This window comes from Streptomyces sp. R-74717 (assembly GCF_047305335.1).
In the GTDB taxonomy this organism is placed as follows: Bacteria; Actinomycetota; Actinomycetes; order Streptomycetales; family Streptomycetaceae; genus Streptomyces; species Streptomyces atratus.
In genome coordinates this window covers 7730057-7957370 of sequence record NZ_CP102361.1, presented here as the reverse complement: position 1 = coordinate 7957370, position 227314 = coordinate 7730057, and the positions used below count along the sequence as shown (strand labels likewise).

Genomic DNA, 227314 nt, shown 5'->3' with positions numbered 1-227314 from the left:
GGTGCCGTATCCGGCGAGCGCGTGGCAGGCGAGGGAGTGGACGCTGACACCGAGACCGACGGTGAGCCGGGCGGCCGCGAGCTCTTCGAGGACCTGGAGGTAGACCTCGTAAGGCTGGTCACCACCGCCGTGGGCGGAATCGTAAGGCAGTCCGAGCAGTCCGGACTCGGAGAGCAGAGTGAAGACTTCGCGCGGGAACCGGCCGGCGTCCTCCTCCTCGGCCGCCCGCGGCGCGATCTCTCGCTGGGCAATGTCGCGGACGAGCGCGACGAGCTGCCTGGACTCCTCGGTGGGCAGACGGCGTTCCACCAATTGCGGGGCACGGTCGGTCATGACGGCGCTCTCCTCCCTGTCGGGCGTTGCGACGGTCGCGCGCGCGGGGTGTGGGCGGCGCCGCCGGGGGGGGCTTCCGGGCGCGGCCCGGAGAAGCACTGCTGCCCAGCCGATGCCGGCCTCCCGGATTTCGAGAGTCGCTGGCCAGCGGCTGTGGCGGCTTGAGTATGCCCGATCGGACGATATCCGTCACGGGGTGACCGAGCGACTCGGCGGCGAGCGGGCGGTCACCGGAATTGGTCCGAACCATTGACCCGACTGGTCTAGTCCATCTACGGTTCCATCGAACCGACTTTTCCGCGTTCATGCCAAGTCTACGCCGAAAGCCCCCCCACTACCGAGTTCCCTCCCCCACGAGGAGACAAGATGTTCGGACCGCACAATCCCCGCGCCCGCCTCCGGGCGCTCACCGCAGCCGCCTGTACCGTCGCCCTCGGCGCCGCCCTGCTGGGTGCCGCGGGCGCCGCATCGGCCGGCGTGGCCCCCACCGCCACGCAGGCCACGACCCCTGCAGCCGCCGACGCCACCCCCACAGCGGCCGACGGCAAGGTGGTCGGATACTTCACCAACTGGGGTGTCTACCAGCGCAATTACCACGTCAAGAACATCGAGACGTCGGGCTCGGCCGACAAACTCACGCACATCAACTACGCCTTCGGCAATGTGACCGGCGGCAAGTGCGCGATCGGCGACTCGTACGCCGACTACGACAAGGCGTACACGGCCGACCAGTCGGTCGACGGCGTGGCGGACACCTGGGACCAGGACCTGCGCGGCAACTTCAACCAGCTGCGCAAGCTGAAGAAGCTGCACCCGAACCTCAAGGTCATCTGGTCGTTCGGCGGCTGGACCTGGTCCGGCGGCTTCGGTGAGGCGGCGAAGAACCCGGCCGCGTTCGCCGAGTCCTGCTACAACCTGGTGGAGGACCCCCGCTGGGCCGATGTCTTCGACGGCATCGACATCGACTGGGAGTACCCCAACGCCTGCGGTCTGACCTGCGACACCAGCGGACGTGACGCCTACGGCAACCTGCTGGCCGCGCTGCGCTCCAAGTTCGGTGCGGACAGCCTGGTCACCTCGGCGATCTCCGCCGACGGCTCCGACGGCGGCAAGCTCGACGCCGTCGACTACGGCGGCGCGTCGAAGTACGTCGACTGGTACAACCCGATGACGTACGACTTCTTCGGCGCCTGGGACGCGAAGGGGCCGACCGCCCCGCACTCCCCGCTGACCTCCTACAGCGGCATCCCGAAGGAGGGCTTCAACAGCGAGGCCGCCATCAACAAGCTGAAGGCGCAAGGCGTCCCCGCGTCGAAGCTGTTGCTCGGCATCGGCTTCTACGGCCGCGGCTGGAGCGGCGTCACCCAGGACGCGCCCGGCGGCACCGCCACCGGAGCAGCCCGCGGTACGTACGAAGCGGGCATCGAGGACTACAAGGTCCTGAAGACGAGCTGCCCGGCCACCGGCACGATCGCCGGTACGGCGTACGCACACTGCGGCACCGACTGGTGGAGCTACGACACCCCGGCCACCATCGCCACGAAGATGGACTACAAGAACCAGCAGGGGCTGGGCGGCACCTTCTTCTGGGAGCTCAGCGGTGACACCACCAATGGCGAGCTGATCAAGGCGATCGACTAGTCACTGTGCAAGGCCCCATCAGGCGTCGAGCGCAGTTCGGCGACAGGACCCAGGAGCGGGGCGGCGGGCCGATCGGCCTTCCGCCCCGTTTCGTCCGTGCTGACACGATCCGCCAGGGGTCCAACAGGCCGTGGTTCACGCGGCGTTCCCGCTCCGGCCGAAGCCTGCGTGACTCACTCCGGCAGGATGGTGCCGCACCCGCTCCGACTATGTGTTCCCCGGACCGCGGTGTGGCCCCAAAAGGAGGATTCCGCTTGTCACGCCGGGTTCTGACGGTCTGTCCAAAGCGGCCCGACGGCTTTCGAACGATCGGGGGAAGGCGACCTGCCGCTCCTGACCCGCCGGGGCCGGCTTCTCACATGAAGCCGGCCTGGGTCACGAACATGGCGATCACCACGAACGGCCCCACGTGGTGAGGGCCTCGTCCACAGGCACTGTCACCCCTGCTCGATGTGCAGATGAATCGGACCCCGCAGGATCGGGCTGGGCCGGTACGGCGGCGGGTCGGTCACCAGCCTGGGCCGGTCGAGTCGGCGCACCAGTTCACTGAGTGCGATCTGGGCTTCCAGCCGGGCCAGCGGGCCGCCGAAACACAGGTGGATGCCGCTGCCGAACCCGAGGTGCTGGTTGTCCTGTCGATCGGGGTCGAAGCGGTCGGGATCGTCGAAGCGGTCCGGATCGCGACTGCCGGAGGCGAGCATGAGCATGATCTGGGAGCCCTTGGGGATGACGGTGTCAGCGATGGTGATGTCGCTGTACGCCGCCCGCCAGGGGACGATGTGGACGGGGGGCTCGTAGCGCAGCAGCTCCTCGACCAGTCGCACGATCAAGTCCGGTTCGTCGCGCAGCCGTTGGAGTACCTGCGGGTGGCGCAGAAGCGTCAGCATGCCGTTGGTGATGAGGTTGACGGTGGTCTCATGGCCGGCTATGAGCAGCAGGTGGGCGGTGCTGATGATTTCCTTGTCGGTCATCCGCCCATCGGGCCCGTCGTCGTTGGCCAGCCGTGACAGCAGGTCGTCGCCGGGCCGGCCGTGGCGTGGCTCCAGCAGCCCACCGAGATACTGGTGCAGGTCCTTGGTGGCCTGCACACCATGGTTCATTTTCTCCGGGGGGTCGGTCTCCGGGTTGTAGTCGAGCGAGTCGATGATGGCGTTGACCCACTGGTGGAACCGTGGTTCGTCCTCGCGTGGCACGCCGAGCAGGTGGCAGATCACGGTGACGGGGAACGGGTAGGCGAAGTCGTCGACGATGTCGACCAGCTGCGTGTTCGCGAAGTCGTCGATCAAGCTGCTGACGATCTCGGTCAGTTCGGGTTGCATGCCGGTCACCAGCCCCGGGGTGCACGGGGGGCCGAAGTGGCGCATCGCCAGGCGCCGCAGGCGGTCGTGCTCGGGCGGGTCGGTGGTGATGAACGAAGGCGTGTCGCGTCCTTCGGCTGCCGACGTCGGCCGCGACAGGTTGCGGACGTCTGAGCTCAGGTGCGGGTTGTGCAGTATGTCGGTGATCTCGCGGTAGGTGCTGATGACGTAGCTGCCGTCCTCCTGCAGGGCCACCGGGGTCTTGCGCAGCTCGGCGTACAGCGGGTACGGGTCGGCGCGGGCGGAGTAGTCGAGGATTCGGTGCAGGGTGCTGGTCTCGGTCATGTTGCTTGCCCTCCTACCGGTGGGTCCGCACTGCCGTGACGTGCCGCTCGCTCGGGTCATGGCCGGTGACCACTACCGTGGCGCCCTGACTGAGCAGGACGGGGCCGGGGAAGTCGACAGGCACCGGCTTCGCGTCAACAGGTTGGTCGGGTGTGGGGCAGGGGGGCGGGAAGGGCGCGGCCGTCTCGATCAGCTTTCGGTAGTGGTCCAGCCACTTCGCGTTGTTGAAGCTGACCGCCGCGGTGACGCGGCCCTGGTAACCGTATGCGGCGACGAAGCGGTGGTCGGGCACTGAGCCCTGGGTGACAACGACCTCGTCGGCGAAGGTCGGCACACCGACGGACTTGATGTTGACACCGAACTGGATGGACCAGAACGCCGGGATGGCCAGGTGCGGCCAGCGGTCCGCCTGAGCGTTGACCATGTTGTGTGCCGCGATGTCGGCCTGTTCCACGGCGTTGGCCCAGTGTTCCAGTGAGATGAAGCGGTACTCGTAGACCGGGTGCGGGCAGCGTGCCACGTCTCCGGCGACGAAGACGTCATCGGTGACCAGGCCGTTGAGGTCGAAGGCGCGACAGCCCGAGTCGCAGGCGATTCCCCATACGCCTGCCGCCAGTCCCGAGTCCTGCAGCCAATCGGTGTTGCGGATGCCGCCGAGCGCCACCACCGCCACGTCGGCGTCGACGGTGCTGCCGTCGGAGAAGTGAGCGCGGCACAACCGCCCCTGCGCGTCACCTTCCAGCTGGGTGACCTTGACACCGCAGCGCAGGTCGACGCCATGGGCACGCTGCATGTCAGCGGCAACGCCACCGATCATGGCGCCGAGTGCCCCGACCAGCGGGGCGGGTCCGAGCTCGGCGACGGTGACCGGAATATCACGCTCGCGGCAGATGGAGGCGATCTCGGAGCCCGTGAAGCCCGCGCCGATGATCAGTACGCGGGAGGGGCCGGCGGCGAGTGCTTGCTGCAGGCCATCGGCGTCCCCGCGCGTGCGGACGACGAAGACGCCGTTCAGGGAGGCTTCTGCCTCGACGGGCCAGGGCCGGGCGCGTACTCCTGTGGAGATCAGCACTCGGTCGAAGGCAACCTCGTTGCCGTCGGCGAGGTGCACATGATTGGTCGCCAGGTCAAGGCCGCTGGCGGGCACACCCAGAAGCCACTGCGCGTCGATGTCGCGACGCCGCGGCAACTTGGTGCCGTCGGTCGGCACCCACCCGGTCAGCACCTGCTTGGACAGAGGGGGCCTGTCATAGGGCTCTCCGAGCTCGTCGCCGATCATGGTCAACGACCCGGTGAATCCCTCACCGCGCAGAGCCTCCGCGGCCCGCAGTCCTGCCAGTGAGGCTCCGACGATCGCGATGCGGCCGTCGCGCTTGAACCCCTGAAGGGTGTGAGCGCTGCTCATGACGGCGACGCCTCCACTGGCGCGTCCCGCTCTTTCAACTGGTCGACGAGAATGGCCTGGAGCGGGCACGCTGCCGCAGCGCGTTCCACCTGTTCGCGCTGGGAGTCATCGGGGTTCGGGTGATACATCAACGCTTCCTCGCCGTGCATCCGGAACACTTCTGGGGCAAGGAACGCGCACTGCGCGTAACCCTGGCATCGGGAAAGATCTACGACAACCCTCATGCCGACCCTCCGTTTCAGGGGCTGCAGAGCTGCGGTCCCTGAGGTAGCGCCGCGTCGGCGCGCAAAACGCGAGGGTGGGTCTCCGAGAAAGAAAATCGGCTGTTGCCCGCCCCTTCGAATGCGAAGGTGCCAGCGGCGCTCATCAAAGGTCTCCGCAGGCAGAACTGGTCGTCTCGAACCTGGCGACCGGTTTCTGCGACACCGCCTGGAGAACCTGACTGTCGTCACCAGCGTATCCCTCGCGTATATCGCTCGCATGCCGGAAAAGGGGCGGGCATCAGGCGATGGCCGCATGGATGGCCATCGCCAGTGAGGGAGGAACGCCATGAGAGCCATCGTCGCGGGCCCTCATCCGCACGCTGCCTCTGATCCACGATGGTGGCGGGGTAACGTCCGGTTGCCCGGCGTCGGACATGGCTGAGCGGCCTTGACCGCGGGAACAGCCGGTAAGGACCGAAGCAGCCGCGGCCCGTAACCCGACCGTGTGACGTGCCCGCCTGAAACACGGCTGTATGGCGCGGCGATCCGACCGCCCACGGCACAGGGTGCTTTCGTCTGATGCGCAGGTCTGCGTCAGTTCCTGTGCGCCCGTCCTGGTGGGCAGGCCGAGGCCCCCTCCCTCATGTGCGTCGCCTGTTCCCGTAGGCGTTTATCGCGTGGGCGGGCGCACCCTTCGAAACCGCCTGAGGAGAGATCGTGGCAGGTAGCGCCGACGAAAACCGCGGGACCGTGTCCGCGCAACTCCTCAGGGGCCAGAAGGCGCTGGTGACCGGTGCCAACTCGGGTATCGGCCTGGCGACCGCCATCGCCCTGGGCCGGGCCGGAGCAGACGTTGTCGTGAACTACGTCGCCGGCGCGGACGAGGCGGAAAAGGTCGTGGCGCAGATCAAGGACTTCGGGGTCCGTGCCTACGCCCACGAGGCCGACGTGTCCGACGAGGCCCAGGTGGTCGCCATGGTCGCCCGGATGGTCGAGGCGTTCGGCACCATCGACATCATGGTGGCCAACGCGGGGCTCCAGCGGGACGCGGCCGCTACGGAGATGACGCTCGCCCAGTGGCAGAAGGTCATCGACGTCAACCTGACCGGTCAGTTCCTGTGCGCCCGGGAGGCCGCCAGGGAGTTCGTCCGGCGCGGCGTGGTGGAAGAGGTGTCCCGCGCAGCCGGGAAAATCATCTGCATGAGCTCGGTCCACCAGATCATCCCGTGGTCGGGACATGTGAACTACGCGTCTTCCAAAGGCGGTGTGGCCATGTTGATGCAAACCCTCGCCCAGGAGCTCGCCCCCCAGCGGATCAGAGTCAACGCGGTTGCACCCGGCGCGATCCGCACGCCGATCAACCGCGACGCCTGGTCGAGCCCCGAGGCCGAGGCCGATCTCCTGCGGCTGATCCCGTACCGCCGCGTGGGCGACCCGGACGACATCGCCAACGCCGTCGTCGCCCTCGCCTCCGACCTGCTCGACTACGTCGTCGGCACCACGCTCTACGTCGACGGGGGAATGACGCTCTTCCCCGGCTTCGCCACCGGCGGCTGACTGCCCATGCAAGACGATCTCACGGCCCGCCGGGTGGTGATCCTCGGCGAGAGCACCGGGCCGATCGCCGTCGCTCCCCGCAGCAGTCACCGGTCACGGTGACCCCGTTTCGCGTTCGCAGAGTTCGGCGGACGCGTCGACGCTCAGCCGCGGCATGCGGTCAGCGCCCCTGCTCATGGTCGAGCGCCTCATCGAGGGTGACGGCGGCCATGATCAGCGACAGGTGGGTGAACGCCTGTGGGAAGTTACCCAGTTGCTCCCCACTCGGACCGACTTCCTCGGAGAAGAGCCCGACGTGGTTGGCGTAGGTCTGCATCTTCTCGAAGGTGTAGCGGGCCTGGCGCAGCCGGCCCGCCCGGGCGAGCGCGTCCACGTAGAGGAAAGTGCACAAGCTAAAGGTGCCTTCCGAGCCGCGTAGCCCGTCCGGAGATGCCGCCGGGTCGTAGCGGTAGACAAGGCTGTCGGAAACAAGTCTGCGGTCCATCGCGTCGAGTGTGGACAGCCAGGAGGGGTCCCTGGGGGCGATGAACCCGACCCTCGGCATGAGCAGCAGCGAGGCGTCCAGAACATCGCCGTCGTAGTGCTGGATGAATGCGCGCTCCGTCTCGCTCCAGCCGCGTTGCATGACCTGCTCGAAGACGGCGTCTCTCGCCCTGCGCCATCCCTCCAGATCAGCGGGCCTGCGGAAGGACTCGGCCAGGCGAAGCCCGTGGTCGAAGGCGACCCAGGACATCACCCGGCTGTAGGTGAAGTCCTTTCGGCCGCCGCGGGTCTCCCAGATGCCCTCGTCCGGTCTGTTCCAGTTCTCGGCGAACCAGTCCAATGTTCCGGCCAGTGCCCGCCACCCCTGGTAGGTGGACTGCTGCGCGATCTCGCCCCCTTGCGCCAGCGCGTACACCGCCTCGCCGTAGATGTCGAGTTGAAGCTGGTCGGCAGCGCCGTTTCCGATGCGGACGGGGAAGGAACCGCGGTAGCCCTCGAAATGATCGAGGGTCTCTTCCGGCAGTTCGGGGTTGCCGTCGATCCGGTACATGGTCTGCAACGGTTCTCCGTCCCCGCCCTCGCGTTCGCGCAACCTGTCCACCAGCCAGTGCACGAAGGCTGTGGCTTCCTCGACGAAGCCGAGGTCCAGCATGGCCCGCACGGACAGCGCGCCGTCGCGCACCCAGGTGAACCGGTAGTCCCAATTGCGCTCTCCGCCGACCTGCTCGGGCAGGCCCGTCGTGGCCGCCGCGATCAGGGCGCCGGTGGGGGCGTAGGTAAGGAGCTTGAGGGTGATGACCGAGCGGTGCACAAGCTCGGGCCAACGGCCCCGGTAGCGGGACTGGCACAGCCACTGCTGCCAGAAGCGGACGACCTCCTGGAGCTGTTCTGTCAGCCCGTCGACGGTGGGGGAGGCAGGCGCCTCGGCGCCGGACGCGCAGACGGTGAAGACCGCGCCGTGGGACTCACCGGCCCTCAGCGTCACCTTGCCGCGCACGTCCTGGCCGTCCCGCTCCAGCGGGAAGGTGGTCCGCAGGTGCCCATCGATCCCCGGAGCCCGGAACAGGGCGCCTTGGCCGTCGAGTTCGAGCTGATGCTCGGCCCGGCCGTAGTCGAAGCGCGGCCGGCATTCGAGCGTGAAATCGACGGTGCCCCGCACGGCGCGTACACCGCGGATCAGGGTGTGGCGGTCCGTGGCGGTGCGGGTCCGGTCCGGAGGCATGAAGTCGACCACTTCGCCCACGCCGTCCGGCGACAGGAACCGCGTCACCAGGACGGCCGTGTCGGGGTAGTAGAGCTGTTTGCAGGCAGCGTCGGTTCCCTCGGGCGCCAGACGAAAGTACCCGCCGCGGTCGTGGTCGAGCAGGGCGGCGAAGATGCTGGGAGAGTCGAACCTTGGAGCGGCGAACCAGTCGACGACGCCCTGCGACGAGACGAGCGCTGCGGTCTGCAGGTCACCCACCAGACCGTGCTCGGCGATGGGGGGATAGCGGTCCATGGCTGCTCCGGAGTCTCGGAAAACACCCCACCACCCACCATCCCCCACCCCAGTCGTCCGCACCAAATGCAGTCTCACGCCATCACCGGTGTCATGTGACGTTCGAGGGAGTCCCGGGTCCCCAGCGGGCACTGAACTGGACACCGGTCCACAGGTGGTCCGTGGCTGCGGGCGACCCGGCGGCGGAATGCGCTGCTTCGGCCTCGGCCCGGTCGGCGACGGTGTGTGTCTGGAACGTCACGTCGTGCAGGCCGGTCCGTCAAGCGTCCGACGGAGCCGGTCGGCTGCAAGCCGGGGGTTCGGACAGTCGGGTACGACCAGCAGTTTCGATCTTCATGGCTCGAGCGCTGTGTATGTCGGGGCTCCGGGCAGCTCAGGTGCAGCAGTCGCATCCGGGGCGGCAGCCGCAAGGGCGGATTCCGCGATGGCAGTGGGCGTCGCGGGGGATGTGGTGGGCGCACGGCAGCCCTCGCTCTGCCAGGCGTCGCGTCCGTTCAACACCCCGATGGTCGGCACGTCGACACCGAGGACGAGCCCCTCGAGGAGCCGCACCCCGTCGGAATAGTGCTCGTACAGGACATCGCTCGGCCACTGCGACACCGGGTCCGCGAACGACTTGGGATCGATCCCTGCGATCCACCGTCGGCCGGTCCCCGCAATGATGAGGACCTCGTTGTCCGGGTCGGCACCGGCCTCCGCGAGTACTCGCCCCCAGGCGTTGAGCAGCGCGCGGGAGAAGACCGCCGGTCCACCGCCGGTGTGCATCCAGATCTCCGTGACTCCCGCATCCCTGCGAATGTTCGCTCGGCACAGGGTGTACAGCACTGCACCGCTGGTAGCTATGCCGGTGCGACGTCCGACCACTGTGCGGTCGTGAGTGTTCCGGGGGGGGTGGAACCGCCCGGAACACTCACGACGCCAGAGCGGCGCGGGCCTACCTGGCGAGTTCGGCCAGTTCGTCGAGCCGCGTCAGCTTCCGCGGGTTTCGCACCACGTAGATCCGGGTGACCCGCCCGTTCTCCACCACGAGGCTCACCGCAGCCGGCTCGCCGTCGAACTCGATCCGGCCCGCAGGCGCGCCGTTGAGCCATACGGTCGTCGTCTCGAGCGCGGCCACCACCTGGTTCGCGCGCGCGAGCAACGGCGCCACCAGTTCGACCCCGTGGATCGGAGCCAGAGCGGCGGCCACTACCCCGCCACCGTCGGCGATCATGACCACGTCCGGCGCCATGACGTCCAGCAGTTCCTGCAACTGCCCGGTACGCAACGCGAACAGGAACCTCTCGACCACGGCCTGCTGCTCCGACCGGCTCACCGGCACCCGTGGCCGCCGTGCCGCCACGTGCTCGCGTGACCGCCGCGCGATCTGCCGCACCGCGGCCGCGGACTTCCCGACGGCCTCGGCGATCTCGCCGTACGGCATCTCGAAGACCTCGCGGAGCACGAACACCGCCCGCTCGGTGGGCCCGAGCGTTTCGAGGACGGTCAGCATCGCGATCGAGACGCTCTCCGCGAGTTCGATGTCCTCGGCGACATCAGGACTGGTCAGCAGCGGCTCCGGCAGCCACTCGCCAACGTATTCCTCGCGGCTGCGCGAGAGCGTTCGCAGGCGGTTGAGCGCCTGCCGCGTGACGATTCGAACGAGGTAGGCCCGCGGGTCACGCACCTGCGAGTGGTCGACGTCGGCCCACCGCAGCCACGACTCCTGCAGCACGTCCTCCGCGTCGGCCGCCGACCCGAGCATCTCGTAGGCGACCGTGAACAGCAGGCTCCGATGGGCGACGAACGGGTCCTCGGTCATGCCGTCGACGCCACGCCGGACTTCGCGGGACGCGTGGCCAGCGGAATCTCGCAGGCATCGGAGAAGCCCTGCGACGTGACCCCGTTCGCGATGTTGTTCCTGGTCGCCATGTTGACGAAGGCGATGTACGCGGTGAGCTCGACCATCGCCGCCGGGCCGAGCCGGTCGAGCAGGCTCGCGTACAGCTCGTCGGTGACGGTCGGCGGTGTGTTCGTCATGGCCTCGGCGTACTCGAGGACGTCCCGCTCCAGCGGGGTGAACACCTCCGACTCCCGCCAGCGGGGCACCTGGCTCGCCTTGGCCAGGTCCAGGTCCTGGTTCTGCGCCTGGAAGTAGCCGACGTCGAGGCACCAGCTGCAACCGACCTGTGCCGCGACGGCCATGTGCGCGAACGACTTGAGGCCCGCGTCGGCCGCATCCCACTCGCTCAGCTTGGCCGAGAACTCCAAGTTGGACGTGGCGACCTCGGGGTTGTGCCACACCACCTCGACGGGCTCGGCCACGGCACCGAGCTGCTTGATCATGTTTTCGCTGAGCTCGGTGGGGAGCTCGGCCTTCGGGACGCGTAGCGCCATGGTGTTCTCCTTGTACGTGTGCCTGTTTGGCCGTTCGACATGAAGACACCGCCGGACCCGCGCATGTGACAACCACCGCCACCGCGCATGGATCGTCAGCGCAGGGGCCGCCGGCAGCTCCTTGGCCGCGAACGACTGCTCACGCCGGGCCGTGCTGCGGCCCTCACCGGTGCATCGGAGTCGGGGGCCGTACTCTTCGCCGCACTCGCCTGCGCTGGATTCATCTGCTCCGGTATGGGCAGCCACCTCGCACCGCCGGCTGCCCGGCTTGCGGGCAGCGGCGAGCGTGCGGGCATGGTGAGCCTCGGCATCAGCGCGAGCGGCCTGCTTCTGTTCGACGCCACCGCAGCGTCCACGGGACCACCGTGACCTTGACGAGCAACGTGTCCATCCACGAAGTGTCTCGCCGGCTCGGGCATCGCTCGATCAGGGTCACGGTGGACAAGCAGGGCCACCTCACCCAGGACGGCCAGGAACGCTGCCGTCAGGTGGTCGAGGCGGCCGTGGCTGCGCACATGCTCACAACAGGCCCAGTGACTTCAGAACCCGGCGCTGACTCGGTGCCGGGTGAGCGGGCCAGTAGATGTAGCAGACACCGCCCGTACCGCTTCTGACCTTGCCGTTCGCGTCGTAGCGCTTGGTGCGGAGCCAGATCGTCTCCCACTCCTGGCGCTTGTAGACCCGCCGCACGGCCTCGTTGCTCGGCGAGGCCGGGTCGTTCGCGATCACGTCGCCGTCCGCGGTGAACCCGATCACGGTCATCAGGTGGCCGGAGGTCCCGTACCCGGCGCCGGTCAGCTCCCCCTTGAGGAAGGACTGCGACGTTATGACCGGGATTCCCGCCCGGATCAGCTTCTCCAGGTCCGTCAGCGAGCCGAGCCGGGTCACTGCCGCGCTCATGTCGTCGTACGTCGCGGCGTACGCGGCGTTGAACGGCCAGTTGCCGCAGCCCTCGTACTGGTAGTCGTACGTGAACCGGGCGGCATGGCAGACCTGCGGGTCGGCCAGACCGGGCTTGACCCAGGCAAGCTCCTCGGCGGTGGGCCTGCGCCCCCAGTACTCGATGATCATCTGCGAGGAGGTGGGGCTGCACCAGGCCTCGCCGCCGTTGTCGTACTCCGGGTACTGGCCCGCGTGCACATTCTGCGAGTAGCGCGGCACCGGCAGCTCCCGGGCGAGGCCGGGGGCGCTGGCGGGCACGGTGAAGCGGTCCGGGACGTCGGAAGCCATCGCGCCGAGCCGCCGGACAGTGGGCGTGAGGCGGCTGCCCGGGGGGCGGTGAAGCGTGAGCCGCAGCCGGTAGGAGACCAGCCGCAGCCCGCTCGCCGCGTCATCCACCGAGAAGGTGTCCGTCCAGATGGAGCTCTTGCCGTCGGTCTGGTCGTCGACGGACGTCCTGCGGATGTCGGCGTCGCCCGCGGCCCAGCGGCCCATCACGTACCAGGGTGTCGAGGTGGCATCCGAGTAGCGGCCCTGCAGCTCGATCTGGATCCAGGTGCCCGCCGGGGTGTCGGCGTTCCACGAGGCGATCACCTCGGTCGCAGGGACGGCGGACCGGTGGACCGGCGAGGTCCAGGTCGCGTACTCCCAGTCGGCGGTCCGACCGGTGTGCGGATCGGTGTAGTCGGTGACCCCCACGGCGTGGCCGATCACCAGACCGGGCCGACGCCCCGCGACGGCGCGTGTCCCGGCGCCGCAACCGCTGCGCCAGTCGGTGTACGTGTGCCAGGAGTGGTTGTCCACGAGAGAAGCGGCCGGCGAGGGGGCGGGGAGCGGGGCGGGGAGCGGGGCGGGGAGCGGGGCGGCGGGCACGGCGGCGGTTGCGGAGCCGGCGGACGACACCGTGCCGGCGGCCGCTGCCGCGAGCGCGGCAGTCAGCATGGTTCTGCGCGAGGTCGGTCTGTTCATGGGCGAGACCCCCGGTCGTAAGCGGAATGGGGCTGCAAGTGCACGACAGTGGGCCAACTATTGCGGGTAGTGGCCGGATTCGGCCAGCGATTCGGCGTGCGCCAATAAACCAATATTGGTCTGGTCCACTGGCGTGACCTGCGATTGCTTCGGATCGGCTCGTAGGCTTGGGCGCATGAACGACCTCTCGCTCCTCGCCGCGCGGCTGCGCACCCTGGCGCCGTCCTGCGGACCGGTGCGGCTGATCGCCGTCGACGGCCATGCGGGATCGGGGAAGAGCACCTTCGCATCCCGCCTCGCGGCCCTGCTCGACGACGCCCCCGTACTGCATCTGGACGACCTGGCCACCCATGAGTCCTTCTTCTCCTGGGCGGACCGGCTGCGGGAGCAGGTGATCGGGCCTCTGTCGCGCGGTGAGTGCGCGCGCTATGCGCCGTACGACTGGACCGCGCGGACGCTCGCGGCGCCGCGCAGCCTGGAGCCCGCACCGGTCGTCCTGATCGAGGGGGTCGGGGCGGGCCGCCGGGCGCTGCGGCCCCATCTGGCGCGGCTGTTGTGGATGGATCTCGCTGCCACGGAGTCCTGGGAGCGGGGCCGCCGTCGGGACGGACCGGCTCTTTCGGCCTTCTGGGACGGGTGGACGGCGGCCGAGGCGGAACATTTCTCGGCCGATCCCTCGCGCTCCCACGCCGATGCTCTGGTACGGCAGTTGCCCATGGGGTACGAGTGGCTGGAGGGGCCTGACGCAGCAGCAGGAGTGAACCATTCCGTCACAGAACGTGATCAGATTGCGTCGCCGTACTGAGTGGTGAGAAATCGGCCTGGAAGTACCTCAACTCTGCTTGACCCGAGGGCGGTACAGGTCTTACGTTCTCAATGTGCGGCTTTTCGGAGCCCTCACAGACACGAAGCCCCCGGTTGTTCCCCCGTGATCGGGGGCTTCGTTCTGTGCTCGCACCCTCTTTCCCACGCCGGTTCGGCGGATTCCGCTCACCCTCGGTCACGGTCTCCCTTCCGCCTGCGGCGCTCTTAGTCGCACACTCCCTGCGCAGGTACGATGCCTCTCGGTGCGGTCAATTCCCGTCCCTGGCACAGTGATTCAGCGCGCCTCGGCGGGCAGGTCGTGCGGCGGGACATCCTGGGAGCACGGTTTGTGGGGGACCAGATGGACATCGGCACGCAGGGCGCACAGGCCCCGGCCGACCTCGCCTGGCTGCGCGGCGTGGACGCCTACACCATGGGCGCCTACCCGCAGGCCGAAGAGGAGTTCAGGGCTGCGGTACGGATCGATCCCGGTATGGCGGACGGCTGGCTCGGCCTCCATGCGCTGCGGGCCGACACCACGACGGCGCTGCTGCGCATGTACCGCCATCGCGAACGCTTCGGCGAACAGCGCACCCGCCATCGGCGCACGCTCAACTCCTGGTACTGGCTGGGCTGGTGGGTTCAACCGGTGCTGGAGAGTCCGCGCGATCTGCTCCTCGCGCACGCCTCGCACTGGCTGGACGGGCGCCATGTTCCCGAGCTGGACCGTGCGCTGGCCGGCCTGCCGCCGGTGGACGCGGACCCGCAGGTGCGCTTCCTGCACGCCTGCCGCTCCTATCTGGTCAAGGACTGGGAGCAGCTCGTACGCAACACCGAGCAGCTGGTCGACGATCCGATGCTCGGTATCGAGGCGGGGCTGTTCGGCGGGATGGCGCGAGTGCGGCTGGAAATGTACGGGCAGGCCGAGCCGCTGCTCTCCGCCGCGCTGATGCGCTGCCGCAGCGAACAGCCGCAGCGCAAGGAACTGCGCTACTGGCTGGCCCGCGCACACGAGGGCACCGGCCGCAGCGCGGCCGCCCTGCCGCTGTACCGGGCGGTGCACCGGATCGACCCGGCGTTCATGGACACCTCGGCGCGGCTCGCCGCGATTGCGGACTACGACGGCCTCGAAGGCACCGACGAGGCCGCCGGTCTCACCGCCGTGTCGCTGGCCGGGTTCGGCACGGACGCCGTGGCGGAGGCGCAGCCGGACGGGGATTCGCTGCTCGGCACCGATCTGGTGGACGGCCGGGAGCTGCGGCCGGGCGGCGAGACCCCGGGGATCGTGGGCATCGGGGTGCCGCCGCCCGACGGGGCACGGCGGAAGACCGCGGTGCCCGGCCAGCCGACAGCCGCCTTCCCGGCCGGGCCCAGCGATCCGGTGCTGCTTGCCGAGGCGCTGGCGGAGCTGGAGCGGATGGTCGGCCTGGAGCCCGTCAAACGCCAGGTCAAGGCGTTGTCCGCACAGCTGAACATGGCCCGGCTGCGGGCCGGCCAGGGGCTTCCCGTGCAGCCGCCGAAACGCCATTTCGTCTTCTCGGGCCCCTCCGGCACCGGCAAGACCACGGTGGCCCGCATCCTCGGCCGGGTCTTCTACGCCCTCGGTCTGCTCGGCGGTGACCATCTCGTCGAGGCCCAGCGGGCGGATCTGGTGGGCGAGTTCCTCGGCCAGACCGCCGTCAAGGCCAATGAGCTGATCGACTCGGCACTCGGCGGGGTGCTCTTCGTCGACGAGGCGTACAGCCTCTCCAACACCGGCTACAGCAAGGGTGACGCGTACGGCGACGAGGCCCTCCAGGTCCTCCTCAAGCGCGCGGAGGACAACCGGGACCATCTCGTCGTCATCCTCGCGGGCTATCCGGAAGGCATGGACCGGCTGCTGGCCACCAATCCGGGACTCTCCTCACGCTTCACCACCCGGGTGGACTTCCCGAGCTACCGACCACTGGAGCTCACCTCCATCGGTGAGGTGCTGGCCGCGGAGAACGGTGATGCGTGGGACGAGGAGTCCCTGGAGGAGCTGCGCTCCATCAGCGGTCATGTCGTCGACCAGGGCTGGATCGACGAGCTGGGCAACGGGCGGTTCCTGCGCACCCTGTACGAGAAGAGCTGCGCCTACCGCGATCTGCGGCTCTCCGGCTACGCGGCCGTGCCGAGCCGGGACGATCTGGCCACGCTGCGGCTGCCGGATCTGATGCAGGCGTACGGCGAGGTGCTGTCCGGCCGGGGGCCGGTGGGCCGGGGGCCGCAGGAGCCGCCGCCGTTGTGAGGGCGGGCTGCCGCAGTCGCCCGGTCGGTGACCGTTGTCCTCGGTGGCCGGACGGGCCGGAGATCAGCCCGTCCGGCGGTCTCGACCCTAATGGACCGACGCGGTGAGTTCGCCGGTGCCGGCGGCCGTCGTGTCCGTCATCCGGCGCGGCACCGCGACCCGGTGGGCCGGGTCGCGTACCTCACCGACCAGCATCTCCAGGACGTCCTCCATGGCGACCAGGCCGAGGACCCGGCCCGATGCGTCGGCGACCTGCGCCAGATGCGTCGCCGCGCGGCGCATCACGGTCAGAGCGTCGTCCAGGGGCAGCTCGGCCCTCACGGTCGCCATCGGGCGCCACACGTGCTGCGGGACGGCCCGCTCGCCGTCCTCCAGGTCCAGGACGTCCTTGACGTGCAGATAGCCCATGAACGGGCCGCCGCCCTCCGCGCACACGGGAAAGCGCGAGTAGCCGGTCCGTACGGTCAGCTCCTCGATCCGGTGCGGGGTGACGGAGGGGTCCACCGTCACCAGGGAGGCCCTGCTGAGCAGCACATCGGTGACGGGCCTGCTGCCCAGCTCCAGTGCGTCCTCCAGCCGCTCCTGCGCCTCCGGCTCCAGCAGTCCGGCCTGGCCGGAGTCCTCGACGAGCCGGTTGAGCTGCTCGCTGGTGAAGACGGCCTCCACCTCGTCCTTCGGTTCGACGCCGAAGAGCCGCAGCACCAGCCGGGCGCAGGCGCCCAGCGCGGAGGTGACCGGACGGCAGACGCGGGCGAAGCCGACGAGGCCGGGGCTGAGCCAGAGCGCGGTCTTCTCCGGCGCCGCCATCGCGAGGTTCTTCGGGACCATTTCGCCGATGACGAGATGGAGGAAGACCACGAAGACGAGCGCCAGCACATAGCCGAGCGGATGGATCAGGCCCTCGGGCAGGTGGACCGCCTGGAAGACCGGCTCCAGCAGATGGGCGACGGTCGGTTCGGCGACGGCGCCGAGGGTCAGCGAGCAGACGGTGATGCCGAACTGGGCGGCAGCCATCATCTGGGGCAGGTTCTCCAGGCCGTACAGCACTTGGCGGGCCCGGCCCGACCCTGCTGCCGCGAGGGGTTCGACCTGGCTGCGCCGTACGGAGACGAGGGCGAACTCGGCCCCGACGAAGAAGCCGTTCGCCAGCACGAGGAGCGTGGCGAACAGCAGCTGGACGAGGCTCATCGCACGGCCTCCAGGACGCCGTGGGCCACCGGTGCCTCGGTGACGGGGTCGGTCACCTCGGCCGTGCGTACGAAGCGGACCTTCTCGGCGCGGTAGTGGCCGACCTGGCGGACGGAGATCCGCCAGCCGGGCAGTTCGGCCCGGTCGCCGGGGGCAGGGATGCGGCCCAGCAGATCGGCGACGAGTCCGGCCACGGTCTCGTACGGTCCGTCGGGTACGTCGAGCCCTATCCGGCGCAGGGTCAGGACCCGGCAGCTGCCTTCGGCGTCCCAGGCCGGGCGGCCGTCCTCGGGAGCGGCAGGGGCCAGTTCGGGCCGGTCGGCGCCTTCGGCGTCGTGCTCGTCCCGGACCTCGCCGACGAGTTCCTCGATGATGTCCTCAAGGGTGACGACCCCGGCGGTGCCGCCGTACTCGTCGACGACCACGGCGATCGGCTGCTCGTTGCGCAGCCGCTGGAGCAGCTGTTCGACGGGCAGTGTCTCCGGCACCAGCAGCGGCGGTACGGCGATCCGGCCCGCCGGCGTGCGCAGCCGGTCCTGGGCGGGCACGGCGAGCGCGTCCTTGAGGTGGATCATGCCGACGACCTCGTCGATGCGCTCCCGGTAGACGGGGAAGCGGGAGAGGCCGGTGGCGCGGGTGAGGTTGAGGACGTCCTGCGCGGTCGCCGAGGACTGCAGGGCGCTGACCTTCACCCGTGGGGTCATGACGTGCTGTGCGGTGAGTCCTGCGAGCGACAGGGTCCGCACGAAGAGATCCGCGGTGTCCTGTTCGAGGGTGCCGGCCTCGGCCGAGTGCCGGGCCAGGGAGACCAGTTCCCCGGGTGTTCGGGCGGAGGCCAGCTCATCGGTGGGTTCGACACCCAGCAGTCGTACCAGCCGGTTGGCGACGGTGTTCAGCAGGCTGATCACGGGCCGGAACGCGGCGGAGAAACGGTGCTGGGGGCCGGCGACGAACCGGGCGACCTGGAGCGGCCGGGAGACCGCCCAGTTCTTGGGCACGAGTTCGCCGATCACCATCTGGACGGCGGAGGCCACCATCATCCCGATCACCACGCTGATGCCGGGTACGGCGCCGTCGGGCAGACCGGTCGCGGTGAGGGGGCCGTCCAGCAGCTGGGCGAGAGCCGGTTCGGCGAGCATGCCGACGACCAGCGAGGTGATGGTGATGCCGAGCTGGGTGCCGGAGAGCTGGAAGGAGAGTTCACGCAGGGCTTCGACGACGGTGCGGGCCCGCCGGTCGCCCTCGGCGGCGGCGCGCTCGGCGTCCGGCCGCTCCACCGTGACCAGGCCGAACTCGGCTGCCACGAAGAATCCGTTGGCGAGGATGAGAAGGAATGCCGCGCTCAGAAGCAGCAGGGGGGTGGTCATGCCGCCGCCTCCTGGGAAGGGGCGGCGCAGGTACTACCGGACGATCCGTCCATTGCTGGAAGGAGTCACTCCTTGGGTCGCAGGAAAGCCCCGCAGGCCTCATGGACCCTCTGGTGCGGGGCGGGGCGCACGGGGCGCCGCCGTCCTCCAGAGTAATCAAGAAGAGGCCGTACGGGGCAGGGGGCTCAGCCGTTGTCCGTGCCGGTGCCGTGGTTCTCGGCGAGGGCGCGGAGCGCACGGGCGTCGCGGATGGCCTGCTGCTTGGCGATTCCCGGCTGGATGCCGAGGGCCGGCATGCTCGTCCCGTCGCTCAGGTCGAGAAAGACCCAGGGGTCGCCGACGCGCAGGTTGACACGGAGAATCTCCGCCCAGGACAGTCGGCGCGTCCGGGTGAGATTGACCACCGTCACCCCGTCCTCGTTCGCGACGATCTTCGGGCGGCTGAGCAGCGCGAGCACGCCGAAGAACAGCAGCGCGGTGAAGATGAAGCTGGATCGCTCCCCCGCGCTCAGCTGCTCCAGGGTCAGGGCGATGACGGTGATGACGACGAACATCCCCGCCCCCACGGTCAGCAGGACCACCCGGGTTCGGGTCGGCCGGAACGTGACCGGGAGCGTGGGGAGTTCGGACCGGGGCGCGGGGGCGGACATGGTGTTCTTCTGTCTTCCGGGTGGTCGCCCGGCCGTCAGAGGCGGCAGGCGTGGATGGCGGTGGTGAGGATGGCGCGGGCGCCGAGGTCGTACAGATCGTCCATGATCCGCTGAGCCTCCCGGGCGGCGACCATGGAACGGACGGCGACCCAGCCCTCGTGGTGCAGCGGGGAGATGGTCGGCGACTCCAGGCCCGGGGTGAGGGCGACCGCGCGCTCCAGGTGCTCGACGCGGCAGTCGTAGTCCATCATCACGTAGCTGCGGGCGACCAGGACACCCTGGAGGCGGCGGAGGAACTGCTGCACCTTGGGGTCGTCGTCCGGTGCGCCGGTGCGGCGGATGACGACGGCCTCCGACTTCATGATCGGCTCGCCGATGACTTCGAGTCCGGCGTTGCGCAGGCTGGTGCCGGTCTCCACGACATCGGCGATGACCTGGGCGACACCGAGTTCGATGGCGGTCTCGACCGCGCCGTCGAGGTGGACGACGGAGGCGTTGACGCCGACATCGGCGAGGTGCTTGGCGACGATGCCCTCGTAGGAGGTGGCGATCGTCTTGCCGTCGAAGTCCTGCGGGCCCTGGGCCGTGCCCGGCTTGGTGGCGTAGCGGAAGGTGGAGCGGGCGAAGCCGAGCTGGAGGATCTCCTCGGAGTCGGCGCCGGAGTCCAGCAGCAGGTCGCGGCCGGTGATGCCGATGTCGAGGCGGCCGGAGCTGACGTAGATCGCGATGTCGCGCGGCCGCAGGTAGAAGAACTCGACCTCGTTCTCGGGGTCGACGAGGACGAGCTCCTTGGACTCCTTGCGCTGCTGGTAGCCGGCCTCATGGAGCATCGCCATCGCAGGCCCGGAGAGTGAACCCTTGTTGGGGACGGCGATGCGCAGCATGAGGCCAGGTTTCCTTTGCGAGGAGGGAGTCTTGTACGGATGTGTGGATGTACGGAGTGCTACGTGGTGCTCAGCTCGTGCTCAGAGGTGAGCGTAGACGTCGTCGAGGGAGATCCCGCGGGCGACCATCATCACCTGGACGTGGTACAGCAGCTGGGAGATCTCCTCGGCGGCGGCGTCCTTGCTCTCGTGCTCGGCGGCCATCCAGACTTCGGCGGCCTCCTCGACGACCTTCTTGCCGATGGCATGGACACCCTTGTCCACCAGCTCGGCGGTACGGGAGGTGGAGGGGTCGCCGTTGGCGGCCTTGAGCTGCAGCTCGGCGAAGAGCTCTTCGAAGGTTTTGTTCGCCATGATGGTCCTTAGAGTACGGGGTCCACACCCCCCACTCAGCGCCAGGGCTCGCTGACCGTGCGCAGCGTGGCGGCGGTGGCGACGGCCGCGGTGACCGCTTCGTGCCCCTTGTCCTCGTCGGAGCCTTCCAGTCCGGCCCGGTCGAGCGCCTGCTCCTCGGTGTCGCAGGTGAGTACGCCGAAGCCGACCGGGACTCCGGTGTCGACGGCGACCTGGGTCAGGCCGTTGGTGACGCCGTGGGACACGTACTCGAAGTGCGGCGTGCCGCCGCGGATGATCACGCCGAGGGCGACGATCGCGTCGTAACCGCGACCGGCGAGGACCTTGGCGACCACCGGGAGCTCGAAGCTGCCGGGCACCCGGAGCAGGGTCGGCTCGTCGATGCCCAGCTCGTGCAGGGCGCGCAGCGCGCCGTCGACGAGTCCGTCCATGACCTTCTCGTGCCACTGGGCGGCGACGACCGCCACACGCAGGTCACCGCAGTTGCGTACGGACAGTTCGGGTGCACCCTTGCCGCTCATGTCTCTCCTACCGCTCGTTTCCGTGATCGATCGTCACTGGTTGCCGCAGGTCGACGCCGTGGTGGCGTCGAGCCAGGGCAGGTCATGCCCCATGCGGTCGCGCTTGGTGCGCAGGTAGCGCAGATTGTGTTCGCCGGCCTGGACGGGCATCGGCTCGCGGCCGGTGACGGCCAGACCGTGCCGCAGGACCGCGGCCGTCTTGTCGGGGTTGTTGGTCATCAGCCTGAGGCTGTGGACGCCGAGGTCCTTGAGGATCTGGGCGCCCGCCGCGTAGTCCCGGGCGTCGGCGGGCAGGCCGAGCTCGAGGTTGGCGTCGAGGGTGTCGATGCCGCGCTCCTGGAGTTCGTAGGCGCGCAGCTTGGACAGCAGGCCGATGCCCCGGCCCTCGTGGCCGCGCAGATAGATGACGACGCCGCGGCCCTCCTCGGTGATCCGGCGCATGGAGGCATGCAGCTGGGGCCCGCAGTCGCAGCGCTGCGACTGGAAGATGTCGCCGGTCAGGCATTCGGAGTGGATCCGCGCCAGGACGTCGTCGCCGTCCCCGATGTCGCCGTGGACGAGCGCGACGTGCTCGACACCGTCGGTCGTGGAGCGGTAGCCGTACGCGGTGAACGCGCCGAAGCTCGTCGGCAGCCGTACCTCGGCCTCGCGGCGGACGGTCGGCTCCGAGGTGCGGCGGTAGGCGATCAGGTCCTCGATGGAGATGATCGTGAGGCCGTGCTTGCGGGCGAACGGGACCAGCTGGGGCAGCCGCAGCATCACGCCGTCCTCACCGGCGATCTCGACGATCGCTCCGGCGGGCCGCAGCCCGGCGAGCCGGGCGAGGTCGACAGCGGCCTCGGTGTGGCCGTTGCGGACCAGCACCCCGCCGGAGCGGGCGCGGAGCGGGAAGATGTGGCCGGGCCGTACGAAGTCGCCAGGGCCTGCCTCGCCGCCCGCCAGCATCCGGAGCGTGGTGGCCCGGTCCGCGGCACAGATGCCGGTGGTCACGCCGTGCGCCGCTGACGCGTCGACGGAGACGGTGAAGGCCGTGCGCATCGACTCGGTGTTGTGGTCGACCATCTGCGGCAGTTCGAGCCGTTCCAGCTCGTCGTTCTCCATGGGCGCGCAGATGAGACCGCGGCATTCACTCATCATGAACGCGACGATCTCGGGGGTGGCCATCTCGGCCGCGATGACGAGGTCGCCCTCGTTCTCCCGGTCCTCGTCGTCGACGACCACGACGGGCCGTCCGGCGGCGATGTCGCGGATCGCCTGCTCGACGGGGTCGAGGCTCAGGTCCTCGACGGCGCTTTCGTGTTCCCGGTGCAACCAGGTGGGCTGGGCAGTCATGCCGTGGCTCCTTCCAGAGCGGGTGTACGCGAACGCAGCCACCAGTCGCGCATGCCCCACAGCACGAGGGCGCCGTACACGACATAGATGAGACCGGAGAAGGCGAGACCGCTGTGGAAGTTCAGCGGTACCCCGACCAGGTCGACGAGGAGCCAGGCGAACCAGAACTCGACCATGCCGCGGGCCTGGGCGAGCATCGCGACGAGCGTGCCGGCGAATATGTACGCGTCCGCCCACGGGCTCCAGGAGAGCGAGGGAAACGCGGTGAACAGGCCGCCGACCGCGAGGGTGCCGAGTGCGGCGCCGCCCAGCAGGTAGCCGCGCTCGCGCCAGGTGGCGAACCGTACGGCGAGGGAGCCGTCCTGGGCCTGCCGCTTGCCCCGGGTCCACTGCTGCCAGCCCCAGACGGCCACGGCGATGACCACGAGCTGCTTGCCGACGCTGCCCGCCTGGTGCACGGAGACATTGGCGGCGACCAGGACGACTCCGGACAGGAGCTGGGCGGGCCAGGTCCAGATCGAGCGGAGCCAGCCCAGGGTCAGCGCGATCAGACCGACCGTGTTGCCGATCATGTCGGACCAGATGATGTGCTGTCCGAAGGCGGTGAACGCCTCCGAGTTCAGCCAGTTCAGCGCGGTCACTTCGCCGGCTCCTCGGGTTCCTGCGCGGTGTTGCCGAGCAGCCGCTCGACGTACTTCGCGATGACGTCCACCTCGAGGTTGACCGGGTCGCCGGGCTCCTTGATGCCGAGCGTGGTCAGGGCGAGGGTGGTGGGGATGAGGCTGATGGTGAAGTAGTCGGGTCCGGCGTCGACGACGGTCAGGCTCACGCCGTCGACGGTGATCGACCCCTTCTCCACCACGTACCGGGTCAGCTCCGCCGGGAGGGAGATCTTCACGATCTCCCAGTTCTCGGAGATCTTGCGCTCGACGATGCGGCCGGTGCCGTCGACATGGCCCTGGACGATGTGGCCGCCGAGCCTGCCGCCGACCGCCATGGGGCGCTCCAGGTTGACCCGGGAGCCGACCTCCAGGGCGCCGAGGCTGGACCGGTTCAGGGTCTCGGCCATCACATCGGCGGTGAACTCGTGCTCGCCGAAGTCGACGACGGTGAGGCAGACGCCGTTGACGGCGATGGAGTCGCCGTGCTTGGCGCCTTCGGTGACGACGGGACCCCGCAGGCGGAAGCGGGAGGCGTCGCCGAGCTTCTCGACAGCAGTGACTTCACCCAGTTCTTCGACAATTCCGGTGAACACTCAGTTTCCCTTCCGGGCAGGTCCGGGGACGGCGGTGATGCGCAGATCGGGGCCGATACGGACGGTCTCGGTCACATCGAGGCGCAACGCATCGGCGATGGTGGAGATTCCGGCGTCGGCGAGGGCCGCGGGGCCGGCGCCGAGGAGCACGGGGGCGAGATAGCCGACGACCTTGTCGACCGTTCCCGCCGCGACGAAGGCCCCGGCCAAGGTCGGGCCGCCTTCGAGGAGTACGGAGCGGATGCCCCGCCCGTACAGGGCTGCGAGCAGGGCGGGGACGTCCAGGCCGGGGCCGGTGGCGGCGCGCGGCAGCCGCAGGACGTTCTCTTCGGGGAGATGGCGGGTGTCGGCGTTGTCGGCGACGGCGATCAGGGTGGGCGCGGTGTCGTCGAGGACGCGGGCGCCGGGGCGCACGGCGGTGGCACCGGTGTCGACCACCACCCTCAAGGGCTGCACGGCGCCTTCGATGCCCCGTACACCGAGCTGCGGGTCGTCGGCACGGGCGGTGCCGGAGCCGACCACGACGGCGTCGGCCTCGGCACGCAGCCGGTGGACGTCGGCGCGGGACTCGGGAGAGGTGATCCAGCGGCTGGTGGCGTCGGCGGCCGCAATCCGGCCGTCGAGGGACGCCGCGTACTTCCACAGGATGTACGGGCGGCCCAGGCGCACCGAGGTCAGCCAGGCGGCGTTGCCCGCCTCGGCCTCGTCCGCGAGGAGCCCCTGCTCGGCCTTGACCCCGGCCGCGCGCAGGGTGTCCGCACCGCCGGTGGCCTGCGGGTTCGGGTCGCCGACGGCGTAGACGACGCGGGCGACACCGGCCTCGATGAGCGCCTGGGCGCAGGGGCCGGTGCGGCCGGTGTGGTTACAGGGTTCGAGAGTGACGTAGGCGGTGCCGCCCCGGGCCCTGTCGCCTGCGGCGCGCAGGGCGTGGATCTCGGCGTGCGGCCCACCGGCACGCTGGTGGAATCCTTCACCGGCCTGCCGGCCTGCGGCGTCGAGGATGACGCAGCCGACGACCGGGTTGGGGCTGGTGGAGCCGAGACCGCGCGCTGCGAGCGTGATCGCTCGGCGCATGGCGGTGATGTCGGCTGCGGTGTCCACCGGGTCCTCCTGCCTCTTCGGGCACGGACTCCGGGGCCTGTCGACAACGACAGATGAAGCGGGAACGCGACAAGGGGACGCCGAATGCCGAATACACGGATGGATCGGTTGCCCGAAGACCATCCGCCGACGGCGGCGTACCCGTGAAACGGCCCGCCGCGCACTGCCTCCCATCCGGACTTTAACCGTCGGTCCAGGAATCTCACCTGGTCAACCGGCCGCTGGATGCGGACGGGTCGCGGACTATAACCGCCGGTTCGGAATTGCACCGACCCCGGAGTGCGCTGCTGCTGGTACACGATCAGTGTGCCACGCCTGCTCATGGGCCATACGGGTGAGTACCTGTGGAGTGGCTCACAAAGCCCCCCGAAAAGACCCCCGAACGGGGTCCGCAACGGGACAGTCGAGCCTTGAAGGTCCAGACCTATTGACGCGATGATCTAGTCCTCTTCAATCTCTGCGTCACCTCCGAGGAGCGATCCCGCGGTGTGCGATTACGCGTTCGCCCACGTCGACGGCAACAACAAGATCTCCGTGGGCGCCGACGGCCCGGACAACGCCTCGACCGGCATGACCTGGCCGGGTGTCGCGGGCGCGGAGATGGACCCGGACCTCCCCTACAAGGGCCATTTCAACCTGCTCAACAAGTTCAAGAAGAAGTACCCGAACGTGAAGACCATGGTGTCGGTGGGCGGCTGGGCCGAGACCGGCGGCTGCTTCGACGACAGCGGCGAGCGGGTGGACTCCGGCGGCTTCTGCTCGATGGCGTCCAACGCCGACGGTTCGGTCAACCAGGCCGGCATCGACACCTTCGCCGACTCGACCCGTCGCCTTCATCCGGCTGTGCAACGCGGACAAGAAGGTCTTCCTCTCCACCGAGGACGAGCAGTCGGTGGCCGCGAAGGCGGACTACGTGGTCGACAAGGGCATCGGCGGCACGATGATCTGGGAGCTCGCGGGCGACTACGGCTGGAACGCCGCCAAGGGACAGTACGAGCCGGGCTCCACGCTCGGAGTCGGGGACCGGCTGGACGATCCTGCGGTCCACCCAGTTCCACGATCTGGTCCTGCATGTCCTGGCCGGAACGGCCCGGCTGCCGGTGATGCCGCTGCCGGCCGGTGTACGGATGCAGCCGGTCGATTCCGGTGAAGTCGCGGACCGGCTGGCCGAATTGGCCGCCTCCGGACCGGCGGGCCGGGTGCCCGACATGGGCGGACCCGAGATCAGGCCACTCACCGAGCTGGCCCATGCCTATCTCCGGGCGACCGGACGGAAGCGGCCCCTCCTGCCCGTACGGCCGGTGGGCAGGGCGTACGCCGGATACCGGCGCGGAGACCATCTGAGCGCCGAACGGGCCGTGGGGAAGGCGACGTTCGAGGAATTTCTCGCCGAGCGGTTCAGCCGGCCGGAGTGAACAGCTCGTCCTGAGCCGCCTCCCGGGCGGCGAGCAGCGCGCCGCGGAGCACCGCGGCGCCGCCGAGCCGGCCCTGACCTCGGTGCGAAGCGGGGACATCATGGCCAGCCGCTCCTCGACCCGTGCCGCGAGCGCGTCACCGCCCGCATGACCGACCTCGCCCGCGAGCAGCACACAGCCCGGGTCGAGGACGGAGGCGATGGCGGCGGCGCCGAGCGCGAGACGTTCGGCGAGGGTGCCCAGGAAAGCCTCGCTCTCCCCCTCCCCCGCAAGCGCGGCCCGTACGGCGGATGCGGCGCCCGGCTCCTTGTCCCCTTCGGCCGCGCCCGGGGGCACGTATATGCCGTGGGCGGCGGCCAGTTCGCAGACCGGGGCGGAGCCCACCAGCGAGTGGAACCCGCCGTCGCAGTTGACGGCCGACGGGGTGCCGATCGTCCCGGGCACCGGCAGGAAGCCGATCTCGCCCGCGCCTCCCGAGGCGCCGCGGCGGAGCTTCCCGTCCAGCATGACGGCGGCGCCGACGCCGTGGCCGAGCCAGAAGAGTACGAAGGTGTCACGGTCGCGGGCCGCGCCGATGCGCTGCTCGGCGACGGCGGCGAGATTGGTCTCGTTCTCGACCAGCACGGTGGCGGGCAGCCGCTGCTGCAGCACCCGCACCAGTCGTCGGTGCCAGGCGGGCAGCCCGGTGGTGTCGCGCAGTTCGCCGGTGACCGGGTCGATCAGACCGGGCGCACCGACGCCGACGCTGTGCAGCGGGGCGGCGCCCGCCTCCCTCGCGGTGCGTTCCAGCAGCGCGGCAGCCTGTTCGGCGGCGGCCTCGGTGTCGGTGTCGCTGCCGATGGGCAGGGTCGCCTCGGCGAGCGTGGCGCCGAGGAGATCGGCGACGACCACGGCGACGCTGCCGGTGCGTACGTCGAGCGCGGCGAGGTGGGCGCGGTCGGCGGCGATCCCGTACAGCCGGGCGTTGGGGCCGCGGCGCTCGGAGCCGGCCTCACCGACCACCCGGATCAGACCGGCCCCCTGCAGCCGTTCGACGAGGTCGGCGACGGTGGGGCGGGAGAGACCGGTCAGAGTCTTCAACTGCGTGGCCGTCAGCGGGCCGTCCTGCTGAAGCAGTCGCAGGGCGAGCCGGTCGTTGATGGCCCGGGCGGTGCTCGGTGATGCGGGCATGCCGGGATCCTTCCAGATCACTGCCGCACGGGATGAAAGAATGGACTATTTATCAGGCAGGGTTCCTGATAGTTTACGGCCCGCACCGTGGAGACGGGCGCCGGGGGCGCCGGTGACAGAGGATTCCCAGGGGAGGGCACGGCGTTATGACAACGGATTCCACAGAGGGGATCTTCGGCATGGAGCAGGTGAGGCGGGCCAGGTTCGCCGTCGCCGCGGTCTTCACCGTGCACGGCGCGGTGACCGGCAGCTTCGCCACCCGGGTGCCCTGGATCCAGGACCACACGGGGGTCAGCGCCGGACAGCTCGGCCTCGCCCTGGCCTTCCCGGCGATCGGCGCCTCCCTCGCCATGCCGCTGGCCGGTGCGATCAGTCATCGCTTCGGCGCCAGGACCGCACTGCGCGGACTGCTCGCCCTGTGGACGCTGGCGCTGATCCTGCCCGCGCTGGCACCCAACCTGCTGACGCTGTGCGCCGCGCTCTTCGTGTACGGGGCATCGGCCGGCATGTCGGATGTGGCGATGAACGCCCTCGGTGTCGAGGTGGAGAACCGCCTCGACAAGTCGATCATGTCCGGGCTGCATGGAATGTGGAGCGTGGGCGCCCTGGCCGGTTCGGCGGCGGGCACGGTGGCCGCGCATCTGGGCTCCGACGCCCGGCTGCACCACACGATCGCCGCTCTGGTACTCACGGCACTCGGGCTGATCGCCTGTCAGGGCGTACTGGATCTGCGCAGCGAGCCGGACGAGGAGCCGCCGCCGCGCTTCACGCTGCCGCCGAAGTCGGCGCTGATCATCGGTGCGGTGGGCTTCTGCGCGGTGTTCGCGGAGGGCGCCAGTCTGGACTGGTCGGCGGTCTACCTCCGGGACATCATGGACACCTCCGCCGGGCTCGCCGCGGCGTCCACGACGGCGTTCGCGCTGACGATGGCGGTCGCCCGGATCGTCGGTGACAAGGTCGTCGACCGCTTCGGGGCGGTCCGGACCGTACGGGTCGGCGGCGTCCTCGCGACGGTCGGCGGACTGCTCGTGGTCGCGTCACCGAACGCGGTACTGGCGATGTGCGGTTTCGGTCTCCTCGGCCTCGGTGTCGCCGTGGTCGTCCCGCTCGCCTTCGCGGCGGCCGGACGCAGTGGCCCGAACCCGAGTCAGGCCATCGCGGGCGTCGCCACCATCACGTACACCTCCGGGCTCATCGCCCCGTCCGCGATCGGCTCGCTGGCCGAGGCGACCTCGCTGGTCGTGTCGTTCGGCCTGGTGACGGTGCTGGCGTTCGGCCTGGTGCTGGGCGCCGGGGTGCTGCGGGCGGGCGACCGCAGGGCCGTGTCGTCCTCGGACTCCGCCGCTCCGAGCGCGGCGGCGGCCGAGCCGCGCCCCTAGCCGGCGGCTGTTGCGGGGCGCGGCGGACGGTTCAGCCGGCGATCGAGTCGAGCCGTTCCGCGGCGGGCCGCAGTGCCCGCAGGTCACCGCCGGGCGGAGTCTCCAATTACCCGACGGCTGCCTCGGCCTTCGCGTCAGCGGAGTCGGCGGCCGCGTGCACGATGTCACTGGCCGCGTACCGGTAGAACTCCAACTCCGGGTGGGGCCAGGGGGCGGCGCCGGTCGCGGCGGGCAGCAGATGGTCGACCGCCTTGAACAGGCTCTGCCCCTGCGGCCCTTCGTACACCCAGAGGTCCACGCCGACCTGCCTGCCGATGGCGGCGAGGAGGGCGCCCAGACGCCGATGTGGTCTTCCACTCATCGAACAACACTCCCACCAGTCATGTACGTGAACCATGTTCATGACCAAGACCGTGCGAGCGTAGGGTCGCCTGTTCGGAGTGACAATGCTTCGCGCACGATTCATGCATGGGATCCGTGGTGGAGTGCTTGCGCCCACAGCCCGGCCGCGAGCACCGCGCGATCCGGCATTACCATGGCGCTGATCATTTCTGCGGTTTGCGCCATGCCGGGCGAGGCACTGGACTCCGCACCTACACACAGGGAGCGACCATGGGCCTCGGCGTGCGCTGGACCTTGCACGGCGACGGGAAGACCCCCGCACCGGGGGCCGTGGTCCGGCCGGACGAACGGCTCTCCTGGCCCCGTACGTTCGGACTCGGCGCCCAGCACGTGGTCGCGATGTTCGGTGCGTCGTTCGTCGCCCCGGTACTCATGGGCCTGGACCCGAACCTGGCGATCATGATGTCGGGTGTCGCGACGGCCATCTTCCTGCTGGCCACGCGCGGCCAGGTGCCCAGCTACCTCGGCTGTTCGCTCTCCTTCGTCGGGGTCGCCGCGACGATCCGGGCGAGCGGCGGCAGCAGCGCGGTGGTCACCGGTGCGGTCTTCGTCGTCGGTGTGGTGCTCTTCCTCGCCGGCCTCGCGGTGCAGCGGTTCGGCGCGCGGATCATCCATGCGGCGATGCCGCCGGTGGTCACCGGCGCCGTCGTCATGCTGATCGGCTTCAACCTGGCTCCGGTGACCGCGTCGACGTACTGGCCGCAGGACCAGTGGACGGCACTGCTGGTGATGCTGTTCACCGGATTGGCCGTAGTGTGCCTGCGCGGATTCTTCTCGCGTATCGCGATCTTCCTGGGCCTGGTCTTCGGATACGCGCTGTCCTGGGTCCTCGACCGGATCTTCGGCAAGATCCACTCCCCGGCGGGCGGCGCCGAGGCCGTCGACCACTGGCGGCTCGATCTGTCGGGTGTCTCCAAGGCCGACTGGATCGGTCTCCCGTCCTTCCACGCGCCGAGCTTCGAGTGGTCGGCGATCCTGGTCGCCCTGCCGGTGGTCATCGCGCTGATCGCCGAGAACGCCGGCCATGTGAAGGCCGTCGGCGAGATGACCGGCGCCTCGCTGGACGACAAGCTGGGCACCGCGATCGCCGCCGACGGCGCCGCGTCGATGCTGTCGACCGCGGTGGGCGGCCCGCCGAACACCACGTACTCGGAGAACATCGGCGTCATGGCCGCGACCCGCGTCTACTCCACCGCCGCGTACTGGGCAGCCGCCTGCTTCGCTCTGCTCTTCGGCCTCTGCCCCAAGTTCGGTGCGGTCGTCGCCGCCATCCCCGGCGGTGTGCTCGGCGGCATCACCGTCATCCTGTACGGCATGATCGGCCTCCTCGGTGCCCAGATCTGGCTGCACGGCAAGGTCGATCTGCGCAATCCGCTGAACCTGGTCCCGGCCGCCGCGGGCATCATCATCGGCGTCGGCGGGGTCAGTCTGAAGATCACCGACAACTTCGAGCTGAGCGGCATCGCCCTGGGCACGATCGTGGTGATCACCGGCTACCACGTACTCCGTGCCTTCGCCCCGGCGCACCTCAAGACCCAGGAGCCCCTGCTGGACTCCGGGACGTCGGCGTACGACGAACCGGCACCGACGGACAAGGCGTAGTACCGAAGCGGGGGTTTCCGGCTGCCACGGCGGGGCACCGGACGCCCGACTGCTGGCGTCCGCTGTTCCAGTACCGGCGCCATCCCGGCGTACAACCGCTGCAGTTCGCCCTGGCCGGCATCAAGGCGCACATCGGCCACGATCTGCCGCTCGCCGTCGTGGACACCTGCCACACGCTCGGCTGCGCCCCGCCCGGCCTCGAAGAGGATTTCGACCGTGTGGGCGACCTCCTCGTGACGCTGGAGGAACGGATCCGCGAGGATCTGATGCCCGGCCCCGATCTGCTGGAACTCGCGGACCCGCTCACCCATCTGCTCGGCTCGTGGAATCTGGAACGGGCCCGTGAGGCGGCCTGGTCCGCGGCCCTGGTGCTGTGGCGATTGCGTGATGTCCCGCTGCTCGCCGAGGAGTTCAGAAAGCGGATGGATGCGGAGGCGGGGCTGGTGGGGCGCTGTCTGCTCACTCCCTGTCACTGACCGCGCCCGGCCTCGTACAGGCAGGTGCCGTACCGGTCAGAAGCAGTCGCCGTACCAGTGGACCGCGCCGGGCGCCGTGACCGTGGCCCGGACCGAGTCGGCGGTGGCGTGCAGCGGGCGCGCCATGCCCACGTGTTCGGCCACCGGCCGGGGGTCCGCCAGCAGGGCCGGCAGTGCCGCCCGGACCCCGGGGCCTTCGGGAATCCGGACCCGGGCCCGGCTCAGCCCCGCGGCCCGGCCACGTTCACCGACGGCGGCGAACAGCTCGCCCAGGCACTCGGGTGCGCCCGCGAACTCGCGTACCTCCACGCACTCCCCCTCGTGCTGGGCCACCATCCAGCCGACGAGCGCCCCCGACCCGGGATCCTGAGCCACGAGCGACCGGTCGGCAGGGCCGTACCAGGCGGGCACGCGCACCGCCCAGTCCTCCGGAGCCCGCAACGAGCTGAGCGGCCTGTTCGCGTTGTACGCATGGTGCAGGGCGGCCACCTCCACGGCGTCCTCCGCAGTGGCCTCGCGGACCCGGAACGTCCCGGGGGCAGCCGGGGGCGCGAGCGTCCCCTCGGTGTACGCACTGCCGAATTCCTGCCATCCCGAGCCCCGGTAGACCCCGGGCGTCCCGGTGAACAGCAGTGACCAGGCTCAGTGTTCGGCCATCATGGTGCGCTCCGCCTCCACCAGCAGCCGCCGTACCAGCCCCTGGCCCCGGGCCTCGGGACGGGTGGCGACGCCGCCGATGCCGCCGACCCGCTGCGGGGTGCCGTGCGCGTCGCGGATCAGCCTGGGTACGTAGACGACGACCGCGTCGATCCCGCCCCCCGGACCGTTCTGCGCGACGAACGTATGGCGGTGGCGGTCCGGGTCGAGGGCATGGAGGGCGGCGATCTGCGGGGCCTCGAAGCACCGCTGCCACAGAGCGGCCAGGGCCGGGCCGTCGGCCGCCGTCGCGGTCCTGATGACGGCGGTCACAGCGTCAGGTTCCCGTCCGTGCGCGCCGAGTCGCTGTTCACGGGCATCGCGCTGCGCTTCGTACCGTCCTCCACGCACGCGGTGTGCAGGGCCGAATCGAGTGCGTGCGGGGCGAGGTGGAGCCTGCCGCCGGTGAAGCGGCTGCCGGTCGCCGCGTAGTGGTTCGTGCCGTCGGCGATGCGCACATGGGCGGTGTCCGGTCCCGAGGCGGCGCTGCTGAGCGCGTTGATGTCCCATGTCACCTTCCCGGGGCCGGCTGCGCGGCCGAGAAGCACCCTGGCCCTGTTGCTGCCGGTGAGGCGGGTGCCGCCGGTGACGGTGATCCGCTGGTCGCGGACGGCGCTGAGTTCGATGCCGGTGTTGTCGTAACTACCGCCGTCGATCCGCAGATCCGCCGATCCGACCGAGAGCGGGGCCGCGTTCTCGGCGCCGGTGACGGTGCAGTCGGTGAAGTGGACGGGCCCCGCACCGCGCAGGATCGCGCCGTCGACGCCCCTGAAGGTGCAGCGTACGAAGTGGACGGGAGCGGTGACCGGATTCTGGACGAGGACGGCTCCCGCGGGCGGCTCGAAGGAGCAGTCGCTGATGGTGGTCGGCCGGGTGGAGCGGGCGGAGCGCTGGGCGACGGCGAAGGTCTTGGCGCTGCAGCCGCGCACCTGGGCTCCGTCGGCGTTGACGGTGAGGGTGCCGGCCTGGTCGAAGGTGGGGCGCGCGATCACCGTGATGTCCTCGAGGGTCAGATCGGTGATCTTGGTGTTGGCGGTGAACCAGGAGCAGACATGTCTGCGTACGGTGATCCGCTTCGCGGAAATCCCCCACTGTGCACCGGAGTTGGCTATGTCCATCAGTCCGGAATTGCCGTCGAAGAGGAGATCGTGCTCGTACTGCCCGTGTGTCGTGAAGGGGTTGCCGCCCGCGTCGTCGCCACGGTCGCGGTGAAGATCGCCCCGTTCGACCGGTACCGCACCGCCGATGTCGTACGGGCGGTGGCCGCCGCGGACCGCGCCGACGAGGTGGCGCTGTACACGGGCAACGACGACGACATCATCGGTGATCTGCTCACCCCGTACGAGACGGCGGGCGGCACACCGCGCTGGTTCGCGGGCGGCCTCCTCGGCCAGTGGGCCGTGTGGACGAGCTCCGCAGTGACGCTCCTCGACGACGTCCGCAAGGCGCGCGGCGGGGACCACGAGGCGATGGTGCGCTGTCTGGCGCGTCGCTCCGAGCTGACCGATGCCAACAGCGCGGTCTTCGATGTGCGCGGCGCGTTCCGCGGCTGCATCGCCGGGGTGCACGAAGTGCTCCACCGCCAGGGCCTGTTGGCGAACATCAGGTGTCTGGACCCGGCCGAGACGCTCTCCCCCGGGCAGGCGAAGGAGATCAGCCGGGTGGCCGCGGCCTACCCTTGGCTGACCGATGACGCCTTCGTTGCGGAGCACCTCGATGCCTGGCTCTCCTGATCCTGCCGACCGCCCCCGGGTGGTCGTCGCCGTACCGCCGGGCCTGCGGGCCCAGTTCTTCACCACCGAGGTGTGGCGGGAGCTGGAGCGCGCGGCGGAGCTGACGGTCCTGGACGACCACTCCGACCGGGCGGCGGTGGCCGCGGCGCTGCCCGGCGCCCGCGCGCTGATCACCTCGTGGCGGGCGCCCAAGGTGGACGCCGAACTCCTCGCATCGGCCGACCGGTTGGAACTGGTGGCGCACACGGGTTCGGCGGTCGCGCCCTATGTCACCGAGGAGGTGTTCCGGCGGGGCATCCTGGTCACCCAGGCGGGTGACGAGATGGCCCGCCCGGTCGCCGAGGTGGCTCTCGCGTTCACACTCTCGCTGCTCCACCGCATCCAGCGCTTCGACCACGCGCTGCGCGGCGGGCTGGAGTGGGCGGCGGCGAGCGAGGCCCCGCCCCGCCACGAGATCCATGGCAGCGACATCGGCGTGATCGGCGCCTCCCGCACCGGACGTGCCTACATCGCCCTGCTGCGGGCGATGGGGGCGCGGGTCAGCGTCGCCGACCCGTACCTCTCCGATGCGGACGCCGAGGCGCTCGGCGTGAAGTCCGTACCGCTTCGGACTCTGCTGTCGCGCAGCAGGATCGTGGCCGTGCACGCGCCGGTCACCGAGGAGACCCGCAGGATGATCGGCGCCGAACAGCTGGCGCTGATGCCGGACGGGGCGGGCCTGGTGAACACCGCCAGGTCGTGGCTGGTCGACGAGGACGCGCTCATCGCCGAGCTGGCATCGGGCCGGCTGGATGCGGCGATCGATGTCTTCGACGCCGAGCCGCTGCCCGCAGGCCACCCCTTCCGCTCCCTGCCGAATGTGCTGCTCACTCCGCACCAGGCAGCGGGCAGCGTCGAGTGCCGGCAGCGGCTCGGAATGAGCGCCGTCAACGAGGTGCTGCGGCTGCTCGCCGGACGCCCCCCGGTCCACGCGGTCACCGTCGACGCCCTCATCCGTCTGCGCTAGCGCTGTGCGGTGGATCAGGGACAAACGGCCCTACCCCTCCCCAACCCTCATACCTCTCAGGAGAGTTCACCGTCATGCGACTGATGCGCATCGGCGAGCCGGGCCATGAGCGCCCCGTTGCCGTCTGCCCCGAGGGCCGTCACCACGACCTGTCCGGCATCACCCACGACATCGACGGCGCGTTCCTCGCCGCGCTCGCCGACAATCCGCACCTGGCCCCCGCCGAGCCGGCGCTCCCGGAGATCGACATCACCGGTCAGCGGATCGGAGCCCCGGTGGCCCGTCCCTCCGCACTGCTCTGCATCGGCCAGAACTACGCGGCACACGCGGCGGAGTCGGGTCACGAGCCGCCCGCGCAGCCGATCCTCTTCTACAAGTCGCCGAACACCGTCGTCGGCCCGTACGACGACGTGCTGATCCCGCGCGGCTCGAAGAAGACCGACTGGGAGGTGGAGCTGGCCGTCGTCATCGGCCGCCGCGCCTCCTACCTGGACTCTCCCGCCGACGCCGCCGCACACATCGCGGGCTACGCCGTCAGCAACGACGTCTCCGAGCGCGCCTTCCAGCTGGAGCAGTCGGGCGGCCAGTGGTCCAAGGGCAAGAGCTGCGCCACGTTCAACCCGCTGGGGCCGGTGCTGGTGACGGCCGACGAGGTCGGTGACCCGCAGCAACTGCGGCTGCGCAGCTATGTGAACGGGGAGCCGCGGCAGGACTCCAGCACCGCGGACATGATCTTCAGCGTGGCGCATCTGGTGCACCATCTGTCGCAGTATCTGGTGCTGGAGCCCGGCGACATCATCAACACCGGTACCCCGCAGGGCGTGGCGCTGTCCGGCCGCTTCCCCTACCTGGGTCCGGACGATGTGATGGAGGTCGAGATCTCGGGCCTGGGCCGGCAGCGCAGCGTCTGCCGGCCCGCCTAGCTCCGACCGTTCTCAGTCCTCCGGAAGTTCGACCGGGGCGATGTCGTCGAAGACGTCGCCGGGGCCGGGGTTCGTCGCATCGGTCGCGCCGCCGAACTGGGTCATCACACCCCACACGGCGTTGAGCGCGGTCTGTACGGCGCCCTCGGCCCATCCGGCCGTCCAGGAGATGTCGTCGCCCGCGAGGAACAGGCCCCGCCGGTCGGCGGGCAGCCGGTCCTGCATGAAGTGGGTGAACAGCCGCCGCTGGTAGCGGTAGTGGCCCGGCAGATTGGCCTTGAACGCCCCCATGAACCACGGCTCGTTCTCCCAGGAGACGGTCACCGGGTTGCCGATGATGTGCTTCCTGATGTCGACGTCCGGATAGATCTCGCCGAGCGACTTGAGCATGACGTCCATACGCTCGTTCGGGGAGAGCGGCAGCCACTTCAGGCTGTCGTCGCACCAGGTGTACGAGAGACAGATGACGGCGGGCCGGTCGGGGCCGTCATCCAGCAGGTACGTCCCCCGGGTCATCCGGTCGGTGAGCGTCATCGACATGGTGTCCCGCCCGGTCGGCACCCCCCTGCCGTCGACGGCCTCGTCCAGCCAGAACGGCCGGTCGACGGGGACGAACAGCTTGGACGACTCCATGTAGTGGGTGCGCTCCATCGCCGTCCAGTGGTCGATCGGGAAGAGCGCGTCGTCGCAGTCGATCTTCGAGAGCAGCAGCCAGGACTGCCCGGTGAAGATCGCGGCGGGGTAGGTGCGTATGTCACCGGTGGCGTCGGTGACGGTGATCCGGTTTCCGGCGGTACGGTTCAGCCGGGTCACGGCGGGGCGCGGCTCGCCCTTGTGCAGCGAGGACAGTGACGTGCCGAGCGGCCAGTGGACGATCTTCTGCGGTTCGCGGTCCCAGAGCCGCAGCGGGAGCTGCTGGCTGCCGCCGACGATGCCCCGGTGGTGGTCGTCCGCCTCGGTGTAGACGACGCGCAGGATCTCCAGGATGGAGTTGGGGAAGTCGGTGTCCCAGCCGCCGGTTCCGAAGCCGACCTGGCCGAAGATCTCACGGTGCCGGAACGACTTGAAGGCGTCGGAGTCGCAGAGGAATCCGTAGAAGGTCTGGTTGTCGAGCTTCTGGACGAGCTTCGCCCAGATCTCCCGGATGCGGGGCACATCGCGTTCGCGCATCGCGCGGTTCATGTCGGAGAAGTCCGCGCCCTCGTCCAGACACCGGTTCCAGGCGTCCATCACATCGCGGTAGACCTGCGGCAGATCGGCGATGGTCCGCGCGTAGTGCGACTCGCCCTTGAGGTCGACGACGGTCGACGGGGTGGCCGGGGAGAGCGGGTTGGGGAACGGCTTCGTCTCCAGGCCGACCAGATCGATGTAGTGCTGGAGAGCGGTGGAGGACGGCGGGAAGCGCATCGCGCCCATCTCCGCGGTGAGCTCCGGATCGCAGCCGTCGAATCCGACAGTGCGCAGCCGGCCGCCGATCTCGTCCGCTTCGTAGACGACGGGCTTGAGCCCCATCTTCATCAGCTCGTACGCGGCGACGATGCCGGAGAGCCCGCCACCGATGACGGCGACCTCGCTGCCGTGCTCGGTCGCCGGTATCTGCCCGATCCCCGCGGGGTGCGCCAGGAAGTCGTCGTACGCATAGGGGAAGTCCGGCCCGAACATGGTGATCGGCGGCTGCGCGTCGGTGTGCTGGACGGCGTTGGGCACCGTGGACGTCATGGGGTACGGACTCCTTGCACGAAAAAGGTGGAACGAGGGGTGGCGGGCTCAGACGAGGGAGCCGTACAGACCGGGGCGGCGGTCGTTCAGATACGGGTTGGCGGCGCGCGACGCGCTCAGGAACTCGGGGTCGACCTCGCCGATGACCAGTTCCTCGCCGCGTCCGGCGCGGGTGCGGACGGTGCCGTCCGGACCGGCCAGGCAGCTCAGCCCGACGAACTCGAACTCGCCTTCCGGGCCGGTCCTGTTGACGTACGCCACGTACATCTGGCTCTCGAATGCGCGCACTGGTACGACGGACTCGGCGACGAACTGGAAGGGGTGCATCTGCGCGGTGGGCACCAGCAGCAGATCGGTGCCGGCGAGGGCGTGCGAGCGGACGTTCTCCGGGAACTCGACGTCGTAGCAGATCATGATCCCGATGCGTACGCCGTCCAGCTCGGCCTGGACGACAGGCTGCTCGCCCGGGGTGAACCACTCCTGCTCGAAGCAGCCGAACAGATGGGTCTTGCGGTAGTTCGCGAGCGCCGACCCGTCCGGCCCGATGAGCTGCGCAGCGTTGAAGATCTGCTCGCCCGCGCGTTCCGGGTAGCCGTAGAGGACCGCGAGCCCGTGCCGTGCGGCGATCTCGGCGACGGCCCGGGCACAAGGCCCGTCCGCCGGCTCGGCCAGCCGGGGCACGTCGGCCCCGATCGCGTACCCGGTCAGGAACAGCTCGGGACAGACGAGCAGCCGGACCCCGGCGTCCGCCGCCCGCCGTGCGGCTCCGTCGAGCACCTTGATGTTCTCGTCCACATGCCCGGGTCGTCCGGAGCTCTGGAGCAGGGCGGTACGCAACGGCGGCATGGCTGACCTCGGGCGGTGCGGGCGGGGCGGGGACGTATTGACGGTACGGTCCGCCACTCGAACCGGACAAGGCGCGACCGTTGCGCGTACACCGTCGATCCATTGCGCACCGACGGCCTGTGGCGGCGATTCATTGCGCCCGACGTCTTTGCAGGTCAAGCAGGTGACACAGGTCTCAGCCCGACGCCTCGTCGAAGACCCGCAGCCCGGGCATCACCAGCCCGCCCGGTAACTCTCCGGCCCGTCCGGCGATTGAGGACGGGGCGGCCGCCGGGCGCAGCCCGGCGCCCTACTCCGGCGACCCCGACGAGTACCGCCGCAGCAACGGCGACAGCACGAGCACGGACTTCGTCCGCTCCACATACGGCTCGCCCGCAATCCGCTCGAGCACCTGCTCGAAGTGGCGCATGTCCGCGGCGAAGACCTGCACGATCGCGTCGGCCTCCCCCGTCACCGTGGAGGCCGACGCGATCTCCGGGTACCGCGCAAGCCCCTGCTTGATCGCCTCCGGCGACGTATTGCGGCTGCAGTAGATCTCGATGAACCCCTCGGTCTCCCACCCCAGCGCCGCCGGGTCCACCCGCACCGTGAAGCCGGTGATCGCACCCTCGGCGCGCAGCCGGTCCACGCGGCGTTTCACGGCGGGCGCGGACAGGCCGATGAGCGCGCCGATGTCCGCGTAGGAGCGCCGGGCGTCTTCGGCGAGGGCGTGGACGATGCGTTCGTCGAGGTCGTTCAGGCGCACTTCGGGCGGTTCACTTCTCTGCGATGGCCGGCGTCGGGGGCGGCAGGTGCCGCCCCCGAAGTAGACCATGGCCCGCCCCGCCGGGCGCGCTCACCGCATCGGGTGACCGGTCAGAACGGGAACTGCGAACGGCCGTGCTGCACCGAGATCCACTTCTGGGTGGTGAAGGCCTCGACCATCGACTCGCCGTTCAGCCGGCCGAGGCCGGAGCTCTTCTCACCGCCGAACGGGACGATGGGCTCGTCGTGGACCGTGCCGTCGTTGATGTGGATCATGCCGGTGTGGATGCGCTGCCCGATCCGTACGCCGCGCTCGATGTTGCCGGTGTGCACAGCGCCGCTCAGACCGTACGGGGTGTCGTTGGCGATCCGTACCGCCTCGTCCTCACCGTCGAACGGTACGAGGAGCGCGACCGGCCCGAAGATCTCCTGGGACAGGACGGGGGAATCGGCGGCCAGACCGGTCAGCACGGACGGGCTCACCAGATTGCCCTCGGCGCTGCCGTGCAGCAGGGCCGTCGCGCCGGCCTCGACGGTCTGGTCGACGAGCGAGGAAATGGCCTCGGCCTGCGAGGAGTTGATCAGCGGGCCGATCTGGGTCTCCGGGTCGGCCGGGTCCCCCACCCGCAGCGAAGCGACCTTGGCGACGAACTTCTCGGTGAATACCTTCTCCACCGAGCGGTCGACCAGGATCCGGTTCGCGGCCATGCAGACCTGGCCCTGGTGCACGTACCGGCTGAAGACGGCCGCGTCCACGGCGTAGTCCAGATCGGCGTCGTCGAGGACGATGAGCGCACTGTTGCCGCCGAGTTCGAGCACGGCGCGCTTGAGGTTCGCCGCGCAGACCGTGGCGACGTGCCGTCCCACCTTGTCCGAACCGGTGAAGGAGATGACCTGCGGAATGGAGTGCTCCAGCAGTGCGTCACCGATCTCCGCGATGTCGGTGACCACGACGTTCAGGAGCCCGGCCGGCAGCCCCGCCTCCTCGAACACCTTCGCCACCAGCGTGCCGCCGCAGACCGGGGTGTTCTGGTGCGGCTTGAGCACCACGGCGTTGCCGAGCGCCAGGGCGGGGGCGACCGACTTCAGCGACAGCAGGAACGGGAAGTTGAAGGGGCTGATGACACCCACGACACCGACGGGCACCCGGTAGACGCGGTTCTCCTTGCCCTCGGTCGGCGAGGGCAGTATCTGCCCGGAGGGCCGCAGCGCGAGCTGGATCGACTCCCGCAGGAACTCCTTGGCGAGATGCAGCTCGAAGGCCGCCTTCAGCCGGGTGCCGCCCAGTTCCGCGACGATCGCGTCGCTGATCTCGGGCTCGCGCTCCTCGACGACGTGCAGCGCCCGCTCCAGCACCAGCCGGCGGGCGTACGGATTGGTGTCGCCCCACGCCCGCTGGGCGGCCTCGGCGGACCGGTACGCCTGGTCCACCTCGTCCGCCGTGGCGACCGTGATCGAGGCGAGCTTCTCCCCGTTGTACGGATTGAAGTCGATGATGTCCCAGGACCCCTTGCCCGCCCTCCACTCTCCGTCGATGTACTGATGGGCCAGGTCGGTGAAGAAGGACATGAGATCCCTTACCGCAGAAAGGCAAGCAGCTGATTGTGCTTCATATTACTTACATTTCAATGGGGTTGGCGCGGATCGCCATCGTATCCGAGGGCCGGAATCGGACATCCCTGACGCCATGTGAGGACACCCGAAAACACCGTTGCCCCTCACGGCACGAACGGTCGTGAGGGGCAACGGTGTTGCGGGACTCCGGAATCAACTCCAGCTGGCGTGCAGCGGCTTGCCCTCGGCGTAACCGGCGGCGCTCTGCACCCCGACGACCGCCTTCTCGGCGAACTCCTCCAGGGAGGCCGCGCCGGCGTAGGTGCAGGCGGAGCGGACGCCCGCGATGATCGAGTCGATCAGGTCCTCGACGCCGGGCCGGGCCGGGTCGAGGAACATCCGCGAGGTGGAGATGCCCTCCTCGAAGAGCGCCTTGCGGGCCCGGTCGTACGCCGACTCGTCCGACGTACGGTTCTTCACGGCGCGCGCGGACGCCATGCCGAAGGACTCCTTGTAGAAGCGGCCGTCGGCGGACTGCTGGAGGTCACCCGGCGACTCGTACGTACCGGCGAACCAGGAGCCGATCATCACGTTGGACGCGCCCGCGGCGAGCGCCATGGCCACATCGCGCGGGTGACGGACGCCGCCGTCCGCCCAGACGTGCTTGCCGTACTTCTTCGCCTCGGCGGCACACTCCAGGACGGCGGAGAACTGCGGCCGGCCCACACCGGTCATCATCCGGGTGGTGCACATGGCGCCGGGGCCGACACCGACCTTGATGATGTCCGCGCCGGCCTCGATGAGGTCGCGCACACCCTCGGCGGCGACGATGTTGCCGGCGACGATCGGCACCTGCGGGTCGAGCGCCCGGACGGCCCTGACCGCGCTGATCATGGACTCCTGGTGGCCGTGGGCGGTGTCCACGACGAGCGTGTCGACGCCCGCGTCGAGGAGCTGCTTGGCCTTGCCGGCCACATCGCCGTTGATCCCGACGGCGGCGGCGATCCGCAGCTTGCCGGCCGCGTCGGTGGCGGGGGTGTACAGAGTGGCGCGCAGTGCGGCCTTACGGGTGAGGATGCCGACGAGCCGTCCGTCCGCGTCGACGGCGGGGGCGAGCTTGCGGTGGGCGCCGTCGAGCTTGTTGAACGCGTCGCGCGGGTCGATGTCCGCGTCGAGCAGTACCAGATCCCTGGACATGACCTCGGAGAGCTGGGTGAAGCGGTCGACACCGGTCAGGTCGTGGTCGGTGACGACACCGAGGGGCCGCTGCTCCTCGTCGACGACGACGCCCGCGCCGTGCGCGCGTTTCGGCAGCAGGGACAGGGCGTCGGCGACCGTCTGGCCCGGGGCCAGCACGATCGGCGTGTCGAGCACGAGGTGGCGCGTTTTCACCCAGGAGACGACATCGGTGATGACATCGATCGGGATGTCCTGAGGGATGACGACGAGCCCGCCGCGGCGGGCGATCGTTTCGGCCATCCGGCGGCCCGCGATGGCCGTCATGTTCGCGACGACGAGCGGGATGGTGGTGCCGCTGCCGTCCGGCGAGGAGAGGTCGACACCCTGGCGGGATCCGACCGCCGAACGGCCCGGAACCATGAAGACGTCGTCGTACGTGAGGTCGTACGGGACCGAGGGGGAGTCTGTGTAGCGACCAGTGCCGGGCTCAAGAAAACGCATAACGCTCATTTTTTCATACGAAACGGAGCAGGTCGCTTCCAGGAAGACACAGCAAACAACCCCCGCGTTCGTACGTTCCTCCAAAGGAACGGAGCGGGAGTCCCGGGCAAGTGGAACCTGCCTTGCCCACGGACCCTACCCGTGCGGCATCCGAATCATTCGCGATCATCTTCCCTGGACCTGATGACAAGGGGTCAGGTAGCTTCAAACCCGCAGGTCCGTGGGTCACGACTACGCCCCGGAGGAACAGGCGGACGGTCACAACTTCCGTCACACGTACGACCGGAGAGGATCACGACCCACCCGTGGAGAGCGAACTGCCGGACATCTACTGCCCGTTCCCCCAGCGGACGAATCCGCACGTCGGGCACGCCCGGGTCCACCTCGACAGCTGGATCCGCAACACCGGTCTGGTACACCGTGATTCAGCCAGGGAGCGCTTCGAGCAAGCGGACTTCGGAGCGTTCGTCGGCATGGTGTATCCGACCGCCGACAGCAAGAATCTCGACCTCGTGGCCGACTGGTTCGTATGGCTGTTTCTCGTCGACGACCAGCTCGACGACGGTCATCTGGGCCGCAGCCCGGAGCGGGTGCGGGACGTGGTCGCGGTGATGCGGTCCGTGATCGAGGGCACCGGTACCGGCACCCTGCCGGCCGAGGACCTTCCCGCCGCCGTGGTCGCCCTGGTCGATCTGTGGGAACGGACGACGCCGACCGTGGCCGCGCACTGGCGCACCCGGTTCGGCTGGCACCTCACCACGTATCTCACGACGGCCACCACCTGGGAGGCCGGGAACCGGGCCGCAGGGGTGGTGCCGTCCGAGGAGACGTACATCGCCAAGCGTCGCCACACCGGCGCGATACATGTCTGCATGGACCTGATAGAGATCGTGGCCGGGATCGAGGCTCCCGAGTCGATCCACAACGATTCCCGGTTCATCGCCGCGCTGGAAGCGTCGTGCAATGTCGTGTGCTGGGCCAACGACGTGTACTCGTACGAGAAGGAGCAGGTGCTCGGCGAGATCCACAATCTCGTCCATCTGGTCCGGCACCACCGCGGTTACGGCAAGCAGCAGGCGCTCGAACACGTCTGCACGGAGATCGCCACGGAGACGGAGCGGTTCCTCACCGCCGAGGCCGAGCTGCTGGCCGCGTACCCGCAGCTGTCCTGGATGCTCGCACCGTACCTGGACGGGATGCGCAGCTGGATGCGCGGCAACCTGGACTGGTCACGGCAGACCCCCCGCTACAACCCGGCCGATGTGAGCCAGTACGAGGAGCCGGAAGAGTACCTGGAGGCAACGGTCCTGGGCATGGCCCAGGACTGAACCCACCGGACTCGTCGGTCGAGGCCCACTCAATCGCCGGGCGGCACAATCAGGCCCGCCCTGCGGCTGAGGACGCAGCGGCCACCGGGCGGCCCCGGCGGCGGTCGCCGCGACCACCGCCGCCCGCCCCGGCACCCGCTCAGGCCCCGTCCGGATCCGCCCGCTCCAGCGCCGGCCGCCGCGGCGCCGCCGACTCGGTCAGCAGATAGTCGGCCGCCGCCGTGTCCGTCACCAGGCTGGTGACGAGCCCGGACCGCAGCACCGCCCCGATCGCCGCGGCCTTCCGCTGGCCGCCCGCGATCGCCACCACCTCGGGGATCCGGCGCAGCCGGTCGGCCTCGACCGTGATGCATCGCTCGCCCAGGTCCCGGCCGACCCGCCGCCCCTCCGTGTCGAAGAGGTGCGCGGACATCTCGGCTGCGACGCCGAGCGACGCGTAGTGCGCCCGTTCCTCGTCCGTGAGCATGTCGTGGACGGTGGAGATGCCCGGCTCCCAGGAGCCGATGGACACCGCGGCGACCGTCACCTTGTCGAAGTACTCGAAGGCGCGCGCGATACCGGTCTGATGGCGCAGCGCGGCGGCCGTGGCCGGGTCGGGCAGCAGCATCGGCGCGTAGATCGGGTGGGCCTCACCACCGGCCACCTGGGCGGCCCGCCGGACCGCCTCGACCGAGCCGCGCTCGGCCGTCCCCGCGTCGTACACCCCGGTGAGCTGCACGACCGTGCACGGCGGCAGCCGGTCGAGCGCCGCCGCCATGTGGATGGTGGACCGGCCCCAGGCGAGGCCGAGCACATCGCCCTCGTTCACCAGTTCTCCGAGGAGATCCGCCGCGACCTCACCCAGGTTCTCCGGGTCCGGTGCGTCGTCCTGCTCCTCCGCGGGAGATTCGACGACGACCGCGTGACGCAGCCCGTAGCGGGCCCTGAGCGCGTCGGAGCGCTCGGCGTCCAGTTCGGCGGGGACGCGGATCTCGATCCGTACGAGGTCGCGCTCAAGAGCCGTCTCCAGGACCCGGGCCACCTTGAAGCGGCTGACGCCGAACTCCTCGGCGATCTGGATCTTCGACTTTCCTTCGAGGTAGAAGCGGCGGGCCATGGCCGCCGCCTGCACCAGCTCCGCGGGCCCCATCCGCAGGGCGGACCGTCCCGCCGACATTGCAGACACCGCGATCTCCTCACTGCTGTTCACACTCTCGATACGCCGTTCATCCTGTCAGATCCGGCGATCCTTGATCGGTCCCGTCGGACCGCGTTCATCTGCCCTTGGCCGGGCCGACCTGCAATCGGGGGCCGGAGCGGGTTCCGGCGCCGGTTCCGGCCTCAGTGGCGGCACGCCCAGGCCGCCGAGGCGGTGGCCGCTTCCGCCTTGGCGCGCAGGGCGCGCACCGCTTCGGCCGGGTCCTCGGCCCCGTACACCGCCGAACCCGCGACGAAAACATCCGCACCGGCCTCGGCACAGCGCTCGATGGTGGACTCGGAGACGCCGCCGTCGATCTGGAGCCACAGTTCGAGGCCGTGCTTGGAGATCAGCTCACGGGTGCGGCGGATCTTGGGCAGCATGATGTCCAGGAAAGCCTGGCCGCCGAAGCCCGGCTCCACCGTCATGATCAGCAGCATGTCGAGTTCGGGGAGCAGGTCCTCGTACGGCTCGATGGGCGTCGCGGGCTTGAGCGCCATGGAGGCGCGGGCGCCCTTGGCCCGGATCTCCCGCGCCAGCCGTACGGGGGCTGCCGCGGCCTCCACGTGGAAGGTGACGGAACCTGCGCCCGCCTCGACGTACTGCGGCGCCCAGCGGTCCGGGTCCTCGATCATCAGATGGCAGTCCAGCGGAGTGTCCGTGGCCCGGCCGAGCGATTCCACGATCGGCACGCCGAGGGTCAGATTGGGCACAAAGTGGTTGTCCATCACATCGACGTGGAGCCAGTCGGCACCTTCGACTGCCTTCGCCTCCTCGGCGAGACGGGCGAAGTCGGCGGACAGGATGCTGGGGTTGATCTGGGCCATGTGCCAAGCCTGCCATGTTCCGCGCCACTTCCCCGCCCTGGTGCGGGCCAAAGCCTCACGGGATCATTACAGTTCGCGGAATCCAGGCCTCCCGGCCGTGCGATACGGGCGTTTCAGCCCGCGTCGGGCCCTTCGGGGGCGGTACGGGGCCCGGAGGCGGTGAGCCTGCTTCCGGCATACGGCGGAGGGCGTCCCGCCGACGGGCCGGACACCGAATCCGGCGGGCGGCCGGTCCCGGCGGCGGCCAGTACCCGTGCCCGGTCGCACATGCCGTCGGACCCTGACCGCCTGCCGGCCTCGCGCGGCCCCCGGCCTGCCTCAGGCGGTCCGGCGCAGCAGTGCCAGATACATCGCGTCGGTGCCGTGCAGATGCGGCCACAGCTGGACGTCGGGACCGTCACCCAGCGCGGGCACTCCCGGCATCAGCGGGCGGGCATCGACCCACTCCGCATCGACCGGCGGGCCGCCACGCCCCTTGAGCACGTCCTCGACGACGACCCGGGTCTCCGCGAGATGCGGTGAGCAGGTCGCGTAACCGACGATGCCGCCGACCCGCACCGCCTTCAACGCCTCACGCAGCAGACCGCGTTGCAGCGGGGCGAAGCTCTCCAGGTCCTCCGGGCGGCGCCGCCAGCGCGCCTCCGGGCGGCGGCGCAGCGCGCCGAGGCCCGAACACGGGACGTCCATCAGGATCCGGTCGAAGGTGCCGGGCTGCCACGGCGGGCGGGTTCCGTCAGCGGTGATCACCTGGTACGGGCCGGGGTTGCCGGCCAGCGCGCGCGCTACGAGGCGGGCCCGGTGCGGCTGCTTCTCGGCGGCGAGCAGGGCGGCACCTCGTCCGGCGGCGAGTGCGCCGAGCAGGGCGGCCTTGCCGCCGGGCCCCGCACAGCCGTCGAGCCACCGGGTGTCACTGCCCTCCAGCGGTGCGTTGGCGAGGGCGGCGGCCACCAGTTGGCTGCCCTCGTCCTGGACCCCGGCCCGACCCTCCTGCACGGCGGTCAGCGCGCCTGGCTCGCCGCCCTCCGCCATCCGTACGGCATAGGGCGACCAGCGGCCGGGCAGGCCGTTCTCGTCACCGAGGGCGGTGAGCAGTTCGTCGGTGGTGGAGCGGCCGGGGCGGGCGACCAGGGTGACCTCGGGCCGTTCGTTGTCCGCTTCGAGGAGGTCCTCGATCCCGGCACGGCCGCCGCCCAGTGCGTCCCAGAGCGCGGACACGACCCAACGCGGATGCGAGTGCACGACCGCGAGGTGGTCCTCGGCGTCCTCGTCGTACGACGGGGCGACACGCGCCACCCAGCCGTCGAGGTCGTCCGCGGAGACCTTCCGGAGCACGGCGTTGACGAACTTGGCCCGCCCTTCGCCGAGCACCACACGGGCCAGCTCCACGCTGGCGGAGACCGCCGCGTGGGTGGGGATACGGGTACCGAGCAGCTGGTGCACGCCCATGTTGAGCACATCGAGGACCGGCGGGTCGACCTCGCGCAGCGGCCGGTCGATGCAGGCCGCGACGATCGCGTCGTACGTCCCCTGGCGACGCAGCGTCCCGTAGACCAGTTCGGTCGCCAGCGCCGCGTCCCTGTTGTCGAAGTCTCCCTTGGCACGGGCCTTCTTCAGCAGCGGAGGAAGGACGAGGTTGGCATACGCATCGCGTTCGTCGACGGCCCTGAGCGCTTCGAAGGCGAGGAACCGGACGGGGTCCTTCTTGGGGCGGCGATGCGGCTTGGCGGGACGGCGACGCTGCTGGTCGTTCACGTGAAAGGTGCTCCGCTGATGGTGAGAGGACGAACCCTCCCAGCGTACGTCGCCGCCCGGCCCGGGATTCCGCTAGATCCCCAGCAGCTCGCCGTGGACGATCCGCACCCCGCGGGCCCAGTCCGCGGCCCGCATCGGCTTCTTGCCCTGCGGCTGGACCCAGAGCAGCTCGACGGCGTGCGATCCGGTGCCCACGTACACATTGTTCTTGGCCGCCGACAGCTCGCCGGGCGCCAGATCGGCACGGTCCAGCACGGGCACCGCCTGGATCACCTTCAGCCGCTCCCCGCGGAACAGCGTCCACGCCCCGGGAGCGGGAGTGCAGCCGCGCACCACCCGGTCGACCCGCAGGGCAGGGGCGGACCACTGCACCTGGGCGTCCTCGACGGTGATCTTCGGTGCGAGGGTGACGCCCTCGGCGGGCTGCGATACGGCGTGCAGCGTGCCGTCCTCGATGCCGTCCATGGTCGCGACGAGCAGCCCCGCACCCGCGAACGCCAGCCGGGTGAGCAGGTCACCGCTGGTGTCGGTAGGCCGTACCTCTTCGGTGAGGACGCCGTACACCGGGCCGGAGTCGAGCCCCTCCTCGATCAGGAAGGTCGATGCACCGGTCACCTCGTCCCCGGCCATGATCGCGTGCTGTACGGGGGCCGCGCCGCGCCAGGCGGGCAGCAGCGAGAAGTGGAGGTTGACCCAGCCGCGGGCGGGCACGTCGAGCGTGGTCTTGGGCAGCAGCGCTCCGTAGGCGACGACCGGACAGCAATCAGGGCCGATCTCCCGCAGCCGCGCCAGGAAGTCCTCGTCACGCGGCCGGGCGGGCTTGAGCACCTCGATCCCGGCCTCCTCGGCGCGCTCGGCGACGGGGCTGGCGACCAGGCGGCGGCCTCGCCCGGCGGGGGCGTCGGGCCGGGTGACGACGGCGGCCACCTCGTGCCGGCCGGAGGAGATCAGGGCGTCCAGGGCGGGTACGGCTACCTCGGGGGTGCCTGCGAAGACGAGCTTCATGGGTGGCTGACTGCCTCTCGGGCCGAAACGTACGGTGACGAGCAACGCACAAGTCTATGGGCCGGGCGACCAGGGGGCGTACGCAGGACTGCGCGCCCCTTGGATATGCACACGCGCCCCTGCACCGTGACCAGATCCCCGGCTGACGCGTTGGTCAAGAGAGATTGACCGAAGCGAGCCGCCACGGTGCGGCCCGATCCCTTTCAATGCCGGTTCGAGAGGCTTCTTCATGGCCGACCACGCAACCCACGACGCCCAAGCGCGGGCCAGCCTGCATCTGTTGGTGCGGGACATCGAGCGGGTCCGGCGGCAGGTGGACGCGCTGCGCACGCTCACCGCCCAACTGGGCAACGTCTACCGTCCGCGCCGCTCCGGCCCGTCCACGGGCTTCGTCGTCTACGGCAGGGCCCCGGCCCCCACCGTCAGGCTGGCCCAGGAGCTGCGGGACAGTGTCGAGACCCTGGTCACCGCGGCAGTGGACTTCGACCGCTCGCTGGGCTTCTCCTGGGACGCGGTGGGCTCCGCGCTCGGGGTAACCAAGCAGGCGGTGCACCGCCGCTACGGCGCCCGCCGCAACGCCCAGCAGCCGGGAACGGCCGAGGCCACCGCGGAGACCGCGGTGCCGCGCCCCCTGCCCATCGCGCCCGGCTCCGCCGATGCGCCCGCGGTGCCCGCCGCACGCTCCATGCCCCCGCAGCCGTCGGTGGCCCGCCCGTCCCTGCGTGAGGACGTGCGCCCGGGCATCTTCCCCGGCCCACGCAACGGCTGACACCATCCCACCCCTGCCCCGCCGCGCCCGATGCACGGCGGGGCAGCCGCATCTCCTCGTCCGGCCTCACCCACCGAGCCGTCACCCGATGTCCGGCGGATCCACCCTGATCCGGACCTGCGCCCCGCCTCCCCGGGACATCCGCGCCGCCTGCGCCGCCTTCAGCGCGGCCGCGAGCGCCGCCCCGCTCCCCGGCGGCACCCTGAGCAGCGCCCGCTCCCAGGACTCCCCCGGCGGCGCGTCCCAGGGCCTGCGGGGCCTGCCCGGTTCGGCGCCCGGCACCGGGACCGGGCCGAGCACCTCGGCCTCCGGCGGCAGTTCGGCGGCCGCGAGAAACGAGGCGAGCGCCTCCGGCGAGCCTGTCACCGAGGCCATCCGGGACACCGGGGGGAAGCCGAGCTCGGCCCGTTCCGCCAGCTCACGGCGGGCGTGTCCGACCGGGTCCCAGCGCACCAGGGCCTGCACGGGCCGCAGCGTCGGCTCGGCGACGATCACCACCGTGCCGCCCTCCGGCTGCCCCCTCACCAGCGAGGCCGCGGCCGTCCAGCGGCGCAGCGCCTCCTCGCCGGCCCGCAGGTCGGGGCGCCCGACCATCGCCCAGCCGTCCAGCAGCAGCGCCGCCGCGTAGCCGCCCTCGGCGACGGGTTCGGCGCCGGGGGTGCTGACGACCAGTGCCGGCGCGTCCGGCACCGAGTCCAGGATGTGGTCGCGGCCCGACGTCCGTACCGGTACCGCGGGAAACGCCCGGCCGAGCTCCTCGGCGGTGCGGCGGGCGCCGACGATCTGGGCCCGCAGCCGGTTGGAGCCGCAGGCGACGCAGTGCCAGGAGGTCTCGGCCCGCCCGCACCAGGCGCAGTCGAGATCCCGCTGGTCCGGTGCCTGAAGCGGTCCGGCACAGTGCCGGCACCGGGCGGGTTCACGGCAGCGCTCGCAAGCCAGCCGCGGTGCGTATCCGCGGCGCGGCACCTGGACCAGGACGGGACCGCTGCGCAGCCCGTCCCGTACTGTCTGCCAGGCCAGGCTGGGCAGGCGGGCCGCCCTCGCGGCCCCGTCCCGCGCCAGCTCCCCGTCGCCGACCGTACGCACCAGGGGCGCCGCGATGCGCAGCTGCTCCCGGTCCGCGCGCAGCGGCAGCGCCCAGCCGCTCTCCACCAGCTGGGCGGCCTCCACGGTGCAGTTCGTACCACCGAGCAGGAATGCGCACCGGCCGTGCGCGGCCCGCAGTTCGAGCACCTCGCGGACGTGCGGGAAGGGGGCATTGTCGTCGCTGTGGCTGGAGTCCCCGTCGTCCCAGACGGCGACCAGGCCCAGATCGGCGACGGGTGCGAACATCGCGGCCCTCGTCCCGACGACCGCCCGCACCGAGCCGCGCCGAACGGCGAGCCACTCCCGGTACCGCTTCTCCGGTCCGGAGTCGGCGGTCAGCAGCGCATGGCGGCCCTCGCCGAGCAACTCGGTGAGCGCGGCGTCCACCCGCCCCGCGGTCCGGCCGTCCGGCACGACGACCAGCGCGCCGCGCCCGGAGGCGAGCGTCGCGGCCATGGCCCTGGCGATCTCCTGGGGCCAGTGCGGTCCGGGCAGCGCGGTCCATACGGCCCGGGGCGCGCCGCCCTCGGCCAGCGCCCGCAGGAACGCGGGCCCCTGGGCGTACCGCTCCCAGCTCCCCGCCGACGGCGCGGGCGGCGGTGGCAGGGGCTCGGGCGAGGGCTTGGACTCGGCCCGTCCGTTCCTGGGCGGCACGGCGAGCTGCAGCACATCGGCGAGGCTGCCCGCGTAACGGTCGGCGACAGCCCGCGAGAGGGCCAGCAGCTCCGGTCCCAGCACCGGTTCGGGCGATACGACATAGGCGAGCGCGGCCAGGGCTCCTGCGTAGTCCGATTCGGCGAGCCGCTCGACGAGGAACCCGTCGATCAGGCCGCCCCCTTCGCGCCGCCCGCCGCGGACATTGCGCCCCCCGGCCCCGAATCGCACCCGCACCCGCACTCCGGGCTGTGCGTCGGCGTCGAGCTCCTCGGGCACGGCGTAGTCGAAGTACTGGTCGAGATGGAGCACGCCCTTGTTGACCAGCACCCGGGCGACGGGCAGCTCCTTGGCGAGCGCGGCGCCGCGCCAGGTCCGCGGCTTGGCCCGCGGCACGTTGGCCTTCCGTACCGACTCCCGAATGAGCGCAAGCTGCTCCGGGGCCCCGCCCGCGGGGTCCTCGGATCGCTCGTTGTCGCTGCTCACAGCCAAATTCCTACCAGACACCACTGACACCGGCCCCGGCGAGAGCAAACGGGTGGCCGCACGCACCGGGGCCCGGACACCGCGTGCGGCGTCCGGGCCCCGGCGTACAGACTGCGGGCGGCAGGCTTACAGCCCGGCCGCCGTGCGCAGCGCGTCCACGCGGTCCGTGCGCTCCCAGGTGAAGTCGGGAAGCTCACGGCCGAAGTGGCCGTACGCCGCGGTCTGGGCGTAGATCGGACGGAGCAGGTCGAGGTCGCGGATGATCGCGGCCGGGCGGAGGTCGAAGACCTCGCCGATGGCGTGCTCGATCTTCTCGGTCTCGACCGCGGCGGTGCCGAACGTCTCGACGAACAGACCGACGGGCTCGGCCTTGCCGATCGCGTATGCGACCTGCACCTCGCAACGGGCGGCAAGGCCCGCGGCGACGACGTTCTTGGCGACCCAGCGCATGGCGTACGCGGCCGAGCGGTCGACCTTCGACGGGTCCTTGCCCGAGAAGGCGCCACCGCCGTGACGGGCCATGCCGCCGTACGTGTCGATGATGATCTTGCGACCGGTCAGGCCGGCGTCGCCCATCGGGCCGCCGATCTCGAAGCGCCCGGTCGGGTTGACCAGCAGCCGGTAGCCGTCGGTGTCCAGCTTGATGCCGTCCTCGATCAGCTGCGCGAGCACGTGCTCGACGACGAACTCGCGGATGTCGGGCGCGAGCAGCGAGTCGAGGTCGATGTCGCTGGCGTGCTGCGAGGAGACGACGACCGTGTCGAGACGGACGGCCTTGTCGCCGTCGTACTCGATGGTGACCTGGGTCTTGCCGTCCGGGCGCAGGTACGGGATGGTCCCGTTCTTGCGGACCTCGGAGAGCCGGCGCGAGAGCCGGTGCGCGAGGTAGATCGGGAGCGGCATGAGTTCGGGCGTCTCGTCGCAGGCGTACCCGAACATCAGGCCCTGGTCGCCGGCACCCTGCTTGTCGAGGTCGTCCCCTTCTTCACCTGCGGCGGAACCCTCGACCCGCTTCTCGTACGCGGTGTCGACGCCCTGCGCGATGTCGGGCGACTGCGCGCCGATGGACACCGAGACGCCGCAGGAGGCGCCGTCGAAGCCCTTCTTCGAGGAGTCGTAGCCGATCTCGAGAATCTTGTTGCGCACGAGCGTCGGAATGTCGGCGTAGGCCTTGGTCGTGACCTCACCCGCGACATGCACCAGACCGGTGGTGATCAAGGTCTCGACGGCGACACGGGACCGGGGGTCCTCACGGAGCAGGGCGTCGAGAATGGTGTCGCTGATCTGGTCAGCGATCTTGTCGGGGTGACCCTCGGTGACAGACTCCGAGGTGAAGAGACGGCGGGACACATCGCTCCCTGGGGTTGCAGCGGCTGCTGGCTGATCATTTGGCGGACGGCCGGGAGCTGCGCCCGGCACGGTCCTGGGTCAGTTTATCGGTCGCTGTCGCTCAGCGGACAACGTGTCTCGCCCTTTGGGAGTTCTGTGACCTGCGGCACGGCCCGTCACTGTACGAAAATCGCCTCCCGTAAAAGTCATTTGCGCCCATATTCCAGGGGTTTTGGCTTGCACGATGGCGTGAAACGAGAATTTCACCCGAGCCGCGACGACACGAGATCCCAGACCGTGTCGGCGAGTGCCTCCTTGGGACCGAACGGCACCGGGGTCTCGCCGCCGTCGGCTGCGAGGATCACCGCTTCGTTCTCCTCGGAGCCGAATGTCCTGCGCTCCCCCACCTCATTGACGACGAGGAGATCGCAGCCCTTGCGGCGGAGCTTCTCGCGGCCGTTGGCGAGGACATCGTCGGTCTCGGCGGCGAAACCGACGACGATCTGGTCCGGCCGGGCGCGTTCACCGGCGACCTCGGCGAGGATGTCGGGATTGCGGACGAGCTTGATGGGCGCGGGCTCCTGACCGTCCTTCTTCTTGATCTTCCCCGTCGCGTAGTCGGCGGGGCGGAAGTCGGCGACCGCCGCCGCCATCACGACCACATCGGCGTCCGCGGCGGCCTTCAGCACGGCCTCGCGCAGCTGTATGGCGGTACCTGCGTGCAGGACGTCGGCGCCGGCCGGGTCCGGCAGACCCGTGTTGGCCTCGATGAGCGTGACCCGGGCGCCGCGGGCGACCGCGGTGCGGGCCAGCGCGAAACCCTGCTTGCCGGAGGAACGGTTGCCGAGATAGCGCACCGGGTCGAGCGGCTCTCGCGTACCGCCTGCGCTGATCACGACGTGGCGGCCGGCCAGGTCGGCTTCGACGGGTCCGCGGGCCAGCACCCGGCGGCAGACCTCGAAGATCTCCCCGGGGTCGGGCAGTCGGCCCTTGCCGGTGTCGACGCCGGTGAGCCGGCCGACGGCGGGCTCGATGACGACGGCGCCGCGGCGGCGCAGCGTCGCGACGTTCTCCTGGGTGGCGGGGTGCTCCCACATCTCGGTGTGCATGGCGGGCGCGAAGACGACGGGACAGCGGGCGGTCAGGAGCGTGTTGGTGAGCAGGTCGTCGGCGAGACCGTGGGCGGCCTTGGCGAGCATGTCGGCGGTGGCCGGGGCGACGACGACCAGGTCGGCGCCCTGCCCGATCCTGACGTGCGGCACCTCGTGGACGTCGTTCCAGACCTCCGTCGACACCGGGTGGCCCGAGAGCGCCGACCAGGTGGCCGCCCCCACGAAGTGCAGCGCCGACTCGGTCGGGACGACCCTCACGTCATGACCGGATTCGGTCAACCGGCGCAGCAGCTCGCACGCCTTGTACGCGGCGATGCCTCCGCTGACCCCAAGAACGACCTTCGGCTTGTCCACTGTGTCTCCCCGCACTCGGATACGAACACCCCCATGCTGCCTCACCGCACCCGGTCCGACGCTGTCGCCCCGGACACACCACAGGCCCGGCAGCCGTGGCTGCCGGGCCTGTGATGAAGGTGCAATTCCTGCTTACTGCGCGGGGCCCTCGATGGCCTCGGAGGTGAGCAGGCCCGCGTTGATCTCGCGGAGCGCGATCGAGAGCGGCTTCTCGTGCACGTGGGTGTCGACGAGCGGACCGACGTACTCCAGGAGACCCTCGCCGAGCTGCGAGTAGTACGCGTTGATCTGGCGCGCGCGCTTGGCGGCGTAGATCACAAGGCTGTACTTCGAGTCGGTGGCCTCAAGGAGCTCATCAATCGGCGGGTTGATGATGCCCTCGGGCGTGGTGATGGAAGAGGACACTCTCTGCCTTCCGAAGGGGGTAAAGATCAAAGAAATCTTTGACAGTGCGGAGTTCCGTACTGCCGCGCGTGTCGGCTGCGTCAGTCGCTGTCGGCACGGTGGCCGGAAGCCTCCAGCATCAAGGCTAGCAGCTCACGTGCCACGTCCTCGACGGAGGTGTTGACCAGCGTCGTATCGAACTCGGACTCGGCAGCCAGTTCGATCCTGGCGGCGGCGAGCCGACGCTCGATCACCTCGGCGGATTCGGTCCCACGGCCGGTGAGCCGGCGTACCAGCTCCTCCCAGCTCGGCGGGGCCAGGAAGACTAGCTGGGCGTCCGGCATCGACTGCCGGACCAGCCGGGCGCCCTGGAGATCGATCTCCAGCAGCACCGGCTCGCCCGCCTCCAGGCGGTCGAGCACGGCACGGCGCGGCGTGCCGTACCGGTTGCCGGCGAACTCGGCCCACTCCAGCAGCTCGCCATTGGCGATCAGCTTGTCGAACTCGTCGTTGTCCACGAAAAAGTAGTGGACACCGTTGCGCTCGCCGGGGCGCGGCTTGCGGGTCGTCGCCGACACCGAGAGCCATACCTCGGGGTGGGCCTTGCGCATATGGGCGACGACCGTGCTCTTGCCGACCCCCGAGGGGCCGGAGAGCACGGTCAGCCGCGGACGTACGTCCGGGGGTACGGGGGACGTCCCCCGGGATGTTGCAGCCATGAAGCGATTATCCAGGTTCTCAGGGGTGCCTGAGAACGTCAGGCGGCGCTGCCGCCGAACTCGCGCTCCAGGGATGCGATCTGGTTGGAACCGAGACCCCGGACCCGGCGGCTCTCGGAGATGCCGAGCCGCTCCATGATCTGCTTGGCGCGGACCTTGCCCACGCCCGGCAGGGACTCCAGGAGGGCAGAGACCTTCATCTTGCCGATGACGTCGTTCTCCTGGCCCTGCTTGATGACCTCGTGGAGGGAGGCGCCGGAGTGCTTGAGTCGATTCTTGACCTCGGCCCGCTCCCGGCGAGCCGCGGCGGCCTTTTCGAGCGCGGCTGCGCGCTGTTCAGGGGTAAGGGGCGGAAGAGCCACGCCTACGTCACCTCGGATGTCGATCTGTCGGATACGGACCGGTGAGGAAGCTGGACGCTCCACACCAGGTGAGCGACGGACAACTTGTGTACGTCGGCTCTCGACGGAGACTAGCGGCCAAGACCGCTCGAGTCAGCGAGAACCAACGAAAAGTCCTGGTCAGCCTCAGCCGACCAGGACATTTCAGGCATAACAACCGAGTTTTTTGGTCAGGATTCAGTCAACACGCTGTTACGTGGCATGTTCACCTACCTGCGACGGCCGCCCGGACCTCGTCCGTGAGCCGTTCGGCGGCTGCGCGCAGCCCCGCCACGTCCGGTCCCTGACTCAGTACGCCGCGGCTCACACTGGGCACCACATTGCCCACCGCGTCGCCGAAGACACCGGGCAGATCCGCGGGCGTCGCACCCTGGGCGCCGATCCCGGGTGCGAGCAGGGGGCCGTTGATGGCGAGATTCACTCCCACGTCCCCGAGCGTGGCACCGACCACCGCGCCGACGGAGCCGAGCGGGGTGGCCCCCTCGTTCTCGGCGGCCATGTGGTCGAGCATCAGCTGGGCCAGCGAACGGCCGTCGGTGGCGGTGGCGCGCTGAACCTCCGCTCCCTCCGGGTTGGAGGTGAGGGCGAGCACGAAGACGCCCGCGCCGGAGAGGACAGCCGCGTCGAGCGCCGGGCGCAGCGAACCGAAGCCGAGGTACGGCGAGACGGTGACCGCGTCCGAGAACAGCGGCGAGTCCTTGTCCAGGTAGGTCGCCGCGTAGGCGCCCATGGTGGAGCCGATGTCGCCGCGCTTGGCGTCCATCAGGACGAGTGCACCGGCCGCCCGCGCCTCCTCGACGGCCTTCTCCAGGACCGCGATGCCGCGCGAGCCGAAGCGCTCGAAGAACGCGGACTGCGGCTTGAGAACGGCGACCCGGTCCGCCAGTGCCTCGACGACCGTACGCGTGAAGTGCTCCAGACCTGCGACGTCGTCGTTCAGGCCCCAGGCGGTGAGGAGCGAGGCGTGCGGGTCGATGCCGACGCAGAGCGGCCCGCGGGTGTCCATGGCGTGGCGCAGGCGTGTGCCGAACGGTTCCGGGATCATGCGGTGGCCTTCCTGGTTTCTGCGCCGACGGCTTCGGCGAGGGTGGCGTACGGGGAGGCGGCCAGGCGCGCGGCCAGGCCCTTGTGGATCGCCCGGGCGTAGAACGGGCCCTCGTAGATGAAGGCGCTGTAGCCCTGGACGAGCGTGGCGCCGGCGAGAATGCGCTGCCAGGCGTCCTCGGCGTCCTCGATGCCCCCGACACCGACCAGGGTGATCCGGTCGCCCACCCGCGCGTACAGGCGGCTCAGGACCTCCAGGGAGCGTGCCTTGAGAGGCGCACCGGACAGCCCGCCGGTCTCCTTGACCAGGGACGGCGAGGACTTCAGGCCGAGGCCGTCCCGGGCGATGGTGGTGTTGGTGGCGATGATGCCGTCCAGACCCAGCTCGACCGCGAGATCGGCGACCGCGTCGACGTCCTCGTCCGCGAGATCGGGGGCGATCTTTACGAGCAGGGGGACCCGCCGGTCGGTGACGGTCCGGTCGGCCGCCTCGCGCACGGCGCTGAGCAGGGGCCGGAGCGCCTCGGTGGCCTGGAGGTTGCGCAGGCCGGGGGTATTGGGCGAGGAGACGTTCACGACGAGGTAGTCGGCGTGGCGGGCGAGCCGCTCGGTCGACTTCACGTAGTCGCCGACCGCTTCGGCCTCCGGCACGACCTTGGTCTTGCCGATGTTGACGCCGACCGTGGTCCGGAAGACCGGGTTGCGGGTGGCCAGGCGCTCGGCCACGGCCGCGGAGCCCTCGTTGTTGAAGCCCATGCGGTTGATCAGCGCGCGGTCCGCCACGAGGCGGAAGAGCCGCTTCTTGGGGTTGCCGGGCTGCGGCTCGCCGGTGACCGTACCGATCTCGATGTGGTCGAAGCCGAGCATCGACATGCCGTCGATCGCGACGGCGTTCTTGTCGAAGCCGGCGGCGAGGCCGAAGGGGCCGTGCATCCGCAGGCCCAGGGCCTCGGTGCGCAGTTCCTTGTAACGGGGGGCGAGCGCGGCGGCGACGAAGGTGCGCAGCACGGGGATGCGGGCGGCGAGGCGGATCCACCGGAAGGCCAGGTGGTGCGCCTGCTCCGGGTCCATCCGCTTGAAGACCAGCTGGAAGAAGAATTTGTACATCGGGGTGTCCTCGGTGTCCTCACAGAGAGGGGGACACCGTTTCCGGTGTCCCCCTGCTGGGCCTGCTAGTCGCGCGCCGCGGTCAGATGTTCCGCGTGTTCCTGGAGGGAACGTACGCCGACGTCTCCGTGGTTGAGTGCGTCGATGCCCTGGACGGCGGCGGCAAGTGCCTGGACCGTCGTGAGGCACGGCACGGACCGGGCGACGGCCGCAGTACGGATCTCGTAGCCGTCGAGGCGGCCGCCCGTTCCGTACGGCGTGTTGACGATCAGGTCGACCTCGCCGTCGTGGATGAGCTGGACGATGGTCTTCTCGCCCTGCGGGCCGACGCCCTCGGACTGCTTGCGCACGATCGTGGCATGGATGCCGTTGCGCTTGAGCACCTCGGCGGTGCCGGAGGTGGCCAGCAGCTCGAAGCCGTGGGCGACCAGCTCGCGCGCCGGGAAGATCATCGAGCGCTTGTCGCGGTTGGCGACGGAGATGAACGCGCGGCCCTTGGTGGGCAGCGGGCCGTACGCGCCGGCCTGCGACTTGGCGTACGCCGTGCCGAATACCGAGTCGATGCCCATGACCTCGCCGGTGGAGCGCATCTCCGGGCCGAGGACGGTGTCGACGCCGCGGCCGTGGATGTCGCGGAACCGCGACCACGGCATGACGGCCTCCTTGACGGAGATCGGCGCGTCGAGCGGCAGGGTGCCGCCGTCGCCGTTCTTCGGCAGCAGACCCTCCTCGCGCAGCTCGGCGATGGTCGCGCCCAGCGAGATGCGGGCGGCGGCCTTGGCGAGCGGTACCGCGGTCGCCTTCGAGGTGAAGGGGACGGTGCGCGAGGCGCGCGGGTTGGCCTCCAGGACGTAGAGGATGTCGCCGGAGAGCGCGAACTGGATGTTGATCAGTCCGCGTACGCCGACGCCCTTGGCGATGCCCTCGGTGGAGGTGCGCAGCCGCTTGATGTCGTAGCCGCCGAGCGTGATCGGGGGCAGCGCGCAGGCGGAGTCACCGGAGTGGATGCCGGCCTCCTCGATGTGCTCCATGACGCCGCCGAGGTAGAGCTCGGTGCCGTCGTAGAGCGCGTCGACGTCGATCTCGATCGCGTCGTCGAGGAAGCGGTCGACCAGGACCGGCCGGGTGGGGCTGATCTCGGTGGACTCGGCGATGTACGAGGAGAGCCGCGTCTCGTCGTACACGATCTCCATGCCCCGGCCGCCGAGCACGTAACTGGGGCGTACGAGGACGGGGTAGCCGATCTCGTCGGCGATGGCCTTGGCCTCGTCGAACGTGGTGGCGGTGCCGTGCTTCGGGGCCGGGAGTCCGGCCTCGGCCAGGACGCGGCCGAAGGCGCCGCGGTCCTCGGCGGCGTGGATGGCCTCCGGGGACGTTCCGACGACCGGTACGCCGTTGTCCTTGAGTGCCTGCGACAGACCCAGCGGGGTCTGGCCGCCGAGCTGGACGATGACGCCGGCGACCGGGCCCGCGAGGGACTCGGCGTGCACGATCTCCAGCACGTCCTCGAGCGTCAGGGGCTCGAAGTACAGGCGGTCGGAGGTGTCGTAGTCGGTGGAGACGGTCTCCGGGTTGCAGTTGACCATCACGGTCTCGTAGCCCGCGTCGCTCAGGGCGAAGGAGGCGTGGACGCAGGAGTAGTCGAACTCGATGCCCTGGCCGATGCGGTTGGGGCCGGAGCCGAGGATGATCACCGCGGGCTTGGTGCGGGAAGCGACCTCGTTCTCCTCGTCGTAGGAGGAGTAGAAGTACGGCGTCTTCGCGGCGAACTCGGCGGCGCAGGTGTCGACCGTCTTGTAGACCGGGCGGATGCCCAGCGCGTGCCGCACCTCGCGCACGACGTCCTCGCGCAGGCAGCGGATGTCGGCGATCTGGGCATCGGAGAAGCCGTGACGCTTGGCCTCTGCCAGCAGCTCGGGGCCGAGTTCGTCCGCGGCGGCCAGCTCGTCGGCGATCTCCTTGATCAGGAAGAGCTGGTCGACGAACCAGGGGTCGATCTTCGTGGCGTCGAAAACCTCTTCCTGGGTGGCGCCGGCCCGGATCGCCTGCATGACGGTGTTGATCCGGCCGTCGGTCGGGCGGACCGCCTCGGCCAGCAGCTCGGCCTTGTCGCCGGTCTCGCCGGTGAAGGAGAACTGCGAGCCCTTCTTCTCCAGCGAGCGCAGTGCCTTCTGGAGCGCCTCGGTGAAGTTCCGGCCGATCGCCATGGCCTCGCCCACCGACTTCATGGTGGTGGTGAGGGTGGAGTCGGCGGAGGGGAACTTCTCGAAGGCGAACCGCGGGGCCTTGACCACGACGTAGTCGAGGGTCGGCTCGAAGGAGGCCGGGGTCTTCTCGGTGATGTCGTTGGGGATCTCGTCGAGCGTGTAGCCGACGGCCAGCTTGGCGGCGATCTTGGCGATCGGGAAGCCGGTGGCCTTGGAGGCGAGCGCCGAGGAGCGGGAGACGCGCGGGTTCATCTCGATCACGATGACGCGGCCGTCGGTCGGGTCGATGGCGAACTGGATGTTGCAGCCGCCGGTGTCGACGCCGACCTCGCGGATGATCGCGATGCCGATGTCGCGCAGCCGCTGGTACTCGCGGTCGGTGAGCGTCATCGCCGGGGCGACGGTGATCGAGTCACCCGTGTGGACGCCCATCGGGTCGAAGTTCTCGATGGAGCAGACGACCACGACGTTGTCGTGCTTGTCGCGCATCAGCTCCAGCTCGTACTCCTTCCAGCCGAGGATGGACTCCTCCAGGAGCACCTCGGTGGTCGGGGAGAGCGTGAGGCCCTGACCGGCGATCCGGCGCAGCTCCTCCTCGTCGTGGGCGAAGCCGGAGCCGGCGCCGCCCATCGTGAAGGAGGGGCGGACGACGACGGGGTAGCCTCCGAGCGTGTCGACACCCTGGATCACGTCGTCCATCGTGTGGCAGATGACCGAGCGGGCCGACTCGCCGTGGCCGATCTTTGCGTTGACCGCCTCGACGACGCCCTTGAAGAGATCGCGGTCCTCGCCCTTGTTGATGGCCTCGACGTTGGCGCCGATGAGCTCGACGCCGTACTTCTCCAGGACACCGTTCTCGTGCATGGAGATCGCGGTGTTGAGCGCGGTCTGTCCGCCCAGCGTCGGGAGCAGCGCGTCGGGGCGCTCCTTGGCGATGATCTTCTCGACGAACTCGGGGGTGATCGGCTCGACGTACGTGGCGTCGGCGATCTCCGGGTCGGTCATGATCGTCGCCGGGTTGGAGTTCACCAGGATGACGCGCAGGCCCTCGGCCTTGAGGACGCGGCAGGCCTGGGTGCCGGAGTAGTCGAACTCGGCGGCCTGACCGATGACGATCGGGCCGGAGCCGATGACCAGGACGGACTGGATATCGGAGCGCTTAGGCACGCTGGCCCTCCATCAGGGATACGAAGCGGTCGAAGAGGTACGCGGCGTCGTGCGGGCCCGCGGCTGCTTCGGGGTGGTACTGGACGCTGAAGGCCGGCTGGTCGAGGAGCTGCAGCCCCTCGACGACCTGGTCGTTCAGGCAGACGTGGGAGACCTCGGCGCGGCCGAACTTCGTGTCGGACACCTTGTCCAGCGGGGCGTCGACGGCGAAGCCGTGGTTGTGCGCGGTGACCTCGACCTTGCCGGTCGTGCGGTCCTGCACCGGCTGGTTGATGCCGCGGTGGCCGTACTTCAGCTTGTAGGTGCCGAAGCCGAGGGCGCGGCCCAGGATCTGGTTGCCGAAGCAGATACCGAAGAGCGGCGTCTTCCGCTCCAGGACGCCCTGCATGACGGAGACCGGGTGGTCGGCGGTGGCCGGGTCGCCGGGGCCGTTGGAGAAGAAGACTCCGTCGGGCTCGACCGCGTACACCTCGTCGAGGGTGGCGGTGGCGGGCAGGACGTGCACCTCGATGCCGCGCTCGGCCATCCGGTGCGGGGTCATGCCCTTGATGCCGAGGTCGATCGCGGCGACGGTGAACTTCTTGGTGCCGATGGCCGGGACGACGTACGTCTCCTTGGTCGCGACCTCGGTGGAGAGGTCGGCGCCCACCATCTCGGGGGCTTCCTTGACGCGGGCCAGCAGCGTGGCCTCGTCGGCGATGGCGTCACCGGAGAAGATGCCGACGCGCATGGCGCCGCGCTCGCGCAGGTGGCGGGTGAGGGCGCGGGTGTCGATGCCGCTGATGCCGACGACGCCCTGGTGCTCCAGCTCCTCGTCGAGCGAGCGCTGCGAGCGCCAGTTGGAGGGAACCCGGGCGGGGTCGCGGACGACGTATCCGGCGACCCAGATCCGCTTCGACTCGGGGTCCTCGTCGTTCACACCGGTGTTGCCGACGTGCGGGGCGGTCATCACGACGACCTGACGGTGGTACGAGGGGTCGGTCAGCGTCTCCTGGTAGCCGGTCATGCCGGTGGAGAACACCGCCTCGCCGAAGGTCTCCCCCACGGCCCCGTAGGCACGGCCGCGGAAGGCGCGGCCGTCCTCCAGGACGAGTACGGCGGGAGCTTTGGCGGCTCCCCGGGTGGAGATCGTCATCGTGCGGTGCCTTCCGTAGTGCTGGTGAGTTGTTCGATGGCCTCGACCCAGGCCGGGTGCTCGGCCGAGTGGTCGGAGCGGAAACCGGAGTCGATCAGCTTGTCGCCGTGCGCCCAGGTGATGATCAGCAGGCCGCCCTCGGGGAGGACCTTGCCCGCGATGCCCTTGTCGAGCCGGGCCTCACGCAGTGCGGCGGCCGGGACGAAGAAGTCGGCTGCTCCGGGTCGTACGACGTCGAGGCCCTGGTCGGTCAGGGTGAGCTCGACGCGGCTGCGGGTACCGAGGCCGTGGGCGACGATCCGGTCGAGCCACTGCCCGGCGGTCGTCGAGGCGTGGTACCTGCCGGTCAGCGTCAGCAGCTTCTCGCCGTCCGCGAACCCCTCCGGGGTGGAGCTGAGTTCCGGCAGATCGGACTGGAGACTCCCCCGCCACTTCCATCCCTGGCGCATCAGCCAGTAGACGAAGGCGATGAGGACGATCAGTCCGATGACCCAGCTGATGCGAGCGGACCAGTCGGTCACTTCGGCCGACTTCTGCTCGGCGGCGAGCTGGAGGTACAGGGGGGTGAGTGATGTCACGCGAGCTTCCCGTCGACGACCGTGGCACGGCCCCGCAGGAAGGTGTGGGTGACTCGGCCCGGCAGCTCGCGACCCTCGTAGGGAGTGTTGCGGCTGCGGGAGGCGAAGCCCGCGGGGTCCACCACACCACGGTATGCCGGATCGACCAGCGTGAGGTTGGCAGGCTCACCGGCCGAGACGGGCCGGCCGTGTCCGTCGAGACGGCCGATGGCGGCCGGACGGAACGACATCCGGTCGGCGACGCCCGCCCAGTCGATGAGGCCGGTGTCGACCATCGTCTGCTGGACGACGGAGAGCGCGGTCTCCAGGCCCACCATGCCCATGGCGGCGGCGGCCCACTCGCAGTCCTTGTCCTCGTGCGGGTGCGGGGCGTGGTCGGTGGCGACGCAGTCGATGGTGCCGTCGGCGAGCGCCTCGCGCAGGGCCATGACGTCGGCCTCGGTGCGCAACGGCGGGTTCACCTTGTAGACCGGGTTGTAGGACCGTACGAGCTCGTCGGTGAGGAGCAGGTGGTGCGGGGTGACCTCGGCGGTGACGTTCCAGCCCTTGGACTTGGCCCAGCGGACGATCTCGACGGAGCCGGCGGTCGACAGGTGGCAGATGTGCACCCGGGAGCCGACGTGGGCGGCGAGCAGTACGTCGCGAGCGATGATCGACTCCTCGGCGACGGCGGGCCAGCCGCCGAGACCGAGTTCCGCGGAGACGATGCCCTCGTTCATCTGGGCGCCCTCGGTGAGGCGGGGCTCCTGGGCGTGCTGGGCGACGACACCGTCGAAGGCCTTCACGTACTCCAGCGCACGGCGCATGATCACCGCGTCGTCGACGCACTTGCCGTCGTCGGAGAAGACTTTCACTCCGGCGGCCGAATCGTGCATGGCGCCGAGCTCGGCGAGCTTCTTGCCCTCCAGGCCGACAGTGACGGCGCCGATCGGCTGCACGTCGCAGTAGCCGGACTCCTTGCCGAGCCGCCAGACCTGCTCGACGACACCGGCGGTGTCGGCGACCGGGAAGGTGTTGGCCATGGCATGCACGGCGGTGAAGCCACCGACGGCCGCCGCCTTCGTCCCGGTGAGGACGGTCTCGGAGTCCTCGCGGCCGGGCTCGCGCAGATGGGTGTGGAGGTCGACCAGGCCGGGCAGCAGGATCTGGCCCTCGGCCTCGACGACGGTCGCGTCACCGGCCTCGATGCCGGTGCCGACCGCGGCGATGGTCTCGCCGTCGATCAGGACGTCCTGGGATTCGCCGCCGAGGACCTTCGCGCCGCGGATAAGGATCTTGCTCATGGTTACTTGTTCTCCTCGGTACGGGCGGGGGTGGCGGTCGACGGGTGAGCCGGGGCGGCCGGCTCGGAACCGCCCAGCAGCAGGTACAGGACGGCCATGCGGATCGAGACGCCGTTGGCGACCTGCTCGACGACCGTGCACCGGTCGGAGTCGGCGACCTCGGCGGTGATCTCCATGCCGCGGACCATCGGACCGGGGTGCATGACGATGGCGTCCTCGGGCATCTTCGCCATGCGGTCGCCGTCCAGGCCGTAGCGGCGGGAGTACTCGCGCTCGGTCGGGAAGTACGCGGCGTTCATCCGTTCGCGCTGCACACGCAACATCATCACCGCGTCGGACTTCGGCAGCACCTCGTCGAGGCTGTAGCTGACATCGCACGGCCACTGCTCGACGCCGACCGGGACGAGAGTCGGCGGGGCGACCAGCGTGACGTGCGCGCCGAGCGTGGTCAGCAGGTGGACGTTGGAGCGGGCCACCCGGCTGTGCAGGATGTCGCCGACGATGGTGACCCGGCGGCCTTCGAGGTCCCGGCCGATACCGGCGTCGGCCCCGACAAGGCGGCGGCGCAGGGTAAAGGCGTCCAGGAGGGCCTGGGTGGGGTGCTCGTGGGTGCCGTCACCGGCGTTGACGACGGCGCCGTCGATCCAGCCGGAGGTGGCGAGGCGGTACGGGGCACCGGAGGCACCGTGCCGGATGACGACGGCGTCGGCGCCCATCGCCTCCAGGGTCAGCGCGGTGTCCTTGAGCGACTCGCCCTTGGAGACGGACGAGCCCTTCGCGGAGAAGTTGATGACATCGGCGGAGAGGCGCTTGGCGGCGGCCTCGAAGGAGATGCGGGTACGCGTCGAGTCCTCGAAGAAGAGGTTGACGACGGTACGGCCGCGCAGGGTGGGGAGCTTCTTGATCGGCCGGTCCGCGACCCGTGCCATTTCCTCGGCGGTGTCGAGGATCAGGACGGCGTCGTCGCGGGTGAGGTCGGCGGCCGAGATGAGGTGACGCTTCATCTGGGTGTCTCCGGGTGGCTGGAGGTTTCAGGCATGCGGGCGTGCGGAAACTGCCGTACGGGTTCGAGGTACTCCGTACGGGTGAAGTGCAGCTACTGCTCGCCCGCCGGGGCGGTCTGCTGGACACCGAGCAGCACGGCGTCGCGGCCGTCCTCCTCGGCGAGCTGGACCTTGACCGTCTCCCGCAGCGACGTGGGGAGGTTCTTGCCGACGTAGTCGGCACGGATCGGGAGTTCGCGGTGACCGCGGTCGACGAGGACCGCGAGCTGCACCGCGCGGGGCCGGCCGATATCGCCCAGCGCGTCGAGCGCTGCGCGGATCGTGCGGCCCGAGAAGAGGACATCGTCGACGAGGACGACCAGGCGGCCCTCGATACCCTCGCCGGGGATCTCGGTGCGGGCCAGGGCGCGCGCAGGGCGCAGCCGCAGGTCGTCTCGGTACATCGTGATGTCGAGTGACCCGACCGGCATCTTCCGGCCGGTGATCTCTTGGAGTTTTTCGGCGAGCCGACCGGCGAGGAAGACGCCCCGCGTCGGGATACCGAGGAGCACCACGTCGTCGGCGCCCTTGGCGCGTTCGACGATCTCGTGGGCGATTCGGGTCAGTACTCGGGCGATGTCGGGAGCCTCGAGAACGGGGCGTGCCGCATTGCCGGTGGCTTCGTGCTGTGCGTCCATAAGAAACGGACCTCCTTCTCCGCCTCACTGGACGGACCTTAAAGGACGTCGAAATTGCGTCATCAACGTTACCAGTGCTTGCACAGCGCCCTGGTCACGCCCCCGGAAGGTGCCGGTCCGGACCATTCGGCTTGACGCATCCAAGTAACGCTGCGTAACCTCACAGTGAGTTACCAGCCACGCGGCGCAGCCGCAAAAATGTTCCAGCGTCCGGGGAGCCTTATGTCCAGCGAATACGCAAAACAGCTCGGGGCCAAACTCCGTGCCATCCGCACTCAGCAGGGCCTCTCCCTCCATGGCGTGGAGGAGAAGTCCCAGGGCCGCTGGAAGGCCGTCGTGGTCGGTTCGTACGAGCGCGGCGACCGTGCCGTGACCGTCCAGCGCCTTGCCGAACTCGCTGATTTCTACGGAGTCCCGGTGCAGGAGCTCCTGCCCGGCACGACGCCCGGCGGAGCCGCCGAGCCGCCGCCGAAGCTCGTTCTGGACCTGGAGCGCCTCGCCCACGTCCCGCCGGAGAAGGCCGGGCCGCTGCAGCGCTACGCGGCGACGATCCAGAGCCAGCGCGGCGACTACAACGGCAAGGTGCTCTCGATCCGCCAGGACGACCTGCGCACGCTGGCCGTGATCTACGACCAGTCGCCGTCCGTGCTCACGGAACAGCTGATCAGCTGGGGCGTGCTGGACGCGGACGCGCGTCGCGCCGTCGCCCACGAAGAGGGCTGACACCTCTCGCAGAAACGTACCGCCGTGTCGGCACGGATTCACCCTTTCGGGTGCCCGCGCCGACACGGCTTTTTGTTGCCGAAAACCGGCCTCCCACGCGCCGAAGGGCCCACGGTCAAAAGACCGCGGGCCCTTCGTTGGCTGAACGCCGCCGGAGGCTACTGCTCCCGGCGGAGGTTCGGCTTGAGGTCCTTGAACCGGGCCAGCAGCCCGTTCACGAAGGACGGGGAGTCATCGGTGGAGAACTCCTTGGCGAGCTGGACCGCCTCGTCGATCACCACTGCGTCCGGGGTCCCGTCCACCCAGATCAGCTCGTACGCACCGAGGCGCAGGATGTTCCGGTCGACGACCGGCATGCGGTCGATCTCCCAGTCCACGGCGTAGGTCACGATGAGGTCGTCGATCCGGTCCGCGTACTGCGCGTACCCCTCGACGAGCTCCATCGTGTACTCGGTGACCGGCGGCTGACGGTTGTCGGCCCGCGAGTGCCGCACCCAGTCCGCGAGGACCGTCTGCACGGACTCACCGCGCTGGTCGGCCTCGAAGAGGATCTGGAAGGCGCGCTTGCGGGCCTTGTTCCGGGCAGCCACGGTTAGCTGTTCACCCGGCCGAGGTAGTCGCCCGTGCGGGTGTCGACCTTGATCTTCTCACCCGTGGTGATGAAGAGCGGGACGCCGATCTCGTAGTCGGTCTCCAGCGTGGCGGGCTTGGTGCCACCGGTGGAGCGGTCGCCCTGGACGCCCGGGTCGGTGTGCTTGACGGTCAGCTCGACGGCGGCGGGCAGCTCGACGTAGAGCACCTCGCCCTCGTGCTGGGCGACGGAGGCGGTGAAGCCCTCGATCAGGAAGTTGGCAGCGTTGCCGACGGCCTTGCGGTCGACCATGAGCTGGTCATACGTGTCCATGTCCATGAAGACGAAGTACTCGCCGTCCATGTACGAGAACTGCATGTCGCGACGGTCGATGGTGGCCGTCTCGACCTTCACGCCGGCGTTGAACGTCTTGTCGACGACCTTGCCGGAGAGCACGTTCTTGAGCTTGGTGCGCACGAAGGCCGGGCCCTTGCCGGGCTTGACGTGCTGGAACTCGACGACGGACCAGAGCTGGCCTCCGTCGAGCTTGAGCACCAGGCCGTTCTTGAGGTCGTTCGTGGAAGCCACGGTTGCGGAATCTCCTGGACTGAAGCTGGTGGAACGACCGAGGATGCGCGCTAGAGCGCGAGCAGCTCCTTGGTCGTAATGGTGAGTAGCTCGGGTCCGCCGTCCGCCTCGGGGCGCACGACGAGCGTGTCATCGATCCGGACCCCGCCCCGGCCCGGGAGGTGGACCCCCGGTTCGACGGTGACCGGCACACAAGCGTCCAGTTTACCCATGGCTGCAGGTGCCAGCTGCGGGTCCTCGTCGATTTCGAGCCCCACCCCGTGCCCGGTCCATGGTGCGAGGCCCCCGCCGTGGCCCGCGGAGTCCAGGAGATAACGGGCCGCACGGTCCACATCGCGGTAGGCGGCCCCCGGCACGAGAGCCTCGCGCCCGGCCCGCTGAGCGGCGAAAACCAGGTCGTAGAGCTCGATCTGCCAGTCGGCGGGCGCGGTCCCGATGACGAACGTACGGCCGATCTCGCAACGGTAGCCGCGATAGTTCGCGCCCAGGCAGACGGAGAGGAAATCCCCCTCCTCCACCCGCCGGTCCGAGGGGCGGTGGCGGCCCTGGCCGGAGTTCGGCCCGGTGGCCACGGAAGTGGCGAAAGCGGGGCCGTCGGCGCCGTGGTCCACCAGGCGGCGCTCCAGCTCCAGGGCGAGATGCCGTTCTGTGCGGCCCACCAGGATGGATTCGAGGAGTTCGCCCAGGGCCTGGTCGGTGATCTCGGCGGCGATCCGCAGACAGGCGATCTCCTCCTCGTCCTTGACGACCCGCAGCTGCTCGACGGTGGCACCGAGATCGGCGAGCCGCAGTCGCGGGGCGACCGAGCTCATGGCCCGGTGGCGGGAGACCGTCAGATGGTGTTCCTCGACGGCCAGGGACTCCGCACCGAAGGAGGTGGCCAGACCGGCGGCCGCGACCACCGGATCGCCGTCGGTGGTCGGCATCAGTGACACCCGCAGCTGATCGTCGGTGCGCCCGTCGGCGGGATCGCCGGTCGGGGCGTGGGGGCAGAGCAGGACGTCCTCACCGGGGCCGAGCAGCAGCACGGCGCCCGGGGGCGCTCCGCCCGCGAGATAGCGGACGTTGGCGGGGCGGGAGACCAGAGCGGCCGCGGATCCGACGGCGGCGCACCGGTCGCGGAGCAGCTCGCGGCGGACGGCGTACACGTCTGACATGTCACGAGCCTACGAGCGGTGGCGCAGGCCTGCTCGGTCAGCGCATCCGACCGGGGGCCGCGGCCGGGCCCGTCCCCGGACCGGGAACACCGCCCGAGGGCGGTTCACCAGGCCGGGGGGCTGGTTATGGAGCGGGCGAGTATGTCGTCCAGGACACGGGCGGTGGTCTCCACGTCGTACGTCGAGTTGTCGATGATCGGTAGTCCGGAGCCGTACCACCCGGCCATCCGGCCGTGGATGCGGGCGACCTCCTCGTCCGAGAGGCGGCGGTTCCCGCTGCGGGCGGCGTTGCGCTCCAGCACGATCTCCAGGCCGGGCAGCAGAACGACGGGCAGCAGTCCGGGGCCGACATGGCGTTTCCAGCCGCCGAGGCCGACGACCGGCCGGTCCGGGAAGACGGCGTCGTCCAGGATGCAGGAGATCCCGTTGGCGAGGAAGTTGCGGGCGGCGAAGCCGCAGGTGCGACGGGCGAGACGGTACTGGGCCTCGGAGTGGTCGTTCCACCCGGCCTGGGGGTCGGCGAAGCCGGAGCAGACCCATTCGCGGACGTCGTCGAGGCTGACGTGCGCCGTGGGAACCCGGCGGCGGCCGGCCCAGAGCTTGGCCACGGTGGTCTTGCCTGCGCCCGCGGGGCCGATCAGGAGAACGGCGAGGGTCGCGTTGCCGGTGCCGGGCTCGGCGGGCGGCGCGGGCAGCGGGACGGGCCCGCCGGGCGGCAACTGGATGTGCCCGGTGGTCTCCCTGGAGGGAGGCGCGGGGGCGTGCTGCGGGGCGGGTCCGCTCCAGCCCTGGGGCGTGGGAGGGGTGGTGGGTGGCGGCCCCGGCGGTCCGGGGTGCTGGGCCTGGTGCGTCCAGCCGACAGGTCCGCTTCCGGGGCCTTGGGGCGGCGGCAGCGGGGCCCCCACTGCGTGCTGCATCCGGTGCCACTCCGTCTCGTACAGGCAACTGGCGCTGGTGGAACGGCAACCGTACCGTCCCCGGCCGCCACTGAGGGAACGGTCGGGGACGGTCCACAGTGCCCGGTCGGCCGGTCGGCCGTCCGGTGCACCGGTCCGTCAGTCGGTCGACTCGTCCGCGAGGGCGCGCAGAGCGAGGCGGTAGGAGCCGATGCCGAATCCGGCCACGGTCCCCGTGGCGACCGGCGCGACCACGGAATGGTGGCGGAATTCCTCCCGTGTGTACGGGTTCGAGATGTGCACCTCGATCAGCGGGGCGGTGCGCTGGGCCGCCGCATCCCGCATTCCGTACGAATAGTGGGTGAAGGCCCCCGGGTTGAGAACGACCGGAATTGAACCGTCCGCGGCCTCGTGGAGCCAGCGGATCAGCTCGCCCTCGTCGTTGGTCTCCCGGACGTCGACGTCGAAGCCGAGCTCCTTGCCGAGGGCCTGACAGGTCTCGACGAGTCCGGCGTACGACGTGGCGCCGTACACATCGGGCTCGCGGGAGCCGAGGCGCCCGAGGTTCGGCCCGTTGAGGACGAGGACCCGGCGCATCACGCCGACACCTCCCCGTAGGCGGCGAGCAGCACTGCCGGGTCGGGGCCCTCCAGCACGGTGGGTTTGCCGAGACCGTCGAGGACGATGAAGCGCAGCAGGTCGCCGCGGGACTTCTTGTCGACCTTCATGTTCTCCAGCAGCTTGGGCCACTGGTCGCCGCGGTAGGTGAGCGGCAGTCCGACGGACTCCAGGACGGCGCGGTGCCGGTCGGCGGTGGCGTCGTCGAGGCGTCCGGCCAGCCGGCCCAGCTCGGCGGCGAAGACCATGCCGACCGAGACGGCCGCGCCGTGCCGCCACTTGTAGCGCTCGTTCTTCTCGATGGCGTGGGCCAGGGTGTGACCGTAGTTGAGGATCTCGCGCAGTCCGGACTCCTTGAGGTCGCTGGAGACGACCTCGGCCTTGACCCGGATGGCGCGTTCGATCAGCTCCGCGGTGTGCGCTCCGGTGGGCGTACGGGCGCCTTCCGGGTCCGCCTCGATGAGGTCGAGGATCGCCGGGTCGGCGATGAAGCCGGCCTTGATGATCTCGGCCATGCCGCTGACGTAGTCGTGAACGGGCAGCGAGTCCAGGGAGGCAAGGTCGCAGAGGACCCCGGCGGGCGGGTGGAAGGCGCCGACAAGGTTCTTGCCCTCGGCGGTGTTGATGCCCGTCTTGCCGCCGACGGCCGCGTCGACCATACCGAGCACGGTCGTGGGTACGGCGATCCAGCGCACCCCGCGCAGCCAGCTCGCCGCGACGAACCCGGCCACATCGGTGGTGGCTCCGCCGCCGACGCCGACGATGACATCGGTGCGGGTGAAGCCGGTCTGCCCGAGCGCCTTCCAGCAGTACGCCGCGACCTCGACGGTCTTGGCCTCCTCGGCGTTCGGCAGCTGGATCGCGATGGCCTCGTAGCCCTGCTCGGCCAGGTCCTGACGGACCGCCTCACCGGTCTCGGCGAGCGCCTCGGGGTGCAGTACGGCAACCCGCTTGGCACGGTCGCCGATGAGCGTGGGCAGCTCGCCGAGGAGCTGCCGGCCGACCAGCACCTCGTACGGGTCGGTGCCCGCACTGCCGGCGATCTGGATGCGCGTGGGTCCCTGGTCCGTCATGTGTGTGTTCTCCCGGCCGGGCGCCGCGGGGTCGCCCGCGCGCTCCGGCAGTTCCAGTGCGTCGAGGACCGCCTGGGCGACCTCTTCGGGGGTGCGCCCGTCGGTGGCGACACTCGCCCGGGCCACCTCGGTGTACAGATGGCGGCGGGCGCCCATCAGCTCGCGCCACTGCCGGCGCGGGTTGACGGCGAGCAACGGGCGGGCGGTGTTCAGGCCGACCCGCTTGACGGCCTCCTCCACGTCCATCGAGAGATAGACGACGGGGTGGTCGGCGAGCAGCGCGCGGGTCGTCTCGTCGAGCACGGCGCCGCCGCCGAGGGAGAGGACACCCCTGTGCTCGGCGACGGCGGTGTGCACCGCCTGTCGCTCCAGCTCGCGGAAGTGTTCCTCGCCCTCGTCGAAGAAGATCTCCGAGATCGGCTTGCCGGCCGTGGCGACGACGTCCGCGTCGGTGTCCCGGTAGGTGGTGCCGAGCCGGTCGGCGAGCAGTTCACCGACCGTGGACTTGCCGACACCCATCGGGCCGACGAGGACGATCAGCGGGCCGCTCATCGGATCTGGAGGTGGTCGAGGTACGACTGAACGTTGCGGTGGGTCTCGGGGACGCTGTCGCCGCCGAACTTCTCGGCGACGGCGTCGGCGAGGACCAGGGCGACCATCGCCTCGGCGACGATGCCCGCGGCCGGCACGGCACAGACATCGGAGCGCTGGTGGTGGGCCTTGGCGGGTTCGCCGGTGACGACGTCGACGGTGGCGAGCGCGCGCGGCACCGTCGCGATGGGCTTCATCGCGGCGCGGACCCGCAGCAGCTCGCCGGTGGTCAGACCGCCCTCGGTACCGCCGGAGCGGCCGGAGGCGCGCTTGATGCCGTCCTCGGTGACCAGGATCTCGTCGTGCGCCTTGGAGCCGGGGACCCGGGCCAGGTCGAAGCCGTCGCCGACCTCGACCCCCTTGATGGCCTGAATGCCCATCAGGGCCGCGGCGAGCCGGGCGTCGAGACGGCGGTCCCAGTGCACGTGCGAGCCGAGGCCGACGGGCACGCCGTACGCCAGCACCTCGACCACACCGCCGAGGGTGTCGCCGTCCTTGTGGGCCTGGTCGATCTCGGCGACCATTTCCTTGCTCGCGTCGGCGTCCAGGCAGCGCACCGGGTCGGCGTCGAGCCTCTCGACGTCCGCGGGTGTGGGGTAGACGCCGTAGGGCGCCTTGGCTGCGGCCAGCTCGACGACGTGGCTGACGATCTCGATGCCCGCGGTCTCCTTGAGGTACGACCGCGCGACGGCACCGAGCGCGACGCGGGCCGCGGTCTCCCGGGCGCTGGCGCGCTCCAGGATCGGCCGTGCCTCGTCGAAGCCGTACTTCTGCATGCCGGCGAGGTCGGCGTGTCCGGGGCGGGGGCGGGTCAGCGGTGCGTTACGGGCCAGCGCGGCCAGTTCGTCGGGGTCGACCGGGTCGGCCGACATGACCTGCTCCCACTTGGGCCATTCGGTGTTGCCCACCATGACGGCGACCGGGGAGCCCATGGTCAGCCCGTGGCGCACCCCGCCGAGGAAGGTGACCTCGTCCTTCTCGAACTTCATGCGAGCGCCGCGGCCATAGCCGAGCCGCCGCCGGGCCAGTGCGTCCGCCACCATCTCCGTGGTGATCGGGACACCGGCGGGAAGACCCTCCAGCGTCGCCACCAGTGCGGGGCCGTGCGACTCCCCTGCGGTCAGCCAGCGCAACCTGCTCAACGGTGCTCCTCATGCTCGCGCCTGAAACTGCAACGGCGCGACCGGGTGCGCGGCCCTGGCCCGCCGCCTTCGATCCTCCCACGCCCGGGCACCCGAACCGGCCGCCGGTCCAGCAGACGGACGGATCGGGGCCCGTAAATGCGCGTGGTCAGCGTGCGGCCAGTGCCTCTTCGCCGGCCTGCCGCATCGCCGCGAGCGGGGCGGGCGAGTGGCCCGTCATCTGCTCGACCTGGAGGACGGCCTGGTGCACCAGAAGGTCGAGACCTCCGACGACTGCGCCGTCACGGGCCGCCCAGGCGGCGGCGAGTCCGGTCGGCCACGGCTCGTACAGCACGTCGAAGAGCGTGCCGGGCCGATCCGGTACGGCATCGGTCAGCGCATCCGTGGCACCTGCCGGAGTGGTGGCGACGACCAGCGGGGCGTGCAGCGCCTGCTCGGCCTCCGCCCAGTCGGAGATCCGGACGTCGACGCCGAGGCGTTCGCCCCAGCCGCGCATCTCCTCGCCCCGTTCCCGGCTACGGACGTATGCGGTGACCGGTCCCGTACAGATCTCGGACAGCGCGGCGAGCGCCGAGGAAGCGGTCGCTCCGGCGCCGAGTACGGCGGCGGAGTCGGTCTTCTCCACACCGCGTTCGCGCAGCGCGGCGATCATGCCGGGGATATCTGTGTTGTCGCCGGCCCTTCGGCCGTCATCCGTGAAGACGACCGTGTTGACCGCCTCCACCGAGGACGCGGTCTCGCTGATGGAGTCCAGCAGCGGGATGATCGCGCGCTTGAGCGGCATGGTCAGCGACAGGCCGGCCCACGAGGCGTCGAGCCCCTCGATGAAGCCGGGCAGCCCCGCCTCGTCCACTTCGAAACGGTCGTACGACCAGTGGGAGAGGCCGAGCTCCGCGTACGCGGCCCGGTGCAGCACCGGGGAGAGCGAGTGGGCGATGGGCGAGCCGAGGACGGCTGCCCGGCGGCGCCCGTCAGTCGAGGCCATGCTGTTTCCTGAACTTCTTGTTGAGCTTCTCGTGGTCGGCGGCCGTCTTGGTGAACTCGGTCTTCTTGCCGTCGAGCGAGATGAAGAACATCCACCCGTCATCAGTGGGATTGAGTGTTGCTCGCAGGGCTTCGTCACCCGGATTGCTGATCGGACCCGGCGGAAGACCCTCGTGGTAATAGGTGTTGTAAGGGTCCGGATTGCTCAGGATCTCACTCGACCCGATCTTGATCTTGCTCTGGTTCTTGAGGTAATTGAATGAGGAGTCGAATTGAAGCTTACGGTTCGTGACCGTGTTGTTCGGCTTCAAGCGGTTGTACGCGACTTCAGCCATCTTGCGGAAGTCGTCGTGCGTGAGGCCCTCCGCCTGGACCAGACTGGCGACAGTGAGAACCTGCCATGGGCCGTCCAGCTTGTACTTCTTGGCCGTTCCCTCGAGGTCGAGCTTGTCGTACTCCTCGTTGGCACGGGAGACCATCTTCTTCAGGATCGCCTCCGGCTTGGTTTCCTTGGTGACCGGATAGGCGGCCGGGTAAAGGAATCCTTCCAGCGGGTCCTTTATATCCTTGTTGCTGCTCGCCCAGTCGGGCAAACCGAGGTCGGACGCCTTGGACGTGGCAATCCCCTTGGTCGTTCCCTTTTTGAGGCCCAGTTTCTTGTCGACCATCCCGTAGATAGTGACATTGCGGTAACCCTCGGGAATCACCAAAAGATTCTGGCTCTTCGGGTCGATCATCATCTTCAGGGCCTCGGCCGCGGACATCTTCTCGTGGAGGAGATAGACGCCTGCCTGGATCGACTTGCCCTTGGGGTTCTCGTTCTGCGCGGCGACGAACGCGTCGACGCTCTTGATGACACCCTTCTGCTTCAGGATGTTGCCGATGTCGGAGCCGAAGGCGCCCTTTTCGATCTCGACCTCGACCTCGCCGGTGCCCGTTCCGGTGTAGTCGGGCGCCGCGCCGAACTTGTCCTGCCAGTACGAGTAACCGACGTAGGCCACTGTGCCGAGGCCGCCGACCAGGACCACCGCGACGACCAGACAGGCGACGCCGCTGCGGTTCTTCTTCTTGCCCTTGCCCCGGCGCTCGTTGCCACCGCGACCGCCGCGGCGTGACTCGCGCGGGTCGTCGTCGTGCTCGCCGTCGTTGTCGTCGCCCTCGTCGGCGCCCGTGAAGAAGGGGTGGGTCTCCTCCGGCTGGACCTCCGGGACCCAGTCGGGACTCTGCGTGGGGGCCTGCTCGGCAACGGCCTCGCGGCGGCCCGGGGGCTGCGGCGGCGGGTAGGCCTCCGGCGTGCTGTAGTAGTCAGGCGCCTCGCCGTAGCCGGCCTGCCGGCCGCCGTACGGGTCGGCCTGCTGGGCGTCGTAGGGCGCCGCGGCGGGCTGCTGCCCGGTGTCCCAACCACCGTTGTCGTACTGGGGCTGCTGGGGCTGAGGTTGCTGCTGCTGCGCATACGGGTCCTGCGGGGCTCCGTACGCGGGCTGCTGCTGGTAGTGCTGCTGCGCGTACGAGTCCTGCGGCTGCTGCTGCTGCTGCTGCGCGTACGGGTCCTGCGGCTGCTGCTGCGCGTACGGATCCTGGGGATAGGGCTGCTGCTGGCCGCCGTACTGGTTCTGGCCGTGGGCGGACTGCTGTCCTCCCCATCCTTGGTCCCCGTACAAGGGGTCCTCGGGATGCCACGGTTCGGAGCCGGGGCCCCGGCCATACTCAGTCATCGATCCCCTAGAGCCGCGAGACGACATTCCGTCTCTTTGCTGTGCGGTGTTTGTTCGAACACCGCCGCATCGCGCGGAACGTTACCGTATCGCGATCAGACAACCACTTCGACGCCTTCGCCGGGAGCTTTACCCGACGCCCGTTCGGACTCCAGAGCGTTCTGAAGGATCACCACAGCGGCAGCCTGATCGATGACGGAACGGCCTTTTTTGGACTTCACGCCCGAGGCGCGCAGTCCTTGACTGGCCGTCACTGTGGTCATCCTCTCGTCCACCAGTCGCACCGGAATGGGCGCGACCGAGCGGGCGACCTCTTGGGCGAAGACCCGGATCTTGGCGGCGGCGGGGCCTTCACCGCCGCCGAGGGACCGCGGCAGGCCGATGATGATCTCGATCGGCTCGTACTCCTCGACGATCTGCCCGAGCCGCCGGTGGGCCGCCGGGACATCGCGTCCCGGAACGGTCTCCACCGGCGTGGCGAGGATCCCGTCGGGGTCGCACGAGGCGACCCCGATCCGGGCGTCCCCGACGTCGATCGCGAGACGACGACCGCGGCGCATCTGCGTCATCCCCGCCGTCACGCCGTCTCGGTGACGAGGCGTTCGACGGCGGCCACGGCGGCGCCGATGGCCTCGGGGTTCTGGCCACCGCCCTGGGCGACGTCCGGCTTGCCGCCGCCACCGCCGCCGAGGGTCTTGGCGGCCGTACGGACCAGGTCACCGGCCTTGAGTCCGCGCTCACGAGCGGCCTCGTTGGTGGCGATCACGGTCAGCGGGCGACCGCCCGCCGTGGTGAACAGGGCCACGACAGCCGGGCGGCCGCCCTGGATACGTCCACGGACGTCGAGGACGAGCTTGCGCAGATCGTCGGCCGAGGTGCCGTCCGGTACCTGACCGGTGACCAGGGCGACGCCCCGTACGTCCTTGGCGGAATCGGCCAGTCCGGCGGCGGCCTGGAGGACCTTCTCCGCGCGGAACTTCTCGATCTCCTTCTCGGCGTCCTTCAGCTTGCCGAGCATTCCCGCAATCTTCTCCGGGAGCTCCTCGGGACGGCCCTTGACCAGCTCCTGGAGCTGGGCGACGACCGTGTGCTCCCTGGCGAGGAAGTTGTACGCGTCGACACCGACGAGGGCCTCGATACGGCGCACACCGGAACCGATGGACGATTCGCCGAGCAGCTTCACCAGACCCAGCTGGGCGGTGTTGTGGACGTGCGTACCGCCGCAGAGCTCCTTGGAGAAGTCGCCGATGGTGACGACCCGGACCCGCTCGCCGTACTTCTCGCCGAACTCGGCGATGGCGCCCTGCTTCTTGGCCTCGTCGATCGACATGACCTCGGCCTGGACGTCGAGTTCGCGGGAAAGGACCTCGTTGATCTTCTGCTCGACGTCGGTGAGCACCGTGCCGGGTACGGCGGCGGGCGAGCCGAAGTCGAAGCGGAAGCGGCCCGGCGAGTTCTCCGAACCGGCCTGGGCGGCCGTCGGGCCCAGTGCGTCGCGCAGCGCCTGGTGCGTGAGGTGCGTGGCGCTGTGGGCACGGGCGATGGCGCGGCGGCGGGTGTTGTCGATGGCGGCGTAGGCACAGGCGCCGACGGTCACCTCGCCGACCTGTACCGAGCCCTTGTGGACGGAGACGCCGGGGACGGGCTGCTGCACGTCGCGCACCTGGATGACGGCGCCGCTGTCGAGCCGGATCCGGCCCTGGTCGGCGAGCTGGCCGCCACCCTCGGCGTAGAACGGGGTGCGGTCCAGGACGACTTCGACCTCGTCGCCCTCGGTGGCGGCGGGCGAGGGCACACCGTCGACGAGCAGGCCGACGATGGTCGACTCGCCCTCGGTGGCGGTGTAGCCGGTGAACTCGGTGATGCCGGAGTTGTCGGCGACCGCACGGTAGGCGGACAGGTCGGCGTGGCCGGTCTTCTTGGCCTTGGCGTCGGCCTTGGCGCGCTCCCGCTGCTCCCTCATCAGGCGGCGGAAGCCGTCCTCGTCCACCGAGAGGCCCTGTTCGGCGGCCATCTCCAGGGTGAGGTCGATCGGGAAGCCCCAGGTGTCGTGGAGCAGGAACGCCTTGTCGCCGGCGAGGACCTTGCCGCCGGCGGCCTTGGTCTCGGTGACGGCGGTGTCGAGGATGTTGGTGCCGCCCTTGAGGGCCTTGAGGAAGGCGGCTTCCTCGGCGAGGGCGACGGTCTCGATGCGCTTGCGGTCGGTGATCAGCTCCGGGTACTGCTGCCCCATCGTGTTGATCACGACGTCGACCAGGTCCTTGACGACAGGGCCCGTGGCACCGAGCAGTCGCATGTTGCGGATGGCACGGCGCATGATGCGGCGCAGCACGTAGCCGCGGCCCTCGTTGCCGGGGGTGACGCCGTCACCGATCAGCATCATGGAGGTACGGATGTGGTCGGCGACCACGCGGAGCGAGACGTCCGAACCGTGGTCGGCGCCGTACCGGACGCCGGTCAGCTCGGTGGCCTTGTCCATGACGACGCGCAGGGTGTCGGTCTCGTACATGTTCTGTACGCCCTGCAGGATCATGGCGAGGCGTTCCAGGCCCAGACCCGTGTCGATGTTCTTCGACGGCAGGTCACCGAGGATCGGGAAGTCCTCCTTGCCGTCACCGGCGCCCCGCTCGTACTGCATGAAGACCAGGTTCCAGATCTCCACGTAGCGCTCGTCGTTGACGGCCGGGCCGCCCTCGACGCCGAACTCGGGGCCGCGGTCGTAATTGATCTCCGAGCAGGGGCCGCAGGGACCGGGGACGCCCATGGACCAGAAGTTGTCCTTCTTGCCCAGGCGCTGGATACGCTCGGCCGGTACGCCGATCTTGTCGCGCCAGATGGCCTCGGCCTCGTCATCGTCCAGATAGACCGTGATCCACAGCCGCTCGGGGTCGAGCCCGAAGCCGCCCTCCGCCACGGAGCTCGTCAGAGCCTCCCAGGCGTAGCTGATGGCGCCTTCCTTGAAGTAGTCACCGAAGGAGAAGTTGCCGCACATCTGGAAGAACGTGCCGTGCCGAGTGGTCTTGCCGACCTCTTCGATGTCCGGCGTACGGACGCACTTCTGCACGCTGGTGACGCGCGGGGCGGGCGGCTTGACCTCGCCGAGGAAGTACGGCTTGAAGGGGACCATGCCCGCGGGGACCAGGAGCAGAGTCGGGTCGTCCGCGATGAGCGACGCCGAAGGGACGACGGTGTGACCGCGCTCCTCGAAGAAGCTCAGCCAGCGGCGACGAATTTCAGCCGACTCCATCAGTGGTCCTCATTCCGGTTGTACGAGTTGTAGGGGAGCTTGCGGTAGTTGGTGGCTTCGAGGGACCTGTCCGGTCCGACGGGCTCGGCCGCCTCGACGGCGAAATGACGCCGTACGGGGAGGTCGGGGTCGACCGGTGCCTCCAGGCCCAGCGCCTCGCCCAGTTCGGCCTCGCGCCGAGCCATGGACTCACGGACGTCCAGAGCGAAGTCCTTGAGTTTGTGGCCCGTCTCGATCGCCTTGTCCGCGGCCTGCGCCGCAAGACTCTCGGGAGTCAGCTGCTTGAGCTTCCGGTTGACCTTGGCGGTGGCCCAGACACCGGCGGCGGCGCCGGCGGTGAACCAGAACGTACGGCGGAACATCGCTGCGTCAGTCCTTCGATCCGCGGGAGTTTCTGCCGCTGCGCTTCCTGCCGCGCGCGGCAGGCACGGTGCGGCCGACGATCACCGTACGACGAGCCGGCCGACGGGCAGGTTCCGGTTCGGGATCGGTCTTGCGGCCGATGGCCTGCCGTACCCCGTAACCGAACGCGGCGACCTTGACGAGCGGGCCACCGAAGGCCGAGGCGACAGTGGTGGAGAGCGCCGAGGCGTTCGAGGTGACTTCCTGTACGTCCGTGGCGATCGCGTCGACCTTGTCGAGCTGGGTCTGCGCGGAGCGCACGGTGGCGGAGGCGTCGGCAAGCAGTGGGACCGCCTGCTCGGTCACGTCCGCCACGAGCTTGGTGGTCGCTCTGAGCGTCTGGGCCAGCCTCACCAGTACGACGGCGAGGAACGAAACCAGGATCGCCCAGAAGACGGCCACCAGGATCCCGGCCACCTCTCCACCGGACACAGTGCACCGCTCTCTAGCTTGTCGCTGTCTCTGTACTGTCTCTGCCAGGTCCGGCGACCGCTGTCGCAACAGCCGATCGTCGTCTCCCGAGCCTATCGCGCCGGTGGTCGCGCCCTGTACCGCATTACCGGCGGCAAGGACCGCAGTTGCCATGAGGAGATTTTACGGAGAGATTCCGTACCAGTACTCTGCGTGTTTCATGCGACGCCCCCAGCGCCCCTTTCCGTCCCCCCGCGATCCCACTGTCCCCGCAACCGCCCTCGGCAGTCTCCCGGCGGAACTGAACAGATTCGTGGGGCGGGAGGATGAACTGGCCGATCTCGGTCAGTTGCTGGACGAGTCGAGGCTCGTCACCGTGGTCGGAGTGGGTGGGGTGGGCAAGACCCGTTGTGCCACCAAGATCGCGACGCTCATGGAGAAACGGTACTGCGACGGGGTCTGGTTGGTGGAGCTGTCCGCCATCCACGATCCCGGGCTGCTGGAACATGCGCTGGTCGATGCCCTGGGACTCACCGATCACACCAGCAGACCGCCCCGCACGACACTCCTCGAACATCTTGCCGGGCGCCAACTCCTCCTGGTGATCGACGGCTTCGAGCATCTCGTGGACGCCTGCGCGGAGCTGGTACGGGAACTGCTGCGTCGGTCCCCGCTCCTGCGGGTACTGGCCGCCGGGCGGCTGCCCCTGGAGCTGGACGGCGAGCTCACGTTCCCGCTCGCACCGATGACGGACGAGGACGCGATGCTGCTCTTCGCGGAGCGGGCCGCCGCGGTGCGGCCGGAGTTCCGGCTGACCGACCACAATCGCGCCACCGCGCGGGAGCTGTGCCGTCGGCTGGACGGGATCCCGCTCGCGCTGGAACTGGCTGCCGGACGACTGCGCGCCCTGTCCACCGAGCAGGTGCTGCAGCGCCTGGACGACCGCTTCCGGCTGCTGACCGGCGCCGGCCGGAGCGCGCCGGCGCGCCACCAGACGCTCCGTACGGCCATCGGCTGGAGTCATGAACTCTGCGTTCCGGAGCAGCGGCTGCTGTGGGCGCGGCTCTCGGTGTTCGCCGGGCAGTTCGATCTGGAGGCCGTCGAATACATCTGCAGCGGCGTCGATCTGCCGGCCGAGTCGGTGCTCGATGTGCTCTCCGGGCTGCTGACGCAGTCCGTCGTCGTGCGCGAGGACTCGGCGGCAGGCACCCGCTACCGGATGCTGGACACGGTCCGGGAGTACGGGGCCGAGTGGCTGGCGGCCACCGGTGACACGGACCGGTTGCGACGCCGCCACCGGGACTGGTTCCTGGGTCTTGCCACCTGGTGCGAGCTCGACTGGTTCAGCCCGCGTCAGGGTGAGGTGGCCGCCCGGGTCGAGAGCGAGCTGCCGAATCTGCGGCGGGCGATGGAGTGTTCGCTGGAGAGCCCGGGCGAGGCCCACCTCGCGCAGTATCTGGCGGGCACCCTCTGGTTCCTCTGGGTGGGCTGCGGACGTCTCTCGGAGGGCCGGCACTGGCTGGACCATGTGCTGGAGGAGGAGACACCGTACGACTCCTCGCGACTGAAGGCGCTGTGGGTGCTCGGACATGTGGCCGTGCTGCAGGGCGACCCGGTCGGTGCGGTCTGTGCGCTGCAGGAGTGCCGGGACGAGGCCGACCGTACCGACGACTCCACGGCGCTCGCCTACGCGGTGCACCGGATGGGGTGTCTGGCGCTCGTCACGGACGACATGGTCAGGGCGCAGGAACTGCTGGACGACGCGCTCGGCCGCTACCGGGAGCTCGGCGAGCTGAACAGCAATGTGCTGATGGCCCGGATCGAGCTGGCGATGGCGGTCGGATTCCGCGGGGATCTGGACGGCGCGGCCGCGATCTGCGAAGAGGTCAGGGAGATCTGCGAGGACCACGGGGAGCGGTGGGCCCTCTCGTACGCGCTCTACGTACTGGCCTTCGCGGCGCTGCAACGGGGCCGGCCGGGCCGGGCCCGGGAGCTGCTCGGGGAGTCCCTGACGATCGGCCATGCCTTCCACGACCTGCTCGGCTCGGTGCTCGCCCTGGAGCTGCTGGCACTGGTCACGGCGGTCGAGGGGGATGCGGCGGAGGCGGCGGTGCTGCAGGGGGCGGCCGACCGGATCTGGCCGTCGGTGGGGCTGCCGCTGTTCGGTTCGGCGTACTACGGGCAGCCGCGCGCCCGGTGCGAGGAGCTGGCCCGCCGGAAGCTGGGCGACGGCCCCTATGAATCGGGCCTGCGTGCGGGTGGCCTACTGGATCTGGACGCGGCGGTGGCCAGGGCGCTGGCGAACGGGCCTGCGGACCGGCCGGGGACGCCGGGGCGGCTGTCCGGGCCCCTGCCGGGCCCCGGGAAAATGCGGAGGCCCGCCGCCTCCCGTACATCGGGAAGGGGCGGGCCTGAGCGCTGGTGAGAGCGGCTACGCCTGGATCAGCGGGCGTAGTACTCGACGACGAGCTGCTCGTCGCAGATCACGGGGATTTCCTTGCGGTTCGGGTCCCGGTCAAGGCGGAAGGCCAGGGCCTTCAGGTTCACCTGCAGGTAGCGCGGGGTCTCGCCGTCGGGGGCGTAACCACCCTCGCGGGCAACCTGGAAGGGGTGCTTGTCGCGGCTGCGCTCACGGACCATCACGATGTTGTCGGGACGGACACGGAAGGACGGCTTGTCGACCTTGCGGCCGTCGACCTCGATGTGACCGTGCACGACCATCTGGCGGGCCTGGTAGATGGTCTTGGCGATGCCCGAACGCAGGACCAGGGCGTCGAGGCGACGCTCGAGCTCGACGACGAGCGCCTCGCCCGTCTTGCCCTCGGCCTTCTTGGCGCGGTCGTAGGCACGCGCCATCTGGCGCTCGCTGATGTCGTACTGGGCGCGCAGACGCTGCTTCTCCAGCAGACGGACCTTGTAGTCCGAGTTCTGCTTGCGGCCACGGCCGTGCTCGCCCGGCGGGTAGGGGCGGGCCTCGAAGTACTTGACAGCCTTCGGCGTCAGCGCAATGCCGAGCGCGCGGCTCTTCTTGACCTTGGGACGCGACTGGTTAGGCACGTTCTCCAGACCTCCGTTGTAGGTTAGGTTAGGCTCACCTTACTTGAGGAGATCGCATGTCTCGCCCGGGGAACACCACACACGTCACGGACAGCACTGACAGCGTCGACACCCCTCAGGGTGCCGATACGACGGAGGACCGATCAGATCGTGGTCAGCCGCGTCCCGGCGGGCTTGAAAACACTCGGATGCCGTCAGCAGCCGAGCGCACACGAACTCTCGTACAGAGTACCTGTTCGGCAGTACTGCTCGTTCCCGGGCTGAACGCACCCGGCTCCGATCAGCTGATGCCACTGACCAGGAACGTGGGCCCCGACGGGGATCTGTTCCTCGAACTCCCCGCTGATTCCCCGGCCGTGCGGGCCGCGACGCACGCCGAGGACGACGAGCTGACCGCTGTGCTGGAGATCACGGACGTCGCCCCGGTCTCCGTACCGCACCGCATCCGCGGCCGCGCCCGGGTCTCGGGTCGGCTCACCACCGTACCGGGCATGTCGGGGCCCGGCCGGATGACGCTCCGGCTGGAGACGGGCGAGGCGTACGTCGACGATCTGTGGGGCGCCGAGGAGGTCGAACCCGACGAATTCCGCGACGCGGCCCCCGATCCGCTCGTCGCACACGAGGTGGAGCTGCTGCAACACCTGCACGCGGCGCACGGCGAACAACTGGACACACTGTGCGGGCTGCTCGGCGAGCGTGCGGCCCGTCGCTGCGCGGCCCACCAACCCTCCGTCGTACCGCTCGCGCTGGACCGGTACGGGCTGCGTGTGCGCTTCTGCGAGGACGGGGGGTGCTTCGACGCACGCTTCGAATTCCCCGAGCCGGTGCGGGACATCGGCGAGCTGCGCCACGCCATGCGCACGCTCTTCGAGGCGGCGGCGCACTGAACGGGGCAACGGCCCCTGCGCGTCCTCCTCAGTCGGCGGACGGGCCGCAGAGCCGCTCGCGGACCCGCTCCACCACATCCGCGTAGCGCGCTTCCGCGCCGTAGCGCGTGGGCTGGTAGTAGTGCTTGTCGCGTACGGCGTCCGGGGCGTACTGCTGAGCGGCGATACCGCCGGGGACATCGTGCGGATACACATAGCCCTGGGCGTGGCCCAGCTTGGCGGCGCCCTTGTAGTGGCCGTCACGCAGATGGGCCGGGACCGGGCCCGCGAGCCCCTTCCGTACGTCCTCCTGGGCGGCGAAGATCGCCAGTGTCGCCGCATTGGACTTGGGGGCAAGGGCCAGGGCGATCGTGGCATGGCTCAGGGTGAGCGCCGCCTCGGGGAAACCGATCATGGCGACCGCCTGGGCGGCCGCGACAGCGGTGGGCAGTGCCGTGGGGTCGGCCAGACCGATGTCCTCGCTGGCCGAGATCATCAGCCGCCGGGCGATGAACCGCGGGTCCTCCCCCGCCTCGATCATCCGGGCCAGATAGTGCAGCGCGGCATCCACATCGGAGCCGCGGATCGACTTGATGAGCGCACTCGCCACGTCGTAGTGCTGGTCGCCGTCCCGGTCGTACTTGACGGCGGCACGGTCGACGGTCTCCTCCAGGGTCAGGAGGGTGATCTCCTTCTCCTGTTTGGCCAGCGCCGCACCGGCCGCGGCCTCCAGTGCCGTGAGCGCCCGGCGGGCGTCACCACCCGCGATACGCAGCAGATGCGCCTCGGCGTCCTCCGGCAGCGCCACCGCGCCGCCGAGTCCGCGCTCGTCGGTCAGGGCACGCTGCAGCAGGCCGCGCAGATCGTCGTCGGTGAGCGATTCCAGGGTGAGCAGCAGCGAGCGCGACAGCAGCGGCGAGATGATCGAGAAGTACGGATTCTCGGTGGTCGCGGCGATAAGCGTCACCCAGCGGTTCTCCACGGCCGGAAGCAGTGAGTCCTGCTGCGCCTTGGAGAAGCGGTGGATCTCGTCGAGGAAGAGGACGGTCTCCTTGCCGTATCCGCCGGTGGCGCGGCGGGCGCCCTCGATGACGGCCCGCACTTCCTTGACGCCCGCGGTGATCGCTGAGAGCTCGACGAAGCGCTTGTTGGTGGCCTTGCTGACCACGTACGCCAGAGTCGTCTTCCCGATGCCGGGCGGGCCCCAGAGGATCACCGACGACGGGCCTGCCGGCCCGCCGTTCCCCTCGCCGACGAGGCGGCGCAGCGGCGAGCCCGGCTTGAGCAGATGCTGCTGGCCGACGACCTCGTCGAGGGTGCGGGGACGCATCCGGACAGCCAGTGGGCTGCTGGACGGGTCCTTCTCCTGGCGGTCTTCGGCGGCTGCGGTAAAGAGGTCGGGCTCCACGTTTTGAAGCCTATGTCACGGCACCGACATCCCTGCCGGGCCGGTCGCCCGGCAGGAGCGACGGGCCGGTCAGCTGGTCCAGAAGTCCCACCAGCGGGTCAGGACCAGCATGCCGATGATGCCGATCCACAGGACCGGCGGCACCCAGTGGAACTCCGTCAGCCCGTTGCGCAGCCAGTTCGGCGCGGGCAGGATCCGGTGCTTGATGTTGTGCGTGGTGACGTAGCAGAACATGAAGATCGTGGCGACCCAGGCCAGGACACACCACAGGCAGAGCGAGTTGATGTTGTAGAGCGACTGGTACTGGAGCCAGGTGCAGAAACCGACGCCGAACAGCGTGCCGGCATTCATCCCGAGCCAGTACCAGCTGCGGAAGCGGGCGCCCGCGAGGAGCGCCAGGCCGATGCCGATGATCACGGAGTAGGTGGCCAGACCGAGCATCGGGTTCGGGAAGCCGAAGGCGGCCGCCTGCTCGCTCTTCATGATGTTGCTGCATGCGACGACCGGGTTGAGGCTGCAGCCCGGTGTGAAGTTGGGGTCCTCCAGCAACTTGAACTTGTCGATGGTGATGGCCCAGGCGGCAAGGAGTCCGGCGGCGCCCGTGATCACCAGCAGCAGTGCGAACGCGCGACTGCCGCCGATGATCCTCTTCCCGCCGTCCTCGTCCTGGTCGGAGGAGGGATGGTCAACCGCTGCAGTCGTCATATCGCCGTTCCATCAGTGAGTGGCCTGCTGGGCACGGTCATTGTGCCGCACGACACCGCTGGCCTGCTGTTAGATGGACATAAAGGTGTGCGCGAGGCTCCGCGCACGGCCGGTATGGAACGCGCGGGTCCGCGAGACGCTCCGGCCCATGACTGAACTTGTGGTGGAGGGGCGCGGCCTGCGCAAGCACTACGGCGAAGCGACCGCGGTCGACGGCCGGGACCTGGGCATCCGGCAGTACGGGGGTGTTCTCGATCCTCGGACCGAACGGGGCCGGGAAGAGCACAGCCGTCGAAATCCTGCAGGGCCATCGCAGCCGCGGCGGAGGGACCGTGTCGGTTCTCGGCGTGGACCCGGCTTCCGCCGACCGCCGTTGGCGTTCCCGGGTCGTCGTCCGACAGGATGAATCCACCCCCGCCGAGTTGACGGTTCGCGAGACGGTGACGCACTTCGGCTGACCGGGGTGGGCCGGTGAGCCCTGCGCTCCCGGTCGCCGGACGGGCCGGTGTTCCAGTCCGTCCGGCGACCGGGAGACTCTAGGCCAGGCGCCCGCGGATCGCCTCGGCCACGTCCGGCAGGGGTACCGCCGTCTGCTCGCCGGACTCCATGTCCTTGAGCTGGACGACGCCCTCGGCCAGGTCCCGCTCACCCGCGACGATCGTGAACCGCGCCCCGGACCGGTTCGCGCTCTTCATCGCACCCTTGAGGCCGCGGTTTCCGTACGCGAAGTCCGTCGCCACACCCTCGCGGCGCAGCTGCGTGACGATCCCGAAGAGCACCCGCCGGGCCTCTTCGCCGAGCGGTACCGCGAAGACGCTGGTGGCCGCGGGCAGTTCGAGCTCGATGCCCTCCGCCTCCAGCGCAAGCACCGTACGGTCCACGCCGAGTGCCCAGCCGACCGACGGGAGCGCAGGGCCGCCGATCATCTCGGAGAGGCCGTCGTAGCGGCCGCCGCCGCCCACCGCGGACTGCGAGCCGAGTCCGTCGTGGACGAACTCGAAGGTGGTGCGGGTGTAGTAGTCGAGACCGCGGACGAGTTTCTCGTCGTCCTCGTACACGACGCCGGCGGCGGTCAGCAGTTCGCGGACCTCCTCGTGGTACGCCTTGCACGCGTCGCACAGGTAGTCGCGCAGCACCGGAGCGCCGACCAGCTGCTTCTGCACCTCGGGGCGCTTGTCGTCGAGGACCCGCAGCGGGTTGAGCTCGATGCGGCGGCGGGTGTCGTCGTCGAGGTCGAGGTCGCGCAGGAACTCCTGGAGCGCGTCCCGGTAGACGGGGCGGCACTCCTTGTCGCCCAGCGAGTTCAGCAGGATGCGGAAGTTCTGCAGACCCAGCGTGCGGTACGCCTGGTCGGCCAGGATGATCAGCTCGGCGTCCAGCGCCGGGTCCTCGGCGCCGATCGCCTCGGCACCGACCTGCGAGAAGTGCCGGTAGCGGCCCTTCTGCGGGCGCTCGTAGCGGTAGTACGAGCCGGAGTACCAGAGCTTCACGGGCAGGTTGCCGAGCTTGTGGAGGTTGGCCTCCAGCGCGGCGCGCAGCACGGACGCGGTGCCCTCGGGGCGCAGCGCCAGCTGGGAGCCGCCCTTGGTGGTGAGGGTGTACATCTCCTTGGTCACGATGTCGGTGGACTCACCGACACCGCGCGAGAAGAGGGCGACGTCCTCGAAGCCGGGCGTCTCGATGTAGCCGTAGCCGGAGTTCTTCAGGGGTGCGGCGATCGCCTCGCGCACCGCGAGGTACTTCGCGGAGTCGGGCGGGGTCAGGTCGTACGTGCCCTTGGGGGCCTTGAAGGTACTCACGGAATTTCTCTCGTCACATTCCTCGTCGGGGCGCGTCCATACCGTGCAGATACGGATTCGAGGCGCGCTCGCGGCCGATGGTCGTCTGGGGGCCGTGGCCGGACAGCACCACGGTCGAGTCGTCGAGCGGCAGGCACACACGGGCCAGCGACTCGAGCAGCTCGGCGTGGTCGCCGCCGGGCAGGTCGGTGCGTCCGACGGAGCCGGCGAAGAGCAGGTCGCCCGAGAAGAGGATCTGCGGAACATCCGCGGCCTCGGGCAACCTGAACGTCACCGACCCCTTGGTATGGCCGGGCGCATGCGCGACACCGAACTCCAGACCGGCCAGCTTCAGCTGGGCGCCGTCACTCAGTTCCTTGACGTCGTCCGGCTCCCCCACCGTCAGCTCGCCCATGAGCGGCATCCCGATGGAGCGGCCGAGGGCCTTCTCCGGGTCGCTCATCATGTACCGGTCCTCCGGGTGGATCCAGGCAGGGACGTCGTGCGCGCCGCACACCGGGACGACCGAGGCGACATGGTCGATGTGGCCGTGGGTCAGCACGACGGCGACGGGCTTCAGCCGATGCTTCTTCAGCGTTTCCTCGACTCCGGATGCGGCCTGATGGCCCGGGTCGATGATCACGCACTCCTCGCCTGCGGCCGGGGCGACCAGGTAACAGTTGGTCCCCCAGGCCCCGGCGGGGAACCCGGCAATGAGCACGATCGTCCTTAATGGTCGTCCGACGGTGGACTGCGACTGAGAAGGTCGCGGCAGTTCAGAGCCTACCGGCGCTCCTCATTCCACAGCTAACCCATATACGGTACGGGGCAGCCCAGGCCTCATCACACGACCTACAAGGAGATCACCCGGTGGTCAGCAGCGATCAGCGGCGGCGGCAGCTCGCCAGGGAGAAGTTCGAGCGGCAGCAGCAGCGCCGGGAGGAGGCCCGCCGCAGGACGAGGCGTCTGACGGTTGTCATCGCGTCCGTGGTGGCCGTGGCCGCGATCGTCGGGGTGGGCTCGTATCTCGCCCTCGACGGCGACGGCAAGAAGGACAAGAGCGACGCGGCCGCGAGCGCGAGCCCGTCGGCCTCGCCGTCGGCGAGCGAGAGCAGCGTGCCCGAGCCCGCGCTGAAGATCGACAAAAAGGCGAAGTACACGATGTCGCTCAAGACGAGCCAGGGCGACATCGCGTTCACGATGGACGCGGCGAAGACGCCGCACACCACGAACTCCTTCAAGTCGCTGGCCGACAAGGACTTCTTCGACGGTACGAAGTGTCACCGGCTGACCACGCAGGGCATTTTCGTCCTGCAGTGCGGTGACCCCAAGGGCGACGGCACGGGCGGCCCCGGCTACACGATCCCGGACGAGAACCTGACCGCGCTGGGCAAGGCGGGCAAGGACGGCACGGTGACCTATCCGGCGGGCACGGTGGCGATGGCGAACACCGGCCAGGCGCACACCGGTGGCAGCCAGTTCTTCCTCGTGTACAAGGACAGCAAACTGCCGCCCAGCTACACCCCGTTCGGCACGATGGACGATGCCTCGCTGAAGACGGTCAAGGACATCGGTGCGGCGGGTGTGGCCGGCGGTGCGGCCGACGGTGCGCCGAAGAAGGCCGTGAACATCTCGAAGGCCGCTGTCGACAAGTCGTGACGCGGCCGGACCGGGCCGGCCGGTGGTGACGACGAAGGGCGGGCCGGATTATTTTCGGCCGCGCTGAGTGCGGACAGCCGGGCGGCCGGTCGCCTAGATTGGCGTTGTGCAGGGCGGGCGCTGCCCGCCCCAGGAAACTGTGGACGATGCCAGGGGGGCGAACCCTCTCGCAGGCATCAGGTGGAGGAGGCGCTGTGAGCAGCGACCCGTGGGGCCGCGTCGATGAGACGGGCACCGTGTACGTGCGTACAGCCGATGGCGAACAGGTCGTCGGATCGTGGCAGGCGGGTTCCCCCGAGGAGGCACTGGCCTACTTCGAGCGCAAGTACGAGGGCATTGTGGTCGAGATCGGCCTCCTCGAACGGCGGGTGAAGACCACGGACCTGTCGGCCAAGGACGCCACGACCGCCATCGAGCATCTGCGTCTGCAGGTGGACGAGCATCACGCCGTCGGTGACCTCGACGCGCTGCGCAAGCGACTCGACGCGCTGGTTGCGACGGTCGACTCGCGGCGCGAGGAGCGCAAGGCCCAGAAGGCGAAGCAGACCGACGAGGCGAAGCACGCCAAGGAGGCGCTGGTCGCCGAGGCCGAGGAGCTGGCGCAGAGCGAGCAGTGGCGCTCCGCGGGCGAGCGCCTCCGTGCGCTCGTCGACACGTGGAAGGGCCTGCCGCGGCTCGACCGCAAGTCCGACGACGAGCTGTGGCACCGCTTCTCGCACGCCCGCTCGGCGTTCTCCAAGCGCCGCAAGGCCCACTTCGCCTCGCTGGACGCCCAGCGCGAGGAGGCCCGCAAGGCCAAGGAGAAGCTGGTCGTGGAGGCCGAGTCGCTCTCCGGCTCCGCGGACTGGGGAGCGACGGCCGCCCGTTATCGCGACCTGATGACGGAGTGGAAGGCTGCGGGCCGCGCCCAGCGCGAGGCCGAGGACGATCTGTGGAACCGCTTCCGCGGTGCTCAGGACGTCTTCTTCGCCGCCCGCAGCGAGATCTTCGCCGAGCGGGACGCGGAGCAGGGCGAGAACCTCAAGCTCAAGGAGGATCTCGCAGTCGAGGCCGAGAAGCTGGTGCCGGTGCAGGACCTGAAGGCGGCCAGGGCCGCGTTCCGGGCCATCAACGAGCGCTGGGAGGCCATCGGCCATGTGCCGCGTGACGCCCGCCCGAAGGTCGAGGGGCGGATGCACGCGGTGGAACGGGCGCTCCAGGAGGCGGAGGAGTCGGAGTGGCGCCGGACGAACCCGGAGGCGCGTGCGCGCGCCGCAGGTCTGACCGGTCAGCTGCAGGCGGCCGTGGACAAGCTGCGTACGCAGATCGACACGGCCCGCGCCTCGGGCAACAACGCCCGGGCCGACAAGCTGGCCAAGGAGCTCGAAGGCCGGCAGGCGCTGCTGGACCAGGCGCTGAAGGGCCTGGAGGAGTTCGGCGGGTGAAACACAGCACCTGCTGCTGACCGGCTTGTGACAAGGCCCCCTGTGCACGTCCCTCGGGACGGGCGCAGGGGGCCTCTCGTATGCGCGGGGTCCGTCGGTCAGGGCCTGCGGGCCGAAGTGACGCGGTAGACGTCGTAGACGCCCTCCACGCCCCGTACCGCCTTCAGCACGTGTCCGAGGTGCTTCGGGTCGCCCATCTCGAAGGTGAAGCGCGAGGTGGCCACCCGGTCCCGGGAGGTCTGGACGGCCGCCGACAGGATGTTGACGTGCTGATCGGACAGGACGCGGGTGACGTCCGAGAGCAGCCGCGACCGGTCCAGGGCCTCGACCTGGATGGCGACCAGGAAGACCGAGGACTGGGTGGGCGCCCACTCGACGTCCAGGATCCGCTCCGGCTGCTGCGACAACGAGTCGACGTTGACGCAGTCGGCGCGGTGCACAGAGACGCCGCTGCCGCGGGTGACGAACCCGATGATCGGGTCGCCGGGGACCGGCGTACAACAGCGGGCCAGTTTGACCCAGACGTCCTCGACGCCCTTGACGACCACACCCGGATCGGCGTTGGAGCGGCGCTTGTGGCGGCTGCGCGAGGGCGGCGCGCTCTCCGCGAGGTCCTCGTTGGCGGCGTCCTCGCCGCCGAGCGCCTGCACCAGCTTCTGCACGACGCCCGCGGCCGCGACATGGCCCTCGCCGATCGCCGCATACAGCGACGAGATGTCGGGGTAGCGCATCTCATGGGCGAGCGTGACCAGCGAGTCGCCGGTCAGAATCCGCTGGATCGGCAGATTCTGCTTGCGCATGGCGCGCGCGATGGCGTCCTTGCCCTGCTCGATCGCCTCGTCGCGGCGCTCCTTGGAGAACCAGGCGCGGATCTTGTTGCGGGCACGGGGCGACTTGACGAAGCCCAGCCAGTCCCGGGAGGGTCCGGCGCCGGCCGCCTTGGAGGTGAAGACCTCCACCAGATCGCCGTTGTCGAGGGTCGATTCGAGCGGTACGAGCCGCCCGTTGACCCGTGCTCCTATGGTCCGGTGGCCGACCTCCGTGTGCACGGCGTACGCGAAGTCCACCGGCGTCGCACCCGCCGGGAGCGCTATGACGTCGCCCTTGGGCGTGAAGACGAAGACCTCGTTGCGGGAGAGGTCGAAGCGCAGCGACTCCAGGAATTCGCTGGGGTCCTCAGTCTCCTTCTGCCAGTCCAGGAGCTGGCGCAGCCACGCCATGTCGTTGACGGTGTCCTGGCCGCGGCCGGTGTTCTTGGGCACGTCGGTACGCACCTTGGAGGCGCCCGCGACGGCCTCCTGCTTGTACTTCCAGTGCGCGGCGATGCCGTACTCGGCGCGGCGGTGCATGTCGAAGGTGCGGATCTGCAGCTCGACGGGCTTGCCGCTGGGACCGATCACCGTGGTGTGCAGCGACTGGTACATGTTGAACTTGGGCATCGCGATGTAGTCCTTGAACCGGCCGGGAACCGGATTCCATCGCGCGTGGACGGTGCCGAGCGCCGCGTAACAGTCGCGGACGGTGTCGACGAGGACCCGAATGCCCACCAGGTCGTAGATCTCGGCGAAGTCCCGGCCCCGCACGATCATCTTCTGGTAGACGCTGTAGTAGTGCTTCGGCCGGCCGGTGACAGTGGCCTTGATCCGGGCGGCGCGCAGGTCGGCCTGGACCTCGTCGGTCACTATGGCGAGGTATTCGTCGCGCTTGGGGGCCCGCTCGGCGACGAGGCGGACGATCTCGTCGTACATCTTGGGGTAGAGAATCGCGAAGGCGAGGTCCTCCAGCTCCCACTTGATGGTGTTCATGCCCAGGCGGTGTGCCAGTGGGGCATAGATCTCAAGCGTCTCGCGGGCCTTCTTCTCCTGCTTCTCCCGCTTGAGGTAGCGCATGGTGCGCATGTTGTGCAGCCGGTCGGCGAGCTTGATGACGAGGACCCTGGGGTCCTTGGCCATGGCGACGACCATCTTGCGTACGGTCTCGGCCTGTGCGGCCTCGCCGAACTTGACCTTGTCCAGCTTGGTGACACCGTCGACGAGCAGGGCGACCTGGTCGCCGAAGTCGCGGCGCAGCGTGTCGAGGCCGTACTCGGTGTCCTCGACCGTGTCGTGCAGCAGTCCGGCCATCAGCGTCGCCGGGTCCATGCCCAGCTCGGCGAGGATCGTCGTGACGGCGAGCGGGTGCGTGATGTACGGGTCGCCGCTCTTGCGCTTCTGGCCGCGGTGCCAGCGCTCGGCGACCTGGTAGGCGCGCTCGATCTGACGCAGCGTGGACGTCTCGATCTTGGGGTCGTTGCTGCGGACGGCGCGCAGCAGCGGTTCGAGGACCGGGTTGTACGGGCTGGAGCGCTGTACACCGAGGCGGGCGAGCCTGGCCCGTACCCGGTTGGAGGAGCCGCCGGAGCGGGTCGTGGGAGCGGGCGGGGTGACCGGCTTCGCAGCGGGCTTCGCCGGGGGCTTGGGCGCGGACGCGGCCGAGGAGTCGGGGGCGGCCGGCTGAGCGGGCGAGGCGGGCACGGGCCGCAGCGCCGGGGCACTGGCCCGCTCCGGGCCCGTGCCGGGCTCGGGGGCCGGGGGCTTCGGCTTCTCCGCGGCCTGATTCTTCCCGGGCGCGACTGGGGCCGCCACCGGCTTGTCGGGCTGCGGGGCGGCGACTGGCTGGGCCTCGTCTGGCAAGAGCGCTCCTCATGCGGATCCGGATACCCCGGAAAGGCCATCGTATCGACCCTGTGGCCGGTCCTCCCCCGGGGACCGTGAGACCCCTCACAACGCGGAACGGGCACCCGGTTGTTCCCGGATGCCCGTCCCGCGCCTGCGGGTGTGACAATGGCCCTCGTGTGCCGTTGGGCCGGAGGTCGGCCCGCCCCAACCATGCAGTGCCGAGCCAGTGCTCGCATCAGGGCGTGGTTCAGATGGTGAGGGCGGAGAGGCCCCGCCCCCTCCCACCGTGCCCTGTCAGTACCACGGGTCGCCGCACGCGGGCCCGACCGGAGTCGGGCGATGCCTCAGCTCCACCGCAAGAGGGCTGCCCCCTTGACCTTCATCTCCTTGTTCGCGGCAACGTTGCCCCACGGCACCGTGATCTTGCCGGTCTTCCCGCAGCCGGCCTTGTACCAGGTCTTCTTCCCCTTGGCATTGAAGCCCTTGGCCTGCACACAGATGCTGCTGCCCTTGAAGACCTTCCAGGCGTAGACCATCTTCATGCCCTTGAAACCGAAGTGGGCACAGCCATCGTTGAGCGTGCTCCACTTCCCCGGGATTGACCCTGCGTTCTTCCAACCCATGCAGACGCCCTTCGCGTCCACGGTGGTCGGCGCGGGCGCAACTGTCTGGCTCGCACTCGCAGGAGCGGCGCCCGCAGCGATTGCTGCAAATGAAAGAAGGGAAACCGCCCCCGTGGCGATCCTGCACGAAATCCTCATGTGGTTCCTCCCGTTGAGATGCCGATCAGCGGCATCAGGAAGATCCAATCAGATAGCCACATAACCCGGCATCGATTTTTGAGCCATTCATGAGCTCAATGGTGATGCCGGTGCGCAAACGCAAATCGGGTGCCCAGAAGAATCCTGGACACCCGATTCGTGCATGCGGTACTCACACGTGGATGAGTGCCTCCAGCGGAGCACCCGCCAGAACCTGTTCCAGCCGGGCACGTCCGTCCAGGAAGCCGAGCTCCATGAGAACCGCGACGCCCGCGATCTCGGCACCGGCCCGCCGGATCAGCTCCAGCGAGGCCTCGGCGGTGCCACCGGTCGCGAGGATGTCGTCGATGACCATGATCCGGTCGCCGGCGGACAGGTCCTCCGCGTGGATCTCGATCTCGGCGGTGCCGTACTCCAGCTCGTACGCCTGGCTGAGGGTGGCTCCGGGCAGCTTCCCCACCTTGCGGACGGGTACGAAGCCGAGCCCGGCCCGGACCGCGACCGGGGCGGCCAGGATGAAGCCGCGCGCCTCAAGGCCGACGATTTTCGTGGCGCCGTGCCGTACGCACAGTTCCGCGAGGGTTTCGGTGAGGGCCGCGAACGCGAGCGGGTCCGCGAGCAGCGGGGTAATGTCCTTGAACATCACGCCCGGCTTCGGATAGTCCGGCACGTCGCGGATCCGGCTGAGCAGGAGCTCACGGGTGCTCTCGGTGGTGCTGCTGGTCATCGGCGTTTCCCCGGGGTCCGGCCGTGGCCCCTGTGGGGCTGCTGACGCTGGCCGACGACCGCGGCGGCGCGTGCGACGTCCTCCGGGAAATCATCGTCGTCCTGCTCGTCCTCGGCGGACTCGCCCTTGGCGGCGGCTGCCGCGCGCTTGGCGAGGACCCGCTTCTTCAGGGCCTTCATCTGCGGGTCGCGTTCCTTGAGGTCGGCGACGAGCGGGGTGGCAATGAAGATCGAGGAGTACGCACCGGCCGCGAGGCCGACGAACAGCGACAGGGAGATGTCGTTCAGCATGCCGGCGCCGAGGACGCCACCGCCGATGAAGAGCAGACCGGCGACGGGGAGCAGGGCCACGACGGTGGTGTTGATGGAACGGACCAGCGTGCCGTTGATCGAGCGGTTGGCGATCTCGCTGTACGTCCAGCGGGTCTGCTTGGTGATGTCCTTCGTGCTCTCCCTGAGGCTGTCGAAGACGACGACCGTGTCGTAGAGGGAGTAGCCGAGGATGGTCAGCAGACCGATCACGGTGCCCGGGGTGACTTCGAAGCCGACCAGGGCGTAGATGCCGACCGTGATGGTGATGTCGTGGATCAGCGCGACCAGGGCCGCAATGGCCATGCGCCACTCGAAGGCGATGGCCAGGTAGATCACCACGAGGACCATGAAGATGCCGAGGCCCGTCCAGGCCTTGTTGGCGATCTGCTCACCCCAGCTGGGGCCGACCAGGTCGGCGGCGATCTTCTCCGTCGGGACGTTGAGGTCCTTGGAGAGCTGGTCCTTGATCTGGTCGGACTTCGCGGTGTCGACCTCGCTGATCTGAATACGCAGACCACCGCTGCCGAGCTTCTGGACGATCGCCTGGTGACCGGATGCCTCCGTCGCCAAGTCCTCCGCCTGGGAGACGCTGACGCTTGTCTTCGGGGTGGTGAAGACCGCGCCGCCCTTGAACTCGATGCCCATGTTCAGGCCACTGACCGCCAGGCCGACGATGGCCGTGATGGTGATCAGGATCGAGATCCCGTACCAGATCTTGCGCTTGCCGATGAAGTCGTAGCCGACCTCGCCGCGGTAGAGACGGGCGCCGAGACTGCCGAGTCGCGACATCTCACGCCTCCTTCGGGTGGTCGGTGGGGGCGTTGACACGGCGCGAGCGGCGCAACGGCGGCTTGGCGCCGAGCCGCTTCGGGTCCAGACCGGACCACGGGTGACCGCTGGAGAAGAACTTCGTACGGGCCATCAGCGTCATGACGGGCTTGGTGAAGAGGAACACCACGACCACGTCGAGCAGCGTGGTGAGACCCAGCGTGAAGGCGAAGCCCTGGACCTTGCCGACGGTGACCACGAAGAGCACCGCCGCGGCGAGGAACGACACGAAGTCGGAGACCAGGATGGTGCGCCGGGCGCGCGGCCAGGCGCGCTCGACGGCCGGGCGGAGCGTACGGCCCTCGCGGATCTCGTCGCGGATTCTTTCGAAGTACACGATGAAGGAGTCGGCGGTGATACCGATGGCGACGATGGCTCCGCAGACCGCTGGGAGGTTCAGCGCGAAGCCGATGGCCGGGCCGAGCAGCGACATGATCGTGTAGGTCAGGATGCCGGAGGCCATGAGGCTCAGGAGCGCGATGAGCGCCAGTCCGCGGTAGTAGGCCACCAGGTAGATGACCACCAGGGCCAGACCGATGGCGCCGGCGATCAGACCCGCCTGGAGCTGCTCGCCACCGAGCGCGGCAGTGACGGTGGTGACGCTCTGCTCCTTGAACGAGAGCGGGAGCGCACCGTAGGAGAGCACGTTGGCCAGGTCATCGGCGGACTTCTGGTCGAAGCTGCCGGAGATCTCGGCGTTCGCGCTCAGTGCCGTGCGTACGAAGGGCGCCGACACGACTTCGCCGTCGAGCGCGATGGCGAACTGGTTCTGCGGCGACTGCTGCTGCGAGAGCCGGCTCGTGATCTTCTGGAACTTCTTGGCGCCGTCCTTGGTGAATTCCATCTGAACGATCCACTGACCGTTCTGATCGATCGCTCCCTTGGCGTTGTCGACCTCGGTGCCGGACACCTCGGCCGGACCGAGGACGTACTTGGCGTCGCCCTCGGAGCTGCACGCGACGACCGTGTCGGTGGGCTTGGCGCCCTGTGCGGCCTTGGCGCGGGAAGCCTTGCTGGAGCAGTCGAGCTCCGCGAACTGCTTCTGCAACTTGGCGGCGGCCGCCTTGTCCGCGGCGGATGCCGACGGGGTGGCGTCGGCCTTCGGCGTGGTGCTCGCCTTGGGGGTGGGCGAGGAATCGGCCTTGAGGCCGTCGGTGACCGCGCGGCCCTGCGTGGAGGCGCTGGCGCTCGGCGTCGCCGACGCCTTCCCCTTGTCCGACGTCGAGGCGCTCGGGCTGGGCTTGCCGGACGACGAGGCGCTGGGCATCGGGGTGGGCGTGCCCTGGGCGACGGTCAGCACCGGCCGGAAGTAGAGCTTGGCGGTGGTGCCGACCTGCTCGCGGGCCTGGGCGGAGTTCGTGCCCTTGGGGATGTTGACGATGATGTTGTGATCGCCCTGTGTCTGGACCTCGGCCTCGGAGACGCCCAGACCATTGACACGGCGTTCCATGATCTGGACCGCGGTGTCCATGTTGGTCTTGTTGATCGCCGATTCCTGGCCCGGCTCGCTCTTCGCCTCAAGCGTGATGGACGTGCCGCCCGCCAGGTCGATGCCCAGTCGTGGGGTCGGCTGATCGGCCAGGAACATCCCGCCGGTGAGCGCGACCATGGCGATCAGGATCAGAGCCAGGGCACGCCCCGGCCTGCCCTGACCGCCGGCCGGCCCTCGGCTCTTCTTCGGTGCTGCCACCTTCTCGTTTCTCCCTGTCCAACCGCCCCGCGCCGGGTACGCGCCCGAGCGGCCACGAAGTGTAGTGGGGACCCGCCCCCGCAGAAGATCGCACGGTCCGGGGAGTGCCGGATACCGGTGGGCTCACGGCATCCCCGGGTCGTGGGTTACTTCGCGTCGGCCTCGCCGTCGGTCTTGCCCTCGGACTTCTTGTCGGACTCGGCGTCCTTCGGCTCGGCGTCGTCGGCCTCGGCCTTCTTGCCCAGGTCGATCTTGGCGTCGTCCGAGGTGTCCTCGTCGGCGTCGGCCTCGGTCAGCGAGGAGGCGTCGTCCGGCACGACCGCGCCGTCGATGTCGAGGGCGTCATCGTCGTCGCCGTGGACGATGCGGTTGTACTCCGCGTCGTCCAGGACGGCACCGATGGCGTTCTTGGCGTAGATGGCGTGGACGCCGGGCGCGACCTCAAGGAGAACGGTGTCGTCGTGAAGCTCCTTGACGGTGGCGTACATGCCCCCGATCGTGCGGATGCCGGTGCCGGGCTGCATCTCATTGCGCATCTGGGCAGCGGCCGCCTGCTTCTTCTTGGCGGACCGCGTCATCAGGAACATGGCCCCGATGAGCACGATGAAGGGGAGGAGAGTCACGGGATTCACGGGACGAGTTTCCTTCGCACGACCGCGCTGGAAGGCGGCCTGATCTACGGGGGTGGGTACACCGACCTGTACGGGCGGCATCGGCGGAGTCTAAGCGAGTCCGCATCGATGGAACAACGCCCGGCGCCGCTCGGTGGTTCCTGTCCGGGTGAACCTGTGATGCATCACGCCCCGAACAGGCCCTGTTGTCCCTTTCCGCCGTGCTGGGGAGGTACGAGGCCGAGGTGGGCCCAGGCCGCGGGTGTCGCGACACGCCCCCTCGGCGTCCTGGCCAGCAGTCCTTCCCGTACCAGGAAGGGCTCCGCGACCTCCTCGACCGTCTCGCGCTCCTCGCCCACGGCCACCGCGAGGGTGGACAGTCCGACGGGGCCGCCGCCGAAGAGCTTCAGCAGAGCGCCGAGCACCGCCCGGTCCAGCCTGTCGAGGCCGCGCGCGTCGACCTCGTACACCCCGAGGGCGACGGAGGCGACGGTGCGATCGATCCGTCCGTCGGCCTTGACCTGGGCGTAGTCCCGGACACGGCGCAACAGCCGGTTGGCGATACGGGGGGTGCCGCGGGAACGTCCGGCGATCTCGGAGGCGCCCTCCGCGTCTATCTCCACGTCGAGGAGGCGGGCGGAGCGGTGGATGACGCGTTCCAGCTCGGTGGGGGCGTAGAACTCCATATGGCCGGTGAAGCCGAAACGGTCGCGCAGCGGGGGCGGCAGCAGTCCGGCCCTGGTGGTGGCGCCGACCAGGGTGAAGGGCGGCAGTTCCAGCGGGATGGCGGTGGCTCCGGGGCCCTTGCCGACGATGACATCGACGCGGAAGTCCTCCATCGCCATGTAGAGCATCTCCTCGGCGGGCCGCGACATGCGGTGGATCTCGTCCAGGAAGAGAACTTCGCCCTCCTGGAGTGAGGAGAGAATCGCGGCGAGATCACCCGCATGCTGGATGGCGGGGCCCGAGGTGATCCGGATCGGGGCGCCCATCTCGGCCGCGATGATCATGGAGAGGGTGGTCTTGCCGAGACCGGGGGCGCCGGAGAGCAGGACATGGTCGGCGGTGGCGCCGCGGGCCCTGGCCGCCTTGAGGACCAGGTCGAGCTGTTCGCGCACCTTTTCCTGGCCGACGAATTCGTCGAGGTCCTTCGGCCGCAGCGCCGCTTCGACCGCGGTGTCCTCGCCGTCCGCGTCGGCGTCGACGAGCCGCTCGTCGGTATCGGGTCCGGTCTCGTCCCAGTTCATTCAGTCTGTCCCGCCTCGGGTGTTTCGGTGCCGTGCGGTGCCCGGCCCGGTCGGGGTCTCCCCCCGGGGTGACGCGCTCCGGTCAGCGCGCGCGGTTGAGGGTCTGCAGCGCGGCGCGCAGCAGCTGCGGCACGGGGGCCTGTCCGCCCTCGGCCAGAGCCGCCTCGGCCTGCGGGGCGACAGCGGTGACCGCTTCGTCGGCCTCGCGGGTGGCGTAGCCGAGACCGATCAGGGCGGCCTGCAGCTGATCGCGCCAGGAAGAGGTGACGGCGGTGCCGATGCCCTGTCGGCCGATGTGGGCGCCCACGGGCTCGCCGAGTCTGTCCTTCAGTTCGAGGAGGAGTTTCTGCGCGCCCTTCTTGCCGATGCCGGAGACGGCGGTGAGCGCCTTCTCGTCGCCGCTGGCGACCGCGATCCGCAGGGCGTCCGGACTGTGCGTGGCGAGCATGGCCTGGGCGAGCCGTGGTCCGACTCCGCTCGCGGTCTGGAGCAGCTCGAAGACCTGCCGCTCGTCGTCGTCGGCAAAGCCGTAGAGGGTGAGCGAGTCCTCCCGTACGACGAGGGAGGTGGCCAGCCTGGCCTCCCTGCCGATCCGGAGGCCGGCGAGGGTGTTCGGCGTGCACTGGACGGCCATGCCGATGCCGCCGACCTCGATCACGGCCGTGGTCGGGGCGAGCGCGGCCACGGGGCCGCTGACGAAGGCGATCATCGGGGGACCTTCCGGACGGGAACTGTAGGTGTACGGGGAACGCGCGCGGTACGGGCTGCGGCGGCGGCAGCCGCGCGTGCCTGCTGGAGGCGGTTGACGGCGGGGGCGCGCCAGATGTGGCAGATGGCGAGCGCGAGGGCGTCGGCCGCATCGGCGGGTTTCGGCGGGGCATCGAGCCGCAGCAGCCGGGTGACCATGGCTCCGACCTGCGCCTTGTCGGCACGGCCGCTGCCGGTGACGGCCGCCTTGACCTCGCTGGGGGTGTGCAGGGCGACCGGTATGCCGCGCCGGGATGCGCAGAGCATGGCGACCGCACTGGCCTGGGCGGTGCCCATCACCGTACGGACGTTGTGCTGGCTGAACACCCGCTCCACGGCAACGAATTCGGGCCGGTGCTCGTCGAGCCATTCCTCGATGCCGCGCTCGATGGCCACCAGCCGGTGGCCGAGCTCCGCATCGGCCGCGGTGCGGACGACTCCGACGCCGAGCATCGTGAGGGGCCGGCGACGCCTTCGACGACGCCGACACCGCACCGGGTCAGCCCCGGGTCGACGCCGAGTACCCGCATGGGAGGCCCCTCCGTACCGATCGGTCAACTGTTCCCGCAGGCTATCGGCTCGCACTGACAATGCGACGGGCCGACGGGGTGTGTCCCCGTCGGCCCGTCCGTGAAGGCTGCGCTGAGCGTGGCTCAGGCGTCGACCTTCTCCATGACCTCGTCCGAGACATCGAAGTTGGCGAAGACGTTCTGCACGTCGTCGCTGTCCTCCAGCGCGTCGATCAGCTTGAAGATCTTGCGCGCGCCCTCCTCGTCCAGCTCGACCTGCATGGTGGGCAGGAAGTTCGCCTCGGCGGAGTCGTAGTCGATGCCGGCCTGCTGGAGCGCGGTACGGACCGCGACCATGTCGGTGGCCTCGCTGACGACCTCGTAGGTGTCACCGAGGTCGTTGACCTCCTCGGCGCCCGCGTCGAGCACGGCACCCAGGACGTCGTCCTCGGTCAGCCCGCCCTTGGGGACGATGACGACACCCTTGCGGTTGAAGAGGTACGAGACCGAACCGGGGTCGGCCATCGAACCACCGTTGCGGGTCATCGCGACACGCACGTCGGATGCGGCACGGTTGCGGTTGTCGGTGAGGCACTCGATGAGCACCGCGACACCGTTCGGGCCGTAACCCTCGTACATGATCGTCTGATAGTCGACGCCGCCCGCTTCGAGACCGCCACCGCGCTTGACCGCGGAGTCGATGTTCTTGTTCGGTACGGAGCTCTTCTTCGCCTTCTGGATCGCGTCCACGAGGGTCGGGTTTCCCTCGGGGTCCACACCGCCGGTGCGGGCCGCGACCTCGATGTTCTTGATCAGCTTCGCGAAGAGCTTGCCGCGCTTGGCATCAATCACGGCCTTCTTGTGCTTCGTCGTAGCCCATTTAGAGTGGCCGGACATCTGCCTTCTCCTTCGCGTCACCAAATTCGATCCGAACCCGAGAGATCCTACCGGGATCGAGTCAGCCGACTGCGCGCACCATGTCCACGAACAACGCATGAACCCTGTGGTCCCCGGTCAGTTCCGGGTGGAATGACGTCGCCAGGGCGTTTCCCTGACGTACGGCGACGATGTGACCACCGTGCTCCGCCACCACCTTGGCCTGCGCGCCGACCGACTCCACCCACGGGGCGCGGATGAACACGCCCTCGACGGGGCCGCCCTCGATACCGGCGACCTCGACGGCCGCCTCGAAGGACTCGTTCTGCCGCCCGAAGGCGTTACGGCGCACGATCATGTCGATCCCGCCGACCGTCTCCTGGCCCGAGCGCGGGTCGAGGATCTTGTCGGCGAGCAGGATCATTCCGGCGCAGGTGCCGTAGACCGGCATCCCGTCCCGTACCCGCTCGCGCAGCGGTTCCAGCATGCCGAACAGGGAAGCCAGCTTGGACATCGTGGTGGACTCGCCACCGGGAATGACCAGGCCGTCGACCTCGGCGAGTTCCTCGGGACGCCGGACCGGCCTGGCCAGGGCATCCGCCGAGGCCAGGGCGATCAGGTGTTCCCGTACGTCTCCCTGGAGAGCCAGGACTCCGATCACAGGGGTGTCGCTCATCAGTGACTACCAGCCACGGTTGGCGTAGCGCTCGGCCTCGGGCAGGGTGTCGCAGTTGATGCCGACCATGGCCTCGCCCAGGTTCCGGGAGGCGTCCGCGATGATCTTCGGGTCGTCGTAGAAGGTGGTGGCCTTCACGATGGCGGCGGCGCGCTTGGCCGGGTCGCCGGACTTGAAGATACCGGAGCCCACGAAGACACCCTCGGCGCCGAGCTGGCGCATCAGCGCGGCGTCGGCGGGGGTGGCGACGCCGCCCGCGGAGAACAGCACGACGGGCAGCTTGCCGAGTTCGGCGACCTCCTTGACCAGCTCGTACGGGGCGCGGAGCTCCTTCGCGGCGGCGTACAGCTCGTTGTTGTCGTAGCCGCGCAGCCGGGCGATCTCGTTCTTGATCTGGCGCAGGTGACGGACCGCCTCGACGACGTTGCCGGTGCCGGCCTCGCCCTTCGAACGGATCATGGCCGCGCCCTCGGCGATGCGCCGCAGGGCCTCACCGAGGTTGGTGGCGCCACAGACGAACGGGGTGGTGAAGGCGAACTTGTCGCTGTGGTTGACCTCGTCGGCCGGGGTGAGGACCTCGGACTCGTCGATGTAGTCGACCCCGAGGGACTGCAGGACCTGGGCCTCGACGAAGTGTCCGATGCGGGACTTCGCCATCACCGGGATGGAGACGGCCTCGATGATCTCCTCGATCATGTTCGGGTCCGACATCCGGGCCACGCCGCCGTCCTTGCGGATGTCGGCCGGCACCCGCTCCAGGGCCATGACGGCCACTGCGCCCGCATCCTCGGCGATCTTCGCCTGCTCGGCATTGACGACGTCCATGATCACGCCGCCCTTGAGCTGCTCGGCCATGCCGCGCTTGACGCGAGCGGTGCCGGTGGCCGGGGAGTCGGCGGACTGCGGGGTGGTGGGAAGCGTGGACACGGATCGACCTCACTCGGAGAAAAAGTTACTGAAAGCGCTGATTGGTGCAGTGCTGAGCAAACTCTCCGGGACCAGTCCACAGCAAGGGCCAATGGAAGGCCGGTGGATCGTTTTGCACACGTACGAGACTGGTTGTGATCCCGGTCACGTACGGGCGTGGCCGCCGGGTCAGCTGACGGGGCGGTCCGCCAGGGCGACAGGCGGTTCGTCGTCCATCTCGAAGGCGAGCGGGAACGGGGCGTGCCCGGCCAGCCGGAACCACCGCACCGTACGGTGCCTGCGCAGCGCACGCGCCGCGCGCACCGCGTCGTTGTGGAACCGCCGGGCCATCGGGACACGGCGCACGGCCGCGGCGAGTTCGAACGCCGCCTCCTCGCCGCCGGGGATCTCCTTCACGGACTCCACCTGCGCCGTTTCACCGAACACCGCCCGCAGCGCGGTGCTCAGTTCGCTCTCCGCGACCTCGCGGTTCTCCTCCTCCGCCTGGCGGGCGGCGTGCGCGGCCTCGTACAGCACGATGGACGCGGCCGGGTCGAGGACACCCGATGTCGCCAGTTCCTGGGTGACCGAGGCGCGGCGCAGGAGCTGCGCGTCGAGGGCGGCGCGGGCGGCGTCGATGCGCGTGTGCAGCCGGTCCAGCCGCCCGGCGGTCCAGCTGAGGTACATACCGATCGCGACGATCGCGACGGCGATCCAGATGAGGGTTTCGATCACGGGCGGCAAGGCTACCGTCGGGGCGCAGGCAGTGTGGCCGTCCGGTCCTGGACGCGGAAGCGGGTGCAGGGCGGGCTCGGTCGCCGCCGGGGCGCTGCCCCGGACCCCGGACCTGGGCCGCCGGACGGCCTTGGACCAAGGGCCCTAGTCCCGTGCCAGCCCCAGACGTGCGCGCAGGCCCGTGCGTTCGTCGGCCGCCACCGACGCCGCGCCGTCCGTCACCGTCTCGTACACCGCGAGGATGTCCGCCCCGACCGTCGACCAGTCGAAGCGCCGCACGTGCGCGGTTCCCCGTTCGCGCAGCTCCGTACGCCGCCCCGGGTCGCCGAGCAGCCGGATCGCCGCCGACGCCAGCGCGTCCGCGTCCTCGTTGGCGAAGAGTTCGCCCGCCGCGCCCAGGTCCAGGACCTGCGCGAACGCGTCCAGATCGCTGGCCAGGACCGGCGCACCGGCCGACATTGCCTCGACCAGGATGATCCCGAAGCTCTCGCCGCCCGTATTCGGCGCGACGTACACATCGACGCTGCGCAGCAGCCGTGCCTTGTCCTCGTCGCTCACCATGCCGAGGAATTCGACGCGCTCGCGCATCTTCTCGGGCAGCGAGGCGACGGCCTCCTCCTCGTCGCCGCGGCCCGCCACCAGCAGCCTGGTGTCCGGGCGCGCGGCAAGGATCGCGGGCAGCGCCCTCATCAGGACGGGCAGGCCCTTGCGCGGCTCGTCGATACGCCCGATGAAGCCGATCGTGCCGCCCTCCTGTCTCCCACCACCGCCCTCAACCGAGCTTCGCGCCCCCTCCGATTGCCACTCGGCCTTGGGCTCGGCCGCGGCGAAGAAGCCGACATCGACCCCGTTCGGGATGACGACCGCGTCGCCGCCCAGATGCTCGACCAGGGTCCGGCGTGCGTACTCGCTCACCGCGATGCGCGCGCTGATCTTCTCCAGCGCGGGCTGCAGGATCGGGTACGCGGCGATCATGGCCCGGGAGCGCGGGTTGGAGGTGTGGAACGTGGCGACGATCGGCCCCTGCGCCGCCCAGCAGGCGAGCAGCCCCAGCGACGGCGAGGTCGGCTCATGGATGTGGATCACGTCGAAGGTGCCGTCGTGCAGCCAGCGGCGCACCCGGGCGGCAGAGAGGAAGCCGAAGTTCAGCCGGGCCACGGAGCCGTTGTACGGGACGGGCACGGCACGGCCCGCCGAGACCACGTACGGCGGCAGCGGTGTCTCGTCGTCGGCGGGTGCCAGCACCGACACCTGATGTCCCAGACGGATCAGGTGTTCGGCCAGGTCCCGGATGTGGAACTGCACACCGCCCGGTACGTCCCAGGAGTACGGGCATACGATGCCGATCTTCACGGCCGGTCCTCCCGGTTCTCCAGGTCGGCCAGCCAGAGCCGTTGCAGCATGTGCCAGTCCTCCGGATGCTCGGCGATTCCGACGGCGAAGGCATCGGCCAGCGCCTGTGTCATCGAGGACGTCTTCTCCGTACGGCTGCCTGACTCGGGCACCTCGACCGGCGGATGGATACGCGCCTTCATCACGGGCGTGTCGTCGTACGAGAGCGTCACCGGCAGCAGCAGCGCCCCGGTCTGCTGGGCCAGCAGCGCCGGTCCAGCGGGCATGCGTGCGGTGTCGCCGAAGAATTTCACCTCGACGCCGGACGCCGACAGATCACGGTCGGCGACCAGACAGACCAGGCCGCCCGCGCGCAGCCGCCGCGCCAGGGTGCCGAAGGCGGCGCCGCCGCTGTGCGGCAGGACCTCCATGCCGAGCCCCTCGCGGTAGGCCACGAACCGGTCGTACAGCGTCTCGGGCTTGAGCCGCTCGGCGACCGTGGTGAAGGGCACCTCGAGATCGGTGGTGACCCAGGCTCCGGCCAGGTCCCAGTTCCCCAGGTGCGGCAGGGCGAGGATGACGCCGCGGCCGGTGTCCAGCCCGTCGGTCAGCCGGTGCGCGTCCGTCACGTCTATGGACGCCTTGATCCGCGCCGGACTCCAGGTGGGCAGCCGGAACGACTCCATCCAGTAGCGCATGTACGAGCGCATCCCGGCCTTGGAGAGCGCGGCGAGCCGGGCCGGGGAAGCCCCGGGCACGACCCGTGCCAGATTCGACTCCAGCCGCAGCACGCTCTTGCCCCGCCGCTTCCACACCTGGTCGGCGATGGTGCGGAAGAGGGCCCGGGCGACCGGCTCGGGGAGCTTCTTGACGGCGGTCCAGCCGAGCCCGTACAGCCCGTCGGTCAGCCGGTCCCGCAGACCGGACTGCGTGTCACCCGGTGCGCCGCTCACTGCGCGGCCCCGCTCCCCCGGTCCGCAGCAGCGGCCTCGGCCGCGTCGGCCTCCGCGGACTCGCGGCGCACCGTCACGACCCGCTGCACGAGAGTCACCAGGCTGCCCACGGCGACGATCCACAGTGCGATCGGCAGCAGGATCTGGATCCCCGGAACACCGAACGTGTGGAGACCGGACAATCCCGCCGCGACCAGCGAGATGACCAGCCGCTCGGCGCGCTCCACGAGACCGTTGACCGCGACCGGCAGCCCGATCGACTCACCGCGCGCCTTCGTGTACGAGACCACCTGGCCGCTCGCCAGGCAGAAGATCGCGACCGCGCACATCACGTTGTCGTCGCCGTTGCCCGCGTACCAGAGCGCGAACCCTCCGAAGATCGCCCCGTCGGCGACCCGGTCCAGGGTCGAGTCCAGGAACGCGCCCCAGCGGCTGGAGATACCGGCCTGCCGGGCCATATTGCCGTCGACGAGGTCGGAGAAGACGAAGATCGTGATGACGATCGTGCCCCAGAAGAACTCCCCCATCGGGAAGAAGACCAGCGCACCTGTCATCACCCCGGCCGTACCGATCAGAGTGACCGCGTCAGGGCTCACGCCGAGACGGAGCAACAGTGCGGCGAACGGTGTGAGGACACGCGTAAAAAATGCACGCGCGTACTTGTTCAGCATGGCCTTCCCGAGGGTCGGTGGGCCGAGCGGCCCCTACGGCCACCGGCTGGCCCATCGTAGTCACGCCCGCCGGACTCCACCGTCCGGGCACCCGGCATCGCGCCGCGGTGCACGACGTATGGACGCAACCTGAGCTGAGTGGAAAGCTCGAATTACCGCGGGCGTCGCCGTAGCCGCCGCGGCGGCTCCCCGTGCCCGTGCACCCTTCTCCCCACACCGCGCCGGCTTTTCTTCCCGCTCCGCGCCACTATCTGGGAGGCACGCATCATGGGCGACAAGGCACACGCACACACCGGGGCCGCCGGCAGGGCAGCGACGGCCGACCAGCCCTCATCCGTACGGAATGTGGTGCTGGTCGGCCACAGCGGCTCCGGCAAGACCACCCTCGTCGAGGCTCTCGCACTGACCGCGGGCGCGGTCAACCGGGCCGGGCGGGTCGAGGACGGCGCCACGGTCTCCGACTACGACGAGATCGAACACCGCCAGCAACGCTCCGTACAGCTCTCGCTCGTCCCCGTCGAATGGGGCGGGTACAAGATCAATCTGCTGGACACTCCCGGATACGCCGATTTCGTCGGGGAACTCAGGGCCGGTCTGCGGGCAGCGGACGCGGCCCTGTTCGTCGTGTCCGCGGCCCAGGAGGCCGACGCCGTGGCGGGCGCCACCCGCGCCGTGTGGGAGGAGTGTGCCGCCGTCGGCATGCCGCGCGCCATCGTCGTCACGCACCTCGACACGGCGCGCACCTCGTTCGACGAGATGACCCGGATCTGCGGCGAGATCTTCGGCGGCGACGACCCCGACGCCGTACTCCCGCTCTATCTGCCGGTGCACGGACCCGAGGGCCCGGACGGGCACGCTCCGCTCACCGGGCTCACCGGACTCCTCACCCAGCGGATCTTCGACTACTCCTCGGGCGACCGGCAGGAGAAGCCGCCCGCCGACGCCCAGCAGACCACGCTCCAGGAGGCCCGGAACCGGCTCATCGAGGGGATCATCGCCGAGAGCGAGGACGAGACCCTGATGGACCGCTACCTCGGCGGCGGCGAGATCGACATCAAGACACTCATCGACGACTTGGAGCGCGCTGTGGCCCGAGGCGCCTTCCACCCCGTCCTCAGTGCGGCCCCCGCCGCCGAAGGCGCCCGCCAGGGCATCGGCACCGTCGAGCTCCTGGACCTGATCACCGGCGGCTTCCCCACGCCGCTGGAGCGCCCGCTCCCCGAGGTCACCCCCCTTCACGGGGCCCCGCGCCCGGTCCTGACCTGCGACCCGCACGGCCCACTCGTCGCCGAGGTCGTCAAGACGGCCTCCGACCCGTACGTCGGCCGGGTCTCGCTCGTACGCGTCTTCTCCGGCACCCTTCGCCCCGACGAAACCGTCCACGTCTTCGGCCACGGCCTCAACGACCCCTGCCACGAGACACGCCCCTTCCACGAGGCGGACGTACGCGTCGGCGCACTCTCCTCCCTCTTCGGCAAACAACAGCGCCCCCTCACCGCCTGCATCGCCGGAGATCTGGCCTGCGTCGCCAAACTGGGCAGCGCCGAGACCGGGGACACCCTCTCCCCCGAGGACCAGCCGCTGCTGATGGACCCCTGGACCACACCGGACCCACTGCTGCCGCTCGCCATCGAGGCACACAGCAAGGCGGACGAGGACAAGCTCTCCCAGGGGCTCTCCCGGCTGGTGGCCGAGGACCCGACCATGCGCCTCGAACAGAACCAGGACACCCACCAGGTGGTCCTGTGGTGCCTCGGCGAGGCCCATCAGGATGTGGCTCTGGACCGCCTGCGCGGCCGCTACGGCGTCCAGGTGGACGCCGTACCCCACAAGGTGTCGCTGCGCGAGACCTTCGCCGGCCCGTCGACCGGGCGCGGCAGGCATGTGAAACAGTCCGGCGGCCACGGCCAGTACGCCATCTGTGAGATCGACGTGGAGCCGCTGCCACCGGGTTCGGGCATCGAATTCGTCGTCAAGGTGGTCGGCGGAGCGGTACCGCGCCAGTTCATCCCGTCCGTCGAGAAGGGCGTGCGCGCCCAGGCCGCCCGAGGAGTCGCCGCCGGACATCCGCTCGTCGACGTACGCATCACCCTGCGGGACGGGAAGTCCCACTCGGTGGACTCCTCCGACGCCGCGTTCCAGACCGCGGGCGCACTGGCCCTGCGCGAAGCCGCCGCGGACACCCGTATCCAGCTCCTCGAACCCGTCGCCGAGATCCAGGTCCTGGTCCCCGACGACTACGTCGGCCCGGTGATGAGCGATCTGTCCGGGCGGCGCGGCAGGGTGATCGGTACCGAGCAGTCCGGCCCCGGACGCACCCTCGTACGGGCCGAGGTCCCGGAGCTGGAGATCGGCCGGTACGCGATCGACCTGCGCTCCCTGTCCCATGGCGCCGGTCGCTTCGACCGGGCGTACGCCCGGCACGAAGCCATGCCCCCACAGCTCGCGGAACGCATCCGCGAGCAGCAGGAGAACAACCCGAATGACGCGTAATCGACTGTGCCGCCCGCCCTTGTCCACAGAGGCGGGCGGCGTATTGATCCGGACGATACGCTGTGGTCCCAGCTCAGAAGGTGTGCCGGGCACGGCAGTTGGGAAACAGCCGCAGGAGCGGTTCCTTGGCGGCGAGTGGGGGCGACAGTGGCCAACGACGGATTCGATTTCTCACCTGGAGCGCAGATCCCGCTCCAGGGCGCGGGCTCACAGGCGGTGGCGACGAACGCCCTCGCCTCCGCCGCGTACCGCGACAGCCCGGTGGAGAAGATCCTTGAAGCCAACAGCGAGTGGCACAAGTCCGAAGTGAAGGCGGGCCGTTCCAAGCTCTTCAAGTCCGACTACTTCAAGCCCAACCTCGGCGAGGCATTCTCCCGCGCCGTCCAGGAACGCATGCTGGGCGGCGCCCGGAAGGCCCTCATCCAGTCCTTCGGAACCGACCCGCAGACCGTCGTCGAGCACTGCCTGTCCGCGACCCGCCTGCGCCGGGCACGCGACACCAAACTGACCGCCGTCACCGCCCTGTTCGGCTTTCTCTTCCTGCCCGGAATGCTCCTGTGGGTCATCGCCTTCCGACTGCGCGACTCGCTCGGCAACACCAAGGACAAGGCCCTCGCCGCCCTGGGCAACGCCCTGCTCCCGGTCATCGGCATCGTGGCCCTGTTCTTCCTGATCAAGCTGCCGCTCACCGGATTCCCCGCACTCTACGTACGGGCGATGATCGTCGCTCCCGTCATCGGCTGGCTCATCGCCAAACGGATCGCCGAGTCCTCCGCCAAGGACATGCGCGCCCGCTGGGAGGGACTGCTCTCCGGCGGCGGCGTCATCGCCAAGATCCCCGAGGCCGTACCCAAGAACCCGAACGAGACCTCCCGCGAGGCACTCCGCCAGGGCCTGGAGAAACTCTCCGCCGAGCAGCAGTCCAACTCGGTCTTCTACGCGGGCCCCAAGGGAATCCTCGGCATGGGAACCCGCTGGGGCAGCTGGCAGCTCGCCGAACAGCTCGTCGCCAAGGAACCCGGCAAGGAATTCCACCAGTTCCGCAGTTGGGACCTGATACGGGTCATCCACGACCAGCTCAAGGTGCTGGAGCGCGGCCCGCTGAACACCGGAGGATTCCCCACCCCGTCGGTCACCCACTGGATCGTGTCGCCCGTCGGCGAGAACGCCGACGCGGTCTCCAGGCCCGACGGCGAGGACGTCGCCACCTTCCAGGTCAAGCCGCACGAAATACAGCGCATCTGCAACCACCAGCAGTTCGGCGGCGGCGACCGGCACTACCTGGGCGTCCAGTTCACCCTCTGGGACGGCCAGTTGGTCATCACGATGATGATCACGGTCACGGTGCTCTACGAAACCCTGCGCATCGAAGTCACCGGACACGCACTCGGCCCGGTCCACTCGCTCTTCACCAGCAAGCCGGCGGCCAAGACCAAGACAGTCAACAAGACCGTCCGCTTCTGGGAGACCCGCGACATCACCCTCGCACTGGTCGAACCCCGCGAAGTCGTCCGCCTCGCCCTGCGCGCCCCCTTCACCTGGTACCCGCCGCTCCTCGACTACCTGGGCGGCAAGATCGCCCTGCCCGAGCCGTTCGGCCTGCGCCACGCCTGGGCCGAGAAGCCATGGCGCCACCGCTTCATGGCCGACGACGCGATGCGCGCCGCCACCCCCGTTCTGCGCGCCGTGCACAGCGCCGCCCTACGCGTCCTGGAGGAGAACGGCGTCGACACCGAACGCTTCGACAACCGCTCGATGATACTGAGCGGACTGGTGCAGGACCCGGCCCCGCGCAAGGCCGACCTGTACGACGCATAGACATGCGAAGGGCGCCCCGGCAAAAAGCAGAAACCGGGGCGCCCGCGCAGAGGCAGCAGCTCGGATCAGGCCGCCGACCAGGCGTCGGCAAGCATCTTGCGCGTATCAGCGAGCAACTGCGGCAGTACCTTCGTGTGCCCGACCACCGGCATGAAGTTGGTGTCACCACCCCAGCGCGGCACCAGATGCTGATGCAGATGGGCCGCGATACCGGCCCCCGCCACCGAGCCCTGGTTCATTCCGATATTGAACCCGTGGGCCCCCGACGCCGCCCGCAGAGCCACCATCGCCCGCTTGGTGAAATCGGCCAGCTCCATGGTCTCCGGACCGTCCAGCTCCGTGTAGTCGGCGACATGCCGGTACGGCACCACCATCAGATGCCCGCCGTTGTACGGATACAGATTCAGCACGGCATACACCTTCTCGCCGCGCGCGACGACGAGTCCGTCCTCGTCCGATTTCGCCGGGATCGCACAGAACGGACAGCCGTCGCCGGCCTCCGGACCGGTCGGCTTGTTCTCGCCCTGGATATACGCCATCCGGTGGGGCGTCCACAGGCGCTGGAACGCGTCGGGCGTTCCCACTCCGATCTGCTGCTCCGGCTCGCTCGTCATGCCGATCAGCATATTGCTTCGCTCCCGGGCAGCGTGTCGCCGGGGCCGCACCCGTCGGCGCACGGCGATGCTGAGGCGATGAGCGACCAGCCCGCGGACTCCACCCCTCTTCGTTTCAGGCGCTGGGAGCAGCGCACAGAAGTGCCGCTCTTCGGCGCCTCGCTGCTCTTCCTGCTCGGTTACGCGGTCCGCGTCCTCGCCCCCCACGCCGCCCAGCCCTGGCACGGCCTCGCCCTCGCCCTGGTCGGCACCACCTGGCTGGCCTTCGCCGCGGACTACGTCGTACGGCTCCGTCTCAGCGGCCTCGGCCACCGCTTCATCCGTGTGCACTGGCTGGACACGGTCGTCCTGTTGCTTCCCCTGCTGCGGCCGCTGCGCCTGATCCGGGTCTACAGCGCGGTCCAGCAGCGCAGGGAGCGGCCACGGCTGAGCCTGCACGCCCGCGTGATCACGTATGCCGGTGCGACCGCCCTGCTGCTCGGCTTCTCCGCCGCGCTCGCCGTCTACCACCAGGAGCACACGGCGAAGGGGGCTTCGATCCGTACCTTCGGCGACGCGGTGTGGTGGGCGTGCGAGACGCTCACCACGGTGGGGTACGGGGATGCGGTGCCGGTCACAGCAGGTGGCCGAGTCGTGGCGTCGGGCCTGATGGCCTGCGGGCTGGCGCTGCTGGGGGCGGTGACGGGTTCATTCTCGTCGTGGCTGTTGCAGGTGTTCACACGGGAGGACGAGAAGAGGCCCCCGGAGGGCGGGTAGCTCTCCGGGGGCCTCTGACTCCGTACCTGTCAGACCTGGACGCGGTCCTCGACGGCCTTCTGGATCTTGGCGATGGCGTCCTCGACGGGGATGCCGTTCTCCTGCGATCCGTCGCGGTAGCGGAAGGAGACGGCGCCGTTGGCCATGTCCTCATCGCCCGCGATGATCATGAAGGGCACCTTGGCCTTCTGCTGGTTCCGGATCTTCTTCTGCATCCGGTCGGACGAGGCGTCCACCTCGACCCGCAGGCCCTTCTTCCGGGCCTTGGCCGCGAACTCCTGGAGGTACGGGATGTGCGCGTCGCCGATCGGGATGCCGACTGCCTGGACCGGGGCCAGCCACACCGGGAACGCACCCGCGTAGTGCTCGAGGAGCACAGCGAAGAAGCGCTCGATGGAACCGAACAGGGCACGGTGGATCATGACCGGGCGCTGCTTGGTGCCGTCGGGACCGGTGTACTCCAGGTCGAAGCGCTCCGGCAGGTTGAAGTCGAGCTGCACGGTCGACATCTGCCAGGTGCGGCCGATGGCGTCCTTGCACTGCACCGAGATCTTCGGGCCGTAGAACGCGGCGCCGCCCGGGTCCGGGACCAGGGGCAGCCCCTGCTTCTCGGCAACCTGGCGCAGCGTCTCGGTGGCCTCTTCCCAGACCTCGTCCGAGCCGACGAACTTCTCCGGATCCTTGGTGGAGAGCTCCAGATAGAAGTCGGTCAGACCGTAGTCGCGCAGCAGGTTCAGGACGAAGGTGAGCGTCCGGTCGAGCTCCTCCGCCATCTGCTCCTTGGTGCAGTAGATGTGCGCGTCGTCCTGCGTGAAGCCACGCGAGCGGGTCAGGCCGTGTACCACACCCGACTTCTCGTAGCGGTACACCGTGCCGAACTCGAAGAGACGCAGCGGCAGTTCACGATAGGAACGCCCGCGCGCATCAAAAATCAGGTTGTGCATCGGGCAGTTCATCGGCTTGAGGTAGTAGTCCACCCCGTCGTCGAGCTGCATGGGCGGGTACATGCCTTCGGCGTACCAGTCCAGGTGGCCGGACTTCTCGAAGAGCTTGCCCTTGGTGGCGTGCGGCGAGTAGACGAACTCGTAGCCCTCCTCCTCGTGACGCCGGCGCGAGTAGTCCTCCATGGCGCGGCGGATGATGCCGCCCTTGGGGTGGAAGACCGCGAGACCGGGGCCGATCTCGTCCGGGAAGGAGAAGAGGTCCAGCTCGTTGCCGAGCTTGCGGTGGTCGCGCTTGGCGGCCTCCTCCAGGAACTCCAGGTGCGCCTTGAGCTCGTCCTTGGTGGGCCACGCCGTGCCGTAGATGCGCTGCAGCATGGGGTTCTTCTCGCTGCCCCGCCAGTACGCCGCGGCGTTCCGCATCAGCTTGAACGCCGGGATGTTCCGGGTGGTGGGCAGGTGCGGACCACGGCAGAGGTCCTTCCAGCACAGATCGCCGGTCTTCGGGTCGAGGTTGTCGTAGATGGTCAGCTCGCCGCCGCCCACCTCGACATCCGCGCCGTCACCGGCGTTCTCGACGGAGTCGGAGCCCTTGATGCCGATGAGCTCCAGCTTGTACGGCTCGCCGGCCAGCTCCTCGCGGGCCGCCTCGTCCGTCACGACACGGCGGGAGAACTTCTGCCCCCGCTTCTGGATCTCCTGCATCTTCTTCTCGACGGCCTTGAGGTCCTCGGGAGTGAACGGCTTCTCGACGTCGAAGTCGTAGTAGAAACCGTCCTTGACCGGCGGACCGATGCCCAGTTTGGCCTCGGGGAAGAGCTCCTGCACGGCCTGCGCCATGACGTGCGCGGTGGAGTGCCGGAGGATGTTGAGGCCGTCCTCGGAGGAGATCTCGACGGGCTCGACGACCTCGCCGTCGGCGACGACGTACGCGAGGTCCTTCAGCTCACCGGCGACCCGGGCGGCGACAACAGTGCGCTCGCCGGGGAAGAGCTCGGCTGCCGTAGTGCCCGTCGTCACCACGCGCTCTTCCCGCTCGGAATCGCGTTGGATGATCACACGGACGTCTGACACCGGTCTCTCCTGACTCAGGGGGTACGCACGCATTCGTGGTGCACGTGCGATACGAATCGTACCGAGCCGTGGGCCCCCTCTGCGAAACGGTTGAGCGCGAAGGGCCGCCTCTTGCCCGCGGCCCGCCCCCTGCACCCCTTATCCGCCTTATTCGCCGGTGCACGCCTCCTCGAAATAGTCGACGTTCTCCTGGAGCGACTTCATCAGCCGGTCCCGTTCCGCCTCGTCCACCTGCACGGGCACGACCTGTGAGGTCCGGGTCAGCCGGCGGAAGCCGCCGCGGCTCTCCAGCCTGCCCTCCACCCGGATCGGCAGCCCCACCAGGTGGGCGTGGCCGGCGATCCGGTACGCCTCCTCGTCCAGTTCCAGCCGTACGTGCGGCACCTCTGCGCCGGCCAGCACCCGCAGCCGTACGATCCCGGCGCCACGCGGTCCCGAGCGGCGCAGCCGGACGACGGCGCCGGTGATCCGTACCGCCGCGGCGGGTTCGTCCTGGAGGTAGCGGGCGCCCGCCCGGCGCAGGGCGGGCAGGTCGCCCGGGGAGAATTCCACCGGCTCGGGGCGTGCCGGGCAGCCCTCGGGGATCCCGGCGGCGGGTGCCCATTCCAGGGCGATCCCGGCCCCTTCCGAGCCCCGGACCAGTGCGATGACGGCCTCGGTGAGTTCCCGGCTGACACCTGCCTCGACAGCGGTGTCGAAGGCTTCGAAGCCACCGGTGGCCCGCTGGTAGTCCACTGCCTCGCGGGTGGCGTGCAGGGCGTGGTAGAGCCGTACGGCGACGGCACGGCCCGGTTCGACGGGGACGAAGGCGGTGAGATCGCGGCCTCCGGGCGCAGGCCCGACGAGGATGCCTTCGAGGGCTGCCAGGGCCCTGCGGCGGTGACGTGCGCCGTGGTAGCCGGTGCGCCCCCGTACGGCGAGCGCCCCGGCGAGCAGGATCTGCCGGGCGGCGGTGTGCAGCTGCTCCGCCCCCGTCCAGCTGGCGGCCCCGGCCGCTCCCGCGACCGGTTCGGGGACCTCGCGCCACCAGCGGATCTCGTCGCTGGGTACGGCGAGGGAGACCAGGACTTCACGGGCGGAGGGAGCGGCGCTGCGGGCGAGCGCGGTCAGCGCCTCGCCGAGGAGGTCCTCGCTGTCGGGGAAGGCGGTGGTGTCGGGGACGAGGAGGCTCGTACCGCCGCCGGGCGGGGCCGGTGGTCCCGGCGGGGTCCAGCGGCTGTAGCGTCCCGCCGCCCCGCCGCGGCGGTGCCAGCCGTGCCGGTCGAGCAGGGCGCCGAGGACCGCGGGGTCGATACGGGCGGGGTCGGGAATGTTTCCGGGCGGCTCGGGAGCGATGGGCCTGGGTCCCGCGGATTCACTGGGGTGCGGGCGTGTCGCTGACGGGATCGCTTCGTTGACGGACTCGTCCATCGGCCGGTGCATCAGAGTCTCCCTCCCGCCCCTACGCGGGTCATGATCTCGCAGAGCGCCCGGTCGTCGAATATGCGCGAGGTCGGGATCCGCACAGTGGTCCTGTGCCGGCCTGTCACCGCGTGGCCGGCCAGGTTGGTCCAGTAGCAGCAGTGCCGCAGGTCGAGCCGGTCGTGTCCGGCGCGCAGCCAGTCGTCCTGGCTGCGCGGCACGATCATCACGACCAGGATCTTGTGCACCGACACGGGGGTCCGGGCGAGCTTCACGAGATGTGCGTTGTCGAGCGTGAAGGGGAACGTCGGTCCGGCCGGGTGCGGCGGGATCTGGTAAGTGCATTTGAGCTGCACCTTTATGGTCACTTCGTCGTCCACGGTGTGACCGGGGGCGCCGTGGCTGACGTGCCAGTCGATGCCGTTGTCGGGGAAGGGCTGTGACAGGGAGCACCCCGCCGCAGCCGCGACGGCGTGCAAGTAGCCCACCTGGAGGGTCTCCATGCAGGCGGTGGTGGCGAGTGTGCCGCGCAGCGGTGCGATCCGCTGGGGCAGCAGCCCGCTCGGTTCGGGCTGCGCGAGCGCCATGGCTGCGTGTGCCTTCCGGGCTGTGCCGATCGGTTCTTCGTTGCAGGGGTGACGGACAACTTCCGTTCCCTTCACCTGTGTTGTCACCGCACAGGGCGGCCCGCAAACGGCGTATCAGGCAAAGGGCGCGGGTATCACCGAACCGGGCAGGGGAATCACGCCATCTGCCGTTCGCGCACGAGGAGTTCGGGGATGACTCACTGGTACGAGGGGCCGCTGGCCGCTTTTGACACCGAGACAACGGGAGTGGACGTCGAGGGGGACCGGATCGTTTCGGCCGCCCTGGTCGTCCAGGACACGACAGGCGGGCGGGTGCGTGTCACTCGCTGGCTGGTGAATCCAGGGGTGCCGGTGCCCGCCGGGGCGACCGAGATCCATGGTCTGACCGACGATCATCTTCAGCGCAACGGCCGCTGGCCGGCGCCTGTGATGGAGGAGATAGCCCGGGCGCTGGCCGAGCAGTGTGCGGCCGGCCGTCCGCTCGTCGTGATGAACGCGCCGTTCGATCTGACGCTGCTGGACCGGGAGCTGAAGCGTCATCGCGCGTCGTCGCTCGCCGGTTATCTGCAGAACGCACCGCTGTGCGTGCTGGATCCGCGCGTACTCGACAAGCATCTGGACCGATACCGCAAGGGCCGGCGGACCCTCACCGATCTCTGCGAGCTGTACGGGGTGGTGCTGGACGGTGCACATGACGCGGCGGCCGATGCGACGGCCTCGCTGGAGCTGGTACGGGCGGTGGGGCGACGGTTCTCGTCCCGTCTGGAGCGGCTGACGCCGGCGGAGCTGCACACCTTGCAAGCCGTGTGGCATGCGGCACAAGCGCGCGGCCTGCAGGCATGGTTCGCGAAGAACGGCACGGCGGAGGCGGTGGATCCTGCGTGGCCGCTGCGCCCGGACCTTCCTGCTGCGGCGTGATCGGTCACGATCCGGAGCCTCTTCCCGGACATGCAGAGGCCGGTCCGTCGATTCTGCTGACGGACCGGCCTCTTCCGGGTGGGCGATACTGGGTTCGAACCAGTGACCCCTTCGGTGTGAACGAAGTGCTCTCCCACTGAGCTAATCGCCCGGGAACGGGTTGAACCATACAGGGCTCGGAGGGTCTGGTTCAAACTCCTTCCAGCCGGGCCGTGAGGCCCCGCCGTCCGGCTCGCATCATCAGGGCGTGGTTGGCCCGGAACACGGCGCGTCCGGGCACCGCGAGGATCCGCATCAGCCGTCTGTGCACCTCGACCTCCTGCTCATAGGTGGCACGGCTCCCGGTGCCGTGTGCGGTGACCGTCCACCGGGCCCAGCCGTCGAGGTCGCCGCTGAGGGTCGCTTCGAGGACCCTGGCCCGGGGGTCGCGGCGGCGTTCGCGGACGGTCATGACGAGGTCGTACGGGAGGAAGGAGCGGATGCGGGTGGTTCCGGTGGCGCCGTCGACCGAGGTGACCTCGCGGATCTGCGGCCACCATCGCGGGTAGTCATCCGCGCGTCCGAGGATCTCGTACACGGCATCGGGTTTGCCCGGAAGGTCCCAGATACTCACAAATCGGTAGTGACTCCAGTCCATGCTCCCAGTCTGCGCGTACTCAGCCGGAGACCTGAGTACCCGAGCGCATGTCCGAGCCTGTGGCTCGCGCCACACTCCCGTTCATGGAACATGTGCCGCCGCCCGCCGAGGAATTGGCGCTCCTCGATCGCGAGCTGGCCCGGCTGGATGCCCGCCGGTCCCAGTTGCTGGTTCGTCGTGCCTGGCTGCTGAGTGTGCTGACGCCGCCCGTCGCGCGCCCTGCCGACCCGCCCGCACCGCCGTTCACCGCTCCGTTCGGGCCGCCGTCGCCGGTCCGGCCATCGGCGCCGTTCGCCGCTCCGTTCGGGCCTCCTGCCGCGCCTGTCGGGCCGCGCGGTGCGCAGAATGTGCTGCTCACCCTGGGCGGTCTGCTGCTGACGATCGCGGCGATCGCGTTCACTCTGGTCAGCTGGGGGCACATGGGCATCGGTGGCCGCTCGGCCGTGCTCGGGGTGGTGACGGTCGCGGCGCTTTCCGCTCCCGCCGTACTGCTGCGTCGCGGGCTGCCCGCGACAGCCGAGTCCCTCGCCGCGCTGGCTTCGGTGCTGATGGTGCTGGACGCGTATGCGCTGCACCGGGTGGTGGTGCCGGAGGCCGACGGACGAGGTTTCGCAGCGGTCGCCGCGGCGGTGCTGGCCGTGCTCTGGGGCGCGTACGGGCTGCTGCTCGACCGGCTGCGGCTGCCGCTGCCCCTGGCGGTGGTGAGTGCGCAGCTGCCGCTGCTGCTCTGGGCGTGGGCGGCGGGTGCGGGAGCCACGGTGTTCGGTTGGGCGTTGCTCGTGACGGCGGCGTTGGACTGCGCGATCGCGGTGTGGGGCAAGGGTGTTGCCGTACGGGTGACGGCCTGCGTCTGCTGCTGGGCGACGGGTCTGCTGGGGCTGCTGGTGGCCCTGGCGCAGTCGGTGTCCGCCGATGCGGCGCCGGCCGCCCTGGCACCGGGCGCGCTGTTGCTCGTGGGTGCGCTGATCGCGGTGTCCGGCGCGTGGCGTGCACCGACGGGGCTTGCGGTGGCCGGTGGTCTGGTGGCCGGGTTGTGCGGGGTGGCCGCCGTGGGTGGTGTGCTGCGTGCCGGGGTGGCCTGGGGCTGGTCGGTGCCGGTGTATCTGCTGTGCGGTGTGGTGCTCTTGATGGCGGTGCGCGCTCCGCTGCCGCGTCCGGTCGGACAGGGGCTGGTGTGGGCTTCGTCGACGGTGACCGTCGGAGCGGTGCTGGCCGCGGCGCCGCCGGTCGGCCTGTCGCTGATGGGTGCGGTGTCGCAGCTGGCGCGGGTGTGGTCGGGGACGCCGGACGGTGGCGTCCGGGGCGCGCTGGGCGTGGAGAGTCCGGCGTGGTCCCAGATGGCCGCGGCGCCGGTGGTGCTGCTGGTGGTGGCCGGTCTGCTGGGGGCGGTGTACCGGTCGTGGGCGTGGCTGGTGCGGGTGGCCGGGCCGGTGCTGTCGCCGGGTGCAACGTGGCGGGGTGCGGCGGGGGCGGGGGCGGTGGCGCTCGGGTGGGCGGGGCTCACCGTGCTGCCCGCGATCCTGGGGATGCCCTACGCGGCCGCCGTGTCGGTGCAATTGGCCTTGGTCGCCGGGGCGTTCGCAGTGGCGGTACGAGGTCTGCGCCGCGGGATGGATGGTGTGGGACTGACTGCGCTGGTGTGCGGTCTGATCGGCGCGGTGAGTGCGGGGATGCTGTCGCTCGCGGCGGAGGCTGCCACGTACGCGGTGTTCGCGGTGCTGCTGGTGGTGTTCGGCGGGGCCGCGGTGAGGCTCGGCGGCGCTGCGGTGTCGGCGGCGCGGACATTGCCGCCGCTGCCGTCCGGTCAAGCGGCGCAGTCCGTGAGGACGTTGCAGATCGTCCAGGCGGTACCGGCGTGCGGTGCGGTGGTGTGCGGGATGGTGCTCGCCCGTGCGGTCGGGGCGTCGCTGGGGCTTGCCGCGCATCAGGCGGCGCCGGTCATGCTGGTCGTCCCTGCGGTGACGGTGTTGCTCGGAGCTCGGCTGCGGGGTCTCCCGTCTGCTCTGCCCGTCGAGCTGATGGGGGCCGTGGCGGGCGTGGTGGCGGTGGGCATGGCAGTGACGGACCGGCCGTTCCTGGCGTTGGTGCTGGCGCTGTGCGGGGTACTGGCGGCGGGTACGGCCGTCCGGGCCGAACGGCGGCCGGTGGCCGGGTATCTGGCGATGACGCTGTTCGTCCTGGCGGCCTGGCTGCGGCTGTCGGCTTCGGGGGTGTCGGCCCCGGAGGCGTACACCCTGCCGGTGACGGTGCCCGCTCTGGCAGTCGGTGTGCTGCGCCGGCGCCGTGATCCGGAGGCGTCGTCGTGGACGGCGTACGGTGCGGGCCTCGCGGCGACGCTGGTGCCGAGCCTCTTCACGGCTTGGGCCGATCCGCACTGGGTGCGGCCGCTGCTGCTCGGTGTGGCGGCACTGGTGATCACCCTGTCGGGCGCGCGGCTGCGGCTGCAGGCACTGCTGCTGCTCGGTGGCGCGGTGCTGGCGCTGGACGCCCTGCACGAACTCGCGCCTTACGTGGTCCAGGTCGTCGGCGCCCTGCCGCGCTGGCTGCCGCCCGCGCTGGCCGGGGTGCTGCTGCTGGTGGTCGGGGCGACGTACGAGCAGCGGCTGCGCGACGCCCGGCGACTGAAGGACGCTCTGGGCCGGATGCGTTGACGGTGTGGCCACATGGCCGGCCCGGGTCTCCCGCATGGGCCTCGGGCCGGCCTGTGGCCATCAGGTCGTCGTCGGAGGCGTACCGGACGAGGAAGTTGTCGCAGCCGAACTGCCCCTCCGAGTCGCGCAGTACGCGTTTCCCACCGCACTTGCACAGAAATACGAGGGAGTTCCGGAAGGCATCGGGAGATGCATTTGCCCACGGAGGCTCGGGTGTTGAACTCTTTCCAGAAATTCTCGTAGTCCTTGAAGGCGCCCCGGCAGCCCGTCCCGACCCTGTTATCCGGATGCTTCTTCCCGAGAGAACGATTCCCGGCGTCACCCGCTGCCACGATCGATTGAATCGTTCACGGAGACGTCGCAACGAGTGGACACGGAAATGCAGAGGGCCCGCGAGACTCTTTGGTCTCACGGGCCCTCTGTCCGGGGTGGGCGATACTGGGTTCGAACCAGTGACCCCTTCGGTGTGAACGAAGTGCTCTCCCACTGAGCTAATCGCCCGGGCGCAGATCGAACATTACCCCATGTCAGCGGCGCCCCATGACCACGCCCGGGTCACTCGTGGATCTTCCACGGCATGGTGACGCCGAACTTCCAGACGTAGATCCCCACCAGCACCGCGATGATCACCAGACCGATCACGGTGAGAATGATGTTGCGACGCCGGACCTTGGGGTCGAGCGCCCGCTGAGCGGCCTCGGTGACCTTCCGCCGAGTCCAGCGCAGCACCAGCTGCGCCCAGACGAACTCGGTCGCCCAGATCGCCATACCGCCGAAGATCACCAGCCAGCCGGGGCCGGGCAGCGGCAGCATGATGACGCCCGCCACGACCACCGCGAAGCCGACCACGAAGACGCCGACCTGCCAGCTCAGATGCAGCGTCCTGGACGCCTTGATGAACCCGGGCGCCCTGGAGCCGAGTTCCCGGTCCTCCTTCGTCACACCCTCCGTGACATTCCCTGTCACGCTTTCCGTCACATCCCCCGTGGCGGACACCGGTTTCGCCGACACGGCGCCCCCGTCCCGCTCGTCACTCTCCGCATTCATGGTAGCCAATCTACCGGAACAGCCTTCGTCACCGGAATGGCCGTATAACCCAAAGTTACACACCGCCGTACGAGCTACCGGAAGGAACACAAAAAGGTCAGAGGGGTTTACAACGCCACCGTAGGTGGCATGTCGATTTCGCCGACGTGCGAATCCCCGAGCGCACACTGAGCGAAAGGCCCTGGCGCTTATGAACACCACGGTCAGCTGCGAGCTGCACCTGCGCCTCGTTGTGTCGAGCGAGTCCTCACTGCCTGTACCTGCGGGCCTGCGGTATGACACGGCCGATCCTTATGCCGTGCACGCCACCTTCCACACCGGAGCGGAGGAAACGGTCGAGTGGGTTTTCGCCCGCGACCTCCTTGCCGAGGGGCTTCATCGGCCCACCGGCACCGGAGACGTCCGCGTCTGGCCATCCCGTAGTCACGGCCAGGGCGTCGTCTGCATCGCGCTGAGCTCCCCAGAGGGCGAAGCCCTGCTCGAGGCCCCGGCGAGGGCCCTGGAGTCGTTCCTGAAAAGGACCGACGCCGCGGTTCCGCCAGGCACCGAGCATCGTCACTTCGACCTCGATACGGAGCTCTCACACATCCTGGCCGAGAGCTGAGCCAGGCCGAGAGCTGCACGGCGCCGTCCGACTCGGGGAGGCGGCGCCGCGCGGAAAACCTCATAGGGCTGACACCGACGCCGTCATCACGGAATCCACCGTGGCGACGGCGTCGGCGCGTTCCCCCTCGGCCGTACTCGCACACCCCACGCACCGGCACGCGCCCGGGGCCCCGGGCGCATGCTCACGGCCCGGACAGGCGGTCTCCGGCCACGGATGCCCACAGGTGGCCGGTAAGCGCTCCCCGCGCCCCTCATGGGCCCTCTCGGGCCTCCGCGTGCCGACGCCGAGCCAGTAGAGTCAGCCGGCATCGGCGGGCACCCGCCCGCCGGAGGCCAGGGAGCGAAAGCGTGCTGATCCCCCACGACACCCGGATCGCCCTCGACACGGTGGTCGATCTGCTGAACACCGCACCGGAGAGCGAGCCCCCGGGAAGCGGACAGCCGGAAGGCGAGCCGATCGACGGTCTCGCGGACATCGCAGCGCTGTACGAATTCGCGCAGCGCCATCGCATCAGCGGCGTGGGCGAGCTCCACGAGAAGGACCTGCGCGCCGTACAGGACGTACGGACGCGCTTCGCCGCGATCTTCGCGATGGACGACGCGCAGATCGCCGCCCCGCTGGTCAACGCCCTCATCGCCGCCGCCGGCACCACACCGCAGCTCAGCAATCACGACGGCTACGACTGGCATGTCCACTACTTCGCACCGGACGCCTCGATCGCCGACCACCTCGCGGCCGACTGCGGCATGGCGCTGGCCTTCATCGTGGTGGCGGGAGAGCAGGAGCGGCTGCGGCGCTGTGAGGCGCCGGACTGCCGGCACGCCTTCGTCGATCTCTCCCGCAACCGCTCCCGCCGCTACTGTTCCAGCCGGACCTGCGGTAACCGTCTGCATGTGGCCGCGTACCGGGCACGCCGCAAGGAAGCGGCCGGCTGACCGCTCACAGCATGAAGAGATCATGCACCGCGGCCATCAGCAGCAGGCTGCCGATCACCGCGAGGAAGATCATCAAAGGGGGCTGGGAAAGCGCGAAGAGGCAGCCACGCGGCTCTTCGGCAGGGCTTGCGGGGGCATCGCCCCGGGAAGTGTCCACCATCTCGGGACGATCATGACTCAGCCCGGGCCCCTTTGGCGATCAACACGCCTTCTCATACGGGGAGTTCACCCACCCCGGAGCCGGGCACGATTCGCTCCGGCGTCCGATCGGCCGTCACGTATTCGGTACGACGGCCGACCCGCTCCTCCATCGCACGCAGCACATCGTGGACGTCGACGCTGCTCAACACCGCGTTGCATACGCTGAACTCGATGCCCGGCGGGCAAGCGGCCGGACGGTCGCGGACGTGCCGTCAGAAGACGTCGAAGTCCTCCGGTTCACCGGACTGCGGTCGCCAGTCGCCGAGTTGGGCCAGGAACGGCGCGAAAGGGGCCGGGCGGGCGGGACCGCGGCCTCAGCGCGGTGTCGCGCTGGAGGCGCGCACCACGAGTTCCGGCTGGAGCACCACGCTGCGGTGCTCGTGCGTGCCGCCCTCGTCGTCCGCCTCCTCCAGCAGGAGCTCGGCGGCCATCCTGCCCATGACGACCGCGGGTTGGCGGACCGAGGTGAGCGGGACGGCAGCGGCGGCGGCGAATTCGATGTCGTCGTAGCCGACGATGGCGATGTCGTGCGGCACCCGCACGCCCGCCGCGTACAGCGCCTGAAGTACACCGAGGGCAAGCAGGTCGTTGGCGCAGAACACCGCGGTCGGCCGCGGCACAAGACCGAGCAGCCGGGCCCCGGCATCGCGGCCCGCCGCCACGTCCAGGCGGTCGGAGGGGATCTCGACGAGCACCTCGGGCGGCAGTCCGGCGTCGGCGAGGGCCGACAGGGCGCCTTCGCGCCTGTCCCTGATCTGATGCAGGTCGCCGGGGCCACTGACGTACGCCACCGAGCGATGCCCGGCCGAGACCAGATGACCGACGGCGAGAGCGCCGCCGCGGACGTCGTCGACGGAGACCGCGCAGGTCCCCGTGCCGGACGCCACCCGGTCCACCAGCACGAAGGGAATCCGGTGACGGCTGAACGCCTCCAGGTTGCGGCCGGTCGCGTCGGCCGGGGTGACCAGGACGCCGCACACCCGCTGCTCGGCGAAGAGCCCGAGGTACTCGGCCTCCTCCGTCGGGCTCTGGCCACTGTTGCAGACCATGACACCGAGGCCGGCCGCACGGGCGGCGCGCTCGGCGCCACGGGCCACGTCGACGAAGAACGGGTTGCCCATGTCGAGGACGAGCAGTGCCATGATCCGGCTGCGGCCCGCCCTGAGCTGGCGGGCCGATTCGCTGCGCACGTACCCGAGCTCCTCGATGGCGGCCAGCACCCTGGCACGGGTCTCCGGCAGCACCGCCTCGGGCCGGTTGATCACATTGGACACGGTGCCCACGGAGACTCCCGCCTGCCGGGCCACATCCTTGATCCCTGCCACACGCGCCACTTGCCCTGCCCCACTGATGCCCTCGGCCGCACCGGTCCGCGGCGTCACCCCATCGTACGGACGCCGTTACGAGGCGCTCCGTCACCCCGGGCCGGTTTCCCGGGGATCACCCGCAGCGGTATGAATTGTTTCAATCCGATCGGGACGCCAGCTCCACCCCTCTACACCGCCAAGGCCTTCAAGGTGCGTCATGAATCGATTCATTCAGGAGTACACGCCCCCACCGGAAGAGGGCGGGGTGCGGGTCAGATTCCGTGCTTCTTCAGGATGGCCTCGATGTCGCTGAAGTCCTCGCCCGACGAGGCGGACTGCTGCGGCTTCGCCTTCGGACGCGCCTGCGTCTGCGTCGCCGGGAGCCCGGACGCCAGGGAGGGCGCCGAAGCCGCAGGAGCGATGGCATCGCTCTGCGCCGCCCGGGCGGCGGCCTTGCGTTCCTTACGGGTACCGACGCCGCGGCGCTCGATCGCGCGAGTGGTCATGAACAGCAGCCAGGCCACGGCGAGCAGCCCGAAGCCGATCCAGACGCTCGGCTTGAAGGCGATTCCGGCGACCCAGTCCACGACTCCGGTCAGCACCAGGCCGATCGGCACCAGGGAGTAGGCGGCGATCCGGGCCGCGGCGAGGAAGCGCTTCCGGTACGCGGTGACGGCGGCGATGCCCAGGCCCGCCGCGGACGCCGCGGAACAGATGGTCTCGGCAAGCATCGGGGCCTCCAGGCGCAAGGGGAAACGTCCCTTCCATCCTGCACCGGTCATCGCCCGGCGGCCACGATCCGGGACCACATCAGGGACATTTCAGGGCCGGGGTCCTCCCCAGGTGCCGATCGGAAGCGATCCGGCGGTACGGAGCCGGAGCGGATCGGCTGCCGATTGGGACGCTCGCGCGGGCCCTGGGAGACTGGCCGCATGAGCGATTCCACCCCCGCAGCGCCCGTCGTCCTCGACGTCTGGTGCGAGCTCCAGTGCCCCGACTGTCACCAGGCCCTCACCGATGTCCACGCCCTGCGGGCCAAGTACGGCGACCGCCTCGAGGTGCGGCTGCGGCACTTCCCGCTGGAGAAGCACAAGCACGCCTACGCCGCCGCGCAGGCCGCCGAGGAGGCGGCGGCCCAGGGCAGGGACTGGCCGTACGTCGAGGCGGTTCTCGCCCGTACCGACGACCTCGGCCGCATCGGCGAGCCGCTGCTGGTCGAGGTGGCGCGGGAACTCGGCCTGGACGCCGAGGAGATGGACACCGCCCTGATCGACGGACGCCACATGCTGATCGTCGACGCCGACCAGGCCGAGGGCAAGGCGATCGGGATCACCGGCACGCCGACGTATGTGATCGGCGACGAGCGGCTGGACGGCGGCAAGAGCCAGGACGGGCTGCGCGAACGGATCGAGGAGATCGCCGACCGGCTGCTCTCCGAGCAGGGCTGAGCCGACGCGGCCCCTAGAGCGTCTTGGCCAGGTTGTACTGAGTCGTTCGGTAGCCGAGCGACTCGTACAGCCGCAGGGCCGGCGTGTTGGAGGCGAGGACATGCAGTCCGATCCGGTCGTCGCCCGCCCCGAGCGCGACGCGTTCGGCCTGGAGCATCAGCGCCCGGCCGTACCCCCGCCCCCGGAACTCCTCACGCACCTCGACGTCGAACACGTATCCCACCAGCATCCCCGGGTGCATTTCGTGCCGCGCCACCCAGACATGTCCCACGACCTCGCCCTCGTGGACGAGGTCGTGCAGATGCGCTCCCTCGGTGGCGAGGCCGTGCGGCAGGTTCTGGCCGTGGCTGGTCTCGGCCTTCCTCATGGCCTGTTCCACAGGGACGCCACGGTCGATCCAGGTCTGCGCGTAGCCGGTGATCGCGTCGCGCTCCCATTGCGCGAATTCGTCGTCCGTCATCGGTCGGGCAGCGACACCGTCGGGCAGCGCGGGTGGGGTCTGCGGCAGTGTCTTGACCATGTTCCTGCTGCGCTCGGCGTAGCCCAGCGCTGTGGCCAGTCCTTGCCCTGCGGTGTCCTCCGCCGGGACCGCCACCGTCATCTGGGTGCAGCCCCAGCCGCGCAGCACCTCTTCGGCGGCCAGCGCCGCGATGGTGCCGCGGCCGCGCCTGCGGCGGGATTCGTCGATGTGCAGGGAGCGGAGCACGCCCGCCCTCTCGCCGAACCCCGGATCCGTGCCGATCTCGACGGCGCCGACGGGCCGCCCGTTGTCGCACACGTCGTACATACGGCTCTTCGCGCCGTCGGCGCCTTGCTGGATCGGCCCGGTCGGCCGGAGGGTCGTGGTCATCGCAGACGTTCTATCCGCTGAGCCCCGGCCCGTCACCCTGTTTTACGGGTTCGAGGCACGCGTTGTTTTACGGGTTCGAGGCACGCGTTCTACGGGTCGAGGTCGTTGCCGGCCCGCTCGTCGAAGATCCGCATGGCCTTGGCGGTCACCGGTCCGGGCCCGCCGGGCAGCTCCCGGCCGTCCACCCGGTGGACAGCCTGCACATCACGCAGCGTGGAGGTCAGGAAGATCTCCTCGGCCCGTTCCAGGGCATCGAACGGCAGGTCGGTCTCCACGGCCCCCGTCCACTCCACGGCCAGTGCACGGGTGATCCCGGCTAGGCAGCCGGAGGCGACCGGCGGGGTGTACGCCTGCCCGTCGAGGACGACGAAGACATTGGACCCGGTGCCTTCGCAGAGCTGTCCGACCGTGTTGGCGAAGAGCGCCTCCGACGCGCCGTGCTCATGGGCGCGGGCGAGGGCGACGACGTTCTCGGCGTACGAGATGGTCTTGAGCCCGGCGAGCGCACTGCGTTCGTTGCGCGTCCAGGGGACGGTGATCACGGCGGTGGTGTCGGGGCGGCGGCCCGCCTCCCCCAGGGCGACGACGAGGCCGGGGCCGGCGTTGCCGCGGTCGGAGCCGAGCGGGGAGAGTCCTGCGGTGTAGGTGATGCGCAGTCGGCCGAGCGCCATCGGGTTGGCGTCGATGACGGCGGTGCAGGCGCGGCTCACCTCGTCGAGGTCGGGGTCGGGGAGGCCGAGGCCGCGGGCGGAGCGAGTCAGCCGGTCGAGGTGACGGGTGAGGGCGAAGGGCCTGCCGTCGACGGTCTTGACCGTCTCGAAGATGCCGTCCCCCACGGTGAGTCCGTGGTCGAGCACGGACACCCGGGCGTCGTCGGCGTCCCGCAGTTCGCCGTTGACCCAAATCCTCATTACGCGGTCCTTCCAGTCGCTTCGTAAACGCCCGACGCTACAGCGAGCAGCCGGGAGGCCTTGAGTTCGGTCTCGTCCCATTCGCGCTCCGGGTCGGAACCCCAGGTGATACCGGCCCCGGTACCGAAGCGGAGTACCGGTGCGGTCCGGGTCCGGTCGATCCAGAAGGTCCGTATGCCGACAGCCAGGGAGGCGGTACGGCGGTCGGCGTCGACCCAGCCGATGCCGCCGCAGTAGGGCCCGCGCGGTGCGGTCTCCAGTTCCTCGATGATCCTGAGGGCGCTGGACTTGGGTGCCCCGGTGACGGATCCGGGCGGAAACGCCGCGTCGAGGAGTTCGGGCCAGCCGGCTCCCTCGGCGAGCTCTCCGCGCACGGTGGAGACGAGGTGGACAAGGCCCGGGTGCTTCTCCACCACGCAGAGGTCGGGGACCGTGACCGATCCCGTGGCGCAGACCCGGCCGAGGTCATTGCGGACCAGGTCGACGATCATCACGTTCTCGGCGTGGTCCTTCTCCAGCAGATCGTCCTCGGTCCGTCCGGTGCCCTTGATCGGTCCCGACTCGACGATCCGGCCGTCACGCCTCAGGAAGAGTTCGGGGGAGGCTGTGGCGATCTCCACGCCGTGCGCGGGCAGCCGAATCGTTCCTGCGTACGGGGCGGGGTTGCCGCGCGCCAGCAGCGCAGTCAGCGCATCCATGTCCGCGGCGGCCAAGTCGGGCAGTGCCGCGGTCATCACCCGGCAGAGGTTGGCCTGGTAGACCTCGCCCGCCGCGATGTACTCGCGGATCCGCCGTACGCCCGCGGTGTACGCGGCACGGTCCAGGGACGAGATCCAGTCGCCGGGCGCGGGGCCACACCAGGCGCCGCGTACCGGGGCGGGCACCGCCTCGGTACGTACGGCGGCGAAGCGCGCGCAGACGAGGCGGCCCTCGAAATCGGCGGATACGGCCCAGAAGCCGGACGAGTCGAGGGCTGCGGGATCACTGGTCACGTCCTGCAGATCGGACGCGACGAGGCCGCCGAAGCGGGCCATTGGAGCGAGGTCGTGCACGCCGTTGAGTCTAGGACGGCACGCGATGACCTGCGCCGGGGCGAACGCACCTCAGCACGCTGCACAAACGCGTTTTTGTACTGGCCCGGGAATCCGCTAGAGTTCAACACGTCGCCGGGACGCGCAAGCGGACCGGGAGAGACAAGCGGACGTAGCTCAGTTGGTAGAGCGCAACCTTGCCAAGGTTGAGGTCGCCAGTTCGAACCTGGTCGTCCGCTCGCAGAAAGTGAGGGATCTTCCCGAACCCTCACCTCTGGTGGAGTGGCCGAGAGGCGAGGCAACGGCCTGCAAAGCCGTCTACACGGGTTCAAATCCCGTCTCCACCTCCAAGGACGATTAGCTCAGCGGGAGAGCACTTCCCTGACACGGAAGGGGTCACTGGTTCAATCCCAGTATCGTCCACTGATCCGTAAGGATCCCCGCGCGATTAGCTCAGCGGGAGAGCACTTCCCTGACACGGAAGGGGTCACTGGTTCAATCCCAGTATCGCGCACGCAGTACACGCAGGTTCACCCTGCGCGATTAGCTCAGCGGGAGAGCACTTCCCTGACACGGAAGGGGTCACTGGTTCAATCCCAGTATCGCGCACGCAGTAAAAGCCCCGGTCGCCTCGGCGACCGGGGCTTTGTCGTTTCCTCGATCAGCCGCGGTGCGTATCGGTGAGAGGCCGGACGGCGGAACGCACCGCGGGCCCGGACGGAAGACGTCCGGGCCCGCGGTCAGGCGCTCACCGGTGTCGGCCCGCTCAGGACGAGAAGAGCATGTGGCCGAAGCTCTTGTGCCGGTAGTGACCGCCGTGGTGGCCACCGTGGTGCTGCGGGGCACCCCAGGCGGGCGCAGGGGCGGCCGGGTAGGCCTGCGGGGCGGGCGGCGCGGGCGGGGCCTGCTGCGTCCACTGCGCCTCGATGCGGGTCAGGGACTCCAGCTCGCCGTAGTCGAGGAAGATCCCCCGGCAGCCGCTGCACTGTTCGATCTGTATGCCATTGCGGTTGTACGTCTGCATCTGTGCGTGGCACTTGGGACACTGCATGGTTCGGCTCACTCCTCGCCGTCGGGTCGCCGTCGCCGGAATACATGCCCGTCGACGGTCGGTTCAGCCTACGACGAGGGCTCGGCGGCCAACTCGGGCGGGAGGGAGGCAATTCGGGCACAGGCGTCGATCATCGTCTGCTCCACCTCATCCGGAGTGCGGCCCTCCGCCGCAGACTTGGCGAATGCCAGCGCCGCGGTCTGAACGGTCAGGGCCCGGGCCGGGACGTCCAGTTCGGGCCAGGGGTCGCCCGCGGCGGGTACGGCAGGTCCGCCGGCTGCCCGGTAGGCGTCCAGGAAACGGAGCCAGACCTCGGGCGGCAGCAGCCCGGCCGCGTACCAGGCGGCGGGGCGGGCGAGGTCCCATGCGGGGTCGCCGAGGCCGGCGTCGTCGACATCGATGAGGAGCCAGGGGCCGTGCGGGGCGGGGTGGCGGACGAGCTGTCCGAGGTGCAGATCGCCGTGGCACAGGAAGCGGGAGCGGTGCGCAGGCGCGGCGGCTTCGCCGCGGGCCCAGGCGGGCAGGCGGTGCCACGCTTCGCGTACGGGGGCGGTGGCCGGGTCGCCGGGCCGGGCGGCGCGCATCCGGGCAACGGCGAGCGAGGCCTTGGCGGGGCCCCGCATGGGCGGGAGGGCGAGGAAGGGCGGGGTCGGGGTCAGGTGCAGCCCGGCCAGCAGGACGGCGGCCTCTTCCCAGGGGGCGGCGTCGGGGTCGCCGGGGTCGACGGGCTCGCCGTGGGGCCACAGGGTGACCGGGCGGCCCTGGATGGTGGTGGAGGGTACGGGGGGCCGGGGCTGCAGGGGGGCGAGGAGGATGCCGGCCAGGCGGGGGTCGTTCGCAAGGCTCAGCCGGGTCAGCAGGTCGGGGGTGTGCGTGCCGGCGGCGTGTGCCTTGGCGACGACGGGCCCGCTACGGACCACCGTGCCGTCCGCACGGTCGGCGAGCACTGCTGGTGGCGGGCAGGCACAGACGTCCTCGGGCTGGGCGTGGGCGGCCCGGTGGGCGAGGGCGCCCAGCGCGCGTACGACTGCGGTGGTCACGGTCTCCCCCGGTGGCGGACAGGTGCGGCGGGCGGCCCGATACGCGCCGGGCCCGCCGATGAGCGTACGCGCGTCGCGAAAGGACGCCGGACAGCGCGATGTCCGGTCAGCTCCCCAGCTGACCGGACAAACGCTGCCGTCCGCCGCACCCCCGTCCCCACGGGGTTGTTGGCCGGATGTCCCGGTCCGGACCGCTCTTCCGGACCCCGGGCGCCGCTCAGCGCCCCAGCATCACGGCCACGGACGACGCCTGTGTGACCACTGCGTCCCAGCCGCCGAAGACGACTACGAGCAGGGCCGCCAGAGGAAGAACCATCGCCGTCGCCACCAGCGGGTGGCGCGTACCGGACGACGGGCGGCTGCCGAACGAGGCATGGACCCTGCGTCCCCGCGTGCGGATCGTGGTCCGCGCTGCCGTGTCCGCCATGGTTCCTCTCCTGACTGGATGTGGGGCGGCGGGCGTGTGACCTCGGGGGACGAGTGCTGCGCCCGCCGCTTGACTTCAACATTAGGGACGCGGAAGGCGTACGACGTCATGCCCGCGTACCGAATTCCGGGCCTCCCGGAGGATGAGCCCCGGGTAGTCGATGTACTCCCCTGGGTGGAGATCGGGTGCCTGGTCCCGGGGTCATCCCGGAGGGGTGCCCGGAATGTTGTGGATCAGGTGGGGGACGGATGCGGCGGCAGGCGGGACGGCGACCGTGACTTCACTCACTCGCTCGCGCTGCGGCTCCCGGCCGTGGGCCGTGGGTACGTCGCCCCAGTCGCCGCGGTCCCCTCCCCGCGGGGTCCGTGTCGCGCCCCCCACTCGTCGGGGCCGCAGCCTTCACGGCTCCAACCCCTCGTCGGCGCAACCGCTTTGATGACCCGGCACCGTTCGGTGCGGGACCGGCTGCGCCCCCCACTCCCCGTCATGGACCCTGCCGCGCACTGACAATCGATCGGCGGGCGAGGGCGCGGCCTCTGAGCGCCCCGGGCGCCGGGTACGTAAGCTGTGCCTCGTCAGGCGTACCAGGCAGCGGGGATGGGCAGACATGGCGATGATGCGGCTCCGGCGCGAGGACCCGCGTGTCGTCGGCTCGTTCAGGCTGCACCGGCGGCTCGGAGCGGGCGGCATGGGTGTCGTCTATCTCGGTTCGGACCGGCGGGGCCAGCGGGTGGCGTTGAAGGTGATCCGTCCGGATCTGGCGGAGGACCAGGAGTTCCGCTCGCGCTTCGCGCGCGAGGTGTCCGCCGCGCGGCGGATCCGCGGTGGCTGTACGGCGCGTCTGGTGGCCGCCGATCTGGAGGCGGACCGCCCGTGGTTCGCCACGCAGTACGTCCCGGGGCCCTCGCTGCACGACAAGGTGGCCGAGGAGGGTCCGCTGTCGGCGGCCGAGGTGGCCTCGATCGGGGCGGCGCTCTCCGAGGGCCTGGTGGCGGTGCACGAGGCCGGTGTCGTCCACCGTGACCTGAAGCCGTCGAACATCCTTCTCTCCCCCAAGGGCCCCCGGATCATCGACTTCGGGATCGCCTGGGCGACCGGAGCGAGCACGCTCACCCATGTCGGTACGGCGGTGGGCTCGCCGGGATTCCTGGCGCCCGAGCAGGTGCGCGGCGCGACCGTGACGCCCGCGACGGACGTGTTCTCGCTCGGTGCCACGCTGGCGTATGCGGCGACGGCCGACTCACCTTTCGGGCACGGCAGTTCCGAGGTGATGCTGTACCGCGTGGTGCACGAGGAACCGCAGTTGTACGACGTACACGATGCGCTCGCGCCGTTGGTGAGCGCCTGCCTGGCGAAAGACCCCGAGGAGCGGCCGAGCACGCTCCAACTCTCCATGCGGCTCAAGGAGATCGCGGCGCGGGAGGCGCAGGGTCTGCACGAGAGCCGTCCGCCCATTCAGCGTTCGGCCCAGGAGCTGGACCGGCCGACCGGACGTCTCGACGGCCCGTACACCGAGCAGCAGACCCGGCGTACGGCTCCTCCGGCACCCCGTCAGCAGAAGCAGAAGCAACCTCGGAGCAGCCGGCAGGCCACGTCGTCGCGGGCCGGGTCGCCCCGCACCGGTGGTTCGCGACCTCAGCAGCATCAGTCACCGCGCAACACAACGCGGTCCGGCAGGCGTCCGCAGGGCACGAACGGGACGAACGGCCGGCCGGGAACGCGGCCCGGGGCCCGTAGGACTTCGACGGGGCGGCGTCCCGCCAACCCGCGGCTGCTGCGGCAGCGGCTCGTCGTCTTCGTCGTGGTCACGCTGCTGGTCGCGCTGGGCATCGCGGCGGCACAGGGCTGCCAGGGTCCGGCTCGCGGGCTGGGCACGAGCGAGAGCCGGACGCAGCCTCAGGACCAGGGCCAGGGCCGGGGTCAGGGCCGGGGTCTGCAGCCTCAGTAGGCGGTCAGTTCTGCGGGCGGCCTGATGCCACCGCGTAGAACGCGACCGCGGCGGCCGCTCCCACGTTCAGCGAGTCGACGCCGTGCGCCATCGGGATGCGCACCCATTCGTCGGCGGCGACCAGGGCCTGGGTGGACAGTCCGTCCCCCTCGGCGCCGAGCATCAGCGCCACCTTGTCCATCCGGTGCGGTGCCGCCTCGTCGATGCTGCTGGCCTTTTCGTCCGGGGTCAGCGCGAGAAGTCTGAAGCCGGCTTCCCGTACGGTCTCCAGCGCCTTGGGCCAGGTGTCGAGACGGGCGTAGGGGACGGAGAAGACCGCGCCCATCGAGACCTTGACGGAGCGCCGGTAGAGCGGGTCGGCGCAGTCCGGGGAGAGCAGTACGGCGTCCATGCCGAGGGCGGCGGCGCTGCGGAAGATCGCCCCGATGTTGGTGTGGTCGTTGACGGCCTCCATGACGACCACCCGGCGGGTCGTCGCCAGCAGTTCGTCGGCCGTCGGCAGCGGTTTGCGCTGCATCGAGGCGAGGGCGCCGCGGTGGACGTGGTATCCGGTGACGCGCTCGGCGAGCTCGGGAGTGACCGCGTACACCGGGGCCGGGACCTCGTCGATGACGTCGCGCATCAGATCGATCCACTTCGCCGAGAGCAGCATCGACCGCATCTCGTACCCGGCGTGCCTGGCGCGTCTGATCACCTTCTCGCCCTCGGCGATGAAGAGGCCCTCGGCGGGCTCTCGCCTGCGCCGGAGTTCGACATCGGTCAGTCCGGTGTAGTCGCGCAGGCGGGGGTCGTCGGGGTCGTCGACGGTGATGAGATCAGCCACGGGTTTGATACTGCCTTGTCCGGTGTGTGGTGCCAACGGCTTGGGAGAAGATCCGTTACCGATGGTTACTCGGCGGGGTGCGGGGGCGGCTCCCCGCCGGCTATCCGGCGGGGAGCGATACGGAGCTCGCGCCGACCGCGACGACGTCGCCGATGACGATGACGGCCGGGGGACGTACGTCTTCGGCAACGGCCCGTTCGGCGACGGTCGCGAGCGTTGCGTCGACCCGGCGCTGGGCTGCCATGGTGCCCTCCTGGACCAGGGCGACCGGGGTCTCGGGGGCCTTGCCGTGGGCGATGAGGGTACGGGCGATCGCGCCGATCTTGTCGACGGCCATCAGGAGGACGAGCGTGCCGCGCAGCCGGGCGAGGGCCGGCCAGTCGACCAGCGAGCGCTCGTCGTCCGGGGCGACATGGCCGCTCACGACGGTGAACTCGTGGGCCACACCGCGATGGGTGACGGGGATTCCGGCCGCGCCGGGCACGGAGATCGAGCTGGAGATGCCGGGGACGACGGTGCAGGCGATGCCTTCGGCGGCGAGCGCCTGGGCCTCCTCCATGCCGCGGCCGAAGACGAACGGGTCGCCGCCCTTGAGCCGCACGACGGCCTTGCCCGCCTTGGCGTGCTCGATGAGCGCCTGGTTGATCGCCTCCTGGGCCATGTAGCGGCCGTACGGGATCTTCGCGGCGTCGATCACCTCGACATGCGGCGGGAGTTCGTCGAGCAGGTCGCGCGGGCCGAGGCGGTCCGCGATGACGACGTCGGCCTCGGCGAGGAGGCGGCGGCCGCGGACCGTGATCAGGTCCGGGTCGCCGGGGCCGCCGCCGACCAGGGCGACGCCGGGGGTCCGGGTGCGGTGGTGGGGTGCGGCGAGGGTGCCGTCGCGCAAGCCCTCGACGATGGCATCGCGGACGGCAGCGGAGTGGCGTGGGTCGCGGCCGTGGGTGTCGGTGGTGAGGACGGCGACGGTCACGCCCTCGCTGCGGCCGGTGGCTGGGGTCCAGGCGGTGGCGGCGTCGGCGTTGTCGCTGCGGACGCACCAGGTGCGGGTGCGCTCGGCCTCGGCGGAGGCGGCGTCGTTCGCCGCGGTGTCGTCGGACGCGATGAGTGCGTACCAGGTGTCTGCCAGGTCCCCGTCGGCGTACGGGCGGCGCTCCCAGCGGATCTCGCCGGCATCGGCCATCGCCTCGACGGACGGGGTCACGGCCGGCGATACGAGGACGATGTCGGCGCCTGCCGCGATGAGCGCGGGGAGGCGACGCTGGACGACCTGGCCGCCGCCGACCACGACGACTCGGCGGCCGCTGAGACGCAGTCCGACGGGGTACGCAGGGTGATCGGCGTGATCTGCGTGCTCGGCCATGGCGGTGCGGCTCCTCGTAAGGTGCGGGGTGCGGGCCGCTGCGGCGGTGGAGCGGCTGTGACGTGCGGGTTTGTGGGGCTGGGTCCACGATACGGGGTGGGGTGCGGGGACGCGGGGGCGCTCGCAGCGGGCTTGTTCCCCTGCCCTCCCTTTCCCGTGACCGGGGCTGCGCCCCGGACCCCGCGCCTCAAACGCCGGCAAGGCTGGAAACAAGCCCTTCGGTGATTGAGGAGCGGGGGTCCGGCGGAAGGGCTACTTCTCCGTGACGCCCGCCGCGTCGAACGTCGCCACCTCATGCATCGCCCGCGCCGCACTCTGCACGATCGGCAGTGCCAGTAGCGCGCCCGTGCCTTCGCCGAGGCGGAGGTCGAGGTCGACCAGCGGACGCAGGCCCAGCTTGTTGAGCGCGGCGACATGGCCGGGCTCGGCGCTGCGGTGGCCGGCGATGCAGGCGGCGAGGGCCTCGGGGGCGATCGCCCGGGCGACCAGGGCCGCTGCGCCCGCGCTGACGCCGTCGAGGATGACGGGCGTACGGAGCGAGGCACCGCCCAGCAGGAAGCCGGCCATCGCCGCGTGTTCGAGCCCGCCGACCGATGCCAGGACACCGATCGGGTCTGCCGGGTCGGGCTGGTGGAGTTCGAGGGCCCGGCGGACCACGTCGACCTTGCGCGCGTGCATCTCGTCGTTGATGCCGGTACCGCGACCGGTCACCTCGGCCGGGTCCATGCCCGTGTACACACAGATCAGTGCGGCCGACGCGGTGGTGTTGGCGATGCCCATCTCACCGGTGAGCAGGCCCTTGTTGCCTGCCGCGACCAGATCACGGGCGGTCTCGATGCCCACCTCGATGGCCGCGAGGACCTCTTCCCGGGTGAGGGCCGGGCCGGTCGTGAAGTCGGCCGTTCCGGCGCGCACCTTGCGGGGAAGGAGGCCGGGCGTCGCGGGCAGCTCCATGGCCACACCGACGTCGACCACGCACACCTCGGCGCCGACCTGGGCCGCGAACGCGTTGCAGACCGCGCCGCCGCCGAGGAAGTTGGCGACCATCTGGCCGGTGACCTCCTGCGGCCAGGCCGTGACGCCCTGGGCGTGCACCCCGTGGTCGCCCGCGAAGATCGCGACGGCCGCGGGCTCAGGGATCGGTGGCGGGCACATCCGGGAGAGTCCCGACAACTGCGCGGAGATGATCTCCAGCATGCCGAGCGCACCAGCGGGCTTGGTCATCCGCTTCTGGCGTTCCCAGGCCTCGCCGAGCGCCTTGGCGTCCAGCGGACGGATACTGGAGATGGTCTCCTGCAGCAGGTCGTGCGGCTCCTCGCCGGGCAGTGCGCGGCGGCCGTACGTCTCCTCATGGACGACCCAGGACAGCGGGCGGCGCTTGGACCAGCCCGCCTGCATCAGCTCGGGCTCCTCGGGGAACTCGTCGACGTAACCGACACAGAGGTACGCGACGACTTCGAGGTGCTCGGGCAGGCCCAGGGCGCGGACCATCTCGCGCTCGTCGAAGAAGCTGACCCAGCCGACGCCGAGGCCTTCGGCGCGGGCGGCGAGCCACAGGTTCTCGACGGCGAGCGCCGAGGAGTACGGGGCCATCTGCGGCTGGGTGTGCCGACCGAGGGTGTGGCGGCCGCCGCGGGTGGGGTCGGCGGTGACGACGATGTTGACCGGGGTGTCGAGGATGGCCTCGATCTTCAGTTCCTTGAACTGCTTGGCCCGGCCCTTGGGAAGCGACTTGGCGTAGGCGTCGCGTTGACGCTGTGCCAGTTCGTGCATGGAACGACGGGTCTCCGCCGAGCGGATGACGACGAAGTCCCAGGGCTGCGAGTGACCGACGCTGGGCGCCGTGTGCGCGGCTTCGAGGACGCGCAGCAGAACCTCGTGCGGAATCGGGTCGCTGCGGAAGCCGTTGCGGATGTCGCGGCGCTCGCGCATGACCCGCAGGACGGCCTCGCGCTCGGCGTCGTCGTAGCCGGGGGCGGGCGCGGAGGCGGGAGCCCCGGTTTCGTCGGACTCGGACGCCTCGGGAACTTCTGCTTCCTCGGCCTGGAGCCGGGGCTCGGGCCGGGCCTCGGGCTGTACGGACTCCACGGGCGCGGTCTCCGTGGCCTCTGCACTGTCCGCGGGGGCCGTGATGTCCGGGGTCTCGATGACCTCCGGGCCCGGCTCGGGCTCCGGTTCGGACTCCGGCTCGGCCACCGTCGGAGCCTCGGCCTCGGGGGCGGGGATCGGCTCAGGAGCTTCGGCGGGCGCGACGTTCTCGACAGTCTCGACCACTTCTGCGGCCTCGGGCTGAGCGGGCTGGACCGGCTCCATCGCGAACACCACGCGCTCGGGCTCGGGCTCGGTTTCCACGGCCTGCTCCACCACGGGGGTCGGGGCCAGGTGCGGGGTCGTCGGCACCGAACCCTCCACGGGCACGAACTGGCCCATGGGAGCGGCTTCCGCGACATCCTCCGATGCGACGACAGCGACTTCGGCAGGCGCCTCGGACACGGCCTCTGCCTGTGCCCCGGCAGAAACCTCCGCCGGAACCTCGACGGGAGTCCCGACAGTGGTCGGTACCGCATCGGCCTCGGGAGCGCTCACGGCCTCGGGCACCACTACCGGAGCGACCTGCACCGGCTGTGCCTGCTGTGCCGCCGGTACCGGCTCGGCGACCGGCTCCGGCACGACCGTTTCTGCTGCCACCGGGGGAACGACCGGCTGCGGCGCCTCGGCCGACCAAGGGCTTGCGCCCTGCGGCAGAATCTCACCGAGCTGCGGGCCCGGCAGCGCGGCCGGCTCGTCAACCGGCATCTCGAAGTACTCGGGCCCGGTGGTCGGCGGTCCGGCGTGCCGTGCGGGAGCCTGGGTCTGGGTCTGGGTCTGGGTCTGGGCCTGCGCCTGGGGCGCGCCCGCCGGTCCGCGGTCGGCGAGCGAGCGGACCACACCGCCGCTCGGCGTTCCGCCGTAGGACGGCCCGCCGTCTGCCGCGACCGGGCCGCGATGAAGCGGCCGGCGCATCGGGCCCTGGGTCTGCGCTGCCGTGGCCGGAGCGGGAGCCGGGGTGGGCGACGGGATGCGTACGCCCCTCAGGTCGACCGAACCGGAGTCGCGGCCACCGGTCTCGTGCGTCCCCTGGCCGGTCTCGGGCAGGGGCTCGGCCACCGGCTGCTGTGCGGCGTACGCGTCCGCGACCTGCGTCTGGACGGGTTCCTGCACCTGCACCTGCACGGGCCCCTGGGACTGCGCGGGAGCCTCGCCGACCGGCTGGGAGTGGACCGCGTGTGCCGAGGGCTGGGCCTGGTGGGCGCCCTGTTCGGTCAGCAGCGCCTGCGCGGCGGCGCCCTCGGGGTACTGGCCGGGGGCCGGTACCGTCTGCGGGTCGCCCCAGGCGCCCTGGGGGCTCGGCATCAGCAGGAGATCGTCGTCCTCGGACACACGCTCGGAGGGAGCGAGGTAGGTGTAGGCATCCGGGGCGGCGATGCCCGGCTGCTCCACCATGCCTGCGTTCTCCGGCAGTCCCTCACCCGGGATCTGGCCGGTGTCACTCATGCGTACCCCTCGCCCATCGTCAGTGCTCCTTCGGCCCATCGCCCGGGACGCCCGACCACGGCACGCCGGCGCTCGTCACCAAGAACGAGCGGGCGCGCCGCGCGGCACGAAACGGTCGCGGACATACTGCATTCTCGCGGCCGTTCGCCGCCGCGGCAGCTCATTTCGCCACGGCCCGCTGTGGACTGCGCCACGTCGCGCATCCCCCGGTTCTGCCGTACCACAAGGGGGGCCAAAACGGTCCCCTTTTCCGAACATTGACGAACGAAGCGACGAACGTCCAGCCGCGGTGCAACGATCGGCCAGCCTACCTCGCGCTGTACGCCGACCGGGTCACGGGGCGAGGTCCGAACGCAGCGCCGAGAGCAGGAACACGACCGAGCGTTCGCGCTCCGACCATGCGGCCGTGTCGAGTTCGACGGACTGGAGGAGCGAACACCGGACGGTGTACCCGTTCCCGGTGAGTGCCGCGCCGAGTGCCTCGGCCTCGTCCCGCGTCGACGCATGGGTCACGATGCGCTCGGGCCGGCGCTCGGTGACGGCGGTGACGACGGGGACTCCCCCGCCCCCGATCCGTACGACATCGGGCTCCGGCAGCCGTTCCAGCACATGGGGCGCCCGGCCCTCGACGACCTGGAGCTGGACTCCGAAGGACCGGGCCGACGCCGCGGTGCGGGCGCAGGCCGCCGGGTCGCTGTCGACCGCCAGGACCGCCGCCCCGAAACGGGCGGCCTCCACCGCCAGGGCCCCGCTGCCGGAGCCGATGTCCCACAGGAGGTCTCCGGTGCGGGGGCCCAGGCGGGCCAGTTGGGCGGCGCGCAGCCCCGGGGACTCGCCCTCGCCGCTCTCGTCCCCGGCGTCCGTGGCGCCGCCCGGGTAGGCATGGGAGGGAAGTGCCCAGCCGCGTACGCCACGGGGGTAGGCGGGGTGACGGCCGGCGATCCAGGCGCCGGTGGCCTGCGGTTCGGGGCCGCCGCCGATGACGATCACCACGTTGGGGTCGCGCCAGACGTGGTCGGCGGCCTTTTCGGATGTGACGACGCTGACCTGTTCGCGTGCGGTACCGAGTTCCTCGCAGATGACGAAGGTGCGGTGGACGCCTTCGAGGAGCAGGGCGAGTTCGGCGGGGCCGGCGCCGGGCGAGGTGAGGACGGCGACCTTGTGGTGGGCGCGGCACACGTTGACGGCGCGCCGCAGGGTGCGGGGGTGGGCGACGACGATCTGGGCGTCCTCCCACGGCATCCCGGCGCGGGCGAACGCGGTGGCGACGGAGGACACGGCGGGCACCACTTCGACTTCGAGGCCGTGCTCGGGTGCGCGGAGATTGCGTACGACCCCGAAGAAGCCGGGGTCTCCGTCGGCGAGGACCACGGCGCTGCCGCGGTGTCCGGCGATCCGGCGGGCGGCCAGGTCGATGGAGCCCAGGCGGATCCGTTCGGCGTTCGCCGGGACTTCGGGGAGTGCGAGGTGGTGGGCGGCTCCGGCGACGAGCGTGGCGGCCGAGAGGGCGGCCGTGGCCGCTCCGGTCAGTGGCGAGCCGTCCCAGCCGATCACCGTGACCCGATCGGCCATCTGTCGTCAGTCTCCTGGAGTTGTCGCAGGTGGGGATGTTCGTTGAGGGGCGGGCACCGTGAGAGTACCCGGTCCGCGCCAGTACGGTGCCAGGACCCCTTGGAGGCGTCAGTTCCAGTCGTTGTAGGCGCCGTAGCCACCCGCGTCGGCGAGCTGTTCGGCGACCCCTTCGAGGTCCTCGGGAAGCAGGCCCCAGACGATCAGGTCGGTCCTGATGTCGGTCCAGCCTCCGTCTGTGCCGTTCTCGGTCCGGGTGCGCGCTATGCGGGCGTTGCGCAGCACTCCCTCGCTGATGCAGCCGAGCTTCTGGGCGACCTGCTGGGAGGCGGTGTTGTCGGCGGCGGTGCGCAGTTCGATGCGCTCGAAGCCCTGATCACGGAAGAGCCACTGGGCCAGCGCCAGCACGGATTCGGTGGCGTATCCCTCGCCGCGTGCCCAGGGTGCGGTGATGTACGCGGCCTCGGTGGCGAGGGTGCGCCAGTCGGTGTTGCGCAGGCGGACCGAGCCGACGAGTCGCTGGGTGAGGAATTCGGTGACGGCGAAGACGATGCCGTCGCCCGTGGTGCGCTGTGCGGGTGCGATCCTGCGGACCCAGCGTTCGGCGTCGACCTGGGTGTAGGGGTGAGGGGCATCGGTCCAGGCGGTCACGAGTTCGTCGTTCATCATCTCGATGTACGCGGGGATGTCCGCCATGTCGAAGGGGCGCAGCACCAACCGATCCGTGCTGATGGAGATGTCCGGAAAGGTGGAAGTCATGCGCAGCTCCATGCCGAAGACCGTGTAAAGGCACAGCATGCAGCATCGGGTCGGCGTTGTGCATGGGCGGGTCCGTACGACGGAGCCCCGCGCCCCCTTGGTGGGGTTGCGCGGGGCTCGTCGGACAAATTCCGTGCGGGTGTCAGGACTTGGCGGCGGTGCCGAAGGCCGGGATGACCGAGCCCTGGTAGGTGTCCTCGATGAACTTCTTGACCTCGTCGGAGTGGAGGAGCTTCACGAGCTTCTGGACGCGGGCGTCCTTCTCGTTGCCCTTCTTCACGGCGATGATGTTGGCGTACGGGTTGCCGTCGGCCTTCTCCAGCGCAAGGGCGTCCTTGGCGGGCTTGAGCTTGGCCTCGATGGCGTAGTTGCCGTTGATGACGGCGGCGTCCACATCGTTCAGGGCGCGGGGCACGGTTGCGGCCTCCAGCTCCTTGAACTCCAGGCCCTTCTTGTCGGTGATGTCGCTCAGCTTGGCGTCGGTGCCGACACCGGACTTGAGGGTGATCAGACCGTTCTGGGCGAGCAGCTGGAGGGCGCGGCCCTCGTTCGTGGTGTCGTTCGGCACCGCGATGGTCTGGCCGGACTTGATGTCACCGATGGCCTTGACCTTCTTGGAGTAGAGGCCGAGGGGTTCCAGGTGGACGGTGCCGACGGAGACGAGGTGGGTGTTGTTCTTCTTGTTGAAGTCGTCGAGGTACGGGGCGTGCTGGAAGAAGTTGGCGTCGACCTGGCCGGTCTCGGTGGCGGTGTTCGGCAGGACGTAGTCCGTGAACTCCTTGACCTCCAGCTTGAGGCCCGCCTTGGCCGCCAGGTTCTTCTTGACGAAGTTCAGGATGTCGGCGTGCGGCGTCGGGGACGCTGCGACGACGAGCGCCTTGGAGGTGTCGGCCTTGGCGCCGGTCTCGCTCTTGGAGGCCGGGTCGGACGACGTGCCGCAGGCGGTGAGGCCGAAGGCCAGGGCGGCGGTGGCGGCGGCAGCTGCGGTGATCTTGATGTTCTTACGCACGAAAAGTGCCTCTTTCTGGTGGTGGTGCGCCCGGACAAGGAGTTCGGGCTTGAGCGGAGAGGAAGTCTCAGGTGGTGGTGCGGCCCCGGCGGGCCAGCAGGCGTACGGCTCCGTCGCCGATCAGCTGGATCACGGTCACGATGACGATCAGCAGCGCAACGGTGATGAGCATGAACTGGTTGTCGAAGCGCTGGAATCCGTAGGTCACGGCCTTGGAGCCGAGCCCCTCGCCGCCGACCGCACCGGCCATCGCGGAGTAGCCGATCAGCACGATGACGGTGGTGGTGACGCCGGAGATGAGCGAGGGCAGCGCCTGCGGCAGCAGTACCTTGCGCACGATCGTCGGGATGGATCCGCCCATCGACTGGACGGCCTCGACGAGCCCGTGGTCGACCTCGCGGACGGCCGTCTCGACGAGCCGTGCGAAGAACGGGATGGCGCCGACGGCGAGCGGCACGATCATCGCGGTCGGGCCGATGAAGGTGCCGACGACCCAGGTGGTGAAGGGGATCAGGGCGATCAGCAGGATGATGAACGGCAGCGAGCGGCCGATGTTCACGATCACGCCGATGACCTTGTTCACCGGGGTGTTCTGGAGCAGTCCGCCCTTGTCGGTGAGGACCAGCAGGACGCCGAGCGGCAGTCCCACGAGAACGGTGACGACCGCGGACCAGAGCACCATGTAAAGGGTGTCGATGGTTCCCTGGGTGAGCAGCGGCTGCATTTCGGACCAGGTCACTTCGCCACCTCCTTGGTGAGCGTGGCGGGGGTCTGTACGGGGATGGAGGCGGCGTCGTGCTCCACGACCTCGGCCTGCAGGCCCTGCTCCCGCAGGAAGCCGATCGGGACGACGTTCTCCTCGAAGCGGCCGGGCAGCTCGATGCGCATCCGGCCGATCTGGTTGCCGCCGACGGTGTCCATCGCGGCGCCCAGGATCGAGATGTCGATGTTGTATGTACGGGAGAGCTGCGAGATCACCGGCTGGGTGGCGGCCTCCCCGTGGAAGGTGACGTCGACGACCGTGCGGTCGGGGCCGGAGGCCGTACCGCCGACGGGGAACAGCTCGTGGGCCAGTTCGGAGCCGGGGGTGGCGAGCAGTTCACCGACGGTGCCCGACTCGACGATGCGCCCCTTCTGCATCAGCGCAGCCGAGTCGCAGATCGTCTTGACGACGTCCATCTCGTGCGTGATGAGCAGAACGGTCAGGCCGAGCTGCTGGTTGAGGTCGCGCAGCAGCTGGAGGATGGAACGCGTGGTCTCGGGGTCGAGGGCGGAGGTCGCCTCGTCGGAGAGCAGCACCTTGGGATCTCCGGCGAGTGCGCGGGCGATGCCGACGCGCTGCTTCTGCCCGCCGGAAAGCTGGCCGGGGTAGGCCTTGGCCTTGTCGGCGAGGCCGACCAGGCCGAGGAGTTCGAGGGCCTTGCGGGAGCGGTCCTTGCCGGAGACCCCGAGGATCTCCAGCGGGAGTTCGATGTTGTCCTGGACGTTGCGCGAGGCCAGCAGGTTGAAGTGCTGGAAGACCATGCCGATGCGGCTGCGTGCCTCGCGCAGCTCCTTGCCGGCCCGCCGGCCCCGGCCCGCGAGGGCGGTGAGGTCCTGGCCGGCCACGGTCACGGTGCCGGAGGTGGGGCGTTCCAGGAGGTTGATACAGCGGATGAGGGAGGATTTTCCGGCGCCGCTCTGTCCGATGACGCCGTACACCTCGCCCTCGCGGACGTGCAGGTCGACGCCGTCCAGGGCGGTGACCTCGCGGCCGCGCGACTGGTAGACCTTCGTGAGGCCCGAAGTGGTGATCACAGGGGTTTCCGTCACTGTCGAGTGCGCGGCGCGGTGTCCGCCGGGCACGGGGCATTCGTCTGATGAGACTCTTCGGACGTTTCGATCGGACGTTCCAAGCAGGGGTCTCGGCACGGCTGGGTGCGGCGGGTGGCCGGGACAGCGGTGCTCGGGCAGGCTCGTTCCGCCGGGTGCGGACGGCTCGGGCTCGGTCTCGCTTCGGGGCGCGAGGCTCAGGCGGGGGCCCTCAGAAGGCGCGCATTCGACACATACAACGAGCACCGGGCGTCGTGATCGCCTCGGTCGCAAGGATGCGGTTGCTCGTCGTGGTCATGGCCCAAGTAAAACAGACGTGACTTTCCGTCCGGTCCGCCTGTCCGAATAGCGGACAGCCGTGGATGGCGGTGCGAGCCGGTTCAGCCGACCGCCGTGATTTCCACGCCCTGGGCTGTGACCTGCACCGATACCGCGGAGAGGTCATCGATGACGACATCCGCGTCCAGCTCGGAACGGTCGTGCGTTGTGGCCAAGGCCACGGTCTTCATGCCTGCCGCCCGTCCGGCCCGGAGTCCGGCGGGGGTATCCTCGAAGACCACACAGCGCGCCGGGTCGACGCCGAGGCGCGAGGCCGCCAGGAGGTAGGGCTCCGGGTCGGGCTTGCCCCGGCTGACGTCCTCGGCGGCGATCATCACGGGGAAGTCGATCCCCACCTCGCGCAGCCGGGCCTCGCCGAGCGGCCGGGTGGCGGAGGTGACGACGGCCCAGCGGTGCGCGGGCAGCGCACCGAGCAGCTCCTTGGTGCCGGGCAGGATCACGACTCCGCCGGAGGCGTCCTCGACCTCCAGCTGTTCTATACGGGCCAGGGCCCTGTCGACCCGGTCCGCGGGAAGCAGCTCGGCGATGATCTCGCCTGCCGTCCGGCCGTGCAGCTCGACGCCCTGGAAGTCCTCCGCCGTGATCCCGTACTCCTGGGCCCACCGGGTCCAGCAGCGGTACACCGACTCGATCGAGGACAGCAGTGTTCCGTCGTTGTCGAACAGCAGGGCCTGGGCATGAATCTTCATGTGCATCGACACTAGGGCCTTGCCCTCGGGCCATGCCCTCCGGGTACGGGGGCGCACGCAGGGGGCCTTTTGGTCCGTAATACCCTCACCTCATGCTTGACGCCCTGACGGTCGCGGTCGCCGTGACCGCGCTCGCCCTCGCCGCCTGGTGCGGATTCGCCGCATACCGGGATCAGCCGACCAAGGACTGGCACTTCATCGGGATGGCAGTGGTCTCCCTGCTGGCGCTGGCCCAGCTGGTGGTGGGCATCGTGCAGTTGTCCCGGGGCGAACGGCCCGAGCAGGGCATGACGATCTTCATCGCGTATCTGATCGGGGCCTTCCTCGCCGTGCCCGCGGCCGGTTTCCTGTCGCTCACCGAGCGGACCCGATGGGGTTCGGTGACGGTGGCGGCCGGCGCGGTCGTGCTGGCCGTCCTCGAAGTGCGGCTCTACGACATCTGGGGAAACTGACCGTGACCGACACCGATCGCACCCCCGCAGCGGCCACCGGCGAGAGGCAGCCCTTCGACCTCGGCACCGGTCCCGGCCGGGTGCTGGTCTGGTTCTACGGGGTGTTCACCGTCGCGGCGGCCTCCCGCTCGATCGTCCAGATGATCCTGGACTTCGACAAGGCGCCGCTCGCCTATGCGCTGTCGGCCGTCGCCGCCCTCGTGTACGGATTCATCACGTACTCGCTGGTGCGCGGCGGCGAGAAGGCGCGCAGGTCGGCGCTGGTGTGCTGCGCCGCCGAGCTCCTGGGTGTGCTGGTCGTGGGGACCTGGACGATGGTGGAGCCCTCGGCGTTCGCGGACGCCACCGTCTGGTCCGACTTCGGTATGGGCTATCTGTTCATCCCGGTGATCCTGCCGATCACCGGGATGATGTGGCTGCGCCGGGCGAAAAACGCGTAGGCGGGGCGAGAACGCGTAACCGGCCCTACGCGCTGGCCACATAAGCGGGGGCGGTCGCGTCCTTCTCCAGCAGGATCATCCGGACGCCGTCCTGACCGGTCTCGTTGCCCACGGGGGCGTAACCCGCCCGCTGGTAGAGCCGCAGATTGCCCTCGCTGCGATGGCCGGTGTGCAGCCGGAAGCGAGTGGCCGACCGCTCGTCGACGAGTCCCGACTCCGCGGCCCGCAGCAGCCGGGCGCCGAGCCCGTGCCCCTGGAGCCGCGGGTGGACGCAGAGCCTCGCGATCTGCCCGGTACCGTCCTGATCGGTGGATCCGCGGACCGAGCCGACGACCTCGTCCCCCAGCCGCGCCACGAACACCAGATTCGTGGCAATCTCCGCGCGCACCGAATCGAGGGTCTGGACGAGCGGGTCGATCCGGTAGTTCCCGTACAGCTCCGCCTCGCTCTGGAAGCTGAGGTACTGAAGTTTCAAGATCTGTTCGGCGTCCTGCGCCGTCGCCGCCGAGATGATCACGCTCATGCCCATGTGCGCATGCCTCCGCCCACCTGATCCACCGGTTGTCTAACGCTCCTTTCCCCGCGGTTCAGGAGCTACAACCTCCGCCGCGAGCATTCTGCGCAGACATCCAAGGCATCGGGAACGGATCGGACCCAAACTCCCCTGTGACATACCCAACTTCCCTGCGATTTCCCGGTAGGTGGGATCACCGGGCGCGAGCATCGCCGCCAGCAGCCGGGCGCACCGGCCGGGCAGCCGGTCCACCGCGGCGCGCAGCACCCGGCGTTCATCGGCACCGACGGCGATCCGCTCCGGGCAGCCGGCCGGATCTGCGGAGGCCTCGTCACGGTAGGGGCGTTCGCGCCGGGCGGTACGGCGGGCCCTGCGGGCCTCCGCCCGTACGGCGTCCCGCACCCAGCGCGCCGCGTCCACCGGCGGCCCGTCCTGCGCGAGCCGCTCCAGCAGCCTTAGCCAGACGGCCTGTTCGAGATCGGCGGGTTCGATCGCCGCGCCCGTCGCCGAGGCTGCCGCCTCGGCCGCGGCCTCGGCACTCACCAGTGGATACAGGGAATGGACGACCGCCGCAGGGCCGACCGCGGTCCCCGCAGGGGCAAGATCGATAAGCGTCATGCCCCGGCCGACGCACCTGTACCGACGGCCGGTTGCCGTAGCCGGCGAGCACCACCCGACCGGGGCACGCCCCGGCCGGGTGCTGACGCAGGTGTCACTTCGCGGCGAAGTCCGCCGCCGCGAGAAGAGCGGTATCCGGATTATCGGAGAAGATCCCGTCGATGCCCGTCGCGAAGTACGCCTGGAACGCGCCGAATACGTCACCGTACGCGTTGGGGTCCGTGCCGCGTCGGAAGTCGGCAGGCAGGAAGGAGTTCTCGTTGCGCATGGTGTACGGGTGGAGGACCAGGCCCTGGGCGTGCGCATCCTTCACCAGCGTGGTCGGTGCGGTGAGCCGGCCCGAGGTGTCCTTGGGAATGATCAGGTCCAGGGTGGGTCCGATGCCCTGCGCGAAGGACGCCATCCACTTCAGGCCCTCGGGCTTCACCAGGTCGGCGACGGTGCGCGGATCTCCGGACGTCACGAAGTCCCAGGGCCGCACGCCCGCGCCGGAGAGCAGCACGACGCGCGGGGTGGCGACGAGTCCGGCCAGCCGCTGGATGCTGCCGGGCTCGAAGGACTGGAGGATGAGCGGCGACTGCTTGCGGTGGCGGTTGTAGCGGCGCAGCAGCTTGGCGAGGGGCTCCTCGAGCCCGAGGCCGAGGCCGCGGAAGTACGTGGGGTGCTTGGTCTCGACGTACAGCCAGACCGGCTTGCCGCGCTTGCGGCCCTCGCGGTCGGCCCACTGGAGCACCTCTTCGAACGTGGGGACCTCCCAGCGGCCGTCGTAGAGCGTGTTCTTCTGACGGGTGCCGGGGATGCGCTCCTTGGCGCGGAGCGTCTTCAGCTCGGCGAGGGTGAAGTCCTCGGTGAACCAGCCGGTGAGGGAGACCCCGTCGACCTTCTTCGTGGTCTTGCGGCTCGCGAACTCGGGGTGGGCGGAGACGTCGGTGGTGGCGGTGATGTCGTTCTCGTGACGGCAGACGAGATGGCCGTCCTTGGTCGGCACCAGGTCCTGCTCGATGATGTGCGCGCCCATGTCGAGGGCCAGCTGGTAGGAGCCGAGAGTGTGCTCGGGCCGGTAGCCGCTGGTACCGCGGTGTCCTATGACGGTGGGCACCGGCAGGTCGAGGCGGAAGCCGTGGCCCCCGCCGTGGCCGCCGGACCGCTCGGAGGCCTTCCCGGCGGCGTCGGCCGGTCCGCCTGCCAGTCCGAGGGCGGCCGTGCCCAGTACGGCGGCCCCCGCTCCCAGCAGGGTTCTGCGGCCGGGACCTGCCTGCGCGCGCTCTGTCATGAATGCTCCTCGCGTGTGATGTCTCGCACCTGTCGGGCGAGGCTTGAGCGTAGGGAGTCGTACCGTCGTAGGAGCAGCTCCTGGACGAACTTGGCGGAAACACACGTCAACACTGCGTATCCACTCGATGAACCCGATGTGCGATGGGCGAGAACCCGCGAGTATCGTCCTCACCTGCATGGACCGTCACGATCCCGCGCCCCGGCCGGCCCGGCCACTACACCGGAGGAACCGTTGTCCCGACACGCACTCATCAAGGCAGTGCTCGGACCGATCTTGCGTCTGATGTTCCGCCCCCAGGTGGAGGGTGTGGAGAACATTCCCGGGGACGGTCCGGTGATCCTCGCGGGCAATCATCTGACGTTCATCGACTCGATGATCATGCCGATCTGCTGCGACCGGCAGGTTTCCTACATCGGCAAGGACGAGTACGTGACGGGCAAGGGGCTCAAGGGCCGGGCGATGGCCTGGTTCTTCACGGGCTGCGGCATGATCCCGGTGGACCGGGACGGCGGCCGCGGCGGTGTCGCGGCGCTGATGACGGGCCGTCGGGTGCTGGAGGAGGGCAAGGCGTTCGCCATCTACCCGGAGGGCACCCGCTCCCCCGACGGCCGCCTCTACCGGGGCCGTACGGGCATCGCCCGGCTGACACTGATGACGGGTGCACCGGTGGTGCCGTTCGCGATGATCGGTACGGACAAGCTGCAGCCCGGTGGTGCCGGTCTGCCCCGTCCCGGCAAGGTGACGGTCCGTTTCGGTGCTCCGATGGAGTTCTCCCGCTACGAGGGCATGGACCGCGACCGCTATGTGCTGCGGGCGGTGACCGACTCCGTGATGGCCGAGGTGATGCGGCTGTCGGGTCAGGAGTACGTCGACATGTATGCGACGAAGGCCAAGGCCGCGTGAGCTGACGCGCAGGACATACGGAAGGGCCCGTACCCCGGTCGGTGGTACGGGCTCTTCCGTATGTCGTCGCAACTCGTACGGCCCAAGGCGCGGGCAGCTACTGGTGGACGATACCGTCCTCCAGCTTCTGACCGCGCAACAGGAACCAGGCGGCGACGGCCGTCGCCAGCAGGACCGCCGCGCCGACACCCGCCGCGAGCCGCAGTCCGTCGACGAACGACTCCTGTGCCGCGGAGACCAGCGCGCTCGCCTGCGGCGCCGGAAGGCCGTGGGTCGCTTCGACGGCACCGCCCAGCGACTCATGGGCCGCTGCGGCGTTGGCGGACGGGACGCCCCTCGGGGTGGCGAAGTCCTGGTAGACGCCGGTGACGATGGAGCCGAGCAGGGCGATGCCGAGGGCCGCGCCGAGTTCGTACGCCGTCTCCGAGACCGCGCCCGCGGAGCCTGCCTGCTCCTTCGGGACGCTGGAGAGGATCACATCGGAGGTGACGGTGAACGCAAAGCCCGCACCGACGCCGACGACCAGCAGCACCGCACCGATCAGCGGATAGGCGGTCTCCTTGTGGATCAGGGTGACCGCGGCGAGCGCCAGGCCGATCGCCCCGAGACCACCGGACACCACCGACCGCACCGAGTAGCGCCGGGCTGCCAGGCCGGCGATGAGACCCGCAGTGACCGCACCCACGGCTGCGGGCAGTTCGGCGAGCCCGGCCTCCAGCGGCCCGCGTCCCTGTACCAGTTGCAGGAACTGGGAGAGGAAGAAGACGAGCCCGGACAGCCCGAGGATGGTCAGCAGATCGGCGAGGACCGCACCCGAGAAGCCCCGGTGGTGGAAGAGCCGCATGTCCAGCAGGGGTGCGGGGAGCGTGAGTTGTCTGCGTACGAACCAGCAGAGCGCGGCCAGACCGCCGATGCCCGTGACGGCGACCTCCCAGCTCGCGCCGTGCGCGGCCAGTTCCTTGACGGCGTATACGACTCCGATCATGCCGATGAAGGAGAGCGCCACGCTGACCAGGTCCCACGGGCCCGGTGCCGGATTCTTCGACTCGGGGATCATTTTGATGCCGACGGCCACGAGGACGGCCATGACCGGCAGGTTGATCAGGAAGACCGAGCCCCACCAGAAGTGCTCCAGGAGGAAGCCTCCGACGACAGGGCCGACGGCCGCACCCGCGGAGGCCATGGCTCCCCAGATACCGATGGCGAGGCTGCGCTCGCGCGGATCGTGGAAGAGGTTGCGGATCAGGGCGAGTGTGGACGGCATCAGGGTGGCACCGGCGACACCGAGCAGCGCCCGCGCCAGGATCATCATCTCGGGCGTGCTCGCGTACGCGTTGAGCACGGACACCGCACCGAAGGCGACGGCACCGGTCAGCAGCAGCTTCTTGCGGCCGATGCGGTCACCGAGGCTGCCCATGGAGACGAGGAGCCCGGCGATGACGAAGGAGTAGACGTCGCCGATCCAGAGCAGCTGGGTGCCGGACGGCTTGAGGTCCTCGGTGAGGAAGGGGGTGGCGAGGCCGAGAACTGTGGCGTCCACGGCCACGAGCAGCACAGCGAGGACGAGGACGGCCAGGGCGATCCACCGCCCCGGACGGCGCAGTTCCTGGGAGGTTTCCGCATGCTGTTCGAGACTGCTCATCGCTCCACGCTCCGGCGTGCACCGCCGAGCAGCAACTCGACGATCATGTATTGGAAGTCCTGGCTTGCGACCCGGCCGTCCTGGACGGCCCAGGCGCCGGAGGAGATGAGCCCGTAGAGGGCCTCGGTCAGCCAGGCGGGGGTGAGGTCGATCCGGAATTCACCGCGCTCCTGGCCTCGTCTGAAGAAGGCGGAGACCCGGGCGTCGAGGCGGTTCCAGCCCTCGTTCACCTCTTCGCCTTCGAAGAGCTGGTTCTCGGTGACGAGGAAGGAGAGCAGTCCGGCGCTCGGCTCGACGGCCGCGACGAGTCGGCGCAGCGCCTCCTCGCAGCTCCCCTCGTCGAGCGCGGCGGCGTCCAGGGCCGCTTCGAACTCCTGGATTCCCAGGCTCTCCAACGCTTTGACCAGGGCGTCCCGTCCGGCGAAGTGCCGGTGCAGGGTGGCGCGTCCGATGCCCGCGGCTCTGGCGACCTCGTCCATGGTGGCGGTCGATTTACGGGTCAGCAGGGCGGCGGCGCTGCGCAGCACCTGCTCACGGTCGAGAGTCATGAGACAACGATAAACCATATGAGACAAGAATGTCTCACCGGAGGTGTCTGCCTCCGTGGAAGGGAGGGAGGACGATGTCCGCATGAAGCCGCTGCTGCTGATCGACATCGACGGTCCGCTCAATCCGTACGCGGCTCTGATGCGCCGGCGGATCCCGGACGGCTATGCGCTGTATCTGATGCGGCCGACGGGGTGGGACTACGGGACGCCGCTGCCCGTCCTGCTCAACCCGGAACACGGCCGGGCGCTGCTGGCCCTCGCCGGCCGTTACGAACTGGTCTGGGCGACGACCTGGAAGGACGAGGCCAACGTGTGGATCGGGCCGCGGCTCGGGCTGCCCCCGCTGCCGTACGTCGACTGGCCGTCGATGCATGGCGGCGCACCGGACGGTACGTACTGGAAGACGCAGTACATCGTGGAGTACGCGGCCGGCCGTTCGCCTGGGTCGACGACGAGATCGCCGAGCAGGACCGGGAGTGGATCTCGGGGCAGGGGGCGGCCGAGACGCTGCTGATGTGGATCGACCCGCGGATCGGACTGCTGCCGGCCGATTTCGAGCAGCTGGCCGAGTGGGCGGACGGCCGCCGGGGCGGCGGACACTGAGCCCGCGGTACGGCCGCCCGCCCGGGGTCAGTCGTTGAGGACGGTCAGATCCAGGTCGGGGAGGCGGGCCGGGTCGTTGATCACGGACATCTCGACGACCTTCCCCCGCGCGACCGTGAAGATCATGACCGAGAACCGACGGCCCTCGCGCGTGGAGATGACGGCCAGGTTCCCGTCGACCAGTGCCCGCTGCGACGACCGGGCGAACGGCGCGAACATCATCGCCTGACGGGCCACGACCGCGGCGCCCCGCACCAGGGACGGCGCACCGACACCACCGGCGCCGAAGTCGGAGCGCACCACCACGTCCGGGTCGAGCACGGCGACGAGTGCCTCGAAGTCACCGTCGCGGGCGGCGGCCAGGAAGGCATCGACCACCTCGCGCTTGCGGGTGAGATCGGGGTCCGGATCCGGGTCCACCCCCTGAACCCGGCGACGGGCCCGACTGGCGAGCTGCCGGGCCGCGGCCGGGGTGCGGTCCACGATGCGGGCGATCTCGTCGAAGGGCACGGCGAACATGTCGTGCAGTACGAAGGCGAGCCGCTCGGCGGGGTCGAGCGTTTCGAGGACGACCAGCATCGCGAGACCGACCGAGTCGGCCATCAGGGCCTGCTGCTCGGGATCGGCATCCGGCTGTGTGCCGAGCACCGGTTCGGGGGCGTGTGCCTCGGGTGCCTGTGTGTCGAGGGGCGCCTCGCGGCGGGAGCGGCGTGAGCGGAGCATGTCCAGACACACCCGCCCGACGACCGTCGTCAGCCAGCCGCCGAGGTTCTCGATCGCCCGGCTGTCGGAGCGGCTGAGCCGTATCCAGGCTTCCTGGACGGCGTCCTCCGCCTCGCTCGCCGAGCCGAGCATCCGGTAGGCCACGGCCTTCAGCTGAGTCCGGTTCTCCTCGAAGCGCTCTGCCAGGAACTCGATTCCGTCCACAGTCACATTCCTCCGTAGTGTTCCGTCAATGTGATGACGAACCGGATCTCGTGGATGTGACAGGTGGATCAGCGCCGCTTCACCGGCGCCGGGCACGCCCGCTCAGCTCCACGGCAGCCCGGCACGATGACGCCAGTACGCCTCCGGCTCCTCCACGAGCGCATCGAGCCGGGCGCGCCGCTCCTCGTCGAGGTCGACGACGGCCGCGTGCAGGTTTCCGGCGAGCTGGTTGACGGTCGCCGCACCGGAGAGCACCACACCGGCCCACGGCTGGTGCAGTACGAGCGCCAGAGCGATCGTGTCACTGCCCAGGCCGGCCTCGGCGGCCATCTCCTGGACAACGGCGGGGGCTTCCGTTCCGGCGAGCCGGCCGTTGGCCATGGCTTCCTTGACGATCACGGTGAGCCCGGCGTCATGGGCCTCGGCGAGCGCCGTTCCGGCCGAGGTCTCCAGGGCGTTGTAGGTGGCCTGGACCGTACGGAAGAGCGGCTCGCCGTCGACCGTGACGGCAAGAGCGGCCCGGATGGCGTCGGCCTGGGCGGGCCCGCTGGTGGACAGGCCGACGCCGACCCCCTCCGCGGCGAGTGCGGCGAGCCGTGCGTGCAGATCCTTGTCGGTGAGGGCCGGGCTGTCGGCGGTCACCGAGTGGATCTGGTAGAGGTCGAGGCGGTCACCGAGCAGGGCGTCGGTCTCTGCGCGCTGGCGTTCGAACATGGCGAGGCTGTGGTCCTTGACCTCGTGCACCTCGGCTTCGACGCCCCAGTCGGCGGTGTAGGTGTAGCCCCACTTGCTGCCGATGACGACATCGCGCACTTCCGGGTGCACCGTCAGCCACTCGGCGAGGAACTCCTCCGAACGGCCGTAGGAGCGGGCCACGTCGAAGTAGCGGACGCCCTGGGCATAGGCGGCATCCAGCAGCTCGTGGGTGCGCTCGCACAGCGCCTCGACACTGCGGTCACCGGGCAGATCGCGGTCGCGGTGGAGGTTGATGTAGCCGGGCCTGCCGACCGCTGCCAGGCCGAGCCCGATGTGGGCGGTCGGAGTAGTCGCTGTGGCCGATGGGGCCTCCCCTGGTCGAGCGAAGCCGAGAGCTTGGGGAAGGGCGAAAGGCATCGTGGGCTCCTCGTCGATCGGGTGCGCTCCCCGTCAACGTAACCCAGCTCGGGAAAACCTGAAGGCGGGGAGCGTACGGCCGCTCCCCGCCTCGATTCGCCTTCGGCGCTGCTGGTTCTGTGCCGTCAGTTCTTCGCGGTGGCCCACGCCTGCTGGACGGCGAGGTCGGTCTTGACCTCGGTGAGCTGTACGGCCACGGCCGACGGGGCCGTACCGCCGCGGCCGCTGCGGGACGCGAGCGCACCGGCCACATTGAGGACCGTGCGGACCTCGGGGGTGAGGTGCTCGGAGATCTTCGCGAACTGCTCGTCGGTCAGCTCGTCGAGCTCGATGCCCTGCTGCTCGCACTCCTTGACGCACTCGCCCGCGACCTCGTGCGCGACGCGGAACGGCACGCCCTGCTTGACCAGCCACTCGGCGATGTCGGTGGCGAGCGAGAAGCCGGCCGGGGCCAGCTCCTCCATGCGCTCGCGGTTGACGGTGAGCGTGGCCATCATTCCGGTGAAGGCGGGCAGCAGGACTTCGAGCTGGTCGCAGGAGTCGAAGACCGGCTCCTTGTCCTCCTGGAGGTCGCGGTTGTACGCGAGCGGGAGCGCCTTCAGCGTGGCCATCAGGCCCGTCAGATTACCGATCAGCCGGCCGGACTTGCCGCGGGCCAGCTCGGCGATGTCCGGGTTCTTCTTCTGCGGCATGATCGAGGAGCCGGTGGAGAAGGCGTCGTGCAGGGTGACGAAGGAGAACTCCTTCGTGTTCCAGATGATGACCTCCTCCGCGATCCGGGAGAGGTTGACGCCGATCATCGCGGTGATGAACGCGAACTCGGCGGCGAAGTCGCGGGAGGCCGTGCCGTCGATGGAGTTGGCGACGGAGCCGTGCTCGAAGCCGAGGTCGGCGGCGACCGCCTCCGGGTCGAGCCCGAGGGACGACCCGGCCAGCGCGCCGGAGCCGTACGGGGAGACGGCGGTCCGCTCGTCCCACTGGCGCAGCCGCTCGGCGTCCCGGGAGAGGGACTGCACATGGGCGAGGACGTGATGGGCGAAGAGCACCGGCTGGGCGTGCTGCAGATGCGTACGCCCGGGCATCGCGACGTCCGGGTGCGCCTCGGCGAGGCCGACCAGGGCGCCCTGCAGCTCGGCGATCAGACCGCCGATGATCCGGGCGTGGTCGCGCAGGTACATCCGGAAGAGGGTGGCGATCTGGTCGTTGCGGGACCGGCCGGCCCGCAGCTTGCCGCCGAGGTCCGGGCCGAGGCGTTCCAGCAGGCCGCGCTCCAGCGCGGTGTGGACGTCCTCGTCGGCGACGGTGCCGGTGAACGAGCCGTCGGCGACATCGGCTCCGAGCTGGTCGAGACCGGCGATCATGCGGTTCAGCTCGTCCTCGGTGAGCAGGCCCGCCTTGTTCAGCACTCGCGCGTGGGCGCGGGAGCCGGCGATGTCGTACGGCGCGAGCCGCCAGTCGAAGTGGACGGAGGCGGACAGCTTGGCCAGCGCCTCGGCCGGACCGTCGGCGAAGCGGGCGCCCCAGAGGCGTACGTCGCTGTTGCCGTTGCCGTTGCTCACTGCGTGCTCCTCGGAAGAACAAGGGGGTGGATGTGCAGCCGCCTCCCCGCACGGAGGGTCGGGGAGGCGGTGACGTAACTACTGGGGGTCAGGCGAGGTCACGCTTCGCGGCGATCTTCGACGAGAGGCCGAAGATCTCGATGAAGCCCTGCGCCTTGGACTGGTCGAACGTGTCGCCCGAGTCGTAGGTGGCGAGGTTGAAATCGTAGAGCGACTGCTCGGACTTCCGGCCGGTGACGACGGCGCGGCCCGCGTGCATGGTCATCCGGATGTCACCGGTGACGTGCTGGTTGGCCTCGTTGATGAAGCCGTCCAGGGCGCGCTTGAGCGGCGAGAACCACAGGCCGTCGTAGACCAGCTCGCCCCAGCGCTGCTCGACCTGCCGCTTGTAGCGGGCCAGCTCGCGCTCGACGGTGACGTTCTCCAGCTCCTGGTGGGCGGTGATCAGTGCGATCGCGCCCGGGGCCTCGTACACCTCGCGGGACTTGATGCCCACGAGACGGTCCTCGACCATGTCGATCCGGCCGATGCCCTGGGCGCCGGCCCGCTGGTTGAGCTGCTGGATCGCCTGCAGGACGGTGACGGGCCTGCCGTCGATGGCCACGGGCACGCCCTCCTTGAAGGAGATGACGACCTCGTCGGCCTCCCGCGGGGTGGCGGGGTTCTCGGTGTACTCGTAGATGTCCTCGATCGGCGCGTTCCAGATGTCCTCCAGGAAGCCCGTCTCGACGGCACGCCCGAAGACGTTCTGGTCGATGGAGTACGGGGACTTCTTGGTGGTCGCGATCGGGAGGTTCTTCTCCTCACAGAAGGCGATCGCCTTGTCCCGGGTCATCGCGTAGTCACGGACCGGGGCGATGCACTTCAGGTCGGGGCCGAGCGCGGAGATACCGGCCTCGAAGCGGACCTGGTCGTTGCCCTTGCCGGTGCAGCCGTGGGCGACGATGCCGGCGTTGTGCTTGTTGGCGGCGGCGACGAGGTGCTTGACGATGGTCGGCCGGGACAGGGCCGAGACGAGCGGGTAGCGGTCCATGTAGAGGGCATTGGCCTTGATCGCCGGGAGGCAGTACTCCTCGGCGAACTCGTCCTTGGCGTCCGCGACCTCGGCCTCGACGGCACCGCAGGCGAGCGCGCGCTTACGGATGACTTCCAGGTCCTCGCCGCCCTGACCGACATCCACCGCAACGGCGATGACCTCAGCGCCCGTCTCCTCGGCGATCCAGCCGATGGCGACGGAGGTGTCCAGACCGCCCGAGTAGGCGAGTACGACGCGCTCGGTCACGGGTTTCTCCTTACGGTGCAATCACTGATGGGTATAACTATGCAGTCCTCCGTATGGTTTGTCAAAGGTGCAGGTGGGCGGCGCATCTCAGGGACCGTGCGCGGGAGGAAAATGCCGGACTCGAACGGTCCGGGGCCGTCCGGGCCCGGCCTCCGAGGAGTGGCTGCGCATCCGCACGGCGCAGGACCGGCCACGCGCGGCGCGTGCGGCGGCTCGGCGACTGCTGTGCGCGGCAGGCCTGCACCGGCACCCCACCAGCTGACATGGCCCCGCCTTCATCGGAGTTGGCGACGACAATGGCCACCATGGGTAAAACGTACGAGCGTATCGACGGACGGATCAGGACCTTCATCGAAGAGCAGCACATCTTCTTCACGGCGACCGCGCCGCTGGACGCAGAGGGCACGGTCAACCTCTCCCCCAAGGGGGTCAGCGGCTCCTTCGCCGTCATCGACGAACTGACCGTGGCCTATCTGGACTTCGCGGGCAGCAATGCGGAGACCGTCGCCCACCTCCGCGAGAACGGCCGCATCACGCTGATGTGGTGCGCCTTCCAGGGGCCGCCGAACATCGTGCGGGTGCACGGTCGCGGTGAGCCGGTCTTCCGCGGCGACCCGCGGTTCGGCCCATTGCTCGCCCGTTTCCCCGCTGTGGACCCCGGCCCGCACGGGCTGCGCGCCATCATCGTGGTGAAGGCCGAGCTGATCCGGGACACCTGTGGATTTGCCGTGCCCTTCATGTCGTACGACGAGGACCGGCCACTGCACGCCCAGCGCTTCGCCCGCGAGGACGACGCGTCGCTCAGTGTCTACTTCGAGAAGAAGGAGCACGTCGCGACGAGTATCGACGGGCTGCCGGGGCTGCCGCTCCCGCTGCCGGCCATGCCGCGCGCGGAATGAGATTGAGCCGTACGGAGCAGGTCCGGGGGTGACACGCCGCCGGACGGTCTAGCGTCCGGGACATGCGCAGATCTCTGGTGATCGGTTCGGTTCTGCTCGCGCTGGCGGGCTCGGTCGCGGCCCGGCCCGCCGGGGCGCCGGCTCTCCCGGGGCGGATGGCCGACACCGGCGGTGGTACCCAGTTGATCACGGCCGAGGCCCCGGCCACGGATTCCACCGCGGGCACCGTCACCTGGTGGAATCTGCGCCGGGGCATCTGGGTGAAGGGCGGGTCCGCACCGGCCCGGTTCGGCGCGAAGGGCCTGGCCGAGGGGACGTCGCGCAAGCAGGGCACCGACACCACACCCACCGGCCTGTACGACCTGCCGTACGCCTTCGGAATCAAGGCGGCACCGGCCGGCACCGTATACCCGTACCGCCGGGTCAACAGCCGGTCGTGGTGGTGCGAGGACACCGAGGCGCTGGCCTACAACCGCTGGGTGGAACCGCGGCCCGCGGACTGCCGGGCCGGTGAGTCGGAGCACCTGGCCGCGTATCCGACGCAGTACGCCCGCGCGCTCGTCATCGGCTTCAACTACGAGCGGCCGGTACGGGGACGTGGCGCCGGCATCTTCCTCCACGTCAACGGGCGTGGTGCGACCGCCGGTTGTGTCTCCGTACCTGCGGCCGCGATGGACCGGATCCTCGACTGGGTGGACCCGGCCCGCGGTCCGCACATCGCGATCGGGACCCGTTCGGGCCCGACCGCGATCACGCGCTACTGACGGACGCGGGGTACCCCGGCCGTTCAGCGCTCGTTCTGGGCCAGTCGCAGCAGGTGCTCGGCGAGCGCCTGACCGCCCGCCGGGTCACGGCTGATCAGCATCAGTGTGTCGTCACCCGCGATGGTGCCCAGGATGTCGTGCAGTTCGGCCTGGTCGATGGCCGAGGCGAGGAACTGGGCCGCGCCCGGAGGTGTACGCAGCACCACGAGGTTGGCCGAGGCCTCCGCCGAGATGAGCAGTTCGGCGGAGAGGCGCCGCATCCGCTCCTCCTTCGCGGACTCGCCCAGCGGTGCCTGCGGGGTACGGAAACCGCCCTCGCTCGGCACCGCGTAGATCAGCTCGCCGCCGGTGTTGCGGATCTTCACCGCGCCCAGCTCGTCCAGGTCGCGGGAGAGCGTCGCCTGGGTGACGCTCAGCCCGTCGTCGGCGAGGAGCTTGGCCAGCTGACTCTGCGAACGCACCGGCTGCCGGTTCAGGATGTCCACGATCCGGCGGTGGCGTGCGGTGCGGGTCTGCGGCACGGACGGCCCGCCGTGCTCGGTTTCCTGCGCCTCGGTCATCGTCGTCGCCTCATTCTCCGGATCGTCCGTCCCCTTTTGCCGCGTCGAGAGCGCCGGGCAGCGCCTGGAGGAACGCGTCCACCTCCGTGTCACCGATGATCAGCGGCGGCATGAGCCGCAGGACATCGGGGGCGGGTGCGTTCACCAGGACTCCGGCTCCCTGAGCCGCCTGTTGCACCTGAGGTGCGAGGGGCTCGGTGAGCACGATACCCAGCAGCAGCCCGGAGCCGCGGACATGGGAGACCAGCGGGTGCCCGAGACCCTCCACGCCGTCCCGGATCTTCTCGCCGAGCCGCTTCACATGGTCCAGGGCACCATCGGCCGCCAGGGTGTCCAGGACGGCGAGACCTGCGGCGCAGGCGATCGGGTTGCCGCCGAACGTCGTGCCGTGCTGGCCCGGCTCCAGCAGATCGGCCGCCGGACCGAACGCGACGGTCGCGCCGATCGGCAGTCCACCGCCGAGGCCCTTGGCGAGGGTGACGATGTCCGGCTCGACACCCTGGTGGGCCTGGTGCTCGAACCAGTGGCCGCAGCGGCCGATACCGGTCTGCACCTCGTCGAGGACGAGCAGGGTGCCGGTCGCCCGGGTGATCTCCCGGGCTGCCTCCAAGTAGCCCTTGGGCGGCACGACCACACCGTTCTCACCCTGGATGGGCTCGATGATCACCAGCGCGGTGTCGGTGGTCACGGCGGCCCGCAGCGCCTCGGCATCCCCGTACGGGACATGTGTGACATCGCCGGGCAACGGCTCGAAGGGCTCGCGCTTCTTGGGCTGACCGGTCAGCGCGAGTGCGCCCATGGTCCGGCCGTGGAAGCCGCCGTCGGTGGCGACCATGTGGGTCCGCCCGGTCAGCCGGCCGATCTTGAAGGCGGCCTCGTTGGCCTCGGCACCCGAGTTGGCGAAGTAGACCCTGCCGCCCTGGCCGAAGAGCTGCAGCAGCCGTTCGGCCAGGGCGACGGGCGGCGGTGCGATGAAGAGGTTGGAGACATGGCCGAGGGAGGCGATCTGGGTGGAGACGGCCTCGACGACGGCGGGGTGGGCGTGTCCGAGGGCGTTCACGGCGATACCGCCGACGAAGTCGAGGTACTCGGTGCCGTCGGCGTCCCACACATGGGCGCCTTCGCCTCGGACGAGGGACAGCTGGGGGGTGCCGTAGTTGTCCATCAGCGCGTGCTGCCAGCGCTGCGAGAGCTCCTGGTTGCTCATGACTCCCCCTGTGCGTCGGGCTGTGCGTCGGGCACGACCATCGTGCCGATTCCTTCGTCGGTGAAGATCTCCAGCAGGATCGAGTGCTGGACCCGGCCGTCGATGACACGGGCGGTCTCGACGCCGTTGCGTACGGCGTGCAGGCAGCCCTGCATCTTCGGGACCATGCCGCTGGACAGCTCGGGAAGCAGCTTCTCCAGCTCGGTGGCGGTGAGGCGGCTGATCACGTCGTCGCTGCCCGGCCAGTCCTCGTAGAGCCCCTCGACGTCGGTGAGGACCATCAGCGTCTCGGCGTTCAGGGCGGCGGCGAGTGCGGCGGCCGCGGTGTCGGCGTTGACGTTGTAGACGTGGTTGTCGTCGGCGGAGCGTGCGATGGAGGAGACGACGGGGATCCGGCCGTCGTCCAGCAGCGCCTGGATCGCCCCGGTGTCTATGGCGGTGATCTCGCCGACCCGGCCGATGTCGACGAGTTCGCCGTCGATGGTCGGCCTGTGCTGGGTGGCGGTGATGGTGTGGGCGTCCTCGCCGGTCATGCCGACGGCGAGCGGGCCGTGCTGGTTGAGCAGGCCGACGAGCTCGCGCTGGACCTGTCCGGCCAGCACCATCCGTACGACGTCCATCGCCTCGGGCGTAGTGACGCGCAGACCGGCCTTGAACTCGCTGACCAGGCCCTGCTTGTCGAGCTGGGCGCTGATCTGCGGGCCGCCGCCGTGCACGACGACGGGCTTGAGGCCGGCCTGGCGCAGGAAGACGACGTCCTGGGCGAAGGCCGCCTTCAGCTCCTCGTCGATCATGGCGTTGCCGCCGAACTTGATGACGACGGTCTTGCCGTTGTGCCGGGTCAGCCAGGGCAGCGCCTCGATGAGAATCTGTGCCTTCGGAAGTGCGGTGTGCTTCCGCGCCGTGGTCATGAGCTGTACGCGCTGTTCTCGTGGACGTAGTCGGCAGTGAGGTCGTTGGCCCAGATGACGGCCGACTCGGTCCCGGTGGCCAGGTCGGCGGTGATCTTCACTTCCCGGTAGCGCATGTCGACCAGGTCGCGGTCCTCGCCGACGCCGCCGTTCTTGCAGACCCATACGCCGTTGATGGCGACATTCAGCTGGTCCGGTTCGAAGGCGGCCTTCGTCGTGCCGATCGCGGAGAGGACCCGGCCCCAGTTGGGGTCCTCGCCGTGGATGGCGCACTTGAGGAGGTTGTTACGGGCGATGGACCGGCCCACCTCGACGGCGTCGTCCTCGGTCGCGGCGTTGATGACCTCGATCCGGATGTCCTTGGAGGCGCCCTCGGCGTCACCGATGAGCTGTCGGGCGAGGTCGGCGCAGACGGTCCGTACGGCCTCGGTGAACTCGTCCTGCTCCGGGGTGATCCCACTCGCGCCGGAGGCCAGCAGCAGCACGGTGTCGTTGGTCGACATGCAGCCGTCCGAGTCGACCCGGTCGAAGGTGGTGCGGGTGGCGGCGCGCAGCGCGGTGTCCAGCGCCGGCGCTTCCACGTCGGCGTCGGTGGTGAGGACGACCAGCATGGTGGCGAGACCCGGGGCGAGCATGCCGGCGCCCTTGGCCATACCGCCGACGGTCCACCCCTCGCCGCCCGCTACGGCGGTCTTGTGGACGGTGTCGGTGGTCTTGATCGCGATGGCGGCCTTCTCGCCACCGTGCTCACTGAGGGCGGCGACTGCCTTCTCGATGCCGGGCAGCAGCTTGTCCATCGGAAGCAGCGTGCCGATCAGCCCGGTCGATGCGACCGCGATCTCGCCCGCGCTGTGACCGGTGAGGACCTCGGCGGCCTTCTCTGCGGTGGCGTGGGTGTCCTGGAAGCCCTGCGGGCCCGTACAGGCGTTGGCACCACCGGAGTTGAGAACGACGGCACTGACCTCGCCGCCCTTGAGTACCTGCTCCGACCAGAGGACGGGGGCGGCCTTGACGCGGTTGGAGGTGAAGACGCCCGCGGCGGATCGACGCGGACCGTGGTTGACCACGAGGGCCAGGTCCGGGTTACCGCTCTCCTTGATTCCCGCGGCGATGCCCGCCGCCGAGAAACCCTGTGCTGCCGTGACACTCACGGTGCGACTCCGATCGTGGAAAGACCTGTGTCCTCGGGAAGTCCGAGGGCGATGTTCATGCTCTGCAGGGCGCCGCCGGCGGTGCCCTTGGCGAGGTTGTCGATGGCGCTGATGGCGATGATCCGGCCTGCCGCCTCGTCGTGAGCGACCTGGATCTGTACGGCGTTGGAACCGTGGACGGACGCTGTGGCGGGCCACTGTCCCTCGGGGAGCAGGTCGACGAACGGCTCCTCGGCGAACGCCTTCTCGTACACGTCACGGACGGTCTGGGCGCTCACGCCCGGCTTCGCCTTCGCGCTGCACGTCGCGAGGATGCCGCGGGGCATCGGCGCCAGGGTCGGCGTGAAGGAGACCGTGACCGGTTCACCGGCCGCGGCGCTGAGGTTCTGGATCATCTCGGGGGTGTGCCGGTGGACCCCGCCGACGCCGTACGGGGACATGTTGCCCATCACTTCGGAACCGAGCAGATGCGGCTTGGCCGCCTTGCCCGCCCCGGAGGTACCGGACGCGGCGACGATCACGGCCTCGGGCTCGGCCAGCTGGGCGGCGTACGCCGGGAAGAGCGCGAGGGAGACGGCAGTCGGGTAGCAGCCGGGCACAGCGATGCGCTTGGATCCCGCCAACGCCGGGCGCCCGCCCGGCAGTTCGGGCAGACCGTAGGGCCAGGTCCCGGCGTGCGGCGAGCCGTAGAACTTCTCCCAGTCCGCTGCGTTGCCGAGCCGGAAGTCGGCGCCCATGTCCACCACCAGCACCTCGTCACCGAGCTGCTCGGCGACGGCGGCGGACTGCCCGTGCGGAAGGGCGAGGAAGACGACATCGTGCCCGGCGAGGACCTCCGGCGTGGTCGGCTGAAGCACACGGCCGGCAAGCGGCCGCAGATGCGGTTGCAGCGCACCGAGCTTCTGACCCGCGTTGGAGTTGGCGGTGAGGGTCCCGATCTCGACCTCCGGGTGGACCAGCAGGAGACGGAGCAGCTCCCCACCGGCGTATCCGCTCGCCCCTGCCACTGCTGCACGTACCACCATCGAAATCCTCCTCGTCGATGGCATGACTATACGCAGCTATGCACTTTTATGCAAAGGTAGCCACCACAGCGGGGTCCGAACTCACGCACTAGCCGAGCGCGCGGTCGAGACCGAAGGCCGCGCTGATCAGCGCCAGGTGGGTGAAGGCCTGAGGGAAGTTCCCGGTCTGCTCCCCGGTATGGCCGATCTCCTCCGCATACAGGCCGAGGTGGTTGGCGTACGTGAGCATCTTCTCGAACGCGAGTCGGGCCTCGTCCAGGCGGCCGGCGCGGGCCAGCGCCTCGACGTACCAGAACGAGCAGATCGAGAACGTGCCCTCATCGCCCCGCAGTCCGTCCGGGCTGGCCTGCGGGTCGTAGCGGTAGACCAGCGAGTCGGACACCAGGTCCTCGCCCAGCGCGTCCAGCGTGGCAAGCCACTTCGGGTCGGTCGGGGAGACGAACTTCGCCAGCGGCATCATCAGCAGGGACGCATCGAGGACGTGGCCGTCCTCGTACTGGACGAAGGCATGCCGCTCGTCGGACCAGCCATGGCGCATGATCCGGCGATAGATCGCATCCCGGGCCCGCCCCCACCGCACGATGTCGACGGGCAGGCCGCGATGCTGGGCCAGCCGCATGGCGCGCTCGATGGCCACCCAGCACATCAATCGCGAGTAGAGGAAGTTCTTGCGCCCGCTTCGCGTCTCCCAGATCCCCTCGTCGGGCTGGTCCCAGTGGTCGCACAGCCAGTCGACCACCTCACTGATGCTGTCCCAGTGCGCACTGGAGATGGGCTGCCCCCACTTGTTGTAGAGGTAGAGGGCGTCGGTGAGCGCCCCGTAGATGTCCAGCTGCAACTGGCCGACGGCATCATTGCCGACGCGTACGGGGGCCGAGCCCCGGTACCCCTCGAGATGGGTCAGCTCGCGCTCGGGCAGCTCACGACGCCCGTCGATGCCGTACATGATCTGCAGCGGGCCGGTCGTCTCGGTCACTTCGAGTGGGACATGCTCGGAAAGGAAACCCATGAAGGCCTCGGCCTCCTCGGTGAAGCCGAGCCTGAGCAGCGCATACACACAGAACGCTGCGTCACGGATCCATACGTAGCGGTAGTCCCAGTTGCGCTCGCCCCCGATGCGTTCGGGCAGACTGGTGGTCGGCGCGGCGATGATGGCGCCGGTCGGGGCGTAGGTGAGCAGCTTCAGAGTGAGGGCGGAGCGGTGCACCATCTCCCGCCAGCGACCGCGGTACCGCGACCGGGACAGCCACCGCCGCCAGTACCCGACGGTGGCGTTGAACTGCTGCTCCGCCTCGGACAGCGGGCAGAAGCGGGGCGCCACGTCACCGCCGACCCGGTCGAGGGCGAAGACCGCGGACTCGCCCTCATGCAGCTTGAACAGCGACCATACGTCCTGGCCGGCGACCTCGAGCGGCACACTCGACGTCAGCGCGAGAGTGAGTGAGGGCGATTCGAAGACCGCCTGGCCATGCTGTGCGTGCACGGTGTGCGACTGCGCCCCGTACTCGAAACGGGGGGCCACACGGGCGCGGAACGGCAGCGATCCGCGGACGCACACCACGCGGCGGATCAGACGGTGCCGGTCGGCCTCGCGCGAATCGTCGAGTACCGGCATGAAGTCCTGGACCTCGCCGACGCCGTCCTCCGCGAAGAAGCGGGTGATCAGCACATTGGTGTCGGGGAAGTAGAACTGCTTGGTACGCGTCGGGGCATCCGCCGCGAGCTCGAAGTACCCGCCACGGTCGGCGTCGAGGATCGAGGCGAAGACACTGGGTGCGTCGAAGCGCGGGCAGCAGTACCAGTCGATGGTGCCGTTGGTGCCCACCAGCGCCGCGCTGCGCAGATCGCCGATCAGGCCGTGCTCGGCAACCGGCAGATAGCGGGGCGCGCCGACACCCGGGGATGCGCCGAAAGTACTGAACGTCCCGGTGCTCGCGTTGGCCTCCACAGTCACAACGGACCTCCCTGAGCCTGCGCACCCCTTCTTCAGGCTAACCAGTCGTCGGCGTGCGGGACAGCGGGCGCGAAGGCCGCTGTGTCCATTACCGCCGCCACGTCGACGGGCCCGGCACCGTGCCCGCCCGTCGGCGCCGAGCGCATCGATGTCAGGATGGTTCCATGACGAGCAAGGTTTACTTCGACATCACCATCAATGACGAGCCCGCTGGGCGGATCACGTTCAATCTGTTCGACGACGTCGTTCCCAAGACCGCGGAGAACTTCCGCGCGCTGGCGACCGGCGAGAAGGGCTTCGGCTACAAGGGATCGTCCTTCCACCGGATCATCCCCGACTTCATGCTGCAGGGCGGCGACTTCACCCAGGGCAACGGCACGGGTGGCAAGAGCATCTACGGGGCGAAGTTCCCGGACGAGAACTTCAAGCTCGCGCACACCAAGCCGGGCCTGCTCTCCATGGCCAACAGCGGCCCCGACTCCAACGGCTCCCAGTTCTTCATCACGACTATCGTGACGTCGTGGCTGGACGGCAAGCACGTGGTGTTCGGTGAGGTCGACAACCAGGAGAGCATGGACCTGGTCAAGAAGATCGAGGCCCTCGGTTCGCAGAGCGGCCGGCCCCAGGCGAAGATCACCATCGCGGACAGCGGCGTCCTCTGACCCGCATACGGAACCGCTGAACGAGCGCGCCGTCCGACGGACTCCGTCGGACGGCGCGCTCCGTCGTATCCGGCCGGAGAGGGACAGCCACGGCCGACCGGCCGGCCGTGCGATTCCGCTCGCTACGATGTCCGGATGGGGAACGTCTTTCACGGCGGGGGCCGCAGCCTGTCCATGTCCAACGGGGGCACGGACGTCTTCGTCGATGTGCTCATGCTGGCCGTGTCCGACCTCGCCGACAGCACCTGGGAGCACCGCTTCGCCACTCTGCTGACCTTGCAGGACCAGAGCGTCATCGGGCGCGGGGCGGTCGGGTTCGATCTGGAGGACGTCGACTGGGGCCGCTCCCCGCACGAGCAGGCCGCGGCGAAGGACTTCGTCCTGCGGGTGCTCGATCTCGCGCTGCGCAGGCACCGGTGGGACGAACTCGACTACGAGCCACCCTTCGCCGAGGGCTGTCTGCGGCAGTACCGGGAGATGGTCGAGGCATTCGATCCGGCCGACGTGGAGCGGCCGAGCGGCGGCTTCCCCTTTCCCGGCCCGGAGGAAGCCGCCATGGCCTCGTGCGTACGGCACCGCGTCCTGTGCGCGCCGGCCCATTGGGAGGCGTGCGTCTTCTGTACGGCGCTCTGGTGATCCCGCACCGGTAACACGGCTTCCGCAGCCTTCACTGTCAACTGACGGTTGACAGTGAAGCTGACGTTCCAGGAGGCCCTGCGGATGGGCCACAACTACGTCGGCACGGAACACATCCTGCTCGCCCTGCTGGAGGAACTCACCCGGCAGCAGACCGGTGATCCGCCGGACCACCTCGCCGACCAGGAAGCCGTACGTGAGGGCGTGGCAGCCGGACCGTGTGCCGGGCTCCCACCAGGGCTCGGTCGCCGCAAGCCGGGCGGTGGTCAGATCCCGGTCGTAGAGCTCGGCCAGGGTGTGCGGCTCGCGCAGCCCGGCCAGCCCCGCGCGGTGCGAGAGCAGATGGCGTACGAGCACGGCCTCCTTGCCCGCCGCGGCGAATTCCGGCCAGTACGCGGCGACCGGGGCGTCGAGGTCGAGCAGGCCCCGGTCGGCGAGGCCGTGGGCGCAGAGGGCGGTCGGGCCCTTGGCCGTGGACCGGACGTTGACCAGGGTGTCCCGCTCCCAGGGGCGGTTGCGGGCGGCGTCGGCCCAGCCGCCCCAGAGGTCGACCACCGGCTCTCCGCCGATCAGTACGGTCACGGCCGCGCCCAGTTCGTCGCGCTCCCGGAAGTTCGCTTCGAACGCGGTGCGCACCGCGGAGAATCGGTCGTCGCAGTGGCCGTAAATCCGCGGCACGGTGGCCTCCCTCGCCTGGGACATGCCTGTGGGACTCGGCGGGTACGCAACGTACCGACCGGTCGGACCGGCGGGAAGACGTGACGCACCCACGAGCGGCGGGCGTTCAGCGGGCTCCCGCTTCGAGCCTGAGGCTCCAGCGGCCCGGCATACCGGTGAGCGTGACCGTGGACAGCGGTCGGACGTCGACGTTCCAGTACGTCGACGGCGGGGCCTTGAGCGCATAGACGAGGGCGGCCCGGACGACTGCCGGTTCGGCGACGGCGACGATGGCGCCGTCGCATGCGGGGCGGGTCTCCAGCCAGCCCCCTATCCGCGAGATGAAGGCGAGCAGCGGTTCACCACCGTGCGGGGCGGAGCGCGGGTCCGCGAGCCAGGCGTCGACGGCCGCAGGTTCGCATGCCGTGACATCGGCGAGGGTGCAGCCGCGCCAGCGGCCCATGTCGCAGTCGCGCAGGGCGGGCTGGACGAGCGGGGCGTAACCGAGCGCCTCGCCGGTGGCGCGGCTGCGTGGGGTCGGTGAGCAGTAGCGCAGTTCGGCGGCGCCCAGGAGGGGTACCAGGGCGTGGGCGGCGAGCTGCACCTCGTGCCGGCCGGCGTGGTCGAGCGGCCGGTCGTCGTCGAAGCGCTCGGCGAGCAGGGCGGAGCTGCGCGCCGCGGCGACGAGCGAGACTCGAACAGTCATGGCGGTGATCGTGGATCCCAACGCCACGCGGGTCAAGGGCCTTCGCAAGCACTTCCGGCTCGGCCGAGCCGGATGTACATCCACGTGTGCGGGTCCTTCAGTGGCTTGAAGCCGACCTTCTCGTAGACCCCGTGGGCGTCCTCGGTGGCGAGCGTGAACCTGCCGTGGTGGATACGGGCCGCGTCCGGGCGGGACGGGTCGGACGAGATCTCGTGACGCTGCCGGGGCGTGTCGTCGTTCACGGCCGGAGGTCATCCCCCCAAGCCGGTCAGGACTTCGCCGCAGGCGGTGCGCAGGCGTCGGACCCCCTCGGCGATCTCGACCGCCCCGGCGACCGCGGCGAAGCTCAACCGGATCTGCGGGAAAGGGGGTTCGGCGCAGAAGTACGGGCGGCCGGGTGCGATGGCCACGCCCGCGCGCAGGGCCGCCGACACCACTGCGGACTCGTCCGTACCGGCTTCCGTGTCGGGCAGGCGCAGCCACAGGCTGCCGCCGCCCGCGGGGATGTGCGGGAGCGCGAGGGCGGGCAGCTCCTGCCGCAGGGCCGTCGTCATGGCGGTGCGCCGCTTTCTCAGCTCGGTCGATACCGAACGCAGATGGTGACCCCATGCCGGGGAGCCGACCAGTTCGAGCGCGGCCTCCTGGAGCGGTCGGGGTACGAAGAAGCTGTCGACGATCTGGATGGCGCGCAGCCGTCCCAGCACCGGACCGCGGGCGGCGAGCGCGCCCACCCGCAGGCTGGGCGAGGTGACCTTGGTCAGGGAGCAGACGTGGACGACCACACCGTCGGGGTCGTCGGCGGCCAGGGGTGCGGGCAGTGGCCCGGCGTCGTCGTGGACCAGTCCGCGGGCGAAGTCGTCCTCGATGACGAAGGCTCCCGCCGCACGGGCGATCCGCACGACCTCGCCGCGCCGCTCGGGGGCGAGGACCGCGCCGGTCGGGTTCTGGAAGAGCGGCTGGCAGACGAAGACGCGGGCGCCGGTGGCCCGGAAGGCGGCGGCGAGCAGTTCCGGCCGCACGCCGTCGGCGTCGACGGGTACCGGTACGGGCCGCAGTCCGGTGGCGCGGGCGGCGGCCAGCATTCCCGGGTAGGTGGGCGATTCGACCAGGACCGGGGCGCCGGGCGGGGCGAGGGCGCGCAGCGCGGTGGCCAGGGCGCTCTGGCCACCCGCGGTGATCAGTACGTCGGCGGCGGTGAGCGCGGGCCCGATCTCCCGGGCGAACCAGGCACGCAGTTCGGTCAGACCGTCGGTGGGCGGGCGGTCCCAGGCGCCGGGGCGGCGGCCGGCCCTGGCGAGAGCGGCGGCAAGCGCCCGCTCCGGCTGGAGCGAGGAGTGGAGGTAGCCGCCGTTGAGCTCGATGACGCCGGGCGGCGGTGCGGTGAGCGTGACCAGGACACCGGAGGCGTCGACGGTACGCGGCACCGCTTCGGGGCCGCCGTCGCCGCTGAGGGAGACCTCCTGCCAGGAGGTGTCGCCCGGCGGGGGCACATCGGTACGGGGCTGCGCCCGGAAGGCGCCGGAGCCGGGGCGGGTGACGACGAGCCCCTCGGCGGCGAGCTGGGCAATGGCCCGGGAGACGGTGACGGGGCTGACCCGGAAGCGCTCCACGAGGGCCCGGCTCGATGGCAGCTTTCCACCTGGTGAGTAGCGATTCAGTTCACTGCGGAGAGAATCAACGAGTTCAGCGACACTGCTACGCTCTTGCATGAAAGTTAAGGATAGCGCTACTACACAAAGCGCGATAGCGGTTGGCTCATCGACGGCCGGCACGGCGAACCGCGGCGGCATGGTTCTCGCCGGGCTCGGTGTCGTCGCCTTCTCGTTGACCTTCCCGTCCACGGCCTGGGGCCTGGAGAGCTTCGGCCCCTGGTCGCTGGTGGCGCTGCGCACCCTGCTCGCCGCCGCGATCGCGGGTGGTGTGCTGCTGGCAGGCCGTGTCCCGGTGCCGGACCGCCGGCACCGGGCCGGGCTCGTCGTCGTCGCCGCCGGTGTGGTGGTCGGCTTCCCGCTGCTGACGACGCTGGCGCTGCAGACGTCGACGACCTCGCACGCAGCCGTTGTGGTGGGGCTGCTGCCGCTGACCACCGCGGTGTTCTCCTCGCTGCGGACCGGGGCGCGGCCGCCACGTGCCTTCTGGATCGCGGCGCTCGCCGGGGCGGCCGTGGTGATCGCGTTCACCGTGCAGGAGAGCGGTGGTGCGCTGTCCGGCGGTGATCTGTATCTGTTCGGTGCACTGCTGGTGTGCGCGGCGGGATACACCGAGGGCGGCAGGCTGGCCGGGATCATGCCGGGCTGGCAGGTGGTCGGCTGGGCCCTGATTCTCTCCCTGCCGCTCGCAGTGGCGGGGGCGGCCATCGCGTTGCCGCTGGAGCCGGTGCGGCTGACCACGCACGGAGTGATCGGACTGGTCTGGGTGGCGGCCGGGTCCACCTTCTTCGGCCTGTACGTCTGGTACCGCGGGATGGCGGAGATCGGGGTTCCGCAGGCCAGCCAGCTTCAGCTCGCACAGCCGTTGCTGACGCTGGTGTGGTCGTTCTTCCTGCTCGGCGAGGAGGTCTCGGCGACGGCGCCGGTGGCGGCAATCGCGGTGCTCGTCTGCATCGCGGCCACCCAGCGGACGGGGCGCGCCCGGCGTCGTGGGTGAGAACCACGCACCTCCCACCGGGCGAAGTCGCTTTTCGGTCATAGACTTGTCGACAAGGACCGCACCCGTGAGGAGGTCACTCCCGATGGAGGCACACGCGGGCGACCGGCTGCTGACGCACGGCAGGACCGTGGGACAGCACGACCGGGTCGCAGAGATCGTCGAAGTGCTCGGGGCCGGGGGCACTCCCCCGTACCGCGTCCGCTTCGAGGACGGACACGAACACCTGATTTCGCCCGGTCCCGACAGCGTCGTACAGCACACCGTCGTCCGGAAGCAGGCACCGGAGACCCCGTAGCGGCCTCCGGCGGACGGCACTGCTCTTCGCCCCCCGGGCCCTGGGCGGGCCGATCAGTTTCCGGCAGCCCGCCCACACACCCGGTGCGTCCACTCCGCTTCTTCTGTCAGCGGGGTGGACGCACCCTGTTGCGATAGTGGTCGGCCACCACCCGGTCCATGGTTCCGATCCGGTCCGTGACCACGTTCTTTCCGGAGAAGTAGACATGGCCGCGCACCTGGTCGTAGGCGGCGGCGAAGTCGAGGTGGCGGGAGAGTTCGGCCGGGTCCTGCCAGGCTGCGGGCTGGGCCGGGTCACCGGCCTTGTAGAGCGCCTCGCCCACGAACAGATCGACGCCCGTGCCCCGTACGACCGCGTCCCACCAGGGCAGCAGCTTGGCGTAGTCGGCGGCGGCGAAGCCGATGTTCCAGTAGATCTGCGGGCAGATGTAGTCGATCCAGCCCTTCTGGACCCAGCCGCGGGTGTCGGCGTGCAGATCGTCGTAGGTCTGCACACCCGCCTTCGTGTCGGAGCCGAGCGGGTCGGTCGCGGCGTTGCGCCACACACCGAACGGGCTGATCCCGAACTGGACGTTCTTCTTGATCTTCTTGATCCGCTCGGCCGTCTCGCGCACCAGCTTGTCGGTGTTGTCGCGCCGCCAGGCGGCCTTGTCCGGGAAGCCCGCACCGTATTTCGCGTACGTGGCGTCGTCGTCGAAGACCTGCCCGGCCACCGGGTACGGGTAGAAGTAGTCGTCCCAGTGCACGGCATCGATGTCGTAGCGGCGGACCGCGTCGAGCATCGCGTCCTGGACGAAGCGGCGGACCTCGGGGATTCCGGGGTTGTAGTAGAGCTTCCCGCCGTACGGCAGGACCCAGTCGGGGTGCAGCCTGGCGGGATGGGTGGCGACCAGGCGGGACGGATCGGTGTGGTTGGCGACCCGGTACGGGTTGAACCAGGCATGCAGTTCGAGCCCGCGGCGGTGCGCCTCGCGGACAGCCGTGCCCAGCGGATCCCAGCCGGGGTCCTTGCCCTGCACCCCGGTGAGGTACTGGGCCCACGGTTCGTAGGGCGAGGGCCACAGCGCGTCGGCCGTCGGCCGGACCTGGAGGATCACTGCGTTCAGCCGCCGGTCGACGGCCTCGTCGAGGTACGCGATCAGCTCGGCCTCCTGCGCGGCCGCTGTCAGACCGGGCGCGGAGGGCCAGTCGATGTTGGCGACGGTGGCCACCCACATACCGCGCAGCTCGCGCCGCGCCACATGGTGACCACGCCTGCGCGGCGCTGGGTGCGCCGGCCCGGTGCCGGTCTGCCGGGACGGGGCCGCGACGGCATCACCGGCCGTGGTGATTGTGCTCACCACCGCTGCGACCACCCCGGCCGCACCCGCCACAAAACCTCTTCTGGCCATTTGCCGCATTTCGTTGCACCTGCCGTCTCTCTGTCCTCGTCCGTCGCCCCGGTATCCGGGCGTAACGCAGAGCATGCCCGCCCCGGCCCGCAATGACCCGTAGGTCGCGGAGTAACGTCGGGGGGTCGGGGCGGGCACCGGAATCAGACGGGAACCTGCGACACGCAGAACAGCGAAAGGCACGAGGTGACGGACTCTATGGCCGACATTGCACGCGTCGGAGTGGTGGGCTGTGGCCAGATGGGCGCGGGTATCGCGGAGGTGTGCGCCCGCAGCGGTCTTGAGGTCATGGTGGCCGAGACCACCGGCGAGGCGCTGGAGATCGGCCGCACCCGGCTGCACAACTCCCTCTCGAAGGCCGCCGAACGCGGCAAGATCACTCCGGAGGAGCGCGACGAGACACTGGCTCGTCTGAGCTTCACCACCGACCTCGGAGAGTTCGCCGACCGCGATCTCGTCATCGAGGCCGTCGTGGAGAACGAGCAGGTCAAGACCGAGATCTTCCAGGTGCTCGACCAGGTGGTGACCCGGCAGGACGCGATCCTCGCCTCGAACACCTCCTCCATTCCGCTGGTGAAGCTGGCCGTGGCGACCTCTCGCCCGGACCAGGTCATCGGTATCCACTTCTTCAACCCGGCCCCGGTGCAGAAGCTCGTCGAGCTGATTCCCGCGCTGACGACGTCCGACGAGACGGTGAAGCGCGCCGAGGCCCTGGTGCAGGACGTGCTCGGCAAGCACCCGATCCGCGCCCAGGACCGCTCCGGCTTCGTCGTCAACGCGCTGCTGATTCCGTATCTCCTCTCCGCGATCCGGATGTTCGAGTCGGGGATCGCCAGCCGTGAGGACATCGACAACGGCATGGAGCTCGGCTGCGCCCACCCGATGGGCCCGCTCAAGCTCTCCGACCTGATCGGTCTGGACACCGTGGCCTCGGTCGCCGACTCGATGTACGCGGAGTTCAAGGAGCCGCTGTACGCCGCTCCCCCACTGCTCCAGCGGATGGTGGACGCGGGCCGGCTCGGCCGCAAGACGGGCTCGGGCTTCTACCCGTACTCCTGATCCGTCTCTCGTGCCCGCACGGGGCCGGCCGGGAAACCCCCGGCCGGCCCCTTTCGCGGTTCCGGGGTTTTCATCCCGGCCTCGGTTCCGGGGTTTTCATCCCAGCCGTAAGTGATGGAGCATCATCAGCCCGGCCACCATGCCCGCGGCCGGGACCTCGCCGCGGGCGATCATGTCGGGCACCAGCTTGAGCGGTATCCACTCGCGTCGCGAGGATTCGAAGTCGTCGCTGGGGTGGCCGGTCCATGTCGCCTCCTCGGACCAGTAGAGGTGGTGCAGGGCGTCGGTGAGGCCGTTCGACGGCTCCACGGTCAGCAGCGGACGCAGCGGTCCGGGGCGCCAGCCGGTCTCCTCCTCCATCTCCCGGGCGGCGGCCGCTGCGATGTCCTCGCCGTCCTCGACGACGCCCGCGGCAAGTTCCCAGCCCCAGCTGTCGGTGATGAACCGGTGCCGCCAGAGCAGCAGTACCTCGTTGGCCTCGTTGACGACGGTGGCCGCCGCGACGGGGCGGAGCCGGATGAGGTAGTGGTCGAGATGGCGGCCGTCGGGGATGAGCACATCCGCCAGATTGACCTGAAACCAGTGGTTCTCATACACGGTTTGCTCGTTCAGATTCGTCCACTGCACAGTTTTGCCACCTTCCGACAAGTAGGTGACAACATCGCAGCAGGAGCGGGACCGGAGGGGAACGTACCGGAACCCGCGGGTACGAACTCACAGCGGTACGCGCAACGACCCGTCGATCAGTTCGGCGGCCCGCCCCGCGTCGGCGCAGCCGCTCGCGATCAGATCCTCGCGCACCGCACGCAGCCGGTCGCGCAGCCGTTGCGACTCCATGCCCCTGGCCCGCTCCGCCATCTCCACGGCCGTGGCCGCCGCCCGGTCCGCCTCGCCCTGACGCAGCTCGATATGGGTCAGCATGGCCAGCCGGTGGACCCGGCCCCGGTCGTGCGCCGGGGTCCGCACGGCCGTCACCGCGTGTTCCCTGGCCCCGGGCAGATCGCCGAGGCTGAGCAGGGCCTCGGCCACCTGCACATCGACCAGGCCCGGCTGGACGTACCCCGTCTCGTCCGGTTCATGGCCCGGCCGGATGCGTCCGGCCTCCGACTCGGCGCGCCGGATGCACTCCAGGGCGCTTGTGGCGTCGCCGATGTGGGCGTACGCCTTGGCCTGCATCGCGTACAGATCGGCGGCCAGCGCGGGAGTGATGTGCCGGCCGGCGGCCCGTAGCGCCGCCTGCGCGAAGGCCACCGACTGCCGGTAGTCGGCGAGGAACAGCGACTGGTTGACCAGCAGGGCGATCACATAACCGCCGAGCCCCCGGTCCCCGCTCGCCTTGGCCAGCCGCAGTGCCTGGTGGAAGTAGCGCTGGGCGAGCCCGTGCGCGTCGGAGTCGTAGGCACAGATGCCCGCGACCGCCACCAGCCCGCCCGTCGCCCGGTGCAGTTGGCGCCCCATCGCGTCGCTGTAGGCGCCGCGCAGCAGCGGGGCGGTCTCGGTGTTGAGGAAGCCGACGATGCGGGAACGGGTCGCGATTCCGCCTGCCCTGCGGTACATCAGTTCGTAGTGGGCACGGGCCGCGCGCAGGGTCATTATGTCGGCCGTGCAGACCTGGGTCGTACCGCTGCGGGAGACGTCGACGTCCTCCGGCGGGTTCTCCCACTCCCAGACGGGCATCACCGCAGTGGTGCCCGTGACGGCGGCCGAGGCGAGTAGGTGCGGGCGCTGCTGGTCGTCGGAACGCCACAGTGCGGTGGCCCGCTCGACGAATCCGGTGAGTGTGGATCCGGGCAGGGCCGCGCCGGCGCCCGGGGTCGCCATGCCGATGTCGTCCAGCGAAAGAGGCCTGTTCAGCCGGTTCCCCAGCACTTCACAGATCAGGTCCGGCACCTGGCCGCGCGGGCGCTGCCCCTTCAACCAGCGTGCCACCGCGGTGTGTTCGTACCGCAGGCACAGTCCGCGGGAACGGCCGGCCCGGTTGATGTGCGCGGCGAGGCCCGCCCGGGAGACACCCGCCTCCTCGATCAGGGCCTCCAGCAGAATGTTGGGCTCCGTTGCCCCCATTTGCCCCTCCGGTGGTTCGGCACGCCGAGGCGTGCCGAACCAGTGGAGCACGATTCACACGGGGTGTGAACGCAATGCCCGAACCGTCCCACTGCGCACTCTGTTGCGCCGGTCCGCGGATCGGTTGAATCAGTCGTCTCGCAAGAGGCGGCCGGGTCGTCTGCTCCCCCTCGTACAGTCGACGACCCGCACCCGCGCCGTCCGTTTCCGCCGACCTGCCCGACACTCCGTGGCGGCGCGGACAGTGCGGGCAACGCCCGCGGGCGGTTCTGTGCCGCTCGGCGAGCACAGGAGGGGCGTATCCGGTCACCGGATACGCCCCTCTTTCATGATGTGTGCCGCATGAGGCGTTACGCGCCCCGCAGCACCGCGCCCGTCCGCTCGGCGGCCAGGGCCACCGCCGCGTCGCGGGCGGCCGTGGCCTCGTCCACGGTCAGCGTGCGGTCCGCCGCGCGGAAGCGCAGCGCGTACGCCAGGGACTTGCGGCCCGCACCGATCTGGTCGCCGGTGAAGACGTCGAACAGCCGCAGCGATTCGAGGAGTTCACCCGCGCCCGCACGCAGCGCCTGCTCCACCTCGGCGGCGGCGACGCTCTCGGCGACGATCAGCGCGACGTCCTGGGTCGCCACCGGGAAGGTGGAGATCCGCGGCGCTTGGATGGCGCCCTGAGACGCCTGCTCCAGCAGGTCCAGGTTCAGCTCCATCGCGCAGCTGCGCGCGGGCAGGTGCAGCGCCTTGACCACGCGCGGGTGCAGCTCACCGGCGTATCCGACGGTGTGCTCCGCTCCGTCGATCACCACGGCGAGCTCGGCGCAGCGGCCAGGGTGCCACGGACCGTACTGGCCCTGTCGGACGATCAGTTCGGCCCTCGCCTCACGGGCGACCGTGCGGGCGGACTCGATCGCGTCCGCCCAGTCGGCCGGGCGGCCCTTGCCCCACCAGCCGGCCTGCTCATGCGCACCGGCGAGCACGACGGCGACATGGCGCGGCTGTACCGGCAGCACCCCGCTCAGACCGGCGATCTCCTCGTCGGTCGGACGGCGGTGGACCGGCAGCCGTACCGCGATGCCCTCCTGCTCGGGAGCCCGGAAGACCAGGCCCGCCTCGAAGAGCGCCAGGTCGTGGCTGCCGCGGCCGTCGTTGCGGCGCAGCGCACCGAGCAGCCCGGGCAGCAGCGTCGTGCGCAGCGCGGGCTCCTCGTCGGAGAGCGGGTTGACCAGCTTGACCAGGCGACGGCTCTCGTCGTCCGCCGGGATGTCGAGCTGGTCGAGTACCTGCTCGCCGATGAACGGGTAATTCAGCGCCTCGACATAGCCGGCGCCGGCCAGCGCGCGGCCGACGCGGCGGTACAGCCGCTGCCGCTCGGTGAGCCCGCGGCCCGAGGGCGGCTTGGGCAGCGTCGAGGGGAGGTTCTCGTACCCCTCGAGCCGGATGACCTCTTCGGCCAGATCGTTCGGCTCACCCAGGTCGGGACGCCAGGACGGGGCGGTGACGACCAGCTCGTCCTGCCCGTAGACGTCGCAGCCGACCTCCTGGAGGCGGCGTACGACGGTCTCGCGGCCGTAGTCGACGCCCGCGACACGGTCCGGGTGGTTCGCCGGCATGGTGATCGTCCGGGGCGCGGACGGCGCGATGATCTCCGTGACACCGGCCTCGGCGGTGCCGCCCGCGAGCAGCACCAGCAGGTCGACGGTCCGCTGCGCGGCAGCTGCCGCGGCCTGCGGGTCGGCGCCGCGCTCGAAGCGCTTGGACGCCTCGGAGGCCAGCTTGTGGCGGCGCGCGGTACGGGCGATGGAGATTGCGTCGAAGTGCGCTGCCTCGATGACGACCTCGGTGGTGGCACCGGCCTGGTCGTCGTGGTCGGCGACCTCGGTGTTGGCGCCGCCCATGACACCCGCGAGACCGATCGGCCCGCGGTTGTCGGTGATCACCAGGTCTGCGGGGTCCAGCACCCGCTGGACGCCGTCGAGGGTGGTGAGCTTCTCGCCGGGCTCGGCGCGGCGCACCCCGATCGGCCCGTCGAGACGGGAGCGGTCGTAGGCGTGCAGCGGCTGGCCCAGCTCGAGCATCACGTAATTGGTGACATCGACGGCGAGCGAGATCGGGCGCATCCCGGCCTTCTGCAGCCTGCGCTGCAGCCAGATCGGGGAACGGGCCTCGGGCTCCAGTCCGACGACCGTACGCGCGGTGAAGCGGTCGCAGCCGATCGGGTCGGCCACCTTCACCACGTAGCCGTACGAGTTCGGGGCGGGGACGTCGAGAAGCGCCGGGTCGCGCAGCGGCAGACCGTACGCGATGGCGGTCTCGCGGGCGACACCGCGCATCGACAGGCAGTAGCCGCGGTCGGGCGTGACCGCGATGTCGAGGACCTCGTCGACGAGTTCGAGCAGCTCGATCGCGTCGGTGCCGACCTCGTGCTCGGGCGGCAGCACGATGATGCCGCCGCTGCCGTCGTCGCCCATGCCGAGCTCGTCGCCCGAGCAGATCATGCCGTGCGAGGTCTTGCCGTACGTCTTGCGCGCGGCGATCGCGAAGTCGCCGGGCAGCACGGCGCCCGGCAGGACCACGACGACCTTGTCGCCGACGGAGAAGTTGCGCGCGCCGCAGACGATCTCCTGCGGCTCGCCGGTGCCGTTGGCCTGGCCGACGTCGACGGTGCAGAAGCGGATGGGCTTCTTGAACTCCGTCAGCTCCTCGATGGTGAGGACCTTGCCGACGACGAGGGGGCCCTTGAGCCCGGCGCCGAGCTGCTCGACGGTCTCGACCTCGAGGCCGGCGGAAACAAGTTTGGCCTGGACGTCACGGCCGGTCTCCGTCGCCGGCAGGTCGACGTACTCCCGCAGCCAAGAAAGCGGGACCCGCATCAGATCTCCATCCCGAACGGCCGGGTGAACCGGACGTCACCCTCGACCATGTCTCGCATGTCTTCGACGTTGTGGCGGAACATCAGCATCCGCTCGATGCCGAACCCGAAGGCGAATCCGCTGTACTTCTGGGGGTCGACGCCGGTGGCGATGAGCACCTTCGGGTTGACCATGCCGCAGCCCCCGAGCTCGATCCAGCCCTCGCTGCCGCAGGTGCGGCAGGGCCGGTCCGGGTTGCCGACGGACTCGCCGCGGCACACGTAACAGACCATGTCCATCTCGGCGGACGGTTCGGTGAACGGGAAGAAGTTCGGGCGCAGCCGCGTCTTCATGTCCCGGCCGAAGAGCGCCTGGACCATGTGGTCCAGGGTGCCCTTGAGGTCGGCCATGGTCAGGCCCTCGTCGACGGCGAGCAGCTCGATCTGATGGAAGACCGGGGTGTGCGTCGCGTCCAGCTCGTCGGTGCGGTAGACGCGACCCGGTACGACGACGTAGACCGGCGGCTCGCGGTCGAGCAGCGTGCGGGCCTGCACCGGGGAGGTGTGCGTGCGCAGCACGATGCCGGACTCGTCGTCCGTGGTGCCCTCAGGGCCCTGGACGAAGAAGGTGTCCTGCGTCTGCCGGGCCGGGTGGTCGGGCAGGAAGTTCAGGGCGTCGAAGTTGAACCACTCCGCCTCGACCTCGGGGCCCTCGGCGACCTCGTACCCCATGGACACGAAGATGTCCTCGAGGCGCTCCATGAGCGTGGTCAGCGGGTGGCGGGCGCCGGCCGGAGTGCGGTCGTGGGGCAGTGTGACGTCCACCGCCTCCTCGACCAGCACGCGGGCGTCCCGCTCGGCCTCCAGCTCCGCCTGACGTGCGGCGAGGGCCTTGCTCACAGCGCCGCGGGCCTGGCCCACGCGCTTGCCCGCCTCTGCCTTGGCCTGCGGCGGCAGGGCGCCGATCTCCCGGTTGGCGAGCGACAGGGGCGAGGTACCACCGGTGTGCGCGGTCTTCGCCTGGGCGAGCGCGTCGAGGTCACCGGCGGCGGCGAAGGCGGCGAACGCCTCGTCCCGCATGCGCTCGATCTCTTCCGGTTTCAGTGCCTCGACCTCGACTGGGTCGTACGACTTGTTCGGTGCCGACATCTCTTCCCGTGCTTCCGATTGGCTGGTACTGCGCTTACCGGGGGACAGCCCCGGACCCCCATGGCCCCGCTCGACGACTGGAGGACGCAAAGGTGCCAAAGGTCGAGTCTAAGGGTCACAGGATGTGTGGGAGGCCCGTGGGCTGCTCAGACCAGGTAGGCCGGCGTGCTCACGGGCAGAATAAATCGGAATTCCGCGCCGCCGCCGGGGCCGCGGCCGACCGTGATCGTGCCGCCGTGCGCCTCGACGATGCCCTTGACGATGTACAGGCCCAGGCCCGTACCGCCGCGCTTGCTCCCCCGCCAGAAGCGGGTGAAGACACGGCCCATCGACTCCTCGGGGATGCCGGGGCCTTCGTCGCTCACGGTGACGGCCGTTCCCTTCTCGTCGCTCTTCGCGGGTGCGGGTGCGACTTCAATGGTGACGGTTCCCTCGCCGTGGCGCACCGCGTTTTCCAACAGGTTGCCGAGCACCTGGTCGACCTTGTCCGGGTCGGCCCAGACCGCGGGCAGCGGCTGGCAGGTACGGACGAGGAAGCGGTCGGGTGTCTGGCCGTTCGCGGTGAGGGCCTGGATGTGGCGTTCGACGGCGGCGGAGAGGTCCACGGGCTGCCGTCGCAGCTCCAGTCGGCCGGAGTCGATCCGGGAGATGTCGAGCAGTTCGGCGATGAGCCGGGTGACGCGGCCCGCGTCGGCGTCGACGGTCTCCAGCATCAGGCGCTTCTGGTCGTCGGTGAACCGTTCCCATTTGGCGAGGAGGGTCGCGGTGAAGCCCTTGACGGAGGTCAGCGGGGAGCGCAGCTCGTGGGCGACGATCGCGATCAGTTCGGCGTGGCTGCGTTCGGTGCGGCGGCGGGCCTCGGTGCCGCGCAGCGAGATCACCAGACGGCGTACGGGACCGGTCGGGTGCTCTCGTACGTACCGTGCGGAGACCAGGACCTCGCGGCCGCCGGGCAGCAGCAGATTGCGCTCGGGCTGACCGACCCGGGTGGCGAGGCCGCCGTACGGATCGGTCAGCGCCCACCAGCGGCGGCCCTTGAGGTCCTCCAGCGGCAGCGCGTGCTCCAAGGGGCGGCCGAGAGCGGCGGCCCGGGGCACGGCGGTGATCCGGGCGGCCGCGGAGTTGAAGCAGATGACCCGGCCGGTCTCGTCGGCGATGACCAGACCGTCGGGGAGGTCGTCGGGATCGACGGTCGCATCGACGGGTCCGAGGGCCGGTCCTTGGGCCGGTTCGCCCGCCGTGCCGGGGCTTTCACCGGCGCGCACGACGGCCGCGTGTGTCTCGCGCGGCCTGCTCATGCCGACAGCCATATCCCGTACCCCACCTCTCGAACCGGTGCAGTGGGCCCCCGAGTTCGTCACCCTACTAGTCGTCGGTGACGGAGCGACACCCTGCGGGGGCGCACTGCTGCGGTCCGCCGTTCGGCGGGGTACGGGGCGTGGCGTCGGTCAGACGGCGACCTCGACGCGGTCCCCGGCCGGCCGGGCTGCCCGTTCACGCCTCATGAGCGATCCGGAGGCGAACGATCCGGCGGCCGTGCAGGCTGCGATCACCATCAGGAGCAGGGCCGCACCCCACGAGGCACCGTTCGCCGCGCCGGTCAGCGAGGTGGCGAGCAGCGGTACGAATCCGGCCACGACGCCCGCGAGGTTGTAGGACATCGCGACGGCGCTGTAGCGGAACGCCTCGGGGAACATCCCGGAGACCACGGCGCCGATGGGGGCGTACGGAATGGAGAGTGCGCCGATCCCGAGCCCCACCCCGAGGTAGACCAGTGCGGGCTTGCCGGTGTCGACGAGCCAGAAGGCCGGGAAGGCGACGGCCATCGTGACGAGGCCGCCGATGGCACAGACCGTCCAGGCGCCGATCCGGTCGGCGATCCGCCCCGCCACGACGAGCACGACGATCTCGACGACCGAGCCGATGACGGTGGCGTTCAGCATCACGGACTTGTCGATGCCCAGCTCGTCGGTGCCGTACGAAATGATGAACGTGGTCATCAGGAAGAAGCCGCCGACGCCGAGCAGGGCCGCGCCGATGCCGATGATCATGCGGCCCCAGGTGCGGCGGAACGCCTCGATGAGTGGTGCGGGCTTCGGGCCGTTCTTCTCGGCGTCGGCGAGCATCGCGTGGAAGACCGGCGACTCCTCGATCCGCAGCCGCATGTAGAGCGCGAAGCCGAGCAGCGGGAACGCCGCGAGGAACGGCAGACGCCAGCCCCAGGAGTAGAAGGAGTCGTCGGGCAGCATCCCGACGAGGGCGAACGCGCCGGACGAGATCAGCGTGCCGACGGGCGAGCCGAGCTGCGGGATCGAGGAATAGCTGCCGTGCTTCTCCTTGGGCGTGTGCTCCAGCGTGAGCAGCATGGCGCCGCTCCACTCACCGCCGACCGAGATCCCCTGCAGGAAGCGGAGGAGTGCGAGGAGGACGGGGGCCCAGATGCCGATGGTGGCGTAGCTGGGCAGCAGGCCGATACAGCCGGTGGTGACGCCCATCATCACGACGGTGATGATCAGGGCGACCTTGCGGCCGTAGCGGTCGCCGATGTGGCCGAAAACGGCCGCACCGATGGGGCGGGCGACAAAGCCCACGGCGAAGGTGACGAAGGACGCGATGGTGCCCACGGCCGGGTCCAGCTCGGGGAAGAAGAGCCGGTTGAAGACCAGAGCGGCGGCGGTGCCGTAGAGGAAGTAGTCGTACCACTCCAGGGCGGTACCGGTGAAGGCGGCGATCAGCAGTCGCCGGATGTCCTTGATGTCGGGCGAGCTCACACGTTCTCCTGGGGACGGAGGGCCTGGTGGCCTTGAGGGGACGGGGGAACGGGCTGTACGGGTGTGGGGGTGGCGGCCTGGGCCGCGAGGCCGTGCGGGTCGTGGACGGGATCGCCGTCGACGACGGTCGCGAGGACCTGGAGCGAGCCGATCCGGTCCGGATCGGTGCGGAGCGGGTCGGCGTCGAGGATCGTGAGGTCGGCGAGCTGCCCGGGGACGAGGCGCCCCTTGCGGCCGCCGAAGCCGGTGGCGCGGGCGGAGCCCTCGGTCCAGGCGCGCAGGGCATCGAGGACCGGGACGCGCTCGTCGGGCCCGTACACGGCGCCCGAGCCGGTGCGCCGCTGGACCATGGCCTGGATGGCGGGCAGTGGGGCGCCGGGCGCGACGGGCCGGTCGGAGCTGCCGGGTACGGGCAGGCCGAGGTCGAGCAGCGAGCGCAGCCGGTAGGACCAGGCGGTGCGCTGCGCGCCGAGCGACTCGGCCATGGCGTCGCCGAACGGCTGCAGGAAGTTGTGCTGCGGTACGGGGATCACGCCGAGTTCGGCGAACCGGCCGAGCTGGTCGGGGCGGACCACTCCGGCATGCTCGATGCGGTGGTGCACGCCGGGGCGCGGGAGCTCTCGCTGAGCGCGGGCGAATGCGTCGAGCGCGAGGTCGACGGCCCGGTCGCCGATGGCATGGGCGGCGACGGTCCAGCCGGAGCGGTGGGCGGCGAGGACCGTTTCGGTCATGGCGTCGGCGTCGTTCTGGAGGTATCCGGTGGGGTTGGCCGCCTCTGCCTCGTTGTGCGGGCAGCCGCAGAAGGGTTCGGTGACGGCGGCGGTCCGGCCGAGCAGGGAGCCGTCCAGGAAGATCTTGACGGGTCCGAGGGAGAGCCGGTCGTCACCGAAGCCGGTGCGCATCCCGAGGTCGAGCCCGAGGCCGATGCCGTCGTCGGCGTGCGAGACCAGCGGGTGCAGAACGTCGGAGGCGGCCATCAGCTGGGCGCGGGTGTGGAGCCTTCCGGTGTCGCGGGCGAGCTGGTAGGCGGCGAGTTCGACCGGGGTGTGGCCGATCCAGCCGCCGCCGATACCGGCCTCCGTGAAGCTGGTGATGCCTTCGGTGAGGTAGTGCCGGGTGGCGGCGTCGACGGCGTCGGCGACGGTCTCCACGGGATACGGGAGTACGTGCCGCTGCACGAGGCGCTGGGCGGTCTCCTCCAGGAGTCCGTCGGGCCGGCCGTCCTCGTCGCGGGAGACGACCCCGCCGTCCGGGTCGGTGAAGTTGTCGGCCAGGATGCCCGCGAGGCCCAGCACCGGGGTGTTGACGACGCAGGCGTGCCCGGAGGTGTGCTTCAGCCACACCCGCCGGCCGCCCGCGGCCCGGTCGAGGGCGTCGCGGTGCGGGTAGCGCCCGCCGGTCCGGTTGTGGTCGAGTCCGGCGCCGATCACCCAGGCGTCCTCGGGCAGCGTGGCGGCGTACGCGGCCACGGCGTCGTACACCTCGTCGACGGTCCGCGCGCCGGAGACGTCGAGCTGGGTGAGGGTGAGGCCGAACCACGCGGTGTGGCAGTGGGCGTCGTTGAAGCCGGGCACGACCGTGGCGCCGCCCGCGTCCATGACCCGTGCGGCGGGGAGGTGCTCGACCTCCTCGTCGAGCCCGACGATGCGGCCGTGCAGGGCGCCGAGGGTGCGGGCGGTGGGCCTGGTGTCGTCGAGAGTCAGGATGTTCGCGTTGCGGACCAGCAGATCGAGGTTCACGGGCTCAGGTCTTTCGGGGTCAGGTCTTTCGGGGTCACGCGAGGTGGTGCAGCTGGGCGAGCGGCACGGCGTCGGCGGCGGGGGTGCCGGTGGGGACACCGTCGACCAGGACGGGGGCCGGTTCGCGGGGCACCACGACGCGCGGGGTCGCGGTGTTGTGGAGCATGTCGGCGCGGGTGAGGCCGCGGGAGCCGCGGATCGGCGCGTAGGTGAGTCCCTTGGGCAGCGCCGCTCGGGCGGCCCGGTCCGCCAGCGCGGCCTCGGCGACGAAGATCCGGGAGAGCCGCGCGGGCGCCTGGCCGAGGGCGCCGAAGTAGGGCTTGTACGTACGGGGCTGGGTCAGCCGGGTCGATCCCGAACCGGACCCCGTGTTGCCCCACGCCACGAACCCGGCCTTGATGACCAGTTCGGGCTTCGAGCCGAAGTAGGCGGGGTGCCAGAGCACCAGGTCGGCGAGGCGCCCCACCTGGGCGGTACCGACCTCGTGCGCGAGGCCGTGGGCGATCGCCGGGTTGAGGGTGATCTTGGCGAGGTAACGCAGGGCCCGCTGGTTGGCGCGGTGCTCGACGCCGCCCTCCCCGGCCGCCAGTGCCTGGAGGTGGGCGAGCTGCCAGGTGCGTCGGACGGTCTCGGCGATGCGGCCCATGCCCATGGAGTCGGAGTTGACGATGGAGATCGCGCCGAGGTCGTGCAGGGCGTTCTCGGCGGCGATGGCATGGGCGCGGATGCGGCCCCTGGAGATCTCGACATCACTGGCGGAGTGGTGGTTCTGCCGGTGCACGGTCATCGTCATCGGGAAGAGTTCCCCGACGGTGTTCGGGGTGTACGGGATGGTCGGCGTGGTCGACGACGGCAGGATGTTCGGCTCGGAGAGGATCTCCAGCAGATCGGGGTGACCTCCCCCGCCCTCCACGTGGTACGCGTGCACGGTCCGGCCCCGGGTGGAGCCGATGGTGTCGCGCAGATAGCCGGACTCGTTCATGGAGTCGGTGTGCAGGGCGACCGGCAGATCGGCGGCCTCGGCGGTGTCGAGGCAGTTGTCGATGATGCGCGGGGTGGCCCCGAAGTCCTCATGGATCTTGAAGCCGCCGGCCCCGGCGAGCACGGACTCGTCGAGCAGGGTGCGGGAGCTGGACGAACCGCGGGCCAGGAACGCGATGTTGAGCGGGGTGCCCTGCCAGGAGCTCATCAGGGTGTGCAGACTGTGGGCCGGATTGCAGCCGATCTCCCAGACCCCGCCGAGCCCCATGCCGACGAGCGTGGTGACTCCGGCCGCGAGCGCTGCGGGCGCCACCTCGGGCGAGGAGAGATGGACGTGGCTGTCCACGATGCCGGGGGTGGCGATCAGCCCTTCGCCGGGGACGACGGAGGTGTGCGAGTCGATGGCGTACTCGACCGGCATCACGTCCGGGTTGCCGACGCCGCCGACGGAGACGATCCGGCCGTCCTTGATGCCGATGTCGGTCTTGCGGACGCCGAGAACCGGGTCCATGAGGACGACTCCGGCGACCACCATGTCCAGGGCGGAGTCCCGGTCGGAGCGGGGCGAGGCCAGCAGCCCGTCGCGTACGGTCTTGCCGCAGCCGCCGAGCAGTTCGTCGCCGGGGGTGCCGTCGTCGGCCTCCACCTCGACCCAGAGGGAGGTGTCGCCGAGCCGGATGCGGTCACCGGTGGTGGGACCGTACAGAGCGTTGTATGTACGGCGGTCGATGCTGGTCATGCGCGCTGCTCCTCGGACTGGGCGTGCTGCGGGTGACGGGAGAGAGGGATCAGCGAGACCTCCCGGGACTCCCCCGGTTCGAAGGCCAGCGCGGTGCCGGCCGCGATGTCCAGCCGCAGCCCCCGCGCCGCTTCCCGGTCCAGCTCCAGGGCCGCGTTCACCTCGTGCAGCGGATAGTGCGAGGAGACGAACACCGTACGGTCACCGGTGTTGCGGAGGGTGAGGGTGGTGCGCGGACGCCCCTCGTTGATCCGTATCGGATCGGGGGCGGTCCGTACGGCACCGGGTGCGGTGTCGGGTGTCCCCGGGCCGATCGGCCGGTCGACGGCGACAAGGGCGGTGCCGCTCGGGAAGAGCGCCTCGACCTGCACGGTGGTGACGATGTCGGCCACGCCGTCCATCACGTCGGCCTCGGTGAGCACGGAGCGGCCCACCTCGATCACTTCGTCCAGACCGAGCCCGTCCCAGGCGGCTTCCAGCACCTCGTCGCAGATCAGCGCGATGGCCTCCGGCGTGTTCAGCCGCCGGCCACGCGCCCTGCGGCGGCGGGCCAGTTCGGCGACGGTGAACAGCTGGAGACGCTCCTGCTCGCGAGGCGTCAGATGCACTGCCAGGACCTCCCTGAATGCGGTGGGCCCGGGGGATTCCGGATTGCCTCAGCTTCAAGGGCAACGAGCACAGATCCAACGTCGAAACATCACCCGTACAGCCCCTTACATTGGTCATATGCACACCCCGGTTTCCGATTTCCCTCCCCCGTCCCGTCGGATCGCCGAGCTCGCGGGCCAGTGCCTGGACAACATCGACGGTCTGATCGGCCAGTGGATGGAGATGATCAATCCGGTCCGGAGTGCCTATGCGGACCGGGTACCGGACGCCGATTTCCGCAGCTCCGCCTGGCAGGCGTTCGAGCTGCTGCTGCGTACGGTGGCGCAGCTTCCGGTGCCCGTGCACATCGCCGGGGTGTCGCAGCGAGTGGGTGAGCAGCGGGCCCGCCAGGGCGTGCCGCTGGACTCGCTGCTGGAAGCGGCCCGACTGGACTTCCGGGTGGTGTGGGCGGCGCTGGTCCAGCGGGCCGACGAGGAGGACATGGCGGAGCTGGTGACGTCCGCGTACCACGTGTGGGAGGCCGTCGAGTCCCATGTCACGGGCATCATGACGGCGTATCAGCGCACGGTTCTGGAGATGGGCCGGCGCCAGGAGGACGAGCGGCGGATGTGGTTCTCCCGGCTACTGGAGAGCGAGGGCCACAACCCGACGGTGGTACGGAACGCGGCACTGGCCCTGGGCTTCGACGGCGCGGGTACGTTTCTGTGCGCGGCGGCCCCGGCGGCGGAGGGTTCGGGGCTGCACCGGGCGGCGACGGCGCTGCGCGCGGCGGGTGCTCCGGTGCAGTACCAGGCGGTCGGCGGGGACGCGGTGCTGGTGGTGGAGCTGGGCCGGCGCACCACGTGGCAGTCGGTGCTGGTCCGGCTCGCGTCCACCCCGTGTGGTGTCTCGCCGCAGGCGAACGGGCTCGCAGCGGTGCCCAGGGCGGCTGTGCTGGCCATCGCGACGGCGCAGATGCTGCCGCCGGACGCCCGTTCACCGAGGCTGCTGGAGGACAGTTGGCTGGATGTGCTGGTGCGGCGGGCCGGGGACTTCGGCACGGATCTGGCCGCCGATGTGCTGGGTGGTCTCGACGGCCCCGGAGTGTCGGCGACGGAGGCGGCACGTCTGCTGGAGACCGTCACCGAGCATCTGCGCGGCAGCGGCTCCATCGCGGACACAGCGGCCGCGCTGTACTGCCACCGCAACACGGTCCAGCACCGCTTCGCCCGCTTCCACGAGCTGACCGGCCGCGACGTCCGGCGCCCCGACGACGCGGCACTGGTCGCGGTGGCTCTGCGGGCCAGGACCTCGGCAGCGGATTAGCGGCGCGGGCGCTGGGCCCGTGCGGAGGCGTACAGGCAGACGGCTGCCGCCGTCGCCAGATTGAGGCTCTCCGCCTTGCCGTGGATCGGCACCCTCACAACGGCGTCGGCCAGCGCCCTGGTCTCCTCCGGCAGGCCCCAGGCCTCGTTGCCGAAGACCCAGGCGGTCGGCCCGCCCATGGTCCCCGCGTCGAGCTCGTCGTCGAGGTCGTCGTCGCCCGCTCCGTCGGCGGCAAGAATCCTTACGCCCGCGTCCCTCAGCCCCTGCACGGCCTGCTCCACCGGAACACCGACGGCGACCGGCAGATGGAAGAGAGAGCCGACCGAGGCCCTGACGGACTTGGGGTTGTAGAGGTCCACCGAGGCATCGGTGAGCACGACGGCATCGGCACCCGCGGCGTCGGCGCAGCGCAGCACCGTACCGGCGTTCCCCGGGTCGCGTACGTGGGCGAGGACGGCGACCAGCTTCGGCTTCGCGGCGAGGATCGCGTCGAACGGCGAGTCGAGGAAGCGGCAGACACCGATGATGCCCTGCGGGGTGACGGTCTGCGACACGTCGGCGAGCACATCGCCGTCCGCGAGGTGCACCCGGGCACCGGCGGCGTGGGCGGCGTCGACGATGTCGGCGTACCGCTCGGCCGCCTCGACGGTGGCGAACAGCTCGATCAGCGTCGCCTCGCCGTCGCTGCCGCGGTGCCCGGCGGCCTCGCGCACGGCCTGCGGCCCCTCGGCGATGAACCTGCGCTCCTTGCCGCGGAAGTTGCGCTTGGCCAGCCGCCGGGCGGCTGTGACGCGCGGCGATCGCGGGGAGATCAGTTCGGGGGTGCCCATGGTCGGCGGCGAGCCTCTCTGCGTACGGAGGTGACGGACGTACGGAACATGTCGTGCAACGCACCGGACCCGCAGACGACGAGCGCCTGCGGGTCCGGCTCAGAAGCCAAGAAGTGCGACCTGGATCAGGCGGCCTTCGGGGCGTTGACGTCGCTCGGGAGGGCCTTCTGGGCAACCTCGACGAGGGCGGCGAACGCGTTGGCGTCGTTGACCGCGAGCTCGGCCAGGATCTTGCGGTCCACCTCGATGTTGGCGGCCTTCAGACCCTGGATGAGGCGGTTGTACGTCATGCCGTTCTGGCGGGCAGCGGCGTTGATGCGCTGGATCCACAGCTGACGGAAGTCGCCCTTGCGCTTCTTGCGGTCGTTGTAGTTGTAGACGAGGGAGTGGGTGACCTGCTCCTTCGCCTTGCGGTACAGGCGGGAGCGCTGGCCGCGGTAACCGCTGGCCTGCTCGAGGATTGCCCGGCGCTTCTTGTGAGCGTTTACTGCCCGCTTGACGCGTGCCACTTTTTAACTCCTTGTAGCGGGGCCGTGGTTGGACTCACACGGCCCGGAAACGAATTGGTCCCGGTCTGAGTCGAGGTCGCCGCCCACGGATTCACCGAGGGCTGCGGACTCACTTGCCGAGAAGCTTCTTGACCTTCTTGGCGTCGGCCGGGGCCAGCTCGACCGTGCCGGTCAGCGAGCGGGTCTTCTTGGACGACTTGTGCTCAAGAAGGTGGCGCTTGCCGGCGCGCTCACGGAGCACCTTGCCGGAGCCGGTGATCTTGAAGCGCTTGCTGGCACCGCTGTGCGTCTTGTTCTTCGGCATCGCGCCGTTCTCTCCTCGTCAGTGGCGCCCCTCGCGGTGCGGGCACCGGACAACAGGGGCGTCAGATCTTGGTGGGAATTCCGGGGAGACCCGGGGCCGCCTGGATGGCGGCCCCCTGAGGTCACGCCTCGGAAGGTGTCTCGGCCGGAGCCTCGGACTGCGCTTCGGCAGCCTCGTCCGCAGCTTCGGCGTCGGGGGTCGAACCCTGACGCCCCGCCTTGCGGGCGGCCTGGGCCTCGCGGGCCTCGGCCATGGCTTCGGTCTTCTTCTTGTGCGGGCCCAGAACCATGATCATGTTCCGGCCGTCCTGCTTCGGGTTGGACTCGATGAAGCCGAGTTCCTCCACGTCCGAAGCGAGACGCTGGAGCAGTCGGAAGCCCAGCTCAGGACGGGACTGCTCACGACCACGGAACATGATCGTGATCTTGACCTTGTCGCCCTGCTTGAGGAACCGGACGACATGACCCTTCTTGGTGTCATAGTCGTGCGGGTCGATCTTCGGCCGGAGCTTCATCTCCTTGATGACCGTGTGCGCCTGGTTCTTGCGCGCCTCACGGGCCTTCATGGCCGACTCGTACTTGAACTTCCCGTAGTCCATGAGCTTGCACACGGGCGGACGGGCGGTCGCCGCCACCTCGACCAGGTCGAGGTCGTACTCCTGTGCGAGTTCCAGGGCCTTGGCAAGCGGAACAATCCCGACCTGCTCGCCGCTGGGACCGACAAGTCGCACCTCGGGAACGCGAATCCGGTCGTTGATGCGGGGCTCGGCGCTGATGGATCCTCCTCGGTAGCACCACGCGGCCGCCTGGCGGACAGCCACGTAACGTCTGTTTCGTGAGACCAACCGCACCAGCGCATCAAAAATGCCCCGGACGGGACACAGGCGGGGCTCCTGGAAAACCGGAACACCGCCGCGGTCAACCGCGGGGCGCATCGGGCGGCTCCATCGTCCGTACGGAACGATGGGCGCCACCTGACCGGTGACCTGCCGTCCCGGAGGATGGTCAGGTGGGAGATCGGAGCCTCCACTTGTGGGCCGAGCACATAGATGCCCAGCCGGTCTTTACACAAGGTTAGCAGCTCCCCCGGGCGTGCGCGAACCAGCTCTCGCCCACCACTCCCGCAGACAGGGCGGCACCGGAGTGGGCCTATCGTATGGCGCATGAGCGACGCGACCCCCACCACCGATTCCCCCGGCTTCGACGACATGGCCCGCGACATCGCGGAGGTGCCCGCGGTCGAGGTGATCGTGACGGTCGCGGTCAATCTGATGAGCGCCGCCGCCGTGAAGCTCGGGCTGACCGAGGACGGCGACGAGCACAAGGACCTCGACGAGGCCCGCAAGCTGGTGCATGCGCTGGCCGGCCTGCTGGACGCCAGCACCACCGAGATCAGCTCCTTCCACGCGGCTCCGCTGCGTGATGGCCTGAAGTCCCTGCAGTTGGCGTTCCGCGAGGCATCGCTCGTACCGGACGAGCCCGGCCAGGGCCCTGGTGAGAAGTACACAGGCCCCGTCTTCGGCTGAGCCCGGCCGCCTTCCCGTTCTTACGACTTACGACTTCTGACGACGTGAGCCCCCTGCCCGGGCCGGGCAGGGGGCTCACGTCGTCGAAGCCGAAGTCGGGAGAGCCGGCGGCCGGCTCGGGGGTCAGCGCGTGAACAGGGCCTCACCGGGCGTGGTCGCATCGGCCGGGAGCAGCGCCAGGTCCAGGCCGCGCACCAGGCGGGCGCGCAGGACGTCGTCGGCCGCCAGCAGTTCCGCAACCCGGCGGGCCGCGTCGGCGGGGTCCGCATCGGGTGCGAGGACGAGCGCCAGGGTGCCGTCGGCCCGGCCGGGGCCGAGGTGGGCGCGGAGCACCGCGGGCTCGGCGGCGACCGCGTTCCGTACCGCCGAGGTGACCGCGGGGTCGTCCAGCGGATCGGCGCTGGTGCGGCCCTCGGCGAGGGCGAGCAGTGCGGAGCCGGTCAGCTCGAACGCGACCGGGCCGGCGAGATCGAGAACGACCGTGTCCGCCTTCTCGTGCGCGGCGGCCTGCAGCGCCTGGTGCAGGGGTACGGCGACGGGGCGGGCCTGCGGGTCCCAGCGGGCCAGCGAGGCGGTCGAGGTGAAGGCGGGCAGGGCACGACGGTCCCCCGCCTGAAGGGTGGGGACGGCCATGTCACTGGTCTTCTCGCGACGCAGTCCCTTCTCGTCCTCCTCCACCTCCCCCAGGACGGCGACGACAGGGACCAGGAGCCGGGCGCCCTTGAGGGCTTCGAGTACCGGGCCGATGGCCTTCCGGTCCTCGGCCCAGGCGGCGAGTGCCGCGGTCAGGGCCGGGGCGGCCGTGCCGTCGTCGTCGGAGTAACCGGGGTCCGGAATGTTCTTCAGCGCCACAGGGCGAGCGTAGTGCCTGGGGTTTCTCACCCCGGCAACTGGGGGTTTCTTACCCCGGCAACCGGGGGTTTCTTACCTTCGCAACAGGTCGGACCCAGCCTGTTCCCAGGTGCCGTTCCTAACGTCCGGGGCATGTCCCGAAACAGATTCCGCGGCTCCGCCCTGTCCGCATCCGTGACGGCCGTGCTTCTGCTGGCGGGTTCGACCGCGGGTGGCATCTGTCTGGCCGGCCGGTTGTCGGATCACGCTCCCCGCGCCTCGGCGTCCGTATCGTCCGTACCGGCCGCCGGGAGCACCCCGGTCCCGGCAACGACGAGTGAGGAGCCGACGGTGGATCTCGACGCGGCGCTGGCCGCGGCGGTGGAGCCGCTGCTGACCGACGTGGGTGACGCGGAGGTGTCCGTCGCGGTGCTGGACACCGGGAGCGGGGCGCGGGCCGTCTACGGGGACGGGGCGTACGACACCGCCAGCATCGTCAAGGTCGACATACTCGCGGCGCTGCTGCTCAGAACCCAGGACGAGAAGCGCGCGCTCACCGCCGGCGAGCGCGGCTGGGCGACCGCCATGATCGAGTGGAGCGACAATGCCTCCGCCACCGCGCTGCTGCGGGCGATCGGCGGGGCGGAAGCACTCGACGCGGCCAATGAACGCCTGGGCCTGACCGGGACGACGGCGGCGCACGCATGGGGGCTGACCCAGACCACGGCAGCGGATCAACTGACTTTGCTGAAAGCGGTGTTCGGTACGGAGTCGGAGCTGAGCGAGGGTTCCCGTACCTATCTGCAGGGGCTGATGGGGCAGGTCGCAGCCGACCAGCAGTGGGGGGTGTCGGCGGCGGGCAGCAGGTGGGCCCTGAAGAACGGCTGGATGCCCCGGACGACGACCGGCCTGTGGGACATCAACAGCATCGGTCGGGTGAGTGCGGACGGCCGCACCTATCTGGTGGCGGTGCTCTCGGGCGGGCAGCGGACGAAGGAGACGGGGATCGCGCTCGTGGAGTCGGTGGCGAAGGCGGCGGTGGGCGTGCTCGACGCCGCCCGGTGAGCGCGGCCTGAGCGTTGCTGGAGCCGCGTTCAGCGCCGTACGGTGGCCGGCCTGTTGCCCCTGCCGCGCCACAGCACCACGGCCAGAGCCAGCAGGACCGCTCCGAGGCCGCCCGCGGCGGGGGCGAGCCAGCCTGCGGGGCTGCTGTCATGGTGCTCGGGGGTGGGGCCGGGGCCGAAGTACCGCTTTCGGTATCCGGCCTCGGCGGACTCGGCACGCAGGCCGGCGGGACGGAGCTCGGCTCCGGCCTTGATCGCCGCGGCGGGGTCGACGATGCCGTACCCGCGGGCGTCGTCACGGCCGGACGCCGGGGCGCTGCGAGCCGTCTCCGCGAGCAGTTGCTTGATCTGGGCGGGCGTCAGTCCCGGATGTGCGGCACGGACCAGCGCGACCGCGCCCGAGACGAACGCGGAGGCGGCGGAGGTGCCCCACTCCACGTAGTACTGATGGTCTGGGGCGGCGACGACTATGTCGACTCCAGGGGCGCTGACGGTGGCGTACCAGCGGCGGGTGGAGAACGCGGCATGTGTGCCGTACCGGTCGACGGCGGCGACCGCGATCACGCCGGGGTACGCGGCGGGGTACGAGATGTGGTCGCCCTTCTCGCCGCCGTTGCCCGACGAGGCGACGACGACGGCCCCCTTCTTCAGCGCGTACTGGATGGCGGCGTCCTCGCCCGATTCGGGGTGCGCCGACTCGCTGTCGTCGCCGAGCGAGAGGTTGATGACGTCGGCGCCGTGGTCGGCGGCCCAGCGGATACCGTCGGCGAGGGCCGTGCCGCGGGACTCCCGGGCCTTGGCACGGGCCGGGTCGGAGGCTTCGAGGATCACCCGGACCGGGAGGATCTTCGCCTCGGGCGCGATGCCCAGCACTCCGTCGCCGCGTCCTGCACCATGGCCGTGACCTGCGATGATCCCAGCCATCGCGGTGCCGTGGCGGGCCCAGGACCGATCGCCGCGGCCGGCACCGAAGCCGATCATGTCCTTGCCGGGCAGCACCTGGCCCGCCAGGTCGGGGAGGCTGCCGTCGACCCCGGTGTCGACGACGGCGACGGTGATCCCCCTGCCCTTGGTGGTCCGCCATGCCTGATCGGTGTGGAGCGCCTGAAGGCCCCACTGCTGGTCCCGGATGGCATCGGCCCTGGCCGGCACCGCGGGCAGGAGCGCGAACGCGGTGGCGGCGCAGACCGCACCCAGGGCGCGGCGGTGGCGTCGGGCGCGGCGGCTCATTCCGGCTTCTCCGTGAGGTCGGTGACGGTCCGGCGCAGGCCGCGCTCGATCCGGTCGGCGATTCCCTTGGCCTCGTGGCCGAGCCCGGCCTGGGCGGCGGCCGTGGTGGCGTTCGCGGCCATCGCCTTGGCGACGGGTTGCGGATCGGTGACCGTACGCCCGTCGGCGAACCCGGAGACGGCGAACACGACGACGGGGACCTCGGTCAGTACATGGACGGTCCAGCTGGCGCGCTGCCGGTCGCCGAACCCGGCGGCGACCGTGCCCTTGACGGGGTACGTGCGGGGCAACAGGTCGGTGCGCCGGTCGAGGTGCTGGTCGGTGAAGCGGGTGCTCAGCGCTCTCATGGCCTCGGTGTCGCCCTCGGTGAAGATCACCCCGACCGTGGTGACACTGCTGCTGGTGGCGTCGGTGTAGGTGGCGCGGAGCATGCGCTCGCATCCGACCGGGCCGAGTGTCCTGGCCAGCAGCGGGTCGAGGGCCGACGTACAGCCGCTGTCCGGGGCGACGCCGACCCGGGTCCAGACCCGGTCGGCACCGCCGGGCCCGGCTCCGTCGCCATTGAGCGTGCGCGGGAAGAGAGTGTCCACGGGGACGCTGTGCCAGGCCGAGCGGCCCACGGTGTAGGCGCTGTGGGCGGCGGGGTCGGCCGAGGAGTCGCTGGTGAGCCAGGCGCCGGTGGCCGCGCCGCCGATCAGTCCGAGCCCCAGGACGACGCAGGCGGCGGCGGTCGCGGTCCTGACGGGGTGGCGGGTACGGATGGGGCGCAGCCGGGTGGTGGTCTCCACGGGTGTCTCGGGGAACGCATGGCGGTACGGGTGCGGCTGCGGGTACGCGTGCGGGACGTGCGCCTGCCCGGGCGGTGGCGGGGTCGCCCCTGGACGCGGGGTGAGGTCCACGGCGCCGACGGGCCGCCGGCGGGTCGCGGCGGGCGGCTGCTCGGGGCGGGGCGGGGTGGTGGCGGGCGCGGCGGGCACGGGAGCCGAGGGCACAGGCCGGAGCCGCACCGTGGTCTCCACGGGCGGGACTGCTGAGGCGTGCGTCGGTTGAGGGGGCGCGACCGGCTTCGGGTCCGGCTCCTGCCGCTGAGGTGCGGGCATCGACACCGGGGCGGCCGGTCCCACCGGCGCCGCTGGGCCGGGCATCGGCGCCGGCACTGCGGGCGGTGGTGTCTTCGGGCACGGCGGAACGGGCACGCTCGCGGAGGTCGCGGAAGGGGCCTCGGCGGGATGCGTGGGCGCCGGTGGTGGGGTCGTGGGGCGGGGCGGGACAGGAGCGCGCTGCGCCTCGGTACTCATCCGCCCCCCTGGTCCTTTTCCGTACCGCGCGCGGATCGACGTCACAGGCAGGCCCGTTGGTTGCCGCGTGCCCGTCACTCTACGGGGTGGAACGGCCCCGGTGGGAGCGGGACGGCCTGCCTCTGGACGATCTGCGCAGATCATCCCCCTACCCAGCGGTACGGCCGTCTGGCAAGCTGCGGCCATGACCTCCCGCGCTGCTGACCGGACCCGTTACGACCGGGCCACCGCTCATCTGGACGCCCCGATCGCCGTCGTCGATCTCGATGCGTTCGATGCCAATGCCGACGACCTCGTCCGCCGGGCCGCAGGGAAGCCGATCCGGGTGGCGAGCAAGTCTGTGCGCTGCCGGGCCCTGCTGGAACGGGTGCTGGCGCGGCCCGGGTTCGCCGGGATCATGTCGTTCACACTGGCCGAGTCGCTGTGGCTGGCGCGGGCCGGTTTCGACGACGTACTGCTGGCCTATCCGTCTGCCGACCGGTCCGCCTTCGCGGAGCTGGCCGCCGATCCGAAGCTGGCCGCCGCCGTGACGGTGATGGTGGACGATCACGCACAGCTGGAGCTGATCGACGCGGCACGGGCCGGTGGCCGCGAGGAGATCCGGGTCTGTCTGGAGCTGGACACCTCACTGCAGCTGCTCGGCGGACGGGTCAGGATCGGTGCCCTGCGTTCACCGCTGCGCTCCCCCGCCCAACTGGCCGAACTGGCGCGCTCGGTGACGCGCAGGCCCGGCTTCCGGCTGGTGGGTCTGATGGCGTACGAGGGTCATATCGCCGGGGTCGGGGATTCGGTCGCGGGACGGCCGCTGCGCTCCAGGGCGATCCGTCTTATGCAGGCAGCGGGCCGCAAGGAGCTGGCCGCCCGGCGGGCCGAGGTCGTGCGGGCGGTACGGGCGGTGGCGCCGGACCTGGAGTTCGTGAACGGTGGCGGCACCGGCAGTGTGCAGCACACCGCGGCGGAGCGCGCGGTGACCGAGATCGCGGCCGGATCGGGGCTCTACGTACCGCGGCTGTTCGACAACTACACGTCGTTCACGGCGCGTCCGGCGGCACTGTTCGCCCAGCCGGTGGTGCGCCGGCCGGGTGTGGGTGTGGTGACGGTCCTCGGTGGCGGCTATCCGGCGTCCGGGCCCGCGGGTGCGGACCGGCTGCCCGTCCCGTATCTGCCGGAGGGACTGCGCTACGACCCGCAGGAGGGGCCGGGCGAGGTGCAGACCCCGTTGCTCGGCGCCCCGGCCGACGATCTGCTGATCGGCGACAAGGTGTGGTTCCGGCACGCGAAGGCCGGTGAAATGTGCGAACGCTTCGACGAGTTGCAGCTGATCGAGGGTGACCGGGTGACGGCGACCGCACCGACGTACCGCGGCGAGGGCCGTACGTTCCTGTGAGCTCAGGGAGCCACGGAGCTGCCCACGCCGCCGCTCGTCCCGCTGTCGTCGATCGGCCGGATCTCCTCGGTGATGGTGTCCATGAGGGAGAGCGGCGGGCCGTCGGGCCCCGCGTCGAAGGCGTAGCGCACGACGATCAGTGATTCGCTGCCGACCGTCGACGGAAGGACGAGCGACTTCCACGGCGAGCGCGACGACCCGGGCGCCACCACCGGTCGCCGCACTGCCGCTGCCGCTGCCGTTCCCGTACGCGTTCGCGACCGGCTCGGGCGGCCCGGACTGCTGGGGTACGGAGGCGATCGGGCGGGTATGCGCGGTCCATGCCGTACCGTCCCACCACCGCTCGGTACCCGGTGACGCGGCGTCCGGATGCCAGCCGGGCGGTGTCGCGGTGCTCATCCCACCACTCCAGGGTTCCGCCGCCGACGGGATCCCGACGAGCTCCTGTTGGCGGTGAACTCTAGAGCGGTGTGACGTACGCCCCGGAGATACCGCCGTCGACGAGGAAGTCGGTGGCGTTGACGAACGAGGAGTCGTCGCTCGCGAGGAAGGCGACGGCTGCCGCGATCTCCGTGGCTTCGGCGAACCGCCCGACCGGGATGTGCACGAGCCTGCGGGCCGCGCGTTCCGGGTCCTTGGCGAACAGCTCCTGGAGCAGCGGGGTGTTGACCGGTCCCGGGCACAGCGCGTTGACCCGGATGCCTTCGCGGGCGAACTGCACACCGAGTTCGCGGGACATGGCGAGGACGCCGCCCTTGGACGCGGTGTAGGAGATCTGGCTGGTGGCCGCTCCCAGGATCGCGACGAAGGACGCGGTGTTGATGATCGAGCCGCGGCGCTGGCGGCGCATGTAGGGCAGGGCGGCCTTGCAGCAGAGGTAGACGGAGGTGAGGTTGACGTCCTGGACGCGCTTCCATGCCTCCAGTCCCGTGGTGAGGATGGAGTCGTCGTCGGGCGGGGAGATGCCCGCGTTGTTGAAGGCGATGTCGACGGAGCCGTAGGTGTCGAACGCGGTCTTGAAGAGCGCCTCGACCTGTTCGGGGTCGGTGACGTCGACGCGCACGAACGTGCCGCCGACCTCCTCGGCCGCGGCCTTGCCCGCGTTCTCGTCGATGTCGCCGCAGACGACATGGGCGCCCTCCGACGCCAGCCGGCGTGCGGTGGCCAGGCCGATGCCGCTGGCGGCTCCGGTGATGACGGCGGTGCGGCCGACCAGGCGGCGGCAGATGTTCTCGCTGTCGGTGGTGGTCATACTGGCTCAGGCCTCCGTGCTGATGAAGACGTTCTTGGTTTCGGTGAATGCGGCAAGCGCGTCGGGGCCGAGTTCGCGGCCGAGTCCGGACTGTTTGTAGCCGCCGAACGGGGTCCAGTAGCGGACGCTGGAGTGGGAGTTGACGGAGAGGTTCCCGGCCCGGACCGACTGGGAGACGCGCAGTGCGCGGCCCACGTCGCGGGTCCAGATCGACCCGGCGAGGCCGTACTCCGTCGCGTTGGCGAGCTGGACGGCATCGGCCTCGTCCTCGAAGGGAAGAACGACGGCGACCGGCCCGAATACCTCTTCGGTCGCGACGGGTGAGTCCGGGCGGGCGTCGGTGAGGACGGTCGGCGGGAACCAGAAGCCGGGCCCTTCGGGTGCTTTGCCGCTGAGGGCGGTCGCGTCCTCGGGCACGTAACTCCGCACCCGTTCCAGTTGCGCCCGGGAGATCAGCGGGCCCATCCGGGTGTTCTCGTCGGACGGGTCTCCCACCACGACCGATTCGATTGCGGGGGCGAGCAGTTCCAGGAAGCGGTCGTACGCGGATCGCTGGACCAGGATGCGGGTGCGGGCGCAGCAGTCCTGGCCGGCGTTGTCCAGGAACGCCATGGGTGCGGCGGCTGCGGCGGCCTCGATGTCGGCGTCGGCGAAGACGATGTTGGGGCTCTTGCCGCCGAGTTCGAGGGTGAGCCGCTTCACGCGGTCGGCGCACTTGGCCATGATCTGCTTGCCGACCCGGGTGGAGCCGGTGAAGACGATCTTGGCGACGCCGGGGTGCTCGACCAGGGCGTTGCCGGTCACATCGCCCGCGCCCGGCAGCACCTGCAGGAGGTGGTCGGGAAGCCCTGCGTCCAGGGCGAGCCGGGCCAGCCGCAGGGCGGTGAGCGGGGTCGTCTCGGCGGGCTTGAGGAGTACGGCGTTGCCGGCGGCGAGGGCGGGGGCGAGGCCCCATGCGGCGATCGGCATGGGGAAGTTCCACGGCGCGATCACGCCGATGACGCCGAGGGGTTCGAGGAGGGTGATGTCGAGTCCGCCGGGGACCGGGATCTGCCGGCCGGCGAGTCGTTCCACTCCCCCGGCGGCGTAGTCGAGCAGATCGCGGACGTTGGCCGCTTCCCAGCGGGCGTTGCCGAGGGTGTGGCCGGCCTCCTGGACCTCCAGGCGGGCCAGTTGTTCGGCTTCGCCGTCGACGGCGGTGGCGAAGCGGCGCAGCAGCCTGGCGCGGTCGGCGGGGGCGAGGGCGGCCCAGGTTCGCTGGGCGGCTGCGGCCCGGACGACTGCCGCGTCGACCTCGGCGGTGGTGGTGGACGGGACGGTGGCGAGGAGTTCTTCGGTCGCCGGGTTGAGTACGTGGTGTTCCACCGGGTGGGCGGGCGTGGTCACGGGGTGCCTCACAGGCGTTCGAAGGAGCGGCGGAGCTCCCAGTCGGTCACTGCGGCGTCGAAGGCCTCGAGTTCGACGCGGGCCATGTTGCGGTAGTGCGCGACGACGTCGTCACCGAAGGCCGCCCTGGCGATCTCGCTCCTCTCCCAGAGTTCGGCGGCTTCGCGCAGTGTGGTGGGGACGTGGTCGTAGTCGGCGGCATAGGCGTTGTTTCCGCAGGGCTCGGGGAGTTCTAGACCCTTCTCGATGCCGTGGATGCCCGCCGCGACCAGTCCGGCGACGGCGAGGTACGGGTTGACGTCACCGCCGGGCAGCCGGTTCTCGAAGCGCATCGAGCGGCCGTGGCCGACGACGCGGAGCGCGCAGGTGCGGTTGTCGTGGCCCCAGGCGACGGCGGTCGGGGCGAAGGAGCCCGGCTGGAAGCGTTTGTAGGAGTTGATGTTCGGCGCGTAGAGGAGGGAGAAGTCGCGCAGGGCGGCCAGCTGTCCGGCGAGGAAGTGCCGCATCACCGGGGACATGCCGCCGTCCTCGCCCGCCATGACGCTGCGCCCGGCCTCGTCGGCGGACCGCAGCGAGAGATGGATGTGGCAGGAATTGCCCTCGCGCTCGTTGAACTTGGCCATGAAGGTGAGCGCGACACCCTCCTGGGCGGCGATCTCCTTGGCGCCGGTCTTGTAGACGGCGTGCTGGTCGCAGGTGACCAGGGCCTCGTCGTAACGGAACACGATCTCGTGCTGGCCCGGGTTGCACTCGCCCTTCGCGGACTCGACGGTGAGACCCGCGGCGGCCATTTCGTTGCGGATACGGCGCAGCAGCGGCTCGACGCGACCGGTGCCGAGTACGGAGTAGTCGACGTTGTACTGGTTGGCCGGGGTCAGATCGCGGTAGTTGCGGTCCCAGGCCTGCTCGTAGGTGTCCTTGAAGACGATGAATTCGAGCTCGGTGCCGACATGGGCCGTGTAGCCGTGCTCGGCCAGCCTCTCCAGCTGGCGGCTCAGGATCCGGCGGGGTGCGGCGGCGACGGGCGAGCCGTCCTCCTGGGTGAGGTCGGCCATGACCATGGCCGTGCCCTCGTTCCAGGGCACCGGGCGCAGGGTGGAGAGGTCGGCGTGCATGGCGAAGTCGCCGTAGCCGCGGTCCCAGGAGGACATCTCGAATCCGTCGACGGTGTTCATGTCGGTGTCGACGGCGAGCAGGTAGTTGCATCCCTCGGTGCCGTGCTCCACGACCTCGTCGAGGAAGAAGCGGGCGGCGAACCGTTTGCCCTGCAGCCGTCCCTGCATGTCGGGGAAGGCGAGCACGACGGTGTCGATCTCACCGCTTCTGACGAGGACGCGCAGTTCCTCGATCCCCAGCGGTGGTGTTCGGTCTGCCACGGGATATTCCTCCTTCGGTCAGCCGGAAGACTTAAGGTATGCGAGAGAACCATTAATTGTGAAGGGAAGACGGGACGTGGCCGAGGAAAGCGAGTTCACCGACCGCGTGATGCCCGTACTGCGGCCCGTCCGGGCGGGGAACGGCTTCGAGGAGGCACTGGAGCAGATCCTCCAGGTGGTCAGGCTCGGGCTGGTGCCCGGCGGCGGGCGGCTGCCGGCCGAGCGCGAGCTGGCCGAGCTGCTGGGGATCAGCCGGGTCACGCTGCGCGAGGTACTGAAGGTGCTGCAGGACCAGGGCCTGGTGGAGAGCAGGCGCGGGCGGTACGGCGGCACGTTCGTGCTGCCCCGAACGGGCAGTCCCGGCGAGGACGAGCTGCGCCGGAAGGTGGAGTCGGTCGACATCGAGGACGTGCTGCGCTTCCGCGAGGTGCTGGAGGCCGGGGCGGCCGGACTGTGCGCCGCGCAGGGGCTGACGGACGAGGGTGCGGACCGGCTGCGTGCGGCTCTGGCGGCGACTCACGAAGCACCTCTGCCCGACTACCGCAGGCGCGACACCCTGTTCCATCTGACCCTGGCCGAACTCTCCGGCTCCGCATCCCTGACCGCGCAGTACGCGGCCGTCCGGGCCACCGTGAACGATCTGCTGGACTGCATACCGCTGCTCGTGCGGAACCTGGAGCATTCGCAGCATCAGCACACGAGCCTCACCGAGGCTGTTCTCGACGGGGACGCGGAGGCTGCGCGTGCGGTGATGCGCGAGCACTGTGCGGGTACGGCCGCGCTGTTGCGCGGATTCCTGGCCTGAGCGAGGTGCCACCGGTTCCGCTTCGGTGACAGCCTCCGGAAACGTAAAGGTATTCTCTGCCACCATTGAAACCATGGAACCGAGCCCGCCCGCACAGGCGGCCGACCGGAGGGACCGCCCCGTGTCCGAACCTCTCATCGGCGTCTCCACCTATCTGGAGCCCGTGGCCCGCTGGGGTGTCTGGGAGCTGCCCGCCGCCCTCCTCCCGGCCGCCTACCCGCGGATGGTCCAGCAGTCCGGCGGCCTGGCCGCCCTGCTCCCGCCGGACGCCCCCGCCCGGGCCGGGGCCGCGGTGGCCCGGCTGGACGGCCTCGTCGTCGCGGGCGGCGCCGATGTGGAACCCGGGCTGTACGGCGCGGAGCGCGACTTCAGGACCGGTCCCCCCGCACAGGAGCGCGACGCCTGGGAGCTGGCCCTGATCAGGGCCGCGCTGGACTCCGGTACGCCGCTCCTCGGCATCTGCCGCGGTATGCAACTGCTCAATGTGGCGCTCGGCGGCACCCTGACCCAGCACCTCGACGGGCACACCGGCCCGCTGGGCGCGACGGGAATCCTCGGCGCACACCCGGTGAAGACCGTACCGGGAACGCTCTGCGCATCGATCGTGCCCGGGGAGTCAGCCGTCCCCACCTACCACCACCAGTGCGTGCAAACGCTCGCACCGGGACTCGTGGCTTCGGCGCACGCGGCGGACGGCACGGTCGAGGCGATCGAACTGCCCAGGCCGCAGTGGGTGCTCGGCGTGCAGTGGCATCCGGAGATGGGCGACGACTCACGGCTGATGCAGGCACTGGTGGCGGCATCGACGGCCCGGCTGATCCCGGCCCGTACGCCGTCCGAGGACCTCGCACCGCCGAGGACCACGGGGGCCCGCGAGCACGTGCGGCCTCGGGAGCCACGGTCTTGAAAGAGGCGTCAGCAGGACGAACCGGCGCGCGGGCGTACACGGGATTCCCCGCTACGTGTCCCGCCCCGTCAGCGACAGCAGATCGCGCGCCGGACCCGTCGGACGGTGGCCCGAGGGCCATACCGCGCGCAGCTGGCGCCTCAGCCGCACCCCGGCGATCGGAATCTTGACCAGGCGCCTGGAGGACAGCTCCTCGCCCAGCGCCAGTTCGCTCAGCACGCACGGTCCCGCCCCGCTCTCCGCCGCCCCCTTCACCGCGGTCGTCGAGGAGAGTTCGAGCAGTGGCTGGGCGAGGCCGCCGTGCACGGCGAGGGCCGCGTCCAGTACCTGGCGGGTGCCGGAGCCGTGCTCGCGCAGGATCAGCGGGGTCGCGGCCAGTTCCTGCGGGGTCAGGGGCGTACGGCGGCGGGCCCACGCATGGGACGGGGCGACCACGACAACCAGACGGTCATGGGCGATGACCGTGCCGTCGAGCCCCTCCGGCACGGACAGGCCCTCCACGAATCCGAGGTCGGCCTCGCCGACGAGCAGCCGCCCCGCGACCGCCGCCGAGTTTCCGGCGAGCAGCGAGACCGCGGTGTCCGGCCGTTCGGCACGCAGCGCTATCAGCCAGCCCGGCAGCAGGTATTCGGCGATGGTCATGGAAGCGGCCACCCGCAGGCGGGAGTCCCGCCGGTCGCGCAGCGCCTGCGCGCCCACGTCGAATGTCTCGGCCGCCTCGACGATCCTGCGCGCCCAGTCGGTGACCAGCGCGCCCGCGTCGGTGAGCCGGGAGCCGCGCGGCGAGCGGTCCAGCAGGGCCAGGCCGAGCTGCCGTTCCATCGACCGGATGCGGCTGCTTGCCGCGGGCTGGCTGACGCCGACGTCCTGTGCCGCGCGCCCCAGACTGCCGTGCCGGGCGACGGCGAGCAGCAGCTCCAGCGCACCGAGGTCGGGCACCCGGTGGGAGAGGGGAATATGTTCTTCACCGGTCATAAAGCCACCTTATGACCTCATAGACATGGAGTCCCTGGTGGGGCCCGGCCCGCGCCACGAAAATCGTGGCATGTCCATCTTTCCGCAGACGCAGCAGTCCCCAGCCCCGTATTCGGCCGCCCTTCGGCTGCCCCATCTGCGGCACATCGGCCCCAACTGGTACGCGAGCGTCATGGGCACCGCGATCGTCGCGAGCGCGGGTGTCGCGCTGCCCGTGCACGTCCCTGGACTGCGAGGTGCCTGCACGGTGGTGTGGGCGCTCGCGACGGTCATGCTCGCCGCGGTTCTCACGGCCCGTACCGGGCACTGGATCGCCCATCGCGACCAGGCCCGCACCCATCTGCTCGACCCCGCCGTCGCCCCGTTCTACGGCTGTCTCTCGATGGCGCTGCTGGCGGTCGGCGGCTCGTCGATGGTGGTCGGCCGGGACGTCATCGGACACCAGGCGGCCCTGGCCCTGGACGTGGTGCTGTACACGGCGGGCACGCTGATCGGGCTGGCCGCCGCGGTCGCGATTCCGTATCTGATGGTCGTGCGTCACCGGGTGGAGCCCGGCACCGCGTCGCCGGTGTGGCTGTTGCCGGTGGTGGCCCCGATGGTCTCCGCGGCGCTCGGTCCGCTGCTGGTGCCGGAGCTGCCCGCCGGTCAGTGGCAGGAGGCGATGCTGCTGGCCTGCTACGCGATGTTCGGTCTGAGTCTGCTGGCCACGCTGGTGATGCTGCCGCTGATCTTCGCCCGGCTCGTCCACCGGGGCCCGCTGCCGCTCGCGCTGACGCCCACGCTGTTCCTGGTCCTCGGCCCGCTGGGCCAGTCGACGACCGCGGTCAATCAGCTCGCCGATGTGGCGCCGGGCGCGATCGGGGAGCCGTACGCCTCGGGGTTCGGGGCGTTCGCCGTGCTGTACGGGGTGCCGGTGATGGGCTTCGCGCTGATGTGGCTGGCGCTGGCCCTCGCGCTGGTGGTGCGCGCCGTACGGAACGGAATGACCTTCAGCATGACGTGGTGGGGCTTCACCTTCCCGGTCGGTACGTGTGTCACGGGCGCCGCGGGTCTGGCCCGGCACACCGGTCTCACGGCGTACACCTGGCTGGCCGTCGCGCTGTACGTACTGCTGGTGACGGCATGGGCGGTGGCCGGGGTGCGGACGCTGCGCGGGCTGCTCAGCGGAGCGCTGCTCGCAGCGCCGCAGGCGCCTGCGCCAGTGACGGCCCGTACCACGTGAGGAATCGCCCGTCGACGAGTGCGGCGGGCAGTGCGGGGAATGCTTCGGGCCCGTCGTCCGCGGTGAAGCGGTACGGCTCGTCGGGCAGGACGACCAGGTCGGCGCCTGCCGTGTTGAGTGCGTCGAGCGGGATGCGCGGATAGCGCTCGGCGTGGTCCGCGTAGACGTTCTCGACGCCCAGCCTGGCCAGCAGATCTCCGGCGAAGGTGTCGCGGCCCAGCACCATCCAGGGCCTGCGCCAGACGGGCACGACCGCACGGCGCGGGGCGCGCGGTGGCGGGAGCGCGGCCCAGGCGGCCTCGGCCTCGTCCAGCCAGCGCGGCCTGGTCTGTCCGCAGGCGGTGACCAGGACCCGTTCCAGTTCCTCGAAGGCCTGGTCGAGGGTCCGGACATCGGTGACGAGCACCTCGATCCCGGCGGCCCTGAGGGCCGCGAGGTCGGGTTCGCGGTTCTCCTCCTGGTTGGCGACGACGAGATCGGGCCGGAGCGCGACGATCGCGGCCACGTCGGGATTCTTGGTTCCGCCGATACGGGCGGCGGTCAGACCGGCCGGGTGGGTGCACCAGTCGGTGACGCCGACCAGCAGGCCGGGGGCGGTGACGGCGACGGCCTCGGTGAGCGAGGGGACCAGGGAGACGACTCGCACGGTGGGAAACCCCTCTCAGCGACGCGGGTCGAAGGTTGCGTCGATGTGCTCGGCGACCGCGACGACCAGCAGCCGCGTACCGGGCACCGTGGCCCGCCAGCGATGCCGCACTCCGCCGGACAGAAAAAGTGTGTCGCCCTGCTCCAGCCGGTGTGCCTGCCCCTCGGCCTCCACCTCCGCGGCGCCCCGCACCACGTACATCACTTCGTCGTTGCGGTGCTGGAACTCGCGCCCGAGGTCGAGTTCACCGGTGAACTCCAGGGCGCTGAGCTGATGGCGTCCGCGCACCACCCTGCGTACCCCTTCGCCCTCGCCCGCCCGTACGACATCGACGGCGCGTGCCGAGTCCGCGGCGGCGCGCAGCCGCGCCGTGGTGGTCTCCAGGGCTTCGGCGACCCGGTCCAGGGACCGGGCGCTGGGCCGGGCCCGCTCGTTCTCGATCTGGCTGAGGAACGGCACGGACAGACCACTGCGGGTCGCGACCGCGGCCAGTGTGAGCCCCAGGGATCTGCGCCGTCGGCGGACCGCGGCGCCCACGCGGAGTGCTTCCTTGTCGTCCATGTCCGGCTCCCTCCCGACTCGTCATCCTTCCGGCTGCCAGCACATTACGCATACGGTTGCGCAAGGTCGGCCGGTTGATGAACGTATTCCGGACAGCCGGAAGGGGCGGGCCCGCCGCCGGCGGCACCCACCCCTTCCCCCGCACAGGCCCTGCAAAGAGCCCTACTGCGGAGCCATCTTGTCCGCGATGCCCGGGTTCTTCTCCATCCAGGCCTTCACGGCCTCTTCCTCATGGCCGGTACCGTGCTTCTGAATCTGGTTCTCCAGGCCGGCGAGCTGGTCCTCGCTCAGCTTGAAGTTCTTGAACCACTTCGTCAGCTGCGGGTACTGCTTCGGAAAGTCCTTGCTGGCGATGGTGTGCAGCCGGTCGCCGTTGCCGAATGCCTTCTCGGGGTCCTTCAGCTTGGTCATGCCGAACTCGTTGTACGCCCAGTGCGGCGTCCAGAGCAGCACCGCGATGGGTTCCTTCTTGGCGTACGCGCGCTTCAGCTCGGCGAGCATGCCGGGCGTCGAGGAGTCGACGACCTCGTACTCCTTGTCCAGACCGTATGCCGGCAGCACGTTCTTCTTGAGGTTCTCCATCGTGGCGGTGCCCGGCTCGATGCCGACGATCCGGCCCTTGAACTGCGAGGACTTGCCCTTGAGGTCGGCGAGGGACTTGACGTCCTTCACGTACGAGGGCACCGCGACCTCGATCGATGTCGGGCCGTACCACGAACCCATGTCGGTCAGCCGGGAGCCGTACTTGTTCCAGTAGTTCTTCTGGGTGTACGGCAGCCAGCCGTCGAACTGCACATCGATCTGGCCGCGGGACATCGCGGTGTACATCGGACCGACCTCGAACTGCTTGAGGTTGATCTTGTAGCCGCGCTCCTCCAGGACCGCCTTCCACAGGTACGTGGCGGCGATGTCCTCCTCCCAGGGGAACCAGGCCATCTCGACGGCGCGGTCGCGCTCGTCCTTGCCGCCCGTGTCCTTGGACGTGTTGGCCCCGGCGACGGGGGTCCACTTGTCGGCGACGCCCGGGTTGGCCTTCAGCCAGGTACGGACGGCCTCCTGCTCGTTGCCGGAGCCGGCCTTCTGGATCTCTGCCTCGAGGCCGGTGAGCTGGTCCTCGCTCATCTTGAAGTTCTTGAGCCAGGTGCCGACCTCGGGGTTGTCGGCGGAGAAGCCCTTGCGGGCCAGGGTATGAATGCCGTCGCCCTTGCCCCAGAGGTTCTTGGGGTCCTTGAGCTTGGTCAGTTCGAACTGGTTGTACGCCCAGTGCGGCGACCAGAGCGGGACGACGATCGGTTCCTTCTTGGCGTACGCGCGCTTCAGCTCGGCCAGCATCGACGGCGTGGAGCCGTCGACGACCTTGTACTCCTTGTCCAGGCCGTAGCCCGGCAGGATCTTGTCCTTGAGCAGGCCCATCTCACCGGCGCTCGGCTCGATGCCGACGATCCGGCCCTTGAACTGCGAGGACTTGCCCTTGAGGTCGTCCAGCGACTGGACGTCCTTCATGTACGAGGGGACGGCCAGCTCCAGCGAGGTGGGGCCGAACCAGGAGCCCATGTCCTCCAGGCGGTCCTGGTACTTCTTCCAGTAGCTGGCGTGGGTGACCGGAAGCCAGGAGTCGGTCTCGAAGTCGATCTGGCCGTTGGCCATACCGGTGTAGAGCGCACCGGCCTCGTACTGCTTGGCGTCGACCTGGAAGCCCTGCCGCTCCAGCAGCTCCTTCCACAGGAAGGTGGAGGCGATGCCCTCGTCCCACGGGATGTAGCCCATGCTGATCTTCTTGCCCGCACCGATTTTCGAGCCGCCTGCGGCGGTGGCCTTGTCCGAGCCGGACGAGCCGAAGAGGCCCATGCCGCCCGCGACGAGTGCGAGGACGACGATGCCGACGACCGCGACGACGGGCTGCGGGCGGTGGTTCCAGACCTTCAGTCCGCCGGCCATCGACTGCGCCCTGGCGAGGGCGCGGCGGGCGAGCGGGGAGACCTCGCGGCCGAGCGCGCTGGTCATCCGGTCCAGGTACATCGCCACGATGACGATGGAGATACCGGCCTCGAAGCCGAGGCCCACGTCCACGTTGCCGATGGCGCGGTAGACGGCGCCGCCGAGGCCGCCGCCGCCGACCATGCCGGCGATGACCACCATGGACAGGCCCAGCATGATGACCTGGTTGATGCCCGCCATGATCGTGGGCAGGGCGAGCGGCAGCTGCACCCGCAGCAGGGTGTTGCGCCGGGTGGTGCCGAATGCTTCGGCCGCCTCGACGAGTTCGCCGTCGACCTGGCGGATGCCGAGCTCGGTCATCCGGACGCCCGGGGGCAGCGAGAAGATGATGGTGGCGATGATGCCGGGGACCACGCCGACGCCGAAGAAGATGACGCCGGGGATCAGATAGACCATGGCGGGCATGGTCTGCATGAAGTCCAGGACGGGCCGGGTCACTGCGCTGACGGTCTTGGAGCGGGATGCCCAGATGCCCAGCGGTACGGCCAGCACCAGCGCGATGATGGTGGCGACGAGCACCAGGGTGAGGGTGTCCATCGCCTCGTCCCACAGCTCGACGGAGTCGATGACGGCGAAGCCGACGAAGGCAAGCACACCCGCGAGCAGACCGCGCAGCCACCAGGCGACGACGGCGACGATGCCCGCGAAGAGCAGCGGTGCGGGGGCGGAGAGCACGGCGGCTATGCCGTCGAACATGCCGCTGACGATCGAGCTGATCGCGTCGAACAGCCAGGACAGGTGGGTCTGCAGCCAGTCGACCGCGGAGTCGACCCAGTCACCGAGAGGAAGCCTAAACATTGGCCACCTTCTTCGCGGTGGTCGTGACGTCCTGCGGGGCCTCGGCGGGGCTCATCGGCTCGCCGAGGACGGCGAGCAGCCGGGCGCGCGGTACGACACCGACGAGCTTGCCCTCGGCGTCGGTCACGGCGACCGCGACTCCGCTCTGCGAGCAGGGCGTGAAGAGCTCGATGATCGGCGTGGACTCGGTGACGGTTGCCGGGGCGGCCTTGAGGACGTCGGCGGCGGTACGCAGTTCCTCGCCGTCGTCCGTGCTGGTGCCCATGACGGTGTGCGGTTCGGCCATGATGGCGCCCGCGGTCAGCACCCGGGTGCGGTCGACGTCCTGGGTGAAGGAGGCGACGTAGTCGTTGGCCGGGGTGACGAGGATGTCCTCGGCGGTGCCGAGCTGGACGATCTTCCCGTCGCGCATCACGGCGATACGGTCGCCGAGGCGCATGGCCTCGTTGAGGTCGTGGGTGATGAAGACGATGGTCTTCTTCAGGCGCTTCTGCAGTTCGAGCAGCTGGTCCTGCATGTCGCGGCGGATCAGCGGGTCGAGCGCGCTGAAGGACTCGTCCATCAGCAGCAGGTCGGCGTCGGTGGCCAGGGCGCGGGCCAGGCCGACACGCTGCTGCATACCGCCGGACAGCTCGTCGGGCCAGGACTTCTCCCAGCCGGCGAGGCCGGTCAGCTCCAGCGCCTCGGTGGCGCGCTTCTCGCGCTCGGCGCGCGGCACACCCTGCACTTCGAGGCCGTACGCGGCGTTCTCCAGCACGCTCCGGTGAGGGAAGAGTGCGAAGTGCTGGAACACCATGCTGATCTTGGAGGACCGGACATGGCGCAGTTCTGCGGGGCTCAGGGCGGTCAGATCCTGGCCGTCGAACAGCACGCGTCCGGCTGTGGGCTCCAGAAGTCCGTTGAGCATGCGCAGCAACGTGGACTTTCCGGACCCGGACAGACCCATCACGACGAAGATCTGTCCCGGTTCGACGGTGAACGAGGCGTCGATCACCGCTGCGGTCGTTCCGTCGGCGCGCAGCTCGTCGCGGTCGGCGCCGCTTTCGAGCTTCTGCACGGCTTGATCGGGTCGTCTGCCGAACACTTTGTACAAGTGCTCAGCTTGCAGCCTTGACACATACACCTCGCGGGTCGAACCGAAAAACGGTCTGCCACCCCCTCCGGCAGACCGTGGAGCAGCGCGGATTCGGTCCGCATGGCACGTGCACTGGTTGAAACTGCTACGTGATCCGCTCCGGCTGCGCGCCTGCCCTCACTTACACGAGCCAAACACAAGAGTGACTCAGGTCACCGATGAGCGGCCGCCGCCGGGGGCTAGCCCCCTCGCCCCGGTGTCCGCGACGGCCGGTGTCAGTGGGGTGCGGCATCATCGGGGTGTGACGCGACGCCTGATGCTCCTCGACACCGCTTCCCTCTACTACCGCGCCTACTTCGGGGTTCCCGATTCGGTGCGCGCCCCGGACGGGACCCCGGTCAACGCCGTGCGCGGGCTGCTCGACTTCATCGGGCGCCTGGTGCAGGACCACCGGCCGGACGACCTGGTCGCCTGCATGGACGCGGACTGGCGGCCGCACTGGCGGGTGGAGCTGATCCCCACGTACAAGGCGCACCGCGTCGCGGTGGAGACCGCCGAGGGGATGCCCGACGAGGAGGAGACCCCCGACACACTGGCCCCGCAGGTGCCGGTCATCGAGGACGTCCTGGATGCGCTCGGCATCGCCCGGGTCGGCGTCGCGGACTACGAGGCGGACGATGTGATCGGCACGCTCACCGGCCTGGCCACCGGCCCCGTGGACATCGTCACCGGCGACCGGGATCTCTATCAGCTGGTCGACGACGCCCGCGGGGTGCGGGTGCTCTATCCCCTGAAGGGGGTCGGCTCGCTCCAGCTGACGGACGAGGCGTGGCTGCGGGAGAAGTACGGGGTGGACGGCTCCGGCTATGTCGATCTGGCCCTGCTGCGCGGCGACCCGAGCGACGGACTGCCGGGCGTTCCCGGCATCGGCGAGAAGACGGCGGCGAGACTGCTGGACGCCTTCGGCGATCTGGCCGGAATCATGGCCGCGGTGGACGATCCGGCCGCCAAGCTGACGCCCTCGCAGCGCAAGCGCCTCGACGAGGCCCGGGACTATGTGGCCGTCGCACCGAAGGTGGTCCGCGTCGCCCGTGACGTACCCCTTCCCGAGTTCGACCCCGCGCTCCCCATCGAGCCACGCGATCCCGTCGCCCTCGAAGCCCTCGCGAAGCAGTGGGGGCTGGGCGGTGCCCTGCAACGCCTGCTCTCCACACTGCGCAACTGAAGTGCTAGCTTAGGTAAGCCTAAGCAATCGGAGCAGGGAGAACCTCGTGGCAGAACGACCGGCACGGCAGGCACCCAAGGCGCAGGGGGCCCACGTTCTGCGCACCGAGCAGATCACCCCTCACATGGTGCGCGTGGTGCTCGGCGGTGACGGCCTCGCCGGCTTCGGACTCTCCGGGTTCACCGACCACTACGTCAAGCTCTGCTTCGCCCCCGAGGGTGCGGACTACGCGCACCCGTTCGACATGGCCCGCATCCGTGAGGAGCAGCCGCGGGAGCTGTGGCCCACCACCCGCACCTACACGGTGCGCTCCTGGGATCCGGTCACCCGGGAGCTGGCCATCGACTTCGTGGTCCACGGCGACGAGGGCCTCGCCGGACCCTGGGCGATGCGGGCGGTCGCGGGTGACCAGGTGACCTTCCTCGGCCCCGGTGGGGGCTACGGCCCGGACGCCTCGGCGGACTGGCACCTCCTGGCCGGCGACGAGAGCGCTCTGCCGGCGATCGCCGCCGCCCTGGAGCAGATGTCGGCGGGTGCGGTCGTGCACGCGTTCGTCGAGGTGTCGGACGCCTCGGAGGAGCAGAAGATCGTGACGCCCGACGGGGTCGAGGTGACCTGGCTGCACCGCGGTGAGCGCCCGGTCGGCGAGGCGCTGACAGCCGCGGTCAAGGAGCTGGAGTTCCCGGCGGGCGAGGTCCAGGCATTCATCCACGGCGAGGCGGGCTTCGTGAAGGAGATCCGCCGCCATCTGCGCCTGGACCGCAAGATCCCGCTTCCTCAGCTGTCCATCTCCGGCTACTGGCGGCTCGGCCAGAACGACGACGCCTGGCGCTCGGTCAAGCGCGAGTGGAACGCACAGGTGGAGCGCGAGCAGGAGAGCGCGGCGTAACACCGGCTCACTCGTGTACGCCCCGGTCCCCGACCGGGGCGTACGTGTTCCCGGGGCGCCGGTTCATCCACCGGCGGCATGCACCGCCGCCCCGTCGCCGCCCGGATCCCCCTCGCCGTCGTACGCGCGCGAGGACGCGTCCACATGCGCGAGCCGTCGCAGTGCGCTGAACATCGCCTCCCCCAGCACCGTGCCGACGACCACGCTCTCCACCAGGTCCTCGCGCGCCACCCGCCGCCCCACATAGTCGAGGTCGGCCCGCGCGACCGGTTCGGCGGCGGCCGCGTAGTCGTCGAGCAGCTCGACGAACCCGCCGTGCCCGGCCCGCCGCAGCGCGACGATCACCCCAGCCAGGCACTCGCCGGCCGGACCGTGCGCCTCGGCCCGCCAGCCGCGTCGCTCCACCAGCTCCGCCACCTCTTCGCGGGCGTCGTCCAGCTCGGGCCCCGGCTCGTCCCCCTGCAGCGGGGTGAGTCGCTTCGCCGCGACACCCAGCACCTTGTGCACCGGCTGCTCCGGGTCCTCGACCACCCGGAGCACATCGCCGATGGCCGCGAGCGAGAGCCCGCCGACATCCAGCAGGGCACGGATCAGCCGCAGCCTGCGCTCATGGCCGGAGTCGTAACTCGCCTGGTTCGGGCTGGTCAACTGCCCGGCGGGCAACAGCCCTTCCCGTACATAGAACTTGATCGTCGGTACCGGAACCCCGGACCTGCGACTCAACTCGCCGATGCGCACCGCGTGTTCTTCCTTCCGCGCTTGCCAACCCCCAGACCCATCATAGATAGTTCCACTATCGGATAGCGGGAAGTGCCACTATCCATAATTGCAGAGGGGGTCCTCATGCCTTCATGGCGTTCATGGCACCGGCCGTTAGTCCTCTTCGCGGCCGCGATGGCCGTCATGGCGGTCGTCTCGGCCGTGGGACTGCTGGTCGACGACCGGGTCCTGGCGGGCTCGGCGATATGGTTCAAGCCGTTCAAGTTCGCGGTCTCGTTCGTCGTCTACGCACTCGCACTGGCCTGGATGCTGACGCTGGTCACCCGCGGCCGGCGCGTCGGCTGGTGGGCCGGAACCGTGGTCGCCCTGTCCAGCCTGGGCGAGATGGCGATCATCACCGGCCAGGTGATCCGCGGGAAGCGCAGCCACTTCAACCACGCCACCCCGTTCGACGAGACGCTGTTCAACACGATGGCCGTCACCGTCGTCGTGCTCTGGACCGGCACACTGGCCATAGCCGTCCTGCTGCTGCGCGCCCGTATGGCCGACCGCGCCGCCGCCTGGGCGATCCGCTCGGGCGTGCTGCTCGCCCTGGTGGGTGCCGGATTCGGCTTCCTGATGACGCAGCCCACGCCCGAGCAGCGGGCGGCCGGGAATCTCGACACCGCCGATGTGATCGGCGCGCATTCCGTCGGCGTACCGGACGGCGGCCCGTCGATGCCCCTCACCGGCTGGTCGGCAACCGGCGGGGATCTGCGCATACCGCACTTCGTCGGCATGCACGCGCTCCAACTGCTGCCGCTCTTCCTGCTCGCGCTGGTCGCCCTGGCCCCGCGCTTCCCCCGGCTGAGCGAACCGCGGGTCCGGCTGCGGTTGGTGCTGGTCGCCTCCGGTACGTACGCGGCAGTCGTCGCGCTGGTCACCTGGCAGGCGCTGCGCGGTCAGCCGCTGATCCATCCGGACGGCGCGACGCTCGTCGCCGCGGCCCTGATCGTGGCGGCGACTGCTGTCTGCGGCTATGGGGCGCTGAGGTCAACTCCCGTACCACAGAAGGCCGATTCAGATTCCTTCTCCGATTCCACCGACAAGGAGCTCGTGGCATGACCGGTGCGCTCTTCGAGATCTCGTTCTTCCTGGCAGCCCCGTTCTGGCTGCTCATGATCCTCGCGCCGAACTGGCGTCCCACGGCGCGTGTCGCCGCATCACCGCTCACCGTCCTGCCGGTGCTTGCGCTCTATCTGGTCATGGCCGTACCGGTCTTCCCTGAGCTCTGGGACGCGGTGCGCAGCCCCGACATCGACACCTTCCGCGACCTGACGGCCCTGGCGAACGGGGCAGGGGCGGTCTGGGCGCAGGTCATCGCCTGGGATCTGCTGCTGGGCCAGTGGATGTTCCTGGAAGGACGCCGGCTGGGGGTCTCTCCGCTGGTGATGGGGCCACTGCTGGTGCTGACGATCCTGCTGTCGCCCTTCGGGCTGCTGGTCTTTCTCGCGCTACGGGCCTTCCTGCGGCCGAAGACCCGGCCCGGGAACGGAATCCCGGACCGGGCCGGTCACGCGTCGCTGGGGTGAGGGCGCCCGTCAGACGGACTTCTGGTACGAGCGGAACGTACGGGTCGACAGCCAGACCGCCGCCACCGCAAGGACCAGCAATGCTCCCTCGCGGCTGAGCACCAGACTCCGGTCGGGGTCGGCGGTCAGCGCCGAACGGCCTGCCACCATCGCCCAGTCGACCGGGTTGAAGTCCGCGATGTGCCGCATCCAGGGCGGCATCTGGCTCGGGGCCATGAAGGAGGAGGAGAGGAAGGTCAGCGGCAGCAGCAGAAAGGTGTTGATGCCGATGATCGACTCGCGCTGACGGACCAGCATGCCGAGCGCGTTGGAGAGCGCACCGAAGACCGTGCCGAGCAGGATCGAGGCGACGACCAGGATCAGCAGCCCGCCCGCACCGCCGGGGTAGGTGGCGCCGGCGGCCCAGCCGAGCAGCACGATGATGACGGACTGCACGGCGATGCTGATGCCGTTCTGTACGACATTGGCGTTCATCAGCGCGTTGCGGCTGACCGGCGTCGTCAGGAAGCGGTTGAGCGTGCCGCGTTCGATCTCCTCCAGGGTGCCCATACCGGCCCACATGCTCGATCCGAGGGCGCTCATCACCACGATGCCCGGGATCAGGTAGTCCAGGTAGGACGTGGTGCCGAAGCCGCCCAGCTCGACGACCTTCTTGAAGAGGTTGCCGAACAGGAACAGCCAGATCACCGGCTGGATCAAGGAGATCGCCAGGAAGACCGGCTGCCGGATGATCGCCATGAGCTGACGCTGAGTCATGTACCAGGTCTGGGCGAGAACTTGGCTGTTCATCGGGTGCCTCCTGCGGGGGTGAGGGCAGGGACCTGCCGGGCGTCCGCCGCTTCGGCCTCGGAGAAACGACGTCCGGCATGGCGCAGATAGACGTCATCGAGGGAGGGGCGGGCCACGGTGGCGGCGGCGACCGCCTCACCGGCCCGCTCCAGGGCGGCGAGCAGCACGGGGACGGCCGCGGCGCCGTCCTCCGCGCGGACGCTCACCCGGCGGCCGTCGACCAGCACCTCGTACACCCCGGGCAGTCCGGTCAGCGCGTCGTCGATCGCCCTTGCATCGCCCTCGGCGCGCAACTCCATGTGGACGGCATCGCCCCGTAGTTCGCCCTTGAGTTCGTCGGGGCTGCCCTCGACGACGACCCGGCCGCGGTCGACGATCGCGATGCGCTCGGCGAGCCGGTCGGCCTCCTCCAGATAGTGCGTCGTGAGGACGATGGTCAGTCCCTCGTCGCCGGCCAGCCGGGAGATCTCTTCCCACATGACCGTGCGGGCCTCGGGGTCGAGTCCGGTGGTGGGTTCGTCGAGGAAGAGAACCTCGGGGCGGTGGACCAGGCCGAGCGCCACGTCGAGGCGTCGCTGCATACCGCCGGAGTATCCCTTGACCTGGCGCTTCGCGGCGTCGGCGAGATCGAAGCGGTCCAGCAGTTCATCGGCGCGGCGTTGGACGGCGGCGCCCCGCATCCCGTACAGCCTGCCCTGGAGCAGGAGGTTCTCACGGCCGGTGGCGACCGGGTCGGCGCCGGACTTCTGGGCGACGACGCCGATCGCGCGGCGGACCCGGTCGGGGTGGCGCAGGACGTCGTGTCCGGCGACGGTCGCGGTGCCGGAATCGGGGCGGGCCAGGGTGGTGAGGATCTTGACGGTGGTGGACTTTCCGGCGCCGTTGGGGCCGAGGAGTCCGAAGACCGTGCCGGCATCGACGTCGAGGTCCATGCCGCCCAGCGCGGTGACATCGCCGGGATAGGTCTTGATCAGATTTCGCGCCGCTACTGCGGGCGCACGGGTGCTCATGACAGAGCTCTCCTGTGGTCAGCGGGGTACTCGGGTCCACCGAGCACTCGGGTATGCCGAGCCGATCCGCGTGAAGAGCGCCGGGCTATCCTGGGTGTGCCGCACCTCGATCGCCTGGCTCGCCTTCACGGCATGGCCGGTCCGGGGTTCGAGACCCCGGCGGTTGCTGCTCCAACAGCTCCCGCCGGGGTCTTTTTCTGTGGTGTCGCTTCTGCTACGCCTTCCGCTCAGGGTCGAGAACGATCTCCTGTTGGCCCAAGTCCTTCCAGTCCTGCGGGACTTCACCGGTTTCATGGAAGGACTTCCACTCCTCGATGCCGCTGATCGAGGCGTCGGTGAGTTCCTTGTGGAAGTTCTTGATCCACTCCAACTGTGCGTCGATCATGTGGAGCTGATACTCGGTCTCGACGACGAAGACGCGGGGCAGCTTCTCCCCCAGCTGACCGAGGACCCCCCGGAGAGCCGCGGCCTGGACCGCCAGCGCCGCCTCCCGGGTCTCCATCAGCTCAGCCACATCCTCCGGCGGCAGCACCGGCAGAAGCGAGAGCGCCGTCTCGAAGACCGGGTACTCGACGGCCGGAACGGCGAGCAGATCGGAGAGCCAGTCGAGCATTTCCGCACGCCCGGCCTCGGTGATGCCGTAGAGCGTGCGCTCAGGGCGGTTGCCCTGCCGCTGGACGCCCGCGACCTCGACGTAACCGTGCTTCTCCAGGTTCTGGACGACGGTGTACAGCGAGCCGAAATTGATCTTGACGCTGTGTTCCTTGCCGCGCCGGCGAAGCGTCTGGGCAATCTCGTACGGATGCATGGAACGCTCGGCGAGCAGCACCATGACCGTCAGCGCCAGTGGATTGCCGAGCTTGCGCCGCTTGGCCACCCGCCCCCACCACCCCTCACTCCGCCTTCGAATACTCGTGCGCGAACATATCGCGTTCACCCGGACGCGTCAACCGCGATGTATCGCGAATTTCGGGATGTGTGGAAGGATCTCGCGCACTGACCGATCCGTGCTGCCGTCGGCTCCGGACCACTCGGAGAACCGATGTGCGATCAGGGAGGAAGCCCGCGTGAAAGAAGCCGTGTACATCAGCGGAGCGCCCTCGGCGGGGCCCGATCTCCAGGAGCTGCTGGGGCTGGTCGCCCGGGGATGTCTCTCGGCTGTGATTCGTCATAGGTGCCGTCCCGGATCGGCCGGAAGAACTCGCACCCGATCGAGTGACGGACCAATCCGTCCGGCGCTGGGCGACGAATCCCGGTGGTGAGTGAAGACCGAGATGATTCGCAGCGAACCGGGGCCGCTCGGTCCCGGCGACGGGGCTGGGCGCGCGCCGCCCTCGCCGCGCTCAGCGGTCTGATCGCCGGGTTCTGCGCCCTGGCGGTCGCCGAGCTGGTCGCGGCTGTCCTTCGTCCCGAGGCAGGCCCGGTCACGGCTGTGGGCAGTGCGGTGATCGACCGCACTCCCCCGGCCGTGAGGGACTTCGCCGTACGGAACTTCGGCACCGCCGACAAGCTGGTGCTCCAGCTCGGGATCCTGATCCTTCTGGCGCTCTTCGCCATGGCGGTCGGAGTGCTGGCGCTGCGGCACCGGCGGCTCGGCTCAGCTGCCGTCCTGGTCTTCGGCCTGGTCGGGGCAGTGGCGGCGGCAGGGCGTCCGGAGGGCGCGCCTGCCGACGCGCTGCCTTCGGTGGCGGGTGCCGTGGTGGCCGTAGGAGTGCTGTATCTCCTGGTCGGACGGCTCACACCGGCTCTTCGTCCCTCCCCCGGGGCCGGGGAGAGGGACGAAGAGGCGAACGGCATCTTCGACCGCCGTGGCTTCGTGGTCGCGGCGACCGCCGCGGCGGTGGCCTCCGCCTGCGCGGGACTCCTGGGGCGGCGGCTCACGTCCTCCGTCCAGGCCGGAGCCTCCGCTTCACGTCATGACCTGGTCCTCCCGGTACCCCGTTCCGCCGCACCGGCGGTCCCGGCGGGCGCCGATCTGAGGATCCGGGGACTGAGCTCGTTCATCACCCCGAACAAGGACTTCTACCGGGTGGATACGGCTCTGGTCGTGCCACGCGTCGATGCCGGCACATGGCAGCTGAAGATCCATGGCAGGGGTGTGGAGCGGCCCGTCACTGTCGGCTTCCACGACCTGCTGCGAAGGGAGGTCATCGAGCGCGACATCACGTTGACCTGCGTGTCCAACGAGGTCGGCGGCCCTTACGTCGGCAACACCAGGTGGCTCGGCGTACGACTGGCCGATCTGTTGCGCGATGCGGGGGTGCGCCCCCCGTCGAAGGGCGGGCCCGCCGACCAGATCGTGGCGCGTTCCGTCGACGGCATGACGATCGGCACACCGGTCGAGACGGTCATGGACGGGCGCGACGCGATGCTCGCTTTCGGCATGAACGGCGAGCCACTGCCCTTCGAGCACGGCTTCCCGGTCCGGATGGTCGTTCCCGGCCTGTACGGATACGTGTCGGCCTGCAAGTGGATCAAGGACATCGAACTCACCACGTTCGATGCCTACGACGCCTACTGGGTCAAACGGAGCTGGTCCCAGGAGGCACCGGTCAAGACCGAGTCGCGGATCGACACCCCCCGTCCGTTCGCCTCCCCGAAGGCCGGCATCGTGCCGGTGGCCGGGGTGGCCTGGGCCCAGCACCGCGGTATCTCCAGGGTTGAGGTCCGGGTGGACGGCGGGGAGTGGCACACGGCCCGGCTGGCTGCCGCGGACACCCAGGACACCTGGCGCCAGTGGGTGTGGGAGTGGCCCGCCGCATCCGGCCATCACACCCTTGAGGTTCGCGCCACCGACGGAACCGGCGCCACTCAGACCGGCGATCGCGTAGGCACCGTGCCCAACGGTGCGACCGGCTGGCACTCGGTGGTGGTCGACGTGCCCTGAGCCGGGGCACACCGAGCCGGGGCACACCCCGACCGCACCACCCTCTCCACGGAGCACGGCTCACCATTTCCTCCGTGCCGAAGAACGGCGCGGGCTCCTTCGCCACGCTGAAGAGGAGCGAACCGACCAGGTCCGGTTCGGGGATGACGTACACCGTGAACGGCTCGTCGAAGGTCGTCTGCGGCAATGTCCCGACCGCCGACGCGACGGTCCACATCGTCGGAAGTCCGAGCGCCGCTGCCGCTGCCGCCGCGCATGCTGCGCGGCATCCCGCTCGCCCCGGACACCGACGGCACGACCCTCGACGAGACGGGCAGGCTGCTGTTCTCGCTGGGGCGGCCGGGACTTCCGGCCTACGCCCTCCGTACGCTGACCGGATGAACCGTCTGAGCGTCGTGGATCGGCAGGACCGGGTGGCGGGTGCCGTCGTCGGATCGGCGGTCGGTGACGCGCTGGGGGCACCGTTCGAGTTCGGTCCCGCCGGTGTGTACGCGGCCCGCTTCCCGGACAGTGTCGGCACGATGTGCGGGGGTGGCGGCTGGGATCCGGGTGAGGCCACGGATGACACCCAGATGGCCGTTCTGGTCGCGGAGTCCCTGCTGGAACGAGACGGCCTCGACCTCCCCGACATGTTCGGCCGGTTTCGCCGATGGGCGCAGGGTGGGCCGAAGGACATCGGCCTGCAGACCGAGGACGTCCTGACGAGCGGTGACCCCTGGGACCTCGCGGCAGCGCTGCACTTCCAGGTCAACGGCCGCGCGGCGGGCAACGGTTCGCTGATGCGGGCCGCCGCACCGGCGGTGTATTTCGCGCGGGCGGGGCGGGTGGCGACGATGGATGCCGGCCGCCGGATCGCCTGGGAGGGCACCGCCGTGTTCCATGAGCTGATCCGGGTGGCACTGGACGGCGGCGATCCGCTCGCCGCGGTCCCGGGCGCCCTGAACCGGGTGCACGAGGATCACCGCGAGCGCTGGGCCACCGTCCTCGCGCCCGGCTGGCATCCGGACGCGGCAACGGAGTTCAACGGCGCGGTGTGGCCGTGTCTGGGCACGGCGCTCTGGGCGCTGCGCACGACACGTACGTACGAGAACGCCCTGGCCGCAGCGGTCGACGTGGGTGGGGACACGGACACGGTCGCCGCGGTGACCGGTGGTCTGGCGGGGGCGGTGTACGGCTTCGAAGCGATTCCGTCGCGCTGGACGGAGCCCCTGCACGTGCCGCTGCCGGGGTACGGGGACCGTGTGCTGCGGACGCCCGATCTGCTGGCCCTGGCCCGGCGGCTGGACAGTGCCCCACCCGGTGCGATTCCCACGGATATTCGCAAGTCTTGAATCTACACATAAGGGCTGGATAAGCGCAGAATGACATAGCAGGCCGCTTATCACATAAAAGCGGTGTTCGGGTCTGCAGAAGCGAAGGAGACGAACCCATGTCAAACCTCTCGCACACCGGCCGTGACATCGCCAGTCACCCCGATGTCTCTGAAATGCGCGATCGCTATGCCCGAATGCTCGGCGGCCGCGATGTGGCTCTCGTGGACGCACCGGTGTTCCTCATCGGTCTCTACTGCGCCATCTCGCCCTGGGTGCTCAGCTTCACGGCAAGTCAGCCCGCACTCGTGACGCACAACCTGATCATGGGTATCGCGATCGCCGCGCTCGGTCTCGGGTTCACCGTCATGCCGGAGCGGATGTACGGCCTGAGCTGGGCCATCTGCGCCATAGGTGCTTGGTTGATCATCTCGACGTGGGTCGTCGGCAGCAGCCCGGACCTCGGCGTCGTCCTCAACAACGTCATCATCGGCGGACTGACCGTGCTGCTGGGATTGGTCTGCGTAGGGGTGTCGATGAAGAGCGGCAAGCCCTCGGCCTGAGACAAGGACGCTCGGCCGGTCCGCGTGACGCGGACCGGCCGACGGCGGACGGGGCCCGGTGCCGTGGATCAGACCTGTCGGAACGGCAGATGGTCCACGTCGCAACCGAAGTACCGCGGCCCGGCGAGGGCCAGGCCGCCAGGAGTGGTCCAACGCGGGCCGCAAGGGGCCGCGAGGACGCTGACGCGCAGGCCGTAGCGCAGGCTCTCCGTCGTCACCGGGTCACCGGTGTCGGTGTCCAGCACGCAGATGAGGTCGGGCGTGGGCGGCCCGCCCCGGTCACGCGGGGTCGGCGGTGCGCTCCGTCCTCGCGCCGGCGGCGCGCGGCGGACACGGCGACGTCCCCGTGCGGTCCCGCGGCAGGCTGCTCGCCGAGCCGCTCGTGCCCCGCAGGACCAGCCCGCCCGACGGGCGGCCCGCGGCCGGGCGCTCGCGCTGCCCATCGACGGCTGGCACATCGCGCTGTGGGTGGACGTCGGCGGCCTCGACGCCACGAACCGGCCGAAGGCACTGGACGCGGTGATGTCCCAGGCGCTGACCCTGCTGCGGACCTGGGACGGACCTGCGGCGCACCCCACCGCACCCGCGTCACCGCCCACCGACACCGTCCAGTGGAACGCGGCCCTGGTCGACGACCCCCTCGTGCTGCCCAGCACCTGGCCCGCCGACCCGGGGGCGGACGGGCGGCGCGCCCCCCTGGCCCGTGCCCGGCGTGCAGTGGACCGGCTGGCCGGACTGCGCCCGGAGGGCCGGTTGAGATGCGGCGTGGGCTCACCGCACCGTGGCCCGCTGGGCATCCGCACCTCCGCCCGTGAGGCCCGGGCCACCGTGCCGCGCGGTGCGGGGCCGACGGTGGCCGCGCATGACGCGGTGGGCCTCGACCGGATGCTGCTGGAGTGGTACGCCTCCGACACGGCGCGCGAAGCGGTCGCGGAACTCCTGGCCCCCCGTACTGGCGTTGGGTCCGGAACGCGCCGAGCCGCTGCTGCGCACGCTCCAGGGGTACCTCGACCACAACAACTCGCCCGCCCGTGCGGCGGAGGCCCTGCATCTGCACCGGAACACGGTGGGCGCCCGCATTCGCAAGATCGTCCAGCTGACGGGCGCCGATCTGAACGAGCCGGATGTGTGCCTCGCACTCCAACTGGCTTGCCGCGCGGGCCTGTCCACGCCCCCGGGCGAGCCGTCCGCACCGCCGGACCTCAGGCCCTGAATCCCACCGTCCCCGGACCTCAGACCCTCACGCCCCCACGCCCCCACGATCCCCGCGCCCGCATCCGCCGTGGCCGCCGCGAACGCGCCGACCGCACGCCCCGGATCGGACCGGTGGACCAGGATCACGCCCTCGATCAGCCCGACCACCAGGTCCGTACGGAGGTCCGCCTCACCCTTGCCGAGGGCCGCACCCGCCTCCGTAGCCACCAGCAACTGTCCGTAGGCCTGCTTCAGTTCAGCCCGGAAATGGTGGAAGTCCGCGAACCGCTCTGCCCGCACCCCGGGCAGCACGTACAGCGCCCCGAGGTTGCAGGGACCGCCGCACAGCAGCGCCACATCGGAGCGGCACAGCTCCCACAGCCGGTCCTCCGCGGCCGTATCGCCGTCCGCGGAGGAGCCGCCTCGCCAGTGCCGGCGGCGGGGTGACTGTGGACTTCAGGAGCTCGGCCGCCGTACGCGCTGGAGGGCGCCGCGGACATCACATCGCACGGCAGTTGGCGCGCATACCTCGGTCGTTGATCCCAGAAACAGTTGACTCGGCACCAACACGCCTGTTCCACTGGGCAGATGCGCCCTCAGCTGCGGCTGGTCACCCGCGACCACATCGACTTCGGTCGAGTGTGGTCCGCCTCGTGTTGTTCCTGACTGCTCCGACGTCAGCGCTTCACACGACCGGTTCCCCCCGCAGCACGAGATGAGGCTTTGCCATGCCCGTCGAGTTTCTCGGCATCGCAGCAACCAATGAAGGCTCCGAAGTGACACCCCGCTCCGGGGCGTCCTTCGACAAGGCGTACACGCTCAAACTGGCCCGCGCACACGAGGACCACGGCTGGGACCGAGTGCTGTTCGCCTACGGCTCCGGCTCCCCCGATCCGTCCCCCGCCGCCGCCTACATCGCGGCCCGTACCGAAACGCTCCAGATCCTGGTCGCGCACCGCCCCAACGTCTCGTACCCGACGTTCGCGGCCAAGACCTTCGCAACCCTGGACCGGATCAGCGACGGCCGTCTCGCCGTGCACTTCATCACCGGCGGCAACGACCACGAGCAGCAGCGCGAGGGCGACTTCCTCACCAAGGACGAGCGGTACGCTCGCACCCGTGAGGCCATCCAGATCATCAAGAAGGCGTGGACTTCGCACGATCCCTTCGACCACGAGGGCACGCACTACCGTTTCAACGACTTCGTGAGCGTCACCTTCCCCGTGCAGCAGCCGCATCCGCGGGTCTCGTTCGGGGGTTCCTCACCGGCGGCGTACGCGGCCGGGGGCGCCGAAGCCGACATCTACTGCCTGTGGGGCGAACCGCTGGCACAGACCGCGGAACAGATCGCATCGGTGAAGGCAGCGGCGAAGGCAGCCGGCCGTAAGGACGTCCCCAGGATCCAGGTCGCCTTCCGGCCGATCATCGCACCGACCGAGGAACTGGCCTGGGAAAAGGCTCACCGGACGCTGGCGCGCATCAAGGCCCGCAAGGCCGGCGCACCGCTGAGCCGCCGTCACCCGCTGAACAGCCCGGAGAACGCCGGCTCCCAACGACTCCTCGCAGTGGCCGCCGAGAGCGAGCGCCACGACCGGGCACTGTGGACACCGACCGCGGCGGAGACGGGCGGCGCCGGCAATTCGACGGCCTTGGTAGGAACACCGGAGACGGTGGCGCAGGCGCTGCTGGACTACTACGACCTGGGTGTGGAAATCCTGTCCGCCCGCGGCTACGACCTGCTGGACGACGCGATCGACTTCGGAAGGCACGTCATCCCGATAGTCCGCGAGGAAGTGGCCAAGCGGGACGCGGCCCGCACAACCCCGTAACACCAAGAGGTGCCGGGCGGGCCGACAAATCCGGCCTGCCCGGCACCCTTCCAGCCCGCCCAGGCCCCATTCCTGCCGGCCCGGCACTTCTCCACCCCATCCGGCACCCTTCCAGTCCGTCCGGCGTTTGAGGACCGGGGTCCGGGGCAGAGCCCCGTTCCGGGAAGGGGCGGGTAGGGGACATGCCCGCCGCAGGCGCACCACTCCGCACCCCCGCACCCCCGCACCCCCGCAAACCTCACCCCACAGAGCTGTAAGCCACAACCCCCCGCAACACCGCCTCCACCGCCTTACGCGCACTCCGCGCCACAGAGCTGCCGTCCCGCGGAGCCGCAGCCGCAATCTGCCCCAGCACATCGATCACCTGCTTGCACCACCGCACGAAGTCCCCCGCCGGCATCTCCGCCTCGCGCAGCACCTCGTCCAGCGTCCGCCCCGACGCCCACATGTAGACCGCCCAGGCAAACCCCAGGTCGGGTTCACGCTGCCCGACCCCCTCCGCCTGGTTGATCTTGAATTCCTCCTCCAGGGCGTCGAGCCGACCCCAGATCCGGACCATCTCGCCCATCGCGGTCTTCGCGGGCCCCGACGGCAGTTTCGGCGCCACCGCGTCATCGGCCTGCCGCGCCTCGTACACCAACGCCGAGACGCACGCCGCAAGTTCGGCAGGGTTCAGGCCCTCCCACACCCCGGCCCGCAGGCATTCGCTCGCCAGCAGATCCAGCTCGCCGTAGAGCCGCGCAAGCCGCCGCCCGTGTTCGGTGACCTCATTGCCCCGCAGATAGTCGAGCTCGGTGAGCAGTGCGACGATCCGGTCGAAGGTGCGGGCGATCGTGTTCGTCCGCCCCTCGATGCGCCGCTCCAGCTGCCTGGTGTCGCGCTGCAGGCGGTGATACCGCTCGGCCCATCGCGCATGGTCCTCACGCTCGTCGCACCCGTGACAGGGGTGCGCGCGCAACTCCGCCCGGTAGCGGGCGATCTCCCGGTCGTCGACCGCGGCGGACCGCCCCTTGCGGTGCCGCTCCGGCACTATGTGCCCGGCCTTGGTCCGCAGCGCGGAGGCCAGATCGCGGCGCGACTGCGGCGAGCGCGGGTTGAACGACTTCGGCACCCGCATCCGCTCCACGGCCTCCACTGGCACGGGGAAGTCGATCGCGGCGAGCCTCTTCACCTGCCGCTCGGCGGTCAGCACCAACGGCCGTGGCCCGTCGTGGTATTCGAGCCCGCGGTGCCCGTGCCCATTGGTCCGTCCGGCGGGCAGCCCCGGGTCGAGGACCAGTGCAAGTCCGGCGAACTTGCCGGTGGGGACATGGATGACATCGCCGGGCTTGAGCTTCTCCAGGGACGCCGCAGCCGCGGCCCGCCGCTGCGACGCGCCCTGCTTGGCGAGCTCCGTCTCCCGGTCCTTGAGTTCGCGGCGCAGTCGCGCGTACTCCTCGAAGTCACCGAGGTGGCAGGTCATGCCCTCCCGGTAGCCCTCCAGTCCCTCTTCGTTCCGCTGGACCTGCCGGGAGATCCCGACCACCGACCGGTCTGCCTGGAACTGCGCGAAGGAGGTCTCCAGCAGCTCGCGCGAGCGGTGCCGCCCGAACTGCTGCACCAGGTTCACGGCCATGTTGTACGAGGGCCTGAAGCTGGACCGCAGCGGATACGTACGCGTACCCGCGAGTCCGGCCAGCGCGCCCGGGTCCATGCCGCGCTGCCACAGCACCACCGCATGGCCTTCGACGTCGATCCCACGCCGTCCGGCCCGCCCGGTCAGCTGGGTGTACTCGCCCGGTGTGATGTCGGCGTGCTGTTCGCCGTTCCACTTGACGAGCTTCTCCAGCACGACCGAGCGTGCGGGCATGTTGATGCCGAGGGCGAGGGTCTCCGTCGCGAAGACGGCCTTGACGAGCCCTCGGACGAACAGCTCCTCGACAACTTCCTTGAACGTGGGCAGCATGCCGGCGTGGTGCGCGGCGATGCCTCGCTCCAGCCCTTCGAGCCACTCGTAGTAGCCCAGGACATGGAGGTCCTCGCCGGGAATGGATGAGGTCCGCTCCTCGACGATCTCGCGGACCAGGCGGCGCTTGCCCTCGTCGTTGAGCCGCAGTCCGGCGTGCAGACACTGCTGTACGGCGGCCTCGCAGCCTGCCCGGCTGAAGATGAACGTGATGGCAGGGAGCAGCCCTTCAGCGTCCAGCCGGTCGATGACCTCGGGCCTGGCCGGGGTCCAGATCCGGCTGCGCTGACGCCGCTCGCGCTCACGGTCCGCCTCGCGGATCATCTTGCCGCGGCGGCGTTCACGCGGGTTGTACGCCCGCTGGTTCTCCATCCGGACGAGCCGGACCAGATCGGGGTTGACCTCGCGGCGTCCGGCGCCGCGGCCGCCGTGATCGGTCTCCTCCTCGAAGAGGTCGTACATCCGGCGGCCTGCCAGCACGTGCTGCCAGAGCGGCACGGGGCGGTGCTCGGAGACGATGACCTGGGTGTCGCCGCGGACGGTGTCCAGCCAGTCACCGAACTCCTCGGCATTGGACACGGTCGCCGACAGCGACACCAGGGTCACGGAGTCCGGGAGGTGAATGATCACTTCTTCCCAGACGGCGCCCCGGAAGCGGTCGGAGAGGTAATGCACCTCGTCCATCACCACATAGCCGAGGCCGCGCAGCGCCTGCGAGCCCGCGTACAGCATGTTCCGCAGCACTTCGGTGGTCATGACGACCACCGGGGCATCGCCGTTGACGCTGTTGTCACCGGTCAGCAGGCCGACCTTGTCCGGTCCATAACGCTTGACCAGATCGGTGAACTTCTGGTTGGACAGAGCCTTGATCGGGGTGGTGTAGAAGCACTTGCGGCCCTGTTCGAGGGCGAGGTGAACGGCGAACTCGCCGACGATGGTCTTGCCCGAGCCGGTCGGGGCTGCGACGAGCACTCCCTTGCCGGCCTCCAGTGCCTTGCAGGCCTCGATCTGGTAGGGGTCCAGATCGAACTCGTACATCTCGCGGAAGGGCGCGAGTGCGGTGGCCAGCTCGGCGGCACGGATCCGAGAAGCCTGGTATCGCTCAGCTGGTGAGAGGTCCTCTGTCATCTTGCTTACGAGCCTACCCGCCACCTCTGACAGTGACGCGATCTTTAAATCCCCGTGGGAGAACCGGGCGCGAGCACTCTCACCGCACCCGGTACACAGGTCGCGGTGAGCGGCAGCGCTCCGAGCTGTT

General features: G+C 70.0%; 206 protein-coding genes, 7 tRNA genes, 15 pseudogenes and 1 riboswitch (2 of these 229 cut by a window edge). Of the genes and pseudogenes, 66 read left to right on the top strand and 162 right to left on the bottom strand.

What is annotated here, in order from left to right; genetic code table 11:
• Positions 1–333, bottom strand: partial view of an acyl-CoA dehydrogenase family protein gene (locus NRF20_RS36570; RefSeq protein WP_398633853.1) — the beginning only. 840 nt of this gene lie to the left of the window's left edge; the window shows 333 of its 1173 coding nt (coding positions 1–333); it begins with the start codon at positions 331–333; its stop codon lies off the left edge, out of view.
• A gap of 366 nt (positions 334–699) precedes the next feature.
• Here NRF20_RS36570 and NRF20_RS36565 point away from each other — a divergent pair, with 366 nt between their 5' ends.
• Positions 700–1974, top strand: coding sequence for a glycoside hydrolase family 18 protein (locus NRF20_RS36565; protein ID WP_398633854.1), 1275 nt, complete (start codon positions 700–702; stop codon positions 1972–1974).
• A 437-nt stretch (positions 1975–2411) separates the two neighbouring features.
• On the opposite strand, the gene NRF20_RS36560 is transcribed toward NRF20_RS36565, so the two are convergent.
• The 3 genes from NRF20_RS36560 to NRF20_RS36550 are packed head-to-tail and all read right to left on the bottom strand — an operon-like array spanning position 2412 to position 5246.
• Positions 2412–3617 (bottom strand): cytochrome P450, encoded by a 1206-nt coding sequence (locus tag NRF20_RS36560; RefSeq protein WP_398633855.1) that lies wholly within the window; start codon positions 3615–3617, stop codon positions 2412–2414.
• Between the two features lie 13 nt (positions 3618–3630).
• Positions 3631–5022 carry an NAD(P)/FAD-dependent oxidoreductase gene (locus NRF20_RS36555; RefSeq protein WP_398633856.1) on the bottom strand — a complete coding sequence of 464 codons (1392 nt, stop codon included), beginning with the start codon at positions 5020–5022 and terminating at the stop codon, positions 3631–3633.
• Positions 5019–5246, bottom strand: coding sequence for a ferredoxin (locus NRF20_RS36550; protein ID WP_266363274.1), 228 nt, complete (start codon positions 5244–5246; stop codon positions 5019–5021). The genes NRF20_RS36555 and NRF20_RS36550 overlap by 4 nt, the downstream gene beginning before the upstream one ends.
• A 696-nt stretch (positions 5247–5942) precedes the next feature.
• Here NRF20_RS36550 and NRF20_RS36545 point away from each other — a divergent pair.
• Positions 5943–6782 (top strand): SDR family oxidoreductase, encoded by an 840-nt coding sequence (locus tag NRF20_RS36545; RefSeq protein ID WP_266363272.1) that lies wholly within the window; start codon positions 5943–5945, stop codon positions 6780–6782.
• A gap of 160 nt (positions 6783–6942) precedes the next feature.
• Here the strand turns inward: NRF20_RS36545 and NRF20_RS36540 are convergent, their stop codons facing one another.
• From NRF20_RS36540 to NRF20_RS36525, 4 genes are all read right to left on the bottom strand, one after another.
• Positions 6943–8763 (bottom strand): glycoside hydrolase family 15 protein, encoded by a 1821-nt coding sequence (locus NRF20_RS36540; protein ID WP_398633857.1) that lies wholly within the window; start codon positions 8761–8763, stop codon positions 6943–6945.
• A 333-nt stretch (positions 8764–9096) separates the two neighbouring features.
• Positions 9097–9528 carry a hypothetical protein gene (locus NRF20_RS36535; protein ID WP_413753958.1) on the bottom strand — a complete coding sequence of 144 codons (432 nt, stop codon included), beginning with the start codon at positions 9526–9528 and terminating at the stop codon, positions 9097–9099.
• Between the two features lie 169 nt (positions 9529–9697).
• Positions 9698–10564, bottom strand: coding sequence for an RNA polymerase sigma-70 factor (locus NRF20_RS36530; RefSeq protein WP_413753957.1), 867 nt, complete (start codon positions 10562–10564; stop codon positions 9698–9700).
• A complete protein-coding gene (locus tag NRF20_RS36525; protein ID WP_413753956.1) occupies positions 10561–11139 on the bottom strand; it encodes a carboxymuconolactone decarboxylase family protein in 579 nt (192 codons plus the stop codon). The genes NRF20_RS36530 and NRF20_RS36525 overlap by 4 nt, the downstream gene beginning before the upstream one ends.
• 87 nt (positions 11140–11226) lie before the next feature.
• Here NRF20_RS36525 and NRF20_RS36520 point away from each other — a divergent pair, with 87 nt between their 5' ends.
• Positions 11227–11508: a hypothetical protein gene (locus tag NRF20_RS36520; protein WP_398628969.1), complete on the top strand. Its 282-nt coding sequence runs from the start codon at positions 11227–11229 to the stop codon at positions 11506–11508.
• 150 nt (positions 11509–11658) lie between these two features.
• Here NRF20_RS36520 and NRF20_RS36515 read toward each other — a convergent pair whose 3' ends face one another.
• Positions 11659–13047 carry a peptidase C39 family protein gene (locus NRF20_RS36515; protein WP_413753955.1) on the bottom strand — a complete coding sequence of 463 codons (1389 nt, stop codon included), beginning with the start codon at positions 13045–13047 and terminating at the stop codon, positions 11659–11661.
• Positions 13048–13222: 175 nt separating this feature from the next.
• Between NRF20_RS36515 and NRF20_RS36510 the strand changes: the two genes are divergently transcribed.
• On the top strand, positions 13223–13852 hold the full coding sequence (locus tag NRF20_RS36510; protein ID WP_413753954.1) for a uridine kinase: 630 nt from the start codon (positions 13223–13225) through the stop codon (positions 13850–13852).
• Positions 13853–14212: 360 nt separating this feature from the next.
• Positions 14213–16120 carry an AAA family ATPase gene (locus NRF20_RS36505; protein WP_398629228.1) on the top strand — a complete coding sequence of 636 codons (1908 nt, stop codon included), beginning with the start codon at positions 14213–14215 and terminating at the stop codon, positions 16118–16120.
• Positions 16121–16207: 87 nt separating this feature from the next.
• On the opposite strand, the gene NRF20_RS36500 is transcribed toward NRF20_RS36505, so the two are convergent.
• From NRF20_RS36500 to ribD, 10 genes are all read right to left on the bottom strand, one after another.
• Positions 16208–17308 (bottom strand): hemolysin family protein, encoded by a 1101-nt coding sequence (locus NRF20_RS36500; RefSeq protein ID WP_413753953.1) that lies wholly within the window; start codon positions 17306–17308, stop codon positions 16208–16210.
• A complete protein-coding gene (locus NRF20_RS36495; RefSeq protein WP_266363257.1) occupies positions 17305–18675 on the bottom strand; it encodes a hemolysin family protein in 1371 nt (456 codons plus the stop codon). The genes NRF20_RS36500 and NRF20_RS36495 overlap by 4 nt, the downstream gene beginning before the upstream one ends.
• Positions 18676–18860: 185 nt before the next feature.
• Positions 18861–19325 carry a PH domain-containing protein gene (locus NRF20_RS36490; RefSeq protein WP_398628973.1) on the bottom strand — a complete coding sequence of 155 codons (465 nt, stop codon included), beginning with the start codon at positions 19323–19325 and terminating at the stop codon, positions 18861–18863.
• A gap of 35 nt (positions 19326–19360) precedes the next feature.
• Complete coding sequence (gene hisG, locus NRF20_RS36485) at positions 19361–20209, bottom strand: ATP phosphoribosyltransferase (protein ID WP_093894540.1); 849 nt, start codon at positions 20207–20209, stop codon at positions 19361–19363.
• Between the two features lie 81 nt (positions 20210–20290).
• The gene (locus NRF20_RS36480; RefSeq protein WP_018524273.1) at positions 20291–20563 is read right to left on the bottom strand and encodes a phosphoribosyl-ATP diphosphatase; all 273 of its coding nucleotides are present in this window, start codon (positions 20561–20563) and stop codon (positions 20291–20293) included.
• A 35-nt stretch (positions 20564–20598) separates the two neighbouring features.
• Entirely contained in the window at positions 20599–21084 is a 486-nt protein-coding gene (gene ribH / locus NRF20_RS36475) for a 6,7-dimethyl-8-ribityllumazine synthase (protein WP_413753952.1), read from the bottom strand.
• Positions 21085–21117: 33 nt separating this feature from the next.
• Positions 21118–22416 carry a bifunctional 3,4-dihydroxy-2-butanone-4-phosphate synthase/GTP cyclohydrolase II gene (locus NRF20_RS36470; RefSeq protein WP_398628974.1) on the bottom strand — a complete coding sequence of 433 codons (1299 nt, stop codon included), beginning with the start codon at positions 22414–22416 and terminating at the stop codon, positions 21118–21120.
• Positions 22413–23057 carry a nicotinamide mononucleotide transporter family protein gene (locus tag NRF20_RS36465; protein WP_266363251.1) on the bottom strand — a complete coding sequence of 215 codons (645 nt, stop codon included), beginning with the start codon at positions 23055–23057 and terminating at the stop codon, positions 22413–22415. Before NRF20_RS36465 ends, NRF20_RS36470 begins: the two co-directional genes overlap by 4 nt.
• Positions 23054–23671, bottom strand: coding sequence for a riboflavin synthase (locus NRF20_RS36460; protein WP_398628975.1), 618 nt, complete (start codon positions 23669–23671; stop codon positions 23054–23056). Before NRF20_RS36460 ends, NRF20_RS36465 begins: the two co-directional genes overlap by 4 nt.
• Positions 23672–24772 (bottom strand): bifunctional diaminohydroxyphosphoribosylaminopyrimidine deaminase/5-amino-6-(5-phosphoribosylamino)uracil reductase RibD, encoded by a 1101-nt coding sequence (ribD, locus tag NRF20_RS36455; protein ID WP_398628976.1) that lies wholly within the window; start codon positions 24770–24772, stop codon positions 23672–23674.
• A 156-nt stretch (positions 24773–24928) separates the two neighbouring features.
• Positions 24929–25059: riboswitch (FMN riboswitch) on the bottom strand.
• A gap of 205 nt (positions 25060–25264) precedes the next feature.
• On the opposite strand from ribD, the pseudogene NRF20_RS36450 reads away from it, so the two are divergent.
• A pseudogene (locus NRF20_RS36450) lies at positions 25265–25594 on the top strand (glycosyl hydrolase family 18 protein); the annotation flags it as partial.
• A 191-nt stretch (positions 25595–25785) separates the two neighbouring features.
• Positions 25786–26187, top strand: a pseudogene (locus tag NRF20_RS36445) (SDR family oxidoreductase); the annotation flags it as partial.
• On the opposite strand, the pseudogene NRF20_RS36440 reads toward NRF20_RS36445, so the two are convergent.
• A pseudogene (locus NRF20_RS36440) lies at positions 26171–27357 on the bottom strand (ROK family protein). The pseudogenes NRF20_RS36445 and NRF20_RS36440 overlap by 17 nt on opposite strands.
• 146 nt (positions 27358–27503) lie before the next feature.
• On the opposite strand from NRF20_RS36440, the gene NRF20_RS36435 reads away from it, so the two are divergent.
• Positions 27504–28736: an MFS transporter gene (locus tag NRF20_RS36435; protein ID WP_398628978.1), complete on the top strand. Its 1233-nt coding sequence runs from the start codon at positions 27504–27506 to the stop codon at positions 28734–28736.
• Positions 28737–28767: 31 nt separating this feature from the next.
• Here the strand turns inward: NRF20_RS36435 and NRF20_RS36430 are convergent.
• Positions 28768–29061, bottom strand: a pseudogene (locus NRF20_RS36430) (alginate lyase family protein); the annotation flags it as partial.
• 287 nt (positions 29062–29348) lie between these two features.
• Here NRF20_RS36430 and NRF20_RS36425 point away from each other — a divergent pair.
• Together NRF20_RS36425 and NRF20_RS36420 are read left to right on the top strand one after the other, a co-directional pair.
• A complete protein-coding gene (locus tag NRF20_RS36425) occupies positions 29349–30740 on the top strand; it encodes a uracil-xanthine permease family protein (protein ID WP_266363241.1) in 1392 nt (463 codons plus the stop codon).
• A 23-nt stretch (positions 30741–30763) separates the two neighbouring features.
• A pseudogene (locus NRF20_RS36420) lies at positions 30764–31216 on the top strand (DUF5995 family protein); the annotation flags it as partial.
• A 36-nt stretch (positions 31217–31252) separates the two neighbouring features.
• On the opposite strand, the gene NRF20_RS36415 reads toward NRF20_RS36420, so the two are convergent.
• The 3 genes from NRF20_RS36415 to NRF20_RS36405 form a co-directional block, all read right to left on the bottom strand.
• On the bottom strand, positions 31253–31711 hold the full coding sequence (locus tag NRF20_RS36415) for a hypothetical protein (RefSeq protein WP_398628979.1): 459 nt from the start codon (positions 31709–31711) through the stop codon (positions 31253–31255).
• A 147-nt stretch (positions 31712–31858) separates the two neighbouring features.
• The gene (locus NRF20_RS36410; RefSeq protein ID WP_398628980.1) at positions 31859–32185 is read right to left on the bottom strand and encodes a GNAT family N-acetyltransferase; all 327 of its coding nucleotides are present in this window, start codon (positions 32183–32185) and stop codon (positions 31859–31861) included.
• Positions 32182–33030: a hypothetical protein gene (locus NRF20_RS36405; RefSeq protein WP_413753951.1), complete on the bottom strand. Its 849-nt coding sequence runs from the start codon at positions 33028–33030 to the stop codon at positions 32182–32184. The genes NRF20_RS36410 and NRF20_RS36405 overlap by 4 nt, the downstream gene beginning before the upstream one ends.
• Before the next feature lie 78 nt (positions 33031–33108).
• Between NRF20_RS36405 and NRF20_RS36400 the strand changes: the two are divergent.
• From NRF20_RS36400 to NRF20_RS36390, 3 genes and pseudogenes are all read left to right on the top strand, one after another.
• Positions 33109–33645, top strand: a pseudogene (locus NRF20_RS36400) (dihydrodipicolinate synthase family protein); the annotation flags it as partial.
• Positions 33629–34651 carry a hydroxyacid dehydrogenase gene (locus NRF20_RS36395; RefSeq protein ID WP_413753950.1) on the top strand — a complete coding sequence of 341 codons (1023 nt, stop codon included), beginning with the start codon at positions 33629–33631 and terminating at the stop codon, positions 34649–34651. The pseudogene NRF20_RS36400 and the gene NRF20_RS36395, both read left to right, overlap by 17 nt.
• A 74-nt stretch (positions 34652–34725) precedes the next feature.
• Positions 34726–35574, top strand: coding sequence for a fumarylacetoacetate hydrolase family protein (locus NRF20_RS36390; RefSeq protein WP_266363204.1), 849 nt, complete (start codon positions 34726–34728; stop codon positions 35572–35574).
• A 12-nt stretch (positions 35575–35586) separates the two neighbouring features.
• On the opposite strand, the gene NRF20_RS36385 is transcribed toward NRF20_RS36390, so the two are convergent.
• The 5 genes from NRF20_RS36385 to NRF20_RS36365 form a co-directional block, all read right to left on the bottom strand.
• Positions 35587–37293, bottom strand: a complete 1707-nt coding sequence (locus NRF20_RS36385; RefSeq protein WP_398628983.1) for a flavin monoamine oxidase family protein — start codon at positions 37291–37293, stop codon at positions 35587–35589.
• Between the two features lie 48 nt (positions 37294–37341).
• The gene (locus NRF20_RS36380; protein WP_351260784.1) at positions 37342–38139 is read right to left on the bottom strand and encodes a carbon-nitrogen hydrolase family protein; all 798 of its coding nucleotides are present in this window, start codon (positions 38137–38139) and stop codon (positions 37342–37344) included.
• A 289-nt stretch (positions 38140–38428) separates the two neighbouring features.
• Positions 38429–38884, bottom strand: a complete 456-nt coding sequence (locus NRF20_RS36375; RefSeq protein ID WP_114243475.1) for an Lrp/AsnC family transcriptional regulator — start codon at positions 38882–38884, stop codon at positions 38429–38431.
• Between the two features lie 110 nt (positions 38885–38994).
• Complete coding sequence (locus NRF20_RS36370) at positions 38995–40452, bottom strand: aldehyde dehydrogenase family protein (RefSeq protein WP_398628984.1); 1458 nt, start codon at positions 40450–40452, stop codon at positions 38995–38997.
• Between the two features lie 198 nt (positions 40453–40650).
• Entirely contained in the window at positions 40651–42117 is a 1467-nt protein-coding gene (locus NRF20_RS36365) for a GuaB1 family IMP dehydrogenase-related protein (protein ID WP_398628985.1), read from the bottom strand.
• A gap of 305 nt (positions 42118–42422) precedes the next feature.
• Here NRF20_RS36365 and NRF20_RS36360 point away from each other — a divergent pair, with 305 nt between their 5' ends.
• Complete coding sequence (locus NRF20_RS36360; RefSeq protein WP_398628986.1) at positions 42423–43445, top strand: terpene synthase family protein; 1023 nt, start codon at positions 42423–42425, stop codon at positions 43443–43445.
• A 139-nt stretch (positions 43446–43584) separates the two neighbouring features.
• Here the strand turns inward: NRF20_RS36360 and NRF20_RS36355 are convergent, their stop codons facing one another.
• From NRF20_RS36355 to fmt, 4 genes are all read right to left on the bottom strand, one after another.
• Positions 43585–44601, bottom strand: coding sequence for a sugar-binding transcriptional regulator (locus NRF20_RS36355; RefSeq protein WP_189276421.1), 1017 nt, complete (start codon positions 44599–44601; stop codon positions 43585–43587).
• 164 nt (positions 44602–44765) lie between these two features.
• Positions 44766–45449, bottom strand: a complete 684-nt coding sequence (rpe, locus tag NRF20_RS36350) for a ribulose-phosphate 3-epimerase (RefSeq protein WP_398628987.1) — start codon at positions 45447–45449, stop codon at positions 44766–44768.
• 318 nt (positions 45450–45767) lie between these two features.
• A complete protein-coding gene (locus NRF20_RS36345; protein WP_398628988.1) occupies positions 45768–47201 on the bottom strand; it encodes an RsmB/NOP family class I SAM-dependent RNA methyltransferase in 1434 nt (477 codons plus the stop codon).
• A 72-nt stretch (positions 47202–47273) separates the two neighbouring features.
• On the bottom strand, positions 47274–48206 hold the full coding sequence (gene fmt, locus NRF20_RS36340; protein ID WP_398628989.1) for a methionyl-tRNA formyltransferase: 933 nt from the start codon (positions 48204–48206) through the stop codon (positions 47274–47276).
• A gap of 229 nt (positions 48207–48435) precedes the next feature.
• Between fmt and NRF20_RS36335 the strand changes: the two genes are divergently transcribed.
• Positions 48436–48975 carry a hypothetical protein gene (locus NRF20_RS36335; protein WP_413753949.1) on the top strand — a complete coding sequence of 180 codons (540 nt, stop codon included), beginning with the start codon at positions 48436–48438 and terminating at the stop codon, positions 48973–48975.
• A gap of 81 nt (positions 48976–49056) precedes the next feature.
• On the opposite strand, the gene NRF20_RS36330 is transcribed toward NRF20_RS36335, so the two are convergent.
• The 14 genes from NRF20_RS36330 to pyrR form a co-directional block, all read right to left on the bottom strand.
• Entirely contained in the window at positions 49057–51201 is a 2145-nt protein-coding gene (locus tag NRF20_RS36330; protein ID WP_398628991.1) for a primosomal protein N', read from the bottom strand.
• 126 nt (positions 51202–51327) lie between these two features.
• Positions 51328–52551 (bottom strand): methionine adenosyltransferase, encoded by a 1224-nt coding sequence (gene metK, locus NRF20_RS36325; protein ID WP_114243484.1) that lies wholly within the window; start codon positions 52549–52551, stop codon positions 51328–51330.
• A gap of 242 nt (positions 52552–52793) precedes the next feature.
• Entirely contained in the window at positions 52794–53996 is a 1203-nt protein-coding gene (gene coaBC, locus NRF20_RS36320; RefSeq protein ID WP_398628992.1) for a bifunctional phosphopantothenoylcysteine decarboxylase/phosphopantothenate--cysteine ligase CoaBC, read from the bottom strand.
• Between the two features lie 132 nt (positions 53997–54128).
• On the bottom strand, positions 54129–54401 hold the full coding sequence (rpoZ, locus tag NRF20_RS36315; protein ID WP_003970369.1) for a DNA-directed RNA polymerase subunit omega: 273 nt from the start codon (positions 54399–54401) through the stop codon (positions 54129–54131).
• 80 nt (positions 54402–54481) lie between these two features.
• Positions 54482–55099 (bottom strand): guanylate kinase, encoded by a 618-nt coding sequence (gmk, locus tag NRF20_RS36310; protein WP_266363178.1) that lies wholly within the window; start codon positions 55097–55099, stop codon positions 54482–54484.
• Positions 55100–55137: 38 nt separating this feature from the next.
• Entirely contained in the window at positions 55138–55461 is a 324-nt protein-coding gene (locus NRF20_RS36305; RefSeq protein ID WP_014157387.1) for an integration host factor, read from the bottom strand.
• Positions 55462–55705: 244 nt separating this feature from the next.
• On the bottom strand, positions 55706–56545 hold the full coding sequence (gene pyrF, locus NRF20_RS36300; RefSeq protein ID WP_398628993.1) for an orotidine-5'-phosphate decarboxylase: 840 nt from the start codon (positions 56543–56545) through the stop codon (positions 55706–55708).
• Positions 56542–57651 (bottom strand): quinone-dependent dihydroorotate dehydrogenase, encoded by a 1110-nt coding sequence (locus NRF20_RS36295; RefSeq protein WP_413753948.1) that lies wholly within the window; start codon positions 57649–57651, stop codon positions 56542–56544. The genes pyrF and NRF20_RS36295 overlap by 4 nt, the downstream gene beginning before the upstream one ends.
• A 65-nt stretch (positions 57652–57716) precedes the next feature.
• A complete protein-coding gene (gene carB, locus NRF20_RS36290) occupies positions 57717–61025 on the bottom strand; it encodes a carbamoyl-phosphate synthase large subunit (RefSeq protein WP_398628995.1) in 3309 nt (1102 codons plus the stop codon).
• The gene (carA, locus tag NRF20_RS36285; RefSeq protein WP_383077915.1) at positions 61018–62160 is read right to left on the bottom strand and encodes a glutamine-hydrolyzing carbamoyl-phosphate synthase small subunit; all 1143 of its coding nucleotides are present in this window, start codon (positions 62158–62160) and stop codon (positions 61018–61020) included. The genes carB and carA overlap by 8 nt, the downstream gene beginning before the upstream one ends.
• Complete coding sequence (locus tag NRF20_RS36280) at positions 62157–62738, bottom strand: hypothetical protein (RefSeq protein WP_266363169.1); 582 nt, start codon at positions 62736–62738, stop codon at positions 62157–62159. The genes carA and NRF20_RS36280 overlap by 4 nt, the downstream gene beginning before the upstream one ends.
• The gene (locus NRF20_RS36275) at positions 62735–64021 is read right to left on the bottom strand and encodes a dihydroorotase (RefSeq protein ID WP_266363167.1); all 1287 of its coding nucleotides are present in this window, start codon (positions 64019–64021) and stop codon (positions 62735–62737) included. Before NRF20_RS36275 ends, NRF20_RS36280 begins: the two co-directional genes overlap by 4 nt.
• A gap of 2 nt (positions 64022–64023) precedes the next feature.
• Positions 64024–65025, bottom strand: coding sequence for an aspartate carbamoyltransferase catalytic subunit (locus NRF20_RS36270; protein ID WP_398628997.1), 1002 nt, complete (start codon positions 65023–65025; stop codon positions 64024–64026).
• 92 nt (positions 65026–65117) lie between these two features.
• Positions 65118–65702, bottom strand: coding sequence for a bifunctional pyr operon transcriptional regulator/uracil phosphoribosyltransferase PyrR (gene pyrR, locus NRF20_RS36265; protein WP_114243494.1), 585 nt, complete (start codon positions 65700–65702; stop codon positions 65118–65120).
• A gap of 222 nt (positions 65703–65924) precedes the next feature.
• On the opposite strand from pyrR, the gene bldD reads away from it, so the two are divergent.
• Complete coding sequence (bldD, locus tag NRF20_RS36260) at positions 65925–66425, top strand: transcriptional regulator BldD (protein ID WP_014044812.1); 501 nt, start codon at positions 65925–65927, stop codon at positions 66423–66425.
• 158 nt (positions 66426–66583) lie between these two features.
• Here bldD and nusB read toward each other — a convergent pair whose 3' ends face one another.
• The 13 genes from nusB to NRF20_RS36195 all read right to left on the bottom strand — a co-directional run bounded on the left by nusB (position 66584) and on the right by NRF20_RS36195 (position 79826).
• The gene (gene nusB, locus NRF20_RS36255; protein ID WP_072484538.1) at positions 66584–67015 is read right to left on the bottom strand and encodes a transcription antitermination factor NusB; all 432 of its coding nucleotides are present in this window, start codon (positions 67013–67015) and stop codon (positions 66584–66586) included.
• 2 nt (positions 67016–67017) lie between these two features.
• Positions 67018–67584 carry an elongation factor P gene (gene efp / locus NRF20_RS36250; protein ID WP_266363161.1) on the bottom strand — a complete coding sequence of 189 codons (567 nt, stop codon included), beginning with the start codon at positions 67582–67584 and terminating at the stop codon, positions 67018–67020.
• Between the two features lie 50 nt (positions 67585–67634).
• Positions 67635–68741: an aminopeptidase P family protein gene (locus tag NRF20_RS36245; protein ID WP_398628998.1), complete on the bottom strand. Its 1107-nt coding sequence runs from the start codon at positions 68739–68741 to the stop codon at positions 67635–67637.
• Positions 68742–68845: 104 nt separating this feature from the next.
• Complete coding sequence (locus NRF20_RS36240; protein ID WP_398628999.1) at positions 68846–69658, bottom strand: Pro-rich N-terminal domain-containing protein; 813 nt, start codon at positions 69656–69658, stop codon at positions 68846–68848.
• A gap of 138 nt (positions 69659–69796) precedes the next feature.
• Positions 69797–70237 (bottom strand): type II 3-dehydroquinate dehydratase, encoded by a 441-nt coding sequence (aroQ, locus tag NRF20_RS36235; RefSeq protein ID WP_398629000.1) that lies wholly within the window; start codon positions 70235–70237, stop codon positions 69797–69799.
• On the bottom strand, positions 70234–71880 hold the full coding sequence (gene aroB, locus NRF20_RS36230; protein WP_413753947.1) for a 3-dehydroquinate synthase: 1647 nt from the start codon (positions 71878–71880) through the stop codon (positions 70234–70236). Before aroB ends, aroQ begins: the two co-directional genes overlap by 4 nt.
• The gene (gene aroC / locus NRF20_RS36225) at positions 71877–73061 is read right to left on the bottom strand and encodes a chorismate synthase (protein ID WP_114243501.1); all 1185 of its coding nucleotides are present in this window, start codon (positions 73059–73061) and stop codon (positions 71877–71879) included. The genes aroB and aroC overlap by 4 nt, the downstream gene beginning before the upstream one ends.
• Before the next feature lie 148 nt (positions 73062–73209).
• Complete coding sequence (locus NRF20_RS36220) at positions 73210–74046, bottom strand: shikimate dehydrogenase (RefSeq protein ID WP_398629002.1); 837 nt, start codon at positions 74044–74046, stop codon at positions 73210–73212.
• Positions 74033–75760 carry an endolytic transglycosylase MltG gene (gene mltG / locus NRF20_RS36215; RefSeq protein ID WP_413753946.1) on the bottom strand — a complete coding sequence of 576 codons (1728 nt, stop codon included), beginning with the start codon at positions 75758–75760 and terminating at the stop codon, positions 74033–74035. The genes NRF20_RS36220 and mltG overlap by 14 nt, the downstream gene beginning before the upstream one ends.
• Positions 75761–75855: 95 nt before the next feature.
• Positions 75856–76329 carry a Holliday junction resolvase RuvX gene (gene ruvX, locus NRF20_RS36210; RefSeq protein WP_326769964.1) on the bottom strand — a complete coding sequence of 158 codons (474 nt, stop codon included), beginning with the start codon at positions 76327–76329 and terminating at the stop codon, positions 75856–75858.
• Positions 76330–76337: 8 nt separating this feature from the next.
• Entirely contained in the window at positions 76338–79007 is a 2670-nt protein-coding gene (gene alaS / locus NRF20_RS36205; RefSeq protein ID WP_266363143.1) for an alanine--tRNA ligase, read from the bottom strand.
• Complete coding sequence (locus tag NRF20_RS36200) at positions 79007–79369, bottom strand: DUF6167 family protein (RefSeq protein WP_266363141.1); 363 nt, start codon at positions 79367–79369, stop codon at positions 79007–79009. The genes alaS and NRF20_RS36200 overlap by 1 nt, the downstream gene beginning before the upstream one ends.
• A 7-nt stretch (positions 79370–79376) precedes the next feature.
• The gene (locus tag NRF20_RS36195) at positions 79377–79826 is read right to left on the bottom strand and encodes a DUF948 domain-containing protein (RefSeq protein ID WP_351260934.1); all 450 of its coding nucleotides are present in this window, start codon (positions 79824–79826) and stop codon (positions 79377–79379) included.
• A 214-nt stretch (positions 79827–80040) separates the two neighbouring features.
• Between NRF20_RS36195 and NRF20_RS36190 the strand changes: the two genes are divergently transcribed.
• The gene (locus tag NRF20_RS36190; RefSeq protein ID WP_413753945.1) at positions 80041–82245 is read left to right on the top strand and encodes an ATP-binding protein; all 2205 of its coding nucleotides are present in this window, start codon (positions 80041–80043) and stop codon (positions 82243–82245) included.
• A gap of 17 nt (positions 82246–82262) precedes the next feature.
• Here the strand turns inward: NRF20_RS36190 and rpsD are convergent, their stop codons facing one another.
• Positions 82263–82877, bottom strand: coding sequence for a 30S ribosomal protein S4 (gene rpsD, locus NRF20_RS36185; protein ID WP_114243508.1), 615 nt, complete (start codon positions 82875–82877; stop codon positions 82263–82265).
• Positions 82878–83065: 188 nt separating this feature from the next.
• Between rpsD and NRF20_RS36180 the strand changes: the two genes are divergently transcribed.
• On the top strand, positions 83066–83764 hold the full coding sequence (locus NRF20_RS36180) for a DUF2470 domain-containing protein (protein WP_398629005.1): 699 nt from the start codon (positions 83066–83068) through the stop codon (positions 83762–83764).
• 28 nt (positions 83765–83792) lie between these two features.
• Here the strand turns inward: NRF20_RS36180 and NRF20_RS36175 are convergent, their stop codons facing one another.
• Both NRF20_RS36175 and NRF20_RS36170 read right to left on the bottom strand, forming a co-directional pair.
• Entirely contained in the window at positions 83793–85151 is a 1359-nt protein-coding gene (locus tag NRF20_RS36175; RefSeq protein WP_398629006.1) for a replication-associated recombination protein A, read from the bottom strand.
• 69 nt (positions 85152–85220) lie between these two features.
• Entirely contained in the window at positions 85221–85856 is a 636-nt protein-coding gene (locus NRF20_RS36170; RefSeq protein ID WP_398629007.1) for a vitamin K epoxide reductase family protein, read from the bottom strand.
• A 148-nt stretch (positions 85857–86004) separates the two neighbouring features.
• Between NRF20_RS36170 and NRF20_RS36165 the strand changes: the two are divergent.
• Positions 86005–86308: pseudogene (locus tag NRF20_RS36165) on the top strand (ATP-binding cassette domain-containing protein); the annotation flags it as partial.
• 84 nt (positions 86309–86392) lie between these two features.
• On the opposite strand, the gene hisS reads toward NRF20_RS36165, so the two are convergent.
• Together hisS and NRF20_RS36155 are read right to left on the bottom strand one after the other, a co-directional pair.
• Positions 86393–87655: a histidine--tRNA ligase gene (hisS, locus tag NRF20_RS36160; protein WP_266363129.1), complete on the bottom strand. Its 1263-nt coding sequence runs from the start codon at positions 87653–87655 to the stop codon at positions 86393–86395.
• A 13-nt stretch (positions 87656–87668) separates the two neighbouring features.
• Positions 87669–88355: an MBL fold metallo-hydrolase gene (locus NRF20_RS36155; RefSeq protein ID WP_266363127.1), complete on the bottom strand. Its 687-nt coding sequence runs from the start codon at positions 88353–88355 to the stop codon at positions 87669–87671.
• Between the two features lie 149 nt (positions 88356–88504).
• On the opposite strand from NRF20_RS36155, the gene NRF20_RS36150 reads away from it, so the two are divergent.
• Complete coding sequence (locus NRF20_RS36150) at positions 88505–89293, top strand: peptidylprolyl isomerase (protein ID WP_398629008.1); 789 nt, start codon at positions 88505–88507, stop codon at positions 89291–89293.
• Between the two features lie 194 nt (positions 89294–89487).
• Positions 89488–90717, top strand: coding sequence for a DUF349 domain-containing protein (locus NRF20_RS36145; RefSeq protein WP_398629009.1), 1230 nt, complete (start codon positions 89488–89490; stop codon positions 90715–90717).
• A 98-nt stretch (positions 90718–90815) separates the two neighbouring features.
• Here NRF20_RS36145 and NRF20_RS36140 read toward each other — a convergent pair whose 3' ends face one another.
• From NRF20_RS36140 to pgsA, 16 genes and pseudogenes are all read right to left on the bottom strand, one after another.
• A complete protein-coding gene (locus tag NRF20_RS36140; RefSeq protein ID WP_413754644.1) occupies positions 90816–93239 on the bottom strand; it encodes a RelA/SpoT family protein in 2424 nt (807 codons plus the stop codon).
• Between the two features lie 479 nt (positions 93240–93718).
• Entirely contained in the window at positions 93719–93997 is a 279-nt protein-coding gene (locus NRF20_RS36135) for a hypothetical protein (RefSeq protein ID WP_413753944.1), read from the bottom strand.
• A gap of 310 nt (positions 93998–94307) precedes the next feature.
• The gene (locus tag NRF20_RS36130; protein ID WP_398629010.1) at positions 94308–94862 is read right to left on the bottom strand and encodes an adenine phosphoribosyltransferase; all 555 of its coding nucleotides are present in this window, start codon (positions 94860–94862) and stop codon (positions 94308–94310) included.
• Positions 94859–95962, bottom strand: coding sequence for a protein translocase subunit SecF (gene secF / locus NRF20_RS36125; RefSeq protein WP_398629011.1), 1104 nt, complete (start codon positions 95960–95962; stop codon positions 94859–94861). The genes NRF20_RS36130 and secF overlap by 4 nt, the downstream gene beginning before the upstream one ends.
• Before the next feature lies 1 nt (position 95963).
• Positions 95964–97691 (bottom strand): protein translocase subunit SecD, encoded by a 1728-nt coding sequence (secD, locus tag NRF20_RS36120; protein WP_398629012.1) that lies wholly within the window; start codon positions 97689–97691, stop codon positions 95964–95966.
• 146 nt (positions 97692–97837) lie between these two features.
• Positions 97838–98323 carry a preprotein translocase subunit YajC gene (yajC, locus tag NRF20_RS36115; RefSeq protein ID WP_398629013.1) on the bottom strand — a complete coding sequence of 162 codons (486 nt, stop codon included), beginning with the start codon at positions 98321–98323 and terminating at the stop codon, positions 97838–97840.
• A 164-nt stretch (positions 98324–98487) separates the two neighbouring features.
• Positions 98488–99549 carry a Holliday junction branch migration DNA helicase RuvB gene (gene ruvB, locus NRF20_RS36110; RefSeq protein WP_398629014.1) on the bottom strand — a complete coding sequence of 354 codons (1062 nt, stop codon included), beginning with the start codon at positions 99547–99549 and terminating at the stop codon, positions 98488–98490.
• A gap of 82 nt (positions 99550–99631) precedes the next feature.
• Positions 99632–100258: a Holliday junction branch migration protein RuvA gene (ruvA, locus tag NRF20_RS36105; protein WP_398629015.1), complete on the bottom strand. Its 627-nt coding sequence runs from the start codon at positions 100256–100258 to the stop codon at positions 99632–99634.
• Positions 100255–100826 (bottom strand): annotated as a pseudogene (gene ruvC / locus NRF20_RS36100) (crossover junction endodeoxyribonuclease RuvC). Before ruvC ends, ruvA begins: the two are co-directional and overlap by 4 nt.
• Positions 100827–100949: 123 nt before the next feature.
• Positions 100950–101702: a YebC/PmpR family DNA-binding transcriptional regulator gene (locus tag NRF20_RS36095; protein WP_266363104.1), complete on the bottom strand. Its 753-nt coding sequence runs from the start codon at positions 101700–101702 to the stop codon at positions 100950–100952.
• Between the two features lie 61 nt (positions 101703–101763).
• Positions 101764–102357 carry a pyridoxal 5'-phosphate synthase glutaminase subunit PdxT gene (pdxT, locus tag NRF20_RS36090; RefSeq protein ID WP_266363102.1) on the bottom strand — a complete coding sequence of 198 codons (594 nt, stop codon included), beginning with the start codon at positions 102355–102357 and terminating at the stop codon, positions 101764–101766.
• A 6-nt stretch (positions 102358–102363) separates the two neighbouring features.
• A complete protein-coding gene (gene pdxS, locus NRF20_RS36085; RefSeq protein WP_093898403.1) occupies positions 102364–103284 on the bottom strand; it encodes a pyridoxal 5'-phosphate synthase lyase subunit PdxS in 921 nt (306 codons plus the stop codon).
• A gap of 168 nt (positions 103285–103452) precedes the next feature.
• Positions 103453–103950 carry a hypothetical protein gene (locus NRF20_RS36080; protein WP_176740353.1) on the bottom strand — a complete coding sequence of 166 codons (498 nt, stop codon included), beginning with the start codon at positions 103948–103950 and terminating at the stop codon, positions 103453–103455.
• A gap of 192 nt (positions 103951–104142) precedes the next feature.
• Positions 104143–105351: a glycosyltransferase family 4 protein gene (locus NRF20_RS36075; protein WP_398629017.1), complete on the bottom strand. Its 1209-nt coding sequence runs from the start codon at positions 105349–105351 to the stop codon at positions 104143–104145.
• Positions 105348–106283, bottom strand: a complete 936-nt coding sequence (locus tag NRF20_RS36070; protein ID WP_398629018.1) for a phosphatidylinositol mannoside acyltransferase — start codon at positions 106281–106283, stop codon at positions 105348–105350. The genes NRF20_RS36075 and NRF20_RS36070 overlap by 4 nt, the downstream gene beginning before the upstream one ends.
• On the bottom strand, positions 106280–106954 hold the full coding sequence (gene pgsA, locus NRF20_RS36065; protein WP_266363095.1) for a phosphatidylinositol phosphate synthase: 675 nt from the start codon (positions 106952–106954) through the stop codon (positions 106280–106282). Before pgsA ends, NRF20_RS36070 begins: the two co-directional genes overlap by 4 nt.
• Positions 106955–107221: 267 nt before the next feature.
• Between pgsA and NRF20_RS36060 the strand changes: the two genes are divergently transcribed.
• Both NRF20_RS36060 and NRF20_RS36055 read left to right on the top strand, forming a co-directional pair.
• A complete protein-coding gene (locus tag NRF20_RS36060) occupies positions 107222–109447 on the top strand; it encodes an elongation factor G-like protein EF-G2 (protein WP_413753943.1) in 2226 nt (741 codons plus the stop codon).
• Positions 109448–109594: 147 nt separating this feature from the next.
• Positions 109595–111265, top strand: coding sequence for a hypothetical protein (locus NRF20_RS36055; protein WP_413753942.1), 1671 nt, complete (start codon positions 109595–109597; stop codon positions 111263–111265).
• A gap of 65 nt (positions 111266–111330) precedes the next feature.
• Here the strand turns inward: NRF20_RS36055 and NRF20_RS36050 are convergent, their stop codons facing one another.
• Positions 111331–111891, bottom strand: coding sequence for an HIT family protein (locus tag NRF20_RS36050; RefSeq protein ID WP_413753941.1), 561 nt, complete (start codon positions 111889–111891; stop codon positions 111331–111333).
• 66 nt (positions 111892–111957) lie between these two features.
• Between NRF20_RS36050 and NRF20_RS36045 the strand changes: the two genes are divergently transcribed.
• Positions 111958–112635 (top strand): potassium channel family protein, encoded by a 678-nt coding sequence (locus NRF20_RS36045; RefSeq protein WP_398629022.1) that lies wholly within the window; start codon positions 111958–111960, stop codon positions 112633–112635.
• Between the two features lie 29 nt (positions 112636–112664).
• Here the strand turns inward: NRF20_RS36045 and thrS are convergent, their stop codons facing one another.
• From thrS to NRF20_RS36030, 3 genes are all read right to left on the bottom strand, one after another.
• Positions 112665–114650 (bottom strand): threonine--tRNA ligase, encoded by a 1986-nt coding sequence (gene thrS / locus NRF20_RS36040; RefSeq protein ID WP_266363087.1) that lies wholly within the window; start codon positions 114648–114650, stop codon positions 112665–112667.
• Positions 114651–114797: 147 nt separating this feature from the next.
• The gene (locus NRF20_RS36035; RefSeq protein ID WP_398629023.1) at positions 114798–116072 is read right to left on the bottom strand and encodes a hypothetical protein; all 1275 of its coding nucleotides are present in this window, start codon (positions 116070–116072) and stop codon (positions 114798–114800) included.
• A complete protein-coding gene (locus tag NRF20_RS36030; protein WP_413753940.1) occupies positions 116072–116638 on the bottom strand; it encodes a DUF4365 domain-containing protein in 567 nt (188 codons plus the stop codon). The genes NRF20_RS36035 and NRF20_RS36030 overlap by 1 nt, the downstream gene beginning before the upstream one ends.
• Positions 116639–116830: 192 nt before the next feature.
• Here NRF20_RS36030 and NRF20_RS36025 point away from each other — a divergent pair, with 192 nt between their 5' ends.
• Positions 116831–117556: a 3'-5' exonuclease gene (locus NRF20_RS36025; protein ID WP_398629024.1), complete on the top strand. Its 726-nt coding sequence runs from the start codon at positions 116831–116833 to the stop codon at positions 117554–117556.
• Positions 117557–117635: 79 nt separating this feature from the next.
• On the opposite strand, the gene NRF20_RS36020 is transcribed toward NRF20_RS36025, so the two are convergent.
• Positions 117636–117707, bottom strand: a tRNA-Val gene (locus NRF20_RS36020).
• A gap of 39 nt (positions 117708–117746) precedes the next feature.
• Positions 117747–118193: an SRPBCC family protein gene (locus NRF20_RS36015; RefSeq protein ID WP_266363079.1), complete on the bottom strand. Its 447-nt coding sequence runs from the start codon at positions 118191–118193 to the stop codon at positions 117747–117749.
• Between the two features lie 83 nt (positions 118194–118276).
• Here NRF20_RS36015 and NRF20_RS36010 point away from each other — a divergent pair, with 83 nt between their 5' ends.
• Positions 118277–120844, top strand: coding sequence for an SCO7613 C-terminal domain-containing membrane protein (locus NRF20_RS36010; RefSeq protein ID WP_398629025.1), 2568 nt, complete (start codon positions 118277–118279; stop codon positions 120842–120844).
• 429 nt (positions 120845–121273) lie between these two features.
• Here NRF20_RS36010 and NRF20_RS36005 read toward each other — a convergent pair.
• Positions 121274–121345 (bottom strand) — tRNA-Val (locus tag NRF20_RS36005).
• Between the two features lie 54 nt (positions 121346–121399).
• Complete coding sequence (locus tag NRF20_RS36000; protein ID WP_398629026.1) at positions 121400–121891, bottom strand: TIGR02611 family protein; 492 nt, start codon at positions 121889–121891, stop codon at positions 121400–121402.
• A gap of 190 nt (positions 121892–122081) precedes the next feature.
• Between NRF20_RS36000 and NRF20_RS35995 the strand changes: the two genes are divergently transcribed.
• Together NRF20_RS35995 and NRF20_RS35990 are read left to right on the top strand one after the other, a co-directional pair.
• A complete protein-coding gene (locus NRF20_RS35995; RefSeq protein ID WP_003959770.1) occupies positions 122082–122495 on the top strand; it encodes an SsgA family sporulation/cell division regulator in 414 nt (137 codons plus the stop codon).
• A 350-nt stretch (positions 122496–122845) separates the two neighbouring features.
• Complete coding sequence (locus NRF20_RS35990) at positions 122846–123433, top strand: CGNR zinc finger domain-containing protein (protein WP_266363073.1); 588 nt, start codon at positions 122846–122848, stop codon at positions 123431–123433.
• Positions 123434–123437: 4 nt separating this feature from the next.
• On the opposite strand, the gene NRF20_RS35985 is transcribed toward NRF20_RS35990, so the two are convergent.
• The 4 genes from NRF20_RS35985 to NRF20_RS35970 form a co-directional block, all read right to left on the bottom strand.
• Entirely contained in the window at positions 123438–123593 is a 156-nt protein-coding gene (locus NRF20_RS35985) for a hypothetical protein (protein ID WP_266363071.1), read from the bottom strand.
• A 52-nt stretch (positions 123594–123645) separates the two neighbouring features.
• Positions 123646–123780, bottom strand: a complete 135-nt coding sequence (locus NRF20_RS35980; RefSeq protein WP_398629027.1) for a hypothetical protein — start codon at positions 123778–123780, stop codon at positions 123646–123648.
• Between the two features lie 168 nt (positions 123781–123948).
• Positions 123949–124968: a LacI family DNA-binding transcriptional regulator gene (locus tag NRF20_RS35975; protein WP_398629028.1), complete on the bottom strand. Its 1020-nt coding sequence runs from the start codon at positions 124966–124968 to the stop codon at positions 123949–123951.
• 245 nt (positions 124969–125213) lie between these two features.
• Positions 125214–125672, bottom strand: coding sequence for a hypothetical protein (locus tag NRF20_RS35970; protein WP_398629029.1), 459 nt, complete (start codon positions 125670–125672; stop codon positions 125214–125216).
• A gap of 201 nt (positions 125673–125873) precedes the next feature.
• Between NRF20_RS35970 and NRF20_RS35965 the strand changes: the two genes are divergently transcribed.
• Complete coding sequence (locus NRF20_RS35965) at positions 125874–126389, top strand: DsbA family protein (RefSeq protein ID WP_398629030.1); 516 nt, start codon at positions 125874–125876, stop codon at positions 126387–126389.
• 13 nt (positions 126390–126402) lie between these two features.
• Here the strand turns inward: NRF20_RS35965 and NRF20_RS35960 are convergent, their stop codons facing one another.
• The 3 genes from NRF20_RS35960 to NRF20_RS35950 all read right to left on the bottom strand — a co-directional run bounded on the left by NRF20_RS35960 (position 126403) and on the right by NRF20_RS35950 (position 129184).
• The gene (locus tag NRF20_RS35960) at positions 126403–127239 is read right to left on the bottom strand and encodes a GNAT family N-acetyltransferase (RefSeq protein ID WP_413753939.1); all 837 of its coding nucleotides are present in this window, start codon (positions 127237–127239) and stop codon (positions 126403–126405) included.
• Between the two features lie 89 nt (positions 127240–127328).
• Positions 127329–128150 (bottom strand): aminotransferase class IV, encoded by an 822-nt coding sequence (locus tag NRF20_RS35955; RefSeq protein WP_398629032.1) that lies wholly within the window; start codon positions 128148–128150, stop codon positions 127329–127331.
• Complete coding sequence (locus NRF20_RS35950) at positions 128150–129184, bottom strand: chorismate-binding protein (protein WP_398629230.1); 1035 nt, start codon at positions 129182–129184, stop codon at positions 128150–128152. Before NRF20_RS35950 ends, NRF20_RS35955 begins: the two co-directional genes overlap by 1 nt.
• Positions 129185–129347: 163 nt before the next feature.
• On the opposite strand from NRF20_RS35950, the gene NRF20_RS35945 reads away from it, so the two are divergent.
• The 5 genes from NRF20_RS35945 (at position 129348) to NRF20_RS35925 (ending at position 129790) form a co-directional block, all read left to right on the top strand.
• Positions 129348–129420: transfer RNA gene (locus tag NRF20_RS35945), tRNA-Gly, on the top strand.
• Positions 129421–129457: 37 nt separating this feature from the next.
• Positions 129458–129531, top strand: a tRNA-Cys gene (locus tag NRF20_RS35940).
• A gap of 1 nt (position 129532) precedes the next feature.
• A tRNA-Val gene (locus NRF20_RS35935) sits at positions 129533–129604 on the top strand.
• Positions 129605–129623: 19 nt separating this feature from the next.
• Positions 129624–129695, top strand: a tRNA-Val gene (locus NRF20_RS35930).
• A gap of 23 nt (positions 129696–129718) precedes the next feature.
• Positions 129719–129790: transfer RNA gene (locus NRF20_RS35925), tRNA-Val, on the top strand.
• Positions 129791–129947: 157 nt separating this feature from the next.
• Here NRF20_RS35925 and NRF20_RS35920 read toward each other — a convergent pair.
• The 3 genes from NRF20_RS35920 to NRF20_RS35910 all read right to left on the bottom strand — a co-directional run bounded on the left by NRF20_RS35920 (position 129948) and on the right by NRF20_RS35910 (position 131699).
• The gene (locus NRF20_RS35920; protein WP_093898382.1) at positions 129948–130232 is read right to left on the bottom strand and encodes a zf-TFIIB domain-containing protein; all 285 of its coding nucleotides are present in this window, start codon (positions 130230–130232) and stop codon (positions 129948–129950) included.
• Between the two features lie 68 nt (positions 130233–130300).
• A complete protein-coding gene (locus tag NRF20_RS35915; RefSeq protein ID WP_413753938.1) occupies positions 130301–131272 on the bottom strand; it encodes a phosphotransferase in 972 nt (323 codons plus the stop codon).
• A gap of 217 nt (positions 131273–131489) precedes the next feature.
• Positions 131490–131699 carry a hypothetical protein gene (locus NRF20_RS35910; protein WP_266363057.1) on the bottom strand — a complete coding sequence of 70 codons (210 nt, stop codon included), beginning with the start codon at positions 131697–131699 and terminating at the stop codon, positions 131490–131492.
• 607 nt (positions 131700–132306) lie between these two features.
• Here NRF20_RS35910 and NRF20_RS35905 point away from each other — a divergent pair.
• The gene (locus tag NRF20_RS35905) at positions 132307–133647 is read left to right on the top strand and encodes a serine/threonine-protein kinase (RefSeq protein WP_413753937.1); all 1341 of its coding nucleotides are present in this window, start codon (positions 132307–132309) and stop codon (positions 133645–133647) included.
• A gap of 4 nt (positions 133648–133651) precedes the next feature.
• Here the strand turns inward: NRF20_RS35905 and NRF20_RS35900 are convergent, their stop codons facing one another.
• From NRF20_RS35900 to NRF20_RS35860, 9 genes are all read right to left on the bottom strand, one after another.
• Positions 133652–134470 carry a TrmH family RNA methyltransferase gene (locus tag NRF20_RS35900; RefSeq protein WP_398629035.1) on the bottom strand — a complete coding sequence of 273 codons (819 nt, stop codon included), beginning with the start codon at positions 134468–134470 and terminating at the stop codon, positions 133652–133654.
• A gap of 100 nt (positions 134471–134570) precedes the next feature.
• Positions 134571–135833: a uroporphyrinogen-III C-methyltransferase gene (gene cobA, locus NRF20_RS35895; protein WP_398629036.1), complete on the bottom strand. Its 1263-nt coding sequence runs from the start codon at positions 135831–135833 to the stop codon at positions 134571–134573.
• Positions 135834–136085: 252 nt separating this feature from the next.
• On the bottom strand, positions 136086–139367 hold the full coding sequence (gene cobT / locus NRF20_RS35890) for a nicotinate-nucleotide--dimethylbenzimidazole phosphoribosyltransferase (protein WP_413753936.1): 3282 nt from the start codon (positions 139365–139367) through the stop codon (positions 136086–136088).
• Positions 139368–139700: 333 nt separating this feature from the next.
• Entirely contained in the window at positions 139701–140939 is a 1239-nt protein-coding gene (gene cbiE / locus NRF20_RS35885; protein ID WP_398629038.1) for a precorrin-6y C5,15-methyltransferase (decarboxylating) subunit CbiE, read from the bottom strand.
• A gap of 108 nt (positions 140940–141047) precedes the next feature.
• Entirely contained in the window at positions 141048–141734 is a 687-nt protein-coding gene (locus NRF20_RS35880) for a GNAT family N-acetyltransferase (RefSeq protein WP_266363044.1), read from the bottom strand.
• A gap of 103 nt (positions 141735–141837) precedes the next feature.
• Positions 141838–142704 (bottom strand): MetQ/NlpA family ABC transporter substrate-binding protein, encoded by an 867-nt coding sequence (locus NRF20_RS35875; RefSeq protein ID WP_398629039.1) that lies wholly within the window; start codon positions 142702–142704, stop codon positions 141838–141840.
• A gap of 67 nt (positions 142705–142771) precedes the next feature.
• On the bottom strand, positions 142772–143443 hold the full coding sequence (locus NRF20_RS35870) for a methionine ABC transporter permease (protein WP_327276226.1): 672 nt from the start codon (positions 143441–143443) through the stop codon (positions 142772–142774).
• Entirely contained in the window at positions 143440–144501 is a 1062-nt protein-coding gene (locus NRF20_RS35865; RefSeq protein WP_413753935.1) for a methionine ABC transporter ATP-binding protein, read from the bottom strand. The genes NRF20_RS35870 and NRF20_RS35865 overlap by 4 nt, the downstream gene beginning before the upstream one ends.
• Positions 144502–144896: 395 nt before the next feature.
• Positions 144897–145544 carry an HAD family hydrolase gene (locus tag NRF20_RS35860; RefSeq protein WP_413753934.1) on the bottom strand — a complete coding sequence of 216 codons (648 nt, stop codon included), beginning with the start codon at positions 145542–145544 and terminating at the stop codon, positions 144897–144899.
• Positions 145545–145636: 92 nt separating this feature from the next.
• Here NRF20_RS35860 and NRF20_RS35855 point away from each other — a divergent pair, with 92 nt between their 5' ends.
• Positions 145637–145996 carry a hypothetical protein gene (locus NRF20_RS35855; protein WP_072484474.1) on the top strand — a complete coding sequence of 120 codons (360 nt, stop codon included), beginning with the start codon at positions 145637–145639 and terminating at the stop codon, positions 145994–145996.
• Between the two features lie 2 nt (positions 145997–145998).
• Positions 145999–146436 (top strand): hypothetical protein, encoded by a 438-nt coding sequence (locus tag NRF20_RS35850; protein ID WP_266363033.1) that lies wholly within the window; start codon positions 145999–146001, stop codon positions 146434–146436.
• A 25-nt stretch (positions 146437–146461) separates the two neighbouring features.
• Here the strand turns inward: NRF20_RS35850 and NRF20_RS35845 are convergent, their stop codons facing one another.
• The 3 genes from NRF20_RS35845 to NRF20_RS35835 form a co-directional block, all read right to left on the bottom strand.
• A complete protein-coding gene (locus tag NRF20_RS35845; RefSeq protein WP_398629042.1) occupies positions 146462–146965 on the bottom strand; it encodes a GNAT family N-acetyltransferase in 504 nt (167 codons plus the stop codon).
• A 36-nt stretch (positions 146966–147001) separates the two neighbouring features.
• The gene (locus NRF20_RS35840) at positions 147002–147568 is read right to left on the bottom strand and encodes a sigma-70 family RNA polymerase sigma factor (protein ID WP_413753933.1); all 567 of its coding nucleotides are present in this window, start codon (positions 147566–147568) and stop codon (positions 147002–147004) included.
• A 94-nt stretch (positions 147569–147662) separates the two neighbouring features.
• Positions 147663–148841, bottom strand: a complete 1179-nt coding sequence (locus NRF20_RS35835; protein ID WP_413753932.1) for a glycerophosphodiester phosphodiesterase — start codon at positions 148839–148841, stop codon at positions 147663–147665.
• A gap of 234 nt (positions 148842–149075) precedes the next feature.
• Here NRF20_RS35835 and NRF20_RS35830 point away from each other — a divergent pair, with 234 nt between their 5' ends.
• Positions 149076–149747 carry a lysophospholipid acyltransferase family protein gene (locus NRF20_RS35830; RefSeq protein WP_266363024.1) on the top strand — a complete coding sequence of 224 codons (672 nt, stop codon included), beginning with the start codon at positions 149076–149078 and terminating at the stop codon, positions 149745–149747.
• A gap of 97 nt (positions 149748–149844) precedes the next feature.
• Here the strand turns inward: NRF20_RS35830 and NRF20_RS35825 are convergent, their stop codons facing one another.
• On the bottom strand, positions 149845–151389 hold the full coding sequence (locus NRF20_RS35825; protein ID WP_413753931.1) for an MFS transporter: 1545 nt from the start codon (positions 151387–151389) through the stop codon (positions 149845–149847).
• Entirely contained in the window at positions 151386–151937 is a 552-nt protein-coding gene (locus NRF20_RS35820) for a TetR/AcrR family transcriptional regulator (RefSeq protein WP_398629045.1), read from the bottom strand. Before NRF20_RS35820 ends, NRF20_RS35825 begins: the two co-directional genes overlap by 4 nt.
• Positions 151938–152019: 82 nt before the next feature.
• Between NRF20_RS35820 and NRF20_RS35815 the strand changes: the two are divergent.
• Positions 152020–152540: pseudogene (locus NRF20_RS35815) on the top strand (hypothetical protein).
• Positions 152541–152567: 27 nt separating this feature from the next.
• Here the strand turns inward: NRF20_RS35815 and NRF20_RS35810 are convergent.
• From NRF20_RS35810 to NRF20_RS35795, 4 genes are all read right to left on the bottom strand, one after another.
• The gene (locus tag NRF20_RS35810) at positions 152568–153467 is read right to left on the bottom strand and encodes a sigma-70 family RNA polymerase sigma factor (RefSeq protein WP_266363018.1); all 900 of its coding nucleotides are present in this window, start codon (positions 153465–153467) and stop codon (positions 152568–152570) included.
• Between the two features lie 102 nt (positions 153468–153569).
• A complete protein-coding gene (locus NRF20_RS35805) occupies positions 153570–154580 on the bottom strand; it encodes an aldo/keto reductase (RefSeq protein WP_398629046.1) in 1011 nt (336 codons plus the stop codon).
• 125 nt (positions 154581–154705) lie between these two features.
• Complete coding sequence (gene argH, locus NRF20_RS35800; RefSeq protein ID WP_398629047.1) at positions 154706–156139, bottom strand: argininosuccinate lyase; 1434 nt, start codon at positions 156137–156139, stop codon at positions 154706–154708.
• 88 nt (positions 156140–156227) lie between these two features.
• Complete coding sequence (locus tag NRF20_RS35795; protein WP_266363012.1) at positions 156228–157421, bottom strand: argininosuccinate synthase; 1194 nt, start codon at positions 157419–157421, stop codon at positions 156228–156230.
• 305 nt (positions 157422–157726) lie between these two features.
• Between NRF20_RS35795 and NRF20_RS35790 the strand changes: the two genes are divergently transcribed.
• A complete protein-coding gene (locus NRF20_RS35790; protein ID WP_398629048.1) occupies positions 157727–158320 on the top strand; it encodes a pyridoxamine 5'-phosphate oxidase family protein in 594 nt (197 codons plus the stop codon).
• A 62-nt stretch (positions 158321–158382) separates the two neighbouring features.
• Positions 158383–159084: a L,D-transpeptidase gene (locus NRF20_RS35785; RefSeq protein ID WP_398629049.1), complete on the top strand. Its 702-nt coding sequence runs from the start codon at positions 158383–158385 to the stop codon at positions 159082–159084.
• 23 nt (positions 159085–159107) lie between these two features.
• On the opposite strand, the gene NRF20_RS35780 is transcribed toward NRF20_RS35785, so the two are convergent.
• The 6 genes from NRF20_RS35780 to NRF20_RS35755 form a co-directional block, all read right to left on the bottom strand.
• The gene (locus NRF20_RS35780; RefSeq protein ID WP_114243569.1) at positions 159108–159644 is read right to left on the bottom strand and encodes an arginine repressor; all 537 of its coding nucleotides are present in this window, start codon (positions 159642–159644) and stop codon (positions 159108–159110) included.
• 10 nt (positions 159645–159654) lie between these two features.
• On the bottom strand, positions 159655–160851 hold the full coding sequence (locus tag NRF20_RS35775; RefSeq protein ID WP_398629050.1) for an acetylornithine transaminase: 1197 nt from the start codon (positions 160849–160851) through the stop codon (positions 159655–159657).
• Complete coding sequence (argB, locus tag NRF20_RS35770; protein WP_266362984.1) at positions 160848–161762, bottom strand: acetylglutamate kinase; 915 nt, start codon at positions 161760–161762, stop codon at positions 160848–160850. Before argB ends, NRF20_RS35775 begins: the two co-directional genes overlap by 4 nt.
• Entirely contained in the window at positions 161759–162913 is a 1155-nt protein-coding gene (gene argJ, locus NRF20_RS35765) for a bifunctional glutamate N-acetyltransferase/amino-acid acetyltransferase ArgJ (protein ID WP_398629051.1), read from the bottom strand. Before argJ ends, argB begins: the two co-directional genes overlap by 4 nt.
• The gene (gene argC / locus NRF20_RS35760; RefSeq protein WP_398629052.1) at positions 162910–163938 is read right to left on the bottom strand and encodes an N-acetyl-gamma-glutamyl-phosphate reductase; all 1029 of its coding nucleotides are present in this window, start codon (positions 163936–163938) and stop codon (positions 162910–162912) included. The genes argJ and argC overlap by 4 nt, the downstream gene beginning before the upstream one ends.
• Positions 163939–164026: 88 nt before the next feature.
• Positions 164027–165886 (bottom strand): glycoside hydrolase family 15 protein, encoded by a 1860-nt coding sequence (locus tag NRF20_RS35755; protein WP_398629231.1) that lies wholly within the window; start codon positions 165884–165886, stop codon positions 164027–164029.
• A gap of 170 nt (positions 165887–166056) precedes the next feature.
• On the opposite strand from NRF20_RS35755, the gene NRF20_RS35750 reads away from it, so the two are divergent.
• The 3 genes and pseudogenes from NRF20_RS35750 to NRF20_RS35740 all read left to right on the top strand — a co-directional run.
• Positions 166057–166554 carry a peptidylprolyl isomerase gene (locus NRF20_RS35750; RefSeq protein ID WP_398629053.1) on the top strand — a complete coding sequence of 166 codons (498 nt, stop codon included), beginning with the start codon at positions 166057–166059 and terminating at the stop codon, positions 166552–166554.
• A gap of 135 nt (positions 166555–166689) precedes the next feature.
• Complete coding sequence (locus NRF20_RS35745; RefSeq protein ID WP_413753930.1) at positions 166690–167190, top strand: hypothetical protein; 501 nt, start codon at positions 166690–166692, stop codon at positions 167188–167190.
• A gap of 45 nt (positions 167191–167235) precedes the next feature.
• Positions 167236–167325, top strand: a pseudogene (locus NRF20_RS35740) (Clp protease N-terminal domain-containing protein); the annotation flags it as partial.
• Here the strand turns inward: NRF20_RS35740 and NRF20_RS35735 are convergent.
• The 4 genes and pseudogenes from NRF20_RS35735 to NRF20_RS35720 form a co-directional block, all read right to left on the bottom strand.
• Positions 167322–167892 (bottom strand): annotated as a pseudogene (locus NRF20_RS35735) (serine hydrolase domain-containing protein); the annotation flags it as partial. The pseudogenes NRF20_RS35740 and NRF20_RS35735 sit on opposite strands and share 4 nt — an antisense overlap.
• Before the next feature lie 82 nt (positions 167893–167974).
• Entirely contained in the window at positions 167975–168553 is a 579-nt protein-coding gene (locus NRF20_RS35730; RefSeq protein ID WP_398629055.1) for a histidine phosphatase family protein, read from the bottom strand.
• 32 nt (positions 168554–168585) lie between these two features.
• Positions 168586–168795, bottom strand: a complete 210-nt coding sequence (locus NRF20_RS35725; protein ID WP_413753929.1) for a hypothetical protein — start codon at positions 168793–168795, stop codon at positions 168586–168588.
• Between the two features lie 9 nt (positions 168796–168804).
• Positions 168805–170262 carry a PLP-dependent aminotransferase family protein gene (locus tag NRF20_RS35720; RefSeq protein ID WP_413753928.1) on the bottom strand — a complete coding sequence of 486 codons (1458 nt, stop codon included), beginning with the start codon at positions 170260–170262 and terminating at the stop codon, positions 168805–168807.
• On the opposite strand from NRF20_RS35720, the gene NRF20_RS35715 reads away from it, so the two are divergent.
• The gene (locus NRF20_RS35715; RefSeq protein WP_413753927.1) at positions 170261–171199 is read left to right on the top strand and encodes a DMT family transporter; all 939 of its coding nucleotides are present in this window, start codon (positions 170261–170263) and stop codon (positions 171197–171199) included. The two genes, NRF20_RS35720 and NRF20_RS35715, sit on opposite strands and share 2 nt — an antisense overlap.
• A gap of 85 nt (positions 171200–171284) precedes the next feature.
• Entirely contained in the window at positions 171285–171497 is a 213-nt protein-coding gene (locus NRF20_RS35710; protein ID WP_093896107.1) for a DUF1918 domain-containing protein, read from the top strand.
• 106 nt (positions 171498–171603) lie between these two features.
• On the opposite strand, the gene NRF20_RS35705 is transcribed toward NRF20_RS35710, so the two are convergent.
• Positions 171604–172869 carry a glycoside hydrolase family 10 protein gene (locus tag NRF20_RS35705; protein ID WP_413754643.1) on the bottom strand — a complete coding sequence of 422 codons (1266 nt, stop codon included), beginning with the start codon at positions 172867–172869 and terminating at the stop codon, positions 171604–171606.
• A 216-nt stretch (positions 172870–173085) separates the two neighbouring features.
• Here NRF20_RS35705 and NRF20_RS35700 point away from each other — a divergent pair, with 216 nt between their 5' ends.
• Positions 173086–173946, top strand: a complete 861-nt coding sequence (locus tag NRF20_RS35700; protein ID WP_114243580.1) for a 3-hydroxybutyryl-CoA dehydrogenase — start codon at positions 173086–173088, stop codon at positions 173944–173946.
• Between the two features lie 96 nt (positions 173947–174042).
• Here NRF20_RS35700 and NRF20_RS35695 read toward each other — a convergent pair whose 3' ends face one another.
• From NRF20_RS35695 to ureA, 9 genes are all read right to left on the bottom strand, one after another.
• A complete protein-coding gene (locus tag NRF20_RS35695; RefSeq protein ID WP_398629059.1) occupies positions 174043–174573 on the bottom strand; it encodes an NUDIX domain-containing protein in 531 nt (176 codons plus the stop codon).
• An 87-nt stretch (positions 174574–174660) separates the two neighbouring features.
• Positions 174661–176010: a transcriptional regulator gene (locus NRF20_RS35690; protein ID WP_413753926.1), complete on the bottom strand. Its 1350-nt coding sequence runs from the start codon at positions 176008–176010 to the stop codon at positions 174661–174663.
• Between the two features lie 350 nt (positions 176011–176360).
• Positions 176361–178874, bottom strand: a complete 2514-nt coding sequence (gene pheT, locus NRF20_RS35685) for a phenylalanine--tRNA ligase subunit beta (RefSeq protein ID WP_398629061.1) — start codon at positions 178872–178874, stop codon at positions 176361–176363.
• Positions 178874–180001, bottom strand: a complete 1128-nt coding sequence (gene pheS, locus NRF20_RS35680) for a phenylalanine--tRNA ligase subunit alpha (protein WP_398629062.1) — start codon at positions 179999–180001, stop codon at positions 178874–178876. The genes pheT and pheS overlap by 1 nt, the downstream gene beginning before the upstream one ends.
• Positions 180002–180147: 146 nt before the next feature.
• Positions 180148–181311, bottom strand: a complete 1164-nt coding sequence (locus NRF20_RS35675) for an ATP-binding protein (protein WP_398629063.1) — start codon at positions 181309–181311, stop codon at positions 180148–180150.
• A 138-nt stretch (positions 181312–181449) separates the two neighbouring features.
• Positions 181450–182772, bottom strand: coding sequence for an MFS transporter (locus tag NRF20_RS35670; protein WP_093896115.1), 1323 nt, complete (start codon positions 182770–182772; stop codon positions 181450–181452).
• Positions 182769–184511, bottom strand: a complete 1743-nt coding sequence (locus tag NRF20_RS35665) for an amidohydrolase (RefSeq protein ID WP_413753925.1) — start codon at positions 184509–184511, stop codon at positions 182769–182771. The genes NRF20_RS35670 and NRF20_RS35665 overlap by 4 nt, the downstream gene beginning before the upstream one ends.
• A gap of 34 nt (positions 184512–184545) precedes the next feature.
• On the bottom strand, positions 184546–186231 hold the full coding sequence (locus NRF20_RS35660) for an urease subunit alpha (protein WP_413753924.1): 1686 nt from the start codon (positions 186229–186231) through the stop codon (positions 184546–184548).
• Entirely contained in the window at positions 186228–186839 is a 612-nt protein-coding gene (ureA, locus tag NRF20_RS35655) for an urease subunit gamma (RefSeq protein WP_398629066.1), read from the bottom strand. The genes NRF20_RS35660 and ureA overlap by 4 nt, the downstream gene beginning before the upstream one ends.
• 118 nt (positions 186840–186957) lie before the next feature.
• Between ureA and NRF20_RS35650 the strand changes: the two genes are divergently transcribed.
• Positions 186958–188145: a PucR family transcriptional regulator gene (locus NRF20_RS35650; protein WP_398629067.1), complete on the top strand. Its 1188-nt coding sequence runs from the start codon at positions 186958–186960 to the stop codon at positions 188143–188145.
• Here the strand turns inward: NRF20_RS35650 and NRF20_RS35645 are convergent.
• The 4 genes from NRF20_RS35645 to infC form a co-directional block, all read right to left on the bottom strand.
• Positions 188142–188975, bottom strand: a complete 834-nt coding sequence (locus NRF20_RS35645; RefSeq protein WP_266362942.1) for a TrmH family RNA methyltransferase — start codon at positions 188973–188975, stop codon at positions 188142–188144. The genes NRF20_RS35650 and NRF20_RS35645 overlap by 4 nt on opposite strands.
• 125 nt (positions 188976–189100) lie before the next feature.
• Positions 189101–189484 (bottom strand): 50S ribosomal protein L20, encoded by a 384-nt coding sequence (gene rplT / locus NRF20_RS35640; protein ID WP_018103794.1) that lies wholly within the window; start codon positions 189482–189484, stop codon positions 189101–189103.
• Between the two features lie 109 nt (positions 189485–189593).
• Positions 189594–189788, bottom strand: coding sequence for a 50S ribosomal protein L35 (gene rpmI / locus NRF20_RS35635; RefSeq protein ID WP_114243588.1), 195 nt, complete (start codon positions 189786–189788; stop codon positions 189594–189596).
• 121 nt (positions 189789–189909) lie between these two features.
• Positions 189910–190608, bottom strand: coding sequence for a translation initiation factor IF-3 (gene infC / locus NRF20_RS35630; RefSeq protein WP_229845827.1), 699 nt, complete (start codon positions 190606–190608; stop codon positions 189910–189912).
• A gap of 342 nt (positions 190609–190950) precedes the next feature.
• Here infC and NRF20_RS35625 point away from each other — a divergent pair, with 342 nt between their 5' ends.
• Entirely contained in the window at positions 190951–191313 is a 363-nt protein-coding gene (locus tag NRF20_RS35625) for a DUF1844 domain-containing protein (RefSeq protein ID WP_093896122.1), read from the top strand.
• Positions 191314–191436: 123 nt separating this feature from the next.
• Here NRF20_RS35625 and NRF20_RS35620 read toward each other — a convergent pair whose 3' ends face one another.
• Positions 191437–192165, bottom strand: coding sequence for an SseB family protein (locus NRF20_RS35620; protein ID WP_189276140.1), 729 nt, complete (start codon positions 192163–192165; stop codon positions 191437–191439).
• A gap of 132 nt (positions 192166–192297) precedes the next feature.
• Between NRF20_RS35620 and NRF20_RS35615 the strand changes: the two genes are divergently transcribed.
• A complete protein-coding gene (locus tag NRF20_RS35615; RefSeq protein WP_398629068.1) occupies positions 192298–193209 on the top strand; it encodes a serine hydrolase in 912 nt (303 codons plus the stop codon).
• A 29-nt stretch (positions 193210–193238) separates the two neighbouring features.
• Here the strand turns inward: NRF20_RS35615 and mycP are convergent, their stop codons facing one another.
• Together mycP and NRF20_RS35605 are read right to left on the bottom strand one after the other, a co-directional pair.
• The gene (gene mycP, locus NRF20_RS35610; protein ID WP_413753923.1) at positions 193239–194438 is read right to left on the bottom strand and encodes a type VII secretion-associated serine protease mycosin; all 1200 of its coding nucleotides are present in this window, start codon (positions 194436–194438) and stop codon (positions 193239–193241) included.
• Positions 194435–195337, bottom strand: a complete 903-nt coding sequence (locus tag NRF20_RS35605; RefSeq protein ID WP_398629233.1) for a hypothetical protein — start codon at positions 195335–195337, stop codon at positions 194435–194437. Before NRF20_RS35605 ends, mycP begins: the two co-directional genes overlap by 4 nt.
• A 583-nt stretch (positions 195338–195920) precedes the next feature.
• Here NRF20_RS35605 and NRF20_RS35600 point away from each other — a divergent pair.
• The gene (locus NRF20_RS35600) at positions 195921–197123 is read left to right on the top strand and encodes an amino acid deaminase/aldolase (RefSeq protein WP_266362932.1); all 1203 of its coding nucleotides are present in this window, start codon (positions 195921–195923) and stop codon (positions 197121–197123) included.
• Positions 197124–197125: 2 nt separating this feature from the next.
• Here the strand turns inward: NRF20_RS35600 and NRF20_RS35595 are convergent, their stop codons facing one another.
• The 5 genes and pseudogenes from NRF20_RS35595 to NRF20_RS35575 all read right to left on the bottom strand — a co-directional run bounded on the left by NRF20_RS35595 (position 197126) and on the right by NRF20_RS35575 (position 201137).
• Positions 197126–197347 (bottom strand): hypothetical protein, encoded by a 222-nt coding sequence (locus tag NRF20_RS35595; protein WP_413753922.1) that lies wholly within the window; start codon positions 197345–197347, stop codon positions 197126–197128.
• A 106-nt stretch (positions 197348–197453) separates the two neighbouring features.
• Positions 197454–197522: pseudogene (locus NRF20_RS35590) on the bottom strand (hypothetical protein); the annotation flags it as partial.
• 61 nt (positions 197523–197583) lie between these two features.
• Positions 197584–198375 carry a 3-oxoacyl-ACP reductase gene (locus tag NRF20_RS35585; protein ID WP_351262297.1) on the bottom strand — a complete coding sequence of 264 codons (792 nt, stop codon included), beginning with the start codon at positions 198373–198375 and terminating at the stop codon, positions 197584–197586.
• Positions 198376–198381: 6 nt separating this feature from the next.
• Complete coding sequence (locus tag NRF20_RS35580; protein ID WP_413753921.1) at positions 198382–199761, bottom strand: aldehyde dehydrogenase family protein; 1380 nt, start codon at positions 199759–199761, stop codon at positions 198382–198384.
• A gap of 8 nt (positions 199762–199769) precedes the next feature.
• Complete coding sequence (locus tag NRF20_RS35575) at positions 199770–201137, bottom strand: glutamine synthetase family protein (RefSeq protein ID WP_398629072.1); 1368 nt, start codon at positions 201135–201137, stop codon at positions 199770–199772.
• 109 nt (positions 201138–201246) lie between these two features.
• Between NRF20_RS35575 and NRF20_RS35570 the strand changes: the two genes are divergently transcribed.
• Together NRF20_RS35570 and NRF20_RS35565 are read left to right on the top strand one after the other, a co-directional pair.
• On the top strand, positions 201247–201942 hold the full coding sequence (locus NRF20_RS35570) for a FadR/GntR family transcriptional regulator (protein ID WP_398629234.1): 696 nt from the start codon (positions 201247–201249) through the stop codon (positions 201940–201942).
• Positions 201943–202063: 121 nt separating this feature from the next.
• Positions 202064–202849: a gamma-glutamyl-gamma-aminobutyrate hydrolase family protein gene (locus NRF20_RS35565; protein WP_398629073.1), complete on the top strand. Its 786-nt coding sequence runs from the start codon at positions 202064–202066 to the stop codon at positions 202847–202849.
• A gap of 51 nt (positions 202850–202900) precedes the next feature.
• Here the strand turns inward: NRF20_RS35565 and NRF20_RS35560 are convergent, their stop codons facing one another.
• A complete protein-coding gene (locus tag NRF20_RS35560; RefSeq protein WP_398629074.1) occupies positions 202901–203824 on the bottom strand; it encodes a LysR family transcriptional regulator in 924 nt (307 codons plus the stop codon).
• A 70-nt stretch (positions 203825–203894) separates the two neighbouring features.
• On the opposite strand from NRF20_RS35560, the gene NRF20_RS35555 reads away from it, so the two are divergent.
• Positions 203895–205046 (top strand): TDT family transporter, encoded by a 1152-nt coding sequence (locus tag NRF20_RS35555; RefSeq protein ID WP_398629075.1) that lies wholly within the window; start codon positions 203895–203897, stop codon positions 205044–205046.
• Here the strand turns inward: NRF20_RS35555 and NRF20_RS35550 are convergent.
• The 4 genes from NRF20_RS35550 to NRF20_RS35535 all read right to left on the bottom strand — a co-directional run bounded on the left by NRF20_RS35550 (position 204985) and on the right by NRF20_RS35535 (position 210106).
• Positions 204985–205692: a helical backbone metal receptor gene (locus NRF20_RS35550; protein WP_398629076.1), complete on the bottom strand. Its 708-nt coding sequence runs from the start codon at positions 205690–205692 to the stop codon at positions 204985–204987. The two genes, NRF20_RS35555 and NRF20_RS35550, sit on opposite strands and share 62 nt — an antisense overlap.
• Before the next feature lie 15 nt (positions 205693–205707).
• A complete protein-coding gene (locus NRF20_RS35545; protein WP_398629077.1) occupies positions 205708–206253 on the bottom strand; it encodes a helix-turn-helix domain-containing protein in 546 nt (181 codons plus the stop codon).
• A gap of 162 nt (positions 206254–206415) precedes the next feature.
• Positions 206416–209049 carry an ABC transporter permease/substrate binding protein gene (locus tag NRF20_RS35540; RefSeq protein WP_413753920.1) on the bottom strand — a complete coding sequence of 878 codons (2634 nt, stop codon included), beginning with the start codon at positions 209047–209049 and terminating at the stop codon, positions 206416–206418.
• Positions 209042–210106: a glycine betaine/L-proline ABC transporter ATP-binding protein gene (locus NRF20_RS35535; protein WP_398629079.1), complete on the bottom strand. Its 1065-nt coding sequence runs from the start codon at positions 210104–210106 to the stop codon at positions 209042–209044. The genes NRF20_RS35540 and NRF20_RS35535 overlap by 8 nt, the downstream gene beginning before the upstream one ends.
• Positions 210107–210440: 334 nt before the next feature.
• Here NRF20_RS35535 and NRF20_RS35530 point away from each other — a divergent pair, with 334 nt between their 5' ends.
• Complete coding sequence (locus tag NRF20_RS35530) at positions 210441–211349, top strand: 5'-3' exonuclease (RefSeq protein ID WP_413754642.1); 909 nt, start codon at positions 210441–210443, stop codon at positions 211347–211349.
• 46 nt (positions 211350–211395) lie between these two features.
• Positions 211396–212238, top strand: coding sequence for a siderophore-interacting protein (locus NRF20_RS35525; protein ID WP_398629080.1), 843 nt, complete (start codon positions 211396–211398; stop codon positions 212236–212238).
• Between the two features lie 63 nt (positions 212239–212301).
• On the opposite strand, the gene NRF20_RS35520 is transcribed toward NRF20_RS35525, so the two are convergent.
• Positions 212302–212976 (bottom strand): MerR family transcriptional regulator, encoded by a 675-nt coding sequence (locus NRF20_RS35520; protein WP_398629081.1) that lies wholly within the window; start codon positions 212974–212976, stop codon positions 212302–212304.
• A gap of 156 nt (positions 212977–213132) precedes the next feature.
• On the opposite strand from NRF20_RS35520, the gene NRF20_RS35515 reads away from it, so the two are divergent.
• Positions 213133–214062 (top strand): hypothetical protein, encoded by a 930-nt coding sequence (locus NRF20_RS35515; RefSeq protein WP_413754641.1) that lies wholly within the window; start codon positions 213133–213135, stop codon positions 214060–214062.
• Entirely contained in the window at positions 214059–214529 is a 471-nt protein-coding gene (locus tag NRF20_RS35510) for an ABA4-like family protein (protein ID WP_398629082.1), read from the top strand. Before NRF20_RS35515 ends, NRF20_RS35510 begins: the two co-directional genes overlap by 4 nt.
• Before the next feature lie 9 nt (positions 214530–214538).
• Here NRF20_RS35510 and NRF20_RS35505 read toward each other — a convergent pair whose 3' ends face one another.
• The 3 genes from NRF20_RS35505 to NRF20_RS35495 form a co-directional block, all read right to left on the bottom strand.
• On the bottom strand, positions 214539–215318 hold the full coding sequence (locus NRF20_RS35505) for an ABC transporter permease (protein WP_398629083.1): 780 nt from the start codon (positions 215316–215318) through the stop codon (positions 214539–214541).
• Entirely contained in the window at positions 215315–216328 is a 1014-nt protein-coding gene (locus NRF20_RS35500; protein ID WP_413753919.1) for an ATP-binding cassette domain-containing protein, read from the bottom strand. Before NRF20_RS35500 ends, NRF20_RS35505 begins: the two co-directional genes overlap by 4 nt.
• A 214-nt stretch (positions 216329–216542) precedes the next feature.
• On the bottom strand, positions 216543–217205 hold the full coding sequence (locus tag NRF20_RS35495) for a PadR family transcriptional regulator (RefSeq protein WP_413753918.1): 663 nt from the start codon (positions 217203–217205) through the stop codon (positions 216543–216545).
• 190 nt (positions 217206–217395) lie between these two features.
• Between NRF20_RS35495 and NRF20_RS35490 the strand changes: the two are divergent.
• From NRF20_RS35490 to NRF20_RS35470, 5 genes and pseudogenes are all read left to right on the top strand, one after another.
• Positions 217396–217476 (top strand): annotated as a pseudogene (locus NRF20_RS35490) (RNA polymerase subunit sigma); the annotation flags it as partial.
• A gap of 110 nt (positions 217477–217586) precedes the next feature.
• Positions 217587–219215, top strand: coding sequence for a molybdopterin-dependent oxidoreductase (locus NRF20_RS35485; RefSeq protein WP_413753917.1), 1629 nt, complete (start codon positions 217587–217589; stop codon positions 219213–219215).
• Positions 219216–219401: 186 nt separating this feature from the next.
• On the top strand, positions 219402–219596 hold the full coding sequence (locus NRF20_RS35480; RefSeq protein ID WP_398629087.1) for a hypothetical protein: 195 nt from the start codon (positions 219402–219404) through the stop codon (positions 219594–219596).
• Positions 219593–220546, top strand: coding sequence for an ADP-ribosylglycohydrolase family protein (locus tag NRF20_RS35475; protein WP_413753916.1), 954 nt, complete (start codon positions 219593–219595; stop codon positions 220544–220546). The genes NRF20_RS35480 and NRF20_RS35475 overlap by 4 nt, the downstream gene beginning before the upstream one ends.
• 98 nt (positions 220547–220644) lie before the next feature.
• Positions 220645–221088, top strand: a complete 444-nt coding sequence (locus NRF20_RS35470) for an SPW repeat protein (RefSeq protein ID WP_398629089.1) — start codon at positions 220645–220647, stop codon at positions 221086–221088.
• A 68-nt stretch (positions 221089–221156) separates the two neighbouring features.
• On the opposite strand, the gene NRF20_RS35465 is transcribed toward NRF20_RS35470, so the two are convergent.
• Positions 221157–221339, bottom strand: coding sequence for a hypothetical protein (locus NRF20_RS35465; protein WP_398629237.1), 183 nt, complete (start codon positions 221337–221339; stop codon positions 221157–221159).
• On the opposite strand from NRF20_RS35465, the pseudogene NRF20_RS35460 reads away from it, so the two are divergent.
• Positions 221338–221904, top strand: a pseudogene (locus NRF20_RS35460) (hypothetical protein); the annotation flags it as partial. The gene NRF20_RS35465 and the pseudogene NRF20_RS35460 sit on opposite strands and share 2 nt — an antisense overlap.
• 142 nt (positions 221905–222046) lie before the next feature.
• On the top strand, positions 222047–222301 hold the full coding sequence (locus NRF20_RS35455) for a helix-turn-helix domain-containing protein (RefSeq protein ID WP_398629090.1): 255 nt from the start codon (positions 222047–222049) through the stop codon (positions 222299–222301).
• Between the two features lie 41 nt (positions 222302–222342).
• Here NRF20_RS35455 and NRF20_RS35450 read toward each other — a convergent pair.
• Positions 222343–222751, bottom strand: a pseudogene (locus tag NRF20_RS35450) (TetR/AcrR family transcriptional regulator); the annotation flags it as partial.
• Positions 222752–223010: 259 nt separating this feature from the next.
• Between NRF20_RS35450 and NRF20_RS35445 the strand changes: the two are divergent.
• Complete coding sequence (locus NRF20_RS35445) at positions 223011–224111, top strand: LLM class flavin-dependent oxidoreductase (RefSeq protein WP_413753915.1); 1101 nt, start codon at positions 223011–223013, stop codon at positions 224109–224111.
• 238 nt (positions 224112–224349) lie between these two features.
• On the opposite strand, the gene NRF20_RS35440 is transcribed toward NRF20_RS35445, so the two are convergent.
• Positions 224350–227184 carry a DEAD/DEAH box helicase gene (locus tag NRF20_RS35440; RefSeq protein ID WP_398629092.1) on the bottom strand — a complete coding sequence of 945 codons (2835 nt, stop codon included), beginning with the start codon at positions 227182–227184 and terminating at the stop codon, positions 224350–224352.
• Between the two features lie 44 nt (positions 227185–227228).
• Positions 227229–227314: the final stretch of a diacylglycerol kinase gene (locus NRF20_RS35435; protein WP_398629093.1), read on the bottom strand. The gene runs 823 nt beyond the window's last position; the window shows 86 of its 909 coding nt (coding positions 824–909); its start codon lies beyond the right edge, outside the window — the gene reads right to left on this strand; the stop codon is at positions 227229–227231.

Coding starts and splice junctions, on each gene's coding strand:
- NRF20_RS36565 (WP_398633854.1), top strand. CDS start 700: ATGTTCGGACCGCACAATCCCCGCGCCCGCCTCCGGGCGCTCACCGCA.
- NRF20_RS36560 (WP_398633855.1), bottom strand. CDS start 3,617: ATGACCGAGACCAGCACCCTGCACCGAATCCTCGACTACTCCGCCCGC.
- NRF20_RS36555 (WP_398633856.1), bottom strand. CDS start 5,022: ATGAGCAGCGCTCACACCCTTCAGGGGTTCAAGCGCGACGGCCGCATC.
- NRF20_RS36550 (WP_266363274.1), bottom strand. CDS start 5,246: ATGAGGGTTGTCGTAGATCTTTCCCGATGCCAGGGTTACGCGCAGTGC.
- NRF20_RS36540 (WP_398633857.1), bottom strand. CDS start 8,763: ATGGACCGCTATCCCCCCATCGCCGAGCACGGTCTGGTGGGTGACCTG.
- NRF20_RS36535 (WP_413753958.1), bottom strand. CDS start 9,528: ATGCACACCGGCGGTGGACCGGCGGTCTTCTCCCGCGCGCTGCTCAAC.
- NRF20_RS36530 (WP_413753957.1), bottom strand. CDS start 10,564: ATGACCGAGGACCCGTTCGTCGCCCATCGGAGCCTGCTGTTCACGGTC.
- NRF20_RS36525 (WP_413753956.1), bottom strand. CDS start 11,139: ATGGCGCTACGCGTCCCGAAGGCCGAGCTCCCCACCGAGCTCAGCGAA.
- NRF20_RS36520 (WP_398628969.1), top strand. CDS start 11,227: ATGGATCGTCAGCGCAGGGGCCGCCGGCAGCTCCTTGGCCGCGAACGA.
- NRF20_RS36515 (WP_413753955.1), bottom strand. CDS start 13,047: ATGAACAGACCGACCTCGCGCAGAACCATGCTGACTGCCGCGCTCGCG.
- NRF20_RS36510 (WP_413753954.1), top strand. CDS start 13,223: ATGAACGACCTCTCGCTCCTCGCCGCGCGGCTGCGCACCCTGGCGCCG.
- NRF20_RS36505 (WP_398629228.1), top strand. CDS start 14,213: ATGGACATCGGCACGCAGGGCGCACAGGCCCCGGCCGACCTCGCCTGG.
- NRF20_RS36500 (WP_413753953.1), bottom strand. CDS start 17,308: ATGAGCCTCGTCCAGCTGCTGTTCGCCACGCTCCTCGTGCTGGCGAAC.
- NRF20_RS36495 (WP_266363257.1), bottom strand. CDS start 18,675: ATGACCACCCCCCTGCTGCTTCTGAGCGCGGCATTCCTTCTCATCCTC.
- NRF20_RS36490 (WP_398628973.1), bottom strand. CDS start 19,325: ATGTCCGCCCCCGCGCCCCGGTCCGAACTCCCCACGCTCCCGGTCACG.
- hisG (WP_093894540.1), bottom strand. CDS start 20,209: ATGCTGCGCATCGCCGTCCCCAACAAGGGTTCACTCTCCGGGCCTGCG.
- NRF20_RS36480 (WP_018524273.1), bottom strand. CDS start 20,563: ATGGCGAACAAAACCTTCGAAGAGCTCTTCGCCGAGCTGCAGCTCAAG.
- ribH (WP_413753952.1), bottom strand. CDS start 21,084: ATGAGCGGCAAGGGTGCACCCGAACTGTCCGTACGCAACTGCGGTGAC.
- NRF20_RS36470 (WP_398628974.1), bottom strand. CDS start 22,416: ATGACTGCCCAGCCCACCTGGTTGCACCGGGAACACGAAAGCGCCGTC.
- NRF20_RS36435 (WP_398628978.1), top strand. CDS start 27,504: ATGACAACGGATTCCACAGAGGGGATCTTCGGCATGGAGCAGGTGAGG.
- NRF20_RS36425 (WP_266363241.1), top strand. CDS start 29,349: ATGGGCCTCGGCGTGCGCTGGACCTTGCACGGCGACGGGAAGACCCCC.
- NRF20_RS36405 (WP_413753951.1), bottom strand. CDS start 33,030: ATGGACATAGCCAACTCCGGTGCACAGTGGGGGATTTCCGCGAAGCGG.
- NRF20_RS36395 (WP_413753950.1), top strand. CDS start 33,629: ATGCCTGGCTCTCCTGATCCTGCCGACCGCCCCCGGGTGGTCGTCGCC.
- NRF20_RS36390 (WP_266363204.1), top strand. CDS start 34,726: ATGCGACTGATGCGCATCGGCGAGCCGGGCCATGAGCGCCCCGTTGCC.
- NRF20_RS36385 (WP_398628983.1), bottom strand. CDS start 37,293: ATGACGTCCACGGTGCCCAACGCCGTCCAGCACACCGACGCGCAGCCG.
- NRF20_RS36380 (WP_351260784.1), bottom strand. CDS start 38,139: ATGCCGCCGTTGCGTACCGCCCTGCTCCAGAGCTCCGGACGACCCGGG.
- NRF20_RS36370 (WP_398628984.1), bottom strand. CDS start 40,452: ATGTCCTTCTTCACCGACCTGGCCCATCAGTACATCGACGGAGAGTGG.
- NRF20_RS36365 (WP_398628985.1), bottom strand. CDS start 42,117: ATGCGTTTTCTTGAGCCCGGCACTGGTCGCTACACAGACTCCCCCTCG.
- NRF20_RS36355 (WP_189276421.1), bottom strand. CDS start 44,601: ATGTCGGCGGGACGGTCCGCCCTGCGGATGGGGCCCGCGGAGCTGGTG.
- rpe (WP_398628987.1), bottom strand. CDS start 45,449: ATGGCCCAGATCAACCCCAGCATCCTGTCCGCCGACTTCGCCCGTCTC.
- fmt (WP_398628989.1), bottom strand. CDS start 48,206: ATGAAGCTCGTCTTCGCAGGCACCCCCGAGGTAGCCGTACCCGCCCTG.
- NRF20_RS36335 (WP_413753949.1), top strand. CDS start 48,436: ATGGCCGACCACGCAACCCACGACGCCCAAGCGCGGGCCAGCCTGCAT.
- gmk (WP_266363178.1), bottom strand. CDS start 55,099: ATGGCTGCAACATCCCGGGGGACGTCCCCCGTACCCCCGGACGTACGT.
- pyrF (WP_398628993.1), bottom strand. CDS start 56,545: ATGATCCCGGAACCGTTCGGCACACGCCTGCGCCACGCCATGGACACC.
- NRF20_RS36295 (WP_413753948.1), bottom strand. CDS start 57,651: ATGTACAAATTCTTCTTCCAGCTGGTCTTCAAGCGGATGGACCCGGAG.
- carA (WP_383077915.1), bottom strand. CDS start 62,160: ATGACGATCTCCACCCGGGGAGCCGCCAAAGCTCCCGCCGTACTCGTC.
- NRF20_RS36275 (WP_266363167.1), bottom strand. CDS start 64,021: ATGAGCAAGATCCTTATCCGCGGCGCGAAGGTCCTCGGCGGCGAATCC.
- NRF20_RS36270 (WP_398628997.1), bottom strand. CDS start 65,025: ATGAAGCGTCACCTCATCTCGGCCGCCGACCTCACCCGCGACGACGCC.
- pyrR (WP_114243494.1), bottom strand. CDS start 65,702: ATGGACGCACAGCACGAAGCCACCGGCAATGCGGCACGCCCCGTTCTC.
- bldD (WP_014044812.1), top strand. CDS start 65,925: ATGTCCAGCGAATACGCAAAACAGCTCGGGGCCAAACTCCGTGCCATC.
- NRF20_RS36245 (WP_398628998.1), bottom strand. CDS start 68,741: ATGTCAGACGTGTACGCCGTCCGCCGCGAGCTGCTCCGCGACCGGTGC.
- NRF20_RS36240 (WP_398628999.1), bottom strand. CDS start 69,658: ATGCAGCACGCAGTGGGGGCCCCGCTGCCGCCGCCCCAAGGCCCCGGA.
- aroB (WP_413753947.1), bottom strand. CDS start 71,880: ATGAGCGGCCCGCTGATCGTCCTCGTCGGCCCGATGGGTGTCGGCAAG.
- NRF20_RS36220 (WP_398629002.1), bottom strand. CDS start 74,046: ATGGCCTCGACTGACGGGCGCCGCCGGGCAGCCGTCCTCGGCTCGCCC.
- mltG (WP_413753946.1), bottom strand. CDS start 75,760: ATGACTGAGTATGGCCGGGGCCCCGGCTCCGAACCGTGGCATCCCGAG.
- ruvX (WP_326769964.1), bottom strand. CDS start 76,329: ATGACGCAGATGCGCCGCGGTCGTCGTCTCGCGATCGACGTCGGGGAC.
- alaS (WP_266363143.1), bottom strand. CDS start 79,007: ATGGAGTCGGCTGAAATTCGTCGCCGCTGGCTGAGCTTCTTCGAGGAG.
- NRF20_RS36200 (WP_266363141.1), bottom strand. CDS start 79,369: ATGTTCCGCCGTACGTTCTGGTTCACCGCCGGCGCCGCCGCCGGTGTC.
- NRF20_RS36190 (WP_413753945.1), top strand. CDS start 80,041: ATGCGACGCCCCCAGCGCCCCTTTCCGTCCCCCCGCGATCCCACTGTC.
- NRF20_RS36180 (WP_398629005.1), top strand. CDS start 83,066: ATGCCGTCAGCAGCCGAGCGCACACGAACTCTCGTACAGAGTACCTGT.
- NRF20_RS36170 (WP_398629007.1), bottom strand. CDS start 85,856: ATGACGACTGCAGCGGTTGACCATCCCTCCTCCGACCAGGACGAGGAC.
- NRF20_RS36135 (WP_413753944.1), bottom strand. CDS start 93,997: ATGGGTTGGAAGAACGCAGGGTCAATCCCGGGGAAGTGGAGCACGCTC.
- NRF20_RS36130 (WP_398629010.1), bottom strand. CDS start 94,862: ATGACCAGCAGCACCACCGAGAGCACCCGTGAGCTCCTGCTCAGCCGG.
- secF (WP_398629011.1), bottom strand. CDS start 95,962: ATGTCGCGACTCGGCAGTCTCGGCGCCCGTCTCTACCGCGGCGAGGTC.
- ruvB (WP_398629014.1), bottom strand. CDS start 99,549: ATGAACTGGGACGAGACCGGACCCGATACCGACGAGCGGCTCGTCGAC.
- ruvA (WP_398629015.1), bottom strand. CDS start 100,258: ATGATCGCCTTCGTCAGCGGCCCCGTGGCCGCGCTCGCCCCGACCACG.
- NRF20_RS36095 (WP_266363104.1), bottom strand. CDS start 101,702: ATGTCCGGCCACTCTAAATGGGCTACGACGAAGCACAAGAAGGCCGTG.
- pdxT (WP_266363102.1), bottom strand. CDS start 102,357: ATGAGCGACACCCCTGTGATCGGAGTCCTGGCTCTCCAGGGAGACGTA.
- NRF20_RS36080 (WP_176740353.1), bottom strand. CDS start 103,950: ATGTACCTCAGCTGGACCGCCGGGCGGCTGGACCGGCTGCACACGCGC.
- pgsA (WP_266363095.1), bottom strand. CDS start 106,954: ATGCTGAACAAGTACGCGCGTGCATTTTTTACGCGTGTCCTCACACCG.
- NRF20_RS36060 (WP_413753943.1), top strand. CDS start 107,222: ATGGGCGACAAGGCACACGCACACACCGGGGCCGCCGGCAGGGCAGCG.
- NRF20_RS36050 (WP_413753941.1), bottom strand. CDS start 111,891: ATGCTGATCGGCATGACGAGCGAGCCGGAGCAGCAGATCGGAGTGGGA.
- NRF20_RS36045 (WP_398629022.1), top strand. CDS start 111,958: ATGAGCGACCAGCCCGCGGACTCCACCCCTCTTCGTTTCAGGCGCTGG.
- NRF20_RS36035 (WP_398629023.1), bottom strand. CDS start 116,072: ATGCACCGGCCGATGGACGAGTCCGTCAACGAAGCGATCCCGTCAGCG.
- NRF20_RS36030 (WP_413753940.1), bottom strand. CDS start 116,638: ATGGCGCTCGCGCAGCCCGAACCGAGCGGGCTGCTGCCCCAGCGGATC.
- NRF20_RS36025 (WP_398629024.1), top strand. CDS start 116,831: ATGACTCACTGGTACGAGGGGCCGCTGGCCGCTTTTGACACCGAGACA.
- NRF20_RS36015 (WP_266363079.1), bottom strand. CDS start 118,193: ATGGACTGGAGTCACTACCGATTTGTGAGTATCTGGGACCTTCCGGGC.
- NRF20_RS36010 (WP_398629025.1), top strand. CDS start 118,277: ATGGAACATGTGCCGCCGCCCGCCGAGGAATTGGCGCTCCTCGATCGC.
- NRF20_RS36000 (WP_398629026.1), bottom strand. CDS start 121,891: ATGAATGCGGAGAGTGACGAGCGGGACGGGGGCGCCGTGTCGGCGAAA.
- NRF20_RS35995 (WP_003959770.1), top strand. CDS start 122,082: ATGAACACCACGGTCAGCTGCGAGCTGCACCTGCGCCTCGTTGTGTCG.
- NRF20_RS35985 (WP_266363071.1), bottom strand. CDS start 123,593: ATGGTGGACACTTCCCGGGGCGATGCCCCCGCAAGCCCTGCCGAAGAG.
- NRF20_RS35970 (WP_398629029.1), bottom strand. CDS start 125,672: ATGCTTGCCGAGACCATCTGTTCCGCGGCGTCCGCGGCGGGCCTGGGC.
- NRF20_RS35965 (WP_398629030.1), top strand. CDS start 125,874: ATGAGCGATTCCACCCCCGCAGCGCCCGTCGTCCTCGACGTCTGGTGC.
- NRF20_RS35960 (WP_413753939.1), bottom strand. CDS start 127,239: ATGACCACGACCCTCCGGCCGACCGGGCCGATCCAGCAAGGCGCCGAC.
- NRF20_RS35955 (WP_398629032.1), bottom strand. CDS start 128,150: ATGAGGATTTGGGTCAACGGCGAACTGCGGGACGCCGACGACGCCCGG.
- NRF20_RS35950 (WP_398629230.1), bottom strand. CDS start 129,184: ATGGCCCGCTTCGGCGGCCTCGTCGCGTCCGATCTGCAGGACGTGACC.
- NRF20_RS35920 (WP_093898382.1), bottom strand. CDS start 130,232: ATGCAGTGTCCCAAGTGCCACGCACAGATGCAGACGTACAACCGCAAT.
- NRF20_RS35910 (WP_266363057.1), bottom strand. CDS start 131,699: ATGGCGGACACGGCAGCGCGGACCACGATCCGCACGCGGGGACGCAGG.
- NRF20_RS35905 (WP_413753937.1), top strand. CDS start 132,307: ATGGCGATGATGCGGCTCCGGCGCGAGGACCCGCGTGTCGTCGGCTCG.
- cobA (WP_398629036.1), bottom strand. CDS start 135,833: ATGGCCGAGCACGCAGATCACGCCGATCACCCTGCGTACCCCGTCGGA.
- cobT (WP_413753936.1), bottom strand. CDS start 139,367: ATGAGTGACACCGGCCAGATCCCGGGTGAGGGACTGCCGGAGAACGCA.
- cbiE (WP_398629038.1), bottom strand. CDS start 140,939: ATGGCCGATCGGGTCACGGTGATCGGCTGGGACGGCTCGCCACTGACC.
- NRF20_RS35880 (WP_266363044.1), bottom strand. CDS start 141,734: ATGCTGTGCCTTTACACGGTCTTCGGCATGGAGCTGCGCATGACTTCC.
- NRF20_RS35860 (WP_413753934.1), bottom strand. CDS start 145,544: ATGAAGATTCATGCCCAGGCCCTGCTGTTCGACAACGACGGAACACTG.
- NRF20_RS35855 (WP_072484474.1), top strand. CDS start 145,637: ATGCTTGACGCCCTGACGGTCGCGGTCGCCGTGACCGCGCTCGCCCTC.
- NRF20_RS35845 (WP_398629042.1), bottom strand. CDS start 146,965: ATGGGCATGAGCGTGATCATCTCGGCGGCGACGGCGCAGGACGCCGAA.
- NRF20_RS35840 (WP_413753933.1), bottom strand. CDS start 147,568: ATGACGCTTATCGATCTTGCCCCTGCGGGGACCGCGGTCGGCCCTGCG.
- NRF20_RS35835 (WP_413753932.1), bottom strand. CDS start 148,841: ATGACAGAGCGCGCGCAGGCAGGTCCCGGCCGCAGAACCCTGCTGGGA.
- NRF20_RS35825 (WP_413753931.1), bottom strand. CDS start 151,389: ATGAGCAGTCTCGAACAGCATGCGGAAACCTCCCAGGAACTGCGCCGT.
- NRF20_RS35820 (WP_398629045.1), bottom strand. CDS start 151,937: ATGACTCTCGACCGTGAGCAGGTGCTGCGCAGCGCCGCCGCCCTGCTG.
- NRF20_RS35805 (WP_398629046.1), bottom strand. CDS start 154,580: ATGCCTTTCGCCCTTCCCCAAGCTCTCGGCTTCGCTCGACCAGGGGAG.
- NRF20_RS35790 (WP_398629048.1), top strand. CDS start 157,727: ATGGGTAAAACGTACGAGCGTATCGACGGACGGATCAGGACCTTCATC.
- NRF20_RS35785 (WP_398629049.1), top strand. CDS start 158,383: ATGCGCAGATCTCTGGTGATCGGTTCGGTTCTGCTCGCGCTGGCGGGC.
- NRF20_RS35780 (WP_114243569.1), bottom strand. CDS start 159,644: ATGACCGAGGCGCAGGAAACCGAGCACGGCGGGCCGTCCGTGCCGCAG.
- NRF20_RS35775 (WP_398629050.1), bottom strand. CDS start 160,851: ATGAGCAACCAGGAGCTCTCGCAGCGCTGGCAGCACGCGCTGATGGAC.
- argB (WP_266362984.1), bottom strand. CDS start 161,762: ATGACCACGGCGCGGAAGCACACCGCACTTCCGAAGGCACAGATTCTC.
- argC (WP_398629052.1), bottom strand. CDS start 163,938: ATGGTGGTACGTGCAGCAGTGGCAGGGGCGAGCGGATACGCCGGTGGG.
- NRF20_RS35750 (WP_398629053.1), top strand. CDS start 166,057: ATGACGAGCAAGGTTTACTTCGACATCACCATCAATGACGAGCCCGCT.
- NRF20_RS35745 (WP_413753930.1), top strand. CDS start 166,690: ATGGGGAACGTCTTTCACGGCGGGGGCCGCAGCCTGTCCATGTCCAAC.
- NRF20_RS35730 (WP_398629055.1), bottom strand. CDS start 168,553: ATGACTGTTCGAGTCTCGCTCGTCGCCGCGGCGCGCAGCTCCGCCCTG.
- NRF20_RS35715 (WP_413753927.1), top strand. CDS start 170,261: ATGAAAGTTAAGGATAGCGCTACTACACAAAGCGCGATAGCGGTTGGC.
- NRF20_RS35720 (WP_413753928.1), bottom strand. CDS start 170,262: ATGCAAGAGCGTAGCAGTGTCGCTGAACTCGTTGATTCTCTCCGCAGT.
- NRF20_RS35710 (WP_093896107.1), top strand. CDS start 171,285: ATGGAGGCACACGCGGGCGACCGGCTGCTGACGCACGGCAGGACCGTG.
- NRF20_RS35700 (WP_114243580.1), top strand. CDS start 173,086: ATGGCCGACATTGCACGCGTCGGAGTGGTGGGCTGTGGCCAGATGGGC.
- NRF20_RS35690 (WP_413753926.1), bottom strand. CDS start 176,010: ATGGGGGCAACGGAGCCCAACATTCTGCTGGAGGCCCTGATCGAGGAG.
- pheT (WP_398629061.1), bottom strand. CDS start 178,874: ATGCGGGTCCCGCTTTCTTGGCTGCGGGAGTACGTCGACCTGCCGGCG.
- pheS (WP_398629062.1), bottom strand. CDS start 180,001: ATGTCGGCACCGAACAAGTCGTACGACCCAGTCGAGGTCGAGGCACTG.
- NRF20_RS35675 (WP_398629063.1), bottom strand. CDS start 181,311: ATGGCTGTCGGCATGAGCAGGCCGCGCGAGACACACGCGGCCGTCGTG.
- NRF20_RS35660 (WP_413753924.1), bottom strand. CDS start 186,231: ATGACCAGCATCGACCGCCGTACATACAACGCTCTGTACGGTCCCACC.
- NRF20_RS35650 (WP_398629067.1), top strand. CDS start 186,958: ATGCACACCCCGGTTTCCGATTTCCCTCCCCCGTCCCGTCGGATCGCC.
- NRF20_RS35645 (WP_266362942.1), bottom strand. CDS start 188,975: ATGGGCACCCCCGAACTGATCTCCCCGCGATCGCCGCGCGTCACAGCC.
- rpmI (WP_114243588.1), bottom strand. CDS start 189,788: ATGCCGAAGAACAAGACGCACAGCGGTGCCAGCAAGCGCTTCAAGATC.
- NRF20_RS35625 (WP_093896122.1), top strand. CDS start 190,951: ATGAGCGACGCGACCCCCACCACCGATTCCCCCGGCTTCGACGACATG.
- NRF20_RS35615 (WP_398629068.1), top strand. CDS start 192,298: ATGTCCCGAAACAGATTCCGCGGCTCCGCCCTGTCCGCATCCGTGACG.
- mycP (WP_413753923.1), bottom strand. CDS start 194,438: ATGAGCCGCCGCGCCCGACGCCACCGCCGCGCCCTGGGTGCGGTCTGC.
- NRF20_RS35600 (WP_266362932.1), top strand. CDS start 195,921: ATGACCTCCCGCGCTGCTGACCGGACCCGTTACGACCGGGCCACCGCT.
- NRF20_RS35585 (WP_351262297.1), bottom strand. CDS start 198,375: ATGACCACCACCGACAGCGAGAACATCTGCCGCCGCCTGGTCGGCCGC.
- NRF20_RS35570 (WP_398629234.1), top strand. CDS start 201,247: ATGCCCGTACTGCGGCCCGTCCGGGCGGGGAACGGCTTCGAGGAGGCA.
- NRF20_RS35560 (WP_398629074.1), bottom strand. CDS start 203,824: ATGACCGGTGAAGAACATATTCCCCTCTCCCACCGGGTGCCCGACCTC.
- NRF20_RS35555 (WP_398629075.1), top strand. CDS start 203,895: ATGTCCATCTTTCCGCAGACGCAGCAGTCCCCAGCCCCGTATTCGGCC.
- NRF20_RS35545 (WP_398629077.1), bottom strand. CDS start 206,253: ATGGACGACAAGGAAGCACTCCGCGTGGGCGCCGCGGTCCGCCGACGG.
- NRF20_RS35540 (WP_413753920.1), bottom strand. CDS start 209,049: ATGTTTAGGCTTCCTCTCGGTGACTGGGTCGACTCCGCGGTCGACTGG.
- NRF20_RS35530 (WP_413754642.1), top strand. CDS start 210,441: ATGCTCCTCGACACCGCTTCCCTCTACTACCGCGCCTACTTCGGGGTT.
- NRF20_RS35515 (WP_413754641.1), top strand. CDS start 213,133: ATGGCCGTCATGGCGGTCGTCTCGGCCGTGGGACTGCTGGTCGACGAC.
- NRF20_RS35510 (WP_398629082.1), top strand. CDS start 214,059: ATGACCGGTGCGCTCTTCGAGATCTCGTTCTTCCTGGCAGCCCCGTTC.
- NRF20_RS35505 (WP_398629083.1), bottom strand. CDS start 215,318: ATGAACAGCCAAGTTCTCGCCCAGACCTGGTACATGACTCAGCGTCAG.
- NRF20_RS35500 (WP_413753919.1), bottom strand. CDS start 216,328: ATGAGCACCCGTGCGCCCGCAGTAGCGGCGCGAAATCTGATCAAGACC.
- NRF20_RS35480 (WP_398629087.1), top strand. CDS start 219,402: ATGTCCCGACCGCCGACGCGACGGTCCACATCGTCGGAAGTCCGAGCG.
- NRF20_RS35475 (WP_413753916.1), top strand. CDS start 219,593: ATGAACCGTCTGAGCGTCGTGGATCGGCAGGACCGGGTGGCGGGTGCC.
- NRF20_RS35470 (WP_398629089.1), top strand. CDS start 220,645: ATGTCAAACCTCTCGCACACCGGCCGTGACATCGCCAGTCACCCCGAT.
- NRF20_RS35445 (WP_413753915.1), top strand. CDS start 223,011: ATGCCCGTCGAGTTTCTCGGCATCGCAGCAACCAATGAAGGCTCCGAA.
- NRF20_RS35440 (WP_398629092.1), bottom strand. CDS start 227,184: ATGACAGAGGACCTCTCACCAGCTGAGCGATACCAGGCTTCTCGGATC.